Annotated in this window: 227 protein-coding genes, 3 tRNA genes, 1 other RNA gene and 1 pseudogene (1 of these 232 cut by a window edge); 139 read left to right on the top strand and 93 right to left on the bottom strand. The window is 44.4% G+C overall.

The window, feature by feature from the left end:
* From rplN to WC715_00980, 37 genes are all read left to right on the top strand, one after another.
* On the top strand, positions 1-32 hold the 3' portion of the coding sequence (rplN, locus tag WC715_01160) for a 50S ribosomal protein L14 (GenBank protein MFA6171060.1). 340 nt of this gene lie to the left of the window's left edge; 32 of the gene's 372 nt are visible here — the last part of the coding sequence; its start codon lies beyond the left edge, outside the window; its stop codon occupies positions 30-32.
* 25 nt (positions 33-57) lie between these two features.
* A complete protein-coding gene (gene rplX, locus WC715_01155; GenBank protein MFA6171059.1) occupies positions 58-381 on the top strand; it encodes a 50S ribosomal protein L24 in 324 nt (107 codons plus the stop codon).
* Positions 382-385: 4 nt separating this feature from the next.
* Positions 386-937: a 50S ribosomal protein L5 gene (gene rplE, locus WC715_01150; protein MFA6171058.1), complete on the top strand. Its 552-nt coding sequence runs from the start codon at positions 386-388 to the stop codon at positions 935-937.
* Between the two features lie 55 nt (positions 938-992).
* Positions 993-1178 (top strand): type Z 30S ribosomal protein S14, encoded by a 186-nt coding sequence (locus WC715_01145; GenBank protein MFA6171057.1) that lies wholly within the window; start codon positions 993-995, stop codon positions 1176-1178.
* Positions 1179-1239: 61 nt separating this feature from the next.
* Positions 1240-1650, top strand: coding sequence for a 30S ribosomal protein S8 (gene rpsH, locus WC715_01140; protein MFA6171056.1), 411 nt, complete (start codon positions 1240-1242; stop codon positions 1648-1650).
* Positions 1651-1771: 121 nt separating this feature from the next.
* Positions 1772-2311: a 50S ribosomal protein L6 gene (gene rplF / locus WC715_01135; protein ID MFA6171055.1), complete on the top strand. Its 540-nt coding sequence runs from the start codon at positions 1772-1774 to the stop codon at positions 2309-2311.
* A gap of 6 nt (positions 2312-2317) precedes the next feature.
* Positions 2318-2677: a 50S ribosomal protein L18 gene (gene rplR, locus WC715_01130; GenBank protein MFA6171054.1), complete on the top strand. Its 360-nt coding sequence runs from the start codon at positions 2318-2320 to the stop codon at positions 2675-2677.
* A 72-nt stretch (positions 2678-2749) separates the two neighbouring features.
* Positions 2750-3535: a 30S ribosomal protein S5 gene (gene rpsE, locus WC715_01125; protein ID MFA6171053.1), complete on the top strand. Its 786-nt coding sequence runs from the start codon at positions 2750-2752 to the stop codon at positions 3533-3535.
* A gap of 9 nt (positions 3536-3544) precedes the next feature.
* Positions 3545-3958, top strand: a complete 414-nt coding sequence (locus WC715_01120) for an uL15 family ribosomal protein (GenBank protein MFA6171052.1) — start codon at positions 3545-3547, stop codon at positions 3956-3958.
* A gap of 39 nt (positions 3959-3997) precedes the next feature.
* Complete coding sequence (secY, locus tag WC715_01115) at positions 3998-5266, top strand: preprotein translocase subunit SecY (GenBank protein MFA6171051.1); 1269 nt, start codon at positions 3998-4000, stop codon at positions 5264-5266.
* Positions 5267-5532: 266 nt separating this feature from the next.
* Positions 5533-6477, top strand: a complete 945-nt coding sequence (locus tag WC715_01110; GenBank protein ID MFA6171050.1) for a DUF475 domain-containing protein — start codon at positions 5533-5535, stop codon at positions 6475-6477.
* Positions 6478-6488: 11 nt separating this feature from the next.
* On the top strand, positions 6489-7055 hold the full coding sequence (locus WC715_01105) for a hypothetical protein (GenBank protein MFA6171049.1): 567 nt from the start codon (positions 6489-6491) through the stop codon (positions 7053-7055).
* Positions 7056-7099: 44 nt separating this feature from the next.
* On the top strand, positions 7100-7762 hold the full coding sequence (locus WC715_01100; protein ID MFA6171048.1) for an adenylate kinase: 663 nt from the start codon (positions 7100-7102) through the stop codon (positions 7760-7762).
* A gap of 54 nt (positions 7763-7816) precedes the next feature.
* Complete coding sequence (gene map / locus WC715_01095; protein MFA6171047.1) at positions 7817-8710, top strand: type I methionyl aminopeptidase; 894 nt, start codon at positions 7817-7819, stop codon at positions 8708-8710.
* A 77-nt stretch (positions 8711-8787) separates the two neighbouring features.
* Positions 8788-9168 (top strand): Holliday junction resolvase RuvX, encoded by a 381-nt coding sequence (ruvX, locus tag WC715_01090; protein ID MFA6171046.1) that lies wholly within the window; start codon positions 8788-8790, stop codon positions 9166-9168.
* Entirely contained in the window at positions 9161-9919 is a 759-nt protein-coding gene (recO, locus tag WC715_01085) for a DNA repair protein RecO (GenBank protein ID MFA6171045.1), read from the top strand. Before ruvX ends, recO begins: the two co-directional genes overlap by 8 nt.
* 64 nt (positions 9920-9983) lie before the next feature.
* A complete protein-coding gene (aspS, locus tag WC715_01080) occupies positions 9984-11774 on the top strand; it encodes an aspartate--tRNA ligase (GenBank protein ID MFA6171044.1) in 1791 nt (596 codons plus the stop codon).
* A 4-nt stretch (positions 11775-11778) separates the two neighbouring features.
* Positions 11779-12231 (top strand): GatB/YqeY domain-containing protein, encoded by a 453-nt coding sequence (locus tag WC715_01075; GenBank protein MFA6171043.1) that lies wholly within the window; start codon positions 11779-11781, stop codon positions 12229-12231.
* 248 nt (positions 12232-12479) lie between these two features.
* Positions 12480-13442 carry a DUF5671 domain-containing protein gene (locus tag WC715_01070; GenBank protein ID MFA6171042.1) on the top strand — a complete coding sequence of 321 codons (963 nt, stop codon included), beginning with the start codon at positions 12480-12482 and terminating at the stop codon, positions 13440-13442.
* A 91-nt stretch (positions 13443-13533) separates the two neighbouring features.
* A complete protein-coding gene (locus WC715_01065; GenBank protein MFA6171041.1) occupies positions 13534-14151 on the top strand; it encodes a YbaK/EbsC family protein in 618 nt (205 codons plus the stop codon).
* Between the two features lie 75 nt (positions 14152-14226).
* Positions 14227-14943: a segregation/condensation protein A gene (locus WC715_01060; protein ID MFA6171040.1), complete on the top strand. Its 717-nt coding sequence runs from the start codon at positions 14227-14229 to the stop codon at positions 14941-14943.
* A gap of 79 nt (positions 14944-15022) precedes the next feature.
* Positions 15023-15556, top strand: a complete 534-nt coding sequence (scpB, locus tag WC715_01055; protein MFA6171039.1) for an SMC-Scp complex subunit ScpB — start codon at positions 15023-15025, stop codon at positions 15554-15556.
* A 7-nt stretch (positions 15557-15563) separates the two neighbouring features.
* Positions 15564-16577, top strand: coding sequence for a serine hydrolase (locus WC715_01050; GenBank protein MFA6171038.1), 1014 nt, complete (start codon positions 15564-15566; stop codon positions 16575-16577).
* A 93-nt stretch (positions 16578-16670) separates the two neighbouring features.
* The gene (gene tpiA / locus WC715_01045; protein ID MFA6171037.1) at positions 16671-17438 is read left to right on the top strand and encodes a triose-phosphate isomerase; all 768 of its coding nucleotides are present in this window, start codon (positions 16671-16673) and stop codon (positions 17436-17438) included.
* Between the two features lie 9 nt (positions 17439-17447).
* A complete protein-coding gene (locus tag WC715_01040; GenBank protein ID MFA6171036.1) occupies positions 17448-18323 on the top strand; it encodes a class II fructose-bisphosphate aldolase in 876 nt (291 codons plus the stop codon).
* Positions 18324-18382: 59 nt separating this feature from the next.
* Positions 18383-21175, top strand: a complete 2793-nt coding sequence (locus WC715_01035; protein ID MFA6171035.1) for a pilin — start codon at positions 18383-18385, stop codon at positions 21173-21175.
* 4 nt (positions 21176-21179) lie between these two features.
* Positions 21180-28001: an Ig-like domain-containing protein gene (locus tag WC715_01030; GenBank protein MFA6171034.1), complete on the top strand. Its 6822-nt coding sequence runs from the start codon at positions 21180-21182 to the stop codon at positions 27999-28001.
* 95 nt (positions 28002-28096) lie between these two features.
* A complete protein-coding gene (locus tag WC715_01025; GenBank protein MFA6171033.1) occupies positions 28097-28912 on the top strand; it encodes a hypothetical protein in 816 nt (271 codons plus the stop codon).
* A 3-nt stretch (positions 28913-28915) separates the two neighbouring features.
* Entirely contained in the window at positions 28916-30283 is a 1368-nt protein-coding gene (locus WC715_01020) for a hypothetical protein (protein ID MFA6171032.1), read from the top strand.
* Between the two features lie 9 nt (positions 30284-30292).
* Positions 30293-30700 (top strand): rRNA maturation RNase YbeY, encoded by a 408-nt coding sequence (gene ybeY, locus WC715_01015; protein ID MFA6171031.1) that lies wholly within the window; start codon positions 30293-30295, stop codon positions 30698-30700.
* Positions 30701-30716: 16 nt separating this feature from the next.
* Entirely contained in the window at positions 30717-31082 is a 366-nt protein-coding gene (locus tag WC715_01010; protein ID MFA6171030.1) for a diacylglycerol kinase family protein, read from the top strand.
* A 64-nt stretch (positions 31083-31146) separates the two neighbouring features.
* Complete coding sequence (gene ftsA, locus WC715_01005; GenBank protein MFA6171029.1) at positions 31147-32412, top strand: cell division protein FtsA; 1266 nt, start codon at positions 31147-31149, stop codon at positions 32410-32412.
* A gap of 154 nt (positions 32413-32566) precedes the next feature.
* Positions 32567-33751 carry a cell division protein FtsZ gene (gene ftsZ, locus WC715_01000; protein MFA6171028.1) on the top strand — a complete coding sequence of 395 codons (1185 nt, stop codon included), beginning with the start codon at positions 32567-32569 and terminating at the stop codon, positions 33749-33751.
* Between the two features lie 244 nt (positions 33752-33995).
* Positions 33996-34406, top strand: a complete 411-nt coding sequence (locus WC715_00995; GenBank protein ID MFA6171027.1) for a hypothetical protein — start codon at positions 33996-33998, stop codon at positions 34404-34406.
* 267 nt (positions 34407-34673) lie between these two features.
* The gene (locus tag WC715_00990; GenBank protein MFA6171026.1) at positions 34674-35414 is read left to right on the top strand and encodes an SWIM zinc finger family protein; all 741 of its coding nucleotides are present in this window, start codon (positions 34674-34676) and stop codon (positions 35412-35414) included.
* A gap of 84 nt (positions 35415-35498) precedes the next feature.
* Complete coding sequence (locus WC715_00985; GenBank protein MFA6171025.1) at positions 35499-38375, top strand: N-6 DNA methylase; 2877 nt, start codon at positions 35499-35501, stop codon at positions 38373-38375.
* Positions 38376-38379: 4 nt separating this feature from the next.
* Complete coding sequence (locus tag WC715_00980) at positions 38380-38730, top strand: hypothetical protein (protein MFA6171024.1); 351 nt, start codon at positions 38380-38382, stop codon at positions 38728-38730.
* 168 nt (positions 38731-38898) lie between these two features.
* On the opposite strand, the gene WC715_00975 is transcribed toward WC715_00980, so the two are convergent.
* Positions 38899-39171 carry a CRISPR-associated protein Cas2 gene (locus tag WC715_00975; GenBank protein MFA6171023.1) on the bottom strand — a complete coding sequence of 91 codons (273 nt, stop codon included), beginning with the start codon at positions 39169-39171 and terminating at the stop codon, positions 38899-38901.
* A gap of 207 nt (positions 39172-39378) precedes the next feature.
* Between WC715_00975 and WC715_00970 the strand changes: the two genes are divergently transcribed.
* The 38 genes from WC715_00970 (at position 39379) to gpmI (WC715_00785) (ending at position 76892) form a co-directional block, all read left to right on the top strand.
* Positions 39379-40125, top strand: a complete 747-nt coding sequence (locus WC715_00970) for a S24 family peptidase (GenBank protein ID MFA6171022.1) — start codon at positions 39379-39381, stop codon at positions 40123-40125.
* Between the two features lie 6 nt (positions 40126-40131).
* A complete protein-coding gene (locus tag WC715_00965; protein ID MFA6171021.1) occupies positions 40132-40488 on the top strand; it encodes a type II toxin-antitoxin system PemK/MazF family toxin in 357 nt (118 codons plus the stop codon).
* Positions 40489-40514: 26 nt separating this feature from the next.
* Positions 40515-41636, top strand: coding sequence for a three-Cys-motif partner protein TcmP (locus tag WC715_00960; protein ID MFA6171020.1), 1122 nt, complete (start codon positions 40515-40517; stop codon positions 41634-41636).
* 29 nt (positions 41637-41665) lie between these two features.
* A complete protein-coding gene (locus tag WC715_00955; GenBank protein MFA6171019.1) occupies positions 41666-42502 on the top strand; it encodes a radical SAM protein in 837 nt (278 codons plus the stop codon).
* Positions 42503-42597: 95 nt separating this feature from the next.
* On the top strand, positions 42598-43824 hold the full coding sequence (locus tag WC715_00950; GenBank protein ID MFA6171018.1) for a PIF1 family DEAD/DEAH box helicase: 1227 nt from the start codon (positions 42598-42600) through the stop codon (positions 43822-43824).
* Positions 43825-43881: 57 nt separating this feature from the next.
* Positions 43882-44589, top strand: coding sequence for a ribonuclease H-like domain-containing protein (locus WC715_00945; protein MFA6171017.1), 708 nt, complete (start codon positions 43882-43884; stop codon positions 44587-44589).
* 477 nt (positions 44590-45066) lie between these two features.
* Entirely contained in the window at positions 45067-45543 is a 477-nt protein-coding gene (nrdR, locus tag WC715_00940) for a transcriptional regulator NrdR (protein MFA6171016.1), read from the top strand.
* A 21-nt stretch (positions 45544-45564) separates the two neighbouring features.
* Complete coding sequence (locus WC715_00935; GenBank protein MFA6171015.1) at positions 45565-47769, top strand: ribonucleoside triphosphate reductase; 2205 nt, start codon at positions 45565-45567, stop codon at positions 47767-47769.
* 102 nt (positions 47770-47871) lie between these two features.
* Entirely contained in the window at positions 47872-48018 is a 147-nt protein-coding gene (gene nrdD / locus WC715_00930) for an anaerobic ribonucleoside-triphosphate reductase (protein MFA6171014.1), read from the top strand.
* Positions 48018-48755: an anaerobic ribonucleoside-triphosphate reductase activating protein gene (locus tag WC715_00925; protein ID MFA6171013.1), complete on the top strand. Its 738-nt coding sequence runs from the start codon at positions 48018-48020 to the stop codon at positions 48753-48755. Before nrdD ends, WC715_00925 begins: the two co-directional genes overlap by 1 nt.
* Positions 48756-48854: 99 nt before the next feature.
* Positions 48855-49187, top strand: a complete 333-nt coding sequence (locus WC715_00920) for a hypothetical protein (GenBank protein MFA6171012.1) — start codon at positions 48855-48857, stop codon at positions 49185-49187.
* A 15-nt stretch (positions 49188-49202) separates the two neighbouring features.
* Positions 49203-49523 carry an MGMT family protein gene (locus WC715_00915; protein MFA6171011.1) on the top strand — a complete coding sequence of 107 codons (321 nt, stop codon included), beginning with the start codon at positions 49203-49205 and terminating at the stop codon, positions 49521-49523.
* Positions 49524-49550: 27 nt separating this feature from the next.
* Positions 49551-50777: a trypsin-like peptidase domain-containing protein gene (locus WC715_00910; GenBank protein MFA6171010.1), complete on the top strand. Its 1227-nt coding sequence runs from the start codon at positions 49551-49553 to the stop codon at positions 50775-50777.
* A gap of 108 nt (positions 50778-50885) precedes the next feature.
* On the top strand, positions 50886-52073 hold the full coding sequence (prfB, locus tag WC715_00905; protein ID MFA6171009.1) for a peptide chain release factor 2: 1188 nt from the start codon (positions 50886-50888) through the stop codon (positions 52071-52073).
* The gene (locus WC715_00900; GenBank protein ID MFA6171008.1) at positions 52066-53607 is read left to right on the top strand and encodes a ComEC/Rec2 family competence protein; all 1542 of its coding nucleotides are present in this window, start codon (positions 52066-52068) and stop codon (positions 53605-53607) included. The genes prfB and WC715_00900 overlap by 8 nt, the downstream gene beginning before the upstream one ends.
* A gap of 114 nt (positions 53608-53721) precedes the next feature.
* Positions 53722-54912, top strand: coding sequence for an HTH domain-containing protein (locus WC715_00895; protein ID MFA6171007.1), 1191 nt, complete (start codon positions 53722-53724; stop codon positions 54910-54912).
* A 91-nt stretch (positions 54913-55003) separates the two neighbouring features.
* Positions 55004-56494 carry a hypothetical protein gene (locus WC715_00890; GenBank protein ID MFA6171006.1) on the top strand — a complete coding sequence of 497 codons (1491 nt, stop codon included), beginning with the start codon at positions 55004-55006 and terminating at the stop codon, positions 56492-56494.
* 115 nt (positions 56495-56609) lie between these two features.
* Entirely contained in the window at positions 56610-58604 is a 1995-nt protein-coding gene (locus tag WC715_00885) for a CxxC-x17-CxxC domain-containing protein (protein MFA6171005.1), read from the top strand.
* 8 nt (positions 58605-58612) lie between these two features.
* A complete protein-coding gene (locus WC715_00880) occupies positions 58613-59359 on the top strand; it encodes a PHP domain-containing protein (protein MFA6171004.1) in 747 nt (248 codons plus the stop codon).
* A 95-nt stretch (positions 59360-59454) separates the two neighbouring features.
* On the top strand, positions 59455-60987 hold the full coding sequence (locus WC715_00875; GenBank protein MFA6171003.1) for a glycosyltransferase family 2 protein: 1533 nt from the start codon (positions 59455-59457) through the stop codon (positions 60985-60987).
* A gap of 207 nt (positions 60988-61194) precedes the next feature.
* The gene (locus WC715_00870) at positions 61195-62187 is read left to right on the top strand and encodes an epoxyqueuosine reductase QueH (GenBank protein ID MFA6171002.1); all 993 of its coding nucleotides are present in this window, start codon (positions 61195-61197) and stop codon (positions 62185-62187) included.
* A 90-nt stretch (positions 62188-62277) separates the two neighbouring features.
* On the top strand, positions 62278-63336 hold the full coding sequence (locus tag WC715_00865; GenBank protein MFA6171001.1) for a Fic family protein: 1059 nt from the start codon (positions 62278-62280) through the stop codon (positions 63334-63336).
* 13 nt (positions 63337-63349) lie between these two features.
* Positions 63350-63919: a prephenate dehydratase domain-containing protein gene (locus WC715_00860; protein ID MFA6171000.1), complete on the top strand. Its 570-nt coding sequence runs from the start codon at positions 63350-63352 to the stop codon at positions 63917-63919.
* 178 nt (positions 63920-64097) lie between these two features.
* Positions 64098-64505, top strand: coding sequence for a hypothetical protein (locus tag WC715_00855; protein MFA6170999.1), 408 nt, complete (start codon positions 64098-64100; stop codon positions 64503-64505).
* A 9-nt stretch (positions 64506-64514) separates the two neighbouring features.
* Complete coding sequence (locus WC715_00850) at positions 64515-64850, top strand: hypothetical protein (GenBank protein ID MFA6170998.1); 336 nt, start codon at positions 64515-64517, stop codon at positions 64848-64850.
* Positions 64847-65386: an alpha/beta hydrolase gene (locus tag WC715_00845; protein MFA6170997.1), complete on the top strand. Its 540-nt coding sequence runs from the start codon at positions 64847-64849 to the stop codon at positions 65384-65386. The genes WC715_00850 and WC715_00845 overlap by 4 nt, the downstream gene beginning before the upstream one ends.
* A 59-nt stretch (positions 65387-65445) precedes the next feature.
* Entirely contained in the window at positions 65446-65709 is a 264-nt protein-coding gene (locus tag WC715_00840) for a hypothetical protein (protein MFA6170996.1), read from the top strand.
* Positions 65710-66336: a class I SAM-dependent methyltransferase gene (locus tag WC715_00835; GenBank protein ID MFA6170995.1), complete on the top strand. Its 627-nt coding sequence runs from the start codon at positions 65710-65712 to the stop codon at positions 66334-66336. It abuts the gene before it with no gap.
* A gap of 59 nt (positions 66337-66395) precedes the next feature.
* Entirely contained in the window at positions 66396-67439 is a 1044-nt protein-coding gene (locus WC715_00830) for a PilT/PilU family type 4a pilus ATPase (protein ID MFA6170994.1), read from the top strand.
* Between the two features lie 67 nt (positions 67440-67506).
* On the top strand, positions 67507-67839 hold the full coding sequence (locus WC715_00825) for a hypothetical protein (protein MFA6170993.1): 333 nt from the start codon (positions 67507-67509) through the stop codon (positions 67837-67839).
* 95 nt (positions 67840-67934) lie between these two features.
* Positions 67935-68351: a hypothetical protein gene (locus WC715_00820; GenBank protein ID MFA6170992.1), complete on the top strand. Its 417-nt coding sequence runs from the start codon at positions 67935-67937 to the stop codon at positions 68349-68351.
* Between the two features lie 46 nt (positions 68352-68397).
* Positions 68398-69162 carry a hypothetical protein gene (locus WC715_00815; GenBank protein MFA6170991.1) on the top strand — a complete coding sequence of 255 codons (765 nt, stop codon included), beginning with the start codon at positions 68398-68400 and terminating at the stop codon, positions 69160-69162.
* Positions 69163-69203: 41 nt separating this feature from the next.
* The gene (locus WC715_00810; protein ID MFA6170990.1) at positions 69204-70322 is read left to right on the top strand and encodes a PDZ domain-containing protein; all 1119 of its coding nucleotides are present in this window, start codon (positions 69204-69206) and stop codon (positions 70320-70322) included.
* A gap of 184 nt (positions 70323-70506) precedes the next feature.
* Positions 70507-71766 (top strand): phosphoglycerate kinase, encoded by a 1260-nt coding sequence (locus WC715_00805; GenBank protein MFA6170989.1) that lies wholly within the window; start codon positions 70507-70509, stop codon positions 71764-71766.
* Positions 71767-71811: 45 nt separating this feature from the next.
* Entirely contained in the window at positions 71812-72363 is a 552-nt protein-coding gene (locus tag WC715_00800) for a prepilin-type N-terminal cleavage/methylation domain-containing protein (GenBank protein MFA6170988.1), read from the top strand.
* A gap of 9 nt (positions 72364-72372) precedes the next feature.
* Positions 72373-73626, top strand: coding sequence for a phosphopyruvate hydratase (eno, locus tag WC715_00795; protein ID MFA6170987.1), 1254 nt, complete (start codon positions 72373-72375; stop codon positions 73624-73626).
* Positions 73623-75197, top strand: coding sequence for a 2,3-bisphosphoglycerate-independent phosphoglycerate mutase (gpmI, locus tag WC715_00790; GenBank protein ID MFA6170986.1), 1575 nt, complete (start codon positions 73623-73625; stop codon positions 75195-75197). The genes eno (WC715_00795) and gpmI (WC715_00790) overlap by 4 nt, the downstream gene beginning before the upstream one ends.
* Positions 75198-75302: 105 nt before the next feature.
* Positions 75303-76892, top strand: a complete 1590-nt coding sequence (gene gpmI, locus WC715_00785; protein ID MFA6170985.1) for a 2,3-bisphosphoglycerate-independent phosphoglycerate mutase — start codon at positions 75303-75305, stop codon at positions 76890-76892.
* A 30-nt stretch (positions 76893-76922) separates the two neighbouring features.
* On the opposite strand, the gene WC715_00780 is transcribed toward gpmI (WC715_00785), so the two are convergent.
* The gene (locus WC715_00780) at positions 76923-77363 is read right to left on the bottom strand and encodes a divergent PAP2 family protein (protein MFA6170984.1); all 441 of its coding nucleotides are present in this window, start codon (positions 77361-77363) and stop codon (positions 76923-76925) included.
* A 170-nt stretch (positions 77364-77533) separates the two neighbouring features.
* Between WC715_00780 and WC715_00775 the strand changes: the two are divergent.
* The 6 genes and pseudogenes from WC715_00775 (at position 77534) to WC715_00750 (ending at position 83157) form a co-directional block, all read left to right on the top strand.
* A pseudogene (locus WC715_00775) lies at positions 77534-77647 on the top strand (protein-L-isoaspartate(D-aspartate) O-methyltransferase).
* Positions 77648-77679: 32 nt separating this feature from the next.
* Positions 77680-78708 carry an endolytic transglycosylase MltG gene (gene mltG, locus WC715_00770; GenBank protein ID MFA6170983.1) on the top strand — a complete coding sequence of 343 codons (1029 nt, stop codon included), beginning with the start codon at positions 77680-77682 and terminating at the stop codon, positions 78706-78708.
* 92 nt (positions 78709-78800) lie between these two features.
* Positions 78801-81047 (top strand): S8 family serine peptidase, encoded by a 2247-nt coding sequence (locus WC715_00765; protein MFA6170982.1) that lies wholly within the window; start codon positions 78801-78803, stop codon positions 81045-81047.
* Positions 81048-81075: 28 nt separating this feature from the next.
* A complete protein-coding gene (locus tag WC715_00760; GenBank protein ID MFA6170981.1) occupies positions 81076-82089 on the top strand; it encodes an NAD-dependent epimerase/dehydratase family protein in 1014 nt (337 codons plus the stop codon).
* A 17-nt stretch (positions 82090-82106) separates the two neighbouring features.
* A complete protein-coding gene (locus tag WC715_00755) occupies positions 82107-82769 on the top strand; it encodes a glycosyltransferase family 2 protein (GenBank protein MFA6170980.1) in 663 nt (220 codons plus the stop codon).
* 64 nt (positions 82770-82833) lie between these two features.
* Entirely contained in the window at positions 82834-83157 is a 324-nt protein-coding gene (locus WC715_00750) for a DUF2304 domain-containing protein (protein ID MFA6170979.1), read from the top strand.
* Between the two features lie 119 nt (positions 83158-83276).
* Here the strand turns inward: WC715_00750 and WC715_00745 are convergent, their stop codons facing one another.
* The gene (locus WC715_00745; GenBank protein ID MFA6170978.1) at positions 83277-83537 is read right to left on the bottom strand and encodes a hypothetical protein; all 261 of its coding nucleotides are present in this window, start codon (positions 83535-83537) and stop codon (positions 83277-83279) included.
* A 222-nt stretch (positions 83538-83759) separates the two neighbouring features.
* Between WC715_00745 and WC715_00740 the strand changes: the two genes are divergently transcribed.
* The 5 genes from WC715_00740 to WC715_00720 all read left to right on the top strand — a co-directional run bounded on the left by WC715_00740 (position 83760) and on the right by WC715_00720 (position 97718).
* Complete coding sequence (locus WC715_00740; GenBank protein ID MFA6170977.1) at positions 83760-87305, top strand: alpha/beta fold hydrolase; 3546 nt, start codon at positions 83760-83762, stop codon at positions 87303-87305.
* Positions 87306-87450: 145 nt separating this feature from the next.
* Positions 87451-87708: a hypothetical protein gene (locus tag WC715_00735; GenBank protein ID MFA6170976.1), complete on the top strand. Its 258-nt coding sequence runs from the start codon at positions 87451-87453 to the stop codon at positions 87706-87708.
* A gap of 333 nt (positions 87709-88041) precedes the next feature.
* Positions 88042-94869, top strand: a complete 6828-nt coding sequence (locus WC715_00730; protein MFA6170975.1) for an Ig-like domain-containing protein — start codon at positions 88042-88044, stop codon at positions 94867-94869.
* Between the two features lie 80 nt (positions 94870-94949).
* On the top strand, positions 94950-96110 hold the full coding sequence (locus WC715_00725) for a hypothetical protein (protein MFA6170974.1): 1161 nt from the start codon (positions 94950-94952) through the stop codon (positions 96108-96110).
* Between the two features lie 114 nt (positions 96111-96224).
* On the top strand, positions 96225-97718 hold the full coding sequence (locus WC715_00720; protein ID MFA6170973.1) for a hypothetical protein: 1494 nt from the start codon (positions 96225-96227) through the stop codon (positions 97716-97718).
* 92 nt (positions 97719-97810) lie between these two features.
* Here WC715_00720 and WC715_00715 read toward each other — a convergent pair whose 3' ends face one another.
* The 3 genes from WC715_00715 to WC715_00705 all read right to left on the bottom strand — a co-directional run bounded on the left by WC715_00715 (position 97811) and on the right by WC715_00705 (position 100996).
* The gene (locus WC715_00715) at positions 97811-98143 is read right to left on the bottom strand and encodes a hypothetical protein (GenBank protein ID MFA6170972.1); all 333 of its coding nucleotides are present in this window, start codon (positions 98141-98143) and stop codon (positions 97811-97813) included.
* Between the two features lie 28 nt (positions 98144-98171).
* On the bottom strand, positions 98172-98816 hold the full coding sequence (locus WC715_00710) for a hypothetical protein (protein ID MFA6170971.1): 645 nt from the start codon (positions 98814-98816) through the stop codon (positions 98172-98174).
* A 74-nt stretch (positions 98817-98890) separates the two neighbouring features.
* Positions 98891-100996, bottom strand: a complete 2106-nt coding sequence (locus tag WC715_00705) for a hypothetical protein (GenBank protein ID MFA6170970.1) — start codon at positions 100994-100996, stop codon at positions 98891-98893.
* Between the two features lie 195 nt (positions 100997-101191).
* Between WC715_00705 and secA the strand changes: the two genes are divergently transcribed.
* From secA to WC715_00685, 4 genes are all read left to right on the top strand, one after another.
* Positions 101192-103894, top strand: coding sequence for a preprotein translocase subunit SecA (secA, locus tag WC715_00700; protein MFA6170969.1), 2703 nt, complete (start codon positions 101192-101194; stop codon positions 103892-103894).
* 139 nt (positions 103895-104033) lie between these two features.
* Positions 104034-106103, top strand: a complete 2070-nt coding sequence (secD, locus tag WC715_00695; GenBank protein MFA6170968.1) for a protein translocase subunit SecD — start codon at positions 104034-104036, stop codon at positions 106101-106103.
* A gap of 59 nt (positions 106104-106162) precedes the next feature.
* Positions 106163-107146 carry a protein translocase subunit SecF gene (gene secF, locus WC715_00690; protein MFA6170967.1) on the top strand — a complete coding sequence of 328 codons (984 nt, stop codon included), beginning with the start codon at positions 106163-106165 and terminating at the stop codon, positions 107144-107146.
* A 99-nt stretch (positions 107147-107245) separates the two neighbouring features.
* Positions 107246-107371 carry a hypothetical protein gene (locus WC715_00685; GenBank protein ID MFA6170966.1) on the top strand — a complete coding sequence of 42 codons (126 nt, stop codon included), beginning with the start codon at positions 107246-107248 and terminating at the stop codon, positions 107369-107371.
* A gap of 81 nt (positions 107372-107452) precedes the next feature.
* On the opposite strand, the gene WC715_00680 is transcribed toward WC715_00685, so the two are convergent.
* Positions 107453-108358 carry a hypothetical protein gene (locus tag WC715_00680; protein MFA6170965.1) on the bottom strand — a complete coding sequence of 302 codons (906 nt, stop codon included), beginning with the start codon at positions 108356-108358 and terminating at the stop codon, positions 107453-107455.
* Between the two features lie 420 nt (positions 108359-108778).
* Here WC715_00680 and WC715_00675 point away from each other — a divergent pair, with 420 nt between their 5' ends.
* From WC715_00675 to WC715_00655, 5 genes are all read left to right on the top strand, one after another.
* The gene (locus WC715_00675; GenBank protein MFA6170964.1) at positions 108779-109822 is read left to right on the top strand and encodes a rod shape-determining protein; all 1044 of its coding nucleotides are present in this window, start codon (positions 108779-108781) and stop codon (positions 109820-109822) included.
* Positions 109823-109895: 73 nt separating this feature from the next.
* On the top strand, positions 109896-110705 hold the full coding sequence (gene mreC / locus WC715_00670) for a rod shape-determining protein MreC (protein MFA6170963.1): 810 nt from the start codon (positions 109896-109898) through the stop codon (positions 110703-110705).
* A 16-nt stretch (positions 110706-110721) separates the two neighbouring features.
* Positions 110722-111255, top strand: coding sequence for a hypothetical protein (locus tag WC715_00665; GenBank protein MFA6170962.1), 534 nt, complete (start codon positions 110722-110724; stop codon positions 111253-111255).
* A gap of 26 nt (positions 111256-111281) precedes the next feature.
* Entirely contained in the window at positions 111282-112169 is an 888-nt protein-coding gene (locus WC715_00660; GenBank protein ID MFA6170961.1) for a hypothetical protein, read from the top strand.
* A gap of 2 nt (positions 112170-112171) precedes the next feature.
* Complete coding sequence (locus tag WC715_00655) at positions 112172-113335, top strand: penicillin-binding transpeptidase domain-containing protein (GenBank protein ID MFA6170960.1); 1164 nt, start codon at positions 112172-112174, stop codon at positions 113333-113335.
* 162 nt (positions 113336-113497) lie between these two features.
* Here WC715_00655 and WC715_00650 read toward each other — a convergent pair whose 3' ends face one another.
* The 3 genes from WC715_00650 to guaA form a co-directional block, all read right to left on the bottom strand.
* Positions 113498-114415, bottom strand: a complete 918-nt coding sequence (locus WC715_00650; GenBank protein MFA6170959.1) for a hypothetical protein — start codon at positions 114413-114415, stop codon at positions 113498-113500.
* Between the two features lie 85 nt (positions 114416-114500).
* A complete protein-coding gene (locus WC715_00645) occupies positions 114501-115982 on the bottom strand; it encodes an amidohydrolase family protein (protein ID MFA6170958.1) in 1482 nt (493 codons plus the stop codon).
* A gap of 23 nt (positions 115983-116005) precedes the next feature.
* Positions 116006-117868 carry a glutamine-hydrolyzing GMP synthase gene (guaA, locus tag WC715_00640; protein ID MFA6170957.1) on the bottom strand — a complete coding sequence of 621 codons (1863 nt, stop codon included), beginning with the start codon at positions 117866-117868 and terminating at the stop codon, positions 116006-116008.
* Between the two features lie 92 nt (positions 117869-117960).
* Between guaA and guaB the strand changes: the two genes are divergently transcribed.
* The 9 genes from guaB (at position 117961) to WC715_00595 (ending at position 128606) form a co-directional block, all read left to right on the top strand.
* Positions 117961-119433, top strand: a complete 1473-nt coding sequence (guaB, locus tag WC715_00635; GenBank protein ID MFA6170956.1) for an IMP dehydrogenase — start codon at positions 117961-117963, stop codon at positions 119431-119433.
* A gap of 77 nt (positions 119434-119510) precedes the next feature.
* Complete coding sequence (locus tag WC715_00630; GenBank protein ID MFA6170955.1) at positions 119511-121388, top strand: hypothetical protein; 1878 nt, start codon at positions 119511-119513, stop codon at positions 121386-121388.
* A 231-nt stretch (positions 121389-121619) separates the two neighbouring features.
* Positions 121620-121913 (top strand): hypothetical protein, encoded by a 294-nt coding sequence (locus WC715_00625; GenBank protein MFA6170954.1) that lies wholly within the window; start codon positions 121620-121622, stop codon positions 121911-121913.
* Positions 121914-122106: 193 nt separating this feature from the next.
* Complete coding sequence (locus WC715_00620; GenBank protein MFA6170953.1) at positions 122107-122814, top strand: hypothetical protein; 708 nt, start codon at positions 122107-122109, stop codon at positions 122812-122814.
* Between the two features lie 35 nt (positions 122815-122849).
* A complete protein-coding gene (gene grpE / locus WC715_00615; GenBank protein ID MFA6170952.1) occupies positions 122850-123746 on the top strand; it encodes a nucleotide exchange factor GrpE in 897 nt (298 codons plus the stop codon).
* 74 nt (positions 123747-123820) lie between these two features.
* Complete coding sequence (locus WC715_00610) at positions 123821-124252, top strand: Hsp20/alpha crystallin family protein (protein MFA6170951.1); 432 nt, start codon at positions 123821-123823, stop codon at positions 124250-124252.
* Between the two features lie 9 nt (positions 124253-124261).
* A complete protein-coding gene (gene dnaK / locus WC715_00605) occupies positions 124262-126250 on the top strand; it encodes a molecular chaperone DnaK (protein ID MFA6170950.1) in 1989 nt (662 codons plus the stop codon).
* A gap of 140 nt (positions 126251-126390) precedes the next feature.
* Positions 126391-127494 (top strand): molecular chaperone DnaJ, encoded by a 1104-nt coding sequence (dnaJ, locus tag WC715_00600; GenBank protein MFA6170949.1) that lies wholly within the window; start codon positions 126391-126393, stop codon positions 127492-127494.
* 32 nt (positions 127495-127526) lie between these two features.
* Positions 127527-128606, top strand: coding sequence for a trypsin-like peptidase domain-containing protein (locus WC715_00595; GenBank protein MFA6170948.1), 1080 nt, complete (start codon positions 127527-127529; stop codon positions 128604-128606).
* A gap of 592 nt (positions 128607-129198) precedes the next feature.
* Here WC715_00595 and WC715_00590 read toward each other — a convergent pair.
* Positions 129199-129282, bottom strand: a tRNA-Leu gene (locus WC715_00590).
* Positions 129283-129456: 174 nt separating this feature from the next.
* On the opposite strand from WC715_00590, the gene WC715_00585 reads away from it, so the two are divergent.
* From WC715_00585 to WC715_00555, 7 genes are all read left to right on the top strand, one after another.
* Positions 129457-130218, top strand: a complete 762-nt coding sequence (locus WC715_00585) for an AAA family ATPase (GenBank protein ID MFA6170947.1) — start codon at positions 129457-129459, stop codon at positions 130216-130218.
* A 23-nt stretch (positions 130219-130241) separates the two neighbouring features.
* Positions 130242-131126: a ParB/RepB/Spo0J family partition protein gene (locus WC715_00580; protein ID MFA6170946.1), complete on the top strand. Its 885-nt coding sequence runs from the start codon at positions 130242-130244 to the stop codon at positions 131124-131126.
* Between the two features lie 75 nt (positions 131127-131201).
* Positions 131202-134816, top strand: coding sequence for a DNA polymerase III subunit alpha (locus WC715_00575; protein ID MFA6170945.1), 3615 nt, complete (start codon positions 131202-131204; stop codon positions 134814-134816).
* Positions 134817-134899: 83 nt separating this feature from the next.
* Positions 134900-136324 (top strand): hypothetical protein, encoded by a 1425-nt coding sequence (locus WC715_00570; GenBank protein ID MFA6170944.1) that lies wholly within the window; start codon positions 134900-134902, stop codon positions 136322-136324.
* A gap of 356 nt (positions 136325-136680) precedes the next feature.
* A complete protein-coding gene (gene thrS / locus WC715_00565; protein ID MFA6170943.1) occupies positions 136681-138480 on the top strand; it encodes a threonine--tRNA ligase in 1800 nt (599 codons plus the stop codon).
* Between the two features lie 81 nt (positions 138481-138561).
* Complete coding sequence (locus tag WC715_00560; GenBank protein MFA6170942.1) at positions 138562-139812, top strand: peptidoglycan DD-metalloendopeptidase family protein; 1251 nt, start codon at positions 138562-138564, stop codon at positions 139810-139812.
* 91 nt (positions 139813-139903) lie between these two features.
* Complete coding sequence (locus tag WC715_00555) at positions 139904-140416, top strand: prepilin-type N-terminal cleavage/methylation domain-containing protein (protein MFA6170941.1); 513 nt, start codon at positions 139904-139906, stop codon at positions 140414-140416.
* A 9-nt stretch (positions 140417-140425) separates the two neighbouring features.
* On the opposite strand, the gene WC715_00550 is transcribed toward WC715_00555, so the two are convergent.
* The 27 genes from WC715_00550 to WC715_00420 form a co-directional block, all read right to left on the bottom strand.
* Positions 140426-141388, bottom strand: a complete 963-nt coding sequence (locus WC715_00550) for a tyrosine-type recombinase/integrase (GenBank protein ID MFA6170940.1) — start codon at positions 141386-141388, stop codon at positions 140426-140428.
* Positions 141389-141751: 363 nt separating this feature from the next.
* Complete coding sequence (locus tag WC715_00545; GenBank protein MFA6170939.1) at positions 141752-142600, bottom strand: cell division protein FtsQ/DivIB; 849 nt, start codon at positions 142598-142600, stop codon at positions 141752-141754.
* Between the two features lie 74 nt (positions 142601-142674).
* Positions 142675-143415, bottom strand: a complete 741-nt coding sequence (locus tag WC715_00540; protein ID MFA6170938.1) for a Mur ligase family protein — start codon at positions 143413-143415, stop codon at positions 142675-142677.
* A gap of 50 nt (positions 143416-143465) precedes the next feature.
* On the bottom strand, positions 143466-144224 hold the full coding sequence (locus tag WC715_00535) for a peptidylprolyl isomerase (protein MFA6170937.1): 759 nt from the start codon (positions 144222-144224) through the stop codon (positions 143466-143468).
* Positions 144225-144233: 9 nt separating this feature from the next.
* Positions 144234-145676 (bottom strand): CCA tRNA nucleotidyltransferase, encoded by a 1443-nt coding sequence (locus WC715_00530; GenBank protein MFA6170936.1) that lies wholly within the window; start codon positions 145674-145676, stop codon positions 144234-144236.
* A gap of 160 nt (positions 145677-145836) precedes the next feature.
* Positions 145837-146373 carry an ECF transporter S component gene (locus tag WC715_00525; protein MFA6170935.1) on the bottom strand — a complete coding sequence of 179 codons (537 nt, stop codon included), beginning with the start codon at positions 146371-146373 and terminating at the stop codon, positions 145837-145839.
* 13 nt (positions 146374-146386) lie between these two features.
* Positions 146387-146656, bottom strand: coding sequence for a hypothetical protein (locus WC715_00520; protein ID MFA6170934.1), 270 nt, complete (start codon positions 146654-146656; stop codon positions 146387-146389).
* Positions 146657-146660: 4 nt separating this feature from the next.
* A complete protein-coding gene (locus WC715_00515) occupies positions 146661-148367 on the bottom strand; it encodes a [FeFe] hydrogenase, group A (GenBank protein MFA6170933.1) in 1707 nt (568 codons plus the stop codon).
* 70 nt (positions 148368-148437) lie between these two features.
* Positions 148438-149550: an NADH-ubiquinone oxidoreductase-F iron-sulfur binding region domain-containing protein gene (locus tag WC715_00510; protein ID MFA6170932.1), complete on the bottom strand. Its 1113-nt coding sequence runs from the start codon at positions 149548-149550 to the stop codon at positions 148438-148440.
* Positions 149551-149621: 71 nt separating this feature from the next.
* A complete protein-coding gene (gap, locus tag WC715_00505) occupies positions 149622-150653 on the bottom strand; it encodes a type I glyceraldehyde-3-phosphate dehydrogenase (GenBank protein MFA6170931.1) in 1032 nt (343 codons plus the stop codon).
* A 103-nt stretch (positions 150654-150756) separates the two neighbouring features.
* Positions 150757-151503, bottom strand: a complete 747-nt coding sequence (locus WC715_00500) for a M24 family metallopeptidase (GenBank protein MFA6170930.1) — start codon at positions 151501-151503, stop codon at positions 150757-150759.
* 47 nt (positions 151504-151550) lie between these two features.
* Entirely contained in the window at positions 151551-152303 is a 753-nt protein-coding gene (locus tag WC715_00495; GenBank protein ID MFA6170929.1) for an SDR family oxidoreductase, read from the bottom strand.
* 154 nt (positions 152304-152457) lie between these two features.
* Complete coding sequence (locus WC715_00490) at positions 152458-153213, bottom strand: hypothetical protein (GenBank protein ID MFA6170928.1); 756 nt, start codon at positions 153211-153213, stop codon at positions 152458-152460.
* A gap of 5 nt (positions 153214-153218) precedes the next feature.
* On the bottom strand, positions 153219-154121 hold the full coding sequence (locus WC715_00485) for a sugar phosphate isomerase/epimerase (GenBank protein ID MFA6170927.1): 903 nt from the start codon (positions 154119-154121) through the stop codon (positions 153219-153221).
* A 2-nt stretch (positions 154122-154123) separates the two neighbouring features.
* Entirely contained in the window at positions 154124-154726 is a 603-nt protein-coding gene (locus WC715_00480) for a SagB/ThcOx family dehydrogenase (protein MFA6170926.1), read from the bottom strand.
* 7 nt (positions 154727-154733) lie between these two features.
* Entirely contained in the window at positions 154734-154997 is a 264-nt protein-coding gene (locus WC715_00475; GenBank protein MFA6170925.1) for a hypothetical protein, read from the bottom strand.
* 3 nt (positions 154998-155000) lie between these two features.
* Entirely contained in the window at positions 155001-155495 is a 495-nt protein-coding gene (locus WC715_00470; GenBank protein ID MFA6170924.1) for a hypothetical protein, read from the bottom strand.
* A gap of 78 nt (positions 155496-155573) precedes the next feature.
* On the bottom strand, positions 155574-155837 hold the full coding sequence (locus tag WC715_00465; protein ID MFA6170923.1) for a hypothetical protein: 264 nt from the start codon (positions 155835-155837) through the stop codon (positions 155574-155576).
* On the bottom strand, positions 155834-156031 hold the full coding sequence (locus WC715_00460; GenBank protein MFA6170922.1) for a hypothetical protein: 198 nt from the start codon (positions 156029-156031) through the stop codon (positions 155834-155836). The genes WC715_00465 and WC715_00460 overlap by 4 nt, the downstream gene beginning before the upstream one ends.
* A 49-nt stretch (positions 156032-156080) precedes the next feature.
* Complete coding sequence (gene gltX, locus WC715_00455) at positions 156081-157541, bottom strand: glutamate--tRNA ligase (protein ID MFA6170921.1); 1461 nt, start codon at positions 157539-157541, stop codon at positions 156081-156083.
* Positions 157542-157544: 3 nt separating this feature from the next.
* Positions 157545-157793 (bottom strand): hypothetical protein, encoded by a 249-nt coding sequence (locus tag WC715_00450; GenBank protein ID MFA6170920.1) that lies wholly within the window; start codon positions 157791-157793, stop codon positions 157545-157547.
* Positions 157786-158037 (bottom strand): hypothetical protein, encoded by a 252-nt coding sequence (locus tag WC715_00445; protein MFA6170919.1) that lies wholly within the window; start codon positions 158035-158037, stop codon positions 157786-157788. Before WC715_00445 ends, WC715_00450 begins: the two co-directional genes overlap by 8 nt.
* Before the next feature lie 74 nt (positions 158038-158111).
* Positions 158112-159227 carry a glycosyltransferase gene (locus tag WC715_00440; GenBank protein ID MFA6170918.1) on the bottom strand — a complete coding sequence of 372 codons (1116 nt, stop codon included), beginning with the start codon at positions 159225-159227 and terminating at the stop codon, positions 158112-158114.
* Positions 159224-159835 carry a histidine phosphatase family protein gene (locus WC715_00435; protein ID MFA6170917.1) on the bottom strand — a complete coding sequence of 204 codons (612 nt, stop codon included), beginning with the start codon at positions 159833-159835 and terminating at the stop codon, positions 159224-159226. Before WC715_00435 ends, WC715_00440 begins: the two co-directional genes overlap by 4 nt.
* 5 nt (positions 159836-159840) lie before the next feature.
* Positions 159841-161256, bottom strand: coding sequence for a sugar transferase (locus tag WC715_00430; GenBank protein ID MFA6170916.1), 1416 nt, complete (start codon positions 161254-161256; stop codon positions 159841-159843).
* 61 nt (positions 161257-161317) lie between these two features.
* An RNA gene (rnpB, locus tag WC715_00425) (RNase P RNA component class A) lies at positions 161318-161901 on the bottom strand.
* Between the two features lie 327 nt (positions 161902-162228).
* Entirely contained in the window at positions 162229-162465 is a 237-nt protein-coding gene (locus WC715_00420; GenBank protein MFA6170915.1) for a hypothetical protein, read from the bottom strand.
* A 247-nt stretch (positions 162466-162712) separates the two neighbouring features.
* Here WC715_00420 and WC715_00415 point away from each other — a divergent pair, with 247 nt between their 5' ends.
* Positions 162713-164164: a hypothetical protein gene (locus WC715_00415; GenBank protein MFA6170914.1), complete on the top strand. Its 1452-nt coding sequence runs from the start codon at positions 162713-162715 to the stop codon at positions 164162-164164.
* A 2-nt stretch (positions 164165-164166) separates the two neighbouring features.
* The gene (amrB, locus tag WC715_00410) at positions 164167-164955 is read left to right on the top strand and encodes an AmmeMemoRadiSam system protein B (protein ID MFA6170913.1); all 789 of its coding nucleotides are present in this window, start codon (positions 164167-164169) and stop codon (positions 164953-164955) included.
* Positions 164956-164993: 38 nt separating this feature from the next.
* Here the strand turns inward: amrB and WC715_00405 are convergent, their stop codons facing one another.
* From WC715_00405 to WC715_00385, 5 genes are all read right to left on the bottom strand, one after another.
* Positions 164994-165368 (bottom strand): hypothetical protein, encoded by a 375-nt coding sequence (locus WC715_00405; GenBank protein MFA6170912.1) that lies wholly within the window; start codon positions 165366-165368, stop codon positions 164994-164996.
* Between the two features lie 32 nt (positions 165369-165400).
* Positions 165401-166351, bottom strand: a complete 951-nt coding sequence (murB, locus tag WC715_00400; GenBank protein ID MFA6170911.1) for a UDP-N-acetylmuramate dehydrogenase — start codon at positions 166349-166351, stop codon at positions 165401-165403.
* Between the two features lie 66 nt (positions 166352-166417).
* A complete protein-coding gene (murC, locus tag WC715_00395; GenBank protein ID MFA6170910.1) occupies positions 166418-167881 on the bottom strand; it encodes a UDP-N-acetylmuramate--L-alanine ligase in 1464 nt (487 codons plus the stop codon).
* A gap of 1 nt (position 167882) precedes the next feature.
* Positions 167883-168704, bottom strand: a complete 822-nt coding sequence (xerA, locus tag WC715_00390) for a site-specific tyrosine recombinase/integron integrase (protein ID MFA6170909.1) — start codon at positions 168702-168704, stop codon at positions 167883-167885.
* Positions 168705-168857: 153 nt separating this feature from the next.
* A complete protein-coding gene (locus tag WC715_00385; GenBank protein MFA6170908.1) occupies positions 168858-169049 on the bottom strand; it encodes a hypothetical protein in 192 nt (63 codons plus the stop codon).
* 18 nt (positions 169050-169067) lie between these two features.
* Here WC715_00385 and WC715_00380 point away from each other — a divergent pair, with 18 nt between their 5' ends.
* Positions 169068-169298, top strand: a complete 231-nt coding sequence (locus tag WC715_00380; GenBank protein ID MFA6170907.1) for a hypothetical protein — start codon at positions 169068-169070, stop codon at positions 169296-169298.
* Between the two features lie 330 nt (positions 169299-169628).
* Here the strand turns inward: WC715_00380 and WC715_00375 are convergent, their stop codons facing one another.
* The gene (locus tag WC715_00375) at positions 169629-169820 is read right to left on the bottom strand and encodes a hypothetical protein (protein MFA6170906.1); all 192 of its coding nucleotides are present in this window, start codon (positions 169818-169820) and stop codon (positions 169629-169631) included.
* A 352-nt stretch (positions 169821-170172) separates the two neighbouring features.
* Positions 170173-170295: a hypothetical protein gene (locus tag WC715_00370; protein ID MFA6170905.1), complete on the bottom strand. Its 123-nt coding sequence runs from the start codon at positions 170293-170295 to the stop codon at positions 170173-170175.
* A 182-nt stretch (positions 170296-170477) separates the two neighbouring features.
* On the opposite strand from WC715_00370, the gene WC715_00365 reads away from it, so the two are divergent.
* Positions 170478-171422 carry a hypothetical protein gene (locus tag WC715_00365; GenBank protein MFA6170904.1) on the top strand — a complete coding sequence of 315 codons (945 nt, stop codon included), beginning with the start codon at positions 170478-170480 and terminating at the stop codon, positions 171420-171422.
* Positions 171423-171490: 68 nt separating this feature from the next.
* Complete coding sequence (locus tag WC715_00360; protein MFA6170903.1) at positions 171491-172339, top strand: KilA-N domain-containing protein; 849 nt, start codon at positions 171491-171493, stop codon at positions 172337-172339.
* A 309-nt stretch (positions 172340-172648) separates the two neighbouring features.
* Here the strand turns inward: WC715_00360 and WC715_00355 are convergent, their stop codons facing one another.
* On the bottom strand, positions 172649-172771 hold the full coding sequence (locus WC715_00355; GenBank protein MFA6170902.1) for a hypothetical protein: 123 nt from the start codon (positions 172769-172771) through the stop codon (positions 172649-172651).
* Positions 172772-172827: 56 nt separating this feature from the next.
* Between WC715_00355 and WC715_00350 the strand changes: the two genes are divergently transcribed.
* The 4 genes from WC715_00350 (at position 172828) to WC715_00335 (ending at position 175191) form a co-directional block, all read left to right on the top strand.
* On the top strand, positions 172828-173175 hold the full coding sequence (locus tag WC715_00350; protein MFA6170901.1) for a hypothetical protein: 348 nt from the start codon (positions 172828-172830) through the stop codon (positions 173173-173175).
* Between the two features lie 91 nt (positions 173176-173266).
* Positions 173267-173887 carry a hypothetical protein gene (locus WC715_00345; GenBank protein MFA6170900.1) on the top strand — a complete coding sequence of 207 codons (621 nt, stop codon included), beginning with the start codon at positions 173267-173269 and terminating at the stop codon, positions 173885-173887.
* 76 nt (positions 173888-173963) lie between these two features.
* Entirely contained in the window at positions 173964-174677 is a 714-nt protein-coding gene (locus WC715_00340; protein MFA6170899.1) for a polysaccharide deacetylase family protein, read from the top strand.
* A gap of 43 nt (positions 174678-174720) precedes the next feature.
* Positions 174721-175191, top strand: coding sequence for a hypothetical protein (locus tag WC715_00335; protein ID MFA6170898.1), 471 nt, complete (start codon positions 174721-174723; stop codon positions 175189-175191).
* 21 nt (positions 175192-175212) lie between these two features.
* Here the strand turns inward: WC715_00335 and WC715_00330 are convergent, their stop codons facing one another.
* Positions 175213-176373, bottom strand: a complete 1161-nt coding sequence (locus tag WC715_00330) for an MFS transporter (protein MFA6170897.1) — start codon at positions 176371-176373, stop codon at positions 175213-175215.
* Positions 176374-176437: 64 nt separating this feature from the next.
* On the opposite strand from WC715_00330, the gene WC715_00325 reads away from it, so the two are divergent.
* The gene (locus WC715_00325; protein MFA6170896.1) at positions 176438-176755 is read left to right on the top strand and encodes a hypothetical protein; all 318 of its coding nucleotides are present in this window, start codon (positions 176438-176440) and stop codon (positions 176753-176755) included.
* Positions 176736-177938, top strand: a complete 1203-nt coding sequence (locus WC715_00320; protein MFA6170895.1) for a radical SAM protein — start codon at positions 176736-176738, stop codon at positions 177936-177938. Before WC715_00325 ends, WC715_00320 begins: the two co-directional genes overlap by 20 nt.
* Positions 177939-177942: 4 nt before the next feature.
* Here the strand turns inward: WC715_00320 and WC715_00315 are convergent, their stop codons facing one another.
* From WC715_00315 to WC715_00205, 23 genes are all read right to left on the bottom strand, one after another.
* A complete protein-coding gene (locus WC715_00315; protein MFA6170894.1) occupies positions 177943-179013 on the bottom strand; it encodes a hypothetical protein in 1071 nt (356 codons plus the stop codon).
* A 90-nt stretch (positions 179014-179103) separates the two neighbouring features.
* Positions 179104-180426, bottom strand: coding sequence for an amidohydrolase (locus WC715_00310; GenBank protein ID MFA6170893.1), 1323 nt, complete (start codon positions 180424-180426; stop codon positions 179104-179106).
* Positions 180427-180428: 2 nt separating this feature from the next.
* Positions 180429-180902, bottom strand: a complete 474-nt coding sequence (locus WC715_00305; GenBank protein ID MFA6170892.1) for a hypothetical protein — start codon at positions 180900-180902, stop codon at positions 180429-180431.
* A 3-nt stretch (positions 180903-180905) separates the two neighbouring features.
* Complete coding sequence (gene murG / locus WC715_00300) at positions 180906-182036, bottom strand: undecaprenyldiphospho-muramoylpentapeptide beta-N-acetylglucosaminyltransferase (GenBank protein MFA6170891.1); 1131 nt, start codon at positions 182034-182036, stop codon at positions 180906-180908.
* Positions 182037-182042: 6 nt separating this feature from the next.
* Complete coding sequence (locus tag WC715_00295) at positions 182043-182258, bottom strand: 4Fe-4S binding protein (GenBank protein MFA6170890.1); 216 nt, start codon at positions 182256-182258, stop codon at positions 182043-182045.
* Positions 182259-182309: 51 nt separating this feature from the next.
* The gene (gene serS, locus WC715_00290; GenBank protein MFA6170889.1) at positions 182310-183584 is read right to left on the bottom strand and encodes a serine--tRNA ligase; all 1275 of its coding nucleotides are present in this window, start codon (positions 183582-183584) and stop codon (positions 182310-182312) included.
* 39 nt (positions 183585-183623) lie between these two features.
* The gene (locus WC715_00285; protein MFA6170888.1) at positions 183624-184043 is read right to left on the bottom strand and encodes an adenylyltransferase/cytidyltransferase family protein; all 420 of its coding nucleotides are present in this window, start codon (positions 184041-184043) and stop codon (positions 183624-183626) included.
* Positions 184033-184650 (bottom strand): HD domain-containing protein, encoded by a 618-nt coding sequence (locus WC715_00280; protein ID MFA6170887.1) that lies wholly within the window; start codon positions 184648-184650, stop codon positions 184033-184035. The genes WC715_00285 and WC715_00280 overlap by 11 nt, the downstream gene beginning before the upstream one ends.
* Before the next feature lie 29 nt (positions 184651-184679).
* Positions 184680-186194 carry a 2,3-bisphosphoglycerate-independent phosphoglycerate mutase gene (gene gpmI / locus WC715_00275; protein ID MFA6170886.1) on the bottom strand — a complete coding sequence of 505 codons (1515 nt, stop codon included), beginning with the start codon at positions 186192-186194 and terminating at the stop codon, positions 184680-184682.
* 146 nt (positions 186195-186340) lie between these two features.
* A complete protein-coding gene (gene eno / locus WC715_00270; GenBank protein ID MFA6170885.1) occupies positions 186341-187621 on the bottom strand; it encodes a phosphopyruvate hydratase in 1281 nt (426 codons plus the stop codon).
* 91 nt (positions 187622-187712) lie between these two features.
* Positions 187713-188306 (bottom strand): HDIG domain-containing metalloprotein, encoded by a 594-nt coding sequence (locus WC715_00265; GenBank protein ID MFA6170884.1) that lies wholly within the window; start codon positions 188304-188306, stop codon positions 187713-187715.
* A gap of 21 nt (positions 188307-188327) precedes the next feature.
* On the bottom strand, positions 188328-189812 hold the full coding sequence (gene lysS, locus WC715_00260; protein MFA6170883.1) for a lysine--tRNA ligase: 1485 nt from the start codon (positions 189810-189812) through the stop codon (positions 188328-188330).
* A gap of 166 nt (positions 189813-189978) precedes the next feature.
* The gene (locus WC715_00255) at positions 189979-190221 is read right to left on the bottom strand and encodes a hypothetical protein (protein ID MFA6170882.1); all 243 of its coding nucleotides are present in this window, start codon (positions 190219-190221) and stop codon (positions 189979-189981) included.
* A 118-nt stretch (positions 190222-190339) separates the two neighbouring features.
* Positions 190340-190798 (bottom strand): transcription elongation factor GreA, encoded by a 459-nt coding sequence (greA, locus tag WC715_00250; protein MFA6170881.1) that lies wholly within the window; start codon positions 190796-190798, stop codon positions 190340-190342.
* A gap of 77 nt (positions 190799-190875) precedes the next feature.
* Positions 190876-192396, bottom strand: a complete 1521-nt coding sequence (locus WC715_00245; protein MFA6170880.1) for an O-antigen ligase family protein — start codon at positions 192394-192396, stop codon at positions 190876-190878.
* Positions 192368-192829 (bottom strand): DUF192 domain-containing protein, encoded by a 462-nt coding sequence (locus WC715_00240; GenBank protein MFA6170879.1) that lies wholly within the window; start codon positions 192827-192829, stop codon positions 192368-192370. The genes WC715_00245 and WC715_00240 overlap by 29 nt, the downstream gene beginning before the upstream one ends.
* Positions 192826-193812: an ABC transporter ATP-binding protein gene (locus WC715_00235; GenBank protein MFA6170878.1), complete on the bottom strand. Its 987-nt coding sequence runs from the start codon at positions 193810-193812 to the stop codon at positions 192826-192828. The genes WC715_00240 and WC715_00235 overlap by 4 nt, the downstream gene beginning before the upstream one ends.
* Positions 193813-193900: 88 nt before the next feature.
* The gene (locus WC715_00230; protein ID MFA6170877.1) at positions 193901-194707 is read right to left on the bottom strand and encodes an ABC-2 family transporter protein; all 807 of its coding nucleotides are present in this window, start codon (positions 194705-194707) and stop codon (positions 193901-193903) included.
* Positions 194708-194748: 41 nt separating this feature from the next.
* The gene (locus tag WC715_00225) at positions 194749-195549 is read right to left on the bottom strand and encodes an ABC-2 family transporter protein (protein ID MFA6170876.1); all 801 of its coding nucleotides are present in this window, start codon (positions 195547-195549) and stop codon (positions 194749-194751) included.
* Between the two features lie 9 nt (positions 195550-195558).
* The gene (locus WC715_00220) at positions 195559-196365 is read right to left on the bottom strand and encodes an ABC-2 family transporter protein (GenBank protein MFA6170875.1); all 807 of its coding nucleotides are present in this window, start codon (positions 196363-196365) and stop codon (positions 195559-195561) included.
* Complete coding sequence (locus WC715_00215) at positions 196358-197158, bottom strand: ABC-2 family transporter protein (GenBank protein MFA6170874.1); 801 nt, start codon at positions 197156-197158, stop codon at positions 196358-196360. The genes WC715_00220 and WC715_00215 overlap by 8 nt, the downstream gene beginning before the upstream one ends.
* Positions 197159-197170: 12 nt before the next feature.
* Positions 197171-197395: a NifU family protein gene (locus WC715_00210; protein ID MFA6170873.1), complete on the bottom strand. Its 225-nt coding sequence runs from the start codon at positions 197393-197395 to the stop codon at positions 197171-197173.
* 91 nt (positions 197396-197486) lie between these two features.
* The gene (locus WC715_00205; GenBank protein ID MFA6170872.1) at positions 197487-198239 is read right to left on the bottom strand and encodes a L,D-transpeptidase family protein; all 753 of its coding nucleotides are present in this window, start codon (positions 198237-198239) and stop codon (positions 197487-197489) included.
* 166 nt (positions 198240-198405) lie between these two features.
* On the opposite strand from WC715_00205, the gene WC715_00200 reads away from it, so the two are divergent.
* Together WC715_00200 and WC715_00195 are read left to right on the top strand one after the other, a co-directional pair.
* Positions 198406-199707, top strand: a complete 1302-nt coding sequence (locus tag WC715_00200) for a UDP-N-acetylglucosamine 1-carboxyvinyltransferase (GenBank protein MFA6170871.1) — start codon at positions 198406-198408, stop codon at positions 199705-199707.
* Between the two features lie 19 nt (positions 199708-199726).
* Positions 199727-201082, top strand: coding sequence for a PEGA domain-containing protein (locus WC715_00195; GenBank protein MFA6170870.1), 1356 nt, complete (start codon positions 199727-199729; stop codon positions 201080-201082).
* Between the two features lie 20 nt (positions 201083-201102).
* Here WC715_00195 and WC715_00190 read toward each other — a convergent pair whose 3' ends face one another.
* The 12 genes from WC715_00190 to WC715_00135 all read right to left on the bottom strand — a co-directional run bounded on the left by WC715_00190 (position 201103) and on the right by WC715_00135 (position 212610).
* Positions 201103-201966 carry a UTP--glucose-1-phosphate uridylyltransferase gene (locus WC715_00190; GenBank protein ID MFA6170869.1) on the bottom strand — a complete coding sequence of 288 codons (864 nt, stop codon included), beginning with the start codon at positions 201964-201966 and terminating at the stop codon, positions 201103-201105.
* Positions 201967-202028: 62 nt separating this feature from the next.
* Complete coding sequence (locus WC715_00185) at positions 202029-202820, bottom strand: glycosyltransferase family 2 protein (GenBank protein ID MFA6170868.1); 792 nt, start codon at positions 202818-202820, stop codon at positions 202029-202031.
* 59 nt (positions 202821-202879) lie between these two features.
* Complete coding sequence (locus WC715_00180; protein MFA6170867.1) at positions 202880-203944, bottom strand: glycosyltransferase family 2 protein; 1065 nt, start codon at positions 203942-203944, stop codon at positions 202880-202882.
* 69 nt (positions 203945-204013) lie between these two features.
* Positions 204014-204874: a glycosyltransferase family 2 protein gene (locus tag WC715_00175; protein ID MFA6170866.1), complete on the bottom strand. Its 861-nt coding sequence runs from the start codon at positions 204872-204874 to the stop codon at positions 204014-204016.
* 2 nt (positions 204875-204876) lie between these two features.
* Positions 204877-205911, bottom strand: coding sequence for a glycosyltransferase family 2 protein (locus tag WC715_00170; GenBank protein ID MFA6170865.1), 1035 nt, complete (start codon positions 205909-205911; stop codon positions 204877-204879).
* A gap of 4 nt (positions 205912-205915) precedes the next feature.
* On the bottom strand, positions 205916-206713 hold the full coding sequence (locus WC715_00165) for a sugar phosphate nucleotidyltransferase (protein ID MFA6170864.1): 798 nt from the start codon (positions 206711-206713) through the stop codon (positions 205916-205918).
* 52 nt (positions 206714-206765) lie between these two features.
* Positions 206766-207551 (bottom strand): ABC transporter permease, encoded by a 786-nt coding sequence (locus WC715_00160; GenBank protein ID MFA6170863.1) that lies wholly within the window; start codon positions 207549-207551, stop codon positions 206766-206768.
* 1 nt (position 207552) lies between these two features.
* The gene (locus WC715_00155) at positions 207553-208524 is read right to left on the bottom strand and encodes an ABC transporter ATP-binding protein (GenBank protein MFA6170862.1); all 972 of its coding nucleotides are present in this window, start codon (positions 208522-208524) and stop codon (positions 207553-207555) included.
* Between the two features lie 55 nt (positions 208525-208579).
* Entirely contained in the window at positions 208580-210052 is a 1473-nt protein-coding gene (locus WC715_00150; protein MFA6170861.1) for a formate--tetrahydrofolate ligase, read from the bottom strand.
* Between the two features lie 143 nt (positions 210053-210195).
* Complete coding sequence (locus WC715_00145; protein ID MFA6170860.1) at positions 210196-211029, bottom strand: C39 family peptidase; 834 nt, start codon at positions 211027-211029, stop codon at positions 210196-210198.
* A gap of 183 nt (positions 211030-211212) precedes the next feature.
* Entirely contained in the window at positions 211213-211758 is a 546-nt protein-coding gene (locus WC715_00140; GenBank protein MFA6170859.1) for a FumA C-terminus/TtdB family hydratase beta subunit, read from the bottom strand.
* Positions 211759-211797: 39 nt separating this feature from the next.
* Positions 211798-212610 carry a fumarate hydratase gene (locus WC715_00135; protein MFA6170858.1) on the bottom strand — a complete coding sequence of 271 codons (813 nt, stop codon included), beginning with the start codon at positions 212608-212610 and terminating at the stop codon, positions 211798-211800.
* Positions 212611-212772: 162 nt separating this feature from the next.
* On the opposite strand from WC715_00135, the gene WC715_00130 reads away from it, so the two are divergent.
* Positions 212773-212845 (top strand) — tRNA-Val (locus tag WC715_00130).
* A 35-nt stretch (positions 212846-212880) separates the two neighbouring features.
* Positions 212881-212958, top strand: a tRNA-Cys gene (locus WC715_00125).
* Between the two features lie 75 nt (positions 212959-213033).
* Here WC715_00125 and WC715_00120 read toward each other — a convergent pair.
* The 9 genes from WC715_00120 to WC715_00080 all read right to left on the bottom strand — a co-directional run bounded on the left by WC715_00120 (position 213034) and on the right by WC715_00080 (position 219412).
* On the bottom strand, positions 213034-213453 hold the full coding sequence (locus WC715_00120; GenBank protein MFA6170857.1) for an EamA family transporter: 420 nt from the start codon (positions 213451-213453) through the stop codon (positions 213034-213036).
* Positions 213454-213544: 91 nt separating this feature from the next.
* A complete protein-coding gene (locus tag WC715_00115; protein MFA6170856.1) occupies positions 213545-213886 on the bottom strand; it encodes a DUF3147 family protein in 342 nt (113 codons plus the stop codon).
* Between the two features lie 26 nt (positions 213887-213912).
* Positions 213913-214329 carry a GNAT family N-acetyltransferase gene (locus WC715_00110; protein ID MFA6170855.1) on the bottom strand — a complete coding sequence of 139 codons (417 nt, stop codon included), beginning with the start codon at positions 214327-214329 and terminating at the stop codon, positions 213913-213915.
* A 180-nt stretch (positions 214330-214509) separates the two neighbouring features.
* Entirely contained in the window at positions 214510-215064 is a 555-nt protein-coding gene (locus WC715_00105) for a hypothetical protein (GenBank protein ID MFA6170854.1), read from the bottom strand.
* A 94-nt stretch (positions 215065-215158) separates the two neighbouring features.
* The gene (gene rfbB, locus WC715_00100) at positions 215159-216184 is read right to left on the bottom strand and encodes a dTDP-glucose 4,6-dehydratase (GenBank protein ID MFA6170853.1); all 1026 of its coding nucleotides are present in this window, start codon (positions 216182-216184) and stop codon (positions 215159-215161) included.
* Positions 216185-216365: 181 nt separating this feature from the next.
* Positions 216366-217307, bottom strand: coding sequence for a sugar nucleotide-binding protein (locus WC715_00095; GenBank protein ID MFA6170852.1), 942 nt, complete (start codon positions 217305-217307; stop codon positions 216366-216368).
* Positions 217308-217359: 52 nt separating this feature from the next.
* Positions 217360-217764 (bottom strand): HIT family protein, encoded by a 405-nt coding sequence (locus tag WC715_00090; GenBank protein ID MFA6170851.1) that lies wholly within the window; start codon positions 217762-217764, stop codon positions 217360-217362.
* Between the two features lie 9 nt (positions 217765-217773).
* Positions 217774-217950: a hypothetical protein gene (locus WC715_00085; GenBank protein MFA6170850.1), complete on the bottom strand. Its 177-nt coding sequence runs from the start codon at positions 217948-217950 to the stop codon at positions 217774-217776.
* 1 nt (position 217951) lies between these two features.
* Positions 217952-219412 carry a hypothetical protein gene (locus tag WC715_00080; protein ID MFA6170849.1) on the bottom strand — a complete coding sequence of 487 codons (1461 nt, stop codon included), beginning with the start codon at positions 219410-219412 and terminating at the stop codon, positions 217952-217954.
* A gap of 185 nt (positions 219413-219597) precedes the next feature.
* Here WC715_00080 and WC715_00075 point away from each other — a divergent pair, with 185 nt between their 5' ends.
* From WC715_00075 to rplA, 8 genes are all read left to right on the top strand, one after another.
* Positions 219598-219897 (top strand): hypothetical protein, encoded by a 300-nt coding sequence (locus WC715_00075; GenBank protein MFA6170848.1) that lies wholly within the window; start codon positions 219598-219600, stop codon positions 219895-219897.
* A 70-nt stretch (positions 219898-219967) separates the two neighbouring features.
* A complete protein-coding gene (locus WC715_00070; GenBank protein ID MFA6170847.1) occupies positions 219968-220909 on the top strand; it encodes a hypothetical protein in 942 nt (313 codons plus the stop codon).
* A gap of 79 nt (positions 220910-220988) precedes the next feature.
* Entirely contained in the window at positions 220989-221615 is a 627-nt protein-coding gene (locus WC715_00065) for a DUF47 family protein (protein MFA6170846.1), read from the top strand.
* A 20-nt stretch (positions 221616-221635) separates the two neighbouring features.
* Positions 221636-222631 carry an inorganic phosphate transporter gene (locus tag WC715_00060; GenBank protein MFA6170845.1) on the top strand — a complete coding sequence of 332 codons (996 nt, stop codon included), beginning with the start codon at positions 221636-221638 and terminating at the stop codon, positions 222629-222631.
* A 169-nt stretch (positions 222632-222800) separates the two neighbouring features.
* A complete protein-coding gene (gene secE / locus WC715_00055) occupies positions 222801-222989 on the top strand; it encodes a preprotein translocase subunit SecE (protein MFA6170844.1) in 189 nt (62 codons plus the stop codon).
* Between the two features lie 83 nt (positions 222990-223072).
* The gene (gene nusG / locus WC715_00050; protein MFA6170843.1) at positions 223073-223618 is read left to right on the top strand and encodes a transcription termination/antitermination protein NusG; all 546 of its coding nucleotides are present in this window, start codon (positions 223073-223075) and stop codon (positions 223616-223618) included.
* Positions 223619-223713: 95 nt separating this feature from the next.
* Complete coding sequence (gene rplK / locus WC715_00045) at positions 223714-224136, top strand: 50S ribosomal protein L11 (GenBank protein ID MFA6170842.1); 423 nt, start codon at positions 223714-223716, stop codon at positions 224134-224136.
* A gap of 234 nt (positions 224137-224370) precedes the next feature.
* Positions 224371-225042: a 50S ribosomal protein L1 gene (gene rplA / locus WC715_00040; GenBank protein ID MFA6170841.1), complete on the top strand. Its 672-nt coding sequence runs from the start codon at positions 224371-224373 to the stop codon at positions 225040-225042.
* 81 nt (positions 225043-225123) lie between these two features.
* Here the strand turns inward: rplA and WC715_00035 are convergent, their stop codons facing one another.
* Positions 225124-225831, bottom strand: coding sequence for a phosphatidylglycerophosphatase A (locus WC715_00035; protein ID MFA6170840.1), 708 nt, complete (start codon positions 225829-225831; stop codon positions 225124-225126).
* Positions 225832-225861: 30 nt separating this feature from the next.
* Positions 225862-226257, bottom strand: coding sequence for a hypothetical protein (locus WC715_00030; protein MFA6170839.1), 396 nt, complete (start codon positions 226255-226257; stop codon positions 225862-225864).
* A 504-nt stretch (positions 226258-226761) separates the two neighbouring features.
* Here WC715_00030 and WC715_00025 point away from each other — a divergent pair.
* The 5 genes from WC715_00025 to WC715_00005 all read left to right on the top strand — a co-directional run bounded on the left by WC715_00025 (position 226762) and on the right by WC715_00005 (position 230648).
* The gene (locus WC715_00025) at positions 226762-227529 is read left to right on the top strand and encodes a slipin family protein (protein ID MFA6170838.1); all 768 of its coding nucleotides are present in this window, start codon (positions 226762-226764) and stop codon (positions 227527-227529) included.
* 176 nt (positions 227530-227705) lie between these two features.
* The gene (locus tag WC715_00020; protein ID MFA6170837.1) at positions 227706-228134 is read left to right on the top strand and encodes a hypothetical protein; all 429 of its coding nucleotides are present in this window, start codon (positions 227706-227708) and stop codon (positions 228132-228134) included.
* A 133-nt stretch (positions 228135-228267) separates the two neighbouring features.
* Complete coding sequence (locus WC715_00015) at positions 228268-229674, top strand: thymidylate synthase (protein ID MFA6170836.1); 1407 nt, start codon at positions 228268-228270, stop codon at positions 229672-229674.
* Positions 229675-229692: 18 nt separating this feature from the next.
* Complete coding sequence (locus WC715_00010) at positions 229693-230241, top strand: deaminase (protein ID MFA6170835.1); 549 nt, start codon at positions 229693-229695, stop codon at positions 230239-230241.
* A gap of 80 nt (positions 230242-230321) precedes the next feature.
* Positions 230322-230648, top strand: coding sequence for a hypothetical protein (locus tag WC715_00005; GenBank protein ID MFA6170834.1), 327 nt, complete (start codon positions 230322-230324; stop codon positions 230646-230648).
* Positions 230649-230686: the final 38 nt, after the last annotated feature.

The raw sequence follows: 230686 nt of genomic DNA, 5'->3' as shown, positions 1-230686 counted from the left end.
AAATCGCGTCCTTGGCTCCAGAAGTTTTGTAGAGAATTTGAAAACTTTTTTAAGAATATGAATATAAAAAAAGGCGACAAGGTGAAAATTCTAGCAGGAAAAGACAAGGGTAAAACCGGAAAAGTTTTACAGGTTTTTCCGCCCAAAAATCGCGCCAGCATCGAAGGCATTAATTTGCTTATTAAGCATTTGCGCCCAAGACGCCAAGGCGAGACCGGGCAGAGAATTGAATTTCCGGCCCCGTTAAACGTTTCTAATTTGATGCTTATTTGCTCGAAATGCGGAAAACCGACCCGGGTGAATTATAAAATCACCGTTTCGCCGGACGGAAAGAAAAAGAAGTTCCGGGAATGCAAAAAATGCAAAGGCATAATCGACTAAATTTATGAGACTTAAGGAAAAATACCAAAAACAAATCGTGCCGAAAATGAAAGAGAAGTTCGGCTATAAAAATGGAATGGAAGTGCCTCGAATCATAAAGGCGACGATTAATGTCGGCGTGGGAAGGAATTCCAAAGATCATAAATACGTGGATGAAGTGGTAAAAAGCATTATCCAGATTTCGGGCCAAAAGCCGGTCCAGACCAAGGCCAAGAAATCAATCGCTTCCTTTAAGTTAAGGCAAGGGACGATTACCGGGGTGATGGCGACTTTGCGTGGCCGGAGAATGTATGATTTTCTGGAAAAATTGGTTAATATATCTTTTCCGCGGGTAAGGGATTTTCGGGGGATTAGCGCGTCGCAAGTTGACCGGACCGGAAATTTAACTGTCGGATTTAAAGAGAATATAGTTTTTCCCGAGATAAGCCAGGATGAAGTCGAGAATATCCACGGCCTGGAAATAAGCGTTACGACTAATGCCAAGACCAGGGAAGAAGGATTAGAATTATTAAAACTAATTGGCTTTCCTTTTAAGGAAGAGGAAAAAAAAGGCTAGCGCAACGCTAGCATCCGCGCTCCGCATTTCGCGAGGCGGGATTTAAAGTAATTATATGGCCAGAACGGCAATGATAGCAAAATCGAAGAAAACCCCGAAATATTCATCCCGCAAGGTGAACCGTTGCTGGCGTTGCGGCCGCAACCGGGCCTATATGAGGGACTTTAACCTTTGCCGGATTTGTTTTCGGGAACTGGCGACGCAAGGAAGCATTCCAGGGGTTAGAAAATCTTCCTGGTAATAAGCCCAATTGTCAATTTTCAATTAACAATTATCAATAAGAAATTATCATTTAATAAAATATGACAGACCCAATCGCCGACATGCTTACAAGAGTTAGGAACGCGCTAGCCGTCCGGAAGGAAGAGGTGGTTTTGCCTATGAGTAAAATGAAATATCAGATCGCGAAAATTCTTGAAGAGAACGGCCTTGTAGAAAAGGTCTCGGAAGCCGAAGGCCAGGGAAAGAAAGAGAAGACTAAATTCAAGGAAATAAAAATAGTTTTAAAATACGACCGGGCCGGCCATCCGGCCATCTCCTCAATAAAGAGGATTTCCAAGCCAGGGCTTCGGGTTTACGTAAAGAAAAGCGAGTTGCCGAGAGTTTTAAATAATTTGGGAATCGCGATTATTTCCACGCCGAAAGGGTTAATGACCAACCGGGAAGCCAAGAAAAAAGGTTTAGGGGGAGAAGTTATTTGCGAGGTGTATTAGAATTTGAAAACTTTTTTAAAAAAGTTTTCAATACTTTCAAAAAATATAAGGTATCAAGTCAAAATTTAATAGCGGACAAGTCCTACTGCCATTAAATTTTGACTTGATGAAATAAGAATATATGTCGAGATTAGGAAAATTGCCAATTGAATTGCCGGCCGGGACCGAAGTAAAACTTCAGGGAGGTTTTATATATGTTAAAGGGCCGAAAGGCGAATTAAAAGAAAAAGTCCACGAAAAAATAAAGCTTGAATTGGGCGATAAGGAAGTAAAAGTAAGCGTTGCCAATCCGGAAGAGAAAAGCGAACGCTCGCTTTGGGGAATGTTCCGAGGCCTGGTAAAAAACATGGTTGACGGCGTCAACAAGGGTTTTGAAAAGAAATTAGAAATTTCCGGCGTCGGTTACCGCGCGGCGGTAAGCGGCAACAAACTAATTGTCAATGCCGGCTACTCCCATCCGGTTGAATTCGTTTTGCCGGAAGGGATTTCCGCCAAAGTGGAAGGGAATGTTATTACCCTGTCCGGAATCGATAAATACCGGGTCGGGGAATCGGCGGCGCAAGTGAGAAGAATAAGAAAGCCCGAGCCTTACAAGGGTAAAGGGATAAAATATTCGGATGAGATTTTAAGAAGAAAAGCCGGAAAGACCGCGGCTAAATAATATATTATGTCGAAAGGAATTTCAAAACAATTAAAAAGACAGCGCCGCAAAAACCGCATCCGCGCTAAAATTTCCGGAACCAAAGAACGTCCGAGGCTTTCAGTATTCAAATCCAATAAAGGGATTTATCTGCAATTGATTGATGACTCAATCGGAAAAACCTTGGTCAGCGCGAGAGTAAATGAACTAAAGGCCGTTAAAGGGATGAAAAAAACCGACCGGGGATTTGAATTGGGGAAATTTTTGGCCGCCAAGGCTAAAGAAAAAGGAATAGAGAAAATCGTATTTGACCGCGGCGGATATAAATTCCACGGCCGGGTTAAGGCGGTGGCGGACGGCGCCAAAGAAGGCGGGCTGGTTTTTTAAGGCAAGATGAATTAAGATTCATATGCGAGCTCGCTCGCACCCCGCATTTTGCGGGATAATTGCAGAGCAATTATGGAGAATGAAAAAAAAGAAAATTCAATAGAAGAAAAGAACGGACAGCCGGAGGCGAATGAAAAAACCGGAAACGGCGCCGGAGCGGATGCTGGCGCGGGAATTGCTGTCGCGCCGGAAATTAAAGCAAATCCGGAAGTTAATGCTGTCAAAGAGGCGGAAGCGGCTAAAGCTGAACCCGCGAAGTCCGGCGCTCCAGTCCAAGCCCAAAGAGGCGGATTCGGCGGCGCCCGAAGGGGCGGCTTTAGAGGTGGATTCGGCGGAGGCCGGCCAGGAGGTAGGCCGGGCGGCGGAAGAAGAGGCGGACGCGACGAAATGAAAGATGAGTACGATCAGAAGATTATCGATATTGCCCGCGTAACAAGGGTTATGGCCGGCGGAAAGAGAATGCGTTTTCGCGCTTGCGTAGCCATCGGAAATAAAGCCGGGACGGTCGGCATCGGAGTCGCCAAAGGGGCGGATGTTTCGGGCGCGGTTACCAAAGCCGTAAATAAGGCCAAGAAGAACCTGATTAAAATTAAAATTGTTAACGATACTATTCCCCATGAAGTCCGGGTTAAAGTCGGCGCGGCAAAGTTAATGTTTAAGCCGGCAAAAACCGGCCGGGGAGTAATTGCCGGCGGAGCGGTCCGGGCGGTAATTGAATTGGCCGGAATAAAGAACATCGTGTCCAAGATTCTCGGAACCAATAATAAGCTGAATAACGTCAAATGCGCGATAGAAGGTTTGAGATCGCTAAAATACGCCGAGCCCAAAGCGGTTCCGGCTAAGGCGGAAAAACAGTAAGAATATAATATGGCATTATCGCTAAATACAATTTATAGAAGCCGGGGCGTAAAAAAAGCCAAGCGAGTCGGCCGGGGCAATTCTTCGGGGCACGGCACTTATTCGACCCGCGGATTGAAAGGACAAAAGTCCCGTTCGGGCGCTTCCGGATTAAAGAGGCTGGGATTAAAGAGAATGCTTTTGGCGACGCCGAAAGTGAGAGGATTTAAATCAGCCAAGCCGTCCAACCAGGTGGTAAGCGTTCGTGATATCAACAAAAATTTTAAGGCCGGGGAAACGGTCAGCCCTAGGTCCTTACTCCGCAAAGGGCTCGTTTCCGAAACAGGCAAGCCAATAAAAATCTTAGGCCAAGGCGCTTTGAACAAGGGTTTGAAATTCGATAAAGTAAAGATGAGCGAGAAGGCCAGAGAGCGCTTAAAATAACCGGAAAGAAGCCGCGGCCGGAAATTTTGCCAAAGATTTATGTTAGAAAAATTCACCCAAATTTGGAAAGCCAAGGATTTAAGGAAAAGCATCCTTTTCGTTTTGGCGATTTTGGCTCTTGACCGGTTCGCCGCCCATATCCCGATCCCCGGCGTGGACGTAAACGCGCTTAAGGATTTTTTTGATTCCAACCAGATTCTTGGGCTTTTAAATATATTTTCCGGCGGCGGAATGGAGAATTTTTCCATCATCATGATGGGCGTCGCCCCTTATATTACTTCTTCAATCGTTTTCCAGCTCTTGACGATGATTGTCCCAAGCCTTGAAGAAATGAATAAGGAAGAGACCGGGCGCCAAAAAATCCAGATGTGGACGCGCTGGCTAACGGTCCCGTTAGCGATGCTCCAGTCATATTCGATGATCACCCTGCTTCGCCGTTCGTCAATTCATATTTTGGGGGATGTTTCCGCTGTACAGCTTTTAGGGATGATTATTACTATTACAGCCGGAACGGTATTTTTAATGTGGCTCGGAGAACTGATTAACGAAAAAAAAGTCGGCAACGGAATTTCGCTTCTGATTTTTGCCGGGATCGTTTCCCGCCTGCCCCAAGACGTCCAGCAATTTTTAGCCACTTACGATCCGTCCCAACTCTTTATGGTTATCGGTTTTATTATTATCGCTTTGGTAACGGTTGTCGGGGTGGTAATCATTACCGAAGGCCAAAGGAATATTCCGGTCCAATACGCAAGGCAAATAAGGGGCAACCGCGTTTACGGCGGGACTTCGACCCATCTGCCGCTTCGGGTCAATATGGCCGGCGTTATCCCGATTATCTTCGCGATTTCCATAATTTTATTCCCGTCCATGGTGGCCCAGTTTTTTGTCCAGGCTAAAAGCGCCTGGCTTTCTAACGGCGCCCACTGGGTAATTAATCTTTTTCAAAACCAGCTTTTTTACGGAATTTCTTATTTCATCCTGGTTTTCGCCTTCACTTATTTTTATACCGAGGTGATTTTTCATCCGACAAAAATCGCCGAAAACCTCCAAAAGCAAGGCGGGTTCATCCCCGGCATCCGGCCCGGCACCCAGACTTCCGATTATTTGGCCAATACGACCCATAAAATCATCTTTATCGGCGCCCTGTTTTTGGGCGTTATCGCCGTCTTACCTTTGATCATGCGTTATTTTACCGGCGCCCAAGCCCTATCGATCGGCGGAACCAGCCTTTTGATCGTCGTGTCCGTAGTCATTGAAACCATGAAGCAGGTGGAATCCCAGCTGACGATGCGCGAATACGAAGGCTGACAAAATTTGCAAGACATTCGGTTAAAACCAGCTTAAAGGGGCTGGTTTTTTGAAGGCTTTTTTTGTGTTATAATGAAAAGGTAATTTTTATTCACTCGCTGACTGAAAAATTATGGCATTGATGAAAAATTTTTTAACAAAATTTTAAACTCGCTCGGCTCCGCTTCGCTCAAACAGTAAAATTTTATAACAAAAATTTTTCATCAATATTTACCATAATTTTTCAAAAACTCACTCATAAAAATTACCTTTTCATTATCATTCCTATGAATTTAGCAACAATTCTAATCACCATCGCCGGATTGACGCTATTTGAAGTGGTATCGAGTATTGATAACGCCATTATTAACGCCGAAGTGCTCGGAACGATGAAGCCGAAATATCAGAAGTGGTTTTTAGTATGGGGAATTCTTTTTGCCGTATTCGTCGTCCGCGGGCTTTTGCCCTGGCTAATCGTCTGGGCCACTAATACGGAACTGGGATTTTTAGGGGCGTTTACCGCGACTTTTTCCGGCGACCCAAAAGTGGCCGAGTCGATTGAGTCTTCGGCGCCGATTCTTTTAGTCGGCGGAGGAATATTTTTAATTTTTCTTTTTTTCCACTGGCTGTTTATGGAAGAAAAACATTTTGGCCTGCCCGGGGAAAGATTTTTTAAATCACAAGGAGTCTGGTTTTACGCGGTCGTCTCCGTAATCCTCGCTTTCACCGTCTGGGCCGGTTTGCACGAAAATCCTCTGATGGCCTTTGGGGCCGTAGTCGGCTCGACCGCTTTTTTCATTACCCACGGCTTTAAGGAAAATGCCGCCCAGGCCGAAAAAAACCTTTTAGGCAAGGGAAACGGGCTTTCTGATATCAGCAAGATTTTATATTTGGAAGTGATTGATACGACTTTTTCCATCGACGGGGTTTTAGGCGCTTTTGCCTTTACTCTGGCCGTCCCCCTAATCTTAATCGGCAACGGTATCGGCGCAATTGTTGTCCGCCAACTGACTATCGGCAATATTGAAAGGATTAAGCAATACGTGTTTTTAAAAAACGGCGCCATGTATTCGATTTTTTTTCTCGGGCTTATCATGATCTTGGACAGCTTTAAATTCCACATCCCCAGCTGGCTTTCGCCGGTAGTTACCTTTGCCGTAATCGGTTATTTTTTTTGGAAATCAAAAAAAGAATTATTAAACGGAAACAGCGGAAAGAAAACAGTAAAATAATTTTAAAAAATATGACAAATCTAAAAATTTTACCCGAAAGAGGGGCCGGATTTTCTACGGAAAAATTTATGAAGAAAGTTTCCCCCGGACTTCCCGCGCATTTGAGAAATTCAAGCGATAAAAAAGCCATGGCTAATACGATGAAAGGAGGGCTGGAAAAAAAGATAAAGTATGGTTATTTAACCGATGATAATATTCGGGAAGCCATGCGCAAATTCAAGGGTGAAAATAAAGGCGTAACTGACGCTGATGTTAAAAGCTACAAAGAACGTTTGCAAGGCTATACCCGGGCGGCCGAGAGAGCTGGAAGACAGAAGGCGACGCCGCCGCAAAAAAAAGGAAAAGACAAGGTCGTTCCGTTTTCCAGCCGGGCGCCGATTGATGATCCCGGGCTAGGCTACAAAGCTAAACCTTTCGGGATTGCCGGACAAGGGAAAATAAGCACCCAGGATATGAGCAAGGGAATGATATTCTCGGCCAAACCGGGAAATTCAACTTCAGCGGTTAAATCGAAAGGCAGCGCCTCGGTGGTTAAGAGCAGGCCGAGCGCCTCGGGAAATTTAAGGCCGATTTTTTAATTTAAGAAAAGAACGTCGATTCGAGGAAATAAATAAAATAAAATATGGCAAAAAATTTTTACATCATGTTCGGGCCGCCGGGATCAGGCAAAGGCACCCAGGCGGAGATTTTAGGGAAAAGACTCAACCTGCCGACGATTTCGACCGGCGTGCTTTTGCGGAAAGAAATCGAAAATAAAACCGAGCTGGGAAAGGAAGTGGAATCAATCATGGCCGCCGGCAATTTGGTTTCTGATGAAATCGTCGCGAAAATGATCGATAACCGCCTGAAGGAAAAAGACGCCGGGCAAGGAGCTATCCTCGACGGTTATCCGCGCACCTTGAACCAGCAGGATTTTCTTTTAAGTATTTTTAAAAAAACAGCGGAGGCCGTTGTTACGCCGTTATTGGTTGATGTGAGCGATGACGAAGTGATAAAGCGCTTGGGCGGAAGAAGGGCTTGCGCTTGCGGGGCGACTTACCATATGATTTATAAACCGCCGAAAAATGATGAAATCTGCGACGTCTGCGGGACTAAACTCGTTGTCCGGCCGGACGACCAGCCGGAAGTAATAAAGGAAAGGCTCAAAGTTTACCATAAAAACGTCGATCCGGTTATTGACTATTGGAAAAAAAGCGGTAAGCTGATAATAATAAACGGAGAGCCGCCGATAAAAGAAGTTGCCGAAGAAATTGAAAAAAGACTGAAAGAAACAAGCATCGGATAGGCGCGTTCATGCTTGCGGATCCGAAAGCCGTTAGTTGGGTAATGAGGTTGTTATATGGTTTATATAAAGACAAAAGAAGAAATCGCGGTGATGCGGGAGGGAGGGAAAATTCTCGCCCGCATTCTTCATAATTTAGCCAAAGAAATTGAGCCCGGCGCAACTACCGGGTATCTGGAAGAGCTGGCTTTTAAGTGGATAACCGAAGCGGGCGGCAAGCCGGCTTTTAAAGGCTATAAGCAAGGGGCCGGCGCTAAGGGCTTTCCCACTTCAATTTGCACTTCCATAAATAATGAGGTGGTGCACGGGCCTGCCCTGCCTTCCCGGAAACTGGATGAAGGCGACTTGATATCTATCGACATCGGCATGGAGTATCCCGCCTGCGCCAAGGCTCCCGCCCGTTCCCGGCCAGAATGGCCGGGCAGGTCGGCGGGCAAGCCTCTTATGGTAACAACCGCGCCGAATCCGCCGCGCAACAAATATTCCAAAGACGGGGGATTTATAACCGACATGGCTTTGACTGCCGGAGTCGGGAAGATCGGCAAAGAGCAGGAAAAATTATTAAAAGCTACCCGCGAGGCTTTGGAATTAGGCATCAGGCAGGTTAGGCCGAACAACAGGCTCTCTGATATCGGCCGGGCAATCGAAACACATGTTTCGCGCCACGGTTTTTCCGTAGTACGTCAGCTGGTCGGCCACGGAGTGGGTTATGAGGTACATGAGGATCCGCAGATTCCCAATTTCGTGCCCCGGGAAAAGGGGTTTAAAGATTTGATTTTAAAGCCGGGCATGGTGATTGCTATTGAACCGATGGTCAACGCCGGCCGCTTCGAAGTGGAAGGGGAGGCCGACGGTTTTACCATTTATACCAAAGATGGGAGTTTGAGCGCCCACTTTGAGCATACCGTAGCCGTAACGGAAAAAGGTTTTGAGATTTTAACTTTATTGTGATCACTCGCATTGGGGGCTGGCTTAAGTCCTCGCACGAAATTGTAAATATTTGCTCGCTTATAAACTTAATTAAATTTATGAGATATTTAGGAATTGACTGGGGAAAAAAGAGGATTGGGCTCGCTATGGCTGATTCGGAAACAAAAATGGCTATTCCTTTTCGCGTCGTAAAAAATGCGGACGAGGTGATTGAAACCGTTAAAGAAGAACAGATTGAAAAAATTATTATAGGACTGCCGCTCACCCTATCCGGCCAGAACGGCGAAACCGCCAAAGAAGCGGTAAAATTCGCCGATGAATTGAAAAAAAAGACAGCGGTTACGATTGAGGTGATTGATGAAAGGCTGTCCAGCCGGGAAGCGGACGCTTTGATGAAGAAGAACATCGGCCAGGAGCGCGACGCGGTTTCAGCCATGCTGATTTTACAAAATTATTTGGACCAAAACCAAAATGAATGAAACCTGTAATTTAAAAGCGATAATTTTAAAAAGAGAGCCTTTCAGGGAATGCGATTCGAAAATAATAATTTACAGCCTGGAAAAAGGAAAGCTCGCGCTGGTGGCCAGAGGGGCGAAAAAAATTGGATCAAAACTCTCCGGCCATCTTGAGCCGTTTTGCTATTCCGAAATTATGGCCATCCGCGGCCGGCAATTGGAATATGCCGGATCGGCGGTTTGCGCCGAAGCCTTCCCGGGGATTAAAAAAAACCTCCTGAAGCTGGCGGCGGCCGGGCGCGCGCTAAAGATTTTTGACCGACTCCTAAAAGAAAATGAGCCGGATGAGAAAATTTTTTTTCTCCTTTTGGATTTTTTAAAAATGGCTGACAGAAAAAATAAAATAAACCCCGATTTTTTATTTCATCTTTTTGTCCTTAAGCTTTTCGGCGAATTGGGGCATCAGCCGGAATTATATTTTTGCGTCGATTGCCGGGAAAAAATAGGCCGGGAAGGAAATATTATTGATTTTGAAAAAGGCGGATTGGTCTGCCCGGGGTGCCAGACCAAAGAAACCGGCTCCGGCGAGGCGGCCCGGCGCGCGAATTATGGCCGGGAAGGAAGGCCTTTAGCCTTAACGGAAAACTGCATAAAATTATTAAGGCTCGCCGGGGCTAAAAGCTTAAGCGAACTTTCTTTTATTAAAGGAAGCGGCCGGCTGGAAGCGGAATTTATCGGCCGCCTGCGCCCACTTATTTTACTTGTTAATAATTGATTTTTCGAATAAATTAAGCTAAGATAAGGCTAAGCTTCAGGCAAACCTAATTATTTTACAAGATATGATGCGAACCCACACCAATGGAGAGCTAAACAAAACAAATGCCGGCCAAAGCGTTACTTTAACCGGCTGGGTGCACCGCCGGAGAGACCACGGCGGAATTATTTTTATTGATCTGCGCGACCGCTACGGCCTGACGCAAATTAAATTCGATCCGGAAATAAATGATGAAGCCTGGAAAAAAGGCGAGAACTTGCGAAGCGAATGGGTAATCCGAGTGTCGGGAAAAGTGCTTGAACGGCCGGCAGACATGGTCAATAAAAAACTAAAAACCGGTGAGATTGAAGTGGGCGTTTTAAGTTTGGAAATTTTATCCGCGGCCAAAACTCCGCCTTTTGAAATTGACGAAGAAAAAGTTACCGAAGCTAATGAAGCGCTTCGGCTAAAATACCGCTTTATCGACCTGCGCCGCGAAGAACTGCAGAAGCTATTAATTAAGAAAGATAAATTTTTTCAGTTTACCAGGAAATATTTTTCACAGCTCGGGTTCATAGAAGTGCAGACCCCGATACTAGCCAACTCTTCGCCGGAAGGCGCAAGGGATTTTTTAGTCCCGTCGCGGCTTTACCCAGGCAAGTTTTACGCCCTGCCTCAAGCCCCCCAGCAGTTTAAGCAGCTATTGATGGTCGGCGGGCTGGATAAATATTTCCAAATCGCGCCCTGTTTCAGGGACGAAGATCCGCGGATGGACCGGCACTACGGCGAGTTTTACCAGCTGGATATGGAAATGAGCTTTGTGGAGCAGGACGATGTTTTCCAAATCATGGAACCCTGGGTCAAGGACATTACCAAAAAATTCAGTAAGAAAAAAATGTTCGGCTTGAATGATGACGGAAGCTTAAAGCGCCTGGCTTGGCGCGACGCCATGACCCGCTACGGCAGCGATAAACCGGATTTGCGTTTTGACCTGGAAATTAAGCCGGTCACGGATCTGGTGCGTGGCTGTGGTTTTAGCGTATTCGCTAGTGCCGTGGAATCCGGCGGCGTGGTGCACGCCTTAAAAGTGGACAAGGGCGCGAAGTTTACCAGATCGCAAATTGACGAATTAACTGAACTGGCAAAAACTAAAGGCGCTAAAGGATTAGCTTATATTGTGGTACGAAGCGAGACTGAACTGCAATCGCCGATAATTAAATTTTTAGGCGATGATCTGACCGCGAAAATCATAAAAGATGTGGAAGCCAAAGCCGGTGATATAATTTTCTTCGGCGCCGATAACTGGCGGACGGTCTGCGATGCCCTAGGCGTTGTGCGCGGCGCTTGTGCCGACAAGCTGAAACTTAAAGACAAAAAGAAAGCAACATGGCTCTGGATCGTCGATTTTCCTATGTATGATATGTCCGAAATTGAGCCGGGAAAGATTGATTTTAGCCACAATCCTTTCTCTATGCCCCAGGGTGGTTTAGAGGCCTTGGAATCGAAAAAACCCTTGGAAATACTGGCTTACCAATATGATTTAATTTTAAACGGCTTTGAAGTTTCGTCCGGGGCCATAAGAAATCATGAACCTCTAATCATGTACAAAGCCTTTGAAATAGCGGGCTACACCCGGGAAGAAGTGGACGCTAAGTTCGGCGCGATAATCCGGGCTTTTGAATTCGGCGCTCCGCCGCACGGCGGCAACGCGCCCGGCGTAGACCGCATCTTCATGGCCTTAAACGATTTAGACTCAATCCGCGATATTTACGCCTTTCCTAAGGATGGCCGCGGAAAAGATTTACTCATGGGTTCGCCGTCGGATGTTGACGAGAAACAGTTAAGGGATCTGCATATTAGGATAAAAATCGATTAATTTTATGACCCTAAAAGAAAAAATTAAAATTGATCTCGTGGCCGCCATGCGCGCCAAAGAAGAGAAAAAACTCGGTGTTTTAAGGATGCTTAGTAGTGCGATTCAAATGAAAGAAATTTCTTTGCGCAAGGGCGGAGAGGCAGAATTATCGGATGACCAGGCAATGGAAGTAATATCCAGCGAAATAAAAAAACGCCGCGATTCAATCGAGGCTTATGAGAAAGGCGGTCGGCCGGAACTGGCGAAAAACGAAAAAGAAGAAATGAATATTTTGGAGACTTATCTGCCTGAACAGATGGCGGACGAAGAGCTGGAGTCGATTGTAATGAAAGCCGTTAAGGAGGCGGGCGCGGGCGCTAACTTCGGCGCAATAATGGGGAAAATTATGCCCTTAGTTAAGGGTAAAGCCGACGGCAACCGGGTAAGCGCTATGGTAAAGAAAGCGGCAGGGCAGTAATTAATCAGACTGGAAAAGATAAATAACCTCTTAAAAATATTTTTTCTAAATAGAATCACCCTGCCCGGTTTAAGGCAGGGTGATTCTTGAAGCCTTTTTTAGGGCAGGAAGGCTTTGATTTTCGCAAAAAGGATGATATAATTATATTAGATTTAAGATTTCATATAATCTTAGCCAAGAATAAAATGGCCAGCCTGGCGCTTATTATTATCGTTTTAGCCGTCATTTTATTCGCGGCCGCAAAAACTATGGACTCAAACCAAAATGCCGCCAAGTTCGCATTCTTTTACCTGCTTTCTTTAGTGGCGCTTACTTTCACCTCTGTTTCAGTAGGGATGATTATTTTCCAAATCATCAACAAAACCGTGGCCGACCCTTTAGCCTTAAGCATGTATCAGCCCGGCCAGTTTTCTTCCGGGGCTCTGCGCTTTGCCATTTCCGCTTTAATTATCGCCGCCCCGATTTTTTACCTGACTATCTGGCAGATTTTTAAGAATTTAAAAGACGGAAGCCTAGGCAAAGATTCCGGCGTCCGGAAATGGCTCACCTATTTTATTTTACTGGTCTCAATTATCGTCATGATCGGCTGGCTGATCGCCACCTTAAATAATTTTTTAAACGGCGAGCTCACTGTCAAGTTCATCTTGAAAGCCTTAACGTCAATTTTAATTTCGGCCGTTATTTTTTCCTTTTATTTTTACGATATCCGCCGAAAAGAAGTAGAGAAGAAAAAGGACAGCATCCTTCAGATTTATTTTTATGGCTCGCTGGTTTTAGTGGTTGCGGCGCTTACCGCCAGCTTTTTTTACATCGAATCGCCCGCGACAGTCCGGGCGAGAAACCATGACCGGCAAGTGGCGGTAAACCTGGATCAGGTTGATTCGGCCATAAACTCTTACTTCAATAAATCAAAATCCGTTCCGGAAAAATTAGGAGACCTGTTTGGGGACGTTTCGAGGGAAATATATCTAACCGAAGATTCAATAAAAGACCCCCAGACCGGGAAAGAATTCGAGTATAAAAAGAAAACTAAGGACAGCTATGAGATTTGCGCCGACTTCAGCCTGTCCAACAAAGCCAAAGACAGTTCCGAACAAATTGATCCCTATATTGACCAGCGCTGGCAGCATGACGCCGGCCGCCAATGCTTTACCAAAAAAGCCGAAGAAATCAAGAATCCGATTTCCGCCGCTAAGCCGATAAACCAGTAATGATTAATTCTCTAAAGATGCGGGACGGCGCCCGGCTTTTAAAGCCGCGGGTTTCCCGGGAATTATTGGATATTAGTTAATTTTCAATTATATGGCAAAAGGAAAAAAGCGCAAAACTCCGGTTGTTAAATCGCGTTCGGGCAAACCGAAACGTCCGGGGCCGGTAAAGCCGGGAAGAGCTAGGGTTAAAGTCCCGGCAAAAAACCCGATTCTTCCGGCCAGGCTCTTAGCTTATTTGGAAAAGGCCGGAGTCAGCCATAGCGTTCTAGTCCACAAGACCGTTTATACGGCTTATGACGCGGCCGCGACCATGAAAAAAAAATTGGATGAAATCGCCAAGTCGCTTTTAGTTAAGGCCGATAAGGATTATTACGTGGCAATTCTTCCGGCTGACCGCAATCTGGATATGAAAAAATTGGGGGCGGTAATCGGCAAGGCCTGCGATCGGAAAGTGAAGATGATAAAAATTCCCGGAGAAGAAATAATGGCCGAAGTAGTCAAGGCGAAAAATATGGCTATTACCGCTTTCGGCGGATTGCACAACCTTCCGGTAGTGGCGGAAAAAAATTTGGAAAAGGCGAAGAAGCTGGTTTTTTCTTCCGGCCAGCATAACCATTCAATCGAGATGAAGCTGAAAGATTTTTTGAAACTGGAAAAACCAATCTTGGGAAAATTCGGAATTAAAAAGAAATTGGCCAAACTAAAATAGGGCTTGCCAAAGCCTCTTTAAACGGCGCGCTGCCGCTTCAGAAGCGATTAAAAAGATTGGCCGGCTAAATTAATAATGCTAAACATAAAAATCGAAAAATTCGAAGGCCCCTTGGATTTGCTTTTAAAACTAATTGAAAAGGAGGAATTAGATATCACTAAAATCAGCCTGGCAAGAATTACCGACCAGTACATTGATCTCGTAAAAAATTCACCAGCCATCAGACCGGGCGAAATGGCTGATTTTTTAGTTTTGGCCGCCCGGCTTTTGTTCATAAAATCCAAAGCCTTGTTTCCTTATATTGAAACTGACGATGAAGAGGACAATGACGACCTGGAGCGCCAGCTTCGCATGTATAAGGAATACCTCGAAGCGGCTAAATCGATTGAAGCGATTTTGAAGAAAAACAATTTTATGTTCCCCCGGGAGTTTAACCGTAAAGCCATCGTTTTATCGATTAATAATTTTTCGCCGCCAAAAAATTTGACGGCCGGGATAATGGCTTCCTGTTTAGCGGAAATTATTGAGCGCGTCAAGCCGGCCCAGGCGGATTTGGATGAAAAAAAGCTTGAGGCGGTGATAAACATCGAAGACCGGATACTGCTTATCCAAAAGATCCTTACCGAAAAGATTAAGTTCAATTTTAAAAGGCTATTGGAGAAAGCCGAATCAAAAACCGAAATTATTGTTTCCTTTCTGGCTATGCTCGAGCTCGCCAAGCAAAATAATATTGTCATTGAGCAGGACGAGCTGTTCGGGGAAATGATGATTGTTAAAAATGGCGGCTTTTAATCATTCGCGCGGCTTACCGCATCGGTCCGGAAAAAGAAGGCTGGCCGTTAGATTATGTTTTGTTATTTGCTAAATAATTATGAGTTTAAAATCAAAAATCGAATCCTTGTTATTCATCTCGGCCAAAGCTATGCCAGTAAAACAGCTTTCCGATATTATTAAGGCGCCGGCCAAAGAAGTTGAAGGCGCCTTGTCCGAGTTGCTCGCAGAATATAAAGAAAGCGGCCGGGGAATGGAAATAATCCGGCAAGGCGGAAAATACCAGATGGCGTCGGCGCCCGAGAACGCCGGCCTCGTAAAGGAGTTTGTCAAAGACGAAGTGACCGGCGAGTTGTCCCGCCCGAGCCTTGAGGCGCTGACGATTATCGCTTACCGCGGCCCGATATCAAAAATTGACCTTGACCGCATCCGGGGAGTCAACTGCGGGATGATTCTGCGAAACCTTTTGATTCGGGGGCTGATTGAGTCGCGCGACGACAAAGCAAAGCGCGAGACTTATTATAGCGTTACGCTTGATTTTATCCGCTTCCTTGGGCTAAATGAAATAAGCCAGCTGCCGGATTTTAACAGGCTTCACAAGGAGGAAACATTGGAGAAAATGCTTGAGAATTAAAAATATTATGTTTCTTTCCATTGCCTTTACTTTGGCTTTTGTTTTTTCAACAGCCTTATTAAATACATCCCTAGATTATTCCCGGGTTTTGCCCGATTTTTTTGGCTACCGCCAGGAAGAAGGAAGCCAGATTTTAGGAATGGTGGAAAACGCGAGGGACGCGTCGCTTTCCTTCCTGGGATATAAAAAACTTCCGGTAAGCGAGGATAAGCCGGCTCCGCCGGTCATCCGAAATAAAGTGGCGGGCCTGAAAATCGCCGCCCGGAGCGCGGTGGCCGTCGACTGCCAAAGCAATAACATAATTTTTAAGCAGGCGGCGGAAGAAAAATGGCCGATCGCGAGCATCACCAAGCTGATGACGGCTCTGGTATTTTTAGATTATAATCCGGGCTGGGAAAAAGAATACCAGATGAAAAAAGGAGACCGCCGGGAGGGCGGAAAAGTTTTTCTTTTTCCCGGCGAAAAAATTAAAATCAAAGATTTGTTTTATACCAGCCTGGTCGCTTCAGACAATACAGCGACAGCCGCCTTGGTCCATTCAACCGGAATGACCGAAGGGCAATTTGTCGAAAAGATGAGGGAGCGGGCAAATCTGCTCGGCATGGTTAATACTGCTTTTTTTGATTCAACCGGCCTAAAACCCAACGAATCGACGGCCGAAGAAATCGCCAAATTCGCCCGGATCGCTTTGGAAAATGAAGAAATCCAAAAAGCCACCCTGACGAGGAATTACCGCTATAAAACTCTGGACGGAAAAGAAAAAAATATACCTTCAACCGACCAGCTTTTAAAAGAAGAAATGGGGGAAGGCATAAAAATGGCCGGCGGAAAAACCGGGTTTACCAATGAGGCCGGCTATTGCTTTGTCGGCCGGTTTTCGCATGATGGCCACGAGCTTGTTACTGTAGTTTTGGGCACCCCTTCAATTGATACCCGGTTTACCGAAACCGGCAATTTAGTTAAGTGGATTTTTTCCAATTTTAGATGGGGAGATGAAATTGCGCCGGATGGGGAAAAATGATATAATGCTGGTAGCTAAAAGGAATGGAATTAAGGTCCTCTAATTTTTGGATTTTTCGCGCATAAAAAGGAAAATTAAAAATATAAAAGGCTTATGGCAAACAAAATAGTCATTGCTAACTGGAAGATGAAACTGGGTTATAAAGAGTCGGTTGCATTGGCCAAAGAGATGAAAATAAAATTCAAGGATTTTAAAGGCGGGGAAGTCGGGATTTGCCCTAATTTTATTTCCTTGGCCGAAGTAAAAAAAAATCTGGAAGGGAGTCCCTTAATGTGCGGTTCGCAAAATGTGTTTTGGGAAGCCCAGGGAGCTTATACCGGAGAAATTTCGCCGTTAAACCTGTCAGAAATCGGATGCGATATGGCGATCATCGGCCACTCGGAGAGGCGGGAGTATTTGCTTGAAAATTATGAGATGGTTCATAAAAAATTAAAGGCGGTTTTGGAAGTAGAAAATTTAATGCCCGTTGTCTGCCTGGGCGAAGAAAAAGACGAAAGGAAATCAAAAAAAAGGGATTTCATACTGGTTGACCAGGTTAACCAGGCCTTTGGAGGCTTGAGTATTATGGAAAACCAAAAAATCGTCGTCGCTTACGAACCGATTTGGGCCATAGGATCCGGCGTAGCCATCGAGCCGTCGGACTGCGATTACGCCCACAAGATAATCCGCCTTACCTTGAATGAATTGTTCGGCTCTAAAATTTCGGAGAAATGCTTCCGGATAATTTACGGCGGCAGCATTTCTTCCAAAAACGTAAACGAGTTCGTCAATTTGGAAAATCTTGACGGCCTTTTGGTCGGGGGAGCGAGTCTGAACGCGGAAGAGTTTTACAAGGTCGCGAATATTTTAATTAACAGCTAAATAAAATTAATGCTGGTTCATATTAAAGAATTGGTTGAAGACGCGGAAAAAGAGGGATACGCTTTAGGGGCTTTTAACATATTAAATATTGAGATGGCTTTGGGCGTGGCTTACGCGGCCGAAAAGACCGGCTCTCCGGTAATTTTCCAGGTTTCCCAGAATGTAATCGAATACATGGGGGTAAAGCCGATTACCCACATCGTTTCGACGATCGCGAAAAATATCGCGGTCCAGGTGCCGGTCGCCCTGCATCTTGACCATGGGAAGAGTTTTGACGCGATTTTCGAATGTATTAATTCGGGTTTTACCTCGGTCCATATTGACGCTTCCAGCCTGCCTTATGACGAGAATGTAAATCTTACCCGGCACGTAGTTGAAGTGGCCCGGCCCAAAGGGGTCTGGGTGCAAGGGGAGCTCGGAGAGATGATCGGCGGGCACGGCCAATCAGGAAATATTATTAATAATGTTCCGATTGCCGATCCGGATAAGGTAGCGGAATTCGTCAAAGCGACAAAAATTGACACCGTCGCGGCGCCCATCGGAACCGCCCACGGAGTTTATGAAAACGAAAGAGTCGACCTCGAAGTTTTAAAAGCTATTAAGGAAAGAATATCGATTCCTTTCGTCCTGCACGGCGGTTCAGGCGTAAAAAGCGAAGATATGAAAAAGGCGGTCGCTATGGGCGTTAATATTATTAATATCGGAAGCGATTTGAAAATCGCCTTTTCAAAAAAATTAATTGAGACTTGCGTTAACAATAAAGAAGAAACCGATCCGAGAGTGTTATTAAAGCCAACTATCGAGGCAGTGGAAAAAGTCGTAAGGGAGAAAGTGAAAATTTTTGGGAGCGCCGGACGCTATCAGGTGAAAAAAATTGAGACTTAAAAAAAGCGCTATAATCGCCGCGATAAAATTGGAATAAAATAGAGAGAACCAAATATCCCATGCTTGCCCTAAAAATTCCAAGGAGGTTATTTGAATCAAAAGCTTTCAGGAGCCGGATTTTTGTATTCTTAAGCCTATTCGCCATAGCTTCATTTTTTGTTTTTTTACCAAGCGCGGCTTTGGCCCAAGAGCAAGACTTCGGGTTAAACGAAGCTTCAAGGATCGGACTGGGGTCAGCCAGCCCTGGAGTGGTTGTTGCCCGGGTGGTCCAGGCCGCTTTAGGGTTTTTAGGCCTGATTGCCGTTGTTTTAGTAATCTACGCCGGCTTTGTAATGATGACCTCGGATGGCAACGCGGAAAAAGTCGACAAGGCGAAAAAGATCTTAAAGAACGCGGTTATCGGCTTGATTATTATTTTATCAGCCTTTGCCATTGTTTCTTTTATTTTAAATAAGCTAACCGGATCGATATGGGGTAATGGCGGCGGAGGCGGCGGCGGAGGCGGCGGCGGGCTAGGCGCTTTAGGCAATGGAATAATAAAAAGCGTATATCCCGAGCCAGGGCAAAAGAATGTCGTTAAGAATACGGTCATTGTCGTCACTTTCCGGGAAAAAATGAAAGCTGATACTATTTGCGATCAAGTTGATGCAAACGGCAACTGCGCGCCGGGCGCGATGATAAAAAAAGAAAATATCCGCATTTTTGAAACCGAACGCGGCGATTCTTGCCAGGTAGCTAAAGAAAATAACGAAAATTTAGCGGGGATCGTGAATACCGCCCAGGCGGCCGTAAATAATTGCGAAGCGACGAATATTATTGATGTTTACTGCGCGTCAAAGGACAATGAAACCTTTGTTTTTATGCCAAAAAAATATCTAAATCCGGCCTCGGCTTCGGATCCGGACAATAACTGGCACACGGTTATGCTGTCGCGCGACATAAAAAAAGCCGACAGCTCGGCCGCTTTCGGTTCTTTAACGACTGGTTTTAGCTGGAGCTTTGAAGTTACCAATAGATTAGATCTCACTCCGCCGCAAGTTTTAAAGGACGGAGTTTTTCCCACTCCGGATAATGAAGCGGATATTAAAAACCCGGCATCAAGCGCTATTCGGGCCAAGGGAAGCATTAAAGTTTTGCAAATTCCGCGAATCTATTCGGCCGCCAGCGCGGGAAATCCGGTCAAAAATCCCGCGAACGCCACCTGGAGCGAAGCTCTATTAGAAGGCAGTTATAGTTGCTTTGAAGACGGAATGATCAGCGTTTCTTTAGATAATGAATTAACGGCAAGCGTGGCCGGCGTATCCGGAGTAGTTCCGGGCGACTCGGCCGGCGACAATAAAATATCTTTAGGGTGCGGACTGGATTTGGTTCCGAAAACCGGAAATTTTTCGGCCGGAAACGCCTGGAAAATAGCAGTCAGCGCCGAAAAGCCGGCCGATACTCTGCGGGTAGGCGGAGCCGACTATTCATTTAGCAGCCAGTCGGGCGAAGGGAAAATAAAGATCGGCTCCGATGCTGACGCGACAGCGGCTAATTTAGCGAGCGCCTTATCCGGGAACAGCGTAGTTTTGGCCGCCGTGTCTGAAACGGATTCTAAAATCGTGGATATTTCGGCCAAGAACGCCGGAGAGGGCGGCAACAATATTGAAATGCAGTCTTCGAGTCAGAGCGCCCTTGAAATAAAAAGCATGGAAGGAGGCAAGGACGAAGAGGTAACGATAACGGTTAAAGGGCGGAGAGATAAAGCAAGAAACGCCATAATCCAGATTAACTTCAACGAGGCCGTTAATCCAATGTCGGTTTCAGGGACGGCCGGCGAAGTGAGGGACGCCATAAAAGTAGTTAACACGAAGACCGGCAGCCTGGCCGCCGGGGCGAGCTGCGCGGAAGACTCGGATTGCCTTTCTTACAGCTGTAAAAACGGCGCTTGCAAAGACGATTACTTTGACGGGAAATTTTTGATATCAAACCAGTACGCGACCGTTGAATTCATTTCCAATATTGAGTGCGGAGTCAACGCCTGCGGAGAAAAAGTATATTGCCTTCCGGAAAATAGCCACCTGGCGGTAAAATTGAAGGCCGCTTCGTTAGCCGGCTGTACGGCTGACGGATGTTTAAACAAAGAAAGCTACACTCTTTGCGAAGATAATGTCTGCAAGGACCAAAACGGAAAAAAATACCCTCTTTCTGAAATTCCGCTTATAGGAATCGCGGACATGGCGTTAAATTCGTTTGACGGCAACCGGAATAACTACGCCGACGGGCCGGAATCCCAAAGTAATGAGCCGCCTTTTGACGAAAACCATGATGTCGCCGGCTCAACGCATGGCGATGATTTCATCTGGTCTTTCTTTATCAACGACAAAATTGATTTGACGCCGCCGGAGATTTCTTTGACTAAGCCGATTCATGACGGGAGAACTGATTCTGACCCGGCGGTTGAAATCGATTTTTCCAAGCTGATGATGAGCTCAAGCCTTACAACCGGGGAAAGAAAAATTACTAGAGAAACGGCCGGATCAGGAAACGCTACGACCACGAAAGAGATTATCCATAAGTTGATTAATATCTACCCCTACGCAGCCGAGCCGATTGGCTACTGGATAACTAAAACTAATATTGACGACGATCCGGTGGCCGGAAACGGCATTATCGGAGATGGAGAAGCGGACTGGACCAAAGCTTACCTGAACCACTCTTCTTTTGCCGATCAGGAAAAATACCGCGTCCAGGCCGGTTCCGGAGTAAAAGACATTTATCAAAACTGCTATAAGCCGTGTTCCAGCGGCTCGTGCGCCGGAGCGCCTTCCTGCTGTGGCGATGTTCCGAAGGCAGACGAATTATGCGAATAATGTAATGAAAAATAAGATTATAAAAAATTTATTCGTCCTGGCTTTAGCCGTACTGTTTTTGGGAGCGGCCCATTTCGCTTTGGCCCAAACGGATCTAGGCCTTAATGCCGCGGAGCAGATAGGGCTGTCAAATACCAGCCCAAAAACGCTGATTGTTAATATTGTCCGGGTGATGCTCGGGTTTTTGGCTTTGATAATGATAATCATTATCATGTACGGCGGCTGGCTTTGGATGACGGCCGGGGGAGAGGCGGAAAAAGTTGATAAAGCAAAAAAACTCATCCGCAACGCGGTAATCGGGCTAATAATTCTTTTATCGGCTTTTGCTATTGTAAGCTTTATTATAACCAAGCTTGTGCCGCCCTGCGAAGGGCCGAATTGCGGAAACCCTCCGGTTTGCGATCCGCCGTGCGCCGAGGGACTGACCTGCTGTCCCGGGGATTATTGCGCCGAAAGCTGCGGAACCCCTCCGCCCGAAGGAGTCTTCGCGGTTAAGGGCACAATTCCAAGGAACCAGTCAACGAACGTTATCCGGAACGTTGTTGTCCAGGCTTTCTTTAATCAGCAAATTGATAACCAAACCACCCAGGAAACGCTGGATAACAATTTTAAAGTGGAGCAAATCGGGACAGTGGCCGATAACGGGAAAACCTTCCCGCTTTTCTCGCCGAAGTTAATTGCCTTAACCGCTCTGGCCCAGACCGGAGGAATTATGGGGTCGGTCGCTACGTCCTCGGCCTGGGAGGAAATTAATTTTACGGCCGCGGCCGAGTGCGGGGACGAAGCCTCAACTACTCATTGCTTTCCGGCTAAAAGCCAAATTCGGGTAACGATTAACGGCGGTTCGGGCATAATTTCTTCCGTAGGCCGCAAATCTTTATCCTGCGCCGCCGGAGCGACTTGCGTCTTTACTTTTGCCACCGGAGAATTAATCGATACCGGACCGCCAACCGCCGGAATAATACCGGCCCAAATTTGTAAAGACGACGGCACCTTAAAGCCAGACGCCAATACGGTTGGCGGCTGGGGCCGGGATGATATTGCTATGGGATCCTTAATATTTTATTCCCAAAAAACCGGCGGGAGTGAAGAAATGAACCACCTGGAGCCTGGTAATGAGGAGAGATACCAATATCTTGATTGGAAATATGATACAACAAATTATTCTATAGGCGATGAATATACTTTTAAGGTATTAGCCAAAGATATGGCGGCCGCTACCTCAACGGCGAGTTTTATAACTAACGTAAAACCCGGACACTGCTGTAACGGGATAAAAGACGCGGACGAAGAAGATATTGATTGCGGAGGAGCGGATTGCCTGGCGTGCGAAGGCGGGGCATGCAATCGAACCGGAGTAAACCAATGCGGAGCCAGCAATTCCAATTGCGCCGACGAGCTGTGCTCTACCAGCTTTTGCCAATGCACTACGGACGCGTGTATATGTAAAAAGAGGCCGATTATTAATAAAATAACGCCGACCGGCGGATTTTGCGACGGCAATATTAATAAGTTTTGCCAGGTGGACGGAGATTGCGCGGGGTTAAGTCCGGCTACCTGCAACAAAGACACGGCTAACGGAGCGCCTAACAATTTTTTGACGATTTTTGGAAAAAATTTCGGCGTGGTGAGCAATCTTCTGGAAAATGTCTTAACTAACGTCAATTTTGAGCAAGGGACATTGGGAGGCGTACCGAAAGACTGGAGGGCGGCTAAGCAGAATCATTCCTGGATCGGGATAGTAAGTGAACCGGGAAATTATGTTTCGCCCGAAAGAAGCGTAAAGATGCATGAAGATGCCGGCCAGCCGTACCCGGGAGTCTGCGGTGAAGAGTTGTGCCGGCGGCAAGGGATTTATGATAAATTTCCTTTTGCCTGCGAGTGGAGGAATGAAGACGGAGTAAATAAATGCGTTTTCCCCCATAACGCCTATTGCGGAGAAGGGGAATGCAAAGTTAACGAAGGAAGTAATTTGAGGTGGCCGTATACCAACCGGGTGATGTGGAACGCGCTTACTTATGATATTTCGAAATTGAATTTTAAAGTTGGAGACAAATACGTATTAAGGTTCAAATACAAGGGACGGACGCAAAAAAATATAAGCATCGCCGCCGGATACTCTTTAGGAAATACGGTCCAGGCGTGGAAGAAGTCCGATTATGGGAATGATTCGAACTGCGTTGAATTAGGAGGATCATATTGCTCTAATAGCCCCGGGAAGTGCCAGTGCTCCGGGGCGCCGGACTATTGCTGTTATCACGCTCCTCTGCAAACCAAGCCTTACATTGGCTTTAACTTCTTAACAATTAGGGCCGGTGATTACAAAGATTGGCAGAGCTATGAATCATATTTTATTTACACGGCGGAAATGGACAGGCTAAGGGACAAAACCGGGAAGAAAGTTATAGAAGTCGGCTTGGCCGGTAATTATTACGCGACTGATTCGCAGGGGAGCGACATATATATTGATGATTTCCAGTTTGCCCGGGTCGCTTCAAATGCCGGAGTGAAATTTGTCGGGGTAAAAGACGACGCAAGCGATGATAGAATGGGGATTTTCCCCACTGACTTAAACCCGGCCTGCATCTCAAGCTGGACTGATAGGCAAATCATAATAGCGGTTCCCGGAAGCACGGTTAGCGGAAGCATTAATGTTACCGGAGAAAACGGCTTGACTGACGCTACTGACGATCCATACGGGCCGATGATAAAAGATTTTACGGCTAATACGATTGTAAGGCCCGGCATCTGCCGGCTGGCGAACAATAAATGCTCCGGCGATCCGCTTTGCGAAGAAGATCACGGGCTGATTGGAGATACGCTTACTTATTACGGCCTGAATCTTCCAACCGGCGCTATAGCCTATTTTGGCGACTGGTGGGGAAATAAAGTCCAGGGAGGAAATTCCGCGTTTGGCGCTAATAGCAATAAGCAAGGGACTGCCGATGTGGCGAATATCTATCCCGGGCTGACAACGAGTTTTGTAGTGAAAGGAAAGGTGGGAAGCAATTATTTGAATTTTACCAAAGATGAAGAGCCATACGCCGGCCCCCAAATCTTATCTTTTGATCCGACCCGCGGCCCGATTGGGCAGTATGTAACTATCCGCGGCCGGAAGTTCGGCAATGCCCAGGGGACTAGCAAAGTTTTTTTCGGACCGGTTTCCGGAAAAGAAGCAAGCTACAGCTTTCCCGAGGTATGTAAAGACAGCGTCTGGAAAGATAACCAGGTAATAGTCAAAGTCCCCGAAGATTTGGCTAACGGCTACTATACATTAACCATGCAAATAGGCAGTCAGACGATTGATAGTTCGGGCCTGGCAACGCCGAAATTCAAAGTCGATTCGACTCTTCCCTTAAGCCCGAGCCTTTGTAAAATTGATCCCCAAATGGGACCGGTCGGAAGCGACGTAAGTTTTTGGGGAGAATATTTTGGAACAAAAGACATAAACAGCAAAGCTAGATTCCATTTAAATAAAAACCAAGAGGGAGAGGCGATTAGTTACTGGGGAGCGGCGCCAAGCACGCCTTCAGGAATTGTTCCGGACAAGGCTTTAACCACTGTTCCCAAGGCCGCGTCCACCGGACCCGCGCGCCTCGTAAAAAATTCCCCGGAATTAGCCGGCAACGGGCTCAATTTTAAAGTCGGCGAATGTTCAAAAGACGACGAATGCGGCGGGACTAACGTCTGCTGTCCGACTGATTCTCCGGCTAAAGGCCGGTGCCTGGAAAACATTGACAAATGCTATGCCCAATTCAACTCCTGCGTTTATGAGTGGGATATTAATACCGGCGAACCGGAATTTTGCGATGGCGACGCGGCAACTCCTGGCTGTCAAAAAGACCAGAGCCGATGCGTGAATGGAAAAATCTGCGATGAATCGGATTGCCGCTGTAAAATTCCCTGCAGCAAGAGTGGCATGACCGGAGTCTGCATGCCGGATCAAAATAAATGTCCGGCCGATACTACCTGTAATAGAATTACTTGTCTTTGTAATCCCGGACCGGAGCCGAAATCCTGCTCGGGTTATGCTTTAGTCCAGTGCGTTGATTCGCTATACTGCCCGAATTCGCCGGGCAACTGCTCGGCCAACCAGAATCCGTTTGAGGCAACAGCTTGCACCGACGATTATTGTACCACCGAGTTGTGCAACGGCGAAGCTTGCTTATATCATACTGATTTAAATAAATGCATAAGAAGCGGAAACCTGGCTTGCGATTTAAACCAGACGATTATCAAAAATTATAACGGCCAGGATTATACTTTTGAAAAGTTTTGCGCCAAATATAACGGCAACACCTACTTCGAATACAAGGGCAACGGAAACTGCGCGATTCTAGGATCAAGCTTTATAAATATCGGCCAAGGCCTCTGCGTTTCGGAAACCGCGGCGGAAGTTTGCGATTTTTGCGCAGGCAATTTTAAGTGCGTTGACGAATTGGGGAAAATTGACGGCAATTCAAGCGACTATATCGGAGTCTGCGGCCTCTCTGGCGATGTCTGCGCGAACGGATTTGAGTGCGCGAACGGAGTCTGTATACAAGAAACGCCCGGATATTGTGAATGCTGCTGTGATATTAATTCGAATTATGAGCCGGGTAACGCTAATTATCCCGGCAATCCGGCCTGCTGTACTCCTTTAATCTGCGGCAATGATTGCGGCTCGGGCGGAATTGATAAGAGTAATCCTTTGAACGGGAATTATAGCGACTCGGGCGACGTAGACTTTGGCTTATGCTCGGGTTGTGCCAATATCGGAACTAACCAAGACGACCATGACCGGGCTTGCAACTGCGAAGGGACGACCGGAAAATATTGCGATATGACTAACTCGGAAGAAACCGGCGGAGTCTGCCGCGACTGCACTAGTTTGACTTTCATTTCTCCTTCCAAATGCTCGGAGCATTCGGCTTCTTGTTGCGTTGACGCGAAAAAGTCCAATAGCTGTTCCGGCCAGGCCGGCAATAAGGAGATTATCAAGGGTGACACGCCTGACTTAGCTTACTGCTCATACTATAACTGCCAGACCTCCGGGAAATACCAATGCGCGTCTTCAACCCCGACCATTGACGGGCAATATGGCAATGCTAGATGCGATAATCAGTGCGGACAATGCGTCGGCTGTTCCTGTTTTGACAGGGATACAGATAATTGTTCCTTAACCTGCGATCATCCAGATACTTATCAATGCTTTGGCGACACCGGAAATAGCGGATGCTATGATAACGCCCCTTTGCCTCCGCGCCCGGCCTGCTCCGCCGGCGATGAATCCTGCATTTGTTGTTGCGATCCGTATAATACCGGGAGTGATCCGGAACTGGATAATTATGATAAATGTAAAAAGATTATTGACCCGATAAGGGAAATATCAGGCAAATTGTCCTGTAAGGCTGATAAACGGCCCTGCACGACAAATAAGCGCGGGCTTTGTTGCGGATGTGTTGAAGATTCTAATTGCGGTAGCCCAAACAACGTGGGTTGCAGTTCTGATTCTTGCTGCCGGTCAAGGCCGACCGTTATCTCGACAATTCCGACTGACGGGATGATAAACGTTTGCCGCAACGCGGAGATAAGCGCTACTTTTGACCAAAAGATGGATGTAAACAGCCTGCCGTCTAACATGATTTTAGCCGGTGAATATGATTCGGCCTGCCCGGCGGGGACAACGCCTCTGGCTAAGGGAGCGGCGCCCAAGGGTTTCTTTAGCCGGCTGGCTACTGGGATCACCGACTTCATAAAACGAATCGTCCGCGTAAAAACGAAAACCGCGGCCGCTGACGTCCCTAATCCGGAAAAGAATTATTGTACGGCCTCAACTACGGTAATGATCTACAATAATCAAGTCATATTTAGAATAGGAAAACTGCTTGATTCAGAGAGAAAATATTTTGCCATCTTAAAAGGCGACCCTAATTTAAACGATGATATAAAAGAGGGCGTTTTAAGCACTTGGAAAGTTGGAATGAACGGCCCGGATAATATGACTTTTAACGGCGTGGAATTTAAGCACGCCAAAGTCTGGTCATTCACCACCAAGCCGGACACGGCGCCGAATAAAGGCCTTTGCACCATTGATAAAGCCTATGTCGAGCCTTACTCTTACTTATTCCAGACCGTGAAAAACAGTATTACAGAAGTCGATACTGACAGAAGCGATTTGACTTATGATACGGAAAAAGACAGCGACAAAGAATACCGGAGCTTTGCGGTTTCAGATGATAACCAGATATTGTCGCCGGTCGCGGGCTATTATTGGAATTGGGTTTGGAAAATCGATAATACGCTGGTGGCGGCCACTACGACCCGGCCAATAAATGAATTTTTAAGCGATCCGGCCAACAGGTTTACCGAATTCGAATTAATCGCCGCCCAGGAGGATATAACCGAAGGGGAAACTAAAGCCCATGCCGTTGTTAAGTTGTCAGAGTCTTCATTATCAAGCGAAGGCGACGGGAAGGAAGGAGTCGGCGATATTTACGTTTTTGTCTGCGAAAATCCCTGGCCGGCGCTAAATTCCGATAAAACCTGGTCGCCCTGGAAAGACACCCGGCGCTGTGAAGACTCGGCTGGAAAATCTATCGGCTTTTGCCCAGCTGGCGCCGCCGTTGATGAGTCATGCGTTCTCGGCCAGGGGACATGCAAAGAAAACTGCACGATTACCGACCAGGGTTGTTTCTATACTAACCAGGAAATTTACTATTGCCGGGACAAGGGGGCAAAAGGCGATCCCGCCGATGATCTGCCGAAAATATTCGGCGATGCAATCCGCGGCAGTTCAACAATCCAGGATGTGTTCAAAGAATTTTATTTCTTGAGGCATAAGTAGAAGTGTTCTATCATAGACGAAATGCGAATAGAAAAAAATTTTTTTGAAGACAAACCGGCCAAAATTAACAAATATTAATATATAAATCTAATAATATGTTTGAAAACGCCAATTCTCAAAGCCAAAACCAAAATCCGGCCGGCGGGCCGCAGGCAAATAATTCTATGCCCCGCCCTCCAATGCCCGCGGCGCCGGGAGCCGGCCCTAAACCGGAAGGCGTGGAGGATATTTTTTCCCAAATGGAAGGGGGAGAAAAGCCCCGTCCGCCCGAGCTCCGGCCAAAATCAAGCATTACCCCTCCGGCTTCACCAGAAGCTGAAAGACTGGCAATCCATCACGAAGACGACAAAAAAAAGCTGGCTATCGCCGGACTGGGTTTAGGCGGGCTGATTTTAATCTTCGTCGGGCTTTGGTATAGTTACAATATCTTTTTGCCCGGCCGCCAGGAGAAGAAAGATACTAATGCCGAAACGGCAAATGAAGCTGTTAATACAAACACTTCCGCGAACCAGGCGGCCAATAATAGCGCCAATACTAGTGAAAATAACGGTTCTGGCGCGAATACAGCCAACAGCGGGAATGCCGGATCAACAACCCCTGAAGATTTGACCGGCGCCGGCCAGCTGATTGAACAGCAAGACAAAACCAATAGTGCGTTAATCGGAGCTGATTTGCAGGAAGGAATTGATTCGGATAACGATGGCTTAAACGACACTGAAGAGCAAAGCCTGGGGACTGATTCGCAAAAAGTCGATACCGACGGCGACGGATTATTTGATAAGGAAGAAGTCTATACCTATAAGACCGACCCGCTAAACAAAGATACCGACGGCGACGGCTATGAGGACGGGAGCGAGGTCAAAGGCGGGTATAATCCCAAGGGACCGGGAAAATTGTACGAAGTTAAATAAATTATGTTTGATTTTAATAAACTTTTTCGAAAAAAAGAGCCGGAAGCTAATAAGGAAGAGAGTAAGGCGGATGAAGTTAAAAAAGAAGAGCCAGTTCCTCTAAACCTTTCCGTCCATGTTATGCCTAAGCGTTTTCTTGACGCGGCCAGCCATGCCAAGAATTCAAAAAACGCCGGGCTGATAATTCTTGCTTCCGGAATATTTCTGCTAATCGCCCTGGGCGCTGGCGGCTATTATTATTTTTATATTATGAAGCCAGGCTCTCCGGTTGAACCGAGACCGGAGCCGGTTGTTACGGAAGAAAATCCCGCCGCAGAGGCAACTACCGGCGCCGCAGAGCAGGAGGAAGAAGCGGCCCAAATTAAGGACGCCAAAAATACTTATGCCGCATTTCGAAATAAAATCACCAGCCTTGGATCGGCGGCCGATTATGACGCGCTGGTTAAAAGCCAGGCGGAAGGCCAGTTTCTGGCTGACTGGAGCGGCGTTAAAGACAAGGCTTTGGCGCTTAGCCAATCGGACCAAGATTCATTTATAGAGTATATTAAAACCTGCCAGCCGAAAATTTCTGAAATAGAGAATTTATTGGGAGGCGTACGCGATGCAAACGGAAAAATTACGCTTACGGTCACCAGCTCAAGCTTCGCGGTTTCCGCCGATTTAATGAAAGCGAACGGCGAATGGAAAATCGTCAGCGAGCAAGGATATAAATGCCTTGACGAGAGCGGCGTTCCGGCGGCTTTGGCGGAGTGGATTGATAAAAAAGCAAGCGGCGTCTTGCCTGAAAGCGGGGAACAGCTGGTTCCGGCTAAAGACAGCGACGCGGACGGATTGACTGATACTGAAGAAACGCTTATCGGAACCGATAGTGAAAAGGGCGATTCTGACGCGGACGACTATTCTGATTTGAGTGAATTAAAGAACTTATATAATCCGGCCGGAACGGGAAAATTGGCCGATAATCCGAACATTAAAGCTTACGCCAATCAGAATTTCAGCTACAACCTGTATTATCCGGCCAAATGGAATATTGAAAAAGTTACCGGCGGGGATACGATAATTTTCCGGTCGCCGGACAACCAGTTTTTGCAGGTTTTAGTCCAGCCCAATGCCAACAAAGAAGAGATTGAAGCCTGGTATAATTCCCAGTTTGAAAATGCCACCACCACTCCGGCGGTAATGGAAAAGGCCGATGCGGACGGCAAAACGCTTTGGCGCGCGGTAAAAAGTCCGGATAATTTGACGCTTTATTTAACGAACTTGGCCAAGGAGTATATATATGTGTTAAGCTATAGCCCGGGCGAGGGAAAAATTTTGGAATACCCGAATATTTATCAGACAATGATTGACAGCTTCCAAATCGGGACATAAAAAACAAAAATGGTAGAAATAAACAACAGGACTAAAGCCCGGATTAACGCGTTGCTGATAAGGAAGACCGCGGAAAAATTTTTGAAAGAGAAAAGGAAGGCGGATTACGAACTTTCCATCGCGATAGTAAGCGATTCGGAAATAAAAAAATTGAACCGGCAATACCGGAAAATCAACCGGCCGACAGACGTTTTATCGTTTCCCGGAGAAGGAAAATTTTTAGGGGAAATTGTTCTTGGTCTCGCGCAAATCAAGCGCCAGGCGAGAGAGCTTAAAAAAACCGCGGAGGATGAATTGATTTTTATTTTAATCCACGGCCTTTTGCACTTAATCGGCCTTGACGACAAGACGGAAAAAGGCAGGGTAAGGATGATTAAAGAAGGGGAAGAGTTTTTAAGGAAAAATAAACCCGTATAAATTTATTAATAGTTATATGATAAGAGCAAGAAGGCTGATAAAAAGTTTTTTTTACGCTTACAGAGGACTTCTTAAAGTTTTTCGCGAGGAGCAAAATATCCGGATCCAGCTTATGGCCGCTTTGGTTACGGCGGCCGCGGGAATTTTTTACCGGATCAGCCGGACCGAATGGTTTTTCATGGCATTCGCTTTTACCCTGGTGTTCTTAATGGAAATCATTAACTCGGCGATTGAAAGGACGGCGGATGTCCTAAAGCCGAGAATCGATAGCTACGTCAAGGAAATTAAAGATATTATGGCTGGGGCGGTAATGCTCTCCGCGGCCATGTGCTTGGTTGCCGGGCTCGTAATATTCTTGCCTTATATATTTGGCGGACTATAACATTTTTGGTATAATAATTAAGATAAAACAAGATAAATTATAGCGGGATTCGCCCACACGAACTATGAGAGAAAATATTATCGCCGGATTAGATATTGGCTCGGCCAGTATACGTTTGGTAATCGGACAAAAGAGTATCAGCCGGGAAGAGAAAAACTTCCAGATTATCGGCGCCGTAGAAGTCCCGACTGAAGGGATTAGCCGCGGGATTGTAAATTCGATTGAGGATGCGACGTCTTCAATTTCGGCTTGTTTAGAAAAAGCCGAAAGGCTCGTCGGCTCGCCGGTTAAAAGCGTTTGGGTGGGAATAAATTTCCCTAATATTAAATGCGAAAAAAGCCGGGGCGTTGTCGCGGTCGGCAAGTCTGACGGTGAAATTACGCCGGATGACGTCGAGCGGGCGCTCGAGGCGGCGCGGGCTCTTTCCGTTCCCCCGAATTATGAAATTTTGCACGTTATTCCGGTCAAGTTTACGGTCGATAACCAGGAAGAAATAAAGGATCCGATCGGAATGACCGGGGTCCGTTTAGAAGTGGAAACCCTGATTATCCAGGGATTAACTTCCCAAATCAAGAATTTAACTAAAGCTATTTACCGAACCGGCCTGGAAATAGAAGATTTGGTTTTATCGCCTTTGGCTTCGGCCGAAGCGGTAATCAACCCGAAGCAAAAAGAGCTGGGCGCGGCTTTAGTAAATATCGGGTCATCTACCACCAGCCTGGCAGTCTTTGAAGAAGGCGAACTTTTGCATACGGCCGTCATTCCCCTTGGCTCCGAGCATATAACCGCCGACATTGCCATCGGACTGCGATGCCCTATTAATCTTGCCGAAAAAATTAAAATCGAATTCGGATCGGCCAAGCCGGACCAATATTCCAAAAAAGACGAAATCGATATCAGCGCTTTGGTCGAGGAAGGGGAAAACGACGGAGAAACAACCGTTTCCCAAAAATACATTTCAGAAATTATCGAAGCGCGGGTGGACGAAATATTTGAAAAAATCGACGCTGAATTTAAAAAAATCGACCGCTCGGGGATGCTTCCGGCCGGAGTCTTTTTAGTCGGCGGCGGGGCGAAATTATCCCATATCGTCGAATCGGCTAAAAAGAAACTTCGCCTGCCGGCCTGTTTGGGAACTAACCGCGTCGCGTCGACCGTTATCGACAAAGTGGAAGACGTAAATTATTTAACCGCCCTGGGGTTAGCGGTTTGGGGCAACCAGGCTCTAGATCAGGAAAAAGGCCGGAAACTGGACTGGACGCGGAGCGGGCAGGCAGTCGGAAAATCAGTCGATAAAATTAAGCGGTGGATGTCCTCTTTAATGCCTTAAAAGACGGGCAAATAAAGAAAAAATACGAAGGAATCGCGGGACAGAATCCCGGCCTCAAATTTTGAATTTATGCGTTAATTAAGGGTCTTGCAATATTTTTGGGAATAGTTTAAACTTATCATACCTAAAATAACTCATAAAACCCAATAAAAATATGCCTGAAGTCAAACCAGCAATTGAAACCATTGCCAAAATCAAGGTTATTGGCGTTGGCGGCGGCGGCGGGAGCGCCATCAACCGGATGGTTGACGCTGGAGTCAAAGGAGTCGAATTTATTGCCGTAAATACCGACGTCCAGGCATTGCATTATAATAAAGCTTCAAAAAAATTGCATATCGGCAAAGCCGTTACCCGGGGGCTCGGGGCCGGGATGAACCCGGAGCTGGGACGGCACGCGGCCGAAGAATCCCAAAACGAAATCCGCGATATTCTTAAAGATTCGGATATGGTTTTTATCACTTGCGGATTAGGAGGCGGAACCGGAACCGGAGCCGCGCCGGTCGTTGCCGAACTGGCAAAAGATTTGGGCGCCCTTACGGTCGCCGTCGTTACCAAGCCGTTTCAATTTGAAGGGTCGCAAAGGAAAAATATCGCCGAGCGCGGACTGGCCGAACTGATTGACAAGGTAGATACGATTATTACTATTCCCAATGACAAACTATTGCAAGTTATCGATAAAAAAACCTCCCTATTGGACGCCTTTAATGTTGTTGACGATGTCCTGCGCCAAGGCGTCCAGGGCATTTCCGACGTAATTACCATCCCGGGCCTGATAAACGTCGACTTTGCCGATGTTAAAGCCGTTATGTCCAACGCCGGATCTTCCTTAATGGGAATCGGCCAGGCTTCAGGAGAAAACAAAGCGATTGAAGCCGCCAAGATGGCGATTAATTCGCCGCTTTTAGAACTATCAATTGAAGGCGCTCGCGGAATACTATTTACCATAACCGGCGGAACAACCTTGTCCATGTCCGAAGTCTCCGAAGCCGCCAAGGTAATCACCGCTTCGGCCGACGAAGAAGCGAAAATAATTTTTGGCGCGGTGATTGACGAAAAAATGAAAGATGAAGTAAAAATTACGGTCGTCGCCACCGGTTTTGACTATAAATCCGGAAAAAGGGAAGGCGAGGTTAAAGAACGGATCTATACTCCCAGCCCCTTTCTATCGTCAGAAGAAAGAAAAGACGAGCTAAAAGAATTTGTCGTGCCGGAGCGGAAGAAATCCAAAGTTTCCTCCTTAAAGCAGGCCCAGGCCGAACCGGCCCGGAAGAAAAACGATTACCAGGAAGAAGATGATGAACTTTCCATCCCAGCCTTTATTCGGAAGAAGATGATGTAATTTACCGCCAAAGCTTTGGAACAATAAATGAATACCGAGATATTTTAAAGAAAAACCGATTTTGTTCGGTTTTTTTGCGCCCTGACTTGAAAAAAATCTAAAAAAAAGCTAAGATAAATAGTCGCTCATTTAAATGACCAGTCAACAGCCCATCGCCTTTAATTTATATAGGCAATGCGCCGTTGGCTTGTTTTGAAAAGAGTAAACAGTGCAGTGAACATTTAAGAAGAGGGAGGTAGCTTCAATGGCACCTAGTCATGTTGTGCATGTCCACTCGGATTTTTGTCCAATAGAAATAGCCAATCATGGCATAACCATTTACAGTAATAACGGAAAGTGGATAAATGGCAGAAAGGTAGTCAATGGAAATGCCTGCGAAGAGGCCGACAATGCAACTACTCTTCGTATCCGCGAAGAATTGGGAAAAGCTCTGGCGGAAGGAGCCGACCCCAATGACCTCACTTTGCACTTGAGCGCATTCCAGGCCGTTAAATGGTTTCTGGAAAAGGGATTCCATGCCAGACATGTCAATGCGGCTACCTGGAATTTTTTAACCGATTTCCCTGAAGTCCGAGTTAAGTTGAGCAATTTTAACTGGGTTTCGGTGAGGGTAGCCATTTACAAGGAAATGGAGCCGGATATCGTAGTCTGCTAACCAGATTAATCATGCTGCGACTTCTCGCTTTCTCGCTATTTGTGTCTCTTTTTATCATCCAAGGGCAAGTTCAGGCTCACTCGCCATTGAACTCTGCCCTTGTTTTTTTTAGGCTGATATTACTTGAATTCTTGAGTTTATAGTGGTAAATTTAAGGGAGGCTAAAGACAAAAATTAATTATTGCTAAAAAAACACAACAATTACGCCTTTATTGACAGCCAGAATTTGAATTTAGGAATTAGTGAGGATTTTTAAAATTCACTTAAATGATGCCCAGCTACGATTTTAAAAAAATTAAGTATGTAACCGATCGGCCGACTTTTGAAAGAGCGATGGCTTTATATGAAAAAAGAAAAGTGACTCGCTTTGGTGAAGATGTTAGCGGCTACTCGGCTTTAGTACTCGGAGGGAAGTCTTATCAGGTTTCGGTATCGGCAAGACATTTTAATCAGGGGCATTGTGATTGTTATCTCGGGGAAAAAGATGTTTTATGCAAGCACATGGTCGCCCTAGCGCTTCAGGCGGTGCTTAAAGGCAAGAAAATAAAAGAAGAAGATAAAGAGCCGGTCGGTGAAGTGAGATTGAGCGGGCGTTTAGGAATTCTGACAAAAGAAGAAACGGCGGAAGTAAAAAAAGAAATTTCCGCGGCCGCGCGGCTGATTAAGTCTTACACTGGCCCTTCGCGAACTTGGTTTGCCTATCAAAATTCACTTTCCGAAGGCTGTAATCTGTTAAGTGAAGTCGTTTCCAAATTACCAGTAAGCACGCAAACGGCCGATCTCCTCGTAAAACTGCTTTTGAGGCTGGATAAAAAATTATGCACCGGCGGCGTTGACGATTCAGACGGCACGGTTGGCGGGTTTATCCAGGAAGCTGTTCAAATCCTTGTGGAATTCGTCAAAATAGATCCGAACTGCCTGAAGACATTTGAACAACTTTGCAAACAATCAACCTGCTTTGGCTGGGAGGGGGAATTGGTGAGGATGTGGGATGAGAGGGATTTGTGAGGGTTTTTAAAGTGGATGTAGTTGATTTTAAGGCAAAAAAATGCTAATTTTAAGGAAGAAATGATTATTCAATAATCAAAACTTATGGACAGGAAAGAAGCCAAGGACAAGATAAAACGGCTGGTGGATAAATACCGGGAAGTGGTTGACTTAGGCAAGATAAAAACTTACAGTGAAGAGGAAACTAAAATCGGTTTTATTCAGCCGCTGTTCGAGGCTTTGGGCTGGAATGTTCATGATAAAATGGAAGTTACGGCCGAGGAGCAGATTTCCGGCGACCGGGTGGATTATGGCTTTTACCTTAATGGCCGGATAAAGTTTTACCTGGAGGCGAAAAAATTGTCGGCCGACCTAAATCGCGAAGATTTTGCCAAACAGGCCATTCGTTATTCCTGGAATAAAGGAGCAACCTGGGCGGTTCTTACCGACTTTGAAGGCCTCATAGTATTTAACGCGTTGTCGCCGGAAAAGACTCTGGCCGGAAAAAAATATTTGTCTTTTACCCATGAAGAGTATTTAGCCCGCTTTGATGAACTCTGGCGACTTTCAAAAGAAGCTTTCAGCGAGGATATTTTAGACAAAGAAGCGGAAAAAGTTGGAAAGAAGCTGCAAAAAGTATCGGTTACGGAAACTTTGTCCAAGGATTTAAACGACTGTCGCATAATTCTTACCGAGGCTTTTTCCCAATGGAACGATAAAGTTGACCCACATCTTATTGACGAGGGAGTACAAAAACTATTAAATCGGCTCATATTCATCCGGTCGGCCGAGGATCGGAAAATTGAACCGCCGACGCTTATGCCGTTAATCCATGAATACCGGTCGAGCGGCAAGGCCGGCGAAATTAGCCCGTATTTGGCTATGGTAAAAAAATTTCGGGAGCTTGACGTTATTTATAATTCCAATCTTTTTGACGAACATCCTTTTGAAAAGTGGGAAGAGTTTAGCGGCGCCACCGAAAAAGTAATTGACATATTGCACGGCAAGAAAAATTATTTTGAATACGATTTTTCGGTAATTCCGGCTGATGTTTTAGGCAATGTCTATGAAAATTATCTCGGCCATCAGCTGAAAAAATCCAAAAAGGAAGAAGCCGCGGGCAAGAACCTGAAAAAACGCAAGGAGCAGGGCATCTACTACACGCCAAAATTCATCGTGGATTATATCGTACAAAACGCGCTTGGTCCGGTTTTGGATAAGTGCAAAAGCATAAACGATCTCCAAAAAATAAAAATTCTTGATCCGGCCTGCGGTTCGGGCTCATTTTTAGTCGCGGCGATGAATTTTCTAATAAAAAAGTACGAGGAATTCGGCTCCAAGTCTAATGGCTTATTAAAAATTCAGATCTTGCAGAATAATATTTACGGAGTTGACCTTGATCAGCAGGCCGTGGAACTGGCGCGCCTAAACCTCTTATTAAACACTTTTGACAGCCAGACAAAACTGCCGAATTTAGGCGGGAACATCAAAAACGGCAACTCGCTCATTTCCGGCCCGGACGAAGAGCTAATAAAATATTTCGGCAAGAATTATCGCGACAAGCTCCCATTTAACTGGCAGGAACAATTTCCCGAGGTATTCAAACAAGGCGGTTTTGATTGCGTTATCGGTAATCCGCCGTATATTAAGGAAGATGCAAATAAGGAAGCTTTTAAGGGACTCCATAATAGCCCGTACTATCAAGGTAAAATGGATATCTGGACTATGTTTGGATGCGTTAGCATTGATCTGCTAAAACCAAACGGTTTTTTAAGTTTTATTGCCCCAAATAGCTGGATTTCAAATTATGGAGCAAGTATTTTTAGAGATAAAATTTTAAACGAAGGCGAATTAAGGACTTTTATAGATTTTGGCGATTATAAAGTTTTTAAACAGGCTGGAATTCAGACAATGGTTTTTGTCTTTGAAAAAAATAAACCTCAAGAAAAATATTTGGTAGAATACTTGCGAATCACGGACAAAGATATTTCTGAGGAAAAATTGGTAGCTGAGATGTTCTTTGGTAAAAATAAAATTGAAATTGAACCGCAAAAATTGATTGGAAAAAATATAACTTTTTCAACAGTAGAATTAGACCAAATTTTAAACAAGATAATTCAGAAAGCAAATTATTATTTTGCTAATGACGATTTAACACAGGGGATTGTTCCTAATCCAGACATAATAAATGCCAGAAATATTAAAAAAATACCTGATAATTATGTAAAACAATTCAACATAAACATTAACGACGGAGTTTTCGTAATCCCTAAAAATTACTTGAATATTTCTGAACCAGAGAAGAAATACATAAAACCACTTTTTGATACGGGTCAAATCGGAAGATATAAATTTGATAAAAATAATGATAAAGAATTGATTTATATCCCAAAAAATGAAAAAGTATCAGAGAATTCAACACTTCTACAACATTTGAATAAATATAGGCCAATAATGGAGGAGCGCAGGAAAAATTTAAGTGGTTCTATTAAATATTATAATTTACATTGGCCAAGAAATCTAAAATATTTTGAGAAAGGCCCGAAAATAATTTCTGTTAGAAAATGTAAAGTTCCAACATTTTCATATACGGAAGATGATTGTTATGTGATGTTAACTTTTAATATTATAAAAACAGATAAGGTAAATTTAAAATACCTCGTCGGATTGTTAAATTCAAAACTTATTTGTTTCTGGCTAAAACAAAAAGGTAAACTTCAAGGAGATATGTTTCAAATTGATACGGAGCCTTTACAGCAAATTCCAATTTGTATTGGGAATGAAAAACAACAAGAACAAATAGCAATTTGGGTTGATAAAATGTTGGAATTAAACAAAAAACTTAGCGAATTAACTGAAAATTCCGATGATTGGCGCAAGCTCAAAGACGAAATCGCCAGAACCGATAAAAAAATTGACGAGGAGGTTTTTGAGCTTTACGGATTGGGGGAGGAGGAAATAAAAGTGGTAGAGGGAAAATAAAATTATGACCGAAAGTGAAAAAATAATATTAAGAACAGTAGTGAATAGGGGTGGTCTTTTGTCACCCGCCGATTTAATTAATGGAATTGCGCAAAGGGATAGAAAATCAGTAGAAAATTTAGTGGCGAGAGGATATATAGAAGAAGTACCACAGGATATAGGAGGAGTTAAATTAGGTTCGACGCATGTAGTAAATTTTTATCGCGCCACCGAAAAAGGCCTTTTAGCGTTCTCACCATGGCATGTTAAGATTTGGTCAGGAATTAAAGGCGATATTCGGACTATAATTATTTCAGTAATAACGGCTCTAATTACAACCATTATTGCAATTTTTCTTGAAAAAATTTTGGGATAGTTTTTAAAATAGATAAATTTTAAAGCCCGCCTTTTATTGGCGGGCTTTAAGGTGAAATTAGGAGATGTAGCGGGGGCGGTCTTTTAACTCTCTTAAAATCTTCAATCGTATAATTTTAATATTTTTTTGAGGTGAGTTGCTTGATTAGTACCAAACCAATCATCGGCCTCATAATGTCATTCCTATCCACCCCACCACTTCAGCCGTAAGATTTTTCCAAGCTGAGGGTCTGCTGGTAACATCCACTACAAAAATTTTATCATTCCAATCAATATGATTAAGCGCGTCATTTCGGAATCGCTCAGCATTATAAGTCGTTCTTATCAGCCAAACTGATTCAAGCGGCTTCGCCCAGTTTTTGAAGGATTCAAGATAGTTCCAAAGAGAGGAATAATCTTTTCCTGGCGCGCGTAAATCATACGAAATTAAAATAGTATTCATTTTCGTATATTTTAGCCATTGTCCCGGGCTCCGGCAGGTTAATTAACTCGCTCCCGGGTAGCGAGAAAAGTACTTCACCTTTGAGCTTACGGCATCATTTATACTCTTGTCAAGAGGCTTGACTGTATATTATAAAATCTTGACAAAAACTTGACAAAATAATAATCTTGGCATAAACTGTGGATAAGTATATAAAACATAAATTCTATGCGCATACATCCTATACAGGAAAAATTATTAAAAATTGTTCCCAAGATCAATCTGAAAAAAATGAGCTTGAGGGACATTGGTTTACTCGTTGAAGAAAGTCATCCGCAAAAGATAAGCCATCATTTAAGTCAGTTGGAAAAGAAGGGGTTTATTGAGACGGACAAAAAGACCGGAGAAGTGAGATTGGTTGGTTTAAAAACAAAGCAAAGCAATAATGAAATTGTGGTAGTGCCGATTTACGGCGCGGCTGATTGCGGAGAAGCAAAATTTTTTGCCGAGGAAAATTTAGAAGGCTATTTAAGAGTGTCGCGGCGCTTAGTTGGCAAAATAAAAAATGTTTTCGCCGTGCGCGCCAAAGGCCACTCAATGAACCGCGCTAAGGTTAACGGCGCGCAGACAATAGAGGACGGCGATTATGTATTAGTTGACCCGGCCAATAAAAATCCGCGCAACGGAGATTATGTGTTGTCGGTGATTGAAGGGTGCGCGAATATAAAAAAGTTTTTTTTGGATAAAAAGGAAAAACAGATCGCGCTCGTTTCCGAATCAACGGAAGCCTTTAAGCCGATATATATCCATGCCGACGACGATTACATGATTAACGGCTTAGTGAAAAACGTAATTAAGAGTTCGTTTTTTTCCAAAGAGTTTTCCGTCATGCAGGATGCCGCCGGTAACGACGCCCTTAAGGCTTTAGGGCCGATATCGGAAGCAGAAGCTGATTATTATAGAAATTTAAAGTAATCAAATATGAAGAAGGGGGAAATATGGCTCATTAAATTGGTTGAGGAAAAAAGCGTCGGACATGAATATTTTAATGACCGCCCCGCGCTTATTATAATGGCGAATGACATTATTAACTCTGCGAGCGTGGTAACAATTATGCCATTATCCTCTTCCGGCCGCTACCATTGGGACGACATCAATATTAAAAAAGACTTAAGCAATAGATTGCGCGAAGATTCGATCATTAAAGCGCATCATATAATTAGTTATGATAAATCAAGATTTATCCATAAAATAGGAAAAGCTGATGAAAAAATTATCAAGCAAGTTGAAAGTTATTTAAAGAAGCATTTCTGGGGTGATCAAGTTCAAAATTTATAATAATCAAAAAGGATTAATAAAATTATATGTCAAAAATAGCCCCTACTATTTGGAAATTGGAACCTCATACGGAAGCCAAGCATAAAATATTGCAAAAATATTTAAACGCATGGCTTCCGATAATAACAAGATGGAATGGCCGGGTTTTATTTATTGATGGATTTGCCGGACCAGGCGAATATATTGGAGGAAAGCCGGGATCGCCAATGATTGCTTTTGAAGCTATAATAAAACATAAATTTCCAATTTCATCGGAGATGATTTTATTTTTTATAGAAAAAGACGCCAAGCGCTGTGAGCATTTAGAAAAAATGGTTGCATCCCTGGATAAGCCGAAAAATATAAATATAACCGTTAAGCATGGTGAGTTTGATAAAACTTTATCCGAAGTATTAAATTTACTTGAAGAGCAGAAGAAAAAAATTGCTCCAGCCTTGGTTTTTATAGATCCTTTTGGATTTACCGGCATACCATTAGACTTGATAAAAAGGATTATGGAAAATCAAAAATGCGAGGTGATGATTACTTTTATGTATGAGGAAATTAACAGGTTTATTGGATTGGAGAAATTATGGCCTTCATTAGAAGAAACTTTTGGGACGGACACTTGGAAAGCGGTTATTTCCGAGAAAGATTCGAAACAAAGATCGGAGATGCTTCATAACATTTATCGCGATCAGCTTAAAAATGAAGCTGGTGTAAAATTTGTACGTTCATTTAAAATGAAAAATAAAATGAATAAAGACGACTATTTCCTATTTTTTGGCACTAATAATATCCTTGGTTTGAAAAAGATAAAAGAAGCTATGTGGAAGATTGACGAAACTGGAGCTTTTGAATTTTCTGACGCCACTTACAATCCTTCGCAAGCAATCCTATTCTCGAATAAGCCGAATTTTTATTTACTTAAAAAAATATTAATAAATAATTTTAAAAATAAGTTAGTAAAAATTAGCGATCTAGAATATTTTATAATAACAAAAACACCTTTTAGGGAAACTCATTATAAAAGTAATATTCTGGCAAAAATGGAAAAAGCGACAGAGCCGGAATTGAGAAGAAGGTGCGATGTGTGTCTTAAAAATGGTACTTGCAAGCCTCGATTAGGCACATTTCCTAACGAATGCTGTGTTATAGAGTTTTTATAAAACATGGTATAATGAAAACTGACATCCTCATGCTTAAAAAAATTCAACGAAAATCACTTCTCTATAAAAGCGGCGTTGAGTACGCTGATTATTGCGTTAACCACGCAGAAGGGTGTTCGCATGGCTGCCGCTTTCCCTGCTACGCCATGAATATGAAAAAAAGATGCGGGGTGATAAAAGATTATGACGACTGGATTAAGCCGAAAATCGTGGAAAACGCGCTGGAACTTCTGGATGAAGAAATTCCCAGGCTGAAAGACAAGATTAAATTCGTACATTTATGTTTTACCACCGACCCGTTTATGTACGGCCAAAATGAAATCGGTGAGTTAACCCTAAAAATCATTAAAAGGTTTAATCAAGACAATATTAAATGCACCGTGCTTACTAAAGGGATTTACCCGAAAGACTTAGTTGATTCGGATATTTACGGAAAAAACAATGAATACGCGATAACTTTGGTTTCGCTGGACGATAATTTTAAGAAAAGATTTGAACCGGGGGCGGCGCCGTATAACGAGCGGATAAAATCCTTGAAATATTTACACGACAATGGCCTTAAAACCTGGGTGAGCATGGAGCCTTATCCAACACCCAATCTTGTAAAGCAGGATTTAACGACGATATTGAAGGAAATAAAATTCGTTGATAAAATAATTTTTGGCAAGCTGAATTATAACGTAAAAGTTTCGGATTTCGGAAGTAATAAGAATTTTTACGAGGAGCAAGCGGGTATTGTGATTAATTTTTGCATGAAGAATAACATTGACTACCATATAAAATACGGAACTAAGAAAGTTGACGATAAAAAGACCGAGGAGATATTTAGAAGCGCGTCAAATCGGTTATTTAGTTACGCGGTTTAGAATTTAAACAGGATTGTGAAAGAGGCGGGGAAATACGCCTCTTTTTTATTCTTGTTTTGTAGGCTATAGTATTATTGAGAAGTAATTCACTACCAATGACCCAATCCCAAGCCCTTAAAATATTAAAATCGGGAGAAAATGTCTTTTTGACCGGATCGGCCGGAACGGGGAAGACTTTTTTGATAAATAAATTCATCGGCTGGCTGAAAGATGAAAAAACTAAGGCCGGGATTACCGCTTCAACCGGCATCGCCGCCACCCATATCGGCGGCCGGACCATCCATTCCTGGGCGGGAATCGGCATTGAGAAAAAGTTAAGCCAGAAAAAAATAAGTAAAATCCTTAGGAATAAAAAGACCAGGCAAAGGATTGAAGAGGCGCAAGTCCTGATTATTGATGAAATATCCATGCTGGACGCCGACCGGCTTAATCTTGCGGACGAGATATGCAAAGCGGTTAAAAATCCGTTTTTACCGTTCGGCGGAATCCAGATTGTCATGAGCGGCGATTTTTTTCAGCTTCCGCCGGTTGATAAAGACGCGAAGTTCGCTTATGAATCCTCGGCCTGGAAAGAGGCTAAGGCAAGAGTCTGCTATCTTGACGAGCAGTTTAGGCAGGATGATTCGGCGTTCACTGGAATTCTTAACCGGATCAGGAATAACGAGGCCGGAGCGGATGAAATGAGTATGTTAAAAAAGCGGCTTTATAAGCCGATAAACGGCCTGGCGAAACCCACAAAGCTTTATACCCATAACGCCGATGTAGACGCGATAAACAGCTATGAACTCTCGCGCGTTGCCGGAGAAGAGCTGGCCTATAAAATGACCGAACGCGGCCCGCGGGAGCTTATAAATTTTTTAAAGAAAGCCTGTCTGGCGCCCGAAGAACTGAAATTAAAAACCGGGGCCATGGTAATGTTCGTAAAAAATAATTTTGACGCCGGTTACGTGAACGGAACATTGGGCGTTATAATCGGTTTTAACGAGGATAATTATCCGATTGTCAAAACCAGATCGGATAAGGAAATTGTCGCCGTTTCATCCAGCTGGGAAATTGAGGAAGACGAGACGGTTTTAGCCGCAATCTCACAGATCCCCTTGCGCCTCGCTTGGGCCATTACGGTCCATAAAAGTCAGGGCATGAGCCTGGACGCGGCGGAAATTGATTTGTCGCGATCATTTGAATACGGCATGGGCTACGTCGCGCTCTCAAGGGTAAGGACTTTGGCAGGCATGCGGCTTATGGGAATAAACAAAGAGGCCTTGCGGGTTGACCCGGAAGTTCTCCTAAAAGATTTGGAATTTAAAAATTTGTCAGAATAAGGTATTATTCATACAATGGCATCAGGCGGGTGTTTAAATATTATTAAATCAATTTCTATGCCTAAACTAATCTTTGACATCGAAACTATCGGGGAAAATTATGACGAGCTGGACGAAACGACGCAGAATGTTATGACTAAATGGATAAAAGGCGAAGAAGGGGAAGATGAGCATGACGCCGCGGTTCGCGAGATAAAAAAAACCCTCGGCCTTTCACCTTTAACCGGCGAGATTGTTGCTATCGGGGTTTTGGACGGCGACAAAAACAAGGGCGCGGTCTATTACCAGGCGCCGGGAACAAAAGAAAAAGATTCGGAAGAAGACGGTATCAAATTCCGGCCAATGGATGAAAAGGGAATGCTGAAGACTTTTTGGGAAGTCGCGGAAAAATACGATGAGTTTATCAGTTTTAACGGGCGCGGTTTTGATGCGCCGTATCTAATGATCCGTTCGGCCATCCATGGACTGCGGCCAAGCCAGGATTTAATGTTTAACCGTTATTTAGGGAGCCAGAAATATAATAATGCTAAACATATTGATTTAATGGATCAGTTGTCTTTTTACGGCGCCACCCGTAATAAAAGCCTGCATCTCTATTGCCGCGCCTTTGGGATAAAAAGCCCGAAAGCGTACGGAGTTTCCGGGGATGACGTAGCCGGGCTCTTTCGCGAAGGCCGTTTCCTAGACATTGCCCGGTATAATGTCGGGGATTTAGTCGCCACTAAAGCTTTATACGAGCGCTGGGAGAAGTATATGAAGTTTTAATGTTTATCCACAGTTCTTAATGAAGATTCGGGGTTATCCACAGGGGAAAAAATGAAAAAAATTTTAAAAAGTACGGTTTGAAATTCGGCCCGGCAAGGGCCTTATTTTTTTCTGTAATGTTAAATATAATTTTTTAGGTTAAAAAGACTTGACTGAATCAATCGGAATGATATAATTAAACAAGAGCGTAAACACTATATATTGTGTCAGGAGTAAAAAAAGAGACTCAATATGTTGTTTAGACTAAATTAGAGTAAGATTTATCGATTTAGTCAAATTTGGACTCTGGAGCCGCCGCAAGTTGCGGGGGTGAAGGTAAGGAGGGAAGAAGGATTGGGTACTTTAAATGGCCGCAGGATCAAAATGAACAGGCTTCCTGCCTGGCGTCAGGCAGGTTTTTTATTGGACGGGCCACTAAATTAATAAGGCTTTAATTCGGACGCGTTATCCTTTAGGGATATGCGTCTAACGAACTACATGAAGTGTCCCATCTGCTACTATAAGGATACTAAAGTGGTGGACTCAAGGGTGGCCTCTGACGGTTTTTCGATAAGAAGGCGGCGGGAATGTTTAAAATGCCTTTTCCGGTTCTCGACTTACGAGGAATTGGAAATCCTGGAAATGATGGTTATTAAGCGGGACGGGCGGAAAGAGGCGTATCAGCGGGAAAAGCTTGAAAACGGACTTAAAAAAGCTTTGGAAAAAAGGCCGATTACCAAGGACAGTTTCAAAAAGCTCGTTAATTTGATCGAAAGGGATTTACAGAAATTGCGCAAAAGCGAAGTGACGGCGGATCAGATCGGACACTTAATTATGAAGCACCTGAAAAAAATCGATAAGGTAGCCTATATCCGGTTTGCAAGCGTCTACCAGTCGTTTAAGGACATTAACGAATTCTCCGAGGAGCTGGATAAACTTTTGACGAGAAAAGCTAAGGAAACCAAACAAAAATAAATTAAATATTTTATGGAACCCATGCAAGTCGAAAACAAAGTAACGCAGATTTTAAAACGTTCAGGCGATATAGCTCCGTTTTTGCCGGAAAAAATTACTGAAGCGATTTTTAAGGCAACCGAAGCTATCGGCGCGCCGGACCGCGAATTGGCGAAAAAGTTAAGCGCGGACGTAATCGAAACCTTAAACAAAAAATTCCACGCCCGGTCTATTCCGGCCGTCGAGGAAGTCCAGGACATTGTTGAAGAGGTTTTAATTTCTAACCGCCAGATTAAAGCCGCTAAATCTTATATCCTGTACCGCGACCAAAGAGCGCGCCTGCGGGACATGAAATCTTTGGTTGATTACGCGAGCCTAGTTGACTCGTACATTAATAATACCGACTGGAGAGTAAAGGAAAATTCTAACATGTCCTACAGCTTGCAAGGGTTAAATAACCATATCGCTTCGGATATTTCTTCGAATTATTGGCTGAATAAAATTTATACGGCCAATATCCGCGAGGCTCATAAAGACGGCGATCTGCATTTGCATGACCTGCAAATTATCGCCCCCTATTGCGCCGGCTGGGATTTGCGCGATTTGCTTACGCGCGGATTCGGCGGTGTTTCGGGAAAAATCGAATCCGGGCCGGCCAAGCATTTCCGAACCGCGTTAGGCCAGGTGATTAACTTTTTCTATACCGTGCAGGGCGAAGTGGCCGGCGCTATGGCTTTTTCCAACTTCGATACCTATCTTGCCCCCTTTATCCGCCGCGACAATTTAACCCGAAAAGAAGTCCGCCAGTCTTTGCAGGAATTTTTATTTAATATTAACGTCCCAACCCGGGTCGGCTTCCAAACCCCATTTACCAATATAACCCTGGACTTGGTAGTTACCGGGAGCTTGCGAGATGAGCCGGTGATTATCGGCGGTCAGCCCCAGAAAGAAACCTACAAGGAATTCCAGGCTGAAATGGATATTTTTAACGAAGTTTTTGCCGAGCTGATGATGGAAGGGGATGCTAAAGGGCGGGTCTTTACTTTCCCGATTCCGACTTACAATATAACCAAGGATTTTGCCTGGGATTCTCCGGTGGCGATGAAAGTTTTCGATATGACCGCCAAATACGGCATTCCGTATTTTTCCAACTTTATCAATTCGGACATGTCGCCGGAGGACGCGCGGTCTATGTGCTGCCGGTTGCGCCTTGATAACCGGGAACTCCGAAAAAGGGGCGGCGGATTGTTCGGCGCGAATCCCTTGACCGGCTCGGTCGGCGTTGTAACCATCAATCTTCCCCGCATCGGGTATCTCGCGAAAACCGAAGAAGAATTTTTCGAGCGCTTGTCCAATTTAATGCAAATTGCCAAAGAAAGTTTGGAAATGAAAAGAAAAATTTTGGAAGATCTTACCGACGGCGGGCTTTATCCTTATGCCCGGCACTATCTCGACAGCGTTAAGATGCGCTTTGGCGGCTATTGGAACAACCATTTTTCAACTATCGGCATTATTGGCATGAACGAAGCGCTTTTAAATTTCGCGCCGATCAAAGCTTCAATTACGTCCGCGGCCGGCAAAGCTTTTGCCGACAAGATGATGAATTTCATCCGCGAGAAAATGATGGATTACCAGAATTCCACCAATCATCTATATAACCTGGAAGCGACGCCGGGCGAAGGGTCAACTCGGCGCCTCGCCAATCTGGACAAAAAGAAATACCCGGGATTAATCGTGGCAAACGACAAAGACGTTATGGCCGGCAAAGCTTCGCCTTACTATTCCAATTCGACCCAATTGCCGGTCAATTACACCGACGACATGTTTGAAGCCCTGGACTTGCAGGACAACCTGCAGACCAAATATACGGGCGGAACGGTTTTCCACGCTTTTGTCGGCGAAGCCCTGCCTTCGGCCGAATCGGTTAAAAGCCTGGTAAAAAAAATCGCTTACAATTACCATCTGCCTTACTTTACTATCACTCCGACCTTTTCGGTCTGCCCCAAGCACGGCTACCTGGCCGGCGAACATTATTTCTGTCCCAAGTGCGACGCCGAGAACGGGATTGTTGAATTAAAGACTGATAAATTTAGAGAATCCGGATCCGGCGGCAATGGGCCTGGCCGGAAAGCGGGTTATGAAAATCCTAAAACTAGCCAGGGAATTAAAGGAGAAGAAAGAGGCGCCGAATCAGCGGGAAAAGACAAAGTAAATCTGGATCGCGATTTAATCCGGCTGCTTGCCTGATTAATATGCCTAGAAGTATTTTTACTTAAATATATATAATTAAATATTGGATTTAATTTTCCCCATGCAAAAATGAAAATTAAAACCAAAAAAAGAAAAAATATGAGCCCAATCGAAACAAAAAGACAGCCCTGCGAAGTTTACAGCCGCGTCTGCGGTTATCTCCGCCCGGTCCAGCAATGGAACGATTCCAAACAGGCGGAATTTTCCAACCGGAAGATGTTTAATGTAAAAGAATGCGATGAGTAATGGAAATCGGCGGATTACAAAAATTCAGCTTGCTCGATTACCCGGGAAAGATCGCAGCCATTGTTTTCACCCAGGGCTGTAATTTCCGCTGCCACTACTGCTACAACCCCGTGCTTGTCTGGCCCAAAAGGCGAGGCAAGGTAAAATATCCTTCACCAAAAGGTGAAGGGCAAGAAGGTCATCCCCGAATTAAGGAGGGTGATCTTTTTGATTTTCTGAAAAAAAGAAAAGGGAAGCTGGACGGGGTGGTAGTAACCGGCGGAGAGCCGACCATCCAACCTGACCTGCCCGAATTCCTCGCCAAAATAAAGAAGCTCGGCTATCTCATCAAACTGGATACCAATGGCTCGAACCCAAAGATGCTTTCCCGGATTTTTAAGGAAAAATTAGCTGACTATATTGCCATGGATTTAAAGGCCGCGCCAGAAGAATATGAAAAAGCCTGCGGCATTAAGTTCGGCTTGGATAAAATAAAAAAAAGTATTAAAATAATTAGGGAAAGCGGGGTGGCGCGCGAATTCCGGACGACCGCGGTTCCCGGCCTGGTTGATAAAAGCGATATTGAAGCCCTGGGAAAACTTATAAAAGGGGAGGAAAATTGGTTTTTACAGGGGTTTAAAAAAGAAACCGAACTGGTAAATGAAAGATTTCGGGGAGAAAAAGCGTATAATATGAAAGAGATGGAGGGACTTCGGAAAATTGCTTTGAAATACGTAAAAAATTGCGGGATTAGATAATTAATAAATTATCAAGGTAAACAATTTTCAATGGGCAATTTTTAATAACCGCTTTAAGGGCGGGAAAAAATTGATCATTTCTAATTGAAATCAGAATCTATGAACGGCGAAAATTCAAACAACAAACAGTTGGAAGAGCTTATGGAGAGAAATCTCCAATTGACCGAAGAGATTCACAAAATGACCAAGGGCATAAAAAGCTATATAAACTTCCAAAAGGTGATGAGCATAATTTATTTGTTAATAATTGTTCTTCCGATTATCGCCGGTTTGATTTTTCTCCCCCCGCTTTTAGGAAACATGATCGGCCAGTACCAATCGCTTTTAGGAGGGGAAAGCTCTAATCTGGGTTCGGATTTTTTAAAGGCCGTAAACCCTTCGGACGTCCGAAATGTTTCGCCCCAGCTTAAAAATATCATGGACAACCAATAGAAAATTGTAAATATTATGGCGGTAAAAAATAAATTAACTGATTTTGAAAATGAAGTCCTGGAGGTTATAAAAAAGATTAAAAAAGGAAGAGTGTCAACTTACAGGGAAGCGGCGAGAGCCCTGGGGAGGCCTAAGGCCGCCCGGGCGGTTGGCAACGCTTTAAATAAAAATCCGCACGCGCCAAAAGTGCCTTGCCACCGGATCGTAAAATCGGATGGAGCTTTGGGAGGTTATGCCGGAGGGGCGAAAAAGAAAGCCGAACTCCTTGGGCGCGAGGGCCTTGCGATAATAAAAGGCAAAATAAAAGATTTTAATGAAAAATTCATGAGACTGTGAGGAAATATAGATGCTAGCATTTAATATATGAGTGAAGAAAATAAAAAGTTCTTAAGCACAATAGTGATAATTTCAATTATTGTAAGCTCGATTTTTGGCGGAGTGGTTGGTTTTTGGTCCGGGGTGATCTCGCAAAACGCCGATTTGAGCCGGCTGGGAGGGACTTTTAGCTCGGGCGGAGTAAGGGTGGTTAATGAAGAATCGGCAGTCGTTGACGCGGTAAAAAAAGTTTCACCGGCGGTAGTGAGCATAATAATCTCTAAGAACCTGCCGGCCGGCAGTCAAAATGATTTATTTAATAATTATTTTTTCCGGCAGTTTTTCGGCAATGATTTTAACTTAGGGACGCCGAACAACGGAAACCAAGATTACCAAAATCTCCAAAAACAGGAAATTGGCGGAGGCAGCGGATTTATTCTGACTGCTGACGGCTATATCGCTACCAACCGGCACGTAGTTTCCGACGATAAAGCCGATTATACGGTTTTGACTAACAGCGGAAAAAAATACCCGGCCAAAGTATTGGCCCGGGACGCGGTTAATGACTTGGCGATTTTAAAAATCGACGCCGCCGGCCTCCCGGCGGTTGAGCTGGGCGATAGCTCGAATCTGAATGTCGGCCAAACCGCCATCGCGATAGGCAATGCTTTAGGCGAATTTAGAAATACGGTTTCTGTCGGAGTGATCTCCGGGTTAGCGCGCTCGGTCGTGGCCGGCGGCGGCTTTGAATCTTCCGAACAGCTTTCTAACGTTATCCAGACTGACGCGTCCATTAATCCGGGAAATTCCGGCGGCCCGCTTTTAAATGCCGCCGGGCAAGTGATCGGCATCAATACAGCGGTTGTCGCCGGCGCGCAAAATATCGGCTTTGCCATCCCGATTAATGAAGTCAAGGGTTCAATTGAAAGCGTCAAAGCCACTGGCCGAATCGTCCGGCCCTGGCTCGGCCTCCGGTATGTTTTAATTAACCAGGCTCTGGCAGACAATAACAAACTGCCGGTTAATCATGGAGCTTTAATAACTAAAGGCCAAAACGCGTCTGATTTAGCCGTAATCCCCGGTTCGCCCGCCGACAAAGCCGGCCTTAAAGAAAACGATATAATTACGCAAGTTAACGGGCATGACATTACCGAAACCAACCCGCTCGCGAATGAACTCTCGCGTTTCAAGCCCGGTGATGAGGTGTCCTTGAAAATTTTACACGAAGGAAAGGAAAAAAATATTAAAGTGAAGCTGGAAGAGATGAAGCAGTAGGCATGTGAATAATATAAATTTTTTTTAAGAAGGCGGATTTTTATCCGCCTTTTATTGACCAATATAAGGAAAAAAGATACCATGAAGATGTGGTTTTATGTTTTAATTATGGAAAACCTCTTAAAACAACTGGAAGAGCTAAGGGAAAAAATCGCCCAAACGACGGGGATTTTGGATATTGAAAAAAAGAGGGTTGAGGTGAAAGAATTAAAAATGGAAATGGGAAAAGCCGGATTTTGGAATGACCGCGAGCATGCTGTTGAAGCCGGGCGGCGCATGGAAAGCCTGGAATCTGAAGCCGCCGAATGGGATGAGCTGGAAAAAGAAGTAAGGGAGCTTGAAGAGTTTGTCGCTTTGGCGGAAAAAGAAGCCGAAGAAAGTCGTGAAAAAGAAAAAAAAGACCGCAACGAAAAAAGCGCAGGCAAAAAGAAAAAAGCCGGCGAGGGGGATTTGGATGGCAATGGAATAGATGTTGGCCTGCATGATGAGATGCGGGAAAAATTCAATGAGCTAAAAAAGAAATTTGAAAAATTGGAATTCAAGGTTTTATTTTCCGGAAAGTATGACTCCGAAAACGCAATCCTTTCGATCCACGCCGGAACCGGCGGAACTGACGCCCAGGACTGGGCGCAAATCCTGGAGCGCATGTTTTTAAGGTTTGCCGAAAAGAAAAAATGGAAAGCGGAAATTTTAGACAAAAGCTACGGCAACGAAGCCGGAATAAAAAGCGCGACAATACGCGTTAAGGGCGATTGGGCATACGGTTATCTCCGCTCGGAAAACGGCGTCCATCGGTTAGTCCGGATATCGCCTTTTGACGCCGAGGACATGCGCCATACATCTTTCGCTTTGGTTGAAGTAATTCCCGAACTGGCGGACGCGCCCGACTTGGAAATAAAAGACGAAGATGTCCGGATTGACGTTTTTCGCTCTTCGGGGCCGGGCGGCCAAAGCGTCAATACGACCGACTCGGCCGTCAGGCTGGTGCACAAGCCGACCGGCATTGTTGTAAGCTGCCAGTCCGAGCGCTCCCAGCATCAAAATAAGGAAAACGCCTTTAAAATATTAAAATCAAAATTAATCAAAATGCGCGAAGACGAAAGGCGGGCTGAAGAATTAAAGCTCCGCGGCGAAGCCCAAAAAGCCGAGTGGGGAAAGCAAATCCGGTCATACGTCATGCAGCCGTACAAAATGGTAAAAGACCACCGCACCCAGCATGAAACCCAGGATATCGACGGCGTATTAAACGGAGATTTGGACGGGTTTATGGAAAGTTATTTGCGGAAGAATGTCTAGCTATTTTACCAAATCAAAAATTTTGTTGTTTTCCTGTTTGTCGTTTATCGCCGGCATTGGGCTGGCGTCATTTTTTCCGGATGGGTGGCTTTCTAAAGAGACCTGGTGGTTTGCCGGGGCGATAGTTTGGATTATAATGCTCATATTGGCGTGGAATTTAAAGAAACGGGGCCTTGGCCTTGTTTTTTTGTTTTCCGCGGTTCTGTTTTTTGGAATCTGGCGCTACTCTGTCTCCATGCCGAAAAATTACATTGACCGGATTTGGCATTATAACGGCGAAACAATTAAATTTACCGGAACCGTGGCGGATGATCCGGATATTCGCGAGAGCAATGTGAAATTAAAAATTGACGCAGCCAGTCTCATGATGGATAACAAGAGACTGCCGGTCAAAGGGAGAGTCCTCACAACCGTAAATATTTTTCCCGAATATAACTACGGCGACCGGCTGGAAATAGAATGCCATTTAAAACAGCCGGACATGATAAACGATTTTTCATACGACCGGTATCTGGCGCGCTATGACATCTATTCGGTTTGCTATTATCCCAAAGCGAAATTGGTGAAGAAAGCAAAATATTCCATGCTGTCGCCCCGTTGGTTTTATAATCAGGTGCTGGAATTCAGAAAAGGAATTAAAAGAACAGTAAATTCCAGCCTGGGGGAACCCGAGAGCTCGCTCGCCCAAGCTATAACCTTCGGCATCCGCCAAAGCGTGCCGGCCGGCTTGAACCTGGCTTTTTCCCAAACCGGACTGACGCACATCATGGCCGTCTCCGGAATGAACGTAAGCATCCTGGTTGTCCTGATCATGAACGGACTTTTGATGGCAGGCGTAAAAAGAAAGTATGCTTTTTACGCGACTACGGCCTGGATAATCGGCTTCATTATCCTCGTTGCCATGCCGGCATCGGCCATCCGCGCCGGGCTGATGGGCTTTCTTCTTTTATGGGCCTTGAAGCTTGGGCGGCTAAATAAAATGACTAATTCGATAGTGCTCGCCGCCGCTATAATGCTCCTTGCCAATCCTAAAATTTTAAGGGATGACGTCGGCTTTCAGCTGTCGTTTATGGCAACCATGAGCCTGGTCTACTTCTATCCCCCTTTAAAAACGTGGTACGGGCGAGTCAAGCTTCTAAATTTTATCCCAAAGATTTTTACCGAATCAATTCTTGTAACTTTGGCCGCCCAAGTCCTTACTCTGCCGATTTTGATTTATAATTTCCATTTTATATCTTTAATCGCTCCGGTTGCGAACTTAATCGCCTTGTGGACGATTTTGCCGATAATGATTTTTACCGTCCTCGGCATAATATTCGGCTTATTTATTCCTTTAATGGCAAAGATTGCCTTTTTCCCGGTTTGGCTCATGATAAAATATTTAATTGGAGCAACAAAAATTCTTTCTCTTGTTCCGTTTTCCCATCCGCAAATACAACTCAATTATTGGCCTTATTTTGCAATATATTATTTAATATTAGCTTTTTTTATAATAAAGAGGAATAAAGCCGAAATTTCTATTGACTTTGGATGATTTTCGTGTTATATTAGCTAGACTTGATTATCCCCAAGCCTTTTAATTAAGCTAATCGAAAAAAATGTTATGCCGGCCGAACAGGCAGGTGTTTAGGGGGCGTTTGCAATTTTTATGGACGCAGTAAAAATCAAAATTGAGGATTTATCAAACTTGAATCCTTCGGAAATTACCGAGGAGCTGCTTTCGCGTCTAAAAGAACGGGAAAAAGACATCATCATCCGGCGCCACGGCCTAAAGGGAGGGGAAAAAGAAATTTTGGAAGGCATCGGGAAAATCCACAACCTTACCCGCGAAAGAGTAAGGCAAATCGAATCAGCCGGACTGCGGAAGATCCGGGAATCAAGGGACAAAGTTAATCTGATCGCCCTGGAAAATTTAATTAAAGAATTGATTGCCGCCCACGGCGGGATGATGGAAAAAGACCATTTGTTTGAAGTCCTGGCCTATTACGGATTAAAAGGAAAGCCGGCCGGCGAGGAAAGCGCTTTCAGAAATTTTTATAATTTTATTATTTTAAAAATCCTTGACGGTTTTGAAGAGGTCAATAAATCAGACTCATTTTCAACCCACATCAAGCTTACCGGAGAGGATTTAAGCCACTGGGTAAAGCTAATCGGCGAATTGAAAAAAAAGATCGGGGAAAAGGGAAGCATCCTTTTGACTAAAGAACTTTTCTCCTTGGCCCGCGAAGCCGCCGCCGCGGCCGGACTGGAAGAAAGCCTTGATAATGTTAAAGTTGAAATCGACCTCTCGCCTTACTACCAGGATAAAATTGAAACCGAACCAGGCAAAGAGAAAAATATTTTATACTCGATATTCAAAGCGGCCAAAGCGATTGACCGCAATGTTTTCGGGCATTGGGGGCTTTCCCATTGGCCGGAAATCAAGCCGAGGAATTTAAACGAAAAAATTTATCTGGTGTTAAAAAACGAAACCCGGCCGATGCATTTTGCCGAAATCGCTAAAAAAATAGACGGGGTTGGTTTTGACAAAAAAACTACCAATATCGCTTCGGCCCACAACGAGCTGATTTTAGACGACAAATTTATTTTAGTCGGCCGGGGGATGTATGGCTTAGCCGAATGGGGGTTAAAGCAGGGGACGGTGGCTGAAATTATATCGGAAATCATCGATAAAGCCGGCGCCGCCCTTACTCGGGAAGAAATCATTGACCAGGTATTAAAAGAAAGAATGGTAAAAAAGACCACTATCGCCCTGGCTCTAGCCAACAAAGAGCGGTTTATGAGAGACGGGAACAGCTACCGGACCAAAGAACCGGCTAATATAACCAAAGAAAATTAAGCTTCCTTATACCAGCAAAAAACCGCTCCAAGCTCTGGGGCGGTTTTTGTTATATCGGCCGAATTATGGTAAAATAAATTAAAGAGATTATATGGATTTTGTAATTGATTTAAGTACGGTCGTACAATTTTTCAGTTTGCCGGTGCATGAGATATTGCTGAAGATTTTTTTTGGCGCCGGCTGGCTGCCGCTTTTCATCCTTTACCTTTTCGGGGCGCGGACTGTCTGGCTGTATTATATCCAGTTGCAATACGCCAGAGCCCAGAAATACGTCTTTTTGGCGATTGATGTTCCGCGCGGCAATGAGCAGTCGCCTTTGGCGGTAGAAAATATTTTTAATTATCTGGCAGGCGCCCACATGACCATAAATGTTTTTGAGCGCTGGTGGATGGGTGAATGGCAGCTTCGTTTTTCGATGGAAATCGTGTCTATCGACGGATATATCCAGTACGTCATCCGCAGTCCGCTCCGGTACCGGGATCTGGTTGAATCGGCGATCTATTCCCAATATCCTGACGCGGAAATCACCGAGATTGACGACTATACCCGCGATACGCCGGATAGATTTCCGGATGAAGCCTGGGATCTGGTTGGAACTGAATTCACTTATACCAAGCCGGCGGCTTATCCGATTAAGACTTACAAAAAATTTGAAGTTGCCAAGCCCGGCATTGACGAAAAATCGTCTTTCAAAGACCCCAACGGCACGCTAATGGCGCTCATGTCATCTTTAGGCCCCGGAGAGCAGATGTGGTACCAGATATTGCTCCAGCCCATCGGGTTTGACTGGATGGGTATAGCCGACGATGAAGTCAAGAAAATTTTCGGGGAGGAAGTGGGAAAAAAAGGCATTGGCGAAACCCTAATTGCCCTCTTTCTTCAGGCTCTGCATGATTTAAGCGAAGCGATATATAAGCTCTGGGGGGACATAGAAGACGAAAAGAAAAAGGAAGAGAAAAAAGTGAAGACCATGATTGAGCTTAATCCGGCGGAAAAGAAAAGAGTCGAAGCCATCCAGGAAAAGGTTTCCAAAGTCGCTTATAATACTAAAATCAGGTTTATTTATCTGGCCAAAAAGGAACTTTTCCATAAAGGCAAATCTTTCGGCGGCTTTGTCGGATATATGAAGCAATTTGTCGATAATGATTTAAATAGCTTAAGGCCGGACATGGAGCTTACTATGACCCGGGCTCATTATTTTTTTGTCGATGAAAGGAGAAATCTTAAAAAATATAAAATTATGAAAGGCTATAAAGGCCGCGACGGAGCGATCGGAAAATTGCCGATAATCATGAATGTCGAGGAGCTGGCCACTCTTTGGCATTTCCCGCTGGAATCGGCGGTCAACGCTCCGCTTTTGCAAAAAGCGCCGGGCCGCAAAGCCGAGGCGCCGATGGGCCTGCCAATCCACTCTGAAGGCGAAGTGCAGGAAAAGATCGAATTCTTCGAAGATATCCGGCCCGAGCCGGGAATTTCTTTCCAGGAGGAAAAGCCTTGGGCTGATGAGGAAGAAAGGAGAAATGAAAAGGAGGATAAAGCGAAACATAAGGGCGAAGCGCCGGAAAATTTGCCTTTTGCCTGACTTTGTTTTCTTTAATTAAAAGTGATTATAATGAATAATATTGTAAAGTAAAGCGTAAAATTAATACGCGAGTAAAAAAGGCTTCAATAATAGTTCTATAAATACGGCACTTGATATGGACATGGATAAATTTAACAATGAAAAATCCGCCAAGGATAGCGATATCACTCTTTTTGGCATTACCACTTTCCGGAACAAAAACCAGACTTTTGGGATTAAGCTGGACGACCGGCGGCGGCACATGTACGTCATCGGAAAAACCGGCATGGGAAAATCGACGCTTTTGGAAAATATGATTATCGGCGACATCCTGGCCGGGCGGGGAGTGGCGGTTGTTGATCCGCACGGCGATTTGGCGGAAAAGGTTATTGACTTTGTGCCGGCTGAACGGATTAATGACGTCATTTATTTTAATCCGGCGGACATGGAATTCCCGATCGCGTTTAACGTTTTGGAGCGGGTAGAGCCGCACCTTCGGCACTTGGTCGCCTCGGGGTTGATCGGCGTTTTTCAAAAACTTTGGGCCGATTCCTGGGGGCCGAGATTGGAATACATTTTAAGGAATACCATACTCGCGGTTTTGGATTATCCCGGGTCGACGCTACTCGCCGTAACCCGGATGCTTTCGGATAAAGATTTTAGGAAAAAAGTCATCGACAAAATCCAGGATCCGGTGGTAAAAACTTTTTGGGTCAAGGAATTTGCCGGTTACGCCGACAAGTTCGCTTCAGAGGCCGTATCGCCGATCCAAAACAAAGTCGGTCAATTTTTGTCGAGCTCGCTAATAAGAAATATTATCGGCCAGGTTAAGTCCTCGATTGATGTCCGCAAAGTTATGGATGAAGGAAAAATTTTAATCCTTAATTTGTCAAAAGGCAGGATTGGCGAAGATAATTCGGCGCTTTTAGGGAGCATGATGATTACCAAAATCCAGCTCGCGGCCATGAGCCGGGTTGACGTTCCCGAGGCCGATCGGAAGGATTTTTACCTTTATGTCGATGAGTTCCAAAATTTTGCCACTGACAGCTTTGCCAACATTTTGTCCGAAGCCCGGAAATATCATTTAAATCTGATCATGGGCCACCAATATATCGAACAGCTGGGAGATATGGTTAAGGCGGCGGTTTTCGGCAACGTCGGCACATTAGCCGTATTCCGGGTCGGGGCCACGGACGCTGAAGAGCTGGTTAAAGAATTTACTCCGACTTTTACTGAAGAAGATCTGGTTAATTTGCCAAAATATGAAATGTATCTTAAGTTGATGATTGACGGGGTTTCTTCAGACCCGTTTTCGGCCCGCGGACTGCCTCCCTTAAAGGAAATACTGCGCACCCAAAGCACCGGGAAGGTAATCAAGGTTTCCCGGGAGCGGTATTCCAAGAAAAAAAACGAAGTTGAAGAGAAGATTTTCCGCTGGCACGCGTTTGACGAAAAAAAAGAAGAAGGGCCGGCGCCAAGATCCTCTTCAAAGCCGAAAGGGTTTTCTTCCGCCCGGGGACAAAAAAATTCGGCCGGCTCAAATAGCCCAAGGAACGGGCGCGATGAAAAAAAGGCCAAGACCCCGATAAGAGAAGCAAGGGAATCAAACGGCATCCGGGCGAAAGAAATTGCTTTATTGCCTAAGAAGGATGAGCAAAACAGCCGCCAAGAGTCTTCGGCGGGATTTAGGGAGGATAATAAAGAGATTTACAAATACAACGCGGCTTGTTCCCGTTGCGGCAAAGATACTAAAATTTCATTTCCTCCTGACGGGATCCGGCCGGTATTTTGCAAAGAATGCCTTACAGTGATAAAGAAGGAGAAAAATGAAGAAGTCGAGGAGCGAAGGAAGAAAAAACTTCTGGAACTTGCCCGGCTGGAAGAGGTTAGCGGGACTGAAGCCCCTGCGCCAAAAGAAAAACCGCCGGTTAGCGGCTTGAGGTTTGCCGGAACCGAAGGCGAGAGTTGGAAAGAAATTACCTTAAGCGATTTAAAGAATATCGCGCCCATAAAGTTTGGTCACCTGAAAAAAGCCGAACCCGAAGCCGCCGCAAGCTCTAAACCCAGGGAAGGAAATAATCCGAAAGAAGAAAAGAAAATAAAAGCCGGTGAAACGATTAAATTCGACTAAAACAAACTATGCAGTTAAAATCGAGCCTCCATATCCATACCAAAGAAGATTTTTCCGACGGTCACGCTATAAGCTATGATATTTTCGAGCTGATAGACCGCGCGTCAGAGCTCGGATTTGAGGTGCTGGCTTTAACCGGCCACCGCAAGTTCGTTTACCGGGAAGAACACGGCCAGTATGCCCGGTCAAAAGGGATAGTTTTAATTCCGGGGATTGAGCTGGCGATGAAATTTTTTTTCCGCCAAAACCACGTCTTAGTTTTAAACTGCGGCCCGTCAGTCGAGAACGTAAAAAGCTTTACCGAACTGGCCCGGTATAAAAAAGAGAACCCGGAAATTTTTATTATCGCGCCCCACCCAAACTTTAACTTTCTTGCCTCAATGGGCCGGAAGCGGCTTAGGAAATTCATTAATATGTTTGATGCCATTGAGCACAGCTGGTTTTATACGGTTGGAATGAACCGCAACAAGAAGGTGGAAAAAATCGCCCGCGACCACGACCTGCCCTTCATCGCGACGGCCGATATGCATTATTTAAAATATTTTGACACTGATTACTTAATGATCGACGCCGAAGAAAAAAATTCGGCCGCGGTCCTTTGCGCCATCCGGAATGGAAATTATATTAATTGCACCCGGCCTAAGCGTTTACGGAGCCTGGTCCGGACTTTCAGTTTTTTTTATTTAAAATACCTCTTAAAGTATCCCTTAAAGCTTTACCGCCTGCGCCAGGCAAAAGTAGCCGTTCGTGAATAATTTCTCCATAAAAAGGGCATTTTATTGACTAATTTTAGCCATCGCGATAATATCGGCATGAGCGTTATCTGAAAGCCGCTGGATGGCCATTAAACATGCCAGTGAAAAAAATTGATTATCTAAAAGTGGGCAAGGCAACGGACTTGTCCGGATCTGACAAAAAGTTATACCGGGCGCTTGAAATGGTGCCGGGGATTTTTTCTTGGGGAACTTTGGTGATTCTAGTGGTTTTTTCGTTCATAAAGCCGATTTGGGTCGCCTATTTCATTATCGCTTTTGACGTCTATTGGTTATTGCTCGTTGTTTATCTCGGCATTCATCTTTTTGCCTCTTATAAAAAAATGAAAGCCAATCTAAAAGTAGACTGGAAAGAAGCCTGCCGAAAACTTCCGGGCTGGGAAGAGATTTACCATCTGGTAATTTTGCCGACTTATATGGAGTCGGCGGAAGTTATCCGGCCAACTATACAAGCGATAAAGGACGAAGGCTATCCGGCCGAGAAGATGATAGTAGTTTTGGCGGTTGAAGAAAGGGAGGGAGAAGCCGGAGTTTTAAAAGCCGGCATCATCCAAGAGGAATTTTCAAAATATTTCGGCGATTTTTTAATTACTTATCATCCGGACACTCCGGGCGAATTAAAAGGCAAAGGCGCCAATCAGGCTTTCGCGGCGAAAAAAGTTAAGGAAGCAATAATTGACCCGAAGAAAATTAATTACGATAAAATATTAGTGAGTGTTTTTGACGTTGATACAATAATCCATCCGGGTTATTTTTATTGTTTGGCCAAGACTTTTCTAACCGTCCCGGATCCTTACCGGGCTTCTTATCAGCCGATTCCCTTATACCATAATAATGTCTGGCGGGCGCCTTTTTTTGCCCGCGTCGCCGCCTCTTCTAATACTTTTTGGCAGATGATGCAACAGGTGCGGCAGGAAAAATTAGCCACCTATTCTTCTCATTCGATGACCTGGCGGGCTTTGGTAGAAATGGGCTTTTGGTCAACGACCATGGTTTCGGAAGACTCGCGGATTTTTTGGCACGGGTTTTGCTACTACAACGGCGATTACCGCGTTGAACCGCTTTACTTTCCGCTTTCGATGGATGTAACCATGGACATAACTCCCTGGCAAACCATGAAATCGCTTTACCGCCAGCAAAGGCGCTGGGGCTGGGGCGTAGAGAATGTCCCTTATCTTTTTTTCAATTTCATCAAAAATTATAAAAAGGCGCCCAAAGGCAAATATTTAAGCCGCATTTTTGTCCAGCTTTACGGCTTCCATTCCTGGGCGACTAACGCCCTAATCATCGGCGTCATCGGCTGGCTGCCGGTATTCTTCGGCGGCAAGAGTTTTAACGCTATGGTGATTTCGTCCAATTTGCCGTTTGTTACCAGAAGCTTGATGACTGTCGCTATGATAGGATTGGTTTTTTCAGCCGTGGTTTCCACCATGCTTTTGCCGAGCCGGCCGAAAAATTACGGCATCGGAAAAAGCTTAACTATGTTCCTTCAATGGATAATCTTGCCGGTAAGCATTATTGTTTTTGGCTCAATTCCGGGCCTGGAAGCTCAAACGCGTTTGGCGCTCGGGAAATACATGGGGTTTTTTGTTACGCCGAAGGAGAGGTAGGCAGGAGGGGTATTCAATTTCTTACTCGCTCGCTAGCTGAAAAATTCAGGAATGACAAAAAATTTACGGACAAAATTTCAAACTCACCGCCCCGAGGGGGCGTATCAGACAGTGAAATTTTGTTTCCTCAATTTTTTGCCCATTCTATTCTGAATTTTTCAAAAGCTCGCTCATAAAAATTGAATATCCCCAGCCATAAATTTAAAAATGATAATTAATAAATTAACAAAATCTTTAATTGCGCTCGCTTGGTTTTTATTGGTGTTCCAGTTGGTTACGCTTCCGATGCCGCATTACCCGGAAGCGGTGGAAAAAATCACCTACGGCGATAAGGTGGTGCATTTTTTGCTGTTTGGACTGCTTTTTTATTTTATTGCTAATGCTTTTATAAAAAAAGATTTTTCCAAGGCGCCCGAGCGGCAAATAAACCCGCCTCTTCGGCAGACAAGTCGGCAGGCAAGCCCGCCTCTTCGGCGGGCAGGCTGGCGGTGGGCGGTTTATCCGGCGTTTTTTTTCAGTGTTTTCTTTTCATTTTTTACCGAATACCTGCAAATCTATATCCCGGGCCGGACTTCATCTTTACTCGATACGGCCGCGGGCGTAATCGGAATTGTCTTTTTCGTCTGGCTGTTTTGGAAAATAAACGCGCCGAAAAAGCCTAAACTGCTTTTGCATATCTGCTGTGTCGGCTGCGGCGCTTTTACGAGCCGGGAGCTGGGAAAAGAATTTCAGGTTGTCCTGTATTTTTCCAATTCCAATATTTCACCCAAAGAAGAACATGATAAAAGGCTGGAAGAAGCGAAAAAAATCGCCAAAAAATTGAAATTAAAATTAATCACGAGTCCCTATAGGCATAAAGCCTGGCTGAAAAAAGTTCGCGGTTTGGAAAAAGAAAAAGAACGCGGAAAAAGGTGCCTGGTCTGCTATAAGGCCCGCCTGAAAGAAACCGCCCGAGCGGCGAAAAAACTAGGCTTTGAATATTTTACTTCCACGCTGACAATAAGTCCTCATAAAGACGCGAAAGCCATCATGTCCATCGGCGCCGAACTGGAGAAAAAGCATAAAGTAAAGTTTCTCGCCCGGGATTTTAAAGAGAATGACGGCTTTAGGAAATCGTGCGTTTTATCAAAAGAATTAAAACTTTACCGCCAGAATTATTGCGGCTGTGAGTTTTCGATAAGGCCCGGTAAAAAGGGTTAGCCGGTTGCCATATTATTTATTGCGCGATTGTTGCGCGATTCTTGCGCGAATCACTATTTTGTGACATGATGTTAATAGAAGCTAAAAAATATGTTTAATCCTAAATATAAGCTAACTAACAGGATTTTGTCCGACCTTACGGCTATCGCCGAAGCCAAGGGCATAATTGATCGCGCGAAAATACTCCCCCAACAAGAACTACGTTTGCGTCGCCAGGCCATAATCCGTATGACCTACCATTCTACGGAAATAGAAGGCAACCGCCTGAACATGGGCCAGGTTGAAGCTTTATACGCCAAGAAAAAAATAGACGCGCCTGATCGGGATGTTTATGAAGTAAAAAATTATTTGAACGCCTTAAAATATATTGAAAAAGTCGTGGCCTTAAAAAAGCCGATTAACGAAAAAGTAATTTTAAAAATCCATAAATTAGTAACGGATAAAACCCTGGATTCTGAATTTTCCGGCCGCTATCGGCCCGGTCCGATTTATGTAGTGCGCCGGCGGTTCGGCGTGCCGCTGGAAACTCTTTATACCGGCCCGGAAGCCGGGCAAGTGCCAAAACTTATGGCTGATTTCGCCGTTTGGTTAAAAGACAGCGAAGAGAAAGAAATAAATCCGGTGGTCGTTGCCGCGATCGCCCATCTGGAAATCGCGGCTATCCACCCGTTTAACGACGGCAACGGCCGGACGGCCCGCGCTTTGGCCACCTTAATACTTTACGAACGGGGATATGATTTTCGGCGCTTGTTCGCTTTAGAAGATTATTACAATACTGATAGGAAGGCGTATTACAAGGCCATCAATGTAGGAAAAACTTATGACGAGCGGCGCACGGATATTACTTCTTGGCTGGAGTACTTCGTCAAAGGGTTTAAAAAAGAAATTTATGAGGTAAGGGATAAAATATTGGCGTTATCCACCCGTAAGGCCGAGGGAAAAGTTAATGGGCAAATATATCTTACGCCCGAACAGCTAAAAATCATAGATTTTTTGGATCAAGTCGGACGAATCACCGTAAAAGACATAGAAGATATTTTTTCCTGCCCGCGGCGGACGGCCCAGTTGCATCTGCAAAAATTGAAAAAAATAAAAATGATTAAGGCGGTTGGGAAAGGCAAAGCCACTTCCTATATCGCTAACTCCTAGAAGAGTAAAAAAAATGACAAACAGAAAAATAGTAATCGGAATACAAGGTGAAAGCGGTAGTACCAATGAACGGGCGGCCAAAATTTTTGCCGAGAAGCATGGCTGGAAAAATTACGAAATCAAATATTTGATTTCAACAGAAAATGTCTTAAAAGCTTTGGATGGCGGGGAAGTCGACTTTGGGACTTTTGCCTGGGAATCCCGGGCCGGGCTGGTTGATGAAACGCAGGCGGCCATAAAAAAATATAATTATGAAAAAGTCGGCGAAGAAAAACTTCAACTGGACCATGCGCTTTTGTCAGTATCGGAAATTGACAAAAATAAGACCGTCAATATTTACTCCCATCCCCAGGCTTTAAAAGAGCATGCCGCCTTTTTAAAAAAAGAATTTCCTAAATTAAATTTGGTTAAAGAAGCCGATACCGGCCTGGCGGCAAAAAATTTAAGCGAAGGAAAATATCCGAATAATTCTTTGGCCATTTCTTCGATCGTCTGCGCCGAATTGTACGGGCTGGACACCTACTTAAAAGATCTTCCCAGTAATAAGGGTTATTTTGTAGTAATATATTTGGTTAAAAAATGATGGAACAAAATATACACGGCTCCCTGTAATCGTGAAACTAGCTAATTTTTTACAATTTTTTACGATTATATTGACAAAAGAGTGAAAAAAGCAGAAAAATGTATTACGAGGCGTTTAAGGAATTTGGCGCAAAAGGCACTGCCAATATAATGGAATAATAAAAATATAATATCTCAATATGTCTTTCACGCATAACGCTCTAAAATTGACGAATGACAAGAATTTGATTTTCACGGCCATGTCAAAGCATTTATTTTATTTTAGGATGCATATTTCTAAATATGTTTTTGAACAGCATGGCGTGCCGTTAAATCCGTTCATGATATCCGAATATTTTTTATTAGACACGGTTGACCGGGACTTAGTGCGCGAAGGAAATAATAACCTGGTGAAAAGAGCTGATGAAATTTGGGTATTCGGTCCGATCTCTAACGGAGTCCTTGCCGAAATAAAAATCGCCAAAGAGCTTAGCAAGCCGATCAGATATTTTAAAATTGAAAAATCAAAAGAAATTATTCCGGTTCCATTTGAGGAAGTAGAATTTGAGGAAGAGGTTAAGGAGTTTAGGTATGTAGTTAGGGATTAATTTAGATATATGAAAAAGCCAAGCTTAGCGCTTAAAAAGGATAAATATAAATCGGCCCGCGGCGGACATTCGCGGCTTTTAGATGTCCTCTGCCGGAAGTGCGAGAGCCAGATTCTAGTTTATCAAAAAGACGGGCCGGGAAATTTGAAGCGTTTATATTTTGACCGGATTTTTTCTCCCGGCCATCTAACCGGTTTGCAAGCTTTGAATATAAAAGATGTTTCAGCGCTAAAATGCAAAAAATGCGGAGAGATTTTAGGATCGCCATATATTTATCCGAAAGAAAAACGAAAAGCGTTTCGTCTTTACCAGGACGCGGTACTAAAGAGAATTAAAAAGCCATGAAAAATGCGATAATATTACATGGCACCGGAGATTCACCGGACAAATATTGGTTTCCTTGGCTCGAAAAAGAATTGGAAGCCCGGGGATTTGAAGTCTGGCTTCCGGCTTTACCAAATGCCGAATATCCGAATTTAAAAGAATGGCTGCCATATATCCTGGAGAACGGAGAAATAAACGGCGGAACTATTTTGATCGGCCATTCGGCCGGAGCGCAAATCATCTTGAGTGTTTTGGAATACATTAATGTTAAGATAAAAAAAGCCATTTTGGTGTCCGGCTATGCCAAGGCTTTGCGAAAGGATGTGAATGCCTCTAAAGATTCCGAAGAATTTAATTGGGAGAAGATAAAAGAAAAAGCCGGAGAATTTATATTTATTAATTCCGACAACGATCCTTGGGGATGCGATGATAAGCAGGGGAAGATTATGCAGGAACATCTTGGCGGGCGGCTTATTATCCGGCATGACGGGCACATGGGTTCGACTACCTATAATCAGCCGTATAAAGAGTTTCCTTTATTATTGGAACTTATCTAAAATAATAATAACTGGCTGTGAGGTATTGGCCGGAAAATTTAATTTTTTATATTAACAACATGCTTTGGCAAGACATCGTAATAGCAATCGCCTGTATAATTTTTTCAGTGTCGCTTATCCCGCAGATTTATCAGGGCTTCAAAGAAAAGAAGGGGCACATCGCCTACGCCACTTCCGTTCCGACCTTTATCGGCTTGTTCGCCATAACCTACACGTATTTTACTTTGGGTCTGGTTTTTTCGGGAGTAATCAGTTTTATTACCGGAGCACTGTGGCTGACTTTATTTATCCAAAAATTGATTTATAACAAACAGCCTAAATAAATGTCCCATAAGATATTTGACCAAAAAAAATTGTGGAAAGGGAAGTGGGAGGCGGCTGCGCTCAGGGCGGCCAACGGTTTTGCCAAGCGGTGTTTTTTATACTCAAAGAAAAACAGCCGGCATAAAACGCTTCTTGATTTGGGCTGCGGGCTGGGGCAGGATTCGGTTTATTTTGCCAAAAAAGGTTTTCGGGTTACGGCTTTGGATTTTTCCGACGCCTGCCTTTCAAAAATTCCCAAGAATATAAAGAATCTCAAACCGGTTTGCATGAGTCTTGATAATCTTAATTTCAAAAATAACTCCTTTGATATAATTTACGCCCACTTGAGCCTGCATTACTTTGACGGCAAAACCACGGCAAAAATATTCGGCCGGCTTTACGCCATATTAAAAAAGAACGGGTTGATTTTTATCAAATGCAAATCGACCGGCGACGAGCTCTGCGGTAAAGGAAAAAAGATCGGCGCTAATTTATATTACAGGAAAAAGCACCTGCGGCATTTTTTTGATAAGGATTATATGGAATCGACGCTGTCGAGATTCAAAATTATCAGAATAAGAAAAAGCTCTTCGGTCTATAAGCACTACAAATCTAATTATATAGAAGCCATCGCAAAAAAGATTTGATATTGTAAAAATCAAGGGTTTTGGGGTATACTCTAAGAGCTTATATCTAGTACCAAATTATGGATATTTCGCAATATTTTAAGGAGGCGATCGAAAAAAAAGCCTCGGACATTCACTTGGTTTCCGGGAGCATTCCGGCCCTGCGCTTAAACGGCGAGTTATTGAAATTAAACCACAAGCCTTTAGACGGTGAAGTCCTGAAAAAGGCGATTTTTTCTTTGCTTGAGCCGGAAACGATTGAGAAATTTGAAAAGAAAAAGGAGCTTGATTTATCCAAGGAAATTCTCGGGGCGCGCTTCAGGGTTAATTTGCATTACCAGGAAGGCAAGATCGCCTTATCAGGAAGGCTGGTTCCAAAATACGTTCCCAAACCCGAAGAAATCGATTTTAGCGAAGTGCTTTATAAATTGACCCACTTGCAGGACGGCTTGATTCTCGTTACCGGCCCTTCAGGCAATGGAAAATCGACGACGCTCGCCACTATGATCGACGTAATTAACCAGGAAAGAAGATCGCACATCATTACTATTGAAGACCCGATCGAATATTTGTTTGAGGAAAAGCAAAGTATCATCGAACAGCGCGAGGTCGGAGCCGATACGAAAAGCTTCGCCTCGGCCTTGAAATACGCCTTGCGGGAAGATCCGAACGTTATCATGGTAGGCGAGTTGCGCGACTTGGAAACGATTACCGCCTGCCTTACGGCGGCGGAAACCGGACATCTAGTTTTGTCGACCCTGCACACCTCGACGGCGGCGGAAACAATCTCAAGAATTATCGACGTTTTCCCCTCCCACCAGCAGCAAGAAGTCCTTAACATGTTTTCAACCGTGCTTCGGGCGATTATCGCCCAGCAGCTTCTCCCTAAAGTCGGCGGCGGACGAACAGTCTGCCGGGAAATATTATTAAATAACCAGGCGGTGGCGAGCCTCATCCGCAGAAACCAAATCGGGCAGATTTCCAATGTTATCCAGACCAGCCACAAGGAAGGAATGGTAACTATGAACAAAGCCATTGACCGGCTCCTTGACCGGGGGCTGATTACCGATGAAGTCGCCAAAAACCGGAAAAGGAACCTTGAGACCCAAGCCGTGTACTACTAATTTTTGAGTTTACTGCCGCGCCTTTAAAACGGACAGGCTGTTGATTGAATTAAATTTATTTAAACTTATGCTGCCGGACAGATGGAAGGATATTTTAGGAAATATCAAGGACAATTTTAAAGTTGAGGAGGAAGGCGCTTACCGGGTCGATGAGGAAGGCGGCATTGACGTTGAGTTTATTGTTTTTAACGGCCCGCTGGGAAAAATGAGGCTTGAATTTATTTCCAAGCCGGTGGTATTGGACAAGAAAGTAAGTTTTTCTAACCGAATCGGATCCCAAAGCGAGGTTAAATACATCTATAGCGAAGATGAAAAGTCGCATAAATTGATGATTTCCAAATGGGACGAGGGGCAGGACGATTGGGTCGAAGTGGATGCTAAAAATTTTAACTTGGGCTAAGCCGACTTTGTATTTATAATCTAGCCGCCCGAAACTTTCAGCCTCCGGACGCAGACTGATTTATCAAAAAAACGCTAACATCTTAAATCCATATTATGACAAGGAGATCAAAATTCGTAATGTACGTAGTCCTCGTGGGCTTGCTGGCCGCGGTTTCGGCGGTTATTATCACTTCAAGGGGCCAAAATCCGAACTCCGGCTCTTTTAATCAGGCCCTGGCTCCGGTTGATCATGAAAAGCTGGTTCGAGACTACAAAAGAGGCGCCCAGGCGGCAATCGCCGAATATGCCGGCTTAAAAGTGAGAGGGGATTTTACTTTCGATGAAATTGAAAAAGTGAAAAAGGAGCTCTTGGCCCTGAAGGTTCCCGCCGAGTTTAAAGAACTGCACGTCCAATTAGTTCTGGCTTTGACTAAGATTGAAGATTCTCTGGGTTCCGGCGGCTCCGCGGCAAGCGAGGAAGGGCAGAATAAAATCGAACAAGCCAAAGCCTCTTATAGCTGGCTTGAGTAGGCGGACGGCACGCTTAATCCGCCGGCTTAATCAGACGATAAAAAAAATGAAAGCGCCCCAATACATAACATATTTCGCGCCAATTTTAATTTACGCTTTTACCGAGCTCTTGATTTTTTATCCGAAAAATTATTGGGTGTTTTGGGCGGCAATCAATTTAGTTGTTTTTTACTCGGTTTACCGGATCGCGAAAAAAAGCGGCTCGGCCGCCGGAGGGTGGCAGAATTTCGCCATTTTGCCGTTTTGCCTCATAAACAGCGTTATCGCGTACGCCCTGGTACTGGCTAATCCCGCGCTGATTCAGGGGCTTATTTTTCTCGCGATAGTAATAATTTACTTCTACATTAACGCTATATTCTTTTATCATTTTTTTCCCGCCCGCTATAAAAGCTTCCAGATCGAAAGCATTTCTTCTTATGGGAATTTTTTGGCCGTCTTTTTCCTATCTTCAGCCCTCTACGGGATCCAGTCTTTTATCGGCTGGCCGGTTTGGCTGGTTATGATTATTTTGACAATTTTCTTTTTGCTTGTTATATATCAAGTCAACTGGGCCAACAAAGCGGCGATTTCCGATTCAAGCGTTTATATTTTCGTCTTGACTTTAATCCTTGTCGAAATCGCCTGGACGCTTTCATTTCTGCCTTTAAGCTACAGTATTTTAGGGATGATGCTTTCGGCCGGATATTATGTATTAATCGGCATTTCCAAGCATCATCTGCAAGGTACTTTAGAAGGAAAAATTATTAAAACCTACCTTGGGGTGGCGGCCGTCTGCCTGGTTGCCATCCTTCTTTCGGCCCGCTGGATATAGCGGGGCCTCGCGCCGGTTCTTAATTAAATACAGGCTTTAATATGTATAAAAAAATCATAAAAAATAGATTTTTTCAAATCGGCGCGCTGGCCCTGGCCTTTAGCGTGCTGGGCGGAATAGTCTCTTTGGCCGCGGCCAAAAATTATTTTGGCTCGGATTATTTTTACGGGCCGGTTGACGTTTCTTCTTCATTAAATAACGGGAATGTGATAATCCGCGAGCCGAAAAACGTAATTGTCCAGGAAAGCGTAAAGATAAACGAAACCGCCGGATCGGTTTCTGACAGCCTGGCAGGCATATTTAAAAAAAGCGCCAAAACGAAAAACGGAGGGGAATTGAATAAATATTATATTATAAGCCAGGAACAGGCCCAGGGCATCGTCATAACGAGCGACGGGTGGATATTGGCCAAAAATTTCGAAACGGCTGAAAAAAATGTTATCGAAAATTACCAGGTCGTTACCCGCGATAAAAAAGTTTATGATATCAGCCAGGCGGTTTTCGACAAATTAAGCGGCTACGCGTTTTTAAAGATCCAGGCCAACGGGCTTTCAGCGCCGAGCTTTTCTTCGGTTTCCGCCATTTATCCCGGCCTGACGGTTTTAGCGGTAAGCTGGGACGGCATACTTTCTTCGGGAAACGTTGCCGAGGTCAAAAATCCGGGAGGGCAGATAAAATCAAGCGATTATAATCCCAGGGAAATTGTCCTAAACATAACCCCCAGGGATGAATTTAAAGGGACGTTTATTTTTTCCATGGGCGGGGATTTGGCCGGATATATTAACCGCGACGGCCGGATTGAGCATATAAATAATTTTCTTCCGGCGATCCAAAGCCTTTTATCCGTGCACGCGGTTAAGCGCCTCGGCCTGGGAGTTAATTATATCAATTTAAAAGACCTGGTCGGCTATCCGGAAGAAAAAGGCGCCCTTATAGTAAAAAGTTCGGACGGCACGGCGGTTAAAAAAGACAGCCCGGCCGGCGCCGCGGGATTGGCCGAGGGCAGCCTCATACTTTCCGTAAACGGACTGGAAATCGATAAAAATAACGACCTGGAAGCGATTTTAGGGAGTTATAAGATTGGCGATAAAATAAAAGTTAAGGTTTTAGATAAAGGAAAAACCCGGGAGGTGGAAGTAAAGCTGGGAGAATTTAAGTAATATCCGGCTGGCGCGCTTTAAAATCGGCTTTCCGGCCCGGGGCCGATTTTTTTTTGCCTTAATCTGTGCTATAATGGGGTTAATAAATAATCTAGCGGTATGGCGGGCCTGAACCCGCGGATTTTTAGCGCATTGGCCTGCGCGCCGCGGCAGAGTCAGGCAGGCGGGTTTTTTTCAGGGAACTATGACAATCAAGTCAATTCAAGATGTTAAAAATTTAAGCGGCCGGCTGGTTTTTCTCCGGTCTGACCTGAATGTGCCGGTGAAAAAAGGCAAAGTGCTTGATGATTTTAAGATTGCGGCCAGCCTGCCAACCATAGAATATCTTCTCAAACATAACTGCCGGATAATAGCCGCAAGCCATCTGGAACCAATCGGCGGCGAAAAAAACGCGAGCCTTAAAGGAGTCGCGAAAAGGCTCGGTGAACTGCTCGGCGGGAAAGTAAAATTCGTACCGGATTGCATTGGCGAAAAAGCGGAAAAAGAAGCGGAAAAACTTAAACCCGGCGAAATAATCCTCCTTGAAAATTTAAGGATGCATAAAGGCGAGAAAGGGAATGATCCGGAATTCGCTCTGGCTCTCGCGCGGCTGGTTCTAAAATCGGCCGGCCCCAAAACAAAAAAAGTTTCTAGCCGGCCGGCGGGTCAAGCTTCCGCAGACGGCGAACCAGAGGCGCGCGGTATTTATGTTAATGATTCTTTTGCCGTAGATCACCGGAACCATGCTTCGGTAAGCGCCATAAAAAAATTCCTTCCCGCTTACGCCGGGCTTTTGGTTGAAAAAGAAATCGAAAATTTAGAAAAAATCGTCCGGCCGGAAAAACCGGCAACGGCCATAATCGGCGGCGCGAAAATTTCTACCAAAATCGCTTTGATAAACAGCCTATTGCCTAAATACGAATCAATTTTAATCGGCGGGGCCATGGCCAATAATTTTTTTGCCGCCCAAGGGCTGGAAGTGGGAAAGTCCCTGGTTAGCGCCGAAGACGTCGAGCTGGCCAGGAAACTAATCCGCCAGCCGGCCGGGAAAAAGATAATTTTGCCGGCCGACGTCATTGTTTCGGCCGGAAAGGAAAAAGGGGAAATTAGGCATTGCCAGATCGATAAAGTGAAAAAAAATGAATACATATTCGATATCGGCCCGGAAACGATAAGGGCTTACGCGAAAATTATCAAAGGGGCTAAAACCCTAATGTGGAACGGGCCGATGGGGCTTTTTGAAAACCCCCATTTTTCCCAAGGGAGCTTATCAATCGCCAGGCTGGTTGCCAGCCGGGCATCGGGAAAAGCTTTCGCGGCCGTAGGCGGCGGGGAAACCATGGAGGTCTTGGAAAGAAGCAAAATGAAAGAATACATCGACTGGGCCTCATCCGGCGGCGGGGCAATGCTTTCTTATCTGGGCGGGGAAAGAATGCCGGGCCTGGAGGGATTAACCGGGAAATAATTTATTTAAATACCTAAAATTAATCAAAATAACCATTTAACCAATATGCGAAGCAAAAAAAGCTCGGGCTTTACCCTAATTGAATTATTGGTTGTTATATCCATAATCGGATTTCTTTCCACTCTGGCCGTAGTTGCCTTAAAAAGCGCCAGGGAAAGGGCTCGGGACGCGAGAAGAAAAAGCGATCTGACGCTTATTGCCAAAGCGCTTCATATGTATTATGAAAATAATGGCCATTACACGGTCGATAATAGCGGTAGCAACGGAAACGGACAAGGCTGGTTTAGTTATGACTATGACGGAGTAAGCGGCCCCTATGATTCAGTTGCCAAGGAACTAAAGGATTTAGGTTATGTCGGGAGTGTTATTATTGATCCGTCGGGGAATGTTTCTGGCTATAACAGTATCGGCAGTGCTTATATGATTAGAGCCACTGTTACAGGTTTTACCTTATGGACTTCCCTTGAAAACCCTTCGGCTATTGATACTGCCACTCAAAACACCTGCTACTATTCAGACTATAACAACTTTAAGTCCGATAATCCTAATCCGTTTCCCGTTAACCGGCGCATGAATTATTGCGTAAGCTATCAATAAAAAATCAGTATGAGTAGAATTAAAAAAATTGTTGCCCGGGAAATTTTAGATTCGCGGGGAAATCCGACCGTGGAAACCGAGGTCGTTTTAGATAATGGAGTCACGGCTAAGTCAAGCGTCCCGTCCGGCGCTTCAGTCGGCAAATACGAAGCTTTTGAATTGCGGGATAATGACCGGAAGCGCTACGGCGGAATGGGAGTTTTAAAAGCGATAGAGAATGTGAATGATATTATCGGCCCGGAACTTATCGGCATGGACGCCGGCGTCCAGGAAATAATCGACAAACGGATGATTGATTTGGACGGGACCGAAAATAAATGCCGGCTGGGCGCGAACGCCATCCTTTCGGTATCGCTTGCCGTCTGCCGCGCCGGTGCAAAATCAAAAGGACTTCCATTATTCCAGTATATCCAAAAGCATTTTAATTTTAGCCGGCCCAAATTGCCGATCCCCTGCTTTAATATTTTTAACGGCGGCCGGCACGCCGACACTAACCTGGATTTTCAGGAATTTTTAGTTATTCCCGGGCAAACAAAAAAAAGCTTCCGGGAAATGGTTCGGATGGGAGCGGAAATTTTCCATATGCTGGGCAAAGTTTTGCGCGAAGCCGGGTTTGATACCGACGTCGGAGCCGAGGGCGGATACGCGCCGGACATGCACTCTTCTATCCAGGCCATTGAATTGATTTTAGCCGCCGGAGTAAGGGCCGGCTATAACCCGGGAAAGGATTTTGGCCTTGGGATTGACGTCGGCTCTTCGGCCATCTACAACAAAAAAACCGGAAAATATATTTTTAAGCTGGACCAGTCAAATTTTACCGGCGCGACTTTGACCGGGCTTTATTATGAATGGTTTAGAAAATATCCGCTCGTCTATTTGGAAGACGGATTATCGGAAGACGACTTTTCCGGCTGGAAGGAATTGAACCGGGAGCTGGGGCGCGAGATGATGGTGGTTGGCGATGATTTATTCGCCACCAGCATCCACCGCCTAAGACAGGGCTTAAAAGAAAAAGCGGCCAACGCGATAATAATTAAGCCCAACCAGGCCGGCACCTTAACCGAAACTATTGATTGCATAAAATTGGCGCAAAGCCACGCCTTAAAAATTATCATATCTCACCGTTCGGGCGAAACGACCGATGATTTTATATCGGATCTGGCGGCCGCGGCCGGCGCTGATTATATCAAAGCCGGATCGCTCTCGCGCGGCGAAAGGGTTGCCAAATATAACCGGCTGATGGAAATCGAAAACAAACTATGATAAATCCGGAAAAACCGAAAAACAAAAATAATCCGCCCATGATCTTGGTAATATTGGACGGCTGGGGAATTAATAAGCCTTCAAGAGGCAATGCCATCACCCTTGCCAAAACCCCGGTTATGACCGGCCTCCAAAAAAAATATCCATACACGCTTCTAAAAGCATCGGGAAAAGCGGTCGGTCTGCCGCCCCAGCAAGCGGGAAATTCAGAAGCCGGGCACTTAAATTTAGGCGCCGGGCGGCTTGTCGAGCAGGACGCGGTAGCCATTTCCAAAAGCATTAATCAGGGGACTTTCTTTAAAAACCCGGCATTTCTCGAAGCCATAAAAAATGCCAAGGAAAAAAATTCCAATCTGCATCTTATGGGCATGCTTTCAAACGGCATGAGCGCCCACAGCGATCCGGACCATCTTTTAGCCCTGATAACTTTCTGCCGGCTCCAAAAAGTAAAAAACGTCTGCCTTCACTTATTTACCGACGGCCGCGACTCTCCTAAATACGCCGGCCTGAAACTAATCCAGGATTTAAGGAAATGCTTCAAAAACGGCGAAGTAATCGCGACTATAATCGGCCGGTATTATGCCATGGACCGCAAGAAAAAATGGTCCAATACCGAAAAAGCTTATAACGCTTTGGTTTTAGGGGAAGGAAGGAAAGCCGAAAGCGCCGAACAAGCCATAACCGAAAGCTACAACCGCGGCGACTCGGATGAATTTATAGAACCCTATGTCATTACGGACAAGGGCAAGCCAACTCCCCGGATTAGAGACAATGACAGCATTATTTTTTTCAACCTGCGGTCTGACCGGGCGCGCCAGCTTTCAAAAGTTTTTGTCCAAAAGCATTTTTGCCAGATGAACGCGAAATGCTTTATCCCGAAAAAGGCGCCAAAAAATTTGGTTTTTATCGCCATGACCGATTTTGGCCCGGATTTGGGAAATATTCTTTCCGCTTTCCCAAGCATTGACGTAAAAGAGACCCTGCCGATGGTTTTAAAAAATATAAGCCAGGCCTATATCGCCGAGACGGAAAAATACGCCCACGTCACTTATTTTTTTAACGGCGGATATTCGGGCAAAGTGAACGGGGAAGACCAGATTATGATCCCTTCGCCGGACGTTAAATCCTATGACGCTACCCCGGCGATGAGCTCGGCGGCCCTTACCGAGCTGGTATTAAATAATCTCAAGGCTGGAAAATACGATTTTACGGTTCTGAATTTTGCCGCGCCAGACATGATCGGCCACACCGGAAACTTAAAAGCCGGGATCGAATGCGTAAGCGCGGTTGACGGCTTTCTCGGGAAGATTGTTGAAGCCTATTTAAAAGTTAAAGGAACGGTTTTGGTAACCGCGGACCACGGCAACGTAGAATCAATGATTAATTTAAAAACCGGAGAAATCGATACCGAGCACAGCACGAGCCCAGCGCCTTTTATTTTAGTGAGCGACAGCCATCTAAAAACCCGCTTGAAAGACAATGGAATCCTGGGAGACGTCGCGCCGACCATACTTCAATTATTGGATATAAGAAAACCGGCGCAAATGAAGGGAAAATCGCTAATAATATAACTCGTAATATAAATTGGTTGTAAAAATTTTTGCAATCGGCTATTATTCTAACTGGAACCAGGAACTGGTTTTAAAGAGGAATTAACGAAAGAAATTTTATTTATTATGGCCAAACAAAATAGCCGGCCAAAGCCGGTAGTGCTTGTTGTTTTGGACGGCTGGGGAGTAAGCCAGCCATATTCAGGCAACGCCATCAGCCAGGCAAAAACTGAAAATTTTAACGAGCTTATCGCCCACTATCCTTCCGCGACTTTAATGGCGTCGGGCGAGGCGGTCGGGTTGCCTTGGGGCGAAGCGGGAAATTCGGAAGTCGGGCATCTTAATTTAGGCCTGGGGAGAGTTGTCTATCAGGACTTGCCGCGGATTAACAAAGCCATCAACAACAATAGTTTTTTCGAAAATAAAGCATTGAACGAAGCAATTGAACACGCGAAAAAAAATAATTCCAAACTCCATCTCATGGGGCTTTTGTCAAACGGCGGAGTCCATGCCTCAATCGACCACTTAACCGCTCTCCTGGCTTTAGCCAAAGAAAAAAAAATCGACCGGGTTTATATCCACGCCTTTTTGGACGGGCGCGATACGGCTTTTAATTCGGGCCTGGCTTTTATAGAGGAACTGCAAAAAACCATTGCCGAATACGGCCGGGGAAAAATCGCTTCGCTTTCCGGCCGGTTTTACGCCATGGACCGCGACAACCATTGGGACCGGGTCGAAAAAGCCTACCGGGCTATGGCTTTAGGGAAAGGAAAAACCGCCGCCGATCCGGTTAAAGCCATTGCCGAAAGCTATGATAAAAAAATTTACGACGAGGAATTCGTCCCGACGGTAATTACCGATGCCGAAGGAAAGCCGGAAGGAAAAATTGAAGACCATGACGCGGTCATATTTTTCAATTTCCGCCCGGATCGGGCCCGGGAAATTACCAAAGCCCTTACTTTGCCCGCTTTCAATAAATTCAGCCGGCCAGCGATAAATGATTTGTATTTCGCCGGCTTTACCGAATACGAAAAGGAACTGCCGGCCGGCGTGGCTTTTAGCGAAGAGCCGGTAAAGAACACTTTGGGCGAGGTGATTTCCAAGGCGGGCTTAAAACAGCTGCGGATCGCCGAGACGGAAAAATACGCCCACGTCACTTATTTTTTTAACGGCGGCCGCGAGGAAAAGGGAGAGGGTGAGGATCATGTATTAGTCCCTTCGCCGCGGATCGACTCTTATGATCTGAAGCCGGAAATGTCGGCTTTTGCGTTAACCAAAAAAGTTGAAGAAGCTATTGAGGGCGGCGCTTATGACTTTATTCTGATAAATTACGCCAATGCCGATATGGTCGGCCACACCGGCAACCTGAAAGCGGCGGAAAAAGCCGTCTTGGCCGTTGATAAGTGCCTAAAATCCCTTACCCGGGCGGTTTTGAAAAGCGGGGGAGTCATGGTAATTACCGCCGATCACGGCAATGCCGAATCGATGTTTAACATGCAAACCGGAACGATGGAAAAAGAGCATTCAACCAATCCGGTCCCTTTTATTTTAGTAGGAAAGGAATTTGAAGGGAAAACTATCGGCGGCCAGGATACGATAGGCGGCGACTTGACCTTAATGAAGCCGCAGGGAATTTTGTCCGATGTCGCCCCAACCATAATAAAAATAATGGGCTTGGCTAAGCCCAAAGAGATGACCGGAAGGTCTTTGATTTAGTAAATTTTGTTTTTATATAATGAAGATCTCTTAAACGTAGGAAAGGAAATAAAATCCCAAGAGGCTTACGCTTAACCCTAAAATCGCTCCGGCCGCCACTTGCGCCGGCGTATGTCCGATTTTTTCCAAAAGCCGGGGATAATTCCGGTCAAGCAAATCGTCTTCTTTTAAGTCATTGACCAGGACGTTTAGGACTTTTCCCTGGGCGCCAAGATACTGCCGGAGGCCGAAGGCGTCTCTTATGATAAAAGCGGCCAGGACGAAACTGACGGCAAAAATCGGCGAACCAAGGCCTTCTTTCAAGGCGACAATTGTCGCTAGCGAAGAAACGATGGCCGTGTGCATGGAAGGCATGCCCGAATAGGCAAAAAGGTTGTGCCAGGTAAGCCGGTAATTATTGGTGCGGATAAAAAATTTGATAAATTGGGCCATAAGGCCGGCCAGAATCGGGAGCAGTAAAACATCGTACATGTTTGTTAACATTCGGATTATATTTGCCAGACAGCCCTTGCTTCAAAAATTACAAATATAATCCAATTGCGCTAGAAGTAATAAACTATTATTATTATACCATAGCAGGATAAAAACGCCATGTCTTTAGCCGATGACTTAATAAAATCAAAAGCCGCCAAAAGCCCGGCGGTTATATCGGTTTGCCGGATTTCGCGCCTTTTGATAAAATACTGGTATCCGCGGCGGCCGAAAAAGCGCCCGCAAACCTGCTTAAGCAATTAAAGGCGGGCGGACGGATGGTAAGCATGAAGATTAAAAATTTTTATTTTCAAATATGGCAAAAAAAATTATTCTAGTTATTTTTATATTAGCCGCCGCCGGGTTAGGCTTTGGCTGGCAAAAGTTTAACCGCCCGGCTGACCCTAACGGCGCGGACCAGGCTTTTACCATTAAAGAAGGCGAGGGCGTGCACCAAATCAGCCAAAACCTTCTTGGCCAAAAATTAATTAAGTCCAAGTTTGATTTTGAAACTTACATTTGGCTGAAAAAATGGGGGAGTAAATTCAAAGCCGGCGATCACCGCTTAAGCCCTAAATTAAATATCAGGGAGATCGCCAATACTTTAGTCAAGGGAACGACAATCAGCCGCGAAACCGATATCCGGATAATCGAAGGCTGGAATTTAAAAGAAATCGGAAAATACCTGATTAAGAACGGCTTGGCGGCGGAAACCGGATTTGAAGAATTTGCCGCGAAAAAAGCCGGCTACTGGGCCAGCGGGCCGGCGGAAAAATTGTTATTTTTAAAAGACGTTCCGAGCGAAGCCGGGCTGGAAGGCTATCTTTTCCCGGACACTTACCGGATTTTTAAGGATTCGGGCCTGGAAGATATCGCGGTAAAAATGCTTTCCAATTTCGAGAAAAAATTAACGCCGGAAATGCGCGCGGAAATAAAAAGCCAGGGAAAAACTTTGCCCCAAATTATTACCATGGCGTCTTTAATCGAAAAGGAAGTCCGCACCCCCGAAGACATGAAAATTGTTTCCGGGATTTTTTGGGACCGGATAAAAATCGGCCAGCCGCTCCAGTCCTGCGCGACGCTTGCCTATATTTTAGGGGTCAACAAAGACCAGTATTCCCAAGCCGATACCCAAATCGATTCGCCGTATAACACCTATAGAAATAAAGGCCTTCCGCCCGGGCCGATTGCCAATCCGGGCTTAAACGCGATTAAAGCCGCGATTTACCCGACGGCTACCGATTATAATTATTTTTTGACGGCCGAGGTTAATGGCGAAGATAAGGTAATTTATTCAAAAACTTTTGACGAACACGTGCGGAACAAGGGAATTTATTTGAAGTAATAGAAAATTGGCGCGATAAGAAAAAACCGCCTCATTTTTCGGGGCAGTTTTTATTTGTATTAAAATTAGCGGCTATGATATAATTGGATTATATGAAGGTGAAGATTTTCATCAGTTTTTTTATCGTGGCCGGCGTTTTTAGCGTTTGGTTTTTTAATGCCGATTCAGGAAATGATAAAGCCGCCCAGGGAGCCGGATTGGCCGAATACGAACCGGGGCAGATACTGGTAAAATTTAAATCCGCCAAAGAAGCAGTGAAAGTATTTTTGGCCCCTTCGGAAAGCGTGGAAGAGGCTGTCCGCCAATATAAAAAGAATCCGGAAGTGGAGAGCGCCGAGCCGAATTACACATACCGGGCGGTGATTATCCCGTCCGACCCTTTTTACGGCGAACAATGGTATTTAAAAAAAATAAAGGCCCAAGAAGCCTGGGATAGAAAGCGCGAAAGCCCGAACGTAACCATAGCGATAATCGATTCCGGCGTCCAAATCACCCATCCGGATTTGGCGGAAAATATTTACGCCAACCCGGACGAAATCGCGGGCAATAAAATTGACGACGACCATAACGGCTATATTGACGACGTGAACGGCTGGGATTTTGTAAACAATGTTTCTGACCCGTCGCCTAAATTTAAGCCGGGCTTTACCGAGGGCGGGGTAAACCACGGAACGATCGTGGCCGGGATCGCGGCCAGCGCGGGCAATAACGCGACCGGAATCGCCGGCGTAACCTGGCGGGCGAAGATTATGCCTTTAAAAGTATTGGACGATGCCGGGCAGGGAAACACCTTAAGCGTAATTAAGGCCATAGATTATGCCATTTCCAAGGGCGCCAATATTTTAAATTTCAGCTTTGTCGGCTTCGGGTATTCAGAAGCTTTGAATGAGGCGATAAAGCGGGCCCATGATGCCGGCGTATTGGTAGTGGCCGCCGCCGGAAACGAGTCTGAAGACGGCCAGGGATTTTTTTTGGATCAGACTCCCATGTACCCGGTTTGCCACGACGGCCCGAACGGAGAAAATTGGGTAATCGGCGTGGCGGCTGTTGATTCCATCGACCAAAAATCTAAATTTTCCAGCTTTGGCTTTAAGTGCATCGACTTGTCCGCTCCGGGCGAGAGCGTTTTTTCGACCGTGGTTTATAACCCGTCCGCCTCTATCGGCGAAAAATTTTTCAACAGCTATTATGAAGGCTACTGGTCCGGAACTTCGGTAGCCGCGCCCCAGGTTTCCGGCGCGCTGGCCCTTCTTTTGGAAGTTAATTACGGCTTGTCGCGGAAAGACGCGGTTAATCTTTTGCTGGACAATACCGATAACATCAGCCGGGTGAATCCGGCTTTCTTGGGCCAGCTCGGCCGGGGGAGGTTAAACGTCTTGAATCCGCTTGATTTGGCGCTCGCCCAGCTTAACTCTTTTTCCGGCGATATTGTTACCGCGCCTTTGGCGGGCTTGCCGGCTAATTTGAAAATTTCCAACAGAGACGGCGAAAAAATCAGCGAGTTTCCGGTTTTTAACCAAAGTTTCCGCGGCGGAGTGAGTTTAGCTTCGGGCGACATTGACGGCGACGGAAAAGACGAAATAATAGCCGGCGCGGGCGCCGGCGGCGGCCCGCACGTCCAAATTTTTTCCGCCGATGGAAAATTAAAAAGGCAATTTTTCGCTTACGCCCCGGGCTTCCGCGGCGGAGTGAACGTCGCGGCGGGCGACATTGACGGCGACGGCATAAAAGAAATCATCACCGGGCCGGGAAAGGGCGGCGGCCCGCACGTCCGGATTTTTGACGGCTCGGGAAAAGTCCGCCTCCAGTTTTTTTCTTATGACAAAAAATTCACCGGCGGAGTGAACGTCGCGGCGGGCGACATTGACGGCGACAATGCCACGGAGATTATTACCGGGCCCGGCGCCGGCGGCGGCCCGCACGTTCGGATTTTCGACCGGGCCGGAAGATTAAAAGGCCAGTTTTTCGCCTATGACCAAAAATTCCGGGGCGGAGTCCGAATCGCCGTTGGCAACGCCTACAATTTATCCCGCAAAGGCTATCCCCAAATTATTACCGCTCCGGGGCCGGGCATGCCTTCGCAAATAAAAATTTTTGACAACACCAAGATGCTTTCCTTTTTCTTCGCCTATACCCAAAGTTTCCGCGGCGGAGTGAGTTTAGCTTCAGGCGATATAAATAACGACGGACTTTCGGAAATTATAACCGGCGCCGGCCCGGGCGGCGCGCCGCACGTGCGTTCCTTCACTTCCGGAGGAGTGCTTTTGGGATCCTATTACGCCCTCGCGGCGGATTTTAACCAGGGGGTTAATGTGGGGTATATTAAGATAGCTAAGTAAAAGATATTTTCATTAACTAACAAATTATATGTCTAAGCACGCAATTTTTGATAAAAAAAACATACTGGTTACCGGCGGCGCGGGATTTATCGGCTCGCATTTATGCGACGAGCTTTTGAAAAATTCCAAAGTCATCTGCATCGACAATTTTATTACCGGCGACGAAAGGAATATCGACCATCTTCTCTCCAATCCTAATTTCGAATTCATCCGGCACGACATCGCCGAACCGCTTGATTTAGAAGCTATGCCCGAATTGGAAAAATTCAAAATAAAATTCCAGGGCATCCAGGAAATCTACAATCTAGCCTGCCCGGCTTCGCCGAAAAAATTCGATGAGAACAAAATCGCCACCCTGCTCGCTAATTCCACCGGGACAAAAAACATGCTGGATATCGCGGTTAAATACAGCGCCAAGTTCGTCCATTTTTCTTCTTCGGCCGTTTATGGCCCCGGTCGCCAGTCAAATGAAAAAATAAACGAAAGCGACGCTGGACAGGCGGACCCGGTTTCCGAGCGCAGCTCCTACGACGAAGGGAAGAGATTTTCCGAAACCCTGGTCGCGAACTACCGCCAGGTCTATAAACTGGATACTAAAATACTCCGCGTTTTCCGGGCTTACGGCCCGAGGATGAAGCTGAATGAAGGGCATATGTTTCCGGATTTTGTAATAAACGCCCTGGATAACGCCGAGCTGATAATCCATGGCGGCGAAGATTTTTCTTCTTCGATTTGCTACATAAGCGATATGATTGACGGGGCGATAAAAGTAGCCGAATCCGATGTCTCGGGGCCGATTAATTTAGGCTCGGAAATCGAGGTAAGATTTGCCGAGGTGGCCGGGAAGATTATTAAGATTCTTGATTCAAAATCAAAAATCAAGTACGATAAGGAAATTCTTATTATGACTCCGCTCTGCTTGCCGGATACGTCAAAAGCCCGCCAAGAGCTCGGCTGGCTGCCGGTCGTTACCTTGCAAAAAGGCCTGGAAAAAACCATCGACGATTTAAGGGCGAGCCAGCGGCTTATGAGGGTAAAGTAAAGCTTAATAGATGTGTTATGAGAATATACTGCGTTATCCCAGCTTATAACGAAGAAGATACAATCGTTGAAGTGCTAAAATCCGTCAAACCGGCCGTGGATCAGGTTGTTGTCGTTGACGACGGATCAGCTGACAAGACTTTTGAGCTTTCCAAAGCCCAAGGGGTTGCCGCGTTAAAGCACATATTTAACCGCGGCCAAGGCGCGGCGCTTGAAACCGGAAATGAATACGCTCTCCGCCGCGGCGCCGATATAATCGTCCATTTTGACGCTGACGGCCAATTTTTAGCCGAAGAAATAAAAGAGCTAACCGCGCCGATTGAAGCCGGGCAAGCTGACGTCGTATTCGGCTCAAGGTTTTTAGGGAAGAAAAACAACATGCCCTGGCTAAAAAGGCGCGTGATGATGCCTTTGGCGCGCCTTATGAACCGGGTTTTTTTCAGCGTTAAGTTAAGCGACCCGCAATCCGGGTTTAGGGCGATGAATGCCAAAGCCGCGAGGCAGGTAAAAATCACCAATGACGGCATGGCCCATTGTTCGGAAATTATCGGCAAAGTTTTTCAAAACGAATTAAGGGTTAAGGAAACGCCGATTACCGTAGTTTACCGCACCTTCGGCCAGGGGCCGGGAGGCGGACTGAAGATTATTAAGGATTTAATTATTTCAAAACTGCTCGGCTAAAAAATAATATGGATAACGCGCGGAATATTAAGCCATTCATAACCGCGGTCATGGGCATAAGTATATGATTCAGCAAATTTTAGCGCTTATAGTCATAATTTTTTTCCTTTCCCGGCTTTTTTGGCAAAAAAAGAAAGACGAGTTAGAAAACGCCGAATTCGTTTTTTGGCTCGTCTTTTGGGCTTTGGCCGCCGCCGCTATTGTCTTTATAAAATCAATTGACCGCTTTGTCGCCGATTTAGGCTTTTCCGCCACCGGCATTAACGTCCTCTTTTACGTCGCCGTTGTCTTGCTCTTTTATATTATCTTCCGCCTGCGCCTGCGGATTGAAAAAATGGAGCGCAACATCACCCGGATTGTCAGGGAAGTGGCGCTCCGGGAGAAGTAATAAGGCTAACATTTTCCCCTGGCCAATAGCGGGTAATACCCGTTTTTTTAAATAGCAAAAACCCATTACGTCCGGTAATGGGTCATAAAGTTAAAATTTGGCATGACTCCGCAACTCGGTTACTCGTTGTGGAACCGACCGAGGTGCTTACAGCTTCGCCTTGCCTGTTTCAAGGCTTCGTTAAGATGAAGCCCTTCGGCCATGCCTTTGTTTATAAAAACCTCCTCGGCTTTTACCCTGATTTTTGACAAAAGCTCCTTTATTCTTTTCTCGGCGTCCAAAAGCGAAGACCAGTTGCGGACACCGTCCAGTAAGCAACGTACTTTGTCGCCCGCTTGAGGCGACAACTCATTAAGATCATCAAGATTAAAATTTTTCATAGCCGCTCCAAGCGTTTGGTTTTTGTTAAAAGTATTTGAAAGGGCAAAATTACTCGTTGGGATTTTCCCGGGTTAAGATAACAATCTCCTGTCAAGGGCTAATGATTCCTTTTTAGCGAGTATATAAACTCTCAACTGGGTTGTCAAAGTATTTGTATTGTTGAGCTAATAAATAAGTGCTAATATAATAGAATAGCTTAATTCATATAATTGGAGGGTTATATGAAAATTAAATTCGCGAGGACTATTTGCATATTGCCGGTCATTTTTTTGGCGGGTATTTTTGTTTTTGGGGCTTTGGGGAGCGCGCCCGCGGTTAAAGCCGCCGACCCAACTGACGCGGCTGATTTTGGTGTTTGGCATTTCGATGAAAATAGCGGAACCGTTGCCTACGACTCCGGGCCGAACGGAAATAATTTAGAGTGGGGCCATAACCCCTGGGGCGGGGGAAAAATCGCGCCGGAAAGAGTTCGAGGCCAATGGGATTTAGGAATAAACTTTAGCCAAACCGAAGAATTGTATTCCCGGCAATTTTCTCCTGCTGTTTCATGGCCCGACGGATTAACAGTCGGAATTTGGATAAAAACGGATGTTGACACGCCACAGTATACCCGGTTTTTTTGGCTGGGAAATACTTTTGATTCAAGCGGCTCGCCGGCTAATCATTTTATGCTGGCAATAAAGGATGGCCATGCCGTCATAAAATTTAAAAAAGAAAACGAGTGGCAAGAGGAATTGGTTTCAGAGGCTCTGGTTAACGATTCAAACTGGCATTTTATCGCTGTCAGCCTGACTGCGTCCGGCCAGGCTAAGCTCTATATTGACGGAATAAAAGACGGGGAATTAAGTTTTGCCCAAACTATTCCAGCGGCCGAAAATATCGTAATCGGCCGGCGCGAAGATTATTACGCGCCTTACGCCTTAAATAATTTTAAAGGAGTAATTGATGACGTTTGGATCCGGTCGGAAAGCCTGGATGACAGTAAAATCCTGGAAATTTTTCAGTCCGCTAAGCCCTATAAGTCTGAAATAACTGAAACCGCATTAGCGCCAATCGCGGTAAAAGCTATTTATCATTTTGATGATACCGGAGATACGGCCTCCGACAGTTCGGGAAACGGCTATAACTTAAGCTGGGGCGCTAACCCTTGGGGCGGCGGAGAGCCGTCGCCAAGACGGGTTTCCGGGCGGTTTGATAAGGCAATAAATTTTAATAAGGTTGAAGATTTATTCAGCCGGAACGTTGACCCGCCGGTAAATTTTGAAAATGGGATTTCGGCCGGCGCCTGGATTAAGACCGGCGCCCAAAGCGATCCGGGAGCCCGTTTTTTAGTCTTAGGCGGAAATAATAAAGAAAACAATATTGTCCTTTCCGAAAAACTCGGCCAAGCGTTTTTGACAGTCAATTTTTCCGATGGCTGTACCGCGACAACTAACGGCCCGGCCTGCTTTTACCGGACATATAATATAACCTCCAGCCAATCCATTAACGACAATAACTGGCATTTTATCTCCTTCACCTTTGATCCGCGCGCCCATAATCACACGCTAAAACTCTATATAGACGGCGAAGAAGAGGGGAGCGAATTTATTCCGGGTAATCCGCCTTCTTTCGGGCAAGTTAAAGTCGGCTACCGGGAAGATAATTCTTGCGGACGTTTCTGCAATTTCATGGGAGACGTTGACGATTTATTCATCCTTTCTTCAATTTTATCTCCCGAAGAAGTAAAGCAAATTTACGAAAGCGGCCAACCCTTTGCCTGGCCATTAGTAAAAGAAAAAGATCCAGTGATTATAGTGCCGGGGATTTTGGGGAGTTGGCAAAGCTTGAATATAAAGCTGATTGATCCCATCCTGCATACCTATGATAATTTAATAGAGGCTTTAATCCAGAGCGGATACGAATTGGATAAGAATTTATTCGTTTTTCCTTATAATTGGCGGCAAAATAATGTGACGACCGCCGGCCAGCTAAAAGATAAAATTCAAGAGATAAAAGAAATAACCGGTAAAACAAAAGTGGATATTGTAGCCCATAGCATGGGCGGATTAGTGGCCCGGTATTATGTTCAAAGCAGTGAATATCAAAATGACGTTGATCAATTAATATTCTTAGGAACCCCGCATAAAGGCGCGCCGGAAGATTATTTAGCTTGGGAAGGTTCATATTTTTTGGCCAATAATTGGCTATTAAATAGTGTGCTAGGACTTGAAGCGGCTGAGCATAAATACTTAAATATTATTAAGTATATCCATGAACAAGCGCCCAGCGTGGAGCAGCTCTTACCGACTTATAATTATCTGCAAAATAAACTTGGCGATAGTTGGATAGACAGAATTTACCCGGTACAATACCCGAGGAATGAATTTTTAGAAAACCTTAATACGCAAGCCGGGATTTCCGCGCTTAAAGGAAGGGCTAATATTATTAACATATTCAGCCATTCGCTAAAAGCTAACACAACGGTCTCGAAAATAAGGGTAATTAGTGATCCGGATATATATGACAGCAAATGGATGGACGGCTATCCGGAGAATCTAGATGATGGCAATGCTGATTGTTTGATTCTAGGTGACGGCGACCGTACGGTCCCCAACGAAAGCTCTAACAGCTTAGCCGGTGTTAAGACTATTGAGCTTTCCGGATATGATCATCGCCAGATGGTAACCGCCGCGCAAAAAGAAGTTATTAAAGAACTAACGGGAAAAACGCCGGACAAGTATATCGATAGCTTGTGGTCAGCTATCAAAAGAATTTTTTTCATAAGAGTTTATTCTCCAGTTGATTTTACTATTATTGCGCCGGACGGTAAGAGACTGGGCAAAGATTTTTTTTCAAATACAGATTTAAACGAGATTGACGGCGCTTTTTATTCAGGTTTTGGGGCAGAAGAAGAATTTGCGACAATTTTAGAGCCAATGGACGGCGAATACAAAATAGAAATTCAAGGAGTTAGCCGAGGAGGACAATATCAATTAGGTACCAGTTTGATTAATACCGATAACGAATCGGAAATCGAGAAAAACTACCAAGGCAATATTGCCGAAAATCAGGTTCAGGAATTTAGAATTAACTATTCCAGTACGTCGGATAATCCGTTAAGCGACCCCGAGCCCATTGATTTAGTAGCGCCAACTATTAATATTACTTCTCCAGCTGAAGGAAGTAATTATTTGCATAATGCAACTATGCAAATTGAATATAGCGCCACCGACGATTTTTCAGGTATTTCCGCAACTTCAACTCTCCTAGACGGCCAAAGCGTAGATAATGAAAAAGCTGACTTATTTTTCCTAAAAACCGGAGAACATTTATTAGAATTTAGGGCTCTTGATAAAGCGGGAAATATGGCTACTTCAACAGTCAAATTTAATATAACCGCTACTCCGGACAGCGTAATTTCAGATATCCAAAGGTTATATAATCTTAGGTGGATATACGACCGGATAACCAGTAAATTACTGATAACCGAGATTGAAGAAATTAAATGGAGATTGAAGCTGTTAAATGAAGCAAAAAATATAATTATTAGGACCAGAGGAAAAATAGAAGCCAACAATTCAATCCCAGCTAAAACTAAGGTTAAAATGTTCCAAAGATACAATGAAGAGCTGGAAAGGTTGGACAAGGAAAATGATAAAAAGTTGAAAGTAGTTTTCGACCGGATGGAAAAATCGCTTTGGAAATATTTGACTAGGCATTTAATTAATCAAAAAGCTTATGATATAATTAAAGATGACTTTAACTATTTAAAAAATAATTTATAAATGTATGATTGATTTTAGAGAGTATTATAAAAGACAGCAGAAAATGAATATTTACATGCTGAGTCTATTTTTATCATTTATTTTTTATTGGCTATTTTATGAATTATATCTATGGATATTTAAGCCAATAATGACCGGATACAGTATGTTTAATATAATCCCTGAGTGGCTTGGTAACGTGATCGTAGGTACAATTTTTGCTCTATACTTTTTTATACCACTTCTAGTATTTTCGTTTATTCAAAAAAATACTTTTCAAGCTTGGATTATGGGGGCATCAATCCCTCTAGTCTTCGCATTACTTGGCGGAGGTAAATATCTATTGGTCGCGTTGAGCTTATCAATTATGGGTTGGCTTTTGGCACAAATAGTCTTATTGGTAAAAAAACAAGTTTCAAAATAAAGCCAATTTTTTCATCAAATCTTAATCCAATCTTAATGTTGATTTAATATAATATCGGCGTTCGTTTTTTGGTTAATTTGACAGCAGGATTTTATTATTGTGGCCTATAAAGGTCTATTGACCAGTTAGAAGGGCTGTGCTACTTTTAAAATGTTAAATAATAACCTAACCGGATCCTATGCGGCAAGTTTTTCCACCATGCCAACTTGCAAAAACCGGTAAGCTCATTGAGCCTAATTTTATGAACCGCTGAACGCGGTTTTTTGTTTTTTCGGGATAAATTTTTTAGATATTTTCTTAAAACAAAATTAATTATCTTTTAAGAATAAACGTATGAGCAAGTTTATTAAAACATCTCTAAAGAAACGCGCTGTGAAATGGCCGGTCTTCGGCTTACTCGGCGCGTTTTTAATTTTTGGAACAATCTTCGCGGTTAATTATGTTTTTGCCGTTGGAGACGCGACCATTGCCCCTGCCAGCAATGGAACTAATGTGTCTATTGATACAACTTCGGCTCCTGGCGGATCGGGAACCTGGAGAACTCTAAGCGGACCGACTATTAATGAAACCGCGCCCGGAAGCATAGAGGTTGGAACGCATACTTTTAATCTTCCGGATGGATGGGAATTTAATACGGGATCAACTGTAACCGTGGTAAGGACTGTCGGCGATATTGAACCGGAGAGCCAAGTGATAACGCCCGGCCCGAATTCTTTTACTTTTTCGATCACAGGAGCTTCCACGGCAAATAGCGGCCTCGCTTTTATTATCAGTAGTATGAAGGTCCGGCCGACGGGTATTGCTCCCTCTACCGGCAACATAACCCATTCAAGTGTAGATGGTGCCGCTATTGCAGGGGTTACAGATGGGGTTGGAGGTACCAGTTTTGGCACTTTATCTACTATTGCCGGAGCGCCAACACAAGTTAAGATTGAAACCGCGGCTAATGGGAGCGGAACTGTAATTTCGCCGCAGGATGTGATTTCCGGAAATACCTTAACTGCATATACCATTGAGAGGGATCAATTCAATAATTTCGTAAATAATGTCGCGGCTACTTGGTCATTAATCGATAAGACCCCTGACGTTGTCGATGCTAATTTAGTACCGGCCGGAGATAGCAAAAGCGCGACTTTTACCGGGGTTTTAGTGGGAAGCGGAGTAATCCATGCGGTTGATGGCTCTTTTACGGACGATACTGGCACTTTAACAGTTGTACCCGGTCCGGTTAGCGCCGATAATTCTATTGTTGCGGTAGACAAGGACAGAGAAACTGTAAGTGGCGGAGATAATATTATTACCATTACGGTAACGGTAAAAGACGCGGCCGGAAACGTAATACCTAACTCTAGCGTGACAGTCGACTCAACCGGAACAGAAAATGAACTTAATCCTGTACCAGCGACAACAAATGCTTTAGGAGTAGCAACGGTTACCTTCTCTTCCACTAAAGCTGAAGAAAAAACTATTACTGCGACCGCTGATGGTACTTTAATTGTGCTGACCCAGGAAGTTACATTTAATCACGATGTTGCCAGCCGATTAGAAATGGCAACACAACCTTCGGCAACTGCAACGGCGGGCGAAGCTTTTGCCACTCAACCAGTTGTAAAAATTGTTGACCAATTTGGCAACTTGATCAGTGAAGATGATTTATCAGTAATAACCGCAACGAGGAACAGCGCCAGCGGTAGTAGGGACCTCGGAGGAACTTTGACAGCGACTGTTTCTGGAGGCATCGCTACCTTTACTAACATAGTTTATACCGAAGCGGTAACTATAGCTTTGAATTTTAGCTCGGACAGCCTCACTCCTGTTACTTCCAATTCAATCGCTGTAGCTCCAAATGTACCATCAGTTGTAACTTTCTCTACGGCGCCAGCGGCGGTCATAACCGACACCGTAGACAATCCAATCTCCACCCAACCAATAGTGCTGGTCAAAGACGCTTATGAAAATAACGTGGCCAACGGAACTGATGTTCTTCTTACTAAGGCTAGTGGTGCGGGCGATTTGCGGGGAGCTCTTAGTTTGGCAACTACAAACGGTTTAGCGACCTTTACTAATGTTGCTTACAGCCAGGTGGATATCTTTAAAATCACTGCGACCGCTGGAACCGTTTCAGCTACAAGCGGCGACATCGGTCCGCTTAAAGCCGGTGTAATCACCGCTTTCACGCTAACCGCCCCGACTCCAGTTACGGCTGGAACCGCATTTACGGTTAGCGTCGCCGGAGCAGTTGACCAATTTGGCAATCCTGCTTCCGGAACCGTTACTGTTTCTGCTAGCTCTGGCGGTGGCGATTCTCCAAGCGGCGCACACCCTGAATATAATCCAATCACAGTTACTGACGGAACGGGAAGCGCGGAAAGCACTTTGTTTAACGCAGTGAGTACGGTTTTGCATGGCGCCGCAGGATTGGCAGCTGACGATACCGCAGCAATTACTGTTAACTCGGACGTGGCAAATAAAGTGGTCGTAACCAGCAGCAAAGCTTCTGTTAACGCCGATGGTGTTGATAGTGCTGGAATTACCGGCCAACTAAAAGATCAGTATGACAACAATAGGCCTCAAGCCGGAGTTTCCATTACCTTAACAAGAACCAAGGGAACTCTTGATCCGGCTGGAATGCAAACCACTGACGCTGACGGAATTGTTGTTGCAACCCTAACCTCGGGAGCCGACCGAACGGCCGGGACTGCTACGCTTAGTGCCACTTCTGCTGGCCTGATCATTATAGATGCTTCAGTTGATTTTATAGATGTTACTCCGCCGGAAGCCCCTGTAATTACGAACCCGGCCGCGGCAACAGTTGTTATTAACGAAACCACAAAGCCGACTCAAGTGATTTCCGGGACAGCAGAAGCTGATTCAATAGTGGAGATATATATTGGAATAGTACCAAGCGGAGTTACTACTACCGCAACCGGAGGCAATTTCAGCTTTAGTAATTTACAGTTGGAAACCGCCGGAATAGTTAGCGAATTAGATTATGACGCCGCTAAGGTTGTAACTGTAACCTCTACTGACGCCGCAGACTTAGAAAGCGCTCCATCAAATTCAGTTTCTTATACCCAAGACACTACTAGGCCAACCTTCGCTATTCAATATTATTCAGATGCCGGCCTTACAACTGAATTAACTGACAATAAGAGATTAAAAGTCGGGACCTATTATATAAAGATTACCGCTAACGAAGCTTTAAGCGAAGCGCCAAGAATTTCGATTGACGCGGAAGGTACAGCTAATGACGTAAGCAGCGTCGATGCTACTTTAGTCGCGGGAAATGATTATAAATATGACCGAGTGATCGCCAGTGATGTTGCCGCTGTCGGCGAAGTTTTAGAAAATATTGCCATTACCGGAACAGACGCAGTTGGCAATACTGCTACAAATATTAATCCTACCAATGAAGCTACTAAAGCTGCATATACCGATACAGTTGCACCGACAATCACAAGCTACACTCTAAATGGAAGCGGAGCTAACGTTACTTTTGACCCAACCAATCCCGCAAGCGTATCCATCGTAATTAATGCCAGTGAAATTATCGACAATTGGGTTTCACTGCAGGTGGTGCAGGGAGGTGTAACTAAGAAAAGTTATATCCCTGCAACTGATGATGGAACCGCTATTTTGAATGAAGCTTGGGATGGGTCATTAAGTGCAGGTGGCACTGCTCCTGATGGTGTTTACACAATGGAGGTGCATATGATTGACCGGGCTGGAAATGAGGTTGATAATGTTGCATTGGACACTTATACTATGACTGTTGATACGGGCACCCCGACTATCACTGGCTTCACCGCTCCCGCGCTTGATACAGTATATAAGGATAATATCGCAGTGGCTTTTACGCCTAACGACCCGGGGCCTGGCACGGCTTTAATTTGTAGCTATACAGTTGACAGCCCAGTGCTTGAAGGAACAATTCCTTGTACCACCGGCGTGCCGATAAGTACAACTATTTCAGGAGCCTCTGATGGGCGCCACACCCTAACGGTTACTGTTACTGACGCGGCCGGAAACACCGTTTCCGAAACATCCGCTTCGTTTGTATTAGATACAGACGATACTTTGACCGTTGATGATACGGCTCTTAATAATCCTGATTTTGACACCATTCAGGAAGCTGTTACTAAATCAACTGCCGGAGATACAATTGATATTGCTGCCGGGACGTACGACCAGGGTGCCAGCGAGATAACAATAAATAAATCTCTTACTATAGCCGGCCCGAACGTCAGCATAAGCCCTAACGGCGGGTCGCGTGTTGCAGAGGCAATTATTGAAGGTTCTGCTGGCGGAGGACCTGCAACTTTTAATATAACTTCAGGGACCGCGGTTGTAACTTTTGAAGGACTTACGTTCGCGACCACCGGGGCAGAAATGCGAAGCGATGCTTCCGGGGCAACTATCTCGCTCCGTAAAAATATATTCAGCGGAGCTATGACCGATGGCTTGTACTTCGAGGATCCTATCCTCACTCTAGACGATAACTTGTTTACGAGCATTGACACGCCCAACGCGGATACAGTTCAGGTTGGAGGACATTACTCGGCGAGCGCCAATACTATCACCATTACTAATAATACGTGGACCGGCATAACAAGTTCCGGCGCACTGAATCTAAGCAGCGTTACCGGCAACATAACCGGAAACACTTTTAACGGAGTCCAGTATTACGGTATGCTGATTGCAAATACTTCGGGGAATCTTAATATCTCTAATAATACATTTAACAACATTACCAACCCTGATCCGGGTACTAGCGCAACCTGGGGCGCGGGTATCCGCACCTATCACGATTTAGGCTTAGTTTATGCCGGTCCGATAACTGTTACGGGAAACACATTCAGCAATTCATATCTAGGAATATCCGTGCGCGCTGGAAGCGATATTTCCGGAGCCGAGTTTAGCGTCAGCAACAACTCATTCACCGGAAACACTACCGGCATATTAAACGCCGGAACCGGCACCTTGAACGCCGCGCAAAACTGGTGGGGAGATCCGAGCGGCCCATATAATCTGACTTCAAATCCTCATGGAACCGGCAACGCCGTTAGTGACAATGTCGCTTTTACTCCATGGTATTTTGATGCGGAACGGACTGACATAAGTTTAGTGCTTCCGACTGCAACGCTTTCCGGGACACCAGCCGATCCGACCAGTTTAACCTCGGCCAGTATAACCGTAGGCGACGCGAATATTGTTTATTATAAATATAAACTGGACGGCGGAGCATTCGGGGCTGAAACTGCAGTTGCGGATCTAATTACCTTGGCCGGCTTGTCAGACGGTTCGCATACAGTTTACGTAATCGGCCGGGATAAATATGGCAACTGGCAAGCTGAATTGAGCGCGACTACTCATACTTGGACAGTAGATACGGCCGCGCCAGCCGGCTACGCGGTAACTTTATACCCGAGCAGCCTAAAAACTTCGGCTAATTTCAACTTTACCGGAGCCGAAGTTGGCGCGAACTTTACTTATAGCCTGGACGATACCGATCCGATGACCGCGGCAGTTGAAGGAAGCGGAATCGCCACCTCAACCACTTACCACGTCGGCTCGATTAACACTTCGACCCTGTCTGACGGAGTAGTTACGCTTACGGTTGTTATGACTGACGCCGCCGGTAATTCAGGCCTTCCGGCTACTGCCACTCGAACTAAAGATACAACTCCACCGTCGATTACTATTAATAACGGGGTTGAAGCAGGTCCGGTAAAAGATGATGTTATTAATATCACTTCCAGCGATCCTCATTTGAGCGCTACTTACAATAATTATAGCTTTAGCTCCGACGCAGTTTGTAATAGTACTGACTTCAGCGCACCACTAAACACATATGTGAGCGGGGCTGATTTCACAATCTCCGGCGACCATACCGATTATCTCTGCGTAAGAGCTAGAGATAGCTATAGTAATTTTACCTACCAACTCGTCGGCCAGCTGAATACGGATAACACCAATCCGGTCATGAGCTTGTCGAGCATGTTTACGGGGCAGACTTTGACTGGCGGAAATATTTATACGATAAACTGGACGGCGACGGACTTGAATATCGGGCCGCCGGCCGGAACGCCGATTAAAATCGAATTTACTTCGGACGGGGGATTGACTTGGTCTTCGGTCGTCGGGGCGACGGAAAATGACGGCGCTTATTCGTGGACCGTGCCGGCTATTAATAGCTCTGATTGCCAGATAAGAGTTACGGTGACCGATTTGGCGACTAACGCGGATTTTGACTTAAGCAGTACCTTTACGATTACTCATTCGACCGTTGTTGATACGACGGATCCGGTTATCGCGGTCAACAGCCCGAACGGCGGAGAGACTTGGGATGAAGGGTCAACCCATACGCTTACTTGGACCGCGACTGACAATGTTACCTCGTCAGCGAACATCCTGGTTACCCTGGACTATTCAACTGACGGCAGCGCTACTTGGCATAACATCGTAACAAATACTTCAAATAGCGGAGGTCACCCATGGACTATTCCGGCCGGTGCCAATTCTACGAATGTCTTTATCCGGGCTACTGCTACTGACGCCGCGGGTAATACCGGTTCTGATATGAGCAACACAGCCTTTAATATCGCCGTACCGGTCGCTTACCCTGATCCGATTTGTACCGGTCCGGTAGCCGGAGTTTATACCTGCACTATTTCTTTGAGCTCGGGCTGGAATTTAATGTCTTTGCCGGTGATTCCGGGGAGTACGGCGATTGAAGACGTAATTGCCGGAATAAAAACAAATCTTGATACCGTCCAATACTATTATAATGGCGACTGGCAGACCTTCACGGTCCAGGAAGGCCATCCTGAATTGCCGGGAGTAGGCGATTTAGGAATTATGAAAGATGGCAACGGCTATTGGGTGAATATGAATGGCAGCGATACTTTAACAATTGCCGGAACTATCGCCCCGGAAGCGCCAAATCCGCCTACCAGCTATCCGGTAATCTCCGGCTGGAATTTGATCGGCCTTAAATCAATTTCGGCTTACAAGACTACGACTACCTATCTTTCGACTTTGCCTTCCGGATATATCGTCTTTGACCAATCGAACGCTGATAAAACCGGCTCTTACATGCAAGGCGGAAAAGGCTACTGGCTCTGGTCGACCGGCGCCGGAAATATCGTGCCTACTGACTAATGACTAACAAAAAAAGGGGGAGCCTTGCTAAAATGGCCGGGCTCCCCTAAAGTGGTGAGACATTATATTAAGATATCATTATGAAAAAAATCCTATCCCTATTCATGCTTGTCGCATTCTTAGCTCCGGCTGCGGTTTTTGGCGCTGATTCAGTTCCGGCAATTCCCTTAGTGGTTTACGGGGATTTGAAAATTGATTCCGCCAACGCCCCGATCGGAACAGTTGTTACGGTCTTTAACGGCGCGACTGAAACCGCGCGGGTTTCTTCGACCCAGGCCGGAAAATATTTTATCGAAGTGCCAGCCGCTAATGCCGGTGCGAATTTAGTTTACAAAGTCAATGGAACGTACGCAACGGAAAAAGTTTGCGTCAATCCGGTTTCGCAGGCTTCGGACAAAATTGACTTAAGCATAACAACAACGACTTCAGGCGGTTCCGGCGGATCGGGTGGTAGTGGCGGCGGAGGTGGTTCGGGCTCTGGCGGCGGCGGTGGAGCTTCCGGAGGAGGTTCGGGAAGCAGTAGTGGATCGGGGTCTGGCAGTTCTTCAGGCGATTCCAATACGAATAATGGAAGCGCAAACCTAATTAGTCCCGGCCCAAGCGTCCCTTCAACTCCGGGCCAGGTATTGGGTGAAAAAATCAGCGACCAGATTTTAGACGATATTGAAGGCGAAGCCAAAATTTTGAATACCGGGAATGTTGACAGCTTGCTAGCCCATCTTGGAAACAAAAGGGAGTTAAGCCGCGAGACAAGCGGGAAAAAGAAGTATATTGATAAGCTAATCAAGGGACTAAAAAATTATTCGGCTACTAATCAGAATGCTTACCTGAACTTTATCGTTTACGGCACCCGGCGGACTCAAGGCTTAGGCGAAGGAGAGCGGGCCGGAGTTTTAGATTCCTATAGGGCCGCCTTTGGAAAACTTCCGAAAACCGAAACTGAATGGCGGGACGCCTTAAAGATTTCTTTGGGAAGATGGCCGGCGGAAAAAAGCAAAGCGGCCGAAGACCGGGCAAAATTAACCTTTAAGAAAATCTACGGCCGTAACGCGAACCTCTCGAACGCTAACGATAACGCCGCTATTACGATAATGGCTTACGGGTTAAGGACCGCGAAAAGGAATACCAAAAACGAAGCCGCGGCCATAAAAACCTTCAAATTCATCTTCAAAAAGAATCCGAGCCTGGCTTCAGACTGGGACATTGTTCGGGCTATCGCTTATTCAGGGGCGAAAAGGTAAGTTCGACTGCTTCCTGATGTCCGAAAACGGGATATTGTTCGGTCCGCCAGCCGGCGGATTATTCAGGGGCGAAAAGATAGGAAAAGAGCTCTCTAACTCTCTAAAGCTAATTTCATGCGCAAAACGGCGATAAAATTTCTTTTTGCCTTCTTATTTTTCTTGCCTTTGGCGGCCTGGGCCGTTATTCCCGACCCGCCGAGCTTGCCGGTATTTTATTATGGGAATGTTACTATCGACGGCTCCCCGGCGGCGCTTGATACCTTGATAACGATAAAAAAAGTAGCCGATAATTCCGAATGGGCGACAACCAGCCCAAGGCAAACCGGGAAATATTACTATGAAATGCCTTGCTCGGAAATGGTTGGGGAAAATTTATTTTTTTCCATAAACGGCAATATTGCCGGTGAAACGGTTTGTCCGGACGTTGCCTCAACCGCGAGCGTCAATTTGAATTTGATTTTAAGCCCTGAAGAACGGATGGCTAACCAATGGACTAGTAGTACAACTTTTCCCTCGACTCTCGCGCCGGACGCGGAGGCCAAAGTTAGTTTTACTCCAACCGCGAGCGGAACCGACAAACAGGTAACAATCGGCGCCGGAGGATTTTTAATTAAAAGGGAAGCTACTGACCCGAATTACCGGTTTGAGATAAATTTTCCGGCCGGAACCGTTATTACCGGGAGTTCGACCTGGGACGGCTCGATTATCGCTCCGACTATTAAGCCGAATACAACCGTAACAGTCCCGAGCGACCCGGGAAAGTTAGCCGAAGTTTTAGAAACAATTGAAATCGGATTTTCGGGCGAGCATTTAATCTTTGATCAGCCGGTAAGCATACTTTTGCCCGGGCAAACCGGAAGGCGGGTCGGGTATTCAAGAAACGGCGGAGATTTTACGGAAATCACCAATGTCTGCCCGGCTAATAATGGCGCGAGCTTGGTGGGCGGCGTAACCGAATGCAAGTTTGACAACGGCGTTGATTTGTATATCTGGACCAAGCACTTTACTTTTTTTACCACCTTTGCCCAAAATCCCTTGCCTCCGCCGTCTGGTTCTTCCGGAGGTTCTTACCAATCAACCGCCAGCTGTTCTAGCGTTGAATATAGCGATTGGGGAGTATGTAAGGATGGAAAGCAAGCAAGGACTGCAGTTTCGAAACAGCCCGGCAATTGCGAAATGAGCCAAACGGAAAAAAATTCGCTGGAAAGAGCCTGTGTTATAGAAGAGGAAAAAAACGGATCAGAAGAAGAAAAAAACGAGGAAGAGAAAAAAGACAATGGAGTTGTGCTCGGGGAAAAAATCTACAAGGACGGATCTTTAATCAGCGGTTCGGATAGAAAAATATATTATATTGAAAACCAAAAGCGCCGCTGGATCGTTGATTTAATTGCTTTGAGAAAATTCAAAGGAAAAAAAGTAAACATTGTTACTGATTTTACTATTTACGCTTATCCGGCCGGTGCTCCTATTTTTGGCTATACAGAAGGCGATTTAATCCGGGGCAAGGACAAGAAAATTTACCATATTGAAAAAGGCCAAAAGGTTTATGTCCGCAGTCTGGCGGAATTAAGAAAGAAATTTTTTGGCCGGCCGATTATCAATATTTAGAAAGGGTTTTCCGGCTTCGCCAGAACTAAAAAATCATCCCGCCTAAACGCGGGATGATTTTTATAAATTTGTTTTATCTTGCGGAAAAAAACTTAAAACTTAAAGACGTCCGAAAATTTTCCGATTAAAGGCAAGGGAGCTTCTTTTCCGCCGACCGCGTTGCTGATGCCGATGATTAATAATACCAGCGTTCCTAAGCTTAAAATCCAGCTAATCGTGTACCAGAAATAAAACGGCATTATCCGGCCGATAACATTTAACAAAACTACGAGAAGAAACAGGACTAAGCCTTGCTTGGTGTGGTATTTTACGAACGAATCTTTTTTCGCGTCGCCGGTTAACAGCGGAATAAAAAATAAAATGTAGGCGATGACCGCCATCGCGGTATTTTTTTTCCCGCCGAAGACTGGAGGATTTTGGGCCATATCAATTGAATTAAAAATTAATATTAAACTATTGGCTTACTTTTATTATATTGGCGCTTACGTCCTGCGAGCCAATTTCAAAAGCAAAAGTATATACGGCGGTTTCATTACTGCCGGCCGAAACCGTAGCGCTTTTGTCCGAGATGCCGCTTTGGATAACCGGCAAGCCTTTATCGGCAAGGGCCTTAGAAAGCGCGCCCAAATCAGCTCCGGTTGCCAATCGGGAGATTTTGAATTCCATAATGCTATAGCTCGTGCTTTGGTCGGTGTAATTATTAGTATTGGCGCCGGTTAACTTCGCGCTGCCAAAAACTTTTTCTATAATTTCTTTAGCTTCGCCGGCCGCGGCTTTGGAGGCGGCGTCATAAGCCGCTACTTCTTCGGTTTCGTTATAGCGGTCTTGGGGCGTCTTGGCCGCTTCCTTTTTTTCATCTTCTTTCTGCTTAGCTTCTTCCTTGGCCGCTATCTTGGCGATTTCCTGGGCCATCTGGCCGGAAATATTGCCGCCCGCGCCGGTCATTTTATCTAAAATTCCTCCGCCGGTATTTATTCCGTACATTTGCTTTAAAATCTGGTTAGCTAATTGCTGTTGGCGCCAGCGGTTATAGCCGTAATACGCGCCGCCAAGCACGACGACGGTTATGGCGATGATAATGATGGTTTTTTTATCCATACAAGTTTATTGTTAAATTAAGTGAGTAAATTCTTCGACCTTTATATTTTATGGTTATGACAGTTAAATAAAATTTAAAACAGCACTTCTAATTTGCCCATCATGGAATTATCGATGGAAAAAGTCATGTGCAATGTAAGGCCGACCCGGGAAACGTATAGGCGGCCGCCTTCGGACTCGTCAATTTTATAGCCCAGCTCTTTGTATTTATTCTCTACCGCCTCTACGTCCGCGCGGGTAACAAGGCGCGGGAAAATATAGGTAAGCCACATGCTTTTCATATTGTCTTTCAGCCTAACCTGGTTCGCGAACAGCTGGTTAAGCATTGGCAAAAGTTCATCATTAACGGTTTGGTTTTTATCCCCCTCTACCGCGGCCGCTTTGGTATTTTCGTAATTGATAAGCGCCCAGGTTTTAGCCGTGTTGGTCGCCGGCTGGCCGGACGCGCTTTGCGTTAAAAAAGAGCAAACAGGCGTTGCAAAACTTTTTTTATACGGGCTGATATTGCGGGCCGTGTTCTTTATGGCCGGAAGTTTTTCCTTGACTTTTTTATTGATGCTCAATTTTAAGTCCGCGATTTTTCCGGCGTCCATGCTGTTCATCACCAAATACTGGCTTTGGTCTTCCAAGCTTACGCCGCGGAAATCGCGGGCGCCGACATAGCCCTCGACCTTGCCGTTTACGTCCACCTTGATTAATGCCGCTTCCTTGTAAGGCTCAAGGCTCAACATAACCATATGCTGTTTGGTTGTTAACATGCTCGCCGAAATCACGACGCCTTTGTCGGCCGTCGCCGCGATGCCGTAGCCGGACAAGTCCCGTTCAGCCTCGATTTTTTTTACCCAGACGGGATTAATGTCCGGGTCAATTTTTATAAGCTCTATATTTGAAGCCAGGGCAGTTTTTGTAAAACCGGCGGCAAGATCATGAATCACGTCCTGCATGATAACGAATTTATTGTCCGCGGTTTTTACTACCTGAAAATCGTTTGAGGCGGCGCTGGAAGGCAGATTGACGGTTAATTTTTTCGCCCATTGGTACTTACCCGCCTTGTCGACTTTTACGGCGATAAAAGCGCGCACAGTGAAGCTCGTTACCTCTTTGGAAACTCCGGCGTTCAGCCCGGTGGTTAAAATTAAATTTTCATAGCCAAAAGCCAAAAAGCCACCGTCCGGGGTCGGCTTAACCGCGCGGAAATCCCCGCCCGCCAGGCGGATTTTAGTCTTTCCTATGGTTAAGGTACTGCTTGCGTAGCTGGTGGGCGCGTTTATTTCCGACGGAATCATCTCCAGGCTTTTCGCCCAGGCTACATTCAGCTTGCTGTCCAATCTAACTATTGTCGGCAAAGCGTGCGGCACCACTTCCGGCCCTAAAATATTTTTCGGCTGGACGGTTTTAGGAACCTCAATATTAGCCAGGGCGATATAACTGCCGTCCGCCAGCCTTTCCATATCTTCGGCCTCCCAACCGAATTTTTTAGCTGTCTGCACCTTGCCGTTTTTATCAACTTTAATAAGCGCGCTGTATCTGGGAATGGTATCCGTATCGCCGTCGCCATTGCCATAGCCGGTTTTTAAAAAGCGTCCGAGAATCATAACTCCGCCGTCCGGCAAGGCCCACATTTTCCGCGGCCGATCCTGGCTATGGTTGCCGAGCATTAGAGACCATATTAAGCCGCCTTTGGAGTTCAGCTTGGTAACTAAAATATCGCCGTAAAGCTCCTTTTTATTTTCATCAACAAAATCCAAAACATCGCTAGCCATGATAATATTATTGTCAGAGGTTTCCACGGTTATCCGGCCTATCCGCCGGGAAGACATAGCTCCAAGAGCCAGGCTTTGGCTCGAAAACCAGCGGCTCCAGGAAAGATCGCCTTTTAAATTGGTTCTAAAAATAAAAGGGTAGGGCGCCGCCATGCCCGCCGCCGGAATGGTATCGCCGGCAACAAAAAAACCGCCGTCTTTTGCGGGCGAAACGCCAAAGCCGTCGGTTAAGTCGAGCAAATGGTAGGTTTTTAAAAGAGTCGAGGAATTAATCGGCGTTGCCGGGCAGGGCGCGGCGGTTCGCGCTTCTTCTTTGGGCTGGACGCTGGCGACAATTAGAAGGGCGCCCAAAATTGCTAATGAGGAAATTATCCTTGATTTGGATAAGAAAATACGGAGTTTTCGCCGGCGACGCATATAAATATATTATACCATAAATAAGTATTATATACAGCAGAGCCAATTTTAGGCGCGGTTCGGAGGAATGGAATAGAATCTCGGCCATTTTAAGGCTTTTTGGCGGTTGATTTTTCAGCCCAAAGGGATTATAATGGTTTAATAAAAGATTAACGAAAGTAAACAATAATAGGCAAAAGCTTATTGTATTTTTATATGGGAATATTATCAAAACTATTGGGCGACCCGAACGAAAAGACCATGAAAGCTTTGCGGCCGATCGTCGGCCAGATTAACAGCCTGGAAGAAAAATACCAGGCCTTATCGGATGAAGATTTGCGGCTGACGACCGCGGCTTTGCGCGCGCGGCTGGAAGAGTTAAAGAAAAAGATGGAAGAAAAGTCAGCTTTGGACGAAATCCTGCCGGAAGCGTTCGCGGCAGTGCGCGAAGCGGCCAAAAGAAAAATCGGACAAAGGCATTACGACGTCCAATTAATCGGCGGGATAATTTTGCACCGCGGACAAATCGCGGAAATGCGGACCGGAGAAGGAAAAACTTTGGTGGCGACCTTGCCCTTGTATTTAAACGCTTTAGCCGGCAAAGGGGCGCATTTAATTACCGTCAATGATTATTTGGCCAAAGTCGGCGCCGGCTGGATGGCGCCGCTTTACGATGCTCTCGGAATGGCCACCGGCGTAATCGCCCATGAGGCCGGATATGTTTACAGCCTGGGTTACAAAGACGAATCAAAATTCGACGACCGCTTAATGCATCTTATGCCGGTCGAGCGGGGCGAGGCTTACCGGGCGGACATTACTTACGGTACTAATAACGAATACGGTTTTGATTATTTGCGCGATAACATGGTCGTGCGCCTGGACGACAAAGTCCAGCGCGGCTTGTATTACGCCATCGTCGATGAAGTCGATTCGATTTTAATCGACGAAGCCCGGACGCCTTTGATAATTTCCGCTCCGGCCGAAGAATCGACTGATAAATATTTCAAGTTTTCCGAACTGGTCGGCCGGCTCGCGGAAAATGAAGATTATAACGTCGACGAAAAAATGCGGGCGGCCACTTTGACCGAAGAAGGAATCCATAAAATGGAAAAGTTTTTGAATGTCCAGAATATTTATACTGCCGGCGGAGTAAAGGAAGTGCACCATATCGAGCAGGCCCTGAAAGCCCGGGTTTTATTTAAGCGCGACAAAGATTACGTCGTAAAAGACGGGGAAGTGATAATCGTCGACGAATTTACCGGGCGGATGATGCACGGCCGCCGGTATTCCGAAGGCTTGCACCAGGCTATTGAAGCTAAGGAAGGCGTAAACGTCCAGCGCGAATCACAGACTCTCGCGACCATTACTTTTCAAAATTATTTCCGCATGTATATAAAACTGGCCGGCATGACCGGTACGGCCCTAACCGAAGCGGAAGAGTTTTATAAAATTTATAATCTGGAAACCATCGTCATTCCAACCCACCGGCCGATGATAAGAAAAGATAATAATGATTTAATTTTCAAGACTGAAGAAGCAAAATACCAGGCGGTGGTGCGCGAAGTAAAAGAGCGGAGCGAAAAAGGCCAGCCGGTTTTAGTCGGTACGATTTCTATTGAAAAAAACGAAGTTTTAGCCGGGATGATGGAGCGGGAAGGGCTCCGGCCGAACGTTTTAAACGCGAAAAACCACGAAAAAGAAGCTATGTTCATCGCCCAAGCCGGGCGGCTGGGCGCGATAACGATTGCTACCAATATGGCCGGCCGCGGCGTCGATATTATCTTAGGCGGGAACCCGGCTAATCCCGAAGAGCAAAAAAAAGTTTTAGAACTGGGCGGACTGCACGTAGTCGGCACCGAGCGCCACGAAGCGCGCCGCATCGACAACCAGCTGCGGGGCCGGGCCGGCCGCCAAGGCGATCCGGGCTCGAGCTTGTTTTTTGTTTCTTTGGAAGACGACTTAATGCGCATCTTCGGCGGCGATCGGATGAAAAGCATGATGACGACCTTGCGCGTTCCTGAAGACATGCCGATTGAAAATAAATTGATTTCAAAGTCAATTGAATCGGCGCAAAAAAAAGTCGAGGCTAACAATTTTGATACAAGAAAGCATTTGGTTGAATACGACGACGTAATCAACAAGCACCGCGAATCTATTTACCGGAGGAGAAACGAAATTTTGGAGCCGGACGCGGATTATAAGAAGCTGATTTTAGAAATGGTTGAAAATGAAATCGAGCAGGTGGTTTCGTTCCATACTGCTTCGGATTTGCTGAAAGTCTGGAACTTGGAGGAAATTTACCAGGTGGCTGGAACGATTTTTCCGGTAGAGGAGAAATTAAAGGAAGACATAACCCAAATCGCCGGTGAAAATAATAAATTGAATAAGGCGAACGGCCGGACGAAAATAATCGAGCATCTTTCCGGCCTGGCTAAAGGGCTCTACGAAAAACTGGAACAGGCGGCTGGCGGCGCCGGCATCGAATGGCGCGAGGTGGAAAAACAAATACTTTTGCGGTCGATCGACTTAAACTGGATTGAGCATCTTGAAGCGATGGATTACATGCGCCGGGGCATCGGCCTCCGGGGTTACGGCCAGCGCGACCCTTTGATCGAATACAAAAAAGAATCATTCCGGATGTTTAATGAATTAAACGCGCTAATCCAAAAGCAAGTTGTCTATAGCATATATAAAGTGGGGGACATGCAAGTGGCGCAGTCCCAAAAGAACTTGCTCGCTAACCGGCAAATAAGATTTTCGGCGCCGGCCAAAGAGATGTCAAAAGCCGGAGAAGCGGGAAGCGAAAAGGTGGAATTTGTCCAAAGAAAGCAATTAAACGCCGAAGGAGAAAAAATCGGCCGAAACGACTTATGCCCCTGCGGGTCGGGAAAGAAATATAAGAAGTGCCACGGAGCATGACATTCTGACCCTTGATTTTTGTTTAAAACTTGTATAAAATATTAACAAATGCGTTTTATGCGTTTTTGTTTTTTGTTAAATGCCGCTAAAAGAGCCTGAATTTATGCTCAAGCGCATAATCTAACCCTTATTCATCAATATGGCCAATATTCTCGAATCAATTATTCGGCCCGGCGAACGCGGAAAAGTCCGCTGGGTTTTTGTTTTAATCTTAATCCTCGCTCTCGGCGCCGGGCGAATTGCCGGCGGAAACTACTATAACAAGGGAACCGACTGGCTGGCGGCAAAAACCAATAATAGTATAAGACTGCCCAAAATCAAGGAATTTCCTTTCCGGCTGGGACTGGATTTGCAGGGCGGAACCCATCTTGTCTACCAGGCTAATGTAGATAATATCGCTTCAGCTGACCGCGCCAACGCCCTATCGGGCGTCCGGGACGTAATTGAGCGCCGGATTAACGTATTCGGCGTATCCGAGCCGGTAGTCCAAACCAACCGGACCGGCGCCGGAGAATACCAGGTAGTAGTGGAGCTGGCCGGAGTAAAAGACGTGAATGAAGCGATTAAGATGATTGGCGAAACTCCGATTTTGGAATTTAAAGAAGAAAAAGCCGGCGGTTCGGCCCTTACCGCTGACCAGAAAAAACAGATGGACGACTATAATAAAAAGGCCGAAGCCAAGGCAGCCGAAGCTTTAGGGAAAGTTATGTCCGGCGGCGATTTCTCGGCTTTAGCCAAGCAATATTCCGAAGATCCGGACACCAAGGATAAAGGCGGCGACATGGGCTGGATTACTGAAAAGGACCAGCCGGAAATCGCCGGGGCCGTAAAAAATTTAGCTCCGGGAAAATTTACGAATGATTTAGTCAAGACTGCCGGCGGATTCGAAATATTAAAACTGGAAGCAAAGCGCGACAAGAAAAATCCGTTTAACGAACAGCAAACCGAAAAAGAAGTAAAAGCTTCGCATATCTTGATTTGTTTTAAGGGCGCGACCAGCTGCACCAGCGATTTATCAAAAGAGGACGCCCTAAAAAAGATAAAAGAATTAAAAGCCCAGGCTAACCCCAAAAATTTCTCGGAACTCGCGAAAAAGAATTCAACCGAACCGGGGGCATCGGCTTCAGGCGGATCTTTGGGATGGTTTTCTTCCGGCCAGATGGTCAAAGCTTTCGAAGATACGGCCATGAACCAAAAAGTCGGGACGATTTCCGATCCGGTGGAAACCGAGTTCGGTTATCACATAATATTTAAAGAAGCCGAGCGGCCGATTACCGAATATAATATCAAAAATATTTTAGTCCGGACCAAGTCCGAAGCCGATTACACCGGCGGGCAAACCGACTGGAAAAATACTGAATTAACCGGAAAGAATTTATCCAAAGCCGTAGTCCAATTCGACCCGAACGACAATACGCCGCAGGTGGCTTTGGAGTTTGACGATGAGGGCGGCAAGATGTTCGCGGAAATTACCAAGAGGAATGTAGGCAAGCCGGTAGCGATATTTTTGGACGGCTACCCGATTAGCGTACCGACGGTTAATGAGGAAATTACCGGCGGCAAAGCCCAGATTTCGGGAAAATTTTCTATAACCGAAGCTAAACTCCTGGCCCAGCGCCTAAACGCCGGCGCGCTTCCGGTTCCGATTAATTTAATCTCGCAGGAAACTGTCGGCGCGAGCCTGGGGCAAGAATCAATCAGGGCCAGTTTAGACGCCGGATTAATCGCTTTCTTGCTTGTCGCCTTCTTTATGATTATTTTTTACCGCTTCCCGGGGCTATTGGCAGTTTTTGCTTTGACGATTTATTCGTTAATCGTTATGGCCATTTTCAAGCTCTGGCCGGTAACTTTAACTTTGGCCGGATTAGCCGGATTTATTATGTCGATCGGAATGGCGGTTGACGCTAACGTCTTAATTTTCGCCCGTTTGCGCGAAGAGTTAAGAAAAGGGAAGCCTTTAGACGTCGCTTTGGAAGAAGGATTTATGCGCGCCTGGCCGAGTATCCGCGATTCAAACTTCTTTACTATTATTACCTGCGTTATATTAATACTTTTCACCACCAGCGTAGTCAAGGGCTTTGCCGTAACTTTAATAATCGGCGTGGCGGTTTCGATGTTTTCAGCCATCATCATCACCAAAAATTTCCTAAGGCTGATTCCCGCCTCCTGGCTTGAAAAGAAAAATTGGTTAATCGGAGTTCACAAATAAATTTTCAATTATAAATGTTAAATTTACAATTGATAATTGTTAACTGATAATTGATTACTATGACCAACTTTAAGATTGTCCAGCATAAAAACATCTGGCTAACCATCTCGGCAATAATTTTTGTAGTTGCGGCGGCCGGATTAATAATGTGGAGCTTAAAATTCGGCATTGATTTTACCGGCGGAAGCCTTTTAGAAGTGAAGTTTTCCGGCGAGCGGCCGACGGTTACCCAGGTTGAAGAAAAGCTCGGCGCTGAAGGCTTAGGCAGTTTAACAGTCCAGCCGGTCGGGGAAAACGGAGTAATTTTAAGGTTCCAAAATCCCGAAAAGGAAAAAGCTGACGCGGTGATGAAAAAACTGGAAGAGCTGGCCGGAGCCGGCAGCCAGGCCGCGAAGCCGAATGTCCAGATCCAGGCCGAAAACAAGGCTTTGGGAGCCGTCCAGATTGAAACCTCGGGCGCGAACACGGTAGAACAAATCCGCTACACTTCAGTCGGCCCGTCTATCGGAAAAGAACTGAAGCAAAAAGCCATTTACGCCATCTTTTGGGTTTTAGCGGCGATTGTAGTTTATATAAGCATAGCCTTCCGCCGGATTTCCAAGCCGGTGGCATCCTGGAAATACGGGCTTTCGGCTTTAATCGCCATGATCCATGACGTAATCATCACCATCGGCGTATTCGCGATTTTAGGCCATTTCTACGGAATAGAAATAAATACGCCGTTCGTTGCCGCCGTCTTAACCGTTTTAGGCTACTCAATCCATGATACGATAGTCGTGTTCGACCGGATCCGCGAGAATTTGCCCCGTTCAGACGAGGATTTTGAAGGAACCGTCAACACCAGCTTAAACCAAACCTTAGTCCGTTCGCTAAATACCTCCTTAACCGTAATCCTTACTTTGCTCGCCGTTTTAATTTTCGGCGGCGCTTCAATCAGAACTTTTGCCCTAGCTTTAACGATCGGAATATTTATCGGAACTTATTCGTCAATTTTTGTCGCTTCGCCGATGCTTGTCCTCTGGGAAAAATGGGGGAAAAGTTAGAATAAGTTTTAAGGCAACAAAAATCAGCTAGCAAAAAATTTTCAAGATACAAAAAACCGCTCGGCAAAATGCTAAGCGGTTTTTTTATTTCTCCTCACTATGCAATTCGTATTGCATGTTGAGGAGAGTGGGGAAGAAAGAGTAGTCAACTATTCTTCCCCGAACTTGGATGAGCGGATTGTATCCGCTATGGAATTCCGGCTTGGCTATCGCCGGAAGACTTGAACGAACAGGCGGCGGATTATGAGTCCGCTAGTCTCCGGCTTAAGCGGCGCCGAAAGACGTTTGGAAGAAACATATACCCGGCTATTCTGCCGGGACTCTTCGACCCAAGCACAGTGCCTTTGAAAAAATCTTTTCTAGTCCCACCCCTTTCAGAAGGGGGCGAACATCCACACCCTCCCGATGGAGTTCGGCGGCGATGACCGCCAGGTATTCGCCAATAAAGGAGTATTTCTTTATGGCGTTGATCCCGGTGTCTACGCGCCCGGTCGCCTTTATGTATTCCGCGACCGCAATTGAAAACCCCTCCCACTCTGTCCACCAGTGGCGAGGACAGAAGTCCTCGTATTTTGGTTCCCCGTGAGTAACAGGGTCGTAGAGAACGGCAGAGAAGGGATAGGGGAATTCCATCTCCCCCTCCGGATCCCATACAACCATTATGGAACCGGCATTTTTCCTAATTTCGGGCTTCCCTCCTCGGTTTGTTACCGTGGCGGTGCCTTGAACATATTCACCTGCGTGAGTGTTCACGCTGGTGAGCATTTCCGCGCTTTGCCCCTCGTAGAGGAGCCAGCCTTGGGCCTGCTCTTTTCCCGAGACGGTTTCGCCCTCAAGCCGCCAAACAATATCGGTCTTGTGAGCGATGTTTGACGAGCAAGCTGGCTGGGTAAATGCAAATATCTGACCCTTGCCTAAAATTATGTCTTTACCTAAAGTCTTCATTTTATTTTCCTTTTCTTCTCTTCTTTCGTTTTTGGTTTTCCGGAGCGCCTTCTCAAAGCGAGCGGGCATTCCGGACTTGGTTTCGTGAGCGTCCAATCGCTTCATGACCTTAAAAAGGTCGGTGAAGCACTGGTTGGCTTCGCCTTGCTCAAGTGCGAAAACCTTTCCTAAAAACTCGGAAAAAGACAATGCGGAAAGTACATTGCCTTCCTTCTTTTGTTGGTCCATCACGGATCCTCCATTAGAAGTTATTGCAATCCCGTCCATACGGATCGGGCAGTTCGCGCTATGCGAACCGGCACTACCGACGCACAATTACGCGGGCAGGAATGAATTGGTCTGCTAACTTTAAGGCCAACTTATTTCTACCCGCGTACTCGCCTAAATTTTAAAGAACTTTAGATATGTTTTTAAGCTTTTCAGCAAGCGCTTTTGTAGTCTTACTGAACTACTAATATAGCATATCTCAATATATTTGTCAAGGATTTTTAGGGTATCAATTGATGAGTTTTATTTAATATTGGCCTAAAATTAAATGATGGTCTTGAGTTGGAAAGGCGATAAACCTGGGTTTTTTGAACGTGACCCGGGTCTTTTGACAAGCCCGAGGTATTTCCTGTAAACTGATTATACGGAAAGCAGGTTTTGGCCTGCTCTGTGTTGTGTATTTTCGCGTTATTTAAAGGTATGTTTGGAAAATTTTTGGGAAAATTCAGCAAGGATATCGGAATTGATTTAGGCACCTGCAATACTCTGGTTTACACGCCGGACAAAGGAATCTGCATCAACGAACCTTCGGTAGTCGCCGTTAATATGCGGACGGACGAAATTTTAGCCGTGGGAAGCGATGCCAAAAAGATGCTTGGAAAAACCCCGGCCCATATTACGGCGGTAAAGCCTCTGGTGGACGGCGTAATTTCCGATTTTGAAGTGGCGGAAAAAATGCTTAAATATTTTATCGATAAAGTCCATCAGGAAAGTTTCGTCCTGATGCCGCGGCCAAAGGTAGTCATCGGCATCCCTTTGGATATTACCGAGGTGGAAAAAAAAGCAGTAGAAGACGCGACCAAATCCGCCGGCGCCCGCACGGTTTATCTGATTGAAGAATCTATGGCCGCCGCGGTCGGCGCCCGCTTGCCGGTAACCGAAGCGACCGCGACTATGATCGTCGATATCGGCGGAGGGACAACCGAAATTGCCGTTATATCTTTGGGCGGAGTCGTCAACTGGAAAACCCTGCATGTGGCCGGCAATGAATTGGACAACAATATTACCCAATACGTCCGGGAAGAATTCGGAATTTTAATCGGCGAACAGCTGGCGGAAGAAATTAAAATCCGGGTCGGGTCAGCCGCGCCCCTAAAGGATCCGATCGAAATGAGCGTCCGGGGCCGCGATTTAGTGAATGGCCTGCCGCGCTCGATTGAAATAAACGACACCCAGGTTCGGGAAGCTATCGGCCGGTCAATCCACCTGATAATCGAGAATATTAAAATCACTTTGGAAACCACCCCGCCCGAACTGGTCGCCGATATTTACGAGCACGGAATCGTGTTATCCGGCGGCGGCGCTATGCTTCGCGGGATTGATAAGGAAATCGCCCAGGCGATAAAAATTCCGGTGCGCGTGGCGGACGACCCTTTGACTTGCGTGGTGCGCGGAACCGGAATACTACTCGCCAACGAACCGCTTCTTTTAAAGCTCGCCACCCCGGGAACCGCGGAAATGTAATAATCAATTATCAATATTCAATTTGCAATTTTCAAATGATTGATAATTGTTGATTGATAATTGTAAGTTGGATATGAGCTATAAAACTAAAATCGCAAAAAATAAAGTAATCGTTTTTGTAGCAGTTATCGGGCTGCTTATTTTTTTGCATTTTTTAAAAATAACTTCGCCCGCCGAGTCGGTTTTAACTTATATTTTCAACCCGTTTTTCTCCGGCTTTTATTCCTTTTCCACCAGCCTCCGGACGCAGTATAACGAGCAGATGGATAAGCGCGACCTTGTAAGGCTTATGCGCCAGATGGAAATCGAGAGAAACCAGCTTATGGTCGACAACGCGAAACTGAAGACTTTGGAGGATGAAAACGAGTCTTTGCGCAAGTATTTGAGTTTTTTCGAAAATAATAAATATCAGTACGTCATGGCGGCGATAATCGGCCAGGGAGAGCTTTCCGATCTGGGGCAGGGAATAACGATAAACAAGGGAAGCGTGGACGGCCTCTCTGCCGGCCTGGCGGTAATGAATTCGCAGGGAATTATCGTCGGTAAAGTGGCGGAAGTGAAAGACCGCGTTTCGCGGCTGGTTTTAACTACCAACGGCCAATGTAAATTCGCGGCCGCGATCCAGAACGCCAATAAAACCGTCGGCATAACCCAGGGAGATTTGGGCCTTACCATCAAGATGGATTATATCCCCCAGACTGAAAGCATAAAATCCGGCGATATTATAGTAACCTCGGGCCTGGAAAAAGGGATACCGCGCGGGCTGGTTATCGGCCGGATTTCCGAAGTCAAGCAAAAATCCAACGAGCTTTGGCAAACCGCGGTGATTGAGCCGGTTATTAACTTAAATGAGCTGGTGATAGTATCGGTGCTTTTGCCCTAGGCCGCGTAAAAAAAATATGCTAAAAAAAATCGCGATAAATTTTTTTTTGGTTCTCGGGCTGTTAACCGCCCAGTTTGGCTTAGTAAGCGGTTTGCCCGGAATTTTGCCCGGAATTAATTTGATAATCGCGTCGCTTATTTTCACCTTGGCGCTAGCCGATTTTCCGGCCGCCGCGTATCTTGCTTTAGGCGCCGGGCTAATTGAAGACATCTACTCGTTTCTTCCTTTCGGCCTGCACCTGGGATCGTTATTTTTAACCCTTATAGCCGTTAATTTTTTGTATAAAAGTTTTTTTACCAACCGGTCTTTATATTCCTTTGCCGCTCTAACCGCCCTGGCCAATTTAGCTTACCTGTTTACGCAAAAAATTATCGAACTGATAATCAACTATTTTAGCGGAGCCGGGATTAAAGCCGATTTTAGCGTAAATTTTTGGCTGGAGGCCGCGAGCATCGTAATATTAAATATTATTCTAACCGCTGTTATCTTTTATATCGTCAATTATTTAAGCCATCGCTTCAAGCCGGTGTTTTTGGTCCGGCGGAAATAAAGCGGATTAATTGCTGGAAGGAAAAAATGAATTTCTTCGGTTTTAAAAAATTCAACTCCCGTTCAAATGAGCCTTTTTTAATCCAAGAAGGCAAATTTGAAAAATTGGACGGCCGCTACCGCGAGACCTGGTCGGACGATTTTTTAATCGGCAAAGACAAATCCAAAGGGAGCCTGGGCCGCAGTTTTGATTTCAAGCGCTTGCGTTTTTTTAATATATTTTTAGGTTTGGCGCTCGCCATTATCCTGGGGCGGGCCGGCTGGCTGCAGATTGCCAAGGGAAGCTATTATTATCAGATGGCGGAGGGAAACCGCGTCCGGATTGAACGCCTGCCTGCTAACCGGGGAGTTGTTTATGACCGGAATTACCTGCCTTTAGTCCGGAATGTGGCGAATTTCATGCTTTATGTCATCCCTTCGGATTTACCGGCTGACGCCAAAGAAACAGAAGGGTTAGCCGCCCGGATCGGGGAAATTTTAAACGTAAAAAAAGAAGATGTCTTAAACATAATAAATTCAGTTAAGCGCCGGTCGTACGAGGCTTACCAGCCCTTGTTCATAGCCGACAACATCCCTTATGAAATGGCTATCAAGCTTGACCTTTTGGCCTCCGGAGAAAAAGGCGTCTTCCTTTCATCGAAAACCCGGCGCGAATATAATATTTACTGCAACTCAATGTCTCATGTTTTGGGCTATACGGGAAAAATCAGCCCGGATGAATTGAAAAAATACGGCCCTGAATACCTGCCGATTGATTACGTCGGAAAAAACGGAGTGGAGTATTTTTGGGAAAACCAGCTTCGGGGAAAAGACGGAAAAAACAAATTGAAGTCGACGCCCTGGGAAAGGAAAAAAAGATTCTGGGAGAAGAAAAAGGGGAGGACGGGAACAATTTGGTCCTGGCCATCGATTTGAATATGCAAAAGAAGCTGGAAGAAATAATCGCTAACCGGCTCGCGAAAACTAATTTGAAAAAAGCCTCGGCCATTATCATGGATCCGCGAAACGGCGAAGTTCTAACTATGATCAGCCTGCCGGCTTATGACGACAACCTTTTCGCGCGGGGCATTTCGGCGGATGAGTATAAAAAATTATTAGAAGATCCGAACCGGCCGCTATTTAACCGCGCTGTTTCCGGCGAGTTTCCTTCCGGCTCGGTTATCAAGCCGGTGATCGCGGCGGCGGCTTTAGAAGAAGGGGTGGTTGATGAAAATACCACCGTCTTATCAAATGGCGGCATCCGGATAAACCAATGGTTCTTTCCCGACTGGAAAGCGGGCGGACATGGCGTAACCAGCGTAAAAAAAGCTTTAGCCGAATCAGTGAACACGTTTTTTTACTATATCGGCGGCGGTTATGAAAATTTCCAGGGGCTCGGAGTGGAGCGGATCGACAAATACGGGAAAATTTTCGGTTTGGACGCGCAAACCGGAATTGATTTAGCCGGCGAATCGGCCGGCTTCTTGCCGACAAAAGAATGGAAGGAAAAAGCTAAAGGGGAAAAATGGTATATTGGCGACACTTATCATGTTTCCATCGGCCAGGGCGATTTGCTAGTTACGCCTTTGCAGGTTGCCCAATATACTTCCGTTTTCGCGAACGGCGGAAAGCTTTACCGCCCGCATCTTATCCGCCAGGTTTTAACTTCTGAAGATAAAATTGTGGGGAATGTCGTAAGCGACGCCGTCCGGAATTTAGTCAGTGAAAAATTGGTTTCGAAAAAAAATATTGAGATTGTCCGCGAAGGCATGCGCCAAACGGTTACGGGCGGATCGGCCCGGAGCCTGCAATCGGTTCCGGTCCCGGTGGCCGGCAAAACCGGAACCGCTCAATTCTCTACTACCAAGCCGACCCATGCCTGGTTTACCGGTTTCGCGCCTTACGACAATCCGGAATTGGTAATTACGATTCTGGTTGAAGAGGGAGGCGGCGGAGATGTTATCGCCGTCCCGATCGCCAAAGAATTTTTGGAATGGTATTACAAAGTTTATAAAAAACCGGTGGATGCCAGTAGTGCCGAAGCCACCTCGACGCCGGTTATGCTTATGCCCGGCAATAATTCGACTTCAACGCCGAAGTAATTGAGGTTGCATAAAATGTTATTCAGATGCCGAAGCCGTCATTTTAAAAAAAGTGATGGTTTTTATTTTTCCTAAAAAAAAGCGCGGGGGACAACGTATTAAACGATGCCATCCCCGCGGTAAGGGTTCGCAGCTTAAGTCCGCCGCTAGACAACATCCGTTTCAGCCTTCATTGCCGGGAGTGATGTTGGTTATCACGTGCATCCAGACCAGCGGCTTTATATCCGGGTCAATCTCGCCTAAACGCGCGAGATCCTTTCTTGTAACTTTTCCTTTTTCAAGCATCTCTTTTACGAGATTAATTTCCTCGTAAAACAAAGTAATGTTGAACACGTTCATCCATCTGGCTATAGCGCAAACCAGTGCGATCATTATAAGGAGGGTTGCCGATCCCAACAAGGCGCCGTGGTTTAAGAAATACCAATAAGCTAGATAGCTGATGTAGGGAGAGGCTATTATAAGAATCGGCGAGACGTTCCAGGCGATTTTATTCGGACGAAGCAGGCGGCCTTCAGCCGAGAAAAGATGGTTGTATGCTTCAATCATCGTTTCGCCGCGGCCGCCCATAATCTCCTTAATCGCTTGAACGATTTCGGCTTTCCGGCCGCGGTTTGATTTCCCATTCTTTCTTCTGTACATGTAAGAAAGGAAGAAAAAAACTGGCCTTATCAGCCGGCTGTCCTGCTCAATAAGAAAGTTGATAATTTCATGTTCAACTACCTCTCCGCCGCCGATTTTACTTAATTTTTCAGCCTCATTTAGCATCTGCTTCCGGGTTTTGAAAAACCAAGAGCATATGTTGAAAGCGACCAGGACGGCGATCTCGAAAGTGAATAAGTACATGTAAAGTCGCCGGTCGTTCATGATTTTTTCCGTATCTCCCAAGCTTTCCAGGTTAGCCAATATGGCTGGCAATAAGATAACGAATACTCCCCCAAAGGCGAGTTTAAGTCGCCAGCGGAAAGAGCTTTTAATAGCCTCCAGGCGTTTGTGAATTTCCAAAGCCCTTTTCCCGGTCGGGGTAGTCGGGCAAAACCTTACAATAATCGCTTCTTTGACATCTTCCGGCCGTTTCTTCATTTTCCGTCCTTTAAGATAGAGTTTGCAGTTGAAAAAACAAAAATCCCTCTTTGTATTTAAAAAGATCGATTATTGATGTTAAATATTAACCGTTCTTCACCCGCTTCCGCATCTCCATATGCTTTTCCTGCAAGAGTTCGAGGAGCTTACTTTCATTAACCAAGAGATGCCGGCGTTCTTTAATTACGAATCGGCCGTTGATCATCAAATCGCGCACCGTCCGGGAGTTATGGGTGATTATATTTCCGATTAATGAGACGGGATTATCTTTGTCATAAGGAATACAGCCGCGGTCTTTTAATTTCCAGAAAGCCAAATCCGCCTCAAAGCCGGGCATTATTTTTCCCGCGTTTGGCAAATGCATTATCCGGGCGGCGTTAATCGTCATCATTTTAAAAAGCGAGCCGAATTTTACAGTCCGGCTATAAAGGTGCGTCAGCCGGGTTTGGTAAGCTTCGGACAATAAATCCAGCTGGCTTTTACTGACTACGCTGTCAGTCCCTAAAGCGATCCGGTATTGCGCTCCGGCGTCGTAATACTGCCATAAGGGAAATGTTCCGGATTTGTGGATTGTATTAGAAGTCGGGAGATGGACAATACCGACTTTGGCGTCAGCCAGCTTCCGGATTTCCTTTTTACTTAAATAGATGGCATGCGAGACAATTGTTTTGTCATTTAACAGCCCGTATTTTTCTAAAACATCAACTTCGCTTTTGCCGTGGATTTTTTTACATTCCCGGGCAACGTTTTCCGATTCGGCCAGATGGCAAGTGAATAACAAGTTGTGTTTGTCAACCAGTTTTTTTATTTCTTTTAAAATTTCGGGCTTGGCTTTGTGGAGATAGTGGACGGCAATAGCGATCTGCGAACTGTGCCCATCCTTGTCTTTGACTAATTTTTCAATTAAAGCTGGGGAATTTTCCGGATGAGTATTTGAGGCGGCGCTAACGGCGTTAATTAAATTATGGCCGGTGATTTTAGCCGCTTCTTCATTAGCTTCAAACACCGCGTGGTGGCTTAAGGTTCTCGTAATCCCGTATTTTTGCTCTTCGGTTAAATCGCCGATCGCGGAAACCAGGTTGTCTTCGTCGGTCATGGCCCGTTCCCAGGCCGGCATAGCGGCGATGGTCTGGTCTACGGCCTCGCCTTCGTCAAGCATCATAGCCGAGCGCAAAAGATACATTGGCGGATGGGCGTGGGCGTTTATTAATCCCGGAGTTATAACAATGCCGCCCCGCAGACCGGCGTCGTAAACTAAATCAAAGTCCTTTTCATCGGGCTGAATTTCGGCCGAAGGCGCGACAGTTTTTATAATGCCGTCTTCTATGATGAGCGAGTAATTTTCCCTGGCCCGCAACTTGTCGTTTTCGTCGCAGGTAAAAATATAGGGCGCGTTATGTATTAAGACGCGCCGGTAGTCTTTTTTTGCCACCCTGATCCGGCTGTGTTCGTCGTTATCGAGCTTGATCCCGCCACGGCCGATTTTTTCTTTTATTTTTTGAAAATTATTTTGGCCCATGGTTTTATTGGAAAATTTGAAATTAAAATAAGAAAGTATTTTTTTCATGCGCGTAAAATCCGGCTGTTTAGCTACTCCCATTCTAGGGTCGCTGGCGGCTTATTGGTTATATCGTAAAAAACGTAAGAGATTTTTTTGGTAGCCAGGATCGCTTTGGCGATTTTTTCCAAAATCCGTTTTTCCATGCGGTAAAATCTTAAAGTCATAACATCGCGGGAATTAAGGGGCCTTATTACGATAGACTCTTTTCCGTCCTGGCCTGCTAATGGAATCAAGACTATCGGGCATTGCCAGATATCGTCGTAAATTTTTTCTTCGCGGAGAATATTATTGGCTATGGCGTCCATTTCGCGCAAGATTTCAATCCGGTCTTTGGATAAATATAAATCTTTATCCGGATAGGAAAAGTTGTCCGTTTTTAATTTTTCCGGATTAAGTAAAATCATCACCCGGTTTAACCCCCGGATTTTATTGGTGATAGTAGAAGCGATTTCGTCCAATTTTTCCCAGTCAATTTCTTTACTGGGCAGGCCGCTTTCGTCCCATAAAACCAAAGGATGGGCGTAAGACCTTTGATCGCCCTGGACGCCGACGGATTTTATGGCGAGCACTTTGTGCTTTATCTCTGCGCCTAAGGTGCTTAGCAAGTCTCCGGCTTTTTCATTTAATTCATTAACATCAGCCTGGTTAAGGCCTTTTTTAGCGCATAAGCACCGGACGGCGAGCCCGGGGCCGGGGAAGGGATGGCGCTTCAACTGGTCTTCGGGCATGCCTAAGAGCGCGCCGGTTTTTCTCACCTCGTCTTTATAAAATTCAATCAAAGGTTCGACCACCAATCCCATTTCAACCATCTTTTTCACCCGGTCTACCCGGTTATGGTGCGTCTTGATTTTATCGGCGTTTTTCGTTCCGCCCGAAGTGATCGTATCCGGATAAATCGTTCCCTGGCCTAGTAGCCAGTCGCCGGAATCAATTTTTAGTTTAGCGGCGATTTCGTCTTTAACGTCAATAAAGGTTTCGCCGATAATGCGCCGTTTTTCTTCGGGCTCAAAGATGTTTTTAAGCCGGGGATAAAAAGTGCTAGACGCGTCGACGGTCTCGAGATTATGGATCCCCGCGTTTTTAAAGCCTTTAACCACTTCCGCGGTTTCGTCTTTCCGCATAAACCCGGTATCAACATACAAACCTTTGACTTTTTTATCGCCCAAAGTCCGGGTTAGTAAGATAAAAGCCACCGAGGAATCTACGCCGCCGGAAACCAAGATAAAAACTTTTTTGTCCTGGACCTGCTCCCGGATTTTTTCTTCCAGATGTTTTAGTAAATCGTCAATCCGCCAATTTTTTTCCGCGCGGCAAATGTCCAGAACGAAATTTTTTATCATCTTATGGCCTTCTTCCGAATGAACCACTTCCGGGTGAAACTGGAAGCCGTAAAATTTTCTTTTTTCATCGGCCATGGCGGCAATCGGGCAATCCTGGGTTTTGGCAATAACGGAAAATCCGTCCGGCATCTTCACCACCGTGTCGCCGTGGCTCATCCAGACTGTGGTGTTGTCGGTAATGTCTTTGAAAATCGGCGAAATAAATTTTTGATCGTTCGAAGCAAGCTGGATTTTCGTCCGGCCAAACTCTCCGCCGGCTAATGACTCGGCCGCCTGGACCTTTCCGCCGAGCATATGGCTCATAAGCTGGTGGCCGTAGCAGACGCCTAAAATCGGGACGCCGAGCTTAAAAATTTCCGGGTCGACTAAGATAGCGTCTTTCGCGTAAACCGCCTGCGGGCCGCCGGATAAAATAATACCGGCCGCGTCATGGAGTTCGGCGGCCGGAACGTCGTGAGGATAAATTTTGGCGAGGACTTCCAGCTCGCGGACAGCGCGGGAGATGAGATGCGTGTACTGTGATCCATAATCCAGAATGGCGATATGTTTCATAGTGGGAATGAGTAATGTAATAAAATGCCGCTAACTTGTTAAATCGAAGAAAATATAGTATTATTACAAATATTACTATTAAAACGACAAATATGCAAGACAAGCTTAAAGACGGCTTAACTTACGACGACATCCTTTTGGAGCCCCAGTATTCGACGGTTTTGCCGGCCGAAACTTTAACGGGGAGCCGTTTTAGCCGGAATATTAAGCTTAAAATTCCGATTTCTTCCGCGCCCATGGACACGGTAACCGAGCACCGGATGGCAATCGCTTTGGCCTTAGAAGGCGGAATCGGGATAATCCATAAAAACTTATCTATTGCCGAGCAGGCGCATGAAGTCGAATTAGTTAAAAGGTTTGAAAGCGGATTTTTATTCGATCCGGCGACAATCGGGCCGGATGCGACGGTTGATGAAATTCATGGCATTTATCTTGATAAAGGCTATAAAAAAATTCCGGTCGTGGACGCGAACGGAAAACTTTTAGGATTAGTTACGGAATTGGATTATCTTTGGCCGAATGATAAAAATAAGAAAGTTAAGGACGTGATGATCCCGGTTTCTAATCTGACTACGGTATTAGACACGGCGAGCTTGGACGAAGCTAATAATATAATCTGGGCTAAGCGGCTCTACGTCTTATGCGTAACCGATAAATCCGGAAAACTAAAAGCCATTGTTACGAGAAAAGATTTGGAAAAAAATAAAAATTTTCCGAACGCTAATAAAGATTCCAATAAGCATTTGATAGTCGGCGCGGGGCTCGGCGTCGGAAAAGATATGCTCGAACGGGCGAGTGCTCTTGCCCAAGCCGGAGCAGACGTCTTAGTTGTTGACACGGCGCACGGGCATTCAATCGGCGTAATTGAAGCCGTAAAAAAATTAAAAAAGGAAAAGGGTTTAAAAAATATCGATATAGTCGCCGGAAATATAGCGACCCGCGAAGGCGCTAAAGCTTTGATCGCCGCCGGAGCCGACGGCGTTAAAGTTGGAGTCGGCCCGGGCTCGATTTGCACGACCCGCGTCATTGCCGGAATCGGCGTACCGCAGGTGACGGCTATTATAGAAGCAGCCGCCGGCCGGGGCGGAAAAAAAGAAATACCGATAATCGCCGACGGCGGAATAAAATATTCGGGGGACATTGTTAAAGCTTTGGCGGTTGGAGCTGACGCGGTTATGGTTGGCGGGATGCTGGCCGGCGCCGAAGAAGCGCCGGGCGCGACTGAATTCTTTAACGGCCGGATGTATAAAGTTTACCGGGGCATGGGGTCGCTCGCGGCCATGACTAAAGGTTCAAAAGACCGCTACGGCCAGGCCGATGTTATGGATACCGGAAAATTCGTTCCCGAAGGAATCGAAGGCCGGATGCCTTACCGCGGGCCGGTAGAAAAAATAATTTATCAGCTGGTCGGCGGAATCCGCTCGGGGTTAGGCTATAACGGCGCGAAAACCATCGCCGAACTCCAAAAGAAAGCCAAGGCCGTAAAAATCACCGCGGCCGGCTTAAAAGAAAGCCACCCCCACGACGTCCACATAACCAAAGAAGCCCCGAATTATCATATATAAATATTAATATCGGTTAGAGATCTTATCCAAGAAAAAAAATAAAAAAGGGGCAAGGATATTTGCTCTAATTTTGCAATATGCCGATTGAGAGTGAGCCGTCCATCGGCCGCGAAAATTTAATTTCCAATACAGAACCGGAAAAAAATGAGGGGCCCGGCAACGAGATTCTGATCAGCGAACTGAAAGAGTTGATTTTTTTGGCGCAAAAAAGCGGTACTAACGGAGAATTTAATTATGATGACGAAGCCGAGGATGAATATGACGAGACTTCAAAAGAGCTTGGAAGATTATACCTGGAAGCCTGGGGCAGTGTTCTTGAGAAATTGGATAATCTCCGGAAAAAGGAACTTTCGCCCAAAGAAAAAATAATAATTTCTCATATTATTTTGGGGATAATGAATACCGTACCGGAAAACTCTTACTATAGGCTGGTTGAATCTTATAGCGATATTATTTCCGACGGGGCAGTATTACTCAAGCAAGAAGATGTCGAGAAGCTAGACAAATTTGATCCAAAAGGCAAAAATCGGGAAGAGTTGATTGAGATGGAGATTCTTGCAAAGAGAAAAGAGCGGATTTTAAATACGCTGGAGCTCCCTAGTCAATGGCGTACGCTTGATTACGAGCCTTTTGATCCTTACTTGGAAATGAGGAAAATAAGGCATTTTAAAACCGGCTTGCCGAACGAGGAAAGGAGCTCTATTCAAAAAACGAGAATGGCCGAATACCAGAAGAAACAAGATGAGCAAAAAAGAGGAATTAAGAATCTGCTTAAAGATTTAAAGGAAGCAACATGGAGTGATCCCGATCTGGCTTACGAGGAAATGGAGAGCATGCTATACGGCAGAGCGGCGAAGGCCAGGCTTACTCCCCATCAAATATCGCTCTTTGAGAAAGGCCTTACGGATTACATGATTAAACACGAAACAGTAAAGACTTACCGAAGGATTTACCAAGATGACGATGAATTATTTAATTCATGCTTTGGCCGCGAACCTAAAGGAGAAATAAAGGTTCGCCAGGGGCCAATAACTTTGTATTTTCGTTGCTTTGAACTTGACGACTACTCATTAATTTATAACCAGGACTTGGTCCAAAGGAAGGAAGTAACCAAAGAAATGCGGCAAAAAGCCGACAGAAGCGGCGGCGTTTTTATTTCCCGATGCAGGATTGCAAGATTAAAAAATTGCATCATTGCCGAAAATTCCCATCATTTGCCTCCGGGAGTGGCTGACTATATTAGCGAAGAAATTTATGCCCACGAAGAACAGCATGCCATTCACAGGTTATTAGAAGGCACAGGAACCCGAGATGGATTTGGCAAGAAAGAAATTATTTCCGAAGAAGAGGAAATTCTTGAATCGCAGCTGAAAAAAAACAGAAATAAGTTTTTGGAAGACGCTAAAAATGAAATTCTGGCTTATATTAAAACGGGAAAAGAATCTTTGAAAAATATTGCTTCTATTTTATCCAAAAAAGAGGAGCAGGGGGGATTGTATAACTACTATAGAGATTGGGAAAAGGAAAGCGCGGAAGCCTATAAAAAAGTTTTTACAAAGCTGGGGCTGGAGAGTAATAAGATAGAAGAGATTTTTGAAAAGATATTTGTAAAAGAATACCAGTCATATATAACTAAAGCTCTAAAGGCTGTCGATATGCTTGAGAGAAGAGGCAGTTCTTGGCAGGATATAATCCATCAATTGGGCCATGAACCGCTTACCGAATGGCTGAATTGCGCCGGCAGGGCGATAGCTCTTGACGAAATAAGGAGCGGGAAGCCGATAAAGAGATGGCGGGATGTTATAGTGGAAAAAAATAAGATGGAAGAATGGGAGGGCCGCGGGGAATTGTTCCTTAGGCAAAACCGTAAAAAAATCAAAAAAGATAAATATCCCAAGAAAAGCAAGTTTCCTAATAAGGGGAAAGATTTTTTAAAAAAAGCTAATATTGAATGATAAATTTGATTAGATGTTGACAAATAAATTGAAGTATGATTAAATAGCAGTCAATAAAATAACACCAATTTGCGTATTAGCAAATAAGACCCCCGCGGTCTTATTTGTTTGTTTAAGAAATAAAAACCAAAGTAAACGCTAGAATTTTGGCGAAACGATAAATGGTGCTCCCGGGAAATATTTGGGAGCGATAAAGGTGTTCTTTAATCGAAGGAAGGGAGAATTAGAAGCATGCAACATTATGATTACATGGCGGAGTTTGTTGAGTTCGAAAAGGAAAAGGCCGATAAGGCCGAAGTAATTTTTGGAGTTATAAGTATGCTCGAAGCCGAGCATCGCATCTGGTGCGGGGCAGTCTGCTTTGAAGACTACTCGACAATTTGCGACCTGCTTCACGAGCTGGCTTATGAATACTTTGAACTCACCGGCGAGCCGTATGTTCCGACTTTGCCGCCCCCGCCGCCGTATGTTCCAGCATGCCCGGCTGTACACGGGCTTTTTTTCGCCGAACCGCTCGCCGCCTAACGGCACATACCCCCCCCGAAAACCCGAGGGACGAGAGCTTGTTTTTCCACAGCCCGTCCCTTTTTTCTTGCCTAAAAACAAAGGATTAGCACTCTCTTGACAAGAGTGCTAACGGGGGTATATAATATTTTTAGCTTTGGCAACGCGTTAAAATAGCCGGTTTCAGGGCTATCGCGGACGCCCATAAACGGATATGGAGGACAGAAAAAGATACATCCTAAATACTGTCATAAAAGAGTACCTAAAAACCGGCGCGCCGGTCGGTTCCGGCGTTTTGGTCGAGAAATATAAACTGGATATTTCGCCGGCCACGGTTAGAAACGAGATGTCGGCTTTGGAAAATGAGGGCTATATCATCCAGCCGCATACTTCCGCCGGCCGGGTGCCGACCGAAAAAGCCTATAAATTTTACATAAGCGAATTAAAAGAAAAAAAGTTAAACGCGGAAGATGTTAAAATTGTTACCGGGCATTTAAAAAAGGGCACGGAAGAAGCTTTTAAGCAGACGGCCAAAGAGCTCGCCCGCATCTCCGGCAATGCCATAATTTGGGCCATAAATCGTCGTAACTTATATTACACCGGAATTTCCAATCTCTTAACCCAGCCTGAATTTATCGAAAGTAATCTGATTTACAACATCTCATTTATCATCGACCAGCTGGAAGAAGTAATAGGCAGAATTTTTGACAAAGTCGAGGGCGAGCCCTTGATACTTATCGGGACGGAAAATCCGTTCAGCAATTATTGCTCAAGCATAATTTTCAAGTATAAGTACAACGGCGACCTGGGGTTAATCGCTATGCTCGGGCCTCTGCGGATGGATTATGAAAAAAGTTTGTCGCTGATGAAATTAATTAATGAGAAATTGGCGGGAGGGCGCCCGCAGGCCAGTAAGCGATAAAAATAAAGGTTTAGATTTAAAATAAAAAACTATATATGGCGGAACAATACAATTGTCCGGAAGCGGTAGCGGCCGCGTTAATATATAATGATCAGGGAGAAGTTTTTTTAACCAAAAGCAAGAAATGGGGAGACGCCTGGCAGATTCCGGGCGGACACATTGAATTAGGCGAGACTGCCGAAGAGGCTTTAAAAAGGGAGATAATGGAAGAAACCGGCTACGAAATCGATAAAATCGAATTCGCTTACGTGGGCGAAGGAATAAATCCTCCGCTATACCACCGAAAAGCCCATTTTGTCTTTTTAGATTATTTCGCCCATTTGGCCGGAGGAGAATTAGCGGAGATGAATGAAGAAATGGATGAGAATATCTGGATTAAGCCGGAAGAGGCTTTGAAAACATTGGAAATGAATCCCTATACAAAACTATTGGTGGAAAAATTTACCAAAAGGCGGGAAAAGCATGATTTTGAACATAAATATAAACGGGCTTTAGCCGATTACCAGAATTTATTAAAACGGACAGCCGAGGAAAAATCCGAGTGCGCTAAGTACGCGAGCGAAAATTTGATCCAGGCGATTTTGCCGGTTTACGACAATTTGAAACTGGCGTTAATGCATAGTAACGGCGCTAAGGATGGCAGTGATGAAAAAAATAGCGGTAAAGACGGGGCGGGAAACGGCGGGCAGATTGAAGAAGGCTTGAAGATGGTGCTCCGGCAATTTAAAAATATTTTGGAAGAAGAAGGCGTAAAAGAAATTGAAACAGCCGGCAAACCGTATGATCCGCATGCTATGGAAGCTATGGGGCACACTGCGACGAATGATAAAAAGATGGATGGAATAGTAGCCGAAGAATTAAAGCCGGGCTATAGGCTGAAAGGAAAAGTAATCGTTCCGGCCAGAGTAAAGGTATTTGAGTTTAAAAAATAGTTTACAAATAATTAGCACCGGGATTAGCGCTCTGGCCGGGTCTGCCGGACCATTGGCTAATCAGGCAAAAAAATATGAACGGATTAATAAGATGGAGGGAGCCATTCGAAGATATCGAGGGGATGTTCTCCGATTTTATTCCGGCGGTAAGAAGCCGGATGGCCAAGTCGGGATTTATCCCGGCCATCGACATGTATGAGGACAAAGACAATATAATCGTCGAGGCGCCTTTGGCCGGCATGGATCCGGAAAAGGTGGATATTTCGATTGAAAATGACATTTTAACAATCAAAGGCGAAAGCGAAAAAAGAAGCGAGGTGGAAGACAAAAACTATTACCGCAAGGAAATCCAGCGGGGGAGCTTCTACCGCAGTGTTCCTCTTCCTATGAGAGTGGAGGGCGATAAAGCGTCGGCCGCGGCCGAGGATGGGGTATTAAAAATTTCCATCCCCAAAGCGCCGGAAGCGAAGACGAATAAGGTGAGGGTGAATATTAAGAAAAATTAAATATATTGTATGTCGAAAATTTTAGGAATAGATTTAGGAACTACAAATTCGGCGATGGCCATTATTGAGGGCGGCGTGCCGAAAATTTTAGAGAACGCCGAAGGGTCGCGGACCACGCCTTCGGTCGTTGCCGTATCCAAAAACGGCGAACGGATTGTCGGCCAGGCCGCGAAACGGCAAGCTGTTATTAATCCGCAAAATACGATTTACGCGGTTAAGCGCTTGATCGGCCGAAAATTCGAGGACGACGAAGTCCAGCGCGACTTAAAAACCGCGCCTTATAAAATTGTCAAAGGAAACGGCGGAGTTAAGGTGGTAATGGGCGATAAAGAATATACGCCGCAGGAAGTTTCGGCTATGATTTTAGCTAAGATGAAAGCCGACGCCGAGGCGAAACTCGGGGAAATAATTACCGAAGCGGTAATTACGGTTCCGGCTTATTTTGACGACTCGCAAAGGCAGGCGACTAAAGATGCCGGTAAAATTGCCGGCTTAGATGTGAAACGCATTATTAATGAACCGACGGCCGCCGCTTTAGCTTACGGCTTTGATAAAAAGAAAGGCCAGCAAGTCGCGGTGTACGATTTGGGCGGCGGAACTTTTGATATTTCCGTGCTGGATATTTCCGCTGATACGGTTGAAGTAAAATCAACTAACGGCGATACCCATTTAGGCGGAGAAGATTTTGACCAAAGAATCGCCTCCTGGATTATTGATGAATTCAGAAAAGACCAGGGCATTGACCTTGGAAAAGATCCTTTGGCTTTGCAAAGAATTAAAGAATCGGCGGAAAAAGCTAAGATTGAATTGTCTTCGACTAATGAAACCGAAATCAACCAGCCGTTTATAACGTCGGACGCGGCCGGACCCAAGCATTTGCTTTTAAAAATTAGCCGGTCCAAACTGGAAGAACTGGTCGGGGATTTGGTGGAAAAAACTTTGGGCCCTTGCCGGGCGGCGCTAAAAGACGCCGGAGTGGAGACTAAAGATATTGAAGAAGTGATTATGGTCGGCGGAATGACAAGAATGCCTTTGGTGCAAAAAATGGTTAAGGAATTTTTCGGCAAAGAGCCGCACTTAGGCGTTAATCCGGATGAAGTAGTCGCGGCCGGAGCGGCCGTCCAGGCCGGAGTTTTGCAGGGCGACGTTAAGGATGTGCTGTTATTAGATGTAACTCCTCTAACCCTGGGAATTGAAACTTTGGGCGGCGTTATGACCCCATTAATTAACCGGAATACAACGATTCCGACTTCAAAGTCGCAGGTCTTTTCTACGGCCGCCGACAGCCAGCCGAGCGTGGAAATTAATGTCTTGCAGGGCGAGCGGCCAATGGCAGGGGATAATAAGTCGCTCGGACGGTTTATGCTGGACGGAATTCCTCCGGCGCCGCGCGGCGTTCCGCAAGTGGAAGTATCTTTTGACCTCGACGCCAACGGCATCTTAAACGTTTCAGCCAAAGACAAAGCCACCGGTAAAGAACAAAAAATTACCATTACTTCTTCTTCGGGCCTTTCTAAAGATGAAATCGAAAAAATGACCAAAGAAGCCGAACTCCACGCCGATGAGGACAAAAAGAAAAGGGAAATTGTTGATATGAAAAATCAGGCGGACTCGCTCGTCTTTACCACGGAAAAACTCTTGCGCGAATCCGGCGAAAAAATGAAGCCGGAAGATAAAAAGGAATTGGAAGACAAGGCAGCGGAATTGAAGAAAGTTAAGGATACTGATAATATGGAGGATATTAAGAAAAAGATGGAAGAATTAAGCCAAATAGCGCAAAAGATTGGAGCGGCTATGTACCAATCCGCGCAAGGCGGACAGACAGGAGGCGCCCAGGGTGGTGCGCAGGGTGCTCCGGGTTTTGGTGGAACTGGAGCTGGCTCGGAAAGCGCCCAGAGCGGACCTGACGCTAGCGGACAAGGCGGCGCTGAAAATAAAGACGGACAGGATAAAAAAGGCGAAGGGCCGGTCGAAGGCGAGTTTAAAGAAAAGAAGTAGATAATCTGTTATAATTAGAAATGAGTGAGCCCCGCACTATGCGGGACGAGCGAATGAGGTTATGTCATCAGACATAATAGTTAAATGCCAGGCGACTTCTGGCATTTAGCGTATTATTGAATAAGGCTGGTTAAAAGATTATGTCAAAAGATTACTATAAAATTTTAGGCGTCGATAAAAATGCTTCGCAGGACGATATAAAAAAAGCTTTCAGGAAGCTCGCGCACGTGCACCATCCGGATAAAGGCGGCGGAGATGAAAAGAAATTCAAAGAAATAAATGAAGCTTACCAGGTTTTGGGCGACGCGAAAAAACGGGCGCAATACGACCAGTTTGGTTCAGCATTCGAGCAAGCGCAAGGCGCCGGAGGCTTTGGCGGCTTTGAAGGCTTCCGCGATTTTTCGGGCTACACCAACGGATTTAACATTAACATGGATGACCTGGGCGATATGTTCGGCGGACTGGGGGACATGTTCGGCTTTGGCCGGCGATCCGGCGGAGGCGGGCGAAGAGCAAAAAGAGGGCGGGATATTGAAACGGAAATTGAAATAAATTTTCAAGACGCGGTTTTTGGCGTCGAAAAGGATATTCGAATCAGGAAGAATGTTGCTTGCGATAAATGCCAGGGGTCGGGCGCGGAACCGGGAGCTAAAATCGAGGCTTGTCCGGTCTGCAATGGATCCGGCAGGATAATAAAAAACCAAAGGACGATTTTCGGCACCGTGCAGATGGAAACTATCTGCCATAATTGCCAGGGCGAAGGGAAAATCCCAAGCCAGAAATGCTCCAAGTGCCGCGGCTCGGGCGTATACAATAACGATCCGAGCATTACCATAAAAATCCCGGCTGGAATCGATAACGGCGAATCAATCCGGTTTGCGGGCCAAGGCGAAGCCGGCGAAAAAGGCGCGCCATCAGGCGACCTGTATATTAAAATAAGAGTCAAGCCTGATTCGCGCTTTAGGCGCGAAGGTTATGATATCTATAGCGAAGCGCAAATAAAATTTACCCAGGCGGCGATTGGCGCTAAAATCGAAGTGGAAACCGTGGACGGAAACGTGGAATTAAAAATTCCCGAAGGCACCCAGCCAGGTACCGTGTTTCGGCTAAAAGAAAAGGGCGTTTTAAGGCTCCGCGGCCGCGGGCGGGGCGACCATCTGGTAAAAGTAAACGTGCGGATACCTAAGGGCTTGAGCCGGAAGCTGAAAAAAACTTTAGAGGAGTTGAGCGAGGACGGAATTTAACGGATTGAAATATTAAAAATATTTTAAAAAATATGGCAAAAAAATTTGTTTATCTCTTTATTGGCCTGGCTTTCACGGCCGGAATAATCGTTGGCGGAGTTTACGCCGTCCGCAACGGCATAACCACCGCGGTGGCCGACAATCTGCGTTTAGACGACCAGGAAGCGACCATCCGGGCGATTAATAAGGTTAAACCGGCAGTTGTAAGCGTTATCATTTACAACAAAGAAGATGATATCCGGGTAAAAAAGGGCTCGGGCACCGGGTTTATAATTTCATCCGATGGTTTGATTATTACCAACAAGCACGTGGCCGCGGTAGCCAGCGAAAAAACTTCCGAGTACCGGATCATACTGGCGAGCGGCAAAGAATATTACGCCCAGTTTATCGGCAAAGATCCTTTGAACGACCTGGCGATTTTAAAAATTTTCGATAAGAATTTGCCGTATATCGAGATGGGCGATTCGGATAAATTAGTTGAAGGGATGACGGTAATAGCGATTGGCAATACTTTAGGCCTCTACCAAAATACCGTGACCAAGGGAATCGTTTCCGGACTGGGAAGAAGCGTCGCGGCCAGCGACAAAAACGGTCAGGCGGAATTACTGGATAATGTAATCCAGTCTGACGCGGACATCAATCCGGGCAATTCCGGCGGGCCGCTAATAGATTTAAGCGGCAAAGTGGTCGGCATCAATACGGCGATTGACCAAGACGGCCAAGGAGTGAGTTTTGCTATTCCGATTAACGACGCCCGGCCGGTAATAACTAGCGTAAAAGAACGCGGCCGGATAGTTCGGGCGCGGCTGGGGGTGCACTATACTATGCTCACCCCGGAAATAGCCAAAGATAAAAAATTAGGCCGGGATAAGGGCGCTTGGATAATAGCGGGTGAAAACGGATCGCCGGCCATTTTAGCGGATTCGCCGGCGGAAAAGGCCGGTCTTCAAGCCGGGGATATAGTTTATGAGGTAAACGGGATTAAGATCGAGGGGGGAAAAACTTTGCAGAGCATTACCCAAAGGTACAAGCCGGGCAACAAGATCGGCTTGAAGATTTTAAGGGGAGGCAAGTCAATCGTCATAAACGTGGTATTGGATGAATTCAAATAAGCATTAGCAGTACAGAATATAAAAAAATTAGCCCGGACGCGTGAAGCTTCCGGGCTTTTGTATTTAGGGTTAATATTGTATGAGCTTGTCGGGCCTTTTCCCCGAGTTTTTCATTTTCTGGCAAGGCGGAAGAGAATTAAAATAATTCGTTCCGGACAAGCTTACACACTGGAGCAATAGCTATAAGCGCGGAGATTACCGCAAACACTCCGAACAATAAAGCTGTATGGAAATCGTCGGAGCCTGATTGACCTGTGGCCATTACCAAGTACAGCGCGGATAGCGCAGTAAAGAAAATTATCCAGCAAAACGTGCTGAATCTCTCCGAAAAGAAGATAATTTTTCCGTCACGCGCGCAAAAAAATATAAGTCCGCAGGAAATTATGAAAATTATGAGTGGTCCGAAGAAAAATACCTCCGTTTCGGCGCAGAGTTTGGAGCAAAAAAGCGTTGCTGCGATTACGGCCAGCATTGACGCCTGTAAAAAAACAACGGAAAGATGCACGACAATACTCATGACCCAATCCTTTCAAGAATGAAATGTACACTAAAATCCATTAGCATGAGCCTTAAAAAGCTCATCTTAAATCTGTGCCGATGGTGGGACTTGAACCCACAAGGCCGTGAGGCCACACGATTTTGAGTCGTGCGTGTTTGCCAGTTTCACCACATCGGCTTCTAGCGTCGGGGTCAGGATAGGATGATTAATCGCTAATCTGGGCTCAAAAAAAGCCCTAATCAACGGCGAAGGCTGTTTTTAGTATAATTCAAAAAGCCTAAATTGTCAAAGCGGATAAATTAAAGTATAATACTATGGTAAGGAAAAAAGTCCTAACGTTTCAATTTTGCTATGGGCAAGATTATTTCTATTGTCAATCAAAAGGGCGGAGTGGGAAAAACTACGACGGCCGTTAATTTAGGGGCGTACCTGGCCTATTTTGGCAAGGAAGTTTTATTAGTGGATATTGACCCGCAAGCTAACGCTACTTCGGGTTTAGGCATCGACCACCGGAATCTGGAGCACGGCGTTTATGAGGCTATAATCGGGAACAAGCCGATTTTTGAAGTGATAAAAAGGACTTTGCAGGACGGATTTAAAGTCGCGCCTTCGACAATTGCTTTAGCCGGCGCCGGAGTAGAGCTGGTTAGCATGCACGACCGCGAATTCAGGCTGAAAAACATACTGGATGAAGTAAAAGATGAATACGATTTTGTAATAATCGACGGGCCGCCGTCGGTCGGCCTTTTGACAATTAATAGCTTAGTAGCCGCTGATCAGGTTTTAATTCCTATTCAAAGCGAATATTACGCGTTAGAAGGGCTGGGCCAGCTTTTGGAAACTATCAGCCTGGTGCAAAACAATTTGAAGCCCAATTTGAATATTTTGGGGGCGCTCATTACCATGTTCGACCGAAGGAACCGGCTTTCCGGATCGGTCATGCAGGAATTGTACCAATATTTTCCCAACCGGGTATTGCGGACGGTAATCCCAAGAAGCGTGCGCCTGGCTGAAGCGCCGAGCTACGGGCGCTCGATATTGCATTATGACCCCAAATCAAGGGGCGGCCGGGCGTACGAAAAACTGGCCAGGGAAATAATCGACCTGTATTAAAATAATTTTTTTAAACAATGCATATGGCCAATGGACTCGGCAGGGGACTCTCATCGCTCATTCCCCAAAAAGTGAAAAAAGTTACAACCGCGGCCGGCGAGACCGTTGTTGACGTATCAAGCGATTTTGACCGCGACAAAGTTTTGCATTTGGCGCCGGAGAAAATTTCCGTCAACCCGCAGCAGCCGAGAAAAGATTTTAATGAAAAACAGCTTCAGGAATTAATGGAATCAATTTCCCAGTACGGAATTATCCAGCCTTTGGTAATAACCCGCGCCGGAAATAAATATGAGCTTATCGCCGGCGAAAGGCGCCTTAGGGCCGCGAGAGCTTTAGGGCTAAAAGAAGTGCCGGCCATTGTCCGGGAAGCCGGGGAGCAGGAGAAACTAGAATTGGCCTTGATAGAAAATATCCAAAGGGAAGACTTAAATCCGATTGAGCTCGCTCTGTCTTACCGCAAGCTGATTGATGAATTTAATATTACCCACGAAGAATTAGGGCGCCGAATCGGAAAATCCCGGCCGGTGATTTCTAATACTTTGCGTTTCCTCGGCTTGCCGGAGAAAATCCAGGAAGCGATTACAAAAGGCGATTTGAATTCCCGGCACGCCATCGCTTTAGCCGGCCTTGACAGCCCCGCGAAGCAAATGGCACTATTTGAAAGGATAATGAAAGAAGGCCTTAATACAGTTGATGTTTTTAAAGAAGTGCAAACAAAGTTCGGCGGATCAAAAGAGTCGCGGATTAAGGCCGACCCGCGAGACCAAAAAAGGGAAGAGGTTTTGCAAAAGTATTTCGGCACCCGGGCGGAAATCCAGCGCACCGGAAAAGGCGGGAGGATAATTATAACTTATTACGGAGACGAAATGCTAGATGATATAATCGATAAGATCGGCGGGATTGATTAAAACGAGAATCAGGAATTAAGAATAAAGGATCAAGGGGCTATTCTTGATTCGTGATTCTTAATTCTATTTTTATTTATGGCTAAATTTGTCCATCTCCATAACCATACCCATTATTCGCTTTTAGACGGCCTCACAAAAATTGATGAGCTAGTTGGCGCGGCAAAAAAAGACGACGCGCCGGCCGTTGCCATAACCGACCACGGTACGATGTACGGCGTTATTGAGTTTTACGAAAAATGCAAGAAGGCGGGAATCAAGCCGATTGTCGGCGTGGAGGCGTATTTAGCTCCCGGATCGCGCACCGACAAAGCCACCAAAGAAGATGAAAGAAATTACCATCTTCTTTTGCTCGCTAAAAATAATGCCGGCTATAAGAATCTCCTTAAACTTACTTCAATCGCCCATCTGGAAGGATATTATTATAAGCCGCGCATCGATTGGGAAGTGCTTTCATTATATAAAGACGGACTTATTGCCTGCACGGCCTGCGCTTCGGGAGAAATCCCGAAGCTTATTATCGCCGGAAACCTTCCTAAAGCCAGGAAGAGAATTTTAGAATATAAAGAGCTTTTTGGCCCGGGGAATTTTTATCTTGAACTGCAAGACCATCCCAGCCTGCCGGAGCAGAAAATAGTGAATCGGGAGCTAATCGAATTTTCGCGCGAACTCGGGGTGCCGCTGGTCGCGACCAACGATCTGCATTATTTAAAGGAAGAAGACGCGGATGTTCAGGATGTTTTATTGTGCCTGCAGACCAAGAGAAAAAAAGAAGATTCCAACCGGATGGAGATGTCCGGGAGCGATTATTACTATAAGACTGCCAGGGAAATGGAAAAGTTTTTTTCCGATGTCCCCGAAGCCCTATCGAATACTTTAAAAATCGCCGAAGAATGTAATGTCGAAATCGAAATGGGAAACGTCCAGCTGCCGTATTTTAAAGTTCCGGAAGGCCAAAACGAAATGGGTTATATAAGAAAGCTTTGCGAAGAGGGCCTGGAAAAAAGGCGGCAGATAAAGTTTAGCCAGGCTGAACCGGCAATAAAAGAACGGCTGGATTATGAATTGTCGGTAATCGAAAAAATGGGCTGGCCGTCATACTTTTTGATTGTGGCCGATTTTGTAAATTGGGCAAAGGACAACGGGATAGTAGTCGGGCCGGGCCGCGGATCGGCGGCCGGGTCGCTTGCTTGCTATTTGATGGGAATTACCAATTTGGATCCGCTTAAATATGATTTGCTTTTTGAAAGGTTTTTAAATCCTGACCGCATCAGCATGCCGGATATTGATATGGATTTTGCCGATCTTCGGAGGGATGAAGTGATTCGGTATGTCGAAAAAAAGTACGGCAAAGAGCACGTCTCCCAAATCATCACCTTTGGAACCATGGCCGCCCGGGCCTCATTAAGGGACGTCGGCCGGGTACTGGATTATCCTTATGAATATTGCGACCGGCTGGCTAAGATGATCCCCCCGCTTACTAAACTGAAAAAAGCCATCGGCTTAGTCCCGGAACTAAAAGAAATTTATGAGAAAGAAGACGCGGCCAAAAAAATATTAACCTATGCCATGCGCCTGGAAGGAGTCGCCCGCCACGCATCAACGCACGCCTGCGGAGTGTTAATTACAAAAAATCCTTTAACCGATTACGTCCCCCTGCAATACGCTTCTTCGTCTGACCGGAGTATTGTCTCCCAATATTCTCTGCATCCAATTGAGGACTTGGGGCTCCTCAAAATGGATTTTTTGGGGCTTAAGAACCTGACTATCATCGAGTCGGCAATCCGGATAATAAAAAATACTCGGGGATTGAAAATCGACATCGATAAGATTCCTTTGGACGATCCGGATACTTTCGGGCTGTTCCAGAACGGAGAAACAACCGGCGTATTCCAATTCGAATCCTCGGGCATGAAGCGGTATATGAAAGAACTGAAGCCGAACGACTTTGAAGATATAGTCGCCATGGTAGCCTTGTACCGGCCGGGGCCGATGGAATGGATTCCGGATTATATCCAAAGAAAGTATGGGAGGAAAAAAGTCGAGTACTTGCATCCCAAGCTCGAGCCGATTTTAAAAAAAACCTACGGGGTGGCGATCTACCAGGAGCAAGTCATGCAAATCGCGCGGCAATTAGCCGGGTTTTCTATGGGCGAAGCCGACGTCTTGCGCAAAGCGATGGGAAAAAAGATCGCCGAGCTTTTGGCCGAACAAAAAGAAAAGTTCATTGACGGATGCGTTAAAAACGGAATTTCCAAAGAGCTGGGCGAGGGTATATTTTCTTTTATCGAGCCTTTTGCCGGGTATGGCTTTAACCGTTCGCACGCCGCCTGCTACGCTTTAATCGGCTATCAGACCGCCTATTTAAAAGCTCATTGGCCGACTGAATTCATGGCGGCGCTACTCATTTCCGATCAGGGCGATATTGACCGGGTAGCCATCGAAATTGAAGAGTGCCGGAAAATGGGAATTGAGGTTTTAGCGCCGGACATAAACCAGTCATTTGATTTTTTTACGGTAATAACGTCCGGCACCCAAACCAACCAAATCGCGCGCGAAGATGAAAAGGTTAATACCATCCGCTTCGGTCTTAAAGCCATAAAAAATTTCGGCGCCCATATCGGCGAAGCCATAATTAAGGAAAGGAAGGAAAACGGACCTTTCAAAAATATAAGCGACCTATTGAAGCGGGTAGTCGATAAGGACTTAAATAAAAAGTCGCTTGAGAGCCTTATTAAATCCGGCAGTCTGGACCAATTCGGGGAAAGAGGGATGTTTTTAGAGAATATCGAGGCGATGCTAAGCTTTAATAAGGATATTGCCCGGGCTAAGTCTAGCGCCCAGGTAAGTTTATTTTTTGACGCGCCGCTGTTAAACCAGTTTGAAGAAGTAAAATTAAAGCCGGCCGCTCCGGTCGAAAGGCAAAAAAAACTGGCCTGGGAAAAAGAATTTTTGGGTTTATATATTTCCGACCATCCGTTTTTAGATTTTAAAAAGGAAGCTGGAGCGCTAATTCCCCCCATCCGGGAAGTAAAGCGCGCTTCCCGGAATGAGCCGGTTAATTTAGCCGGCATTATAGCGAGCGTAAAAAAAATCATTACCAAAAACGGAGAATCAATGGCCTTCGTAAAAATTGAAGATGATACGGACAATCTTGAAGCTTTAGTCTTCCCCCGGCTTTATAAAAGCTCCGGAGAAATCTGGCAGGAAGGAAAAGCTGTCGCCCTCCTGGGGAAACTTTCGGAAAAAGACCAGGACGTGAAATTGCTTTGCGATAAAGCCGTAATTTTGGAATTGGGAAAAGTAAAGGAAATTTTAAGGGGGCTAAAGCCTGAATACCGGACCAACGGCAATTCGTTCACTTTTAACGGGCGCAATACTAACGGAAACGGCCAGGAGGGCGGCCGCGGCGATTTTAGCGCGAAGAATGAAGGCGGAGTAAAAAAAACGCCGCGCCAGGAAAAAATTGTTTTAATTTCCATCGGCGGTAATTTTGACAATAATTTTCTTGAAACCCTGAAAAAAATATTCCTCTCCGCCCCCGGAAGCTCAAAAGTATTTTTAAAGGTTAAAAACGAAGGGCAAAAAGACAAAATAGTCGAAACCGGCTTTAAGGTAAGCGCCGAAGCGCTGGCCTCCGGCCAAATTCAGGGGGTGGAAAAATTAAATTTGGAGCTTGTAGACAAGGTTTGATTTTGATGTTATAATTGGGAAGAATTAATATTTTTTTCTCTATTAATTTTAAGGGTCTTATTTTAATCGGGAAATAAAAATACATGCCTTCTTTAAAATCTAAAAGCAATTTGCCGGCCAAGCCGGCTTCCCGGCCAAGAAAAAAACCGGCTCCGAAAAAAAGCGTGAAGAAAAGCGAAAAGTCGCCTGTTCCCCGGGCCCCTTCATTTAACATACCGATTAGTTTATCCGCTCCGATTTTTCCTAAAGAAGGCGGGAGATCGATTGACGCGCTAAAAGAATTTTCCAAAGACCGGAACGAAAAAAAAGAGCCGGAAGATTATTTGGCCAAGGCCAAAGAGGTGATTGCAAGGAATGCCGGAGAGAGGAAAAGCGGCCAGCCTCCTAAATTGGGGCTTTATAAAAAAATCGCTTATAGTTTTATTTTATTAGTTTTGGTGCTTCTGGGCGTAGTGTTTTATTTTTCTTTCGTGAAAATTAAGATCGTCATTGTCCCTAGCCAGGAAGAAATAACCGACAGCCTAACTTTTAAGGTGGTTGGAGGCCAGCCTTCAAACCCCGGAAACGGCGGGGCGGCCATTGGGGGAGCGTTGGACGAATTTAATGTTGCCGGCGAAGAAAAAATAGAAGCCACCGGAGAAAAAGTTATAAGCGAAGAAGTCCAGGGGAAAGTAATTGTTTATAACAGCTATATAAAAAATCAGCCGCTGGTCGCCTCAACCAGGCTCCTTTCGTCCGATGGAAAGTTATTCAGGACGAAAGAAACGGTTAATGTGCCGGCCGGGGGAAATATAGCGGTTGATGTTTATGCCGATAAATCCGATTCTACGATGGTGATTGGCCCGTCGAAATTTACTATCCCGGGGCTTTGGGCCGGACTGCAGGATAAAATATACGCCGAGTCTAAAGAACCCATGAGTTATAAGAAAAATTCGAAAAAATTTGTTAAGGAGGAAGACATCCAAAACGGGATCAATAAAGTTAAAGAGTCTCTTGCCGCTAAGGCGTTAGCTGAAGCCAGAGCTAAATATCCCCAATATGACCAAATACTTTTAAAGATTGACGACAATGCCATAAAAAAAGAAATTGACGCTATGGCTAATGAGGAGAAAGATAGTTTTACCGTGAAGTTAGAGACGGCCGCGGAAATGGCCGGCTTTATGGAGAGCGAGTCAGCCAGTCTGGTAAAGGATCGGTTCAGCCTTACTATACCGGCCGGAAAAGAGTTAGTGAGTTTTAACGGGGATGGGTTTAAATACGAATTGGTTAATATTGACGCCGCCGCCGGCCGGGCAGAAGTAAAAGCCGAATTCAGCGGCAAGGTGGCGGTTAAAGATTTATCGAAAATTCTTGACCCAAAAGATTTGGCCGGGCTTTCCAAAGCGCAGCTTGAGGAATATCTTAAAAGTAAAGAGGGGATCGCTGATTATGAAATCAAATTTTCCCCTTCGTTCGTTAAGCGGGTTCCGGCGATGCTGGACCGGATAGAAATAGAGGTAATGAAATAGCGGTTGACAGAAAAGCGGATTTTTATTAAGATTATTTTACAAATTAAACAAAGAGGCGATTGGCCGGTTTACCAAGCCGGCTGCCGCAAAGCCTATGGGCCTCGCGGTATCCAGAATAATCGGGACTAAGCCGCATAAATTAAGAGTTCCGCCGGCATATCGGCGGAAAAACTGGGTGGAATCCCTAAGCATAGGGACTTCGGCTAAAGGCCGGAGCCGCGGGTTAAACCTCGTCCCAGTGCAACCATGTTTTGGCTGCATTAGGACGAGGTTTTTGTGTTTATATAATTTTATAACTTAAGTCTAATTTAATATCAGCCGGATGGGATGCTTCATCAGGCTGAACCGGAAAACATATGGCAAAAGATGAAAAAAATATCGAAGCTTTAAGGCACTCGCTGTCCCACGTAATGATGCAGGCTTTGGAAAAAATGTATAAAGCGATTCCCGGCGTCGGGCCGTCAATTGAAAACGGCTTTTACCATGATTTTGACGCAAAACACCAGGTGTCAGAAGTTGATTTGGCGAAAATCGAAGAAGAGATGCGGAAGATAATAAAGGAGGATTTAGTAATAAAAAAATCAGAAATGCCTGTTAAAAAGGGGATTGAGTTTTTGGAAAAGAAAAAATATATTTATACGGCTGAACTGGCGCGGGATTTAGAAAGGGAGGGGGAGAGCGTGATAACATTTTTTGAACAGGGAGATTTTATTAACATGTGCAAGGGTCCGCACATCGCTTCGACCGGGAAAATAAATCCGGAAGGCTTTAAATTGACTAAGCTCGCCGGCGCTTATTGGAAGGGCGACGAGAAAAATAAAATGATTCAGCGGATTTACGGCGTGGCTTTTGAAACTAAAAAAGAGCTGGAAGAATATTTAAAACGGATGGAAGAAGCGGAAAAGCGCAATCATATAAAGCTGGGAAAAGAACTTGAGCTTTTTGCCAGTTTTAATGAGATTGGGCCGGGACTCCCGGTTTGGCTCCCCAAAGGATATGTTATCCGCCGCGCGCTTGAAGATTATATGATTAAAATGGAGCGCAGCTACGGCTACGTCCATATCCAGACTCCGCACATCAACCGGAAAGAGCTTTTTGAAACTTCCGGCCACTGGGGTTTTTATAACGAAAGCATGTATCCGGCTTTTGAAGTCGGCCAAAATTTGAAAGACGCCCAGGAAGGCAAAAAAGCCAAAGTCAAAGAAACTTATGTCTTAAAGCCGATGAATTGCCCGGCCGGCATTATGGTTTATAAAATGAAGCCGCATAGCTACCGGGAACTGCCGATGAAGATCGGCGAGCTGGGCACGGTTTACCGTTATGAAAAATCCGGCGAGGTGCACGGCCTCCAGCGCGTCCGCGGCTTTACTCAAAACGACGCCCATATCTTCTGTACGCCGGAACAGCTTGAAGACCAGTTTATGGAAGTAATGAAAATGATGGACAATTTTTATAAAGATTTAGGGTTTACCAATTATAAATACCGGCTCTCGCTTTCCGACGCGGAAAAATCAAAATACGTGGGCGACAAGGAAAGCTGGAAAAAGGCCGAGGAAACTTTGCGCAAAGTGCTCGAAAAAAATGACGTGCCATTTTACGAAGCCAAAGGCGAAGCGGCTTTTTACGGTCCGAAGCTGGATGTCCAGGCAGTTAACGTTTACGGCAAAGAAGATTCAATTTCAACCATCCAGGTGGACTTCAATCTGCCGGAAAGGTTTGAACTGTCTTATATAGATGAAAACGGAAAAAAGAAGCAGCCGTTTATGATCCATCGGGCTCTGATCGGGTCATTTGAGCGCTTCTTCTCATATTTAATTGAATATTACGCCGGAGCGTTCCCGGTTTGGCTTTCACCGGTTCAGGTTAAAATACTGTCTGTTGGGGAAAAACACGCTAACTTTAGCGAAGATTTTGCTAAAGAGCTGGTAATGGCCGGAATTCGGGCTGAAGCCGACACTGGGGACGAAACTCTAGGCAACAAAATCCGCAAAGCTTCGGGAGAAAAAATACCTTACGTAATAGTAATCGGCGATAAAGAAATGGGCGGCGGCCAATTAGCCGTGCGCCTCCGTGGGCAAAAAGACTTGAAGCAGATGAGTAAGGACGAGCTGATTAGGGAAGTGAAAGAAAAGATTGAAAAAAGGGCCTCAAACTAGCCGTTTTTGGAAAACTGGCAGTATATTAGCCGGACAACCCGGGCTTTGCCCATTGTCCGGCTTTTTGGTATAATAGAATATATGCCCATGCCTAAAAAGCTAAAAATTATTATTTTATTTCTTTTTGTCTGCCTGTCAGTTTCTTCGTTTTTCTTAATTAAAGCGATCGGAATGGCGGCGGACACCGGAAGCTCACCGCAAGCCAATGAAGAAGTGCGGAATCTGAATTCGCAAATTGAAGAAAGAAAAAAAAGATTGAAGGAGATCCAGGACCAGCAAACCGCCTACAGCCAGGCGATTCGGGAAAAACAGTCCGAGCAGGCGAGCTTGGGGAGCCAGTTATCAATTATCGATAACCGGGCAAAAAAAGCCGAGCTGGATATTGCCGAGACCGAGGTTGAAATTGACCGGACCCAGCTGGAAATCCAAAAAACCCAGCTGGAAATAAAAGAAAAAGAGGATGAAATCCAAACCCGGAAAGAATATATCGGAAAAGTTTTGAGGCTGGTTTATAAGCAGGATGACGTAAGCTCTCTGGAAGCGCTTTTGCTTAATGATTCTTTTTCGGAATTTTTAAACCAGTTAAAATATTTGGAAGACGTAAATTCGGAAATTCAGGAAGCCTTGGGCGAAGTCAAGGATAGAAAGGCTGAACTGGATAAAATAAAGATTGAGCTCGACGCCAAGGCGGCAGAACTGGCGAAATTTAAGGCCGGGCTGGAAGAGAAAAAACAAAATTTGGCGGTCGAGTATGATAACAAGAATTATTTATTGGAAGAAACCCGCCAGTCGGAATCCCAGTACCAGTCTCTTTTGAGCCAGGCCAAGAGAGAGCAGGCGGCCGCCGCGGCGGATATCAGCAATTTGGAAAAAACCGTAAGAGAAAGGCTCACCCGGCTTGACCCGAAAAAACTGGAATATAACGACTCGGGCATGATCTGGCCGGTAGCGCGCAACGTAGTCACCGCCACATTCCACGATCCGGATTATCCTTTCAGGTTTGTTTTTGAGCATCCGGCAGTTGATATCCGGGCTGGGCAGGGGACTCCGATCAAAGCCGCTTCATCCGGCTATGTTGCCCGGGCTAAAAACGGCGGTAAAGCTTATAGCTATATTATGCTTATCCATGGCGACGGTCTGGCAACGGTTTACGGGCATGTTTCAAAAATTTATGTTGAGGAAGACGAATACGTAACGCAAGGCCAGGTTATCGGTCTTTCTGGCGGAATGCCGGGAACGCCCGGCGCCGGACCGCTTACTACCGGGCCGCATCTCCATTTTGAAGTCCGCTTAAACGGCATACCGGTTAATCCTTTAGAATATTTGCCTTAATAAAATTTATATCTCTAAGTATATATTAATCGCTTGGCCCGCTCCGTTCCGCGAAATACGGGGCAGAACGCAGGGCTCGCCCACCTTGTTTATGAGCCAAATGAAATTTAATAGCCTGGGATTCACCCTGATTGAACTTTTGGTGGTTATTTCCATTATCGGGTTCCTTTCCACGTTAGGAGTAGTGAATTTAAAAAACGCGCGAGAAAAAGCGCGCGATACAACCAGGCTGTCAGACCTAAAGCAACTGAAAAATGCTATGGAAATGTATTTTAACGACAACCGCCAATATCCTCCGTCCGCCCAGACCGGCATTATCGGGATCGGCGGTACGATTGACGCCTCTTTGAGGCCGTATTTGCAAAAGACCCCGATTGACCCGCTGGGATCATCCGATACGCCGGCCAATTCCGTCCATTTTTATTACTATGACGGCGATGTTAATTGCACCGGGGGAGAATACGCGCGCATTGCCGTAATTTATTCCAAAGTTATGGAGCGGATAAGCGGCAATGCCTCTAAAATATGCACGACTTTTACCGGCCTGGACGGTGGCGGCAACGCTAATTCGTATTACATTTTAGCCGGTCCATATACCAACTAAGAGCGCTATCTACCGGTCTTTTATTTTTTTTCCGCCGTGGAAATTTTTATGGATATCCCTTAAGCGCTTATTGGTTACGTGAGTGTAAATTTGAGTAGTGGCGATGTTCCTGTGGCCCAAGAATTCCTGAACTGTCCTTAAATCGACTCCCTGGGTCAATAGATCAGTAGCGTACGAATGCCTTAGGGTATGGGGGGAAGCCATAACCGGCAGACCGGAAATCAATATATATTTTTTTACGATATCCTCAATGCTTCTTGTCGTTAATCGGCGGGAAGCGTTTGTTTTACTCTCGCCGCGCTTGAAATTAATAAAAAGCGCCGGATCAAAATCCTTGCGGGCTTCCAAATATCTTTTAAGACTGGCTACCGCCCTGTCGGAAAAATATACCGTTCTTACCTTGCCGCCCTTTCCCACTACGGTTATTTCAATGTCTCCTTTCAGGTTTTTCATTTTAAACTGGTCGCGGTTTAAGCGAACGAGTTCGGCCACCCGCAAGCCGGTAGAAAAGAGGGTTTCCAAAATGGCGCGGTCTCTTAATCCCTGTATGGAATCCATCGCCGGGGCTAAAAGCAAGGTTTCCACCTGGTCTAGATTTAAAAATTTAATTTCTTTATCGCCTTTATTTTTAGCGAGCTTAATTTTTGAAGGCGGAAGGGAAGGGATATCTTTCTCAATAAAGTATTCAAGCATTCCGCGCAGGGCGATTAGATAATAGTTTTGGGTGGATTTTTTTAATCCTTTTCCGGTTTTTTTGTCCGCGAACTTGGACATGTATACGCGGTACTTCCAGACGTGTTCATAGGTAAGTTGAGAGGGGAGTAGTTCCCCGATCCCTCCCTCTTTGAGCCAATTAAAAAATCTTGATAAAAAGCGGGAATAATTCTCCTGGGTTTTAGAAGAGAGGCCCTTTTCGATCTCAAGGAATTCAAGGTAATCAACTAGATATTTTGTTATTGGTTTAGGCGGCATAAGCAATAAAGAGAAGCGATATAACCCCTGTGTTTATTGATGTTAATACTTCGCATAATGTAGGTTAAACGAAGTGATAAGCGGCTTTTCCAGGGGTCTTCCAGAAAAGCTCTTCCCCTTAGCCTAATGTAAAATGGATGCCGAAGAAATTTATTTCAGCCAAAAATAGCAAAGAAATTTTTATTATCAAAAGGAATACCCCGATGATTAAGAGGCAGAAAATTATTAACGCCAAATAGAATAATGTTTTAAAAAGCCTTTCCATATAATTTAGTCCGCGCCAGATAGCCGCTCCTTTCGGCCCTGCCAGACGCTTGTTTATCATTCCGCCCGCCGGCGGAAAGTTTTAACTGGTATATTATGCTATTGATAATAGATTAACTCGCCAAATCTTAAATCAATGTACTTCTTTTTCAGATATTCGTCCTTTAGCTTTTCCTTAATTAAAGAGAATAACCGGGTAAGCTGGCCGTCCATGCCGGCTTCAATGCTAAATAATATTTGAGGGCCGGAATTGACTAAGAGTTTTACTGTCTGGGCATCTTTGTCGATTACGAACTTTTCGATTTTTATTTCCTGGTCTTTATTGCTTTTTATTGCCGCGAAAAGGTTCCGGGTATAATCCAGCCGGCTTAATTCGTCGCCGATTTTCTTATTTTCAGCCAGCGGCTCTCCCTGGTTCTCAATTATCGGAAAATTATCGGTTTTTATGTTTAGCGGATCGGCTTCTTTTAAAATTACCCCTTTATCATCAATAAAATAATACTTGTCTCCCTCCTTCCAGACAAGAGAAAAATCTTTTTGATGGAATTCGATTTTTATCTTATGGAATAAACTCTTATTTATCATTAGCTGATCAAAAGCATAATCGGTTTTTAAGCTGTCGGCCAGGCGGTTTTTGTCAAAGATAAAAAGATTAGCTTCGGTAAAAAATAGAAAGCGCCGTTTTTTTGTCTCCTGCCAGGCTTTTTCCTCAATTGCCTTTTTTATTTCCTCGGGCTGGCCTTGGATTTCAAGGCTGTTTATTAAAAATAATTTGGAAAAAAATAAAATCCATATTAATCCCGCCATCAAAAATAATACTAAAAAAGAAATTATTTTTGCTTTTGCCGAAAGGCTGTTTCTTTTTTTCGGACGGTTGAAAAAAGGATTTCCGGACGCTTTTCGATAATATGGCTTTTTTACCCTTGATTTCGACCAGCTTGAGGCCATAAATTGGCTAACATTAGCTAAAATTAGTAATAAATTATAGTTTTTCGTTTCAAAAGCGCATTCGCCGACAGACCCTAAAAAGCTTTAATTGCTTCCTCTGAAATTTTCGCCGCCAGTGCGGCATAAACCTGATGCCTGCCCGGCCGGCTGATCTCGTAGCCTTTTATTTCTCCGCCAACACTTACTCTTATACTCTGTTTTTCCAGTTTAGCCACGCACTCTGTTACCTTGAAATCGGCATCGTCTCCAAAGCCGAAAAATATCTTTTTGCAATTTACCGCTTTAGAAATCTCAAAAATTTTCATATTATCGGAATTTAAGACGGCAACGGCGTTTTTCCGAAGGTGATTCAAAAGATATTCATATTCCTTGACCAGCTGGCCCATATTAGAAAAGCTTCCGATATATCTTTGGGTGATATCGGAAATAATGGCGATATGCGGCCGGATAATCGATAAAAGATACTTCATGTCTCCAGGCTTTGAGACGCCGAGCTCTAAAACCAGCACTTTGGGAAAGCGGGCGTCAAAAATCGCCAGGGGAGCCCTCAAAATTACGGAGAACCAAGCCTTGTAAGATCCGTACCCCGAAGGCAGGGAAAGGATGGCTACCGGCAAGCCGATTTCAGTATTAAATCCCCGTGCGTTGGAGCGGACTTCCCTTTCTTTGCTTAACTCCGAAGTAATTTGGCTTTTAATAATTGTTTTATTGGTACTGCCGGCAATGGCGATTATCGTCGGGCGATGGATGATTAATGCCAGCCGGGCGACAATTTTTAAGTAATACTTTAAGGCAATTTTCAAAGATGATTTCATAATCTTTTTGCCCTTCTGGCGCAAAATGGCCGGCCGGGACAGGCGAATTATTATTTTAGTTCGATTTTTTCGATTATAACATCTTCCAGCGGCCGGTCGCTTCTAGTCTCTAAATCCCCTATTTTTAAAACCGTGTCAAGGCCGTCAACGACATAACCGAAGTTCGTATGCTTGCCGTCAAGCCAGGGGGTGGAAGACGCGGTTACGATAAAAAATTGCGAACCATTGGTATTGGGGCCGGAATTGGCCATAGCCAGGCTGCCTTGGACGAGCTTATGGGGATTGATCTCATCCTGAAACTGGAAACCGGGACCGCCCTGGCCATCGTTTGTTGGATCATCATCCTTGGATAACGGATCGCCCCCCTGAATCATAAAATCCTTAATCACCCGGTGGAATTTTGTGCCGTCGTAAAAGTTCTTTTTGGCTAAATTCAGAAATACATTCACCGTAACCGGCGATTCCTGGCTATAAAATTTTACCGTGATATCGCCGAAGTTGGTTTTTATATCCGCTTGGCTGTAAACGGAAGTTAAATTTTCTAACTGGATTTTCCCGCCCGTATTGGCTTGTTCGTCCGCTGGCGCGTTTTCTCCTGCCAGGCCCTGTCCATCAGGGCTCTTGCCGGTAGGCGCCACTTTTGGCGTTAATCCGTTGCGGATGGCTTTAATCTTACCATTTACGTCCGAGCTGTCGAAACTGTTAATGCCTTCTTCTGCGTTTTTTTCGTCAATTAACGAATTTTTTTCGCCACGGCAGCCGGTTAAGGCAAGGGCGGAAATGACTATTGGGATTAAGAATTTTTTCATAAATATTTGTTATTTTACCCAAAATTCGCTTTTTAGTTCTTTATCTTCCTCCTCTTTTTTTTCTTCAATTTTTTCTTTAGCCCGGTCCCTTAATTGGCCTAAATCCAGCTTGTTTAATTCGGCCGCCCTTATTAGCAGGATGTCTTTTTTATTCTGTTTAGGATCTTCTATCACTTCAGCCAAAAGGACTTCCAAAATCGCCCCGATTTTCGGTCCGGGCTCAATTGCCAATAACTCCATTATATCATTGCCGCCGATTTTTAGCATCTTCGCGGAAATCGGATCTTTTTTCACTTTTTCCATCATGTATTCAAGGTGCCGCAGTTTATAGGGTTTGGCTTTGGGAACGCCTGAACCTAGGCGGTCAGCGATGCGCAAATCGATTAGATCTTTTAGGTTATCCGCTCCGACTTTTTTTACGAGGCGCCGGACCGAGGCTTCGGTTACTTCCCCGACATTATAATAAAACATGTGGTTGCGAACCAAGAGGGTAACTTTTTCCATTTCGGCATTGGAAAATTTAAGCCGCTCCATTATTTTTTTGGCGATTTTCGCGCCTAGAATATCGTGGTTATAGAAAGTGGAATAGCCTTTGCTCATGTCTTTGGTTTGCGGCTTGGCTATGTCGTGCAGGAGCGCGGCCAGCCGTACCCGCCAGTCTTTTCCCGGGCAAAATTTCAGGGCTAATACCGAATGCTTGAATACCGTATAAATGTGGTGCCGGTCCTGCTTGACCCCGACTCCCCTTTCCAGCTCGGGAATTATATATTGCAATAATTTCATTTCATGGAGTTTTATTATTCCTTCGTAAGGCTCGTCAGACGCTAAGATTTTAATCAGCTCATCGCGGATTCTTTCTTTAGAAATAAATTTTACCCCGCCTGCCAGTCTGACTATCGCCCTTTCGGTTTTAGGCTCAATCTCGAATCCTAACTCCGAAGAAAACCGGATCGCCCGCATCATTCGCAAAGCATCCTCCTTAAAACGGTCTGCCGGCTCCCCTACGGCCCGGATAATCTTTTTTTCGATATCTTTTTTTCCGCCGAAGAGGTCGATAATTTCCGTTTTTTTGCCTTTGAGGGACATAGCCATGGCATTAATCGTAAAATCCCGGCGCTCCAGATCTTTGTCCAATTTTTCTTCGAAAACCACTTGGTCCGGATGGCGCCGGTCCGAATAGCCTTGTTCGCTTCTGTAAGTCGTAATTTCGACTACGTCAATTACCTCTTCCCCGTCTCTAATCGGCAATAAAACCGTTCCGAATGAATTTTCATATTTTCCGCCGGAAAAAATTTTTTGGATTTGCTCGGGCCGGGCGTTGGTGGTAACGTCAAAATCTTTTGGCGCTTTTTCCATTATCAAATCTCGCACGCATCCGCCGACAATATAGCCTTCAAAGCCTGCTTTTTCCAAAACATCTAAAATTTCCCTGATGTATTTAGGAATTTTCATGCATTAATTATACAAGATTAATTATGCGAAGTCAAAAAAGCGCCGAATCTAAGCGGATTTAGGCGCAGTATAATGTCTTATAGCAAAGCCGGCCTAAACATTAAGGATTGTATGTTTTTCCTGATAGGTAGTTTTTCAGCGTGAGCCGCGTTCTATTTGATTACTTTATGGATTTTAAAGGTTTTAGTATGCCGAAAGCGATTACTCCTCCGGCTATGGCTGTCGCGAGTTGCGGCCAGCTCATCATCTGGACAACCTTAACAGCCAGCTCCTGCTTAAGTAAAAGCTTGGAAATAAATCCAGTGGACAGGATTAGAAAAACCCATTTTAGCGCGGCGCCGGCCGCGAGGCCAATCCAGAATCCTGATTTAGCCTGTTCAAATTTTTTGTACAAGAATTCTATGGTGAAAATAAGAATGCAATTACTAATCATTATGAATGGCACGACCGGAGCTAAGACTGCCGGCAATAGTCCGCCCGCCAAGGCCATGAGGCTCGGGATTAATGCCAGCGTGATAGCGCTCCGGATGCCACAGAGAAAAAGGGCAATTATCAATATGGCGTTAACGATCGGTCCGGTTAAAAATTGGACATGGATAAAAAACGGCAAGAAAGTGGCAATGCTTCCCAAGACTAAAAACTGTATCGCCGCGTGAACATTTACTAATTCTAAAGTTTTTTCTTTTAAATAGTCCATAAAATAAAATTTACTATTTAACCTTTGATATATAACAAAGTTTCGCGACCGCGTATTTATGTTTAGCCGCTTCTTTTGCGAATTTTTCGAGTTCCTTTTTTTCACCCTGGACGACAAGGGTAATTAATCCCGAACAGCCTTTCACGCACTTAGGCGAAAGATGGATGCCGAGACGGGCGCGTACCAGATGGCCGAACTTAGTAATAACATTATTTATTTCCGGCGCGTTCACTTCCCTCTCTGACACCAAAATGTTTAATGTTCCCAAATATTCGTTAATCATATGCTTATGAACGTTTAATATACTTGGTATATAAAACCTGGGAATTTAATTTTCCCTGGGTTTTTAGCCATTTTAAAATTTCTAAAACCCCTTTATTTTCATGGGCTTTTCGCAGGGGGGCATTTTTATCGATGCCATATAGCGCGTCAGCGCGCTTTTTCCTTATTTCCGGCGTGGTTGGGATAGGCTGGCCGCCGCCGCCAATACACCCTCCCGGACAGGCCATAACCTCTATATAGTCATAATTATTTAGTCTTTTTATGATCGGGTCAATATTTCCGATGCCGTTTACCACCGCGATGCGCAGGTTCTTATTACCGATTTTCACTTTGGCTTCCTTTATTCCGGCCATGCCCCGGGCTTCTTTAAAGTCTAATCTATTATCGCAGATTTTATTTCCTTTGCAGATAAGCGATGCGGCCGTTCGCAAGGCTGATTCCATAACTCCTCCGGAAGCTCCGTATATGGAGCCGGCTGAATCGCCTCCAGATGCCGGAGTTGAAACTTCGGACGGTTTTAATTTTCCCAGTTCAATTTTCTTCCTTTTTAAAAGCCAGGCGAATTCGCGGGTGGTAAGGACGTAATCAACCGGAGCCAGCCCGTTAATTTTTAACTCCACCCGGCGCGACTCGAATTTTTTGGCCGTACAGGGCATTATCGATACGGTAACGATTTTTTTCGGGTCAATTTTTTGGTTTTGGGCCCAAAAAGTTTTTATGGCTCCGGCTAAATGGACATGCGGGGAACGGGCGGTTGTTAAGTTAGGCAATATTTCCGGATGATAAAACTCGGCATACTTCACCCAGCCAGGACAGCAGGAAGTAATCATCGGCAGATTTTTTTTACCGTTTATCCGCTCTATAAGTTCCGCGGCTTCAACAACTGTCGTCATATCCGCTCCGAAGATTACGTCAAATACGTAATCAAATCCGAGATTTTTTAAGGCTGATACTAACTGGCCGGTAACTACTTTGCCGTGCGGCAAGCCGAATTCTTCCCCGATGCTTACCCTTATGGAGGGGGCAAACATGGCCACTAAAATTTTATCTCCCCGGTTAGCTAAAAGCTTATCGATTTCTTCCCAGCTGGTTTGTTCTTGGGCGGAAGCTACCGGACAGTGCAGGGCACATTGGCCGCAATATATGCAATCGATATAAGTATTTTTGGCCGGTACGATTTCCTGGTTAATTCCTTTTCCCTGGATCTCCAAGTAGTTAATTTTTTGCAAGAGGGAGCAGGCGTCAACGCAGTTCCGGCAGTCAACGCACTGGGAGCCGTCAATTTCCACCGCGTTGGCGAATTTATAGGTTTTTCTCTTCCCTTTCCGGTCGGAAAAGCGGGCAATTTCAATTTTATATTTTTCAGCGTAGTTTAGAAGGCGGCAGTTAGTATTCCGGATGCAAGTCGGGCATTTTTCTATATGCTCGGCAAAGATAAGCTCAAGATTAAAATTGCGCGCCTTTTTAACCCGCGGGCTGTCAGTCGTTATCGACATGCCTTCTTCGGGTTTTATTGAACAGGAAGTAGCCAGTTTTTGCCGGCCTTTTATCTCAACCACGCAAACCCGGCAATTGGCTTTAGGCGGGAAATCCGGGTGGCCGCAAAGGCCGGGAATTTCTATTCCGTTGTCGCGCGCCACCTGCCAGATAGTAATATCCGGCGAACATTTGATCTTTTTCCCGTTTATTTTAATATTTACCAGTTTATTCATAATCGGCATGAGTGAGTCCGCACGCTGGCAGCGTGCGGAAGAGCGAGTTATACTATGTTATTATAAATGATTATTCGGAAAAGCACTCGCAAACGGCTTTAACCTGTTCCCCGGAAAAGCCGCTGTCTTTGCCGGAAATCAGAGGAAAAACATTTTTAAAATATCCGGTAATAGCAATCGGCGCCGCGCAGCCGAGTCCGCAAAAAGAGGCTTCGGATAAATTATCCAAAAGTTCCCTCGCAATCTCCCAGTTCGGATTTTCGTTTTGGAGCTCAAGTTTTAAGCGGTAAGTTCCTTCCCGGCAAGGGGTGCATTTGCCGCAGGATTCCATTTGAAAAAAATTCGCCCAGCCCCTTATAAGCTCAATCGGATCATGCCTCTCCAGGCTAAAGATGGAAATTGACCCCGAGCCCTGGACCGGACTATTTAACTGGTTTGAGTTTAAGATTATGCCGCTCGCCCCTCCTCCTACTTGTACAAAAAATTTGTACAAGGGCCAGCGCCCGGAAGCCTTCAAAATTTTTTTTACGCTCCAGTCTTCGGGAAATAAAAAGACCTCCTTTTTTACGAAATTTTTTAGGCGGATGACTGTCCCCAGGTAAGATTTGGGAAAGTGTTCGGTTATGGTTATAAAGCGGTTTGGTTCGTAGCTAGCAAGGAGGAGCCGCCCGACGTTATAAAATGTTTCTACGTTGTTGGTAAGCGTGGGCTGGCCGAACAAGCCTTTACTGAAAGGGAAAGGCGGCTTTAGCCGGGGCTCAATTTTCTTGCCTTCAATGGCGTTTAGAATTGCCGATTCTTCGCCTCCAATGTAGCCCGCCTTATGCGGCTTTTCCAAGACTTCAATTGCATAATCTCCGATAATTTTTTCAAGCCGCGGCGCTATCTCCCGGTAGTATTGGGAATTTAGATATATATATCCCTGCCTGGCGCCTAAAAAATCAACGGCCGCCATCATTCCTTTAAGGACGGTTTCGGGAAATTTTTTTAAAATATGCCGGTCTTTTTTTACGTCCGGCTCGCCTTCGGAAGCATTGCAGATTACATAGCATTTTCTCTCCTTGACCGGCTTTTTTAAGAGTTCATTATAAACGGCCGACCATTTTTCCCAGACCGGAAAACAAGCCCCTCCCCGGCCTATAAGCCCGGCTTTTTTTATCTTCTGCAGAATATTTTTTTCCATAGTTTAAATGAGTAGGAGAAAGAGGCAGTTAATGCCAAAAGCCGATAATATCGGAGTAGGTTTGCCGGTAATTAAACCAGGCCTTTTTTAGAAATATAGTCGCACAAGTCGGCCATACGGCAAGAATATCCCCATTCGTTATCGTACCAGGCGACGACTTTTAGCATATCGCCGTCTACCACCTTGGTGAGCGCCAAATCGACTATGGCGCTATGAGGGTTTTCAAGCATATCGCTTGAAACGACCGGATCGCTGGTTACGTCAATTATGTTTTTGTATTTATTTTCCTTAACAGCTTTTTTAAAGGCATTATTTACTTCTTCCTCGGTTACTTTTTTGGAAGTTATAAAAACCATGTCTGAAATTGAGACTACCGGAGTAGGGACGCGGATAGCCATACCGTCAAACTTGCCTTTTAATTCCGGAATAGCTTTGGCTACGGCCCGGGCCGCTCCGGTTGTAGTCGGAATCATGTTTATGGCGGCCGAACGGGCTCTTCTTAGGTCTTTATGGGGGTTATCGATTAAATTCTGGTCCGAAGTATAGGCGTGGATGGTAGTCATGATCGCTTTAACTATGCCGAAATTATTTTTAATTACATTAGTGCATGGCGCCAGGCAATTGGTAGTGCAGGAGGCCATGGAAATTATCTCATCTTCCTTATTAAGCTCCTCTTCGTTTACGCCCAGTACGATATTTTTTATCGCATCATCTTTAGCCGGCGCGGAAATTATCACTTTTTTGGCCCCGGCTTTCAAATGCCCTCCGGCGCCGGCCATGTCGCGGAATATGCCGGTCGATTCGATAACTATATCGACTTTTAATTTTTCCCAGGGGAGGTTGGACGGCTCCCTCTCGGAGATTAGCGGATATTCCTTTTTGTCGACTATCAGGCTATTTTCGGTATAGCTTACATCTTTACAGTATACCCCGTAACAGCTGTCATAGCGAAAAAGATGGGCGGTAGTCTTCGGATCGGTTAAATTATTGATGGCAACGATGTTAATATGCGGATGCCGTTTTAGAATGGCCTTAAAGACTGCCCGGCCGATCCGGCCAAAGCCGTTAATAGCTACATTAATGTTTCCCTTTTTAGAAGGCATAAGCTTATATTTTTATTTTAGCCAAAGTAACGAAAGTTTTTTACCCGGCTTGATTTGTAAATAAGTGAAATATAAATATTTTATAGAATTATAGCATAGAATTTTAAGCAAGTAAAACCATTTTTTTCTGCATTTTTGTCGTAATTTTCAGCTTCAAGCCGGAGGAAATGTAAAAATTAATTTCACTTCGGACGCCGAACCGATTTTTAAGATAAACCCCCGGTTCGATAGTATAGGGGATGTCTGGTTTAAGCGGCCGATGATTGTCGGTTCTTAGGCCTTTATAGCTTCCGTGCGGATGGTTTAAGCCGAGGCTGTGGCCGGTGGTGTGGATGAATCGCTTGCCATGGCCCGCCTGCTTAATGGTGTCTCTGGCGGCCAAGTCGGCTTGCCTGCCGGTCGGCAGCTTCCCTTTCCTAAGGCTGGCCGCGATATGCTTTATCGCCATGTCCCTGGCTCCAATCACCAGATTATAAACTTTCATAATTTCTTCGGGCGCTTTTTTCCCATAATAAGCCATCCAGGTGATATCGGAAAAAATCGAGCCCTTTTTTTCAAGGCGGGCCCAAATGTCGATCATGATAAGCGAGTTGGGTTGGAGGCGCCTTGAAGATCGCTTGGCAGGATAATAATGAACATTGGACGTGCTCTTTCCGAACGCTACTATCGGCGTCCGGCTTTTGTCAGTTTTTAGATTATAATGGTTAAATCTTTCTAAAATAAATCTTTGCACTTCGTATTCGGTACAGTTTTTATTTTTTTCAATATATTGAAACGCCTCTTTAACAATTTTTTCCAGAAATATGCAAGCTTTTTCGTGCGATTTAATTTGATGCCTTTTGTATCCCATATTGTCTAAATTTATTCTTAGGCTGGTCATTTAGATTCCCCGAGATGCTAATGGACATAACTGGCCGCGTTTACGTCAAAAGTGCCGCCGGTCGCGTGGTCAGCCAGTCCGCTCGCTAAAAAAGCTGCCAGCGGAGCGATGTCTTTTGGTTCGGTAAGCCGGTCTAAGGCGATTCCGCCAAGAATCTGGTCTTCGCCATACTCTTCAATCGATTCCCGGGTCGCTTCGGTCCGGACCCAGCCCGGAGCTATTATAAATGATTTAATGCCGTCTTTTCCGAAATCTCGGGCAATTGAGCGGCTTAAGGCCACCATTCCGCCTTTGGAGGCGGCGTATGCGAGAAATTCAGGCGTATCTCCGCGGAAGGCCGCCCGGGAAGCGATATTGATTATTCTTCCCCCGCCCTTTTTTTTGAAATGTAAAACCGCCAGCCGTGAAAGGATGCCGGCAGATCTTAAATTAATCGCCATGGTTCGGTCCCATTTTTCCACCCAGTCTTTGTCATCCAGCCCGGCCATAATCATCGCGCCGGCGTTATTTACTAAAACGTCAAGCGAGCCAAAATCTTTTATAACGTTTTCGAAAAGTTTTTCGCATTCGGCGGGAGATTCGAGCCCGGCCTGGAAAGTTTTTGCGCCGTTTCCGATTGACCGGGCTACCAAAGAAGCCTCTTTTTCCGCGCTGTAAAAATGGACCGCGACTTTGGCGCCCGCTCCTCCAATCGTTTCGGCAATAGCCTTCCCTATTCCCCGACTGGCGCCGGTTACGAGAATATTTTTTCCTTTCAAATCAATTTGCATAAGATTTTATTTTTTATTATATTTTTTTAACCCAATAGCTTTTTTATATAGGAAACGGACAAAGTGGAAAGGATAAATCCTAGCGTCGGAACCAGGGTGTTCAATTTCATTTTCCAGAGATTGGAAGTCGCTCATAAAAAAATCTTCTTTAGAACTAATTTTTTATACTTGCCTCTTTAATATACTTGCGAACATCTTCGTCGTATAAAAATTGGATGGTAAAATAAGGATCGCCGGCGTTCTCGGGGAATAATTGATCATAAAATTCAGGTTTTACGTCGTCCAGGGTATATCTTTTTAGCGCCTCTTTAAAAAACGACAGGTTCATTTCATTATTCCTCCCAACAATGTATCTTAACCCGAGTTTTCTGGCCAGATCCGGAAGAGTGTTTAAATAAAAGTCCTGGCCTATGCCTTGGTGCGTTTCTCCGTCAAAGTCTTCAATGCGCGCCGCTTCTTTATTGCCCGGATGGATGAGAAAATCACAAGCCATAAAAATTCTGTCATCTAATTGAAGATCTCCTCTGTTAATCTTGGAACTGAACTTAGCATGCAGACGATCGACTCCTTCTGGCGCCCTGGGGAGAGATTTTTTATTTTCCAAGGCAGTTTTAATATCCTTTTGCCACGCGTTCCAGGCTTTAAAATTGGTCAGCTCTTCGGGAAAGTCCCTTTCCACGACCATAACAGAAATACAGCCGGGCTCACTGGGCATTTGAAGCACCCGGACATTTTTTTTATCGGCGGCAATTTCAAAAATCCGCTGGGGCGCCAAGGCAATTAACGAATCGTTTGATAAGGCTTTTTTTGATTGTCCCGACAAGACTGCCGATAATTCGGCTATTTCCTTTTTGTCGTTGTTTCGCTGTCTTGGCTGAAAATCATCAATTTTTTCACGCGCCGTTCTCATAATTATTATTTTCTTAGAAATTCAATTGATTTTATCGCGTCCTCTTCCGGAAGCTCGATTATCATCGGCGCGTCCGGGCAATGCTTTTTTTTCAATTTAAAGAAATTTTTCCAGTCAACCACTCCGCTCCCCATCGGAATGTGCGCTTGTTCGACTTTCATGCCGTTTTGGATTTGTATTTGCATGTCGTGGAGATGGATAATTTTTATGTCCGCGCCTAGGGTTTTTAGCCAGGCGGAAAGAGGGTATTTTTTATTGAGATGGGCGTTGGCGGACGCATGCCCGACGTCAAGGGTAAATCCGGTCTGCCTCAATATCTTTTTTAGCGGCCAACCGGTTGACCGGGCGGCGTTTTTCGCGATCATATTCCTGGTTTTTATTAGATGCTCCGGCCGCGAGCTCAAAAGTTCCCGAAAAAAATGCTTGTATGGCTTGTAATGCAAGTTTTCAATGGTTATGGTTTTGCCAGACTTGATGCCGGCTATGAACAATTCAAAGAGGTCATTCTTTACGTTTTTGCCCTCTTCGGTATTTTTCCAATTGCCTTTTTTATCCAAAACCAGATCGGCGTCTTTCCATCCCAGATGCACGGTTACCAGTCTTATATTGGAAGGAGTTTTTTCTTTAACGATTCTAATCAGCTCATCTTTTCTTTGCATCAAACCGTTTTCCTCATACCTTAAATTCGGCAAATGAAGAGTGGCTGGAGAGCCGAAATATTTTATCCCGGCGTTTATTTTTTTCATGTCAGAAATTGATTTCGGCTTAAACTGCATCGGGATTCCGGCGGTGTTAAAAATATCAATTGCTTCATCCAAAGGCATCCTGAAAATCCCAATCCCAACGCCGGGACAGCATTTTTTCAGAGCATTAATATTTAAACAAAGGCGCTTATGTCTACCTTCCATATTTATTTTGGTTGAACATCCGATAATTTAGGATAGCCGATTGTCTGGGCTAAAATAATTTTTTGGTTTGGCTTTAAACCCATAACTTTCGCGAGTTCTTCCCTCGGAATTATGATCCTGACAGCCGCGCCCAACCCTTCGGAAGCGCAATACAAATGAACGTTTTCTGACTGGTGCCCGGCTTCAACGCGGGCGTACGATATTTTATTTTCTTCCGGCTCCTGGCGGGGCATCTTTTCCATCTTATCAAAATCAGCGGCAAAAATTAAATTTAGTGGAGCGCTAAAAGCGAATTCATGGACGGCGGTTAATTTCCTAAAATCCCCTTTGGCAACCGGTTTTAATTCATGCGCCGGAGCATCGTAAAAATAAATACCGTCCGGCAATATAGCGTACACTTCGGTCATTTGCTTATTGCAGGCCGACGGAGCGGTGCGTTTGCCGTCTTCCCTGTTTACTCCGTTAGCCGCCCAAAGGATTTCAGACAAATGCTCCAAAGACAATTCATCGGGCTTTAAATCCCGGATGGTACGCCTTAAATTTAGCGCTTCCATTAGCGGCAAGCCTTTTTTTAAATCGGGTTTTATAAGTTTTATCGCGTCCATTTTTATTTTATGAATTTTTATAATACTTTTTCAGCCAAAGTTTTTTTACATACGATATGGATAAAGTGGAAAGCACGAAGCCTAAAGTCGGAACAATTGCGTTTATAAAAGGCCTCGGCACCTTAACCGTTAGAAAAAATATCACGATAACCAGATAGGTCAGGAAGGCAACAAGCATACGGCGGGTCCAGCTTGTCTCCCAGGCTTTGTCCGCCTCAACCCTCGCGTTTCTGTCTTTTATTTTTTCTACCTCTGTTTTCAGCTCCTCCATATTTCAATTTATTGATAAATATTTTTCCACTGCCTCTACATCTCCGACGTGGTGCTCATGACCTTCGGCGATCAATAGCTTTTTATAATCGGCAAGATCACGCGGATTAACAACCGGAATATCCAGGCCAAAAACTTTTAATATCCGCGAGCTTTTTAAGTTAGCCGGGCAAGGCACCCAGATATTATTTACCTCATCGTAAATTTTCATGTTCTCGGCGCCATCCAAATCAATAATCTGTCCGTGGTAATCGAGCACCATAAGCTTCGCGTCCCATTTTTTGTCTTGGAAATGCCCAAGCTCCTGAATAATAAAATCTTTAACCCGAGGCACGATTTCTTCCATCCGGTCTTCCGGAACGTCGATATCAATATCGTTGACCGGGCGGGCCGCTCCGTAAATATGCGCCGCGAAACCGCCGGAAATCTGATAAGGTATATTCAACTCTTCCAAAATTCCGGTAATCCACTTTAAGGCGTTTTTAAGTTTGTTTTCCATGTTTTTAGGTTTTGGGAGGAGGCGAACTTGTTGTTGTCCGCCTCCTTTAGCTTCGGTGCCGAAACCCTGCCCCAAGGCCTAGCTCAATTCGGCGCGGTCGGGATGAATTTTGTCGGGCATTTGGGGAACAAAGGGACGTGTGAATCTCCTTGGATCGGCGAAATGCGTAGTGCAGTTGTCGCATTCGCAATAGTTGATCAGATGTTCGTCGGCTTTTGACACGGCTTTGGTCCGAGTTCCGTCTTTCATAACGAAACTGTAACTGCCCGAGAAACAGAGCAGGCAGCAAAAACCGTCGAAGATTTTTACCAAAAACAGATCGGTAAACTCCCATTCCTTCATGAGATTTCCTCCTTACCCGGTCCCTTTTTGAGCTTTTCGGGACCATTGGCGATTATAGCTATCTGCTCGTCGAGCAGGTCGCCGTTTTTAGGCCCGATTCCGATAATGTCTCCCACGGTAGCGGTGTTTGAGCCAACACTACTAAACGGGCCGTCCTCACCATCAAGTTCAATTCGTTTTGCTCTTCGTGGCATAATCGTCTCCTTGTGCTTTTAGCTTAGAATGAGCAATAAAATATATTCTTTATTTAATCACCTGTGTTATTCTATTAATACTCTCCTCCTTCCCTAATACTTCGGCGACATCAAAGGGCGGGGGCGAGGCCTTGCGGCCGGTTAAAGCGACGCGCATGGGCCATAAATATTCGCCCATACTGCCGTTTTTCGCCTGTATATGCGATTTTACCGCGTCTTCAATCGAATCATTGGTCCAATTATCTTCGGGGATGCGTCCTAAAACCTCAATTATCTCCTGCAGATTTTGTTTCACCTGATCAATAGTCATTTTTTTCCAAACCAAAAGTTCCGGATCGTATTCGGGCTTATCAACAAACAAAAATTCAGTAAGCTCGCCGATCTCGGACAGTTTTTTCAGTCTTTCCTGCTCAAGAGAAATAACGGCTTTAATGAAAGACTTGGATTTTTTTTTGGGATTGGATGTTTTTTTTAAATTTTCTTCTAAATACGGCAGGCACAGTTTATAAATTTCATCCAAAGATTTATGGCGGATATAATAGCCGTTAAAGTAATCCAGTTTTTCAATATCAAAAATCGCCGGGCTGGTGCCCATGTCTTCAATCCTGAATTTTTCGATAATCTGGGCGAGGGTTAGAATTTCTTCGTCGCCCTTGGGATGCCAGCCTTGCAGGATGCTGAAGTTAATTAAAGCTTCGGGCAGATACCCTTTAGCTTTGTAATCCTCGACCGCGACATCGCCCTGGCGCTTACTTAATTTTCCGCCGCCTTTATTTAAAGTGAGCGCCATGTGAATAAATTTAGGCGCGATCCAGCCAAAGGCCTGGTAGAGTAAAATATTTTTTGGAAAAGACGGAATCCATTCTTCGCCGCGAAGAACGTGCGAAATTTCCATCAGGTGGTCGTCAACCACGCTGGCGAACTGATAAGTCGGAATTCCGTCGGATTTTATTAAAACGTGATCTTCCAGCTCGCTATTATTAAATCCAATGTCGCCCCGCAATTCATCATGGACAACAGTTTTTCCGTCCAGAGGCATTTTTTGGCGGAGGACAAATTTTTCTCCGGACGCGATTTTTTTCGCGGCTTCATCCTTTGAAAGTTCCCGGCAATGGCGGTCGTAGTGCGGCGGTTCTTTTCTTGACTGCTGGTCGCGCCGCATCTGGTCCAGTCTTTCCGGTGAGCAAAAACAAGGGTAAGCGCCGCCTTTTTCCAAAAGTTCTTCGGCGTGTTTTTTATAAATATCGAGTCTTTGGGTTTGGATGTACGGCGCGAACGGGCCTCCGATTTCAGGACCCTCATCGAATTTTATTCCGATCCAGTCAAAAACCCGGAGTAAACTTTCAACGGCGCCCGGCACCTCCCTTTTTTGGTCAGTGTCTTCAATGCGGATTATCATCTTGCCGCCGTAATGCTTGGCGATGACATAATCAAAAAGCGCAGTGCGTAAATTGCCGATATGTAAAAAGCCGGTGGGAGATGGAGCGATTCTGACCCTTATGTTGGACATAAATTATATTTTAGGCAAGTTTTTATAAGTATTTTTGTCTCGAATCCTTATCGTATCAATTATTACTTCGCTATAATCAAAATGATAAATAATCCTGAACCTTTTGGCTTTAACTCTGAAGAGACAGCTGTTGGCTATTTTTTTGATATTCAGTTTTTTTGTTCGGCCGGACACTGAAAGAGCGATAACCTCCTCTACCGCCTCCCTTTCCCTTTTTGAGATTTTGTTCAGAAGTTTTTCAACTTCATCCATTCAGTTTTTGTAAAATTTTTAAAATTTCCCGGGCCGGAATACCCTTGCCCTTGTTATCTCTTATCGCGTCAAAAATAACCTGCTCATTCTTTCTGGGTTTTGGAATCTTGGTTAAATCCAGCGGCTGAATCGTTAGACTGTTGCCTTGGCACTCTAAGATAAACTGATTGGTTTTAAATTTTCTTCGCCATTTTATCGGCAAAGTTATTTGTCCTTTGGAAGTTGTTTTTACCACGGTAGGCATAAATTTTTGGTTTAAGAATAAAAGTAAGAAATTCTTACTTTCTTACATTATCATACTGACGAACAACTTGTCAATTAATTGCAATTAACAAAATTATTATATTCTTTTTCAACAAAATCTTTTATGGATTGTTTAAATTTTTCTCCGGAAAATTTTTCGGCGTAGGCGCGGATTTCAGCCGAATCGTATTTAGCTGGATCAAATTTTTCTATTGCCTCAATAACTTGTTCGGGTGTTTCTTCGCGGAAAAATTCCCCGGTCTTCCCCTTAATAACGCTTTCGCAGGCGCCGCCCTGCTTTAAGGCAATGACCGGCCGGCCCGAGGCCATAGCTTCCATTATGGTTATGCCGAAATCTTCGACCTGGGGATTGATAAAGGCCTGGCATTCGGCAAAAAGCTTGGCTCTTTCTTCGTCGGAAACGCGGCCCATGAATTCAATATTTTGCGCCTCGCCGGCGATTTTTTTTAAGCGCGGCAAATCAATTCCATCACCGAAAATTTTCAATTTATATGGAGCACCTAGCTTTTTGAAAGCTTCAATAACGATGTCAATTCTTTTATATGGAACCAACCGACAGCCGCACAAAAAGTAATCGCCGACTTTATCACTGGCGTGGAATTTTTCAATTTCCGTAGGCGGATAAATAACTACGCTTTCACGCTGGTAATATTTTTTTATCCGGCGGGCGACGACTTTGGAATTGGCGATAAATACGTCTACCCGGTCGGCGGCCAGCCGGTCCCACATCCTTACGTTATTCAAAACCATGGAGATGATTTTTTTGAAAAATTTATTGTACTTTAATTCATTAATATACTGGTGCGTATCCGACCATAAATATCGGGTGGGAGTATGGCAATAACAAATATGCAAAGTTTCCGGGCCGGTAATTACTCCCTTGGCGAATGAAGCGGTATCGGAAAGAACCACGTCAAAACCGCGCAAATCGAAAAACTCGATCGCCATCGGCATGAACGGCATGTACCACTGGTAATGTTTAACCCCGCCGGGCATTTTTTGGATAATCGAAGCTTCTACCCGCCGGCCGGGATAATATTTATCAATATTCTTTTTATTGTAAAGCAAAGTATAAATCGGCGCGTCCGGATAAATTTCCGAAAACGCTTTTAGGACTTTTTCCGCTCCGCCGTCCTGGGCGAGATGGTCATGAATTAACGCGACTTTCATTGTTTTAGATTTTTTAAGTGTTTAACATCGCCCTCCAGCTCTATCTTATGTTTCCCATTCTCATGGAATTGAACAATGGTGAGGCTGGCGTTATCAGGGTCCTTTATGCCATATTGGTTGCGAGGGATATTTATTAAATACCTTAAAATCGCCTTTTTTGTTCCGCCGTGAGTGGATAGCAATACGGTTTTATCTTTGTGTTTTTTATAGATTTTTTCCAGAAATTTTTCTACTCTTATATAGTGATCCTGTCTCGATTCGCCGCCGGGAATCCGGTAGTCCGGATTATGGCTGGAAACATTGTTTTGGGCAAGATATTCATAATAAATTTGCTCGAACTTATTTTGAAAAATTCCATAATGTCTTTCTCTTAGTTCTTTGACATATTTCACCAGGCACTTCTGAAATTTCATTATTTCTTTGGTGGTTTGTTTGGCCCGCCTAAGATCAGAGGAATATATGAGGTCAAAGTTAACGACACCTAATCTTTTTGCTATCAACTTAGCTTGTTTTTCGCCTTTTTTGTTCAGCGGCGTATTAACCTGGCCCTGAATAATTTTCTTAGTATTGTAATCTGTCTCGCCATGCCTGACAATATATAATTTCATAATTTTTATTCCGCCTTTCTCGGCCGGACTACGGCAAAAGGCGTCCTTAAAAGAATGGACATATCAAGAAGTAAAGACCAGTTTTCAATATAATATGTATCCAATTTAACTTCATCTTCAAAATTCAAATCGCTCCGGCCAGAAATCTGGGCCAGTCCGGAAATGCCGGGCTTGATGGTCAAAACTTTTTTATGGTGCAGTTCGTATTTGGCTACTTCTTCGGGAAGATGCGGGCGCGGGCCGACCAGGCTCATATCGCCTTTTAAGACCAAAAACAATTCAGGCAATTCATCAATGCTGGTCCTTCGTATAAATTTCCCGATTCGGGTTATTCGCGGGTCGTCTTTTATTTTTACCAGCGGTTCGCCTTTGCGAATGTTTTTTTCCGCTAATTCCTTATAACGCATTTCATCAGTGCCCGGTATCATTGACCGAAATTTTATATATTTGAATAATCTGCCCCCCTGGCCCACCCGAAAAAGCCGGGAACCGTCATCTCGTCGCGAGAAAAAAATCGGCCCGTGCGAATCGATTTTTATTAGAACAGCGGTAATGGCGAGAATGGGCGAAAGGATGATTATTAAGATTGATGAAACCGCAACATCGAAAAATCTTTTGACAATCCTTCCCCAGCCTTCTAAAGGAGTCTTTATAACTTCAACAATCGGAACTCCGGAAATATCCGTAACCTCGGTTTTTAAGACTTTAGCTCCTAAAAGGTCGGCTGCGTATTTAAAAGTAAGATGGTGTTCGCTGGCAAAATCATAAAGGCGGATAATTTCGGCTTTGGATAAATTCGGATCGCTTTGGAGAATTTCGTCAACTTCGCCGGTTTTCAAAAATTCCTCCAATTCCTGCGCTTCGGCTATAGAAAAGCCCCGTAGGCGCTTAGCCACGCCGTAGCCCAGTTTTTTATTAGAGCAAAAGTCGTGGACTAAAATTTCAGTAGTTTTTGAATTTCCGACTATAGCCAATTTATGGACGCCGATTCCGAAATTGTGAAGATAATTTTGGACGCCGCGGATAAAGCCCCGGGCTAAGGTGATATAGACGACGGCAAAAATCCAGCCGGCTAAAACGATGAAGCGCGAGTCAAAAAGCTCGCGGCGGACGAAAATCAAAACGACTATCAGCATTAATCCGGTCGAGCAGGCTAAAACCACGCGGTAAAATTCTCGGGCAAACCGGCGTTTCGATTTAATCCGGTAAAGTCCGGCCAAAGCAAAAATCACGAGCCAGGATAAACCGATGGGAATTAAAATTTTTAAATAATCGTTTACCGTCAAATTAAAAATAACCGGCCTTATTTCCGTAAAAAAACGGGCAAACCGGATATAGTAAGCCGAAAGGCCGGCTAAAATAATCATTATAAAATCGAGAGGAACGAGAAGGAATGAAAAGAAGAGTTCGGAGCGCTTCATAATAATTACTAGAAGATAATTATTTAGAATGATTTAGGATCTTCGAGAGTAAATTCCACTAATTCCAGGGCAAGCTATAAGCCGGATTCTGTCCTCCTTTTCTTCAATGCGAAGCTAAGGATGGATAGCCATTTATCTAGCCCCGCGGTTGCCCGCGGGATCAAGCGAACTACTTTTTACCCCGCTCAAAATATGGGCGAGGCTTTGTTCTTGCTCCAGGCAGGGTTTGCCATCCGCGGCTGTTACCAGCCGGGAATACTTGTAGCTTAAAGTTATATGGATATCCGGTATAACCAAAAACACCAAGCAGCTTTTCACCTTTCACCGCGAAGCGATTACCTTAAGCGAGACTAAAGCGCAATCAAAAGGCCCTAAAGCCCTTCGGTACGTTTTTTTCACTCAAGGTAAACGCCCCGCGGTTAGTATTGTCTCTGTGGCCCTGCTTTCTTAATGTGAATTAAGGAAGCAGGATCTTGCCCGCAGTACGGGCAAGACACTTTCCCTTATCCGTCCGATTACCGGGCGGATAGGTGGGCGTTACCCACTGCCGCTATCATCCCGCCTGCAAAACGCGGACGGGACGGGAGTCCGGACTTTCCTCTCCGCCCCGCAGATGCGGGGCGGAGCGACTATCCGCTTACCCTGGAATTAGTAAAATTTAAAGAACTTTTATCTCCAAAATTCTGGACACTACTTTAAAATTAGCTAAAAAATTTTGGTTATTTAGCTTGTCTTTATATTAGCTTATTTTTTACCAAAAGTCAATTTACCGCTAATTGGCCAATTCAGCTAACTTTATTAAGAATTTTCATAAAAAAATTAGGCCAGAACATCCTAATAAAACGGATGGTCTGGCCCTGGAGTTGTGAAAAATTTAAAAGAACTGGAGCGGATTTGAATCGCCACGCCTCCCTTAGACTATGGCGAAAACCCCGTTGTTCTCCATTAACTGGAGAGTTCCGTCGGACCGTGTCAAGTTGCCTGGGCTACTGGCGCATGGCACGGCAACGAAGAATGGCCCAACGGGGCATGGCACGAAGGAGTCTCGGGACTGGGCTGGCATGTTGCGGCCGCCCCTATTCCGAGAATTTTGCGTTCAACTTCGGTAATTTTAATCATCGGATTTTCTCCTTCCAAACTGGTACTGCTGTCCAGTAAAACCGCCCGCTCCAGTAAAACCTGAACAGCTTTCCCCATGTTAGTGGGCATATAACTGCCAACCCCGGGGATATGATTTAAACATATTATTAAAATAAGGACCTGTCAAACGGAATTTTGACGGATTATTGCAGATTTACCCTGGCATTTGCACAATCGTTAAACCTTAGCCAAATTTGAATTTTATTGAAGAAATAGATGTAATTTGCCAGGACTAGGCGACGTATATTATAATAGAATGAGTGAGGAAAATTTTTGTTCGCAAATTATTATCTGAACATTTGAATAAACTGGAATTATGCGTAAAAAAATAATAAACCGCGCCGCTTGGCTTTTTTTGTTTATGGCCGTTTCAATGGCGCAAAGCCTTTATTTTTCGCCGGAGGCTTTGGCGCAAACCATTGACTCCAACTTTAACCCAAACTACATAATAAGCGATTTGGAAATTTTGGATTCTAACTCAATGGATCAGGACGATATCCAGGAGTTTTTACTTTTGAAGGGAAGCTTTTTGGCCGGCTATAAGGTGAATAGCTGTACATCGGACGACTTATTAAACGCCGCCGCCTGTTCCGGCCCGGCTATGACCGCCGCGCAAATCATATATGACCGGGCAATTGCCAACAGCATTAATCCGAAATTTTTGCTGGTGCTTTTGCAAAAAGAGCAGGGGCTGATTGAGGACAGCTCGCCGTCCCAATCACAGCTTGATTGGGCAACCGGCTACGGCTGTCCGGATAATTCCAGCCCTAATCCGAGGTGGAAAGGGCTTTGGAAGCAAATAAATTCCGCCTCATTGCAATTTCGCGACTACCTAGACAATCCCCAGCTTTATACTTACAAAGCCGGCGTGACTTATACCTTCACCAACCCCTACGGAACCGTTTCCAATGAGCCGATGAGCGTTACGCCGGCCAATCAGGCGACCGCCGCCCTCTATAATTACACGCCGCATGTTTTTAACGGCAATTACAATTTTTACAAATTGTGGCTTAAGTATTTTGTAAGGAACTATCCCGACGGATCGCTTCTGCAAGTATCCGGCGAAAGCGTCGTTTGGCTGATTAAAAGCGGAAATAAACGGCCTTTTACCAGCCGGGGCGCCTTAACCTCCCGATATGACATCAATAAAGTTATTATGGTAGCCAAGTCCGACATCGATAAATACCCGGCCGGCGATCCGATTAAATTCTCCCAATATTCTTTAGTCCGCTCGCCCAAAGGTACTGTTTACCTTTTGGTTGACGATACCCGCCGCGGTTTTGCCTCAAGAGAAGCTTTAAGGAAGACCGGGATAAACCCTGAAGAAATAATCGACGTGACTTTTAATGATTTAGCGCCTTTTCGCGAGATCGCGCCGATTACCGCGACTTCGACTTACGCGACCGGCGCGCTTTTGCAGGACCCGAAGACCGGCGGAGTTTTTTACGTAATCGACAATACTAAAGCGCCGATTTGGGACCGGATATTTTTAACGACCAAATTCAAAACCAAAACAATCCAAAGAGCCGCCAAAGGCGAATTGGATAAATACCAGACAGCCGCGCCGGTTAAATTCGACGACGGAGAACTCTTAAAATCATCTTCCTCGCCGGGCGTGTATTTGATTTCGAACGGCCTGCGACGGGCCTTTACATCCGGGGAAGTATTTGAAAAAATGGGATATAAGTGGAATAATGTAATAACCGCCTCGCAGAAAGTGCTTGATCTTTATCCGGATGGCGAATTAATCAGCCAGGTTAATAATTAAATATGTCATTAGTTTTTTCATCAATCGTTCCCCACCCGCCGTTAATCATCCCTTCGGTCGGAAAAGAAAACGCCGCCTTGTTAAAAAAAACTTCCGAGAGCTATAAGAAGCTTGAGGAAGATTTGTACGCCTCCCAGCCGGAGACGCTTATTATAATTTCGCCTCATGGCTGTATCCAGGAGAATTCTTTTTCGTTAAACCAAAGCCCGGAATTTACCGCTAATATGGAAGGCTTCGGCGATTTTTCGACCAAACTCACGGTCTCGGGAAATATAATGCTGGCCCATAAAATCCGCGAACGCCTGGAAACAAAGGCGCCGCTCCAGATGATTTCGGAAGAGAAACTGGACTATGGGGCTTCTGTTCCGCTTCTCCAGCTTGTTCCCCATTTGCCGAAAATTAAAATAATACCCATTTATTACTCGGGCCAAAATTTGGAAGCCAATTATCTTTTTGGCCGGCTTTTGAAAAAAGAGATTCTGCGCACCAAGGAACGGGTGGCGGTAGTTGCTTCGGGAGATTTGTCGCACCGGCTTTCCAAAAATTCCCCGGCTGGCTACTCGCCTAAAGGAAAAAAATTCGACAAAGAATTAATTGAATTGCTTTTAACCGGAAAAACCCAAGAGATAATAAAAATGGATGAAAAATTCATCCATGAAGCCTGCGAGTGCGGACTGAAATCCATCGCTATTTTATTAGGGATCCTTGACGGAATGAAATGCCGCCCGATTGAGCTTTCTTATGAATCCCCTTTCGGCATCGGGTATCTTGCAATGCAATTTAAATTCTAGCCGGGCATATTTCACCTTCCCCCCTAAAAAAATAAAAGCTATAATTTTTTATCCCACTCGGAAAAAAAATTAGATCTCGGACGCCTGGCTAGCGCCTTTTTTTGTTCTCCGCCGGTTATACTCTCTTCAGGGAGTGATTGCCTCGGAGGGCTGGCAAGGACTTTAAAAAAATATTTCCACTTTTCCCCGGTTTGACATAATTCTAAAGTGTCGTTTAGGGCCGTAACAATCACTGATTTCGGGTAATCCTTCACCGCCTTAAAAACTGAATTTTTTTTAAAGGCAGGAATATTTAAAAGCTTTATAACTTTTAAAGCCAAGTCCTGCCATTCATAAGCCGGCGGTTTTTTCCGCGGATTCTTGGCGCCGGTAAGATAGTCGCCTAATTTTTGAAAGCCTTGGTCAATTTTCATAGTATGCAAGATAGTCAAAATATAAAGCTGAATTATTCAAACCCCAGATATTTTATTTCTTCTTCTAATTTTAAGTTTAATTTATTCCGCGCTTTCTGCTTAATAACGCAGATTAAATTAACAATGTCTTCGGCTGTGGCTTTTCCCGTATTAATAATGAAATTACCATGCTCTAGGGAAATCATAGCCCCGCCGATTTTTTTTCCTTTTAGATCAAGGATTTTATCAATTACCAGTCCAGCGCCGATATTCCCTAACCGCGCATTGCCCAGAGCCTTTAATTTAGCCGCTAATTCCGGCCTGGCTCGTTTAATATCTTTTAAGGGGATATTTTTAAAGACGCTTCCGGCTGAAGGAAGTTTCGGCATGGCTTGCCGGAATTTTAGATTTTCTATCATTTGCTTTTTCACTTTTTCCGGGTTGGATTTTTTTAGCGCGAGTTTCGCTTCCCAGATTATATAATTGTCTTTCTTTTTAAAAATACTATCCCGGTATTTGAACTGGCAGTCTTTTTGTTTTAGCGCGGCAAACTTATTTTTTCTAATATCAAAAATTTCTACTATCTTCACGATTTTTCCGATTGGCGAGCTAAAGGCTTCGGCATTCCCCCGGACTGCTCCGCCGATTGTCGCCTTTGGAATCCCGGCCGTCCATTCCATTCCGGACAAACCTTTTTCCGCGGCAGCCTTTAAAATTTTTGCCAAGCTGACGCCGGCTCCGGCAATTATCGTGTTTTTATTTATGCTCATAGACTCGTTAGCCAACCGAATCACCAATCCGTCCACGCCTTGGTCATTCACCAGCATATTGCTCCCGCCGCCGACAATAAAAATTTTTTCCTTCTTTTCTTTTGCCCAGGCAATGGCACTTACCAATTCGGCTTTAGCTTTTACTTCAATAAAAAATTTAGCCGGGCCGCCGATTTTAAAAGTGGTGAACGGCGCTAAAGGAATGTTTTTTTGGATTTTTATGATTTTTTCCATAGTCATGGTCTTATAACATCATGATTCTGCAACAACATGGCCTCATGGGCAATATTTTCGTCCAAATTAAATGTCTTTCAATAGATTTTCACCAATCCTAAAAACGTCGCCGGCGCCCATTAAAACGCATAAGTCGCCGCGCCTTAAGCGAGCGCGCAAGTATTTTTCACATTCTTCCAAGGCAGGAATGTATTTAATTACCTGTTCTTCACGCCCGGTGTCGTGTCCCGCATCCTGGCTGGCCAGATTCTCATTTTTTATTTTTTCAATCAGCTCGGTCGTATGCACGCCTCCTTGCTTTTCCCGGGCGCTTCCGTATATGTCCAATACGATAAGCTCGTCCGCCGAACCAAAAGCTTTGGCAAAATCATCCAAAAGCGCTTTGGTCCGCGTAAAAGTGTGCGGATGGAATACTACCACTAAATTTTTATCCGCCTGCGATTCTTTTAAGCCAAGAAGCGTTGTTTTTATTTCAGTCGGGTGATGGGCGTAATCGTCATAAATGTCCGCGCCGTTAAATTGGCCCAAGAGTTCCATCCGCCGGGCCGTACCCTTAAATTCTCCCAAATATTCGCGGATTTTATGGAGATCCAGCCCTAATTCAATTGACGCGGCAATAACCGCCAGGCCGTTATAAATATTGTGTTGTCCCATCAGGCTCGTAGAAAAGTCTCCCAATTCTTCGGCGCTGTCAATCCCGTGCTCCGCGTCTTTATTATTAAACCGGGCTTTGACTTTAAAATATTGTTTATCGCCCTGCGTCCTAATATCATAAGCAATAAAATCCGCTTCGGAGTTTTCTAAGGCATAGGTGATGATCTTGCCCTGGCAATTTACCCGGGCGACTTTTTTAATAACCGAGTCGTCAAAATTGGCGACTAAAAAGCCTTTCTTCGGAATTTTTTTTATAAAATCTATAAAGACTTTTTCGTAAGACTCGGGATCAGGAAAAAAATCCGGATGGTCGTAGTCGATGTTATTTAGTAATACCGCTTTGGGATTATAGTGCTGTAATTTGTTTTGGTACTCATCCACCTCAACTATCAGGTAATCCGACTTCCCTGCTAAACTATTGCCGCCGAATTGCGGGACAAAACTTCCGTTCATGACGCTCGGCTCCATTCCGGCCTCGCGGGCGACAAATCCGAGCCAGGCGGTAGTCGTAGTTTTTCCATGGCTTCCAGCCACGGCAATGCCGTAAGACGAATTAAAAACCGCGCCCAAAGCTTCCGGGTAAGTCAGGGTTTTTATTTTTCCAGACAAAGCTTTTGCCACTTCGACATTCCGCTCGGCATTATAGGCGGTAGAATAAATTATCAGGCCGGCGTCAGAAGGAATATTTTTTTCATCAAATCCATCAATCACTTTAATCTTAGAGTTTTTTAAAGTGTCAGCAGTCGTAGAGTAATTTTCAGCTGTGTCAGATCCAATCACTTCAAATCCTTTTTCCGACAAGTACTGCCCCAAAGCCGCCATGCCGGTGCCCTTGATCCCGATCATGTAAATTTTTTTTATTTTAGAGAAATCCATACTATGTTAGAGGACTTTTTATATTTTTTAAAATCGGGTTGGTAACTTTCGTGTATAATTGCGTGGTCCTTATATTTTTATGGCCCAAAAGTTCCTGGACAAAGCGCACGTCCACGCCGTTTTCTAAAAGATGGGTGGCAAAGCTATGTCTTAGACTATGGAAAGTAGCGTCTTTTTCAATTTTAGCACTCTTTAGCGCTTTTTCAAATACTTTTTGCAAAGCCCGGCTGGACAGTTTTCCGCCCTGGTTACTTAAAAAAATATACTCATTTTTATCCCTTAAGGCAATAAGTTCGGAAATTTTCGGCACTAACTTTTCCGGAACAATCGTAATCCGGTCCCGGTTGCCTTTCGCGCCTTTTAGATGGAGGGTTAGTTCTTTTAAGTCCAAGTCCTTGATTTTTAAAGCGGATGTCTCGCTTAACCTTAGCCCCGCACCGTAAGCTAAGGCGATAAGTAATTTATGCTTTCTATTTGTCAAACAGTTTATCAAGCCTTCTATTTCACTTCTGGATAGCACAATCGGCAATTTTTTTGAAGTTTTTGCGAATTTAATATTTATTTTACGCGGGCACTTAGTAATTTCCGAGTAAAAGTATTTTACCGCGTATAAGTAAAGGTTAATAGTCTGCGGAGCAAGTCCCCTGTCCTGCTTTTCTAAGAGAAATTTTTTTATCGCGGCCAAGTCGGGATCTTTCGTAACGATTTTAATAAATTTAAAATAATCGTTTAAGCACGCAATATAGCTCTTAATCGTTTTTTTTGAGTAATTCCTCAGCTTTAACTCTTCTTCAATTTTAGCCAAGAGTTCTTTTACATCCATTATTTTTATGCTAACATTTAAGTAGCCCGTCAGTATATCAGAATGTTACCATAATTACGCATAAGATACAATTTTCTAATATTATTTACCCAACTATTCGTCTTACGACGAGTTAGGCCGAAATCGCTCGCTGTCGCTCGCTTTCCTTTCGGCCTAACGGCTTCGGAATTCTTCCTCGTCAGGCTCGCCGCTCGCTCCGCTCGCGACATCGCCTAACTCGGAATACGCGAAATGCCCTTCCGGCCTCCCGCCTGATGGCGGGATGCCTCCGGCCACTTCGCTTATTCCGAAGCCGTTATGCGAAATTTTCTTTAAAAATATTTTTGCTTTTTTTCGATAAACCAACCCCAACTGGAGGACATTATGAAAGTGGATAAAAAGGAAGCGAAACTTTACTCCGGCGCCTTTCTGGTATTTGTGATGTTATGCGTGCTTATAGTATGGCTCGCAAATTCAACCAATAACAAGCGCATTATCGAGACGAACCAAAAAATTGCTCATTATGAGAGCCTCACAGGAGAAGAAGTGCGTGAAGCAGAATTAAAGAAGCTGTATAAAGAAAAGAAAAACCTGGAGGGCTCCAAATTTTGGTAAGATCACAGGGTGGCTTCCTTCGACAGGCGGCCACCCAACCATTTAAGCAAAAATATTTTTAAAGAAAACTCAAGGGGTCGCTGCGCTTTCTTTTGCCCCTTTCTTTTGTATAATTACAATAAGGAAGGGCAAAAGAACCCTCGCCTAACACCGAATATCGGGAAAAGTCCTCGGCTCGGACTTTTCGCAAATTGCCTTCGCTACGCTTCGGCAACTTCCGATATTCGGAAACGTTAGGCCGAAATTTCATTTTTAATAAAATAATTTTTTAATAAAAAAAAGACCAGATTTACGGTCTGGTCTTCGGCTTTTTTGCCCTGATTGGAGTATCTATTGCTTTTTGGTAAAAAGAACCGCACTTTTGACGTCCGCGGGAAAGTCAGCGAGAAGTGGTATGTATTTTCCCAGCCCTCCTGTTCCGAGGCATCCCCGTTTCTTCAAAGATTCGTCTTCACCCCTTCTCTTTAGCTCATCGGGATTAACGAATTCCACTGTAATCACTGCGATACGCCCTTCCTCCATGAATGTACTCACCCCCTTTCGAGTTTATTGGAAGACATATGACAATAGCATAAAGGATAATTATAATCAAGCCAAAAAATCATTTTATTAAAAATGAAACTCAAGCCCTTCGGGTCGTCTAACACGGGATAAGCGGTTCAGAAATTTTTCGTTTTTTAAATTTTTTACGCTAAGGAAAGAAAAATTTCTTCTCCCAAATTCGCTTCCCTTTGTTAGTCCGTATTCCACGATAAGTGCATTTACATTAGCCATTTTTATTGTTAAGCTAAAAGCAATAAACCCGGAAAGCGAACTTCGCTTATCCCGATACGTTAGGCCGAAATCGCTCGCTGTCGCTCGCTTTCCTTTCGGCCTAACGGCTTCGGAATTCTTCCTCGTCAGGCTCGCCGCTCGCTCCGCTCGCGACATCGCCTAACTCGGAATACGCGAAATGCCCTTCCGGCCTCCCGCCTGATGGCGGGATGCCTCCGGCCACTTCGCTTATTCCGAAGCCGTTAAGTGAAATAAATTTTTTATCTTGGGTGTAATTTCAGGTTTTGTGCATTGAACCACGACGAAAATTTGATTTTTTATTTATTTTATAGAGGGGTAAAAGGTGTTTTTTCTGCTCCTGGAATCGCAGAAAAAACGGATTAATTTCCTATTTTCAAAAATATTATGGAAAAAATTCCAAATCAACGAGAAATTTTTTTGGAAAAGGATATTGCGGAACCCGAAGAACAAGTTAGGAATAGAGAACAAAAATTTATTGACGATTTTGTTGAAATGTGGGGACGACAAAACCTACCCGAATGGGAAAGTTTTTTTGATAAAATAGATTTTAATTTATTGCGCGACCTATTTTCTGAATTAGAAAAAAAATGTGGAATTACAGCAGACAGAAGTAATTTTATATGGCCTGAAAAAATTATTTCAAGCGAAGCAACATATAGTAATTACGACGGTAAGTATAATTTAATAAAGCTTAGGGCGCCTGGTTCAATTCCCACATCTCCAGAGTCAGAAAAAAAATATTATTATGAGAGACTGGCTGAAACCTACGGAACTGAAGAAATGAACATGTTACATACTATCGTACACGAAGAAGCTCATGCTATAAGTAAAAATATTTGCGTCGGTCTGGAACCATCTGGTCATCATAAGGCGCATGCGAAAGAAATTCAGTCTGGCTATCATAACAATGATTTTGGTTTATTTAATGAGGGTGTAACTGAAAAAATAGCAAGAGAAATATTGGAAAAGTATTTAAATAGTTCTGGCTGGTCAAACGAAGAAAAGGAATTATACAGAAGGAATAGAAAAATAAATCCGGAAAAATTTACTTACAGTGTTGAAGTTACGTTAGTCGATGCGATAATTAAGAAGTTGGCCATAAAAAATAAACTTCCGAAAGATCAAATTTGGAATGCCTTAAAAAGAGGCTTTATCGAAGGAGAAAGGATTATGGAAAATAAAGAAATAGTATCTTTATTTAAAGAGACATTCGGCAGAGATTTCTTGACAGAGTTAAAAAGATTAACTGTTTTCGCAAGGATGTTTACTGGTGAAGATTATGAATTTGCAAGATTTAATGGAAAATATAAACTTGGATTAAAGTTGTAGCAACCCTCTTTTTTAAAAAATAAAAAATATGGTAAAATTAAGTTAAATTCAATCTAACTTAATACTTTATGGCAAAGAAACAAAAAATAAAAGTTGAAGGCATAGAAATAGTCACTTTTACTAAAAATAATAGTGATTATATTTCTTTGACCGATATAGCGCGACACAAAAACCCGGCATTTCCAGCCGATGTCGTAAAAAATTGGATGAGAACTCGTGGCACGATTGATTTTCTAGGACTTTGGGAAAGACTGCATAATCCTGTTTTTAAACTGGTCGAATTCGACCAGTTTAAAAATGAAGCTGGAGCCAATTCTTTTGTGTTGCCGCCGCAAAAATGGATAGAAAAGACACATGCCATTGGTTTAATTTCAAAATCTGGAAGATATGGAGGCGGCACTTTCGCGCATATAGATATTGCGTTTGAGTTCGCTTCCTGGGTAAGCGCGGAATTCAAGCTATATTTATTAGTTGAATTCCAGCGGCTTAAACAAGATGAAAATAGCCGTTTGAAGCTTGAATGGAATCTTCAAAGAACGCTGGCAAAAATCAATTACAAAATTCATACCGATGCCATAAAAGAAAAGCTAATTCCACATGAATTAACGAAAGAACAGGTTAATATGAAATATGCCGATGAAGCGGATTTGCTCAATGTTGCCCTATTCGGGATAACCGCCAAAATGTGGCGAGATAAGAATCCAAAGTTAAAAGGAAATATTCGAGATTATGCTTCAATTGAGCAGTTGGTAGTTTTGTCTAATCTTGAAAGTATAAACGCATTATTAATTCGCGAAGGACTTTCGCAGAAAGATAGAATTTTGAAATTAAATAATACTGCAATTATTCAGATGAAATCGCTTTTAACAAACGATAGAGTAAAAAAGCTGGAATCATCTAAAAAAGAAATACGCTGAGGAGTTTTGTTTCAAAAAAATTCACCCCTACCCCTCTTTTTTTGAAACAAAACGAAAAAATCAAATTTTCTTTTAGTAACATTAAGATTTAGTACAATAAACAACGAGATAAAAAATTTACATCGCACAACACCGAATATGAGGAAAAAATGAAATTCTCTTTTATATAATTATGGACTTGAATTTCATTTTTTACCCAAATTTTTGCCCTTTTCTTCAATTATAATATAATAAGGAGGCGGGCAAAAACTTCTCATATTCGGATACGTTAGGCCGAAATCGCTCGCTGTCGCTCGCTTTCCTTTCGGCCTAACGGCTTCGGAATTCTTCCTCGTCAGGCTCGCCGCTCGCTCCGCTCGCGACATCGCCTAACTCGGAATACGCGAAATGCCCTTCCGGCCTCCCGCCTGATGGCGGGATGCCTCCGGCCACTTCGCTTATTCCGAAGCCGTTAGGAAGAGATTAGAAAGCTAATAATACTCAACATTATGAAAAATTTAACAAAAGCAACAATCATAGTAGCCATCTTTTTATTGTTGCTGGGTGGTTATGTTATGCTAATAAAAAACCAACAAAAAATACCCGCTGCCTTACCGCCGGCCAGCTTTCAATCAAATTCGGTAAAAAATGACGCGGCTAGACCTTCTTATGATAAAGATAACGGTTGGTCGTGTGAAACCGATTCAAACTGCGTGAAGGTTATGAAAAACTCTTGCGATGAGAGAGAAAAAGAATTAGGAATCGGCGGTGATCCTTTCTGTATAGACGGGTATTGCACATGCGCTTGCGGACATAGGTCAAAAGACGGGCAATACGTTGAACAATTATGCCAATAATTTTTGACGGTTCCTTTTATAATTATAATCGGGAAAACGACAAATATGCAAACAGGCCAAGTCATAACCTTTGAATGTAATTAATAACATTATGGATAGATTTTACTGTAAAAATGTTTCATCACGTCCCTGGTTTACTATTATAGTATTTTTGTTTTTTTGGTGCATTGGCTTGCTGTTTCTTTCCGGGATAATGAATGGAGTTGGAAATGTCACCGTGGATAAACTTCCCGATACTCCGTTCCTGTCTAGCCAACAAAAATTGGGTTTGGTGTTTTTTCTTTTTTCAAGCGTTGTTTTATTGATTATTTTTAAGAAATCATCTTCGTCAAATCAATATTACGAAATTGATCAAACAGGCATACTCTGCGAAGTTGGAACACTAAGCGATAAGATTGCTTTCCAAGAAATTGAAAGCGTAAAAAAAATATCAAATGATCAGGCAAAAGATTTAGCTATCGATTTTTACGAGAAGTGCGACAGAGGAGAAAAAGACCCAACCGGAGATGCCTATAGCGAAGGTGAGTTGATTTGCTACAGTATCTCCCCATTTACCGTTCAGTATACAAAGTATCCCGGTTCAGCAAGAAAAGTTGATATTAAAGCACGGGGAGACTTTCTTCTTATGACCTTGAAAAATGGAAAGAAATTTTTTCTTAGTCCTGACGAGAAAGATAAATTTTTGGAGATATACGATCAGCGAAAAGTATAAACGCAGTTTGAGTGGAGCCTAATAAACGAAGCATGAACAGAAAACTGTAGTTTATTCTGCAAAATCGCCCAAATAAATGAAGATTAATATTAGAATTTATATAATTTGCGCGCTGGTCTTGGCCGTGCTGGCAATAACCGCCTACGGTCTCTTTGAACTTAGCAAGTCAAGAACTTTTCAGTTTTTTGGAAGGCTTGCCAGTCATGCAGATACCGACAAGAAAGTAGTGGCCTTAACATTCGATGACGCGCCTACGGAATATACGGATGAAGTGTTGAAAATATTGCGAGAAAACAATGTCCAGGCAACTTTTTATGCCATTGGGCAATCTTTGGAAAAATTTCCCAATCAGGCCAAGGAAATTGTCCGGCAAGGAAGCGAACTGGGCAACCATTCTTATTCGCACCGGCGCTTGATCTTAAAATCCCAGGCATTCATTAAAAGTGAAATAGAAAAAACAAACCAGCTTATCCGCGATTCCGGCTATCAGGGTGAAATTACCTTCCGCCCGCCAAACGGAAAAAAATTATTGGGTTTGCCGCGGTATCTTAATGAAAACAATATAAAAACGATTATGTGGGACATTGAACCGGATACGAATTATTCCGGCAACGCGGAACTCATTACTAAAAATACCCTTCTAAACGCGAAACCGGGATCAATAATTTTACTTCATCCATTTTGTGAAAAAGAGTGCGCGGCCGATAGAGAGGCCCTCCCGAAAATTATCAGCGGATTAAAAGAAAAAGGATATGTTTTCGCGACAATATCAGAGCTGTTAAAATATTAAGATTAATTGCGTTTGAGGAATTTAAAAATTAATTCAACAAATTATGAAAACATTAATCGCTTATTATTCCCGGACCGGAATTACTAAAAAAGCGGCCGAAAGGATAGCGCAAGAATTAAATTGCGAGACCGATGAAATAAAAGATTCGAAAAACAGAAAAGGGGTTTTAGGCTATTTATTATCCGGCAAAGAAGCCATGCAAAAGGCCATGCCGCCGGTTGAATTCGCGAAAAATCCGGCTGATTACGATTTAGTTATCGTCGGCACGCCGATTTGGGGCTGGGATATGTCCAGCCCGATCCGGTCGTACCTTAATAAAAACAAGGGACAGATAAAAAAAGCCGCTTTTTTTTGCACCATGGGCGGTTCGGGCGACGAAAAAGCTTTCTCCGGCATGGGTGAAATTATCGGCGTTAAGCCGGCCGCGACTTTGAGTTTTAAGACTTTGGAAGTTTCCAGGGAAGATATTGGAGATAAAATAAAAAAATTTGCCAGCGCTCTTTCCGCCGAGTAATCCCCTTTTTATCAGCGGGCTTTAAGTTCGCGCTTTCATCTTCATTAAACGGATCATTAATATCGCGCAGAGGAACGCGAGCGAAGCGCTGAATAAGAAGGTGAAAGTAAACCCAAAAAATTGCCAGACCGCGCCGGCCAAAATTGAAGCTGGAAACAACATAGAACCGACGATAGTCGCGTGGACGCCTTGGGCCGTAGCTTTCCTTTCCGGACCAGCCTCATTGGCGACAAAAGCTTTTTCCACTCCTTCGGTCAAACCGGCGTAAAGCCCGTAAACCGCGAATAATAGGATAGTGAAAATTTTACCGTCGACAAAGGAGAAAGAAAGGTAAACCAGCCCATAAAGGAAATAGCCCAGCATCAATACCCGTTCGAAACCCAGCCGGTCAGCCAGCCGGCCCGAAGGATATGAGGACAGGGCATGGAAAAGGTTGTATAAGCCGTAAAGAAGTATCGCGCTTGCCGGCTTAAACCCGAGATTTAAGGAACGGAGGATGAGAAAGAGGTTGGACGAATTTCCCAGGGCGAAAATAAAGCTTACAAGATAGAAAAATTTTAAGCGGTTAGAAAAAATTGATATTGCCAGCCTGGGCAATATTTTTTTGTCGTCCTCCTCTTTTGGTTTTTCTTTTACCAAAGAAAGCGCGCCGATGCCGAGCAATAAGGGGATTAATGAGAAATATATGGCTCGGCTGGCGGAAAAGGAAAACTTGGCGATAAGAAAATAGGCGATAAGAACGCCGATAAGAGCGCCGGCCGTATCCATCGCCCGGTGGAGGCCGAAAGCCGCCCCCAGCCTCTCTTTAGGCACGCTTTCGTTTATCAGGGCGTCCCGGGGAGCGGTCCTTATTCCCTTGCCAAAGCGGTTGATAAAGCGCGATGCCAGGACCAGCGGCCAATTGCCGGCCAGGGCAAGGACGGCCTGCCCGACTAAAGACAATCCATAGCCGAAAACGGCAAACCTTTTCCTTTTCTTGATTTTGTCGGATAAATAACCGAAATAAAATTTCGCGAGGCTGGCCGTGCTTTCGGCAACGCCTTCAATCAAGCCGAGGGCAAAAGGCGCCGAAGCCATGGTCGACAAAATTACGGGGATAAGCGGATAAACCATTTCCGAGCCGATGTCGGTTAAGAGGCTAACCAGGCCCAAAAGCAGGACATTCCGGGAAATTTTTTGCATAAGTTCTATTTAATGATATTATTATATTATCACGAAAAACACATTAATTAAATATTGGCGCGTTGTGAAAATACTGAAGATTAAAAACGGCTTTACCACTAATTCATCCGGAAGCTACGAGTGGTTCCCCGGCGGGCTATTTGCCTCTTCCACTCCGGCCGCCGCCACCGAAGCATCAAGCACTCTGGCCGCGGCGCCGGAGCAAGCGGGCTCGCCGCAAATGAAAGGATCGGATTGGGCAATATTAACATTGAGCCTGGTTTTGGGCGTTGCTTCCCTTTTTTTTCTTATAAAGGAGCTTATTTCCTACCGGCGGGAAAAAATTAAAATAAAAAAATCCGGGAAACATAAAAATAATAAACATGCTAATCATGCGAAATGAGAAATCCGGAGCGGTTATTTTTAATAACTCCGCCGGGATTCAGATAAATATCGATAACGAGGGAAAAATGGCTCTGGAAAAATGGCTCGAAAAAAAACCGGTCAGCCCGGAAGAAAAAAAATTCTTAAGCCAAACGCTTCTAAAACTCCAATATAAAACCGGCGATAAATATTTAAAAAAAAGTATTGATTCGAAAATCCCGGATTACCCCTTTACGGTTTTTAACTCTCCCGCGCTGGTTGATTTGCAGATTACGACTAAATGCAATTTGAATTGCCCTCACTGCTACGCCAATGCCGGGGCGGGCGGCTATCATCTTCCATTTAAAGACATAGAAAAAATACTCGGCCAATGCGCGGAATTGGGAGTTTTGGAAATTGCCTTAGGCGGGGGCGAGCCGACTCTGCATCCGGATTTTAGAAAAATTTTAAAAGCGGCCAGGGCCAAAGGGATTGTCCCCAACCTGGCAGCCAACGGATTCTCGCCGGGAATTTTAAATATCGCCGCCATCTCAAAATACGCCGGGGCCGCGGCCTTGAGCCTGGAAGGGATAGAAGATGATTTTTCCCGGCGGCGCAATTTTTCCTTTAGCCGGTTTTTGCGGACTTATTGGCTTTTAAAAAAAGCTAAAGTTAAAGTCGTATTCCAGCTTACCGTAAGCCAGACAAACCTTTATAAGCTGCCGGAAATTATTAAATTTTGCCTTGGCCTTAAGCCTTACGGGATCGTACTTTTAACCTACAAACCGGTTGGCCGGGCGAAAAGTTTTGACGCTCCCTTGAAAAATGAAGATTTTTTAAAGGTGGAGGAAATTTTAAAAGAAGCACTTTCGCAATCAAGCGGGACAACAAGGTTCGGCTACGACTGCTGTCTTGGAAACGCCCTGCAAGGCCTGGGGGCGGCCAAAGGGATCGCGATTGAGGGTTGCAGCGCCTTGAGAACCAGCCTGGCTATAAACGCCAATCTGGATATTGTTCCCTGCAGTTTTTCCAGCCGGGTCTTGGGGAATTTTTCCAATATTTCAATCCATGAGGCCTGGCAAGGAGAAAAAGCCAAAGCCTGGCGCGACGGATTTACAGCTAGAATACAAAACGACCCGGCTTGCGCGTCTTGCCGGACGAATAATGACTGCCTCGGCGGCTGTCCGGAATTTTCCCTAGTCTCCTGCGCTTTTAAAAAATAAATAATCAGAGGACAAAAGTATAGAAGTAAGCATAACCTAAAAGAAGAAGCATCCAGGTTGTGAGCACGGTCATGTAAGTCGCCAAGGGGGTATGGAAATACGATTTTCCGATAGGCACGCACTTATGCATTGGCGATAAATTGTAGCCGGCAAACTCAAGGACAAAAAACCAGACAAGGTACTGGGGGCCGAAAATTGTAACGAGGATAGCTAAAATTCCGGCAAATTTTCCCGAAGATCCCATAAACCAGCTGGCGATAAAAGCAAAAGACGATAGGGCCAGGACGCCGGTAACGGTTGTAAGATTTAACCAGCTTGAACTTTTAATAAATTCTTCAATTTCTTTACTGTACCCGCCGGTGAATTTAGCCAGTACTATAATTAGGCCGAGGAGCAATACCAATGGCCAGTTGATATAGGAAAAAGCTTTCTTAAAAGAAGTCCGGCTTAAAAAGATGTAATAGGCGGCCGCACCCAGCATAATAAACGAAGAGCCTCTTTCAAAGAAAAAAGCCGAAGCGACGGCGCCGGCAAAAGGGAGAAAGCCGTAAACAAGGCGCTTCCAGTTAACCTTTTCCGGGCTCACGGCAATCTCTATTTCATCCTCTTCGATTTTAAAAGATATATACCATAATACGTAGGCCAGGCTGATTACCAAAAGCGGCAAAGTATATTTCATAAATCCGGCCCAGCTTAATCCCAGCGCCGCCATAGGAAGAATTACGGTTTTTTCCAAAGGCGACCATAAATAATAGTGGTGGGTGGAAAGATAATCGATAATGCCGTATTTTTGCCGCGCCGTTTCGTCCCGCGCCGTTTCTCCTTTTGGGGCGATGGTGGAGAGAAGGCCAGCCGATACGACTACCCGTCCGCTAATCGGCAGTATGCCGCCGATAAGGGATATCAAAGCCAGTACCATTTTTTTATTTTTCAGCCGGCTGATTATGATCCGGAAAATATCCAATAAATAATTTTTTTCCTTTAAGACTCCGGCGATAACCATCACGCCGATCAAGAAGAGAAGGTAATGCTGATCAGGAAAACTGGATTTTATTAAACCAATGATTTTTTCCATACTTTTTCCGTCCGCCGTCAAAGGCGGTTAGTAATTAATAATTAGTTTTTCCGGCCAGCGGCAGATGATTCACCTGCATTATATCAAAGATTAGTTTTCGGCTGAATAGCTGAAAGCTTTGGCGGCTTCAATAATTCTCTCTTCATCCAAGGTTATTACTTTCCGGCCCTGCATTACGATTTTTCCGTTGATGATAGCGTTTTCAACGTCAGCGCCGTTCACGCAGTAAACCAGATGTGAATAAGGATCGGTTATCGGCTGTAAGTGCGGCTTATCCAAATTGATAGTAATAATGTCAGCAAGCTTACCGGGTTCTAAGGATCCGGTTTTTTGATCCAATCCCAAAACCCGGGCGCCGTCGATGGTTGCCATTTTTACCGCTTCCCTGGCAGATATTACCGTCGGATCCATATTACTGACTTTATGCAAAAGCGCGGTAATCCGCATATCAGAAAACATGTCTAATGTGTTATTGGAGGCCGCTCCATCCGTTCCCAGACCAACGGTAATTCCTTTTTTAAGCATCTTAGAAATTGGCGCGACGCCGGAAGCGAGCTTTTTATTGGAAACCGGGCAATGGGCGACTTTAACGTTATTTCTCGCGAGCAGTTCCAGGTCGTTATCCGAAAGCCAAACCGCGTGGGCGATTATTAATCTTGGCGATAATAATCCTAGCTCATTTAAATATTCAACCGGCGTTTTCCCGTGCTCTTTTTTAGAGTCCTCGACCTCCTTTTCTGTTTCCGACAAATGTATATGGATTGCGGCATTCATTTCTTTGGAAATTTCATTGATTTTCTTTAAGATGTTCCCGGCGCAAGTGTAGATCGCGTGCGGATCAAGGGCGACGGTTATCAGTTCACTGCCTTTGAACATTTCCATTTGCTCCAAGGCCTGATTAAGCGTGTCTTCCGGGGATTTTGACGAGGCGCAGGGAAAATTAAAAATCACGCTGCCGATCATAGCCCTAATCCCGGCTTCTTCGGCTGCCTTTCCAAGTACGTCTTCGAATAAATACATGTCGTTAAAAAAAGTTGTGCCGGATTTTATCATTTCGAGTATCGCCAATTCGCCGGACTGTTTTACGAATTCCGGGCTTAAGTGCTTATTTTCGGCCGGCCAGATATGCTCGCCGAGCCAGATGTCCAGCGGAAGGTCGTCAGCCAGCCCGCGAAAATAAGCCATGGCCGCGTGCGTATGGGTGTTTATGAGTCCGGGCATGACAATACTATTTCCAGCGTCAATTACTTCGATTTCATGCTGGTTATCATGTGCAGCCTCTAATTGCGCCTCCAGCTCTTCCCTTTTGCCGACAGCTTTAATTTTATTGCCTTCTACTATAACAATACCGTCTTCAGTAATATCCATTGATTCATTAATCGGCAAAACGTATTTTCCTTTGATTGCGAGCATATTTATTTTCTTTTTTTTCTGTAATAAAATATTAACATCACTTTAGTGATATACAGAGCAATAAAGCCAAGCGCAAAAATTGCAATTGGAATAAGTAAAATAAAATTATGCTGAACGCTTGGCAATTGTTGATTTTTATTTAATTCGGGTAAAGGAAAAAGAAAAAAATCAAAAATAACAAGAGTTAAAAGCAGTAAAAAAATAAATCGTGAATTTTTTTTAGTCAAAATGCTTGTACTTAATATAATATCAGATATTGATTCTGATAGGTTGTTCATTATTGCTTTTACGTTATCCTTAAAGTATAAAATAATGTTTGTCATTAACCAATATATTGCGCATGCTGACAAAAGAATAATAGGTAGCTTTACTGATTTCCCATTAACAATCGCGTAATTAAAATAAATTGATAAAGTTGTGTAAATAACATAAGGCAACTTATCGCTAATGATTTTTTTCTGGTCGTTGTCTAGCATAAACTAGTTATTTACTAATATTTCATCAATAATTTTCGCCACCATTTTGTTTGCATGCGACCTGATAATCTGCGAAATATTATTTTTTAGATGAAACATTTTTGATGGGTCAGATAGGATATTTTTAATTTGCTTAATAAATTTTTCAGCGGTTAAGTTTTTTTGTGCTAATGCTACGGCGGCGCCATGTCCGGCGAAAATACGCGCGTTTTCTTCCTGGTGCGAACCAGGGATAGGAATAATAATAATGGGTTTCCCTAAAAAACTAAGCTCGCTTAAGGTAGCGAGTCCGGCGCGGGTAACGACCAGGTCGGCTTTTTGCATAGCTTCGGAAAACTGGTCAACGTTTAAAAATTCGAAAGAATGGTAGTTTTCAATGAGTTGCTGCGGCCGTGATGCCGCGTCGTTCGGCGCCGCACTGTGTGCGGATTTATTTTTTCCGGTAACATGAATCACCTGGCTTAATTTTAATAAGTCATGGATGCAATCAGCGACTAATCTGTTTATAAACATGGCGCCGGTTCCGCCGCCGACGATTAAGAGGGTTGGCAGACCTGTCTTTAGCTGGAAGAAATGAGCATCAGGCAATGCGGTCATCCGTTTTCTAACCGGATTGCCGGTCCAGACAGCTTTTTTTCCGTAATCTTCCAATGATTTTTCAAAAGTTACGGTAATAACTTTGGCAAAAGGCGCCATTAGTTTATTTGCCAGTCCGGGGCGGACGTCCTGCTGATGGATAAGGCACGGGACGCGCAAAAGCCAGGCGGCCCAAACAACCGGAACGCTAACAAATCCGCCGGCGGAAATTACTAAATCCGGCCGCCATTTAAGCATAATAAAAAAAGATTGCCAAAAACCGAGCTTAAGCAATGCAATGTCCGTAAAATTTTTCCAGCTAAAATATCGGCGCAGTTTCCCGGAAAAAATGGACTTGAACGCAATACCTTCTTTTTCCACCATACCCCTTTCAATCCCCTGCCTCGTGCCGATCCATAAAAATTCGAAATCATTAACCGGCTGGCCAGCAGGCTGATGCACGATATCCGCTGACCGGGATTTAATTTCATCTACAATAGCCAAAAGCGGACTTACCGAGCCCGCTGTACCGCCGCCTGAAAACAATATTCGCTTCATAAAGATTTATTCCATGGACAAAGCTTCGTGTTTGCACGAAGCGACGCAAGCGCCGCAGTTAATACAAATTGCCGCGTCAATTTTTACGACATCCTCGCGTTTAACCGCGTTAACGGGGCAAACTTCAACGCATCCCGCGCAAGCGCCGCCGCCGCAGGAACAGCTCGAAGTGCATTTGCCATCTTTCCAGCAGCATTTCGAATAATCAATTTTAATAGGCATAAGAGTAAAACAAAAATTTTATCAGCGAAAGCCGGTAAAGAATTAAGATTGTTATGTTTTTTTAACGATTTTTGTCTGGCCTTTGGGAAAATATTTCCGAAGCACTTCGGGAATGACGATCGAGCCGTCGGCATTTTGATAATTTTCGATTATGGCAATCAATCCCCGGGAAATCGCGATGGCTGTTCCGTTTAGCATGTGTAAAAACTCTTTAGTCCCGTCTTTGCGTTCAACTTTTACGTTTAAGCGCCGGGCCTGGTAAGTAGTAGTGTCGGAGGTGGACGTGATTTCCCCCCAGTCGTCCCGGGAAGTCATCCAGGCTTCAAGGTCGTATTTCCGGTAAGCCGGACCGCCTAAGTCGCCGGTACAAATATCCACCACCCGGAAAGGCACGCCCAAGTCCTTAAAAATTTCCACTTCAATGTCTTTTAATTCAGTGTGCATTCTTTCCGAGTCTTCCGGGGCGGTGTAAGCGAACATTTCAATTTTCGTAAATTGGTGCACGCGGTAAAGTCCGGAACTATGGCGGCCGTAAGAGCCGGCTTCGGTGCGGTAGCAATGGGAAAGCGCGGCGTATTTTAGAGGCAGTTTGTCTTCATGAATAACTTCGTCCATGTGGTACCCGCCCATGGTGATTTCCGCTGTACCGACGAGGTTTAAATCGGTATTTTCAACCGAATAAATCTGGGTTTCGGCGCCGCGCGGGTTATAGCCGATGCCTAAAAGCACTTTGTCTTTTGCTAAATCAGGCGTGGCAAAAGGCGTAAAGCCTTTGGCGATCAGTTTTTCAAAAGCAAATTGGGTTAGAGCCAATTCTAAAAGCACGGCTTCGTTTTTCAAAAAGTAAAATTTAGAGCCGGTTACTTTGGCGCCGCGCTCAAAATCCAATAAATCCAGCGCGGTCATCAGCTCTTCGTGGCCCTTGGGTTCAAAATCGAATTTAGGCGGTTCGCCGTATCTTTCGATTTCTTTGTTTTCATTATCATCCTTGCCGGTTGGCGAAGCTGGATGAGTCATGTTCGGAACCTGTAAAAGTAAACTCCGGTACTCTTCTTCAGCCGACTCCAGTTCCGGCTTATTTTTTTCCAGCTCTTCTTTCACTTCTTTCCCTTTTTCTATAAGTTTTTTCTTTTCCTCTTTTGACGCTTTTTGGATTAGTTCATTCAGCTTATTTTTTTCCGCGCTTAAATCCTCGGACTGCTTAAGGAGCTTGCGTCTTTTTTCATCCAAAAAAAGGAGTTCATTGATATCGCATCTGATATTCCGGAGTTCGCAATTTTTTTTAACCTGTTTCGCGTTATCGCGGATGAATTTTATATCCAGCATAGTAATTCAATTGGCAATTTTCAATTATCTTTTGACAATTTAACGGTTGCCTATTTTAGATGATTTATAGATTGAGGGCTTAAATGATTTTAAACGGACAATTTTAATTTTTTTAAATTTTTTCGCCAGCCCTTCAACGAAGCTTCTCTGGTCATAACCAAGCGCGATTATGTCCGGCTTATATTTTCTGATTACGGCGTATTTATCCCTAAGGTTGCCTAAAATTACTGTTTGGGCCAAGCCGCTTTCTCTTACTCTTTTTAGCCTATCATTTTCGCTATTTTTTGGCAATTTGCCTTTAATGATTTTTACGTTTTTATCCCGGCCGATAACGACAATGAGATGGCTGCCGTGCTTGGCGGCTTGCTTTAAATAGCTTTCATGGCCTTTATGGAATATGTCAAACGTGCCGAAGGCCATGACTTTCGTTTCCTTGGCTTTTAGAATTTTATTCTTCATATTCTTCCAGCCACTCAATATTTCCTTTTTCAAACTCTTGTTTTAAGCGGCGCTTCATTATTTTGTAAGCATTTTTCAATTCGGGGAAATTATTAACCGCCCGACTGGCGTAGCGCGGTATGGCTTCAGGCAGGTCGTAAGTCGCGTGCCCTTCTTCTATTAAATGTGCAATGCCTTCCATTTTATCAAGCGCGTTTATAAACTTCCCTTCCCGGCTCGTCCCTTTCTCGAATTCCAGCCATAAATTTAAAATTTCTTCACCAACCGGCGCCGGCAAAGTCGATTTTATTTTTTCCATGGCCTCGTATTCATTTTTATATTTATCCTCGGGCGTAATTTTTTTTAGCCAGATCAGCCGGTAATCCACGTCGCCGGCGATAGCTTCGGATAAATCATGCACTAAAGCGATTTTTACCGCTTTATAAATATCAATATCAAGCTTTAGCTCTTCAGCAAAAATAAACGCCATAAGAGCCAAGCGCCAGGAATGGTCAGCTGAAGAATCCTGATGGATGCCTTTTTTCCTTTCCTGGGCTCCGTAGCGGTAGGTGGTTTTTAAATCCCTGACAAGATGAAGAAAATCAAATATTTTTTCCAGGTTGTCCATAGTTATTAAGCCTAAATTTTGTAAGCACTCTAGACGAAGCTTTCCCCGGTCATTTCTTTCGGCTTCGGGATGCTCATAATTTTTAGTATGGTCGGAGCGACGTCGGATAAAAATCCTTTTTTGCGAAGTAATTTATTATGGCTTTCGGAAATCAAAATAAACGGAACCGGATTCAGGGTATGCGAAGTCATGGGCTGGCCCGAAGTATTGTCAAAAGTTTCTTCGGCGTTTCCATGGTCGGCGGTTATTATCACGTCCCAGCCGCGAGCCTTAGCTTTTTCTACCGCCATGCCGATTGCCCAGTCAACAGCCTCAACGCCTTTAACTATGGCCGGCATATTGCCGGTATGGCCGACCAAATCGCAATTAACAAAATTGGTAGCGATAAAATCGTAATTGGCTCTTTCCAGTTCAGCGCAAATTCTCTCGGCAATCTCCGATACCTTCATTTCCGGCCGGGCGTCATGCCAGGTAATCTTATTGGAATCAATTAGTACCCGGTCTTCGCCGGAAAAAGCTTCGTATTTTTGGGCGTTAAAATAAAAAGTCAGGTGGGCGTATTTTTCCGTTTCCGTAATTTTTAACTGCTTTAATCCGGTCCGGCTCAAAACTTCGGATAAAGGATGGGTGATGGTTTCCGGCGGAAAAGCGACCGATACGTCAAGCGAATCGTAATCATCGTCATACTTGGTCATGGTGACGAATTTAAGGTTATCTATTTTTTTACCAATAAATTTTCTCGCCAATTGCCTGGCCCGGTCGGAGCGGAAATTAGTAAAAATCAAGGCGTCATTAGCGGCGATTTTCCCCGCCTCTTCTTCATGGTCGGCGATTATGGCCGGCTCAAGAAATTCGTCATTAACCATATTATTCTCGTAAGCATTTTCGACCGCTTCCTGGGCGCTTTTAAACCGCGGTCCCTCGCCGCCGGTTAATATCATGAAATGCTTTTCGGTGCGCTCTAAGTTGGTGTCCCGGTCCATGCCCCAAAAACGTCCGCCGATAGTCGCGATCCGCCCGATACCCTCGGCTTTAAGAAAATCCTCCAGATCGTTTATATAGGCGATGGCGCTTTTTGGCGGCACATCGCGCCCGTCGGTTAAAAGATGTAGTTCGATTTTTTTTACTCCGGCCTCTTTGGCGATTCTTACCAGGGCTTTAACATGCTCAATATGGCCGTGGACGCCGCCCGGCGATACCATGCCATTTAAATGGAGGGTGCTATTATATTTTTTTACATGTTCGATCGCTTCGCAGACGGCGGCGTTATTTTTCAGTTCGCCGGATTTTATATGCTTGTTAATCTTAACTAGGTTTTGATAGACAATCCGTCCGGAACCCATAACCAGATGGTTGGCTTCCGAGGTTCCCATCTGCCCCTCGGGCAAGCCGACATCTTCGCCAGACGCGCCTAAAAGCGCCCAAGGATAAGTTTTAAAGTAGTTATCCAGGTTAGGGGTTTTTGCCTGGGCGATCGCGTTATGCTCGCGCTCTTCCCGGTAGCCCATGCCATCGCAGATGATTAGCAACACCTTTTTTTTCATATATTCAGGGTCAAAAATCAATTTTTAAAAAGACGTGAATTTTACCAGCGAAAATTTACTCCAGATTTTTGCCAAAATCCGCCAAGGCGGACCGTGCATTTTGGCAAAAATAGGCTTCTCAAAAGACATTTCTATCACCTTTTTTATTAAAACGGAAACTTAGCGTATACTGCCTTATCTCCTAATTCTTTTTCTATCTTCATCAGCCGGTTATACTTCACTGTCCGCTCGCTCCTGGCCGGAGCGCCGGTTTTAATCTGGCCCGTGCCCATAGCAACAACAAAGTCAGCAATAAAGCTGTCTTCGGTTTCGCCGGAACGATGGGAAATAACCGAGGTCATGCCTGCCGCTCGCGCCATTAATATAGCGGAAACGGTTTCTGTCAGCGTCCCGATCTGGTTTAATTTTATTAAAATTGAATTGGTGGTTTTATTTTCAATCCCCTTCTTCAGCCGTTCAATATTAGTTACGTACAAATCGTCGCCCACCACCTGAATTTTATTTTTGGTTTTTTCGGTAAATGCTTTAAAACCTTCCCAGTCGTCTTCGGAAAAATGGTCTTCCATGGATTTAATCGGATATTTATTGGAAAGTTCGATAAAGAATTCCGCCAATTCAGCCGAGCTCAAATTTTTGCCTTCTTTATTTAATTTATAATGGTCTTTTTCAAAGAATTCAGTGGCGGCCGGATCAATCGCAAAAATTATGTCTTCGCCGAGCTTATAGCCTGAAATGTTTATGGCTTCGCAGATTAAAGCGAACGGCTCTTCATTGGAATTTACCGCCGGGGCAAAACCGCCTTCGTCGCCGACATTAATCCCGTAGCCTTTTAGTTTTAAAACTTTTTTTAGGTTCTGGTAGACTTCCGCGCCCATCCTGACTGCCTCGGTTATACTTTTCGCGCCAACCGGCATAATCATGTATTCCTGGATGTCAGTGGCCCAGTCGGCGTGCTTGCCGCCGTTCATAATATTCATCATCGGCACCGGCATAAAATATGTGCCGTTAAAGTCTGGATTTAATTTGGTTAAGTATTCGTATAATGGCTTGCCTTCAGTTTGGGCGGCGGCTCTGGCCGTGGCTAATGACACTGACAGTATAGCATTCGCGCCCAGTTTGGCTTTATTAGAGGTGCCGTCTAGTTCAATCATTTTTTGGTCAATGGCTTTTTGATCCGACGCATCCATTCCGACCAAGGCTTTTTTGATCGTGGTCTCAACATTTTTAACGGCAGTCAAAACTCCTTGGCCGCCGAATCTTTCTTTATCCCCATCCCTTAATTCGCAGGCTTCGTAAGTTCCGGTCGAGGCTCCGGACGGCACTGCTGCCGTACCAGTCGTCCCGTTTTCCAAGATAACCGCCGCTTCAATCGTCGGATTGCCGCGCGAGTCCAGGATTTCAATAGCCTGAATGTCCTTAATTTTCATATGATTTCTGAATTTATTGATATTAAATGAATAGTTAATTTTTCAACACTCATCCATTTATTTATTCCATAAACTAAATTTTTTCACGGTTTTACATTCCTAGCTTATCACTGATTCCCTGCAAAGCTTTCAATCCGATTTCCAAAAATTCATCCAAAGTTACACCGGCCTTTTCACATTCTTTTATTAACTCCCGGTCGCATTTGGCGGCGAATTTTAATGTTCTAAATTTTTTCTGCAAGGAGGAGAGGCTTAGACTGACTAATTTCTTATCCGGCTGCATTAAAGTCGAGGCGATTATTAATCCGGTTAAAGTTTCGGCCGCGACCAGACAATGTTCGATTGCGGAAGTCCGTGATTTACCAATCGGCGCGCCGCAGGCTTCGATTCCATAGCCATGAGATACTATCGTGCTGATTAAAAAATCGGTTGCCCCGGCATCCTTTAAAATTCCTGCGCATTTAGCGCAGTGCTCTTTTGTATTGTCCTTGGTTAAATCCCAGTCAATGTCATGGAGTAATCCGATTATTCCCCACTTTTCTTCGTCCTCGCCGAGGCGCCGGGCTAAAGCGCGCATAATCGCTTCGGATTCAATTAGGTGAAGCCGGGTTATTTTATCGCTAATAAATTGGCCAACTAATTGCTGGGCTTTATCATAATCAATGCCTAATTCTTGGGTGGCCATATAAAGATTATTAGTAAATAATTATTCTTCGTTAGTTTCGCCTTTTCGCGGCTTCATTAAGGGGAAAATCTGGGCTTCGCGGGCGGATTTGTCCATTAAAAAGGCAAAGACGCGCTCGGACAGGCCGAATCCGCAGGCCGGGGGCATGCCGTATTCTAAAGCCTCGACAAAATCTTCGTCATTCATCTGGGCCTCTTCGTCTCCGGCGGCGCGTAATTTCGCCTGCTCGTTAAAGCGTTCGGCCTGGTCAATCGGATCATTTAATTCCGAGTAGCCGTTCCCTAATTCCGATCCGGCAACAATGACCTGGAATCTTTGGACCAAATCCGGATTTTTTTCATCTTTCTTGGCCAGTGGCGAAACTGTAATAGGCAGGTTAACCAAAAATCCCGGACCGGCCAATTCTTTCCGGCAGAATTTCCAGAGGTTATCTATCGCCCGGGTAATATTAAAGCCATCCTTATCATAAGGTACTTTTAAATTCTGAAGTTTTTTTTCGATCTGCTTTAAATCAGCTTTTAAAATATCCAGGCCGGTATATTTTTTTATCGTGTCCCGGTAATCGTAGCGCTCCCATTTTTTTCCTAAGTCAATATCAAATTCACCAATTTTAAATTTAAGCGTGCCAAAAGTTTCCTCCGCGACGTATTTATATAACTCCTCAACTAAGTTCATGCCTTGCTCATAATCGGCGTAGGCCCAGTAAAATTCCATCTGGGTGTAGTCCTGCAGATGCTCGGCGTCCATGCCCTCGTTCCTAAATTGCCTCCCGATCTCAAAAGTTTTTTCAAATCCGGCAACGAGTAAGCGTTTTTGCCAAAGCTCGCCCATGGAAATACGCAGATACACATCCATGTCTAAGGCGTTATGGTGCGTTATAAACGGCCGGGCGTCGGCGCCGCCGGTAGTAGTTTCCAAAACCGGAGTTTCTACTTCTAAAAATCCTTTGTTGATTAAAAAAGTCCGCATAGCGTACCAGAACTTAGACCGCTTTTCAACCATTTCCTTCACTTCCGGGTTGAATAATATGTCTAAATATCTTTTTCTTAAGCGCTCTTCCTCGTCTTTTAACCCGTGCCATTTGTCCGGCAGAGGTTTTAAGGCTTTAGCTAATATTTTCCAGGATTGGATTTTCAAAGATTTTTCTCCTTTATGAGTGTTAAACACCGTCCCGGCCGCCTCAATAAAATCGCCCATGTCTATGAGCTTAACAAATTCCTTATAGCTTTCCGCGCCGGTGTCATTTTTTGATAAAGCGATCTGCATCCGGCCGCTTTCGTCTTCTAAATGGGCAAAAGTCAAATTGCCGTGAGCGCGGATGGTGCGCAAGCGTCCGGCAATTGTTATTATGGAACTGTCTTTTTCCAGCTTTTCAAATTGGCCCAAAACATCTTTTATTAAGTGAGTTCTTTGGGCGCGGGAAGGATACGGGTTAATTCCCTTAGCGCGTAGCTCTTCCAATTTTTTTATCCGCTCGTCTCGCTCGCTTATTTTTTGGTTAACCATAGAGAAAAATTAAAAAATACCCATTTTGGAGATGAATTATTATGCTAAAATTTTATCGTATTTTAGGGAAAAAGTCAAAAAAAACCGGCCCTCCAATAGGTAGGATGGGCCGTGTTAAATAACGCCGGTTCCTTACGCCGGGGTTTCCGAGGCGATCTTAAGTATCCTAAGATTTGACTTCCTCTCGAAGGGCCAGCCATTGTTCGTTAAGCTTGGACTCTTTAAAAATATTATCCAGCGCCTCTCCTCTTTTTTCCCGGAATCTCTCGAGTTGAATCTCTTCCGGAGACTTTTTTTGCCGCCGGATGCGAGAAATTGTCAGCCACGCAATAAAGACAACAAGGGCGCAGACGCTTAAGCAGATAAAAAGATCTGTCAAAACGTCGGCCAAGTCCTGAAAAAAGTTCATAACTGCCTCCCGGTTTAAGGGTTAATGTTGTTTAGACGTCAATAAAGTAAATAATATTCCCATATTTACTCTACAGATATCTAAATAAAAATTAAAAAATCAATTTTAAAAAAACAAATTATTCAATCTTCGTAATTTCGTATTCAATTAAGCCTCTCGGGGCTTCTACCTTAACCTTGTCGCCTTTTTTCTTGCCTAAAAAAGCGCGTCCCAACGGCGATTCATTGGAAATCTTCCCTTCGGCCGGATCAACTTCATTAAAACTGACTATGGTATAGGTTTTGGATTTGCCTTCGGTTTTGACCGTTACTTTAGAGCCCATGCCGACAACGTCCTTTCCCCCGCCGTTCGATACGACGGTCAAATTTTTCAGCATGGCGTTTAATTCCTGGATTCGGCCTTCGTTAAACGCCTGGGCTTCTTTAGCGTCGGCGTATTCGGCGTTTTCCGACAGATCGCCGAGTTCTTTGGCTTTTTCGATCCGATCGGCGATTTCCCGGCGCCGAACATTAACTAAGAGCTCTAATTCCTGTTTAAGCTTATCATACCCTTCGGGGGTGATGATTTGATCGGTCATAAACGTTTGATAATAAGTAATTTAGAGATATTTGATGATATTGAATATACCTGAAAATTAAAAAAAAATCAATGATACTAAGACTCCCGCGGATTAAGATTTTGTGAAAGGTTAATAATAAGCAGGGCAAGAAGTAAATAGCCGATGCCGAGCGGATGGTTGGTGTAGGGCGAAAAAATGCTGGTCGCGCCGATAGCAAGGAGGCCGACAATAATTCCGGCGTTAATTAATTTATAAGGTTCGTATGCCGGATTATCTAAGCTCGAAAATTTTACTGCCTGAAGCGAAATCCGGAGAATTAAAATCAGATAGGCTAAAAGACCGATCAGGCCGATTTTTAACCAGATGTCGAGCCAGCCCCACTCAAAAGCGTAAGTAGTGTATTCTCCGCTGGGCGAACTTTCTAAAACCCGCGGGTCGCTTGATTTATAAGTGACGGTCGCGCCAAAACCCTTGCCTAAAATAGGCGACTCCCTTATCTCTTCCCATAGTCTCGGCAAAAGCGCCCAGCGCGAACTGGCGCCGGCTTCGTCCGAAACCTGCCCGAAGCGGTCGGAAAGATCTTTGGCGTTTAAACCGGCCTCGGGCCTCGGAAACGGGAATCTTGCCACTAAAAGAATTATAGCGAGACTGGCCGCCCCTAAGGCAACCCAAACCGCTACTGCCCGAAAAAAGGCTTTAAAGCGATAGATAGCAAGTACGGCAGACAAGCACAAAAGAATGCCGGCCGCCAATCCCGCCCAGTAGCTTCGGGAGAAAGAAATGAGAATTGAGGACAAAAGCAAAGCCGTAAGGGAAAAATATTGCATTATTTTTTTTGAATATTCAAGTTTTGCCAAATTTTTAAAAGAGGCAATAAAGATAATAAAAATTCCGGCCAAGGCGTAAATTTGCGACTGAAAAAAAATCCGGTATACTCCGCTTGGCATAAGCGTTACTTCCCCGAGCCCCGCGTCCCTAAGCCAGCGGAAAAGCGGATAAGTATCCCAGGCGGAGAAATGGGAAAATATGTAGAGGAAAAAAAGAGAGCTCGCGCTGATCCAGATAATGGAAGCAGTAAAAATGTTAAAAATTATTTTTAGGTCGCATTTTTTAATTGTGTCAAAAAGAGGAAAAGCCAGTAAGAAATAAAGCCAGCCGTTAAAGTCGAGTAAAATATTTTTTAACCCGTTATGGTTTAAAAAGCCGTTTGTTAGACCCATGCCTAAGAATAAGAAGAAAATCATCAAATCAATATTTTCCTTAAATATAGCCAGGTTTAAATCCAGCTTATTTTCTTTGATTAATCCGGCTATTTTTTTTCCTGCCCAGACGGCCATTATAATCAGCCAAAAGGCCATGCGGATGGAAATTACCTGGCCGCTTAACTCTATATAAAAAAGATGGCCGAAAGAGCCGATAAAAAGCTCGGCCAAAAGGATAAAAATTCCGTACCTTAAGTCTTTGACGGACAAAACGAGGAATAAAACCGCCAATATCGCAAAAAAGACCGGCAGATGAACCGGTATCAGGTAGCCGAATAAAGAGAATATTTCGGCGAAGAAAATTAGTATGAGTATGCTCGAAATTTTATTTAACGGACGAATTAAATTGAACATGGTCATTGACCTTAATATTGTTTTTGGCCGCCCATCCGGCATTGACTTCTAAAACCTTGTCAACCGGCTGGCCGCTTAGATAGTTATTTTTATACACCTTCCCTTCTGGCATGGCGTTTTCATCTATTTTAACAACTTCATTATTAATAATCCAGACAAAGTCCAGGGAAAAATTCATTTCGCGCATTACGAACGTTCTTGGAGCCTGGTCCGGAAAGATAAAAAGCATGCCGCAATCGGCGCATAATGACTCGCGGTTACTTAAACCCCGATACTGCTCCGCCGGCGTATTAGCCAGTTCGGCGGCCAACTCATGGCCGTTAATTGAGATGATGTTCTTCGCCGAAGTGCGGATTTTAAAGACAAACAAACCAAGGATCAGTAAAAATAGAAATACAAAAAAGAAAAATAATTTGTTTTTATGGAATATCATTTTCTGTATTTATTAAATATTTGGCGGATAACATCGTCAACCTCGACTTCATCAATCATTATATCGTCGACCGGCAGGCTTGAAGCTAAAATTTTTCGGGCGACGTCTTTTACTTTTTCCCGCGGTACTTTAATAGAAACCGCGAGCGGCGCGAACTTGGCCAGTTCTCCGAATTTTTTTACCTGCTCCCGGGTAACGCCATCGCCGTCAAAAGTTATATTTAACTCTTTGTAGGGGGCGTATTTGATTATTAGCGAGTTCAGGTCTCCGTCGTAGATAATCGTTCCCCGGTCGATTATAATTACCCGGTCGCACAATTCTTTTATGTCTTCCATGTAATGCGAAGTAAGCATAATCGTAGTTTTTTCCGCCCGGTTGTATTTTTTAATAAAGTCGCGGATATTTTTCTGGGCGATTACGTCCAGGCCAATAGTTGGTTCATCAAGGAATAAAACCTTAGGCTTATGTAAAAGCGCGGCCGCCAGTTCGCATTTCATCCTTTGACCGAGCGACAATTTTCGCACCTGAATATCTAAAACGTCTTTTATGTCCAGGAGAGCGACCAGCTCGTCAAGATTGCGCTTAAAATCTTTATCGGAAACCTCATAAATTTCCTTATTCAAAATAAAGCTTTCCATGGCCGGCAGATCCCACCAAAGCTGGTTTTTTTGGCCCATGACAAGCGCGAACTGTTTTTGGTATTCTTTTTGGCGCTTCCAGGGAGTATAGCCTAAAACCGCGGCTTCCCCGCCCGTGGGATAAAGAATTCCGGAGAGCATTTTTAAGGTCGTAGTTTTTCCGGCGCCGTTCGGACCTAAAAATCCGACCAGTTCGCCTTCCTGAATGTTAAAGCTGATTTCTTTAACTGCCTGGGTAAAAAGTTTTTCCCGGCGAAAAAGCCCTTTAACCGAAGCCCAAAGACCAGGCTGTTTTTTGTAATATTCGTAAGTCTTAGACAAGTTTTTTACTTCAATGATAGGCATAATATTTAATAACAATTTGCAATTAACAATAGTTAATTAATCATGGGCAATGCTAACGATCAATTTTAAATTGATAATTGTAAATTGATTATATTCCTACGCTTTCGTATTTTTTCAGGCCAGCGCGCCAGACTAGTTTAATAATACCATACATTACCAGAATCCATAACAGCTCAACTGCCAGGCCGCGGGCGGCTTCGGCAACCGAAACTTTCCCGAGAATAATGCTAGTCGGATAGTATAAGGTATAAATAAAAGGGGTGGCCATGGCAAAATTAGCAAAGCCGACTGGCAGTAAATTAATCGGAAAATACGCGCCGGACAAGAATTTATTTAAAGTGCTCGCCGTAAAATCAACGCCGGAAATCTCGTCAGTCCAAAAGGCCGCCAGGCTGATTAAAATCGAATAAAGCATGCGGATAATTAAAGCCATAAAGATCATGGCCAGTAAGATTATTACTTCTACCATTCCGACTCTCGCGACAATATGGCCGCGGGCAAAAAAGATGACCGCCGCCTGGATAAGGACGGAGAGAAAAACCGCCATTACACTGCGGCTAAGTCCCAGGGTAAAGACGTAGCGGAGAAAACTTATCGGCTTGATTATGAACTGGGAAAGCGTGCCGTCATAAATCAGCCGTGCCGCGACTTCTTCAAAGCCGTAGCTCGCGGTCAAGTAAAGTATGAGCCAGCCGACGATTACATAGGTAATCATTTCGTCGTAGGTATAGCCTTTGATAATCGTTGCCCCGCGGAAAGCGGCAGTCCAGACTACCAAAGGAACCAGCACCTCAAAAAAATTTCCCACCCGGTAGCAGATAATATTAAACCGGTGAGTCATTTGCCGGGACATTTCCATCTTGGTAATAGTCGCGTATTTTTTAAATTTGCCCATAGTTTTAATTTGTAGGCGAAGTTTTTCGGCTTATCGCGTTTTTAAATTCCTGTCCCCTCAAACTTCTTTAGCCCCAAAGCCCAGACCGCTTTGATCACAGCGAATAATACTAAAATCCAGACCAGCTGGGCGCCTAAAATTTGCATCCCCTGCCCCAAAGTTATTTTTCCTAGATAAAATTGCATCGGCAAAAAATAAGTGTAAGCAAAAGGAAAAAAATAACTTAACTTAGCTACGATAGCCGGCAAAAACGCGATAGGAAAAAACGCGCCGGACAAAAAGCGGTTTAAAACGTTTAAAGTATAATAAGCGCCGTTTATATCCGAGAGCCAAAAAGAGAAAAAACCGAAAATCACCGCTAAAAAGAATTTTATAAAATAAGCGAGGAAAAACATCAAAATAAAAATAGCCAAACCAGCGGGCGAAAGCGCGTATAAAAGGTCGGCGCGGAAAAAATAAAGGAAAAAAACCGCCTGGACTATAATAATGGAAAAGGCGAAAAGCAGGCGGCCGATTGAATGGGAAGTGATGTAAACCAGATAGCTCACGGGCTTAATAAGGAAGTTGGACAGCCGGCCGTCGTAGATGTCGACTTTAATAACGTTCTCGTAGCCGTAGTTGGTCGAGAGGTACATAAAGATCCAGCCGATAACGACATAAGTCATCATTTCACTTTTAGTATAGCCCTGGACCACGTCCGCCGCGCTAAAAATCGCCGACCAGATTACGACCTGGATAAATAAATCCAAAAGATTGCCGCCGATATAAGCGAAAACGTTAGCCCGCTTAACAAACTCGGCCTGGGTTTTATTCTTGGCGATGGTCAGGTATTTTTTAAACATTGATTTTCATCAGCTTGACGCGCTGGAATAATGCCTTAGGGCGTATTGCCAAAATTTTCTTGATCCAAAGAAAAATATCGCGGCCAGTAGTATGGACGAAGCGATTAGCCAGAAATTAAAGCCGTATAAAAATATTTTCGCCGGAATAGTCGCCATAAAGGCTAAAGGCAGGACGGTGGAAAAAATAATGCGGACTGCCCGGTGGAAAAAGATGTCGGTCGGATATTGGGAAACGCGGATAGTCTGGTTAACGAGCATCCATAATGAATTGGTATCGGTAAACCAGAAAGCCAGGCTTTTGAAAATCAAAGTTATGCTATAGGTAATGGCCAGGGCAAAGAAGATCATAAAAAAATAAAAAAAACCATTAACTGCCATTTGGGAAAATCCGAGCCCCAGTCCCGGCACCGCGTAAATAAAAATGAGGACGGCGGTTATTACCCGCCCCCAGTCTTCCGGATCGGCCCGCCAAACGGAAATTAAAAATTGGGTCGACATCGGGCGGGTGATTAAGTTGTCGAGGGTCCCCAGTTTAATAGCCTGGCCGATTCCGGCCAGCTCGGCAAAGAGCGCCCAATTCAGCCCCTCGACCATCATATAACTCGCGACGATTAAGAGCGCCTGGTTGTAAGTCCAGCCGGCAATATTGTTTACGAAACTAAAGATTATATTTAAAAATAATAATGACATAACCATCTGCAAAAGCACTCCGGAAATGATCAATAAAAAGTTAAACCGAAAAGCCATCCTTTGCATTAGCGTTGCTTTAGCGTTTATCCGCCAGATTCTGAAATATTTGCCTAAACTCTTAACCATAAGCCTCGTATTTTTTAAAGCCGAAAAATAATAAAATTCTTGCTAGCGCGTATAAGGCAGCGAGCCAGGCCAATCCGGATAATAATAGTATCGGCGCTTCGGTAGCGCCGATCCGGTGAGTGGCAATTGATATGGGAATAAAAACTATGAATTTAAAAGGCAATAGGTTTCCCAGCCAGGATAAATATTTTGGAAAGAGGTCCAGGGGCACCATGTTCCCGGATAAAATCGAGATGCAGGTGATTATGGAAAAATTAAGGCCCTGAATCCGGTCAAAATGGAAGGACATCAGCCCGACCGAATAAGAGATTAAGAAATTAATGCAGATTCCGATGAAAAAAATAATCAGGAAAAATAAAATCATCGGCAGGCTGTTATAAGCCGCCGCGGCCGATAAGCGCCCTGACGCTAAAAGCGCCAAAATAAGAATGGAGGTAAAAACTACAAAACGGTAAGCTACCGTTCCGAGCTTATAGGCGAATTCTTTATGAAGGTAGTTTAAAGGCTTTAAGAAATAATTTATCGCGCCGCCTTCGGCGATTTCCTCGTTCATTTTTTTCGCCGTATCGTCGTAGAGCGCTATAAGCGAAACAAAGCGCGAAAGGATAAAATAAGTTACGAGACCGGTGAGGCTGTAAGAGCCGATATGCCCGCCCTGGCGGTAAATCGAAGTCCAAAGATAAAGGAGGATAACAAGAAAGACCGATTCGGAAAAAAATATGGTAAAAGTATTGAAGCGGTAGGCTAGGCTGGTTTGGACGGAATTTTTAAAAATAATAAAATATTTTTTCATCCCGCGAAAATATTATATGGCGATAACTTTTTTCACTTCCGGAATTTCTTCCTTAATTTGTTTTTCGATTCCCTCTTTTAAGGTGATATGGGCCATCGGGCAATGGGAGCACATGCCCTGGAGCTCTAACTTAAGAGTGCCGGTTTTCTCGTCAAAACCGGCGAAATGGACGTCCCCGCCGTCTGATTGGAGCATCGGCCGGATTTTATCTAAGGCTTTTTGGATTTTTTCCCGCATATTTTTATTTGCTGATTATTTATTAATCGCGCCGCGAAACGCATCGTTTTGCTAAGCGCTATCCGCTCTTAGAGCCAGTTTAATCCTATTCTTAAAAAATGTAAACTTTAGTCCCCACTTCGGCCCAGTCGTATAAAATTTTAGCGTCTCCGATAGGAAGCCTGATACAACCGTGGGAAACCGGCTTGCCGATATGGCCCGCCCCTTCCCGGTAGCCGTTCGGCCAGACCGGCAATTCGTGGATCCCGAAATTACCCATCCCAAGCCAGTAAGGCATCCAGAGCTTATAGGTTTTAGACCAGGCTTTGGGGCTTTTATTTTTAATTGTAAAATTTCCTTTGGGGGTTGGCATGCCCGGCTTGCCGGTTGAAACTCTGAATTGCCCGAGCCTTACTCCGCCAAGGTAATAATAGAGGGTTTGTTCCTTGCCGGCGTTAATCTCAATTTTTTTCCCCAGTCTGGCTTTAGGGTCTTTATTTAGAGGATCAAAACCCGTTTTTATTTCTTCCCCGTCCCGAAATCCATCGCCATCGGTATCCGCTTTGGATAAGTCGGTATGGAAGTTAAATTCCATCCGGTCGGAAAGGCCGTCTTTATCAAAATCATTTTTTTCCAGCTTAATTTTCTCCGGGTTATGAGGAGAAAAGCCTTTAATCAGCTCTTCTCGGTCCGAAAAACCGTCGCCGTCGGTATCGGCTTTGGCGCTGTCGGTTTTATATATACCCGTCTCGTCGGCATTACTAATGCCGTCGCCGTCGGTATCGTCCCTTTCCACGGCAAATAGCGCCGCCGGAGCCAAACAAAAGCCTAGCAATAATAACACTAGTATGAAAGATTTTTTCATAGATCAGCTATTATTATAATTTAGCACTATTTTAAAAATTTTTCTAGGAGCGGTAAATTCACCATTATATCCTTAATAGCGGCCATTACTTGAAAAATGTCCCAATTTTAGGTAAGGTAGAAGTAATCGGTTGCCAGTTTAAATTATACAATTTTCAACTGAAATTATGGCCAATTATTCAATAAAAGGAGGAAAAAAATTATCAGGTACCATTAAGACCAATTCGGCCAAGAATTCGGCAGTGGCGATTTTGTGCGCCACTCCGATGATAATCGGGCGGACGACGCTTATAGATGTGCCGCGCATTGAGGAAGTAAAAAGAATAATCGAGATCCTTGAATCAATCGGGATGAAAACTAATTGGATCGGCGTCCATACTCTGGAAATAATAAACAGCGGAAAATTGAGCCTGAAGAATTTGAACGGGGAATCTTACGCGAAGACCCGGGCGGCGCTTCTTTTAATCGGTTCCCTTTCTTCAATATTCCCGAAATTCCGCCTTCCAAAAGGATCGGGATGCAAGCTGGGAAAAAGGACGGTTAATCCCTATAAGCTGGCGATGGAACAGATGGGATTTTCGGTAAAAGACGACGGCTTCGAATATGAAATAGCCAGGAAGAAGCCGCATGACGCGCAAGTAACAATGTATGAATCCGGAGATACGGCGACGGAAAATACAATTTTAGCCGCGGTTTTAAGCCCAAAAAAAACCGATATTATTTTTGCCGCTTCAAATTACATGGTCCAGGATTTATGCAATTTTCTTATTAAGGCCGGGGCAAAAATCGCGGGGGCCGGAACCAACCGCTTGCGGATTACCGGCGTTCCAAAATTAAAGCCAGTGGAAAATTACTCGATTATTCCGGATCCGATTGAATCCATGGCTTTTATTTCGATCGCCATTACTACCAAATCAAGAATAAAAATTACCCACTGCCCGGTTGATTTTTTGCGGCTGGAAATCGAAAAGCTCCGGGTAATGGGGCAAAAATTAAAAATATCCGAACCATATAAATCCAAAAGCGGATTTTTTGATCTGGTTGATATCGAAGTAATTCCGTCGAAGCTCAAGGCACTGCCCGACAAAATCCATCCTCTTCCCTATCCTGGCTTAAATATCGACAATCTCCCTCTTTTTGTGCCAATTCTTACCCAGGCCGAAGGAAAAACTTTAGTCCATGACTGGGTTTACGAGAACCGGGCGGTCTATTACATTGAACTTAATAAGCTCGGCGCTGATATTACTTTGTATGACCCGCACCGGGTTTCAATAGCCGGTCCGACTAAATTCCGGGCCGCGGAGATCATTAGCCCGCCGGCTTTGCGCCCGTCGATAAATTTGCTGATCTGCATGCTAGCGGCCGAAGGAGTTTCCGTCTTAAGGAATTCTTATTCCATAGACCGCGGCTACGAGGATATTGTAGGGCGCTTAAATAAGCTTGGAGCGGACATTAAAAGAATCGATTAGCCGCCGCCAGCTAAATATCATGTCTTCTAAAATAAGAAACATACTTTTTATAGCATTCATCGGATTATTTGTAATTATCACCCCCCTGGTAATGCTTTACGCCGCCGGTTACGAATTTAACTGGGAGGCCAAAAAGATCCAGAAAACCGGAACGCTGAACATTATTACCGATCCCAAGGGAGCGAAAGTATATCTTGACGGAAAAGTTTTAACCGAAACTTCGCTGGCGAGCTTTATCAATAAAGCTCGGCCGGTTTATACTCCGGCTAAAATAAAAAATCTTCTGCCCGGCGAATATTTAGTAAAGCTGGAAGCGGAAGGTTATTGGCCCTGGGAAAAAAAGGCCGATATTTACCCGGGTGAAGCGCTGAATCTTGACAAAATAATCCTCATAAAAAAAGATTTGCCGATATTGGCAGCCGCGGAGGCGTTAACCGGCGCTATCACCTCCCCGGATCGGGATAAGTTTTTATGCCTGGCGGGCGACAAGTGCGGGATTTTCTCTCTGTCCGGCGATAATTTTTCCATCCTGCCGGGTGAAAGCTGTAAAGGGAAAAATATCGTTTGGTCTCAAGACGGATCAAAAATTTTAATTGGCGAAAAGCTTTACGATTTGGCCGCCGGGGGGCCGGAAAACGCGCTTGACCTGGCAAAAATTATTCCAAAAACCGCCCGGCTTTATAGCTTTGATTCGGCAAACAGCGCTAAGCTGTATTTCTTCGATAATAAAAGCCTCAACCTTTATTCTTACGGAGAGGCCCAGGCCAATCCGGTACAAAAAATTTCCGGCTCGCTTGACGATTATTCGGTAAACGGCAATGAGCTCCGCATGGTGAGCCGCGCTGCCGATAAAGCTTTTCTTATTATTTATGACTTATCCCAGGGAAAAGACATAAGGAGAATCGAGCTTCCCTACTCTGAAGGCTATAAGCTTAAAAAATCCAATAACAGCCTGGTAAGCCTTTTGGACGAGAAAAGAAATATTTTATATATAATCGACCCGCTCTCCCGCGCGCCTTCGAAAGAAACAATCGAGAACGTAAAAGTTTTATACTGGATGGATGAAAATAATCTTTTATACGCTAATGATTTTGAAATCTGGAAAATTAACGCCTCGAGCGGCAATAAAGAGCTGTTTACCCGCTTGAGCGATCCGATCAAGGACGTAATCTGGCATCCTTCCGGAGATTTTATTATTTATAGTACGGCTAACTCGCTTAATTTGCTCGAAACGAGCGGGTCGGAAAGAAAAGTTATTGAACTCGTTAAGCTGGACCAGGTATCGGCGCCGGCCTTAGATAAAAACGGCGAAATAATATATTTTTATGGCGCAATCAGGGAAAAGAAAGGAATTTACAAGTTAAGAATCAGGTAATATAGATGATTAAATGAATTCTATTTAATGATTGATTTAGTAAATTTAATAAAATCTTTTCCAATGTCTTCGCGGTCGACCGCGTATTTGACTACGGCTTTTAAATAATTCAGCGGGTCGCCGGTAGTCAGCCACTCGCCGTCAACAATCTCTTTGGCCATGAACTTTCCGCCGCGCCGGACAAATTCCCGGATAGCATCAACGGTCCAAAGCTCGCCGTCTTTGCCCAAAGGGGTATTTTTTAAAATTTCGACTATTTCCGGGGTTAGAATCATCCGTCCGAAATCAGCTAAATTGGACGGCGCTTCTTCCACTGCCGGCTTTTCAATAATATCTTCTAACTCCATTGTCCCCTTTTTTAATTTAACAATGCCGTAGCGGTTAGTCTCTTCCCGCGGCACCTCCTGGACGCCGATCATCGGGCATCCATGCTTATCGAATTCGTCCGTCATTTGCTTAGTGAACGAAATTTTTGACTTAACTAAATCATCGCCCCAGACATGGACAAAAGGCTCATTGGCGACTAATGAGGCGGCCGATAAAACCGGAGTTCCGTTTCCGTAAGGGCCCTTTTGACGAACATAAATAAAATTGGCCATCTCGGAAATCCTTTTCATGCTTTTCCAAAGCGCTTCTTTTCCCGATTTTTTCAATTCATACTCAAGCGCCCAGGCTTTATCAAAGTGGTCTTCCAAAGGTTTTTTGTCCCATTTAGTAACCAAAATTATATCTTCAATCCCGGCTTCTACCAGCTCTTCGACAACCAACTGGATTATCGGCTTGTCAACGATCGGCAGCATCTCTTTGGGCATGGCTTTGGTAGCCGGGAGAAACCGGGTGCCTGATCCGGCAACCGCGACGATAGCTTTTTTAATTTTTTTCATATAAGTTTTCAAATTAGGCTCTTTTTTAGTTTACTTTTATGCGGCGGATTTGTAAATTAAAATTATGGCGCGAACTTCCACTTCCAAAAATATTTAATCCAAGAAGCGATATGCGTTCGGGCCAGCTTATTAGTCAGGGGGGCGATGAACCAGCGGCCTTTGGCGCTGGCGCGGGCATGGTCATGGTTAGCGCTTGCCATCGGGTTATAGATTACTTCGAACCCGGCCTTTTTTACCCGGCGGCAAAGGTCAGTGTCTTCGAAAAACATAAAAAAGAGCGGATCAAACATCAGTCCGATTTTATCCATTACGCTTCTTCGCACCATCAAACAAGAGCCCATCATCCAATCAACGCTTCGAATCTCTTTATGGTCGAAATCGGCCATCATAAACCGGTTTATTTCGCCCTTGAAAAGCTTCCCTAAAAAAGTCCTTCGCAGTATCGGGGTATGGAATTTAGGAAACCGCAGGCAGGAAGGCTGGAGCGAGCCGTCCGGGTTTAAAAGCTTCGGGCCGGCTATGCCGGCTTTGGGATTCTTGGTTAAATACTCGAAAAGGATTTTTATCATTTGCGGATCGACAAAGGTATCCGGATTCAAAATCAAAATATAATCGCCGTGCGAATTCTGGATGCCGAGATTATTCCCTCCGCCCATGCCGCAGTTTTTCAGGCTTAAAATTAATTTAACATAAGGAAAATCTTTTTTCAGACTTTCAAGATTATCACCCGAAGCATTATCCACAACAATTATTTCGTGGCTGATTTCCGGAAAAAAAGACGCCCCAATAGCGCCCAGGCATTTTTTTGTTTTTTCCAGGCTTTTATAATTTACAATTATTATGCTTATGTCCATATTTTATTAAACCGCGGCGGTTTTTTCCTATCCAGGAATTTAAAACTTTTATAGTTTTTTTACCACGCGATAAGACGCTTTGCTATCTTCCAGTATAAGTTGAAAATCGGGTTGGCAATATATTTTAAAATCGGATTTTCTATCTCCTGGAATAATACCCGCCCCTGGAAGTTTTTTAAAAGTTCGGCGTCAGGCACTTTTCTAATGGCGCGGACTTTAGCGCGCGCGCTAAAAATTTTTTTCCAGCTGGCGGGGCGAAAAAAATATTTATATACCGAAATTTTCGTACCGGACCAGCCGTTTATGATTGAATAAAAAAGCATTCCCAAGTCCATCGCGATTAGGGCCGGCAGGACTAAAAAAATCGTCGGCAGTTTGTAAAACATGAAAATTACCAGATATCTGTTCCTTTCCATAAAGTAAAGCTGGCGGACGCTTCGGGAAAATTCGTATTTATGGTAAACGACTGACTTTGGCACAAGGATTATTTTAAAGCCCGCCAGTTTTGCCCTTAAGCCTATTTCCATATCATCATGATACATGAAAAATTCTTCATTATATCCGCCGATTTTATCCAGCGCCATTTTTTTTATTATGAAAGAACAGCCGCTCGCGTAGCCCTTTATTTCCGGATTCCCTTCTATCGGCCGGTCGGCCTCATAATAAGCGCTGGTAAAGCCAAAGCCTAAAAAATGGCTAATATTCCCTAAGGTATTAATTTTTGGCAAATCACCCGCTTTTTTAGAATACAATAAAATCTTTGACTGGGCAATGGCCGCCATTGGTTCAAGCAAAACTGCCGAAACCAGCTCGCCAAGCCACTCTTTATCGAACTTCACGTCCATGTTGGCGATTACGAATAATTCACAGCCGTCTTCGGCCGCTCTTTTCATTCCGGCATTATTGGCGGCCGCGTAATTTCCATCCTCTCTCGGGATAATAATCACTTCAGGAAAATGGCTGGCAATAAACCGGCGGGATTCGCCGCTTGAGGCATTATCAACGATATAAACGCGGATTAATTCCCCGGGGTAAGTTTGTTCCCTTAAACTGTCCCGGCATTCGGCGAGAAATCTTTTAGCGTAATTCTTATAGTTAACAATTATAATTCCAACTTTTTTCATGTTTAGAAATATATGGATGTCCGCCGCATGATGGAATAAATATCAGGCGCCCCGCCTATTATTTGTCTCTTATGTCCTAGCCCGGCCTTTTATACTTAACTTATCTCCAAGGAAAGTCAGGGCTTGACCGACCGGCCAGGCAAGCTTCAAAATCCAGTACTGCCAGGCGGGCTGCCATTTTTCAAAATATTTTAGCATGCTGCCGCGGAAATATTTTTGCGCCGCTCCCCGGCTCACCTGGGAAATGCTTTGGCCGACGTAATCAATAGAGGAGGCGGAAGGCGTGTACATAACTTTTAGTCCGGCGTTTTTTACCCGGCGGCAATAATCCACTTCTTCAAACCAGATGAAGAAACGCTCATCCAAGCCGCCGATTTTATCCATCGTTTCCCTTCTTATCATAAAAAAAGAACCGCGGATTGAATCAACCGCCGCCTCTTTGGAATAATCGAAATTTTTAAACAAATAATGGTTCAGTACGCCGGGAAAAAAATGCGGGAGCTTAAAAATTATGGCCAGCTGGTCTAAAAGAGCCGGGAATCGGCGGACATGCGGAATAGTTTCCCCTCTTTCATTAACTAGCCGGCAGCCGGCCACGCCAGCCTCTGGACGCGAATCCATCCATTTAACCATGCTATAAAGCGTATTGGGCATTACGCGCATGTCAGGATTTAATAGGAGAATGTATTTTCCCCGGGACTTATTTATGGCCTGGTTGTTAGCCTTGGCAAAGCCCAGATTGTCTTTATTCGCGATTAGCTTAACCTGGGGAAATTCTTTTTCCACCATCTCCGCCGAATTGTCGCGCGAATTATTATCGATAACGAAAACTTCAGAGCTTATTCCCTCTTGGCCGGAGAATAGCGCTTTTAGATTCTTTTTTAATTTTTCCTTTACGTTCCAGGAAACGATAATGACGCTAATATCCATATTTATAGCATGAATTTTTCAATTTCTTTGATGTTGGTCCTGATTTTAAGCTGGCCCCGCCGCTTAAAAATTTTATATCTTATTTTCCAAAGCGAAGCTATTTGCCGTAAGAGGTAAGGCTCAAAAAATAAGGCGAATGCCAGGCTTTTGAACTGGTACCAGCCGGTTCTAAATCTCACCCGCCGGGAAAACGGCAAGCGGCTGTATTTAATAAGCAGAATCCACTGGTTTAAAAACGACCATTCCTTGATTTGGCGGCTCTTATTTTTCCGGTTTAAGGTGATCGCTAAATTGCTTTCGCCTTTAGGGCTCGCCGTCCGGTCGTGGTAGGCTACCGCATCCGGCGCAAATATAATTTTCCAGCCAGCGAGGCGCAAACGGTAGGACAAATCGCAGTCTTCTTTGTACATGAACATGAGTTCGTCAAAATACTCGTTATACCGGCCGTTAAAAAATGCCGCGTCGAGCAAAGCCGCCAGGTTAAAGATGACCGCCGCGCCGGTAAAGCCGAATACCGGAACATATGCTTGACGCGGCGTTTGCGGTTCGCCGTCTTCTCCCTGGCGCAAATCCGAAAACCGATGCTCTTTGGTTATGTAGAGTCCGCAACTGTCGATCAGGCTGGTTTTTATATTATTTTTAAAATCCCATTTCAATATCTTCGGGGCGACCGCGCCGATTTCTTTGTCCGTTTCAATGGCCATAACAATTTTTTCAATAAAATCGGCTTCAAAAATCATATCCGGATTAACGGCGATGAAATAATCAGCGCCTTCTTCTATCGCCCCGTTAATCATTAAGTTATAAGCTTTGGCAAAGCCGAGATTTTTTCCGGACTGGATAAATTTTATTTCCGGAAAATTTTCGCGGATATATTTTTCGTTTTCATTTTCTCCCGCTAATGAGTTGTCGGCGCATACAAGCTGTACATCCGCGGTCTGGGCCTTTAAAGAAGGCAAAAAATACGGCAAATATTTTGCCGTCGCTTGGCCGTAAGCTATAAAACCGAGGACGATTTTTTTATTTTCACCGGGCATTGCTTTAATCTAATTTCTTTTTGGCGATGGCCTTCAGGCCTTCATTAAATTCGCCGATCGCCTTATTGATTTTTGGGTCGAATTTTTCGCAAATCTTTTTTTCCTTAACGGTTTGTCCGGCCTCTAAAAGCGCGTCAAAAGTTCCGGCATCCAGCCAAGCGCCTTTTATTTTTTTTACCGCGAGCTCTCCCATTTTTAAATATTGGCAGTTAATATCCGTTACTTCAATTTCGCCCCGGGCCGAAGGTTTTAATTTTTTCGCGATCTCCACCACCCGGCTGTCGAAAGTGTATAACCCGGACACCGCGAAATTGCTTTTTGGCTTTTTAGGCTTTTCTTCAATGGAAACGGCTTTGCCGTCCGCGCCGAACTCTACTACCCCGAAACGTTCGGGATCCGGGACTTCTTTGGCAAACACCATTCCGCCCGACTGAAAATTTTTTATTTCGTCAGCCAAATCGTCTTCAAAAATGTTATCGCCTAAAATCATAGTAACCGAGTCATTATCGATAAACGATTCGCCTAAGATAAACGCGTCCGCCAGTCCGCGCGGCGCTTTTTGGACTTTAAACTCCAGCTTAATGCCGTATTTGTCGAAGATCGCGCCCAAAAGATTTAAAAATTGCCCCGAATGGTCCGGCGCGACAATAATTAAAATTTCCTTGATGCCGGCCCGAACCAAAACATTCAAGGGATAAAAAATCATCTGGCGGTCGTAAACCGGCAAAAGCTGTTTTGAAGTTGTTGCCGTCAAGGGGAATAGCCTCGTTGCCGTTCCTCCGGCTAAAATTATTCCTTTCATATTTGTATGTTTCATAGCCAATCCGTTAAAAGGCGGAATGGCGCCCGAATAATTAATAGAGTTTTACCAAACCGCGGTCTAAAAGTTTTTTGAAGCTGGCCTTTAAAAATAAAAATGCCAATACAAGATAAACAGCGTTTAGGGCGAGGCTCGTCCAAACTTTACTCATATCAAGGGTTCCGGTAGCGATTACTTCGCGCGCCCCTTCGAAAATATAACTGGAGGGGATAATAATTGCTACCTTCTGCGCCCAATCAGGCAGAATTGATAAAGGGTAGTAAATGGCGGAAAAGGGAGAAATAATCATAACGAGCGACCAGGCCAGAGTCTGGACCCGGGTGCCATACCGGAGTATGACGCCGTTTACGAACATCCCCACCCACCAGCCGGTCATAAGAAGCAAGATTGAAAACGGGATTAAGTAAAGGCCGTAGGAAAAAATATTTACATGATACAAAAGAAGGGCGAGGAGAACGGCAAAGGGCAGGCTGATAACGATTTTAATAACGCTTAAAGACAAAAACGCCGCCACCCACTCGATAAATTTTATCGGCGAAACAAAAACGTTAATAAGGTTTTTGCTCCAAAGGTCTTCTAATAAATTCAGGCTGATGTCATTCTGGCCCCGCCAGATAATAAGCCACAAAACCACGCCGGAAACAATGACCATTGTTACGGAAAGAGAATCCGGCGCGAACTTTTTTATGTAGAAGCTCGTTAGCCCCCAAAGCAAAAGGTCAATCGCCGGCCAATAAAAAAGGTCGGTGATGCGGTCCCAGGAATGGCGGGTGGTATATAGGCTTCTTAAAATTAAGGCGTAAATCCTGTCAAATTTCATACTAGTTTTTGCGTAAAATCCTTAAAATAGAACTTTTCTCTTTTGTTTTTTTAGCGTCGGTATCTTTTCGGGGTTTTATTATTTGAAGGAAATAATCGTTTAAAGTCGGCTTATCGATGCTTATTTCGTCATACAAGACTCCTTGATCCATGATTTCCCTTAAGAAAAAAGGAATTTCTTTTTCATCCATGTCAACCGTCAAGGCCTTGCCGTTCAACTTGCATTTCATGTTTTTTGCTTCGCAGTATTTTTTTAACTTGTCCGTACCGCGCCCGACCAAGAGCCGGACGTGGCTTGTTTTCATGGTCTTCGCGAGATTAATCGGCGTATCATCGGCAATAATTTTTCCCTCATTAATAAATATTACCCGGTCGCACATTTCTTCCACCTCGGCCATGTTGTGCGAAGTAAAAATTATCGAAACCTGGAATTTGGTCTTTTCTTTTAGTAAAAATTTTCTTATATAGCTTGCGACATCCGGGTCAAGCGAAGCAGTCGGCTCGTCTAAGAGCAGTACCCGGGGGTAATTGATAAAGGCCTTGGCTAAATTAAGGCGGGTAATCTGGCCGGAAGACAGGCCGGTGGTTTTATCCTTAACCAGTTTTCTTAACCTAAAAATATCTATCATTTCTTCAATCCTTTTTTTGCGGTCTTTAATCTTATACAAGTACGAGGCCCAGGCAAGGTTTTCCCGGACCGTCAATTCCCAGGGCATATTGGTATAAGTCGAAGAAAAATTTACCTCTTCCAAAATCTCTTCCCGGTGCTTTCCTAAATCTTTGCCAAAATACATAACCTGGCCGCCCGTAGGATTCAGCACCCCTAACAGCATCTGAATGGTTGTAGTCTTCCCCGCTCCGTTAGCTCCGAGTAAACCCAAAATCTCCCCTTCTTTTAAGGAAAAAGATATGTCATCAACGGCCGTGAATCGGCCGAATTTTTTGGTTAAATTTTTAACTTCTAATACGTTCATGTTTTTATGGAAGATTGGCAGGATGATTATGGCGCCCCGCATGATGGCCAGCGCGCTATTTATATTTATCCGGCATACCGGGCATGGTAAGGATGCCTCCGCATTTTATTACAATAAATCCGGCGCCGGCGGAAAGACTCGCATCCGTTACTTTTAAGGTAAACCCGCCCGTTATCCGCGGCTGGGACTTGTCGTCCGAAAGTGAGTATTGGGTTTTAGCGATGCAGACCGGCAAATTGCCATAACCCCATTTAGTAAATTGGGCGATTTTTTCTTCGGCTTCGGGCGTAAAGCTGACCGCGCGGCCGCCGAATATTTCGCCGTTAATTTTACTTACCTTATCTTCAATGCTTTCATCCGCGCGATAAAGGGGGCGGACTTTTATCTTGCTTGCTCCGATACTTTTTAATACGGCTCTGGCCAGGCCGAGAGAGCCTTTTCCGCCCCGCGAAAAGGCGGTGCTTACTTCGGCCGGAATTTTAATCTTTTTACAGTAATCAAGAATTTCTTTTATTTTTTTCTGGTCGTCATTTTTGAATTTATTGATTACGGCAACCGGCGTTATTCCCAGCCGTTTGATTATTTCAATGTGCCGCCCTAAATTTTCCAGTCCGCACTCCCCGATCGCCCGGACAGAAGCGACCAAAACAACGGCCGAAGGTTCTATTTTTCCGGCTCGGCCGACAATATCGAAATATTTAAAGGCGCCTAATTCCGATCCGAATCCGGCTTCAGTAACAATATAATCCGCCAGTTTTAAAGCCGTGCGGGTAGCTATTATGCTGTTGGTTCCGTGGGCGATATTGGCGAACGGACCGCCATGGATGAAGGCCGGAGTTCCCTCGTCGGTTTGGACTAAATTAGGCCGAAACGCGCGATCTAAAAGCGCGGCCAGACTGTCAATTATTTTTAGATCCTTGACTTTAACCGGCGCGCCTTTTTGGTCAGAAGCGACAACGATATTTTCCAGCCGTTTTTTTAAGTCCTTAAAATTTTCGGCTAAACAAAGGACGGCCATAATTTCCGAAGCGGCGGTTATTGAAAAATCTTTTCTCAAAGTCCGGTCGCATAAATCAATCGCCCGCTTCCAATAGACGTCTTTAATGCCCAATCGGTTTCCCCAATGGATATGGTTGTCGATTTCGGCGGCAATTAAGTTATGGACGGTAGTTATCGCGTGGATATCGCCGGTAAAATGCAAATTTATTTCTTCGGCCGGCTGGACTTTGGCCTTTCCGCCGCCAATTGCCCCGCCTTTTTGGGAGAAGACCGGGCCCAAAGAAGGTTCGCGCAAGCATAGAATGGAGTTTTTACCCAGGCGGCTTAAGGCGTCGGCGAGGCCAATGGACATGGTAGTTTTCCCTTCTCCGAACCGGCCGGGAGTGATGGCCGTAACCAATATCAATTTCCCCGGATTTATCCTTTTCATTGTTAAAGGCAACTTGATTTTAGCGATATAGTCGCCCTGGCATTCTACCGAAGAGGAAGGCAGTTTGAGGTCTTTGGCGACTGCGGATATTTTTTTCATAAATAAACAGCGGTAAATGATTTAAAATTAGCCTAAAATTAAACAAAAACCAAAAAACAGGCTTATTATAAGATTAGCGAAAAATGGCGCTTTTGTCAAAAAATAAAAAAATCCCGCCCCTCCTTGCGAAGCGCGGGAATTTTTTATTTTTTTACTATAATTACGTTTTTGCGCACTTCGGTTATGGGAACATGGTTGCCGGCGATGTAATCCCGGATTGAATCGTAAAAGTGGTTTTCCTCATACCGATAGCTCTCTCCTTTTCTTGTTCCCGGGTCATTTGTGATGAACTGCTTTTTTACCGGATCGTAACCTTTGATGACCAGCATGTGGCGTTCGGGCCCGCCGCCGGTATAATTCGGATTGTCCAATTTCTGCCCGTCCATAGGGGCGATAACAAGATAGCCTTCGCTCAAAGCCTTTTTTATATCCTCAAGCGAAACGTCGTATTTTACCTCAACGTTTTTATATTTGAAATATCCGTTAAAAATCCGGTCAGCCGTTTCTTTGGCGCCGTTATCATGGTAGCTGTCGTATTGCTTTTCTTCAAATTGGGAAATATCTAAGATCTTGGAAAGCGCGTAGTCTTTAGTGACTCCTGCTTCGCCCTTTACCCAAAGCATAGCCATAACCGCTGACGCTTCCTCGCAGCCGTCTTGCTGGCGTTCATCTTTCCAGTCGCCAAAGGGAGCCTGGGAAAGGAATGGAACTGCCTCTAAAACTTTCCGCGTATCAGTCGTTCCGCTTCCCTTTACCTCTTTTTCGGCTAAAACATCCCCGTTATTCCCCCGGACTTCTACCGGCGCGCTTTCAGTTTCAGAAGCGCCTGGCCGAACTTCGGGTATGTAGGGTGCTTTTTCCGGACTGCTTAAATTATTCGGCGAATCGTCGGCTTCAGTGACTAAAGCGACTTTTGCCAGTCCTAAAAATGCTAAAACTAGAAAAATGATGGTTATGTTAACTAAATATTTTCTCATATTGGTATTTTTAGATTAAGCCATTTCGCAAGAATTGTCCATTTCTGGCTCTTGAATATATACTTAAGACATCGCCGGCTTGATTTTATTTCAGTGTTAATTAATTTAGCTTTAATTAAACAAAAAAACCGCTCTCTTGTGATGGGAGGCGGCGATGATCCGTTAGTTTAAGCTGTTGCTTTTTTATAATTTTACCAATTTTAAAAAAGCTTTTTTTGATTTTTCCAGAGTTTTTTCGTAGAGGCTGTTCCCTTTCGAGTCAATCGCGACTATCGCCGGAAAATCTTTTACCTCGAATTCCCAAATCGCTTCCGGCATGCCGAATTCTTCCTTATAGACGTTTTTGAATTTCATCGCTTTGGCGTATAAAACGCCTGCCCCGCCTATTGCCGACAAATAAACCGCTTTGCCTTTTAGAGCGTCGATCACCGCCTGGTTCATTCCGCCTTTACCGACAATGGCTTTGATAGCGTATTTTTCAATCAGTTTGGGCGTATAAGGATTTAAGCGCGCTGAAGTCGTCGGGCCGGCGGAAATTACTTCCTTGTCTTTTATTATCGGTCCGGCATGGTAAATAACCCCGCCTTTTATCGGCGGAAAATCTTCTTCCAGTAGAAATAAATGGGCTTTGTCGCGGGCGGTAAAAATCGTCCCGTTTAATAAGACATTATCACCGGCATTAAGCTTTAGGACGTCTTCTTCTTTTAGCGGAGTGTTAAGAATAATCATAAATTTTGAAATTAAAAAAATAACGCGCGCGGGCCCTTATTACAGGCTTTGGCGGCGCATAGCCCAGCAACTGATAGCAATTCCCACAAAAAATGAAGCCGGGTGGCGGACGCCGGAAGCGATTTTTACGCCTAAGGCGGTCGTCTTTCCTCCGAGTCCCGCCGGTCCGATTAAGAGCTCGTTAATTTCAGCCAAAACTTTTTCTTCTAACTCAAATAATTCTTTCTCCGGATTTTTGTCATTCAATTTTCTTAAAAGCTGTTTTTTGGAAATTGAAGCCGCTTCCTCTAAATTTCCGGCCAGCGCGACGCCGATTATATAAGGCGGACAAGCTTTGCCCTGGGCTTTGAAAACCGCGTCAAGGACGCATTTTCTTACTCCTTCCAAATTCCGGTCGGCTTTTAAGTCAATGTTGGGAAGAGAGTAAATAGCGGAAACATTTTCCGATCCTCCGCCCTTCAGCATTAAATTGATTTTTAGTTTTTTTCCTTCCTTAAAATGGATGACCGGCTTATTGCCGATATTTTTTCCGGTTAGGCAATTCACGGCGTTTGGCCGCAATGGAACCCCGCTTGTCGCCTCAATTGTCGCTTCTTCGATAATTTCGGTTAATTCTTTTTGCGTATGCCCCTCCGGATATTCGACATAAAAATACGGCGTGCCCGTATCCTGGCAAATCGGTTTTTCTTCGCCCTTAGCCTCCCGGGTATTTTCAATCAGTTTTTTAAATATTTCTTTGGCTACCGGGTTATCCTCTATTTTTTCCGCTTTTTCCAAAGCTAAAATAACGTCTTCCGGCAAAACATTGGCGGTCCTTCGGTATAAATTTACAATTTTTTCTTTTAATTCCATATATCCATATGTTAGATAAAGAATATCCCCGATTCAAAACTTTGTCAAAATCCACATTAATTCTTATAGGCTAATTTTTGGAATAATAAAGAAAATATTTTTTTAAGCTGAAGAATACTTGACATAGCGGCGAATTTATATTAATATTCCCTTTTTAACAAAGCTCCGATAGCTCAAGCGGTAGAGCGAGAGAATTACAATCTCGTGGCTGGTGGTTCAAGTCCACCTCGGGGCATTAGCTCTTTTTTATTTTTTCAATTCACTGTTTGTCGGGATGTAGCTCAGTCAGGCTAGAGCGCTGGATGACAGTTCCGGAGGCCGGTGGTCCGAATCCACTCATCCCGACCACCTCACACAGAGGAGTTTTATAGGTCTTAACTTCTAGATCCGAAAAACTCCTTTTTTCTTTGGACTCCTAATAATTTATCTTGATATTAAATATATTCCTAAAAAGACAAAGCAAACACCGAGAAAGGCAACTATATTCAGGCTAGATCTGAATAGTAAGAATGAAAAAACAGTAATGAAAATAATTTCGCTTGCTTTAATCGTGGCGGCATACCCGGGATTTGGCGCAAGACCGACGGAAGTTACGTAAAAATAGTTTCCTAATAACGAAAACATTGATGCTAACAAAAGGAAAAGTACCATTTTAATTGTTAAATCAGGTTTTGTTTTAGTAGATAAATTCCACACCAGGAAGCCAATAAATACAAAAGCAAACATAAACAAATTCAAAACAAGGGGTTTTATCCCAAGTACAAATAATCTTTTATAGATTATGACCATGCTAGCAAAACTTATTGCTGATCCTAGCCCACAAATGAACCAGTTTTTTAACATAGAAAATTTTAGAATTATACAAGTTTTTATTTAACTATTTATGTGCGAATTCACAGATTACTCAGGTAATTCAAGATAAATAGTATTAAAATTACGCTTTTAGGAATAATTGGATGCCAGCCGAGATAATCGCCCAGCCAAAAAGGGCGATAAACATAGCCAGCCAAAAATCCAGCCTTTCCGATAAAAAGTAAAAAGCGAGAATAAAAAATATCAAAGTGAATTCATAAACAAAAGTTGATTTCAGCGTGCTTCTCGAGGCTTCCAGGCCCTGGCCGAGATGAACAAAAATTACCGAAACTAATAATATCACCGGAAGCGCGTAGGCTATGCCGGTATATTTTGGGTGGAGGTATTTCGCTATCATCGTTATAGCGACGACCGAAGCGCCGCCAAGTATAAACTGCAAAGAATAATAAACGTATTGGCTCATAAGATATTATCTTAATCCATGATTGGTTAATCCTGAAGTAAAAATTCATCCCAGGATATTTTTCTTCCGGGATAGGCGGCGTTTTTAAACGGCCATTCTTTATTAATCCAGCTCGCAACGCCAGAAAACAGCTCTTCGTCCAGTCCGTTGGATAATTCGCTTTTTCGGATCCACATCACAACCATAGCGCCATAAAGCCTATTGTCCGACGGCATTATATAAACGCATCCCAGGCATTGGCTTTCATCCAAATTCATTACAGTATAGGCGAACGAGGATTTTTCAAGAAATTCTTTTTGATGATAATTAAGGGCGGCCAAGTCTTCTTCGAGAGTAAGGCCGTCAGCCGGCCAGGGGCTGTTAGGCCCAAAAATTCCTTTAAGATGTTCAATACTCGATATAACCGCGTCATAATCCTTTGCGACGTCGTTAACAGTCAGCATTCTAAGTCTAAATTTATCGGTCACCAGTGACTGGGGAGGAATAAAATTATTTGGAACGAAAGTATTCATTACTATTTAATTACACAGGTGTCGCACTTACTTATAAAACTCACCTCAAATGTTTTTGACATTTTTTCAATAATATGTTATACATATAGGTCGCAGTACCTTTCTATCATGTTAGGCGACGCTTTGTAAATTTTTTATAACAATGTCGATATCGGGCTGGAACTCCTTATATTTCTCAATAAAAAAATTCCAAATCTCCTCTAAATCGTTTCTGAATGCAGAAAAATTTAGTTCAATACTTGAATTATTATATTCTATATCACTTTCAGCCCAGCTATGGGCAAATGCGTTTCTCACACTGATTGCCGAGATAGATTTCTCTTTAATTTCGTTACTAATTATTTTCCATCGATTAAGCAGTTTTATTTTTGCGAATAAGTCAACATAATTAAGTAGATCATCAAGTCGAGAAAAATCACTCGGCTTCAAAATTTTTATAATTAGCTCATTGATCAAGAATTCAAAAATTGAAAAAAATTTTAGTATTGAGCCTCTATCAAATCCTAAATCACTTACAACGCCTTGCGATCTTGCATAGATATTTATGCTCAAAAACCCTTTATGACAATATAATAATTGTTTATCAGAAATTATTAATATCCTTGGGTATTTATTTTTTGGAATTTTTTTTAGAAGCTCCGAAATAATTATAAATTTGTCTTTCATAAAATTTACAAAATTTCGCCACAACTTTTTTTAGACGAAAAATTAAAAAACAATATTATGAATTTGTATATTATGCGAATAATTTGATATTTTTTTATCTTTCTTTATATTGCTTCTTGTAATACTCGAGATAGTCTCCGGATTTCATTTTTTTCCACCAGTCTTCATTATTCTTGTACCAGTCGACTGTTTTTTTCAGGCCGTCTTCGAATTGGACTTGGGGCTGCCAGCCAAGCTCGTTCATTAGCTTGTCCGGGTTGACGGCATAGCCAAAGTCGTGCCCCGGACGGTCTTTTATGTATTCTATGCTGGATTCGTCTTTCCCGAGATGCTTTAGAATTAACTTAATCGTATCAATATTTTTTGATCTTTGTCTGGTTCCAATATTATAGACTTCGCCGATTTGGCCTTTATGCAAGATCGCGTCAATCGCCCGGCAGTGGTCGGAGGTATTGATCCATTCGCGGAACTGCTCGCCTTTGCCGTAAACCGGGACTCTCTTCCCTTCTATTAAGTTGGTAATAGCTAAAGGAATTAGTTTTTCCGGATACTGGTTCGGGCCGTAGAAATTACAGCTATGGGTAATAATGACTGGCGTCTGGTAAGTGCGCCAGTAAGCCGCGCAAAGATGGTCGCCGCCGGCCTTGGATGCGCTATAAGGACTCGACGGGTCAAAGCGCGATTCTTCGGTAAATTCTTCATTCATGCTTCGCACCATGCCGAATACTTCGTCAGTAGAAATTTGAATTAATTTTTTCGCCTTCCCGACCCTAACGGCTTCGAGTAATGTGTAGGTGCCGATAATGTCAGTAAATAAAAAGGCTTTGGGGTCTAAAATCGAGCGGTCAACGTGGGTTTCGGCGGCGTAATTAATAATTACGTCCACGCCCTGGCCAACTGCCTTTTCTACGTCTTCGGATTTGGCAATATCGCCTTTTACAAAAGAATAATTCGGGTTATTTTCTACGTCTTTTAAGTTTTCAAGGTTTCCGGCGTAAGTAAGCTTGTCGAGGTTTATGACTTTGTAATTCGGATAAGCACTTAAGATGTAGCGGATAAAATTCGAGCCCATAAACCCGGCCCCGCCGGTAACAAGAAGAGTTTTACTTTCACCCGGCATGGATGCGGCGTTTTTTTTCGGATCAGCTTCAAAATAAAGGCAGAAGTTTTTATGCTCAACGCGAATTTTAACTTCACTGCAAACGCTTCCCTGCCCTTTGGAATTTTTTAAGCCAGCCGCAATTTTTTCGGTTTTTTCTCCGTCTATTCGGTTTTTACCAGCATTTTTTCCACTCATAAATTTACAATAATTCTTTCCAGCATTCATTAACCTCGGTTCTTTGCTTTGATGTTTCGGCGGTCATACTTAGCACATTTTCCAAAGTTTTTTTATCAGCGCTTTTAATGTTTTTTCCGAGCTCAATTATTATTTCCTCGATTCTTTTCTTGAAAGGCTCAACTTTGACGCCGAAACTTTTAAGCTTTTCGACATTCAAAACCGTATCCACCCGCCGGTTTGGCGTAAGCTTATCCAAATCGGCCTTGGAAATTTTTCCGGCATTCAGGCTGGGTAAAACGTGTTTTTTAAGCATTAGGGCGATTTCGTAAGGCGTTGTCCAGCCTTCATTAGCGACGTGTATAACGCCGACAGGTTTTGTCTTTATTAATTCATAAGTCCACTCCATTAAATCTTCCAAGACAGTTCCGGTATTGGGCGTATCAACATATCGGGTGAATGTTAAAAACTTTATCAGCATGTTTTTCGGGCTTATCTGGGACGAAACCGGCTGTCTCGGCCTTAATATAAGATAGCGGAAATTAGGAGATTTTCGGTAAGTGATCATCTGCTCGGACCAAACTTTGGTCCAGGAATAAAAAACCGCCGGCGCCGGATTATCGGTTTCCACACGAGCGTCATTTTCGTCCTTACTTTCAAAAATACAGCCGCTAGAAAGGTGGATGAAATATAACCCTTTTTGGTCGCAGGCGCGGGCGACATTTTCCGCGCCTAAAACGTTTACGTTAAAAGCTTTTAATTTATTTTTTTCACATTCTTCAAGATTGGTGATGGCGGCGGTATTAATAACAACCGTCGGATTGAATTCTTCTATAGCGGATATAATCTGCGCCGAATCCGTAATGTCTGCCCGGGCAATTTCGGCGCCTAAACCTTTTTTTATAAAAAAATCCTTATAAAAATTTCCCATCTGCCCGTTCCCAAAAATTAATATTTTCTCATTCATAAACGTTTAATCGTAAAAATTTATCTAATAGCTGAATTTTAAATATTTAAAATTAGATCGCGCCATTAATTTTATCCCTAACCGCCTCTGCTTCACCTTCGCCATATTTTTTTTGGGGCCAAAGATGCAGACCGTCGCCTTCAATCCTCGGGATAACGTGAAAATGGATATGGGGGACGATTTGACCGGCCACCGGGTCGTTATTTTCCGTAATATTATAGCCTTCCGCGCCTAAACCTTCCTTAATCGCTTTGCCGACTTTTTTTACGGTTTTTATTACCGCGCATAAAATATCTTCCGGCACGTCTTCCATATTGGCAAAATGTTCTTTCGGTACTACCAGGACATGGCCCGGGTTGACCGGATTGATATCCAAAAAAGCCAAAGTTTTTTCATCCTCGTAAACTTTGTAGCTTGGGATTTGCCCCGCGATAATTTTGCAAAATATGCAATCCATTCGTTTTGGTTAGTTAGTTTTACTTCTTTCTGACATTAAAAAGATAACATTAACCAGCCAAAAAATCAACACTAAATTGAGGTTAATATAAGAGATAACCATGCCGGGCCAGATTAATTCCAAGGCAATAAAAATAAGGAGGCTGGCAGTTAAAACTCTAAATATTTCGTTAATGTATTTTTTCATACTATCTAAGAATACTACTTATTTTCTCCCAGAGGTTTTTGCCTTCCAAATCCACGTGAATCTCTTTTACTATAACCGAATCATCAATCCCGTCGTCGATTTTTAATCCGGGGATGGAAAGCATAAAGTTAAATTTGCCGTTTTCCCTATAGGCGCCGGTGATGTCAAAATCAGCGGCCGCGGTCATCCAGCCCGTCTGGCCGTCTGCTGGGGCATCCTTTTGTTCCGGTTCAATGTATCTTGCTATAATGTATTCGGTGTTATTTTTTCCGGCGTCAAAATACTGGGTGATTTTTTTTATTTCCGGGTCAAAAAGTTCGTCCGATGAAAAAGCGAACATGCCGTCGCCGGATAAAAGCGTGTCGCCTTTTTTTAAAGTTAGATCGGTTAAAGAGGCGGTTAATTTTTTATCAAACTGCTTATAGGTTTCTTTAAGCTCCAAACTGCCCGAATTGGTTTCAATACCCTGGATGCTGGATGGATTGGAAGTTTGGGCGCTTATGCCATCGTTGTCAGTTAAAATACGCAAGGGAAAATTTTTAGAATCGTAAATCCAAATTTTTTTAATAAAACTGATCTTGCTTTGGGCGGTAGCGATTTTACTCGTTACGATATCGTCATTAGCCAAAACCTCAACATTATATACGCCTTCAGCCAGTCCTGGCTGTTTAATATTAATTTTTCCCTGATAACCGATCTTACCGCTATCACTTCTGTCGCCGTCGTCAGCCAATTCTTTTTCCATAATTAGTTTACTGCCTTTCATGACGCGCACTTTAATCGGGTCGGCTGATAAATTCTTATTCAAATCTAAAAAATCAAAATTCAAATTAAGCTCCTCGTTATTTATGTAAACGTAAAATCCATAAGGCCCGCGGATTGAAGCCGGAAGCGCCCGAGTTTGTTTTTCTGGTTTATACGACTGGAGGCGGAAAACATGGTTAAGATTATAATTATAAGTGGCGATTTGGTTTAAAGGCGGAAGATTTTTTAAAAATTCATCAACTGATTTATATTTTATTTCTTTTTGAAGCAGTATTAAGTCATTTTCAGTTATAGAACTCCATTTTTTAGCTAAGCCGGAAATTATGGAATTTTCGATTGGCTTCAAATCATAATGCCAAAACTGGTCTTTTAAAATTCCGGCCTCAATAATCGGCGGTGCATGGTTTTTGTCTTTAGACTCGATTTTATATTTAATTATGAGTCTTGCCTTTTCGAAACGGCGCGGCGGAGTCAAGGAAAAATAAACCGGATCGCCGGTTATAACTTGGGTGCCGTTTTCCGGCGGCCTGACCCTTTCCGAAGGGCTTAATTTTCCGATGAAATAATTGTCGCGGGTAAAATCGTAGGTATAAGAAATTTTTCCGCCTGGAACGATTTTTTGCCAAGATAGCCAGCCGGCAACAAGCGCCAAAACCAGCCAGACTGCTATTCTAAAAATTTTAAAGCTTATTTTCATGGATTTACTATGCTGAATATATCGCCAATACTAACTTTAGCTTATTAATACGGGTAAATCAACACTCCGATACCCCCGCTTTTATTTAACCTTGCTTAAATTATTGCGCCTCTCGGCCGATTTGAGGTATAATTAAGATACACATGAGCAATCCAGAAAACTTATCTTATAATTAATTTAAATAAATGAAAAGTAAAATTTTTTATATTATTTTAGGTATAGCTATAGTAGCCATAGGCATAGTGGTTTTATTTCCAAAAAAACAATCTCCGGCAGAAGTAGTACTGCCGGCAGCAGCGCCCAGTCCAGGTGCTGCGCTTAAGCAATGCCCGGACGAGTGGATAGATAACCAAATGCCGTCAGTTGGCGCGAGAAAAACAGAAACCCAATATTTTATACTTGACGGCAAAAGGCGGGAGGTAAATGAGTTTGACGCAGAGTGGGTGCAAAAAAATTGTAATGTAAATAAACAGACGGTCCACTAAAGCTAATTATTGTAAACTGGGATAGTAGCCTTGGCTGGTTAAATGTAATTAATTAGATAATTATTAAACTATGGCGGGAAATCAAAAAAGACCAGTTGATGAATTAGCCTCAAAAAGTTTTTCGCGGCTCGGGAAAATAAAAATTACAACCTGGAAGGGCGTATTTTTAATAGCCTTTGTCGCGGGGGTTATCGGAACATTTGCTTTTGTGCTCTCTGGCGATAATTTTGGCATCTACACGAGCTCTGAAGCGAAAGTCTCTAACGTCCAGCCGACGGTTGCCAGACCGGTAACTGGCGGAAGAGATGTTAACACGCCGACCAAGGATAGGACAGCCTGCAATATCGATAAAGATTGCAAAGGAATCATCTGTCCTATGGTTGTCGGGGGCGACAAACCGAAGTGCGATCTTAAAACCAAGGCATGCTATTGCGGTGGAAAATGCGGAGACAAATATTGTGATTTGGCAGAGAAAAGGGATGATACATGTAAAGAGGATTGCGGTAATAGTTATATAGAAAGTTTTGAAAATAGTTTTGGCGGGTGGGAGCCGAAGCACCAAATAGCATGCGAGAATGATCCCTTTCCCTGCTTTTTTGATTGGAGTATAAAACGTTCTAAGCAAAAGGCGTATGACGGGGCTTATTCTCTGGCCGCCTATCTTGACGGTAGCCATGATGATGGCACAATCTGGGTTGAGCATCCATATACCGTAACTCCGAATTCAAAAATAAATTGCGAAATTAGTTTCTATCTTTGGAGCGAAAACAAGTCTAGTATAAATCAATGGCCGGTCTTGGCTTATGTCGGGCCGAGAAATCCCGTGCGAGAGGAGGACTTTAAGCTAATCGGAAGGACGGATGAAGTCGCGGGGTGGAAAAAATATTCTTATTCAACGCAATTAACCACTGATAGTTTCACCGATAAAATCTGGGTGGCTTTTGGATTTGGGGCGACAGCCGAATTCCAACATACTTATTATCTAGATCAAGTGAGTGTCAGCTTCAAATAATCTTCTTGCGTACAGCACCTCTTGTGCTATAATGTTTTTGTACGAAAATTTGCGGACTATTTTTTATTAAAATAAAAAAATGAAATTCTTATTTCCCAAACAGCCGAAGTTTTCGGAGCATTTCAAAGACCTTTATGACTGCATAAAAGAGGTGACGGATTTATTTACGGAGATGGATTTTAGGGCCGGGATGGAAGAGCGCTGGCGCAAAGCCGAAGAAATTGAGCATAAGGCCGATGATATTATCTGCCGGATTATCGGCGAGCTGGACAAAACTTTTATTACCCCGTTCGACCGCGAGGACATCTACGCTTTGGCCGAAGAGATGGACGAAATAATTGATTTATCGGAAAAAGTTTTTCACAACATCTACCTTTACGGGATAATGGAAAAAGAGGAATTTATGGACCAGTTCGTCGGTCTGATTACCGACGCCTGCGTGATCTTAGAGCGGCTGGTCGATAAGTGCTTTGCCGACCGGGTGGATACGAAGAACTTGGAGAAGCGAGCGATCCGTATCCAAAAATTGGAAGACAAGGGCGATGTTGTTTTTCGGAACGCTCTTGCTCATATATTTGAAAAAGGGAAAAACGACCCGCTTTTAGTTATTAAATGGAAAGACATAATTCAGGATATGGAAGAAATAATTGATACCTATAACCATGTCGGCCGGTCGATCGTAAAGATAATGGTTAAATCTACTTAAACCGGTTTATTTAATTCTACATGCCTGATCCCTTCTCCCTCTTCATTATATTGATAATTATTATCGCGCTGGCGTTTGATTTTACCAACGGGATTCACGATTCGGCCAACTCAATCGCTACTATTGTTTCTACCCGGGTGCTAACTCCCGGCAAAGCCGTTATCTGGGCGGCTTTTTTTAATTTTATTTCATTCCTTATTTTCGGGACGGCGGTAGCAAAAACTATCGGCAAGGGAATGATTGATATTAATATTGTAACTCCGACCGTTATACTCTGCGCTCTGCTCGGTGCTATAATTTGGAATCTGATTACCTGGTATTTAGGACTGCCGACCAGTTCCTCGCACGCTTTAATCGGCGGATACGCGGGAGCGGCTGTTGCTAAAGCCGGCTTTGGCGCGATAATTCCCGGCGGCTGGTATAAAACACTGATTTTTATCGTGCTCGCGCCTCTGATCGGCATGATTTTAGGTTATGCTTTTAAGGTAATCACTTCCTGGCTGGTTCGAAACCGCCGGCCGGAAACCGTTAACCGCTGGTCGTATTTTTTGCAAATTTTTTCCGCCGCCGCTTACTCCTTAGGCCACGGCGCGAATGACGCTCAAAAAACCATGGGGATAATCACCAGTCTTTTATTTTCCGCCGGCTGGATTGCCAGTTTTAATGTACCGACCTGGGTGGTGCTTTCCGCCCATACGGCAATCGCCGCCGGGACGCTTTTAGGCGGCTGGCGGATCGTAAAGACCATGGGGCAAAAGATTTGCAAATTAAAACCGATTGACGGTTTTTGCGCTGAATCAGCTTCAGCCATAAGCATTTTTACCGCGACGCATCTAGGCGTTCCGGTTTCAACGACGCATGTAATTACCGGCGCGATTTCCGGAGTCGGCTCGGCCCGGCGCTTTTCGGCCGTGCATTGGGACGTAACATTGCGCATTGTCTGGGCCTGGGTTATTACTATTCCCTTGGCCGGGTCGATCGGCGCCCTTGTATATTTTATTAGTAAATTTGTTTAATATTAGAGTATATTTTTCATGTTAAAAAATATATCCTCCGGCTTGACAAGGAAGGACTATTCAGATACAATATATATAACATTAAAAAGCGCCCGCAAAGGGCTGTTTTTTTAAATAAGAAAACTGGCTTTAGCCTGTTTCTATGCCCCTTGCCGGGGAAAAGATATATATGATAAATGGAATTGTAAACTACGTAAAATCATCGATTGAGGAGATGAAAAAAGTCACCTGGCCGACCAGGAAAGAAACTTATCATTATACCCTATTAGTGATCGGCATCAGCATAGCTATGGCAATTTATTTAGGCGCGTTCGACTTTATATTCCAGATGGCGTTCCAGTACGTTATAAACCGGTAATTAATATTCTAAAAATATCTCTAGATATAATCTTAGCCGCTAGGTAATGAATGCGAGCATTCATTATCCCGCTCATCGCGATTATGGCAAGACAAACACTAAACCAGGGACGAAGATGGTACGTAATCCATACTTATTCCGGCTACGAGGAGAACGTTTCCCATAATTTAAAGCAAAGAATCGATTCGCTCGACATGAGCGGAAAAATTTTTAACGTCTTGATTCCGACCGAAAAAAAAATTAAAATAAAAAACGGAAAAAGAAAAGTCGTCGAGGAAAAAATTTTTCCCGGCTATGTTTTGGTTGAGATGGTTGTTGACGACGATTCCTGGTATGTCGTCCGCAATACCCCGAACGTTACCGGATTTATCGGCACCGGCACCGTCCCCACTCCGATTTCGGAAAAAGAAGTAAAATCTTTGCAGAAGCGGATGGGAGTGGATGAGCCGAAATTCATTATTGACGTTGCCGCCGGTTCGCCGGTTCGGATTATTGACGGGCCTTTCAAAAATTTGGAAGGCAAAGTTCTTGAAGTGGATGAAGCTAAAGGAAAAATTAAAGTTTTGGTTTCCATGTTCGGCCGCGAAACGCCGGTTGAACTGGATTTCCTGCAAATTAAAAAATTATAAATATGTCGGGTTGGCATGTCATGGATTCTGCATGAATGCCAGCTTCTACCCGATAATTGAAAATTGTCAATTGACAATTGCTAATTGAACATCATATGGCCAAAAAAATAATGACTGTCATAAAATTGCAAGTTTCCGGCGGCCAGGCCAATCCGGCCCCTCCGGTCGGCCCGGCTTTGGGCCAGCATGGGATTAACATCCAGCAATTTTGCGTCCAGTTTAACGAAAAAACCAAGGATCGGATGGGAGAAACCGTTCCGGTAGAAATTACCGTTTACGAAGACCGGTCTTTTACCTTTATCATGAAAACCGCCCCGGCTTCGGAATTAATTAAGAAAGCCGCCGGAATTCCCAAAGGTTCTTCAAAGCCTTTGACTGATAAAGTTGGAAAAATTTCTAAGGATCAGGTACGGGAAATCGCCAAAAAGAAAATGTCGGACTTAAATACGACTGATGAAGAGGCGGCGATGAGGATTATTGAAGGCACGGCCCGGCAGATGGGGGTAGAAGTGAAGTAAGTGATTTTGCTCGTAAATTTTTCATTTCCTCGCTGCGGAACCGCTTCAAATTTGCCATGTAACTCGTGCTTGAATATAATCACCGCTGGACTTATTTTCACATTGGTACCTGGCTTTAGTCCTCGCTTCGGAAATGAAATAATTTACTCGCATATATATAAAAAAAATTAATAAAAATATAAAATAATTGTGGGAGATATATAGCTTATGCGACATGTCGTCCGCACCACGAGTATGACAAAAAATAAAAACAACGAGCTGGCAGACAAGGCTAAAGTCTATTCTATCGAAGAAGCTATTGAGTTGGCTAAAAAAACCTCCAAAGCGAAATTCGACGCATCGGTTGAAGTTCATTTTCGTTTGGGAATCGATACAAAAAAAGGCGACCAGCAGGTTAGAACCGCGGTTTCCCTTCCCCACGGAACCGGTAAAACCGTCCGCGTTGCCGCTTTTGTCAGCGCCGCTAACGAACAAGCTTGTAAAGATGCCGGCGGAGATATTGTCGGCGGCGACGAATTGATTGCCGAAATCAAAAAAACTGAAAAAACCGATTTCGACGTCGCGGTGGCCGAACCGGAAATGATGAAAAAACTGGCGCCTATCGCCAAAGTGCTCGGCACCCGTGGATTAATGCCTTCGCCGAAAAACGAAACCGTATCCCTTACTCCGGCGAAAGCGGTGGCCGAACTGAAAAAAGGAAAAGTGAGTTTTAAAAATGACGACACCGGAAACATCCATGTCGCAATCGGCAAAGTAAGCTTTGAATCGCAAAAATTAGCAGATAATTTCCGCACTCTTTCCGAAGCCATAAAAAAGGCCAAGCCGTCTAAGTCTAAAGGCGTCTATATAAAGAACGTGACCATCTCAACGACCATGGGCCCTGGGATAAAAGTAAACACCGCTTAACAACCTATTCTCTTCGGATAAAAATCGACCCGGCTCCTTATGGGGGCCGGGTTTTTGGTTACAGATAGTGAGTGGAAGTGACTAAATGATATAATAGGCGATGCCCCACGCAAAGCATATAATAATAATTATCTGCATTGCAATTAGTGTGTCATCGATCATAACGCCAAAAGCGCTGGAAAAACGACTCTCGATTCTTTTAACCCATTTGGGCTTCTTCGTATCCCAATACCTAAAAAGGATAAAGTCCAGAAGAAGCTCAAAAAGGATGTCCTCCCGCGAATTAAACCCCAGCCACATCATTACAAGGCGGTCCATGCCCCAGATGAGCATCATGGCATGGTACTCGTCTATGCTTAAGAGGTTATAGTCGCATCTGGTTGACTTTCCGTCGTGTTTTGTTCTCTGTCCGTATTTGGCGTAAATTTCTTTAGCTGCAAAGTGACAGGCCGGCCAGCCGAGGATGAAGGTGATTACGGCAGCGCAAAGAGGAAAAACATAGCCATATCCCCAGATCTCGCCGACAATAATTATGTTAATTGCGGCGACGGCTGTGCCAATCAGACCTCCTCCCTTATCCGGATGGCCGAGCCCCAGTCCCTTAAGTATTAGCCCCAGGAATTTCAAAAGGATCGATTTAATGAATCCTTGGGGCTGGGCCAGAACGACTTTTTCATAGAGCCATCCTGGGATGAAAGATGAGTAAAAAGTGGTGGCGACGAACATCCAAAAGCCGTACTCGACCTTCACCCTTTCCTTTGGCGCAGATATTACCGGGCTCACTTCCATGATGTTCCACTCCTCGCTTAAGCGCTCATCCTAGTCGGCCAGAACCAGACCCTGCCTCTGCATGATTCTCCTCGTTCGCCGGAAGCTTTCAAAAGCCCAAACGAACAAGGAGAAAACGAACAAGGAGACGATAAAGTTTTCGTTTATGACCGCCTTCAACTTGAGATTCTCGCCAACCTGCCCTTTGTAGGAGTAGAATTGGCTTTTTTGCATCTTTTCGGCGCGGAGGTAAATGTCAGGTGTGCCTTCGGGGCGGAGGATGACGACGCCATTTCTCCCATAAACCATAAACGCGTCAGACCCCCATTCGAGTGCGGCATCAAAAGGCGCGGCGATAGTCATGTTTTTTTCGCCCAGATTGACCTTTTCCATCGGGACTATCTGCCCCTTAAACCGGGAGATGTCCACTGAAAGGTCTGATGGCATGAAAAGCCAAAGGACCACCATCGCCGAGAGAAAACTCGCCCAAACAACTGCCGCGATACGCAGCGATATGGGTTTGGCTTTCCGGAGGGCAAGCGTTACTTGCTCGTCCCATTCAGTTTCGGTAAATTCCCACCGCATGAAGATCATTTTTTTTCCTTCCGTTCAACAGGGTTAGCAGATAGATAACACTTATCATAAGCCGCTTTTAGTTTTTTTTCACATCCTCCTTTTAGTCTATCCAAAGCTAAAAAAACGTTAAAAGCAAGTAATTCCGAAATATTAAGCCGGACTTCTTTTGTGTTAGCGGTTTTATCCGTATTTCATTATATAAAGAGCCGAAAACATGACTCATTTTTAGCACTAATTTTAATTTCAGTCAATTATAGTTGAGTTTTTTACGGCGTTTAAATTATAATATTAGTGATAATTTACTGCTTGCTTAATATCTAATGTATGCTATGCTTTAGACATAAATTGGCTCTTGTTTATTATTAAAATAACTATATGTGGTTAACAATCGCCATCTCAATAGCCGCCGCTATCGTCGTCTTTATCATTATCCCCGGCCTGCGCGTCGTTCAGCAGTATGAAAAAGGCGTGGTATTCCGGCTGGGAAAGATCACCGGGATTAAAGAGCCTGGGCTAACCTGGATTATTCCTTATATTGAATGGATGCGGAAGGTGGATTTCCGGACAATAACCATGCCCATTCCGCCGCAAAAAATTATTACCAAAGACAACGTTTCGGTGGATATTTCGGCCGTAGCTTATTACCAGGTGGCTGACGCGATAAAAAGCATAGTAGCGATTGAAAATGTTATGTCAGCCATAAATCAGATTTCTCAAACAACCGTGCGGAATATCGTCGGCCGATTCCAATTAGACGAAGTATTGTCCGAACGCGACGCGATTAATAAAGAGATCAGGACGGTTTTGGATAACCATACCGAGCCCTGGGGCGTCGTCGTTTCGCTTGTGGAAATAAAAGACATAGAACTTCCGGAAAATATGCAGAGGGCTATGGCTAAGCAAGCCGAAGCCGAACGGGAAAAACGCTCGAAGATTATCGCGGCCGAAGGCGAACTTCTCGCCTCGGAAAAACTAGGCCAAGCCGCTGATATTATTGCCGCCCATCCGATTGCATTGCAGTTAAGGAATTTGCAGACTATGGCCGAAATCTCAATAGAAAAGAATTCAACCATAATCTTCCCTGCCCAGCTAATGTCCAGCGTTAAGGAATTGAAGAAGTTTATTGAGGGGGAGAAGAGTTAGTTGCACTAACTTGTTGAACTCGCCATAACTCAATTTGACATAAATAAAAAAAAGTGCTTAAATATAAAGCTCTAACAAAGCATTGCTTTTTTAAATTCTTTTGGCTGAAAATTATTTTCGGCTGAGTATAAATCACTGAATTTTTTCAACTTCAACCGTTAAGGAGGAAAAAATCAATGAATGAAAATCTGAAGGCTATTCAACCGGCGTCAGCGGCTCTGGAATCTCTGGCCGGGTGGTACATGCAAGGCGGGGCCTTTTACCTTAAGCTTCAAGGCTTCCGATATAAGCCCCCCTGCAATGTGCTCAACAAGTATGGGCGGATCTACCGAATACCGTTGGACCGTCCCAGCTGGTCATCCGACCAGGTCATTCCGGGAGAATTCTTCCGGCTGGAAGATGAGTTTCTTATGCTCATCAGCTTCCCGGCCGGAAGGGAAAGGCACAGCTCGGCCAATCTGATAAAGTGGCCGGACGGAATAGCTCTCCATCTTCCCTTTGACAATTCGTTCCAGCCTTTTACTTTTTCCTGGCCGGAAAGCGAATTGACGGCCGCGGAACTTAACCGGCAGGCGGGAATTTTCTCCGGCCGCTTATCCGCCTGACTCGTGAGCGCCGAGGTAAACTCTGGCGCGAACCGTGGTCCCCTAGGATCACGGTTTTTTCTTTTTAAAAAGCGTCTTGTTTTTTCCTTAATATTTGGTAAAATAAATAGACAATTAGTCCGCATTCATGGCCATGAACTACTACAAGGATCTTCTGAAAGCCGGCGACTTAAAATCACCGGTTGTTATTATTAGCTTGTGGACGATTTGCGATGAGATAGTCAAAGATGTCGACCCTTCCCTTTTTAAAATTGCCGGCCAGCTTTATACCAAAAACGGCCTGAATTATCTAGTGAGGAATCTATTGGCTGACAAAGAAATCAGGTATTTGGTTGTTTGCGGACAAGACCGATCCGGGTCTGGCGCTGAACTTCTGAATTTATGGCAGACAGGGAAAAGCCAGTTTCTGCATAAGGAAATCACGCCCTCCTCAATAGAAAATTTGATTAAAAACGTAAAATTAATTAACCTTATAGGAGTGGAAGATGGCGCGGTTATTGAAGCGGAAATCCGAAAGCTTGATCTAGCCTTGGGATCGTACGGCGAGGCGGAATTTTTTCCGGAACCGGCGAATCCGGCTTTGTCAGAACTTGAATGCTCTTTTCCGTCGGATATTTCCGGCTTTAAAGTCCGCGGCGCGACAATTGCCGAAGCCTGGCTTAAAACCCTAAAGCATATCCTGCGGTTTGGCGATATAAAAGAAACCGACGGGATGAAAATGAAAGAAATTGTTAACCTCGTTGCGGTAATTGAAAATGAAGATCCGGATAATTTTAATTTGCCTGACTGGTTTAATATTGATAAAAAACGGATTGACGAATACGTCCCCCAAGTATTGTCCGGCGATAAAATTCCAGGCTTGCATTACACCTACGGGAACCGCCTGCAAGGGCATTTTAAGGTAAACCAAATTGAGCGGATTATCCGCCGGCTAAAGGAAGATATTAACGCCCGCGAGGCGATCGGGGTCTTGTTCGACCCCAATATCGATTTTGAAGCCGAACACCGGCCATGCATTGTTTTAGTCCAGGCTTTGAGAAACCATTTTTGCCTTTCTTTTACCGCTTATGTCCGGTCGCATGATGTTTTCGGCGGCTGGCCGTTGAACGCTTTTGGGTTAAGGAAACTGCAAAAGCAGATTGCTGACGCCGCCGGAGTGCCGATGGGGCCCCTTACCTTAATTTCCGCGAGCGCTCATATTTACGATTTTAACTGGAACGAAGCTTTGAAAATGGTTAATGAAAATCTGCGAAATGATTTCGAAATCGATCCGCGCGGATATTTTAAAATCGATATTGATAAAGAAAAAAAGGAAATTATTACTGAACATTTTACGCCGGAAGGGTTAAAGCTCCAAAAGTTTACCCAAACAATTGACGCGCCGGACGCGGCAAAAATTCTAGCCCGTAAAATCGAAGAGACTTTGAGCTTGTCCCTAATCTCCCACGCGAGTTATCTAGGCATTGAACTAATGAAAGCCGAGGCGGCTTTAAGGCTCGGAGTCCCTTATATCCAGGACGAAATATTGATGATTAAATAAACAACTCAAAAATAAATTATGGCAGACATAAAAAAACCGCGGACATCTAGGCTTTCCTGGGACGAAACTTTCATGAGCTTAGCCATGCTCGTTGCCCAACGCACTGCTTGCCGCTACCATCTGGCCGGCGTAGTAATTGTTGACAAGCACCATAAGATTGTTTCTCTAGGCTATAACGGCCCGACCGAAGGAGACGCTCACTGCGTTGAAGTCGGCTGCGCTAAAGTTGACGGCGATCCGGTTACGAAAAAATTACAGCGCTGCCGGGGCATCCATGGCGAAATCAACGCGATAATCAATACCAAGGATGTTAAACGCTTATTCGGCGCCACCATGTACACGGCCCTTTTTCCCTGCTACGATTGCATGAAAGCCTTAAATAACGTCGGCATCACCGAAATCGTGTATTATAAAGAATATAAGCGCATGCAGACTGGCGGCGAAAATTTCGAAGAGGAAAACGAAGCCTGGGAATTAGCGAAAAAGCGCGGGATTATGATAAGGAAATACGAAGGCCAGACTTTTCTTGACGACGCGGGGATTAATAAATTAACGTTTAACCGTTAATTGAAGCAATGTTTGTACCCGCAAGTATCTTCAGGCTATAAAGACAAATTAAGCAATTTTTAGTTTTATATTTAAATTCTATGCTGGCTTCAGAGAACCCATTTTGGGAAGGAAATAAATCTTTTACAAAAGAGCAACACGAGAATAATAAACGATTATTAATTAAGAATTTAATTATTCGCGCGCTGGGCATCAAGGATTTTCACAAGATTTGTTTTAGGCACGGCGACGCGAATATAAATAATTTTATTGAAGAAATGGCCGGTAATGGCGGCAGATATGAGGGATTCGCGAAAGAAATCGAAAGGACGATGCTTGTTGGAATGCACCCATTTCGTCGGACACGTTTGTCCACAGAAATCAACCTTTGGCGGCAATGGCATAATACTTTGACGGCGGCATCCTGAGATCACCCTGAATCCTAATATTATTGTAATAATATATC

This window comes from Patescibacteria group bacterium, assembly GCA_041661505.1.
Classification (GTDB): domain Bacteria; phylum Patescibacteriota; class Patescibacteriia; order Patescibacteriales; family JBAZCA01; genus JBAZCA01.
The sequence above is the reverse complement of the archived record's forward strand: the minus strand, read 5'-3'. Positions and strand labels throughout refer to the sequence as shown.

Excerpts from the sequence above, each read along its gene's own strand:
- rplX (MFA6171059.1), top strand. The coding sequence starts at position 58 with ATGAATATAAAAAAAGGCGACAAGGTGAAAATTCTAGCAGGAAAAGAC.
- rplE (MFA6171058.1), top strand. The coding sequence starts at position 386 with ATGAGACTTAAGGAAAAATACCAAAAACAAATCGTGCCGAAAATGAAA.
- WC715_01145 (MFA6171057.1), top strand. The coding sequence starts at position 993 with ATGGCCAGAACGGCAATGATAGCAAAATCGAAGAAAACCCCGAAATAT.
- rpsH (MFA6171056.1), top strand. The coding sequence starts at position 1,240 with ATGACAGACCCAATCGCCGACATGCTTACAAGAGTTAGGAACGCGCTA.
- rplF (MFA6171055.1), top strand. The coding sequence starts at position 1,772 with ATGTCGAGATTAGGAAAATTGCCAATTGAATTGCCGGCCGGGACCGAA.
- rplR (MFA6171054.1), top strand. The coding sequence starts at position 2,318 with ATGTCGAAAGGAATTTCAAAACAATTAAAAAGACAGCGCCGCAAAAAC.
- rpsE (MFA6171053.1), top strand. The coding sequence starts at position 2,750 with ATGGAGAATGAAAAAAAAGAAAATTCAATAGAAGAAAAGAACGGACAG.
- WC715_01120 (MFA6171052.1), top strand. The coding sequence starts at position 3,545 with ATGGCATTATCGCTAAATACAATTTATAGAAGCCGGGGCGTAAAAAAA.
- secY (MFA6171051.1), top strand. The coding sequence starts at position 3,998 with ATGTTAGAAAAATTCACCCAAATTTGGAAAGCCAAGGATTTAAGGAAA.
- WC715_01110 (MFA6171050.1), top strand. The coding sequence starts at position 5,533 with ATGAATTTAGCAACAATTCTAATCACCATCGCCGGATTGACGCTATTT.
- WC715_01105 (MFA6171049.1), top strand. The coding sequence starts at position 6,489 with ATGACAAATCTAAAAATTTTACCCGAAAGAGGGGCCGGATTTTCTACG.
- WC715_01100 (MFA6171048.1), top strand. The coding sequence starts at position 7,100 with ATGGCAAAAAATTTTTACATCATGTTCGGGCCGCCGGGATCAGGCAAA.
- map (MFA6171047.1), top strand. The coding sequence starts at position 7,817 with ATGGTTTATATAAAGACAAAAGAAGAAATCGCGGTGATGCGGGAGGGA.
- ruvX (MFA6171046.1), top strand. The coding sequence starts at position 8,788 with ATGAGATATTTAGGAATTGACTGGGGAAAAAAGAGGATTGGGCTCGCT.
- recO (MFA6171045.1), top strand. The coding sequence starts at position 9,161 with ATGAATGAAACCTGTAATTTAAAAGCGATAATTTTAAAAAGAGAGCCT.
- aspS (MFA6171044.1), top strand. The coding sequence starts at position 9,984 with ATGATGCGAACCCACACCAATGGAGAGCTAAACAAAACAAATGCCGGC.
- WC715_01075 (MFA6171043.1), top strand. The coding sequence starts at position 11,779 with ATGACCCTAAAAGAAAAAATTAAAATTGATCTCGTGGCCGCCATGCGC.
- WC715_01070 (MFA6171042.1), top strand. The coding sequence starts at position 12,480 with ATGGACTCAAACCAAAATGCCGCCAAGTTCGCATTCTTTTACCTGCTT.
- WC715_01065 (MFA6171041.1), top strand. The coding sequence starts at position 13,534 with ATGGCAAAAGGAAAAAAGCGCAAAACTCCGGTTGTTAAATCGCGTTCG.
- WC715_01060 (MFA6171040.1), top strand. The coding sequence starts at position 14,227 with ATGCTAAACATAAAAATCGAAAAATTCGAAGGCCCCTTGGATTTGCTT.
- scpB (MFA6171039.1), top strand. The coding sequence starts at position 15,023 with ATGAGTTTAAAATCAAAAATCGAATCCTTGTTATTCATCTCGGCCAAA.
- WC715_01050 (MFA6171038.1), top strand. The coding sequence starts at position 15,564 with ATGTTTCTTTCCATTGCCTTTACTTTGGCTTTTGTTTTTTCAACAGCC.
- tpiA (MFA6171037.1), top strand. The coding sequence starts at position 16,671 with ATGGCAAACAAAATAGTCATTGCTAACTGGAAGATGAAACTGGGTTAT.
- WC715_01040 (MFA6171036.1), top strand. The coding sequence starts at position 17,448 with ATGCTGGTTCATATTAAAGAATTGGTTGAAGACGCGGAAAAAGAGGGA.
- WC715_01035 (MFA6171035.1), top strand. The coding sequence starts at position 18,383 with ATGCTTGCCCTAAAAATTCCAAGGAGGTTATTTGAATCAAAAGCTTTC.
- WC715_01030 (MFA6171034.1), top strand. The coding sequence starts at position 21,180 with ATGAAAAATAAGATTATAAAAAATTTATTCGTCCTGGCTTTAGCCGTA.
- WC715_01025 (MFA6171033.1), top strand. The coding sequence starts at position 28,097 with ATGTTTGAAAACGCCAATTCTCAAAGCCAAAACCAAAATCCGGCCGGC.
- WC715_01020 (MFA6171032.1), top strand. The coding sequence starts at position 28,916 with ATGTTTGATTTTAATAAACTTTTTCGAAAAAAAGAGCCGGAAGCTAAT.
- ybeY (MFA6171031.1), top strand. The coding sequence starts at position 30,293 with ATGGTAGAAATAAACAACAGGACTAAAGCCCGGATTAACGCGTTGCTG.
- WC715_01010 (MFA6171030.1), top strand. The coding sequence starts at position 30,717 with ATGATAAGAGCAAGAAGGCTGATAAAAAGTTTTTTTTACGCTTACAGA.
- ftsA (MFA6171029.1), top strand. The coding sequence starts at position 31,147 with ATGAGAGAAAATATTATCGCCGGATTAGATATTGGCTCGGCCAGTATA.
- ftsZ (MFA6171028.1), top strand. The coding sequence starts at position 32,567 with ATGCCTGAAGTCAAACCAGCAATTGAAACCATTGCCAAAATCAAGGTT.
- WC715_00995 (MFA6171027.1), top strand. The coding sequence starts at position 33,996 with ATGGCACCTAGTCATGTTGTGCATGTCCACTCGGATTTTTGTCCAATA.
- WC715_00990 (MFA6171026.1), top strand. The coding sequence starts at position 34,674 with ATGATGCCCAGCTACGATTTTAAAAAAATTAAGTATGTAACCGATCGG.
- WC715_00985 (MFA6171025.1), top strand. The coding sequence starts at position 35,499 with ATGGACAGGAAAGAAGCCAAGGACAAGATAAAACGGCTGGTGGATAAA.
- WC715_00980 (MFA6171024.1), top strand. The coding sequence starts at position 38,380 with ATGACCGAAAGTGAAAAAATAATATTAAGAACAGTAGTGAATAGGGGT.
- WC715_00975 (MFA6171023.1), bottom strand. The coding sequence starts at position 39,171 with ATGAATACTATTTTAATTTCGTATGATTTACGCGCGCCAGGAAAAGAT.
- WC715_00970 (MFA6171022.1), top strand. The coding sequence starts at position 39,379 with ATGCGCATACATCCTATACAGGAAAAATTATTAAAAATTGTTCCCAAG.
- WC715_00965 (MFA6171021.1), top strand. The coding sequence starts at position 40,132 with ATGAAGAAGGGGGAAATATGGCTCATTAAATTGGTTGAGGAAAAAAGC.
- WC715_00960 (MFA6171020.1), top strand. The coding sequence starts at position 40,515 with ATGTCAAAAATAGCCCCTACTATTTGGAAATTGGAACCTCATACGGAA.
- WC715_00955 (MFA6171019.1), top strand. The coding sequence starts at position 41,666 with ATGCTTAAAAAAATTCAACGAAAATCACTTCTCTATAAAAGCGGCGTT.
- WC715_00950 (MFA6171018.1), top strand. The coding sequence starts at position 42,598 with ATGACCCAATCCCAAGCCCTTAAAATATTAAAATCGGGAGAAAATGTC.
- WC715_00945 (MFA6171017.1), top strand. The coding sequence starts at position 43,882 with ATGCCTAAACTAATCTTTGACATCGAAACTATCGGGGAAAATTATGAC.
- nrdR (MFA6171016.1), top strand. The coding sequence starts at position 45,067 with ATGAAGTGTCCCATCTGCTACTATAAGGATACTAAAGTGGTGGACTCA.
- WC715_00935 (MFA6171015.1), top strand. The coding sequence starts at position 45,565 with ATGCAAGTCGAAAACAAAGTAACGCAGATTTTAAAACGTTCAGGCGAT.
- nrdD (MFA6171014.1), top strand. The coding sequence starts at position 47,872 with ATGAGCCCAATCGAAACAAAAAGACAGCCCTGCGAAGTTTACAGCCGC.
- WC715_00925 (MFA6171013.1), top strand. The coding sequence starts at position 48,018 with ATGGAAATCGGCGGATTACAAAAATTCAGCTTGCTCGATTACCCGGGA.
- WC715_00920 (MFA6171012.1), top strand. The coding sequence starts at position 48,855 with ATGAACGGCGAAAATTCAAACAACAAACAGTTGGAAGAGCTTATGGAG.
- WC715_00915 (MFA6171011.1), top strand. The coding sequence starts at position 49,203 with ATGGCGGTAAAAAATAAATTAACTGATTTTGAAAATGAAGTCCTGGAG.
- WC715_00910 (MFA6171010.1), top strand. The coding sequence starts at position 49,551 with ATGAGTGAAGAAAATAAAAAGTTCTTAAGCACAATAGTGATAATTTCA.
- prfB (MFA6171009.1), top strand. The coding sequence starts at position 50,886 with ATGGAAAACCTCTTAAAACAACTGGAAGAGCTAAGGGAAAAAATCGCC.
- WC715_00900 (MFA6171008.1), top strand. The coding sequence starts at position 52,066 with ATGTCTAGCTATTTTACCAAATCAAAAATTTTGTTGTTTTCCTGTTTG.
- WC715_00895 (MFA6171007.1), top strand. The coding sequence starts at position 53,722 with ATGGACGCAGTAAAAATCAAAATTGAGGATTTATCAAACTTGAATCCT.
- WC715_00890 (MFA6171006.1), top strand. The coding sequence starts at position 55,004 with ATGGATTTTGTAATTGATTTAAGTACGGTCGTACAATTTTTCAGTTTG.
- WC715_00885 (MFA6171005.1), top strand. The coding sequence starts at position 56,610 with ATGGACATGGATAAATTTAACAATGAAAAATCCGCCAAGGATAGCGAT.
- WC715_00880 (MFA6171004.1), top strand. The coding sequence starts at position 58,613 with ATGCAGTTAAAATCGAGCCTCCATATCCATACCAAAGAAGATTTTTCC.
- WC715_00875 (MFA6171003.1), top strand. The coding sequence starts at position 59,455 with ATGCCAGTGAAAAAAATTGATTATCTAAAAGTGGGCAAGGCAACGGAC.
- WC715_00870 (MFA6171002.1), top strand. The coding sequence starts at position 61,195 with ATGATAATTAATAAATTAACAAAATCTTTAATTGCGCTCGCTTGGTTT.
- WC715_00865 (MFA6171001.1), top strand. The coding sequence starts at position 62,278 with ATGTTTAATCCTAAATATAAGCTAACTAACAGGATTTTGTCCGACCTT.
- WC715_00860 (MFA6171000.1), top strand. The coding sequence starts at position 63,350 with ATGACAAACAGAAAAATAGTAATCGGAATACAAGGTGAAAGCGGTAGT.
- WC715_00855 (MFA6170999.1), top strand. The coding sequence starts at position 64,098 with ATGTCTTTCACGCATAACGCTCTAAAATTGACGAATGACAAGAATTTG.
- WC715_00850 (MFA6170998.1), top strand. The coding sequence starts at position 64,515 with ATGAAAAAGCCAAGCTTAGCGCTTAAAAAGGATAAATATAAATCGGCC.
- WC715_00845 (MFA6170997.1), top strand. The coding sequence starts at position 64,847 with ATGAAAAATGCGATAATATTACATGGCACCGGAGATTCACCGGACAAA.
- WC715_00840 (MFA6170996.1), top strand. The coding sequence starts at position 65,446 with ATGCTTTGGCAAGACATCGTAATAGCAATCGCCTGTATAATTTTTTCA.
- WC715_00835 (MFA6170995.1), top strand. The coding sequence starts at position 65,710 with ATGTCCCATAAGATATTTGACCAAAAAAAATTGTGGAAAGGGAAGTGG.
- WC715_00830 (MFA6170994.1), top strand. The coding sequence starts at position 66,396 with ATGGATATTTCGCAATATTTTAAGGAGGCGATCGAAAAAAAAGCCTCG.
- WC715_00825 (MFA6170993.1), top strand. The coding sequence starts at position 67,507 with ATGCTGCCGGACAGATGGAAGGATATTTTAGGAAATATCAAGGACAAT.
- WC715_00820 (MFA6170992.1), top strand. The coding sequence starts at position 67,935 with ATGACAAGGAGATCAAAATTCGTAATGTACGTAGTCCTCGTGGGCTTG.
- WC715_00815 (MFA6170991.1), top strand. The coding sequence starts at position 68,398 with ATGAAAGCGCCCCAATACATAACATATTTCGCGCCAATTTTAATTTAC.
- WC715_00810 (MFA6170990.1), top strand. The coding sequence starts at position 69,204 with ATGTATAAAAAAATCATAAAAAATAGATTTTTTCAAATCGGCGCGCTG.
- WC715_00805 (MFA6170989.1), top strand. The coding sequence starts at position 70,507 with ATGACAATCAAGTCAATTCAAGATGTTAAAAATTTAAGCGGCCGGCTG.
- WC715_00800 (MFA6170988.1), top strand. The coding sequence starts at position 71,812 with ATGCGAAGCAAAAAAAGCTCGGGCTTTACCCTAATTGAATTATTGGTT.
- eno (MFA6170987.1), top strand. The coding sequence starts at position 72,373 with ATGAGTAGAATTAAAAAAATTGTTGCCCGGGAAATTTTAGATTCGCGG.
- gpmI (MFA6170986.1), top strand. The coding sequence starts at position 73,623 with ATGATAAATCCGGAAAAACCGAAAAACAAAAATAATCCGCCCATGATC.
- gpmI (MFA6170985.1), top strand. The coding sequence starts at position 75,303 with ATGGCCAAACAAAATAGCCGGCCAAAGCCGGTAGTGCTTGTTGTTTTG.
- WC715_00780 (MFA6170984.1), bottom strand. The coding sequence starts at position 77,363 with ATGTACGATGTTTTACTGCTCCCGATTCTGGCCGGCCTTATGGCCCAA.
- mltG (MFA6170983.1), top strand. The coding sequence starts at position 77,680 with ATGGCAAAAAAAATTATTCTAGTTATTTTTATATTAGCCGCCGCCGGG.
- WC715_00765 (MFA6170982.1), top strand. The coding sequence starts at position 78,801 with ATGAAGGTGAAGATTTTCATCAGTTTTTTTATCGTGGCCGGCGTTTTT.
- WC715_00760 (MFA6170981.1), top strand. The coding sequence starts at position 81,076 with ATGTCTAAGCACGCAATTTTTGATAAAAAAAACATACTGGTTACCGGC.
- WC715_00755 (MFA6170980.1), top strand. The coding sequence starts at position 82,107 with ATGAGAATATACTGCGTTATCCCAGCTTATAACGAAGAAGATACAATC.
- WC715_00750 (MFA6170979.1), top strand. The coding sequence starts at position 82,834 with ATGATTCAGCAAATTTTAGCGCTTATAGTCATAATTTTTTTCCTTTCC.
- WC715_00745 (MFA6170978.1), bottom strand. The coding sequence starts at position 83,537 with ATGAAAAATTTTAATCTTGATGATCTTAATGAGTTGTCGCCTCAAGCG.
- WC715_00740 (MFA6170977.1), top strand. The coding sequence starts at position 83,760 with ATGAAAATTAAATTCGCGAGGACTATTTGCATATTGCCGGTCATTTTT.
- WC715_00735 (MFA6170976.1), top strand. The coding sequence starts at position 87,451 with ATGTTTAATATAATCCCTGAGTGGCTTGGTAACGTGATCGTAGGTACA.
- WC715_00730 (MFA6170975.1), top strand. The coding sequence starts at position 88,042 with ATGAGCAAGTTTATTAAAACATCTCTAAAGAAACGCGCTGTGAAATGG.
- WC715_00725 (MFA6170974.1), top strand. The coding sequence starts at position 94,950 with ATGAAAAAAATCCTATCCCTATTCATGCTTGTCGCATTCTTAGCTCCG.
- WC715_00720 (MFA6170973.1), top strand. The coding sequence starts at position 96,225 with ATGCGCAAAACGGCGATAAAATTTCTTTTTGCCTTCTTATTTTTCTTG.
- WC715_00715 (MFA6170972.1), bottom strand. The coding sequence starts at position 98,143 with ATGGCCCAAAATCCTCCAGTCTTCGGCGGGAAAAAAAATACCGCGATG.
- WC715_00710 (MFA6170971.1), bottom strand. The coding sequence starts at position 98,816 with ATGGATAAAAAAACCATCATTATCATCGCCATAACCGTCGTCGTGCTT.
- WC715_00705 (MFA6170970.1), bottom strand. The coding sequence starts at position 100,996 with ATGCGTCGCCGGCGAAAACTCCGTATTTTCTTATCCAAATCAAGGATA.
- secA (MFA6170969.1), top strand. The coding sequence starts at position 101,192 with ATGGGAATATTATCAAAACTATTGGGCGACCCGAACGAAAAGACCATG.
- secD (MFA6170968.1), top strand. The coding sequence starts at position 104,034 with ATGGCCAATATTCTCGAATCAATTATTCGGCCCGGCGAACGCGGAAAA.
- secF (MFA6170967.1), top strand. The coding sequence starts at position 106,163 with ATGACCAACTTTAAGATTGTCCAGCATAAAAACATCTGGCTAACCATC.
- WC715_00685 (MFA6170966.1), top strand. The coding sequence starts at position 107,246 with ATGCAATTCGTATTGCATGTTGAGGAGAGTGGGGAAGAAAGAGTAGTC.
- WC715_00680 (MFA6170965.1), bottom strand. The coding sequence starts at position 108,358 with ATGGACGGGATTGCAATAACTTCTAATGGAGGATCCGTGATGGACCAA.
- WC715_00675 (MFA6170964.1), top strand. The coding sequence starts at position 108,779 with ATGTTTGGAAAATTTTTGGGAAAATTCAGCAAGGATATCGGAATTGAT.
- mreC (MFA6170963.1), top strand. The coding sequence starts at position 109,896 with ATGAGCTATAAAACTAAAATCGCAAAAAATAAAGTAATCGTTTTTGTA.
- WC715_00665 (MFA6170962.1), top strand. The coding sequence starts at position 110,722 with ATGCTAAAAAAAATCGCGATAAATTTTTTTTTGGTTCTCGGGCTGTTA.
- WC715_00660 (MFA6170961.1), top strand. The coding sequence starts at position 111,282 with ATGAATTTCTTCGGTTTTAAAAAATTCAACTCCCGTTCAAATGAGCCT.
- WC715_00655 (MFA6170960.1), top strand. The coding sequence starts at position 112,172 with ATGCAAAAGAAGCTGGAAGAAATAATCGCTAACCGGCTCGCGAAAACT.
- WC715_00650 (MFA6170959.1), bottom strand. The coding sequence starts at position 114,415 with ATGAAGAAACGGCCGGAAGATGTCAAAGAAGCGATTATTGTAAGGTTT.
- WC715_00645 (MFA6170958.1), bottom strand. The coding sequence starts at position 115,982 with ATGAAAAAAATACTTTCTTATTTTAATTTCAAATTTTCCAATAAAACC.
- guaA (MFA6170957.1), bottom strand. The coding sequence starts at position 117,868 with ATGAAACATATCGCCATTCTGGATTATGGATCACAGTACACGCATCTC.
- guaB (MFA6170956.1), top strand. The coding sequence starts at position 117,961 with ATGCAAGACAAGCTTAAAGACGGCTTAACTTACGACGACATCCTTTTG.
- WC715_00630 (MFA6170955.1), top strand. The coding sequence starts at position 119,511 with ATGCCGATTGAGAGTGAGCCGTCCATCGGCCGCGAAAATTTAATTTCC.
- WC715_00625 (MFA6170954.1), top strand. The coding sequence starts at position 121,620 with ATGCAACATTATGATTACATGGCGGAGTTTGTTGAGTTCGAAAAGGAA.
- WC715_00620 (MFA6170953.1), top strand. The coding sequence starts at position 122,107 with ATGGAGGACAGAAAAAGATACATCCTAAATACTGTCATAAAAGAGTAC.
- grpE (MFA6170952.1), top strand. The coding sequence starts at position 122,850 with ATGGCGGAACAATACAATTGTCCGGAAGCGGTAGCGGCCGCGTTAATA.
- WC715_00610 (MFA6170951.1), top strand. The coding sequence starts at position 123,821 with ATGAACGGATTAATAAGATGGAGGGAGCCATTCGAAGATATCGAGGGG.
- dnaK (MFA6170950.1), top strand. The coding sequence starts at position 124,262 with ATGTCGAAAATTTTAGGAATAGATTTAGGAACTACAAATTCGGCGATG.
- dnaJ (MFA6170949.1), top strand. The coding sequence starts at position 126,391 with ATGTCAAAAGATTACTATAAAATTTTAGGCGTCGATAAAAATGCTTCG.
- WC715_00595 (MFA6170948.1), top strand. The coding sequence starts at position 127,527 with ATGGCAAAAAAATTTGTTTATCTCTTTATTGGCCTGGCTTTCACGGCC.
- WC715_00585 (MFA6170947.1), top strand. The coding sequence starts at position 129,457 with ATGGGCAAGATTATTTCTATTGTCAATCAAAAGGGCGGAGTGGGAAAA.
- WC715_00580 (MFA6170946.1), top strand. The coding sequence starts at position 130,242 with ATGGCCAATGGACTCGGCAGGGGACTCTCATCGCTCATTCCCCAAAAA.
- WC715_00575 (MFA6170945.1), top strand. The coding sequence starts at position 131,202 with ATGGCTAAATTTGTCCATCTCCATAACCATACCCATTATTCGCTTTTA.
- WC715_00570 (MFA6170944.1), top strand. The coding sequence starts at position 134,900 with ATGCCTTCTTTAAAATCTAAAAGCAATTTGCCGGCCAAGCCGGCTTCC.
- thrS (MFA6170943.1), top strand. The coding sequence starts at position 136,681 with ATGGCAAAAGATGAAAAAAATATCGAAGCTTTAAGGCACTCGCTGTCC.
- WC715_00560 (MFA6170942.1), top strand. The coding sequence starts at position 138,562 with ATGCCCATGCCTAAAAAGCTAAAAATTATTATTTTATTTCTTTTTGTC.
- WC715_00555 (MFA6170941.1), top strand. The coding sequence starts at position 139,904 with ATGAGCCAAATGAAATTTAATAGCCTGGGATTCACCCTGATTGAACTT.
- WC715_00550 (MFA6170940.1), bottom strand. The coding sequence starts at position 141,388 with ATGCCGCCTAAACCAATAACAAAATATCTAGTTGATTACCTTGAATTC.
- WC715_00545 (MFA6170939.1), bottom strand. The coding sequence starts at position 142,600 with ATGGCCTCAAGCTGGTCGAAATCAAGGGTAAAAAAGCCATATTATCGA.
- WC715_00540 (MFA6170938.1), bottom strand. The coding sequence starts at position 143,415 with ATGAAATCATCTTTGAAAATTGCCTTAAAGTATTACTTAAAAATTGTC.
- WC715_00535 (MFA6170937.1), bottom strand. The coding sequence starts at position 144,224 with ATGAAAAAATTCTTAATCCCAATAGTCATTTCCGCCCTTGCCTTAACC.
- WC715_00530 (MFA6170936.1), bottom strand. The coding sequence starts at position 145,676 with ATGAAAATTCCTAAATACATCAGGGAAATTTTAGATGTTTTGGAAAAA.
- WC715_00525 (MFA6170935.1), bottom strand. The coding sequence starts at position 146,373 with ATGGACTATTTAAAAGAAAAAACTTTAGAATTAGTAAATGTTCACGCG.
- WC715_00520 (MFA6170934.1), bottom strand. The coding sequence starts at position 146,656 with ATGATTAACGAATATTTGGGAACATTAAACATTTTGGTGTCAGAGAGG.
- WC715_00515 (MFA6170933.1), bottom strand. The coding sequence starts at position 148,367 with ATGAATAAACTGGTAAATATTAAAATAAACGGGAAAAAGATCAAATGT.
- WC715_00510 (MFA6170932.1), bottom strand. The coding sequence starts at position 149,550 with ATGGAAAAAAATATTCTGCAGAAGATAAAAAAAGCCGGGCTTATAGGC.
- gap (MFA6170931.1), bottom strand. The coding sequence starts at position 150,653 with ATGCCTTCTAAAAAGGGAAACATTAATGTAGCTATTAACGGCTTTGGC.
- WC715_00500 (MFA6170930.1), bottom strand. The coding sequence starts at position 151,503 with ATGGGATACAAAAGGCATCAAATTAAATCGCACGAAAAAGCTTGCATA.
- WC715_00495 (MFA6170929.1), bottom strand. The coding sequence starts at position 152,303 with ATGCAAATTGATTTGAAAGGAAAAAATATTCTCGTAACCGGCGCCAGT.
- WC715_00490 (MFA6170928.1), bottom strand. The coding sequence starts at position 153,213 with ATGAGAACGGCGCGTGAAAAAATTGATGATTTTCAGCCAAGACAGCGA.
- WC715_00485 (MFA6170927.1), bottom strand. The coding sequence starts at position 154,121 with ATGGAAGGTAGACATAAGCGCCTTTGTTTAAATATTAATGCTCTGAAA.
- WC715_00480 (MFA6170926.1), bottom strand. The coding sequence starts at position 154,726 with ATGGACGCGATAAAACTTATAAAACCCGATTTAAAAAAAGGCTTGCCG.
- WC715_00475 (MFA6170925.1), bottom strand. The coding sequence starts at position 154,997 with ATGGAGGAGCTGAAAACAGAGGTAGAAAAAATAAAAGACAGAAACGCG.
- WC715_00470 (MFA6170924.1), bottom strand. The coding sequence starts at position 155,495 with ATGGAAAACAAACTTAAAAACGCCTTAAAGTGGATTACCGGAATTTTG.
- WC715_00465 (MFA6170923.1), bottom strand. The coding sequence starts at position 155,837 with ATGAAGGAATGGGAGTTTACCGATCTGTTTTTGGTAAAAATCTTCGAC.
- WC715_00460 (MFA6170922.1), bottom strand. The coding sequence starts at position 156,031 with ATGCCACGAAGAGCAAAACGAATTGAACTTGATGGTGAGGACGGCCCG.
- gltX (MFA6170921.1), bottom strand. The coding sequence starts at position 157,541 with ATGTCCAACATAAGGGTCAGAATCGCTCCATCTCCCACCGGCTTTTTA.
- WC715_00450 (MFA6170920.1), bottom strand. The coding sequence starts at position 157,793 with ATGGATGAAGTTGAAAAACTTCTGAACAAAATCTCAAAAAGGGAAAGG.
- WC715_00445 (MFA6170919.1), bottom strand. The coding sequence starts at position 158,037 with ATGCCTACCGTGGTAAAAACAACTTCCAAAGGACAAATAACTTTGCCG.
- WC715_00440 (MFA6170918.1), bottom strand. The coding sequence starts at position 159,227 with ATGAAAGTCGCGTTAATTCATGACCATCTCGCCCAGGACGGCGGAGCG.
- WC715_00435 (MFA6170917.1), bottom strand. The coding sequence starts at position 159,835 with ATGAAATTATATATTGTCAGGCATGGCGAGACAGATTACAATACTAAG.
- WC715_00430 (MFA6170916.1), bottom strand. The coding sequence starts at position 161,256 with ATGAAGCGCTCCGAACTCTTCTTTTCATTCCTTCTCGTTCCTCTCGAT.
- WC715_00420 (MFA6170915.1), bottom strand. The coding sequence starts at position 162,465 with ATGCCCACTAACATGGGGAAAGCTGTTCAGGTTTTACTGGAGCGGGCG.
- WC715_00415 (MFA6170914.1), top strand. The coding sequence starts at position 162,713 with ATGCGTAAAAAAATAATAAACCGCGCCGCTTGGCTTTTTTTGTTTATG.
- amrB (MFA6170913.1), top strand. The coding sequence starts at position 164,167 with ATGTCATTAGTTTTTTCATCAATCGTTCCCCACCCGCCGTTAATCATC.
- WC715_00405 (MFA6170912.1), bottom strand. The coding sequence starts at position 165,368 with ATGAAAATTGACCAAGGCTTTCAAAAATTAGGCGACTATCTTACCGGC.
- murB (MFA6170911.1), bottom strand. The coding sequence starts at position 166,351 with ATGGAAAAAATCATAAAAATCCAAAAAAACATTCCTTTAGCGCCGTTC.
- murC (MFA6170910.1), bottom strand. The coding sequence starts at position 167,881 with ATGGATTTCTCTAAAATAAAAAAAATTTACATGATCGGGATCAAGGGC.
- xerA (MFA6170909.1), bottom strand. The coding sequence starts at position 168,704 with ATGGATGTAAAAGAACTCTTGGCTAAAATTGAAGAAGAGTTAAAGCTG.
- WC715_00380 (MFA6170907.1), top strand. The coding sequence starts at position 169,068 with ATGAAAGTGGATAAAAAGGAAGCGAAACTTTACTCCGGCGCCTTTCTG.
- WC715_00375 (MFA6170906.1), bottom strand. The coding sequence starts at position 169,820 with ATGGAGGAAGGGCGTATCGCAGTGATTACAGTGGAATTCGTTAATCCC.
- WC715_00365 (MFA6170904.1), top strand. The coding sequence starts at position 170,478 with ATGGAAAAAATTCCAAATCAACGAGAAATTTTTTTGGAAAAGGATATT.
- WC715_00360 (MFA6170903.1), top strand. The coding sequence starts at position 171,491 with ATGGCAAAGAAACAAAAAATAAAAGTTGAAGGCATAGAAATAGTCACT.
- WC715_00350 (MFA6170901.1), top strand. The coding sequence starts at position 172,828 with ATGAAAAATTTAACAAAAGCAACAATCATAGTAGCCATCTTTTTATTG.
- WC715_00345 (MFA6170900.1), top strand. The coding sequence starts at position 173,267 with ATGGATAGATTTTACTGTAAAAATGTTTCATCACGTCCCTGGTTTACT.
- WC715_00340 (MFA6170899.1), top strand. The coding sequence starts at position 173,964 with ATGAAGATTAATATTAGAATTTATATAATTTGCGCGCTGGTCTTGGCC.
- WC715_00335 (MFA6170898.1), top strand. The coding sequence starts at position 174,721 with ATGAAAACATTAATCGCTTATTATTCCCGGACCGGAATTACTAAAAAA.
- WC715_00330 (MFA6170897.1), bottom strand. The coding sequence starts at position 176,373 with ATGCAAAAAATTTCCCGGAATGTCCTGCTTTTGGGCCTGGTTAGCCTC.
- WC715_00320 (MFA6170895.1), top strand. The coding sequence starts at position 176,736 with ATGCTAATCATGCGAAATGAGAAATCCGGAGCGGTTATTTTTAATAAC.
- WC715_00315 (MFA6170894.1), bottom strand. The coding sequence starts at position 179,013 with ATGGAAAAAATCATTGGTTTAATAAAATCCAGTTTTCCTGATCAGCAT.
- WC715_00310 (MFA6170893.1), bottom strand. The coding sequence starts at position 180,426 with ATGCTCGCAATCAAAGGAAAATACGTTTTGCCGATTAATGAATCAATG.
- WC715_00305 (MFA6170892.1), bottom strand. The coding sequence starts at position 180,902 with ATGCTAGACAACGACCAGAAAAAAATCATTAGCGATAAGTTGCCTTAT.
- murG (MFA6170891.1), bottom strand. The coding sequence starts at position 182,036 with ATGAAGCGAATATTGTTTTCAGGCGGCGGTACAGCGGGCTCGGTAAGT.
- WC715_00295 (MFA6170890.1), bottom strand. The coding sequence starts at position 182,258 with ATGCCTATTAAAATTGATTATTCGAAATGCTGCTGGAAAGATGGCAAA.
- serS (MFA6170889.1), bottom strand. The coding sequence starts at position 183,584 with ATGCTGGATATAAAATTCATCCGCGATAACGCGAAACAGGTTAAAAAA.
- WC715_00285 (MFA6170888.1), bottom strand. The coding sequence starts at position 184,043 with ATGAAGAATAAAATTCTAAAAGCCAAGGAAACGAAAGTCATGGCCTTC.
- WC715_00280 (MFA6170887.1), bottom strand. The coding sequence starts at position 184,650 with ATGGACAACCTGGAAAAAATATTTGATTTTCTTCATCTTGTCAGGGAT.
- gpmI (MFA6170886.1), bottom strand. The coding sequence starts at position 186,194 with ATGAAAAAAAAGGTGTTGCTAATCATCTGCGATGGCATGGGCTACCGG.
- eno (MFA6170885.1), bottom strand. The coding sequence starts at position 187,621 with ATGAAAATTAAGGACATTCAGGCTATTGAAATCCTGGACTCGCGCGGC.
- WC715_00265 (MFA6170884.1), bottom strand. The coding sequence starts at position 188,306 with ATGGCCACCCAAGAATTAGGCATTGATTATGATAAAGCCCAGCAATTA.
- lysS (MFA6170883.1), bottom strand. The coding sequence starts at position 189,812 with ATGGTTAACCAAAAAATAAGCGAGCGAGACGAGCGGATAAAAAAATTG.
- WC715_00255 (MFA6170882.1), bottom strand. The coding sequence starts at position 190,221 with ATGAACTTTTTTCAGGACTTGGCCGACGTTTTGACAGATCTTTTTATC.
- greA (MFA6170881.1), bottom strand. The coding sequence starts at position 190,798 with ATGACCGATCAAATCATCACCCCCGAAGGGTATGATAAGCTTAAACAG.
- WC715_00245 (MFA6170880.1), bottom strand. The coding sequence starts at position 192,396 with ATGTTCAATTTAATTCGTCCGTTAAATAAAATTTCGAGCATACTCATA.
- WC715_00240 (MFA6170879.1), bottom strand. The coding sequence starts at position 192,829 with ATGATATTCCATAAAAACAAATTATTTTTCTTTTTTGTATTTCTATTT.
- WC715_00235 (MFA6170878.1), bottom strand. The coding sequence starts at position 193,812 with ATGCCTATCATTGAAGTAAAAAACTTGTCTAAGACTTACGAATATTAC.
- WC715_00230 (MFA6170877.1), bottom strand. The coding sequence starts at position 194,707 with ATGGGCAAATTTAAAAAATACGCGACTATTACCAAGATGGAAATGTCC.
- WC715_00225 (MFA6170876.1), bottom strand. The coding sequence starts at position 195,549 with ATGTTTAAAAAATACCTGACCATCGCCAAGAATAAAACCCAGGCCGAG.
- WC715_00220 (MFA6170875.1), bottom strand. The coding sequence starts at position 196,365 with ATGGTTAAGAGTTTAGGCAAATATTTCAGAATCTGGCGGATAAACGCT.
- WC715_00215 (MFA6170874.1), bottom strand. The coding sequence starts at position 197,158 with ATGAAAAAATATTTTATTATTTTTAAAAATTCCGTCCAAACCAGCCTA.
- WC715_00210 (MFA6170873.1), bottom strand. The coding sequence starts at position 197,395 with ATGCGGGAAAAAATCCAAAAAGCCTTAGATAAAATCCGGCCGATGCTC.
- WC715_00205 (MFA6170872.1), bottom strand. The coding sequence starts at position 198,239 with ATGAAAAAATCTTTCATACTAGTGTTATTATTGCTAGGCTTTTGTTTG.
- WC715_00200 (MFA6170871.1), top strand. The coding sequence starts at position 198,406 with ATGGCCAATTATTCAATAAAAGGAGGAAAAAAATTATCAGGTACCATT.
- WC715_00195 (MFA6170870.1), top strand. The coding sequence starts at position 199,727 with ATGTCTTCTAAAATAAGAAACATACTTTTTATAGCATTCATCGGATTA.
- WC715_00190 (MFA6170869.1), bottom strand. The coding sequence starts at position 201,966 with ATGAAAAAAATTAAAAAAGCTATCGTCGCGGTTGCCGGATCAGGCACC.
- WC715_00185 (MFA6170868.1), bottom strand. The coding sequence starts at position 202,820 with ATGGACATAAGCATAATAATTGTAAATTATAAAAGCCTGGAAAAAACA.
- WC715_00180 (MFA6170867.1), bottom strand. The coding sequence starts at position 203,944 with ATGAAAAAAGTTGGAATTATAATTGTTAACTATAAGAATTACGCTAAA.
- WC715_00175 (MFA6170866.1), bottom strand. The coding sequence starts at position 204,874 with ATGGATATTAGCGTCATTATCGTTTCCTGGAACGTAAAGGAAAAATTA.
- WC715_00170 (MFA6170865.1), bottom strand. The coding sequence starts at position 205,911 with ATGCCCGGTGAAAATAAAAAAATCGTCCTCGGTTTTATAGCTTACGGC.
- WC715_00165 (MFA6170864.1), bottom strand. The coding sequence starts at position 206,713 with ATGAAAGGAATAATTTTAGCCGGAGGAACGGCAACGAGGCTATTCCCC.
- WC715_00160 (MFA6170863.1), bottom strand. The coding sequence starts at position 207,551 with ATGAAATTTGACAGGATTTACGCCTTAATTTTAAGAAGCCTATATACC.
- WC715_00155 (MFA6170862.1), bottom strand. The coding sequence starts at position 208,524 with ATGAACGTATTAGAAGTTAAAAATTTAACCAAAAAATTCGGCCGATTC.
- WC715_00150 (MFA6170861.1), bottom strand. The coding sequence starts at position 210,052 with ATGAAAAAAATATCCGCAGTCGCCAAAGACCTCAAACTGCCTTCCTCT.
- WC715_00145 (MFA6170860.1), bottom strand. The coding sequence starts at position 211,029 with ATGAGAAAATATTTAGTTAACATAACCATCATTTTTCTAGTTTTAGCA.
- WC715_00140 (MFA6170859.1), bottom strand. The coding sequence starts at position 211,758 with ATGATTATTCTTAACACTCCGCTAAAAGAAGAAGACGTCCTAAAGCTT.
- WC715_00135 (MFA6170858.1), bottom strand. The coding sequence starts at position 212,610 with ATGGAATTAAAAGAAAAAATTGTAAATTTATACCGAAGGACCGCCAAT.
- WC715_00120 (MFA6170857.1), bottom strand. The coding sequence starts at position 213,453 with ATGTTAAAAAACTGGTTCATTTGTGGGCTAGGATCAGCAATAAGTTTT.
- WC715_00115 (MFA6170856.1), bottom strand. The coding sequence starts at position 213,886 with ATGAGCCAATACGTTTATTATTCTTTGCAGTTTATACTTGGCGGCGCT.
- WC715_00110 (MFA6170855.1), bottom strand. The coding sequence starts at position 214,329 with ATGCTGACTGTTAACGACGTCGCAAAGGATTATGACGCGGTTATATCG.
- WC715_00105 (MFA6170854.1), bottom strand. The coding sequence starts at position 215,064 with ATGAAAGACAAATTTATAATTATTTCGGAGCTTCTAAAAAAAATTCCA.
- rfbB (MFA6170853.1), bottom strand. The coding sequence starts at position 216,184 with ATGCCGGGTGAAAGTAAAACTCTTCTTGTTACCGGCGGGGCCGGGTTT.
- WC715_00095 (MFA6170852.1), bottom strand. The coding sequence starts at position 217,307 with ATGAATGAGAAAATATTAATTTTTGGGAACGGGCAGATGGGAAATTTT.
- WC715_00090 (MFA6170851.1), bottom strand. The coding sequence starts at position 217,764 with ATGGATTGCATATTTTGCAAAATTATCGCGGGGCAAATCCCAAGCTAC.
- WC715_00085 (MFA6170850.1), bottom strand. The coding sequence starts at position 217,950 with ATGAAAAAATACATTAACGAAATATTTAGAGTTTTAACTGCCAGCCTC.
- WC715_00080 (MFA6170849.1), bottom strand. The coding sequence starts at position 219,412 with ATGAAAATAAGCTTTAAAATTTTTAGAATAGCAGTCTGGCTGGTTTTG.
- WC715_00075 (MFA6170848.1), top strand. The coding sequence starts at position 219,598 with ATGAAAAGTAAAATTTTTTATATTATTTTAGGTATAGCTATAGTAGCC.
- WC715_00070 (MFA6170847.1), top strand. The coding sequence starts at position 219,968 with ATGGCGGGAAATCAAAAAAGACCAGTTGATGAATTAGCCTCAAAAAGT.
- WC715_00065 (MFA6170846.1), top strand. The coding sequence starts at position 220,989 with ATGAAATTCTTATTTCCCAAACAGCCGAAGTTTTCGGAGCATTTCAAA.
- WC715_00060 (MFA6170845.1), top strand. The coding sequence starts at position 221,636 with ATGCCTGATCCCTTCTCCCTCTTCATTATATTGATAATTATTATCGCG.
- secE (MFA6170844.1), top strand. The coding sequence starts at position 222,801 with ATGATAAATGGAATTGTAAACTACGTAAAATCATCGATTGAGGAGATG.
- nusG (MFA6170843.1), top strand. The coding sequence starts at position 223,073 with ATGGCAAGACAAACACTAAACCAGGGACGAAGATGGTACGTAATCCAT.
- rplK (MFA6170842.1), top strand. The coding sequence starts at position 223,714 with ATGGCCAAAAAAATAATGACTGTCATAAAATTGCAAGTTTCCGGCGGC.
- rplA (MFA6170841.1), top strand. The coding sequence starts at position 224,371 with ATGACAAAAAATAAAAACAACGAGCTGGCAGACAAGGCTAAAGTCTAT.
- WC715_00035 (MFA6170840.1), bottom strand. The coding sequence starts at position 225,831 with ATGGAAGTGAGCCCGGTAATATCTGCGCCAAAGGAAAGGGTGAAGGTC.
- WC715_00030 (MFA6170839.1), bottom strand. The coding sequence starts at position 226,257 with ATGCCATCAGACCTTTCAGTGGACATCTCCCGGTTTAAGGGGCAGATA.
- WC715_00025 (MFA6170838.1), top strand. The coding sequence starts at position 226,762 with ATGTGGTTAACAATCGCCATCTCAATAGCCGCCGCTATCGTCGTCTTT.
- WC715_00020 (MFA6170837.1), top strand. The coding sequence starts at position 227,706 with ATGAATGAAAATCTGAAGGCTATTCAACCGGCGTCAGCGGCTCTGGAA.
- WC715_00015 (MFA6170836.1), top strand. The coding sequence starts at position 228,268 with ATGAACTACTACAAGGATCTTCTGAAAGCCGGCGACTTAAAATCACCG.
- WC715_00010 (MFA6170835.1), top strand. The coding sequence starts at position 229,693 with ATGGCAGACATAAAAAAACCGCGGACATCTAGGCTTTCCTGGGACGAA.
- WC715_00005 (MFA6170834.1), top strand. The coding sequence starts at position 230,322 with ATGCTGGCTTCAGAGAACCCATTTTGGGAAGGAAATAAATCTTTTACA.